Raw genomic sequence first — 191102 nt, forward strand, 5'->3', positions numbered from 1 at the left:
GAGTTGCAATGGGAACAAGGTGACCATATTGCGCTGCAGGAAGGACCGCAGGTATTGAAGCATGGGGATGACGTATTTATCATGTATTCTACACGGGGTTCCTGGACCGAGCATTATAAAATGGGGCAGCTGCGGTTAAAATCGCCGGATAGCGACCCCTTGGATCCGGATGTTTGGATCAAAGCAGATCACCCGGTGTTTCAAGGTACGGATACGGTGTATGGCGTGGGCCACGCGAGCATGACGACGTCGCCCGACGACACGGAATATTGGATATATTACCATTCAAAACTGCAATTGGACGGCGGATGGAATAACCGCCATGTATTTCTTCAGAAATTCACATTCGACGAAGAAGGAAATCCCGATTTCGGTATACCGAGTGGTTCATCGACATTGGATCGCCCTTCGGGCGAAATTGAAAGGGATAAATAATTTGATCGCGATTGATTCATTGCGGACAAAGAAGGGTCGCAGCCTTTTCCTCTATCGATGGGTAAAAGTCTTTGTCGGCAAAGCCTTTGCTGATTTGAACAACGGCGCTCTGGAACCCGCCGTCTTTTTCTTTGCCGAATATGGTAGATGCAAAATCGGCTCTCATCGTATCAATCAGTTCGTTGTACTCTTCTGTACTGGGGTAGGCGGCAGGTTTTTTGGTCATGCCACTTTCATCCAACTGTTCGTGATCATAATCATCTAACAATTCGAGCCCTATCGTAAAATGTGCCAACCAATTTAAATCGCTATCCGTTTGCTGATCTTCAATTGTGCGGCTTAGTATACGAATACCGTCTTTCAATGTTTGGACCTCCTGTTGTTTCTGGGTAAGCCGCTCCTCGTTGATTGCATAACCTTGAATAAGATACTCTTTAAGTCGTTGCGTAGCCCAAATGCGGAATTGGGTGCCTTGCGTTGATTTTACCCGATAACCTACCGAGATGATAACATCCAAATTATAGTGTTCCACTTGGTATATTTTTCCGTCATCAGCAGTATGTGCAAATTTTGCACATACTGCCTCCTTTTTCAATTCCTGTTCTTTAAATATATTATTTATGTGCTTGGTTATTACAGAGCGTTCTCGGTCAAATAGAGCAACCATTTGAGCTTGTGTCAGCCAAATAGTATCTTCTTCAAACTTAACTTCTACCAGCGTTTTTCCGTCACTGCCTTGATAAATTTCGATTTGGTTTTTGGTCATGAGGTTCATATTTGTTGCGTAATAAATTGTGATTCTATGATGAACCAAAAGTACATAAAATAATTTCAGTTTTGATAATATTTTTAGTATTTTTTTGTTTGTTATTTCGAATGTTCTACTCTTCAATTTGAACAGGCAGCTAAGAGGTTCACAGGAGGTGAACTTTTTTTAAGTTATTGTATTGAAATTTTATGCCTTCATTCAGAATTCAGATCATGACCACATTACTCAATATATTGAGTAATTTTACTCAGCGTATTGAGTAAAATAGAATTTATGTTTGAAAGGCCTTATTTACAGATTATTAAATCTCGTATTAACGAGCCAAGGAACTTTATTCAGGTGTTGATGGCCCCCGACAAGTGGGCAAAACTACGCTGGTTACACAATTGACGACCGGATATCAATATCCCTTCCATTTCGTTACGGCTGACGCCGTGCCAGCAGCAGGGGCGGTTTGATTGGAGCAACAATGGGAAGTTTCAAGGCTCATGATGAAGCAACAACAAGCTTCCGAGTTTTTGCTCGTAATCGACGAAATACAGAAAATTTCGACAACTCGTGGATGCCGGTAATACAACGACATTGGCGCATTACTTGGATTTGCTGAACACAGCAGGTTTACTCGGCGGTTTGGAAAAGTACGACGCAAAATTAATCCGTAATCCGCCAAAAGCCAGATGAGTGGGGGCATATGGTGGAATGCTTTATGACTCATTCATTACCAACTATAATCCGGTATTCCTGCCGTAGGCGATTAACCAAACTGTCCGGCGAAATAGGCGATGCAGCGGTAAAATCGATATCTACCAATACATTGTCTATGTAATACGCTCCAGGCGTTCCAATCGAATCCAATACGGTCTGCAAGCCGGTTTGCCGTACAATGAGCGTATCAATGCCGTTGTATTCCCTAGAAATCTGCATGCGATCGGGCCGTTCTATATACGTATATTCGGTGACGACTAGTGAATAGTCGAATGATTTGTAGTCGATTACGGTTTTTCCATGCAAGAAAAACATCGATGGAATGACGGCCAGTGCATTGAAAACAGCGTGTGCCAGAATGGACCACGTGAGTCCATGTTTCAACCGGAGATAAGCTAGAAGGAATCCACCCTTGAGCTGCGAACCGATGATAATCGGTGAAAGCATGTAAAACAGCGCTTCCTGGTTGGTGTAGTTTGTTAAATGATAGAAGCCGAAGACGATGCTTGACACGTAGACGGATAGCTTCAATACCCGGTTGCGGGCGAATTTGAGCGGATAGCGGAAAATGAACTCTTCAGCAAGTGGAGCAAAGCATGTCATGAGAAAGATAATGAACCAAAACGTCATTGGTTTGCTGATCTCCGGAATCGGCCGTAAATGCAGTACATGCTCGTCAATCAGGTAGATAAGTGGAATGATGAGCACAGCAGTAATGACCACATCAACCGTTAAGACAGCCAGCCATGTGCGGAAAGGCTTATTCTGCGGGCCATCTACAATTTGCTGTGGATTGGTCAGGAATTTCCTGAGGTCGTTAAATAACTGTCTGAACATGCGGACACAAACTAGCGTCAGGAAAGCCTGCGGTCATCCAATTCACTTCGCCCGGCGTTATCACCTGCTCCACGCTGAGGCTGTCCCGGTAGGTAACCTTGCCGCTGAAGAGATAACTCACCCTAGAGAGGCTGATATGCGGATGGGGCAGTACATCCAGGCTGGTTGCAGCCGCTGCGGGGATGCTGACGAGCCCACCGTGATCCATGAAGATAAATGGACCCACCATCCGGCGAAGCTGGTAGGGAAGGATACGTTTTACAGCGAAGCCTTCGGAGATTTCGGCCGTCGGGGCTTCTATAACGATATCAAGCATGGTAATTCATTAAATAATCATACTTAACGCTAAGGTACGAAACTGTGGGTAATATTTTTTGGCCATCTTTGCCTGAAGAAGCAAGCGTGTCCAAAGAAGATATAAGAAAAGCTGAGGAAGGCGACCACTATCGCATTTTACCGGGCCAAAAAAATTCTGGCGAGCTTTGTCCCCATATGGGAATGTCAATCGTCATGAACATGAACATTAAAATTTTTGAACAATGAAAGAATTTGCGTTAATTTTCAGACTGAAAGACGTGGCTGATTTTCGGCCATCGCCCGAACAAATGCAGGAACGAATGAATTGGTTAGCGAGCATTGCCGCGCAGAACAAGTTGATAGATAAGGGCAACACGCTGCTACCTACCGCTGGAAGTGCCAAAACCGTTAATGCAGACAACGTAATAACGGATGGGCCCTATACAGAAATCAAAGAGTTCATCAGTGGCTACATTGTGGTAAAGGCCGCGACCATCGACGAAGCGGTAGCCATGGCCAAAGGAAATCCGATTTTTAAGGTCGGTGGCAATATTGAAGTCCGGGAAGTCTTAAAACGTGATTGATATTGGGTAATCCAGGCTCACATAATGAAATTTTACCCCACCTGTTCCGACAGGAGCACGCAAAAATGACGGCTGTCTTATGCCGTCATTTTGGTTTAAAACACGTGGAGATTGCCGAAGATATCGCCAGCGATACTTTTTTGAAGGCATCCGAGCATTGGGCAATCTACGGAGTACCAGAAAATCCGATAGCCTGGCTGTATACGGTAGCCAAGAACAAGACGAAAGACCATTTTAAACAGCTAGCGGTTTTTGACACCAAAGTCAAACCTCAAACCGAAGCGGAGAACATCCCGTACGAGTTTGAATTTGAATTCCATAACCAGGTGGTTTCGGATAGCCAACTGGCGATGATTTTTGCGGTCTGTAACCCCGCAAATTCAAGCAAGGGTCAAATCTGTTTGGCGCTACAGATCCTTTGCGGCTTCCGTGTCGAAGAAATTGCCAACGCATTCCTAACCAAAGCCGAAACGATAAAGAAGCGCTTGCAACGGGCACGGAGTAACCTGCGCAACGATAATTTCCAGATTACATCGCTAAGTGAAAAAACCATCGTATCGAGGCTCGACACCGTTTTAAAGACATTATACTTAGTGTTTAACGAGGGTTATTTTTCTAAATCGAATGATCAAGTGGTTAGAAGGGGCCTCTGCGCCGAAGCCATACGGCTCGGGTTGGTGCTGACGGAAAACCCCTTGACAAACACGGCGAAGCTAAATGCATTATTGGCGTTGATGTGTTATCAGAGCTCGCGCCTGGAGGCAAGAGCCGGGGATAGGGGCGAAACCATTCTGTTTGATGAACAAGATAGAGAACGATGGGACGAGTCCCTGATCCAACGCGGCCACTATTACCTGACCAATGCCACCACTGCTGGCACCGAAATCTCCACGTACCATTTGGAAGCCGGTATTGCGTATTGGCATACCGCCACTTCAGATGTCGACAAATGGCCGCATATTCTGCAATTGTATAATCAACTGATCCTTGTCGAGTATTCACCGATTGTCGCGTTGAATAGGACGTTTGCATTTGCGAAAGTCTATGGGTGCCAAAAGGCAATTGTGGAAGCGGAGAAATTGAAGTTGACGGGCAGTAGCTACTACCACGGGTTGCTAGGCTACCTTTATGCAGAAGTCAATACCAAAAAAGCAGTAGCACACTATGAACAAGCCATCCGACTAACCCAATCCGAAAGCGAAAGACAAGTATTGCGGAGAATAAAGGTGTCCTTGAAAGATGATAATTTAAGGGATACTGATTGGATGAGGTAAACGGGCTAGCATGGGTAATAAAGCAAATCATAACGGTTAATCGTCGGTGTAAAAATTAGGTTGTGCTGTGCCTCAGTAAATCAAAGAATTGATCTGCTTGAGTTGTTTTGAAGTTCGAAATCCTTGCTGAACTTTTTGTAAATTGGCCGACGTAAATAAGCGAGCTGCCATGTATTCCTGCGCCACCTACACCGTTGAACGGAGCATCCATTCCAGGTCGTTGATCATAGGAGGGAAATCGGCTTGAAAGTCGGGATGATCGTCATGGTGCTCACGGGTTGGCTATTGCAGGCAGGCGATACCGGCCTAGACGGTAAGCCAGACGGCTGGAAAGCCCAAGCGGACTCCCTTCACCAAGCTGGATTGGCGTTGAGCGACCGGGGCGATGATTCCAGTGCGGTGGTGCGTTATGAAGAAGCGCTGGAGCTGTATGAAGCTCGAGCCGGCAATCCCGACCAGCTTCTGGGGTTGTTGTATAACGACCTGGCCTATTCCTATGGGAATCTCTATGTTCCGTACTATTCGCTGGATTATTTCCGCAAAGCGGTGGAAATATGGGAATCCATCGAATTGGATGACGATGGCGTGGACAACCTCATTTCGGGTTACCAGAATCTGACGTTCGAACTGATCGGATACGGTGATTTGAAAGCTGCCGACACGATAAGGAAGCGGATGAATAGCCGATTTTATGGGCATTACGATCGAGGTGGGCGGCCGTCGCACACCGATCCGTCCTATCGCACACCGCGGAGTATGCACCTGCTCGGAAACGTACGCGTGCTGGCAGCCCAGGGGCACTTGGAAACGGCGTATGCCTATGTGGATACGATGCACCGGGAAATCGACGATTTGGGTATCGTTTTGGCGGCATACAAGATCCTGTTTGACAATGCCTATGAGCAAGGTGATGATTCGCTTACCGTGCGGTTTGCACAACAAGCGCTGCCCATCGCCGATAGGTATGATAGCCCGTTTTACCGGTTGGTTTGCTATGCCAAGCTTGCAACGGTGTATCATCGGATGGAACAATACGAACAGGCACTGACCTATGTGATCCGGGCGGAGCAAAGCATGGTATTCGATTCGTTTTCGGCCAGTAAATATGCGGTGCAAACCATCAAAGCGATGATTCTCAGTGGAATGGATAGGTGGGAGGAGGCCCAGCGGCTTGTGGAGGCGTCGATAGGAGAGATTGTCCGAAACCAAGCGGATAGGACAATTCCGCTTGCGGAGCTAACGGCAGCAGATCTGGGTGACCTTTCGTCTTATACCTTTATCCGCGTGCTTACCGAAAGCTCACGGATATTGTACGATGGTTACCGCCGTGATGGCCGGAAGGAAACCTTCCGCAAGGCGGCGAATTTATACCGTGCATCGGCTGGGATGTTTAATCGGTATTACCTAAAGGGCGAATATACCGATCTGATTGACGGTCTGCACCTGGAAATCATGGAGGGGCTGCTTACCCTGAGCATGGATGAACCGGAGGGGGCGGTCGATTACCTGAGCCTGATCGAGCAGAATGCTTCGCAGCACTTGATTAGGGAGTTTGAAAAGAAGCTGCGGGTGAAGCAGGAATCCCAAGGGCAGGACGTAGCTCAGGCCTTTGACGTACGCCACGTTTTGGCGACACTGGAACCGGAAGAATCGATGGTGAAATTTCATGTAGCCAGCGAATACGTTTACCGAACCCGAATCACTGCGGACGGTGTAACGGTATTCCGTGTTGCCCGCGTGGATTCGCTCAAGTCATCGGTGTTCCGCTATGCCACGGCACTCCGCGGACTGGCTGCAGGATACGAGCAGTTGTCGGATTCGCTGCGCCGCGTACTCCTCGGGGACCGTGCGGGTAACATGACGACGTTGATCCCTGATAATTTCTTGAACTACATTCCCTTTGAGAGTTTGTATGATACCCGCTTGGGGAAATTTATCGGTGAAACCCAGGCAATAAGCTATGCGTATTCGCTTCCGGTCTGGCTGTTGCATCGCCAGGCTTCTTTTCCTGCGCTAGATGCCGTAAGGCTGGGCGTTTTTTCTCCGAGTTATCAGGTCAATGACCTGCGGCACGCCCGTGAGGAAGCAGGGCGTGTTGCGGCAATTTTCGGGGGCGACCGCTTTATTTCCGGCGATGCGACCAAGCGCGCGTTTCTGGATCGGCAGGCCGACTACGACGTATTGCACTTTGCCATGCATTCTTTTTTTTATGAGGATGATTTCAGTGAGTCGTGCCTGGTATTCAATGGTGCGGAAAAGCTGTATTTTTCTGAATTGCATGCCCTCCATATCCCTGCCCGCATGGCGGTGCTCAGCGCCTGCAACACGGGGAATGGTAAATTGGTGAAGGGAGAGGGCGTAATGAGCTTGTCACGCGCATTTGCCTATGCCGGTGTGGCGAGCACGGTGGTGAGCTTATGGCAGGCGCCGGATAAGGAAACGGCCGAAATTATGACGTCGTTTTATGAAGGAATCGCACAGGGACTTACTAAATCGTCGGCAATGGCCCAGGCGAAGCGTGCATTTATCGAAAATAATTCGATGAAACGGCACCCGTTTTTCTGGGCGGGCTTTGTGGTCAATGGCGATGATTCGCCGTTGGTCGTGCCACGCCGACAGGGTATGGCTTGGATGGGCGTTGGTGTGGGGCTGGTGTTGGCGATCCTTGTTTCCCTTGGGTTTGTATCCCGGAAACGACTACAACCGCGACAATAATTCGCGGGCGGTTTGCCCCAGGGGTGTAGTACCTTGTGCCAATTCTTCCAATAACCCACGAGCTTGCGCACGGTCGTCCAACCGCAGCAAGGCCAGTGCCCGGTACCAGCATGCGTAGGCGTACAGGGGGCTATTGGCCGGGTATTGCGCGAGTACCGATTCGGCATCGGCAAAGCGGCCAAGTTCGAGGAGGGAAACCCCGCGGTAAAGTAACGAATAGGCTTCGCCGGTATCCCGGTATAGCGTTTCGAATAGCTCCTCCGCACGGACATAATCGGCCCGGTCATAAGCACGGAAGGCCGCTTGTGTGGTGGTTTCCGTAGGTTCACCCCGTACCGTTGGCATGACGGTATTGGGGTAAGCTTGGTAGTATTCGGCATAGAGGGCCGGTGCCGACGACGTGCGCAGCCATAGCCAGGTGCCGCCGCCAACTACCAGTAAAACCGCGGCCGCCGCACCGATCCACCAGCGTAAACGGGGGGTGGCGTTGTGGTTCTTTTGCTCATGGTTACGGAGTAGCTGCTTCAGTTGTGCCCGTTCGGTTAGCACGATGGCCTGCCGTACCTCCCGTTGGAACTCGACTTCCCGTGCAAAATCTGCGTCTGCCGCCAACAGTTGCGCAAACGCCTGCTGTTGCTCGGCCGTAAGCGTACCTTCGAAATATCCCGTTATCAGCGCTTCGTGCTGCATATCATTTCCCTTTTGTTAGCTCCTTCAGCTGTTTGAGACAGCGTGATTTCTGGCTTTTCAATACATCCTTGTTGGTATAACCCAATTGTGCCTGGATTTCGTCCAGTTTTTTGCCTTCGTAATAAAATAGCCGCAAGACTTTACGGCATTGATCGCCCAACTGCTGAAAGCCCTCCCGAAGCAATGCAACCCGTTCGTGATGGAGGGTTTCATCGTATAGCGGGTCGGGTATTTCCGCGACATCGTCCGTGAGGGACTGCTGCTTCGCTGTCTTTTTCAGCCGGTTTAATATCATGTATTTACCGACACCGAACAGATAGGTTTTGATACTGCTTTTCAGGGCGTCCAGCCGGCCTTGTCGGGCGTGTTCCCAAAGCACGATTACCGCATCCTGGTAGATATCCAGTAGCTCTTCCGACGCTAGTGGGTACCTGGTTGCAAACCGGATAAAGTCGGCTTTGTAGGCGTCATATATCCGGATAATTGCACGATTCGAGTCGTTTTTCAATCCATCAAGAAGAACGCTGTCTTTTTCCATTAGTAGTTGATCGGCGGCAAAGTAAACAAAAGTTTTAATTTTTTTTATGCGGCATGTTTACTTTTTCTAGGGGGGCACACTAATGGAAAAATAACTGTATTTGCCATGAAAGGAAAATTGTTTGTATTGCCTGTCTTGTTGATTGCCCATGTGGTTTCCGCGCAGGAATCTGTCGGTGAGCGCGTCGTAAACCGCACGAAAGAAACGACCATCCGGAAAACCGAAGATAAGATCGACGAGCAGGTCGACCATACGTTGGATAAGGTCTTCGATGGCTCGATCTTCAAAAAGAAAAAGAAGAAAAGCAATGACGGAAATGCCCCGGGTACGAAAAAGTCATCCGGAAAGCAATCCTCGGGTGGCGGCAATGCATCGGATGGCGACGATACCGATTTCAGCACCTACCGCGATTTCGATTTCGTGCCGGGCGAGCAGACGCTGTTTTTTGAGGATTTCTCTAATTCATTACTGGGCAGCGGCCCTACGCAATGGACGGTTACCGGTGAAAAAGGGGAACCGGCGATCACGACCCTGCCCGGAAGTCCGGACCGTTGGCTGCGTACGCCGAAGGAAGGCTTGAGTTTCCCGAATGCATTCAATGATTTCCCGGACAACTTTACACTGGAATTTGATATGTATGCCGACCCGGAAGCGATGAGTGAGATGATGAGTGGGCTGAAAGTCGTGATTGTCCAAAAACTGGCTGATCGATCGGAATACGATCAGTGGTTTAGCCCCGATCCACAAATCATTTTGGATATCCACCCGTCTGGCGGAGGGGAGTCGTTAAATCTTGGTGCGAAGAAGGAATATGATAGCAATATAAGCAGAGGCTTGACACTGCACGACAGTACGTATCGCGACGGGTGGATTAACGGTGAAATCAACCGCATTTCCATCAGCCGGAATGGAAGCCACCTCGCGATGTATGTAAATGAAAAGAAGTATATGGACCTGTCCGATGCACTCCCTAAACCTGGTGCTTACGGGTTAGTCTTTGCGAACAACATGTGGGGCGACGGCACGTACATCACCAACATCCGTATAGGGGGCGGCGGTGCGGTAACGGCCAAGACCGTGAACAAAGAAATTGCGGCCGATAAGAAATTTATTTCGCGCACGATTTATTTCGACGTGAATTCGGCGCGCATCAAGCCTGAATCATGGGCTACATTGAATGAAATAGCCAACGCCATCGGCGGAATGCCGGGCAACTTCCACATCGTGGGCCATACGGATAGCGACGGTGCAGATGAAGCCAATTTGTCGTTATCGATTCGCCGTGCGGCATCCGTGAAGAATGCCCTGATAGGCGAATTCGGGTTGGATGGTGCGCGATTGACTACGGACGGCAAGGGCGAAACGGAACCCGTGGAGTCGAATGAGACCATCGCCGGCAAAGCGCAGAACAGGCGCGTCGAATTCATTCAACAGTAATCGTCGGTTAGCCATGACACGAATTTTCAATCGGACATCGCAGTGGTTTGCGGCCCTGCTGATTGGTGGATGCATTGCCGTTTCCTGCGCGGGGAATGCGGACAAAGCAGTTGTTCCTTCGTCATTTGACGGTGCAGCGTTGCTGGCTGCCGCTGGTCAGATCGACGAGTTAATTGCTATCGGTGATATCGCGGAGTTGGCGGGTATCCCCGCGGAGCGCATTGCCCGGCATGTGGAAGACTATGATAATCATCCATCGCAGAAGAAGCTGGCCTACCATTGGGAAACTCCGGGGGCCATTTCGTTTACCACGCTTACGGGCGAGGCGGTAAACCTGCCCAAGCATCATTCGATCGGTATTGCCAACCTGGAGGCCATGGACTTGGCAACGTTCGAACGGCGATACCTGACTTCGGCCGGGATCAAAGCGGCGATTGATGCGCTGGTCAACGATGCATCGGTGAATGCCGATGTGGCGATCGCCCAAACCGCTTACTTGGCCGATGTGGCCAAGAACCTGTCACTGGAACAACTGGAAGGCGTCGGCGAAGCGGCCGTTTGGGAGTTGCCCACACAGGTGTTGCATGTCTTCGCGGATGGCGCGGCGTTTACCGTCACGACCAATTTTGGGGATGATTCGGTAGTAAATAAACGGAAAGCGATCGCCTTTGCGCGAATGGTTTTTAACAATCAATAAAAATGAAGACCGTATTGACAATGTTGGTCATTGGATGTTTAACAATGGCTGCTCATGGAAAAGATAACATACTGCAGGCAACCTGCGTTTCCGGCGGAGGGTGTACCTTCCGGTTGCTGGATGTAACGGGCGAGGAAATGGACGTGGTTTTAGGTACCGACAAGGTTTACTCCTCCATCGGTGGTGACGATTTGCTGGTGCATGCGAAGGTAGGGGATGACTGGAAGACCTACATTGAGCGTGATTTGACACGCGGCGAGCTGGATCGCTTGTATGGCGGTGATGGCTATACGATGATTTACCTGTTCGATCCGCAGGTACAGCCTAAAGACGGTGCATGGAAAGGCGGTACGGGAACGCCGGTAGCTTCGCCCTGCGTGGCCGATATCGGAAGTTACCTGGGGAGGATACAGGGGTTGCATAAAGCGGGGACGATTCGGTTCCCGAAGCCTTTCAAGCCTGAGTTTTTGCTGGATAACGCTTACATGCGCTGGGTAACCGTAGCACCCAACCGGTTCCGGGGCGTGATGGATTTCGGTGGGGGGATGACGAGTCCCATGAAGTTGGTGTACAACGCGACCATCGTAAACGATGGATTGATCGAGGGTGCTTTCGAAATCACCGTATCCGTTCCAGCGCAGGCACCGTGCCGTGTCACCGTGCCGGTTTCGTTTGCCTGCGTGATTGCAGCCGATGAGGAAGCGGGGGATCCGCTCCATGAAAACCAAGAAGATGACCTGCTGCCGGTACGATCTAAGGGTGACCCGGCGGACGAATTGTTGCCCGTGAAGCCCAAGGGGGGCGGAGATGATCTGCTCCCGGTTAAATCGAAGGGTAATCCGGATGAATTGTTACCTGTGAAATCCAAAAACAACTAACGATAGCTACCAATGAACAAAAACACATTCCTGATCCCGATGGTCGCCATCGGCTTGGCGGCCGGTGCCTGCGGCGAGGGAAACAACACGAACAACGGCGGTAAAATCGGTGGCATCGACGTGGACGATGCCATCGCAGCCGCCGAAAAACGCCGTGAGGCGGACCCGGATGCAGCTGGGGGTAACGAATGCCTGCTGGTTTTCCAAGAAAAATACGACGAGTTGCTCACCAAGGACCTCGTATTGGCGCTGACCGGATTTGACGAAAGCAAGATGGACGTGAAATACACGAAGATCATGAAACCCGAACACCACAGCGTCAATTATACGTTCGACAATCAGCGCATCCGGGAGCGGGGTGGCTATACGATGCCGTTTAAGGATAATGTGCAGTTGGGCAGCATCAAAGCCATGTCGCTGAAGCAGTTCAACGATTCCTACCGTGCGGTGACGGCCGAAGAGGATGCCGTGGTCGACGACGTGTTGGAAGACCTGCACGACGGCAAGGTTACCGATCCAGACGCGCAGGAGGCGCTAGGCAACCTGAAGAAGCAGGGCGTGGATAAGGAGACCGCCAAACAAGCCACGGGCACGCTCCGTGGTGCCTTCAAGAAAATAGCGGAAGGCTACCGCAGGGTGGAGGGGCTTGGCGATGCGGCCGTCTGGAATGTAGAGACCCGGGAGTTGGTGGTGTTGGAAAATGGGGTGAAATTTGACCTGCAAGTGGATACCAAAGATACCGATGACGACAACAAGGCGATGGCCATCGAATTGGCGCGAAGACTATTGGATGCCTGTAATTGAGGAAAACATAACTAGCGAGAAACCATGGAAAATAACCATCAACAATCCGTTGCCGTTGGGCAGCAACCCGACAAGTCCGTTGCGATCATTGCATACCTTACACTGATTGGACTCATCGCTGCGTTCGTGATGAACAGTGAAAAGCGGCAGCGCTTCGCCGCCTACCACATCCGGCAGAGCCTCGGCATCATGCTCACGGGCTTGGCCCTGGGCATGATCAACATCATTCCGATCCTTGGGTGGATCGTCTGTATCATCGGGGTGATCTTCCTTTTCGTATGCTGGGTCATCGGGTTAATCGCGGCGCTCAATGGACAAGAGAAAGCCGTGCCTGTAGTGGGGAAATATTTTCAGGAATGGTTCAAGTCGGTTTAATGACAGGCCTGGGGCTGCTTGCCGTAGCATGCAGCTTACCCGGACCGCAGCAGCAGCCTGCCGCACGTGCCTTCTCAGCTCTCACGGTTGTATCTACCGAGACCGTTAGTCCGCCCGCCCAGGGCAGGTATACGTTTTATTATTCGTGGCATTGGAACTATGAAAACACATGGGTTCCCGAGGGTGAATACGGCAGTACCGGACAATTGACGGTGTATCACGACGATAGTACCGAGGCATGGCTGTTTACTGCCGAAGCATATGGAGGCACGGATGAAATGGCCGATTGGGTGCTAGCACTTCCCTCGGGCGAATTCATCACGGGATACCGCGACGAGACAGGCAAACGCACCTTACTGCGCGATACGCTCAATCTCCCGGAGTTTGATGAAGCGTTCGCGGAGTGGCTGCAACCCACTGGAGAAAAGCACATTTTTGGTGAAAACACCTACGGTTGGCCCACCCTGCAAGCTAGAGCCTATAAGGTAGACTACCAGCAAACGGGTGAACGCAGTGCGATTTGGCTGGCCGATACCGCAGTAGATATGCGCCCGCTTGTCTATTTCAATAGGCGAATCGCAGATGCGAAAATTCCGGTGTATTTCATGCCCCATTTGCCGGCCGGTAAAATCGAGGTTGCCGCCGATACGAAGGGCGGCACACACCGTGTTTGGCATCGGTTGACCGCGATATCCGATAACTATTACGAACTTAATTTAGAAGACTATGAAAAATAACATGACGGCGCTGGTAAGCGCAATACTGATGGTCTGCACGGCCATGCTGCTTAGTTGCAAATCAAAAGACGGGGAAATCATGGAAACCGAAACCGTGGCGACTTGTGTCGCGGAAGCAGGATGCACATTTTACTCGGTAGACCTTACGCGGGCCGGGATCGATAAGCTGTTGAACAAAAGTGATTTTTTTGCGGCCGCGAAAGCGGGGGCGGTGCTCGCATTGGTAGATTGTACGCCCGTCATCGAGGAAGATCAGTCACTCGAATCCATTGACCAAAAATATGGTGGTGCCGGAGAAGCCAAGTTTGGCGAAGGGTTCGATTTTAAGAACTACCTGTTGCAGCATGCCTGCCTTGCGTTCCCGAACAATACCAAACGCTTCGATTATACCGCAGTGGATAAAAAGGAAGGCAAAACCATGCAGGGGTATTCGTTCCTGAATATAAAGGACCGGGAAGCATATGTTCCCAATGAGTCATTCATCAAGCTGCTTGAAGACGCAGAAGGGATTGTCCAGATCGATGTCTTCATGAGGGACCGGGTCATGATTCAGTATATCATAGATCCCGAAGGTAATAAGTGGGAGATTCGGATGGATATCGGGATGACCTACGGGCCCTCGCCCGAAGATGTCGACAACCTAGTCCATTTCAACCAGCATTTTAAGAAGACGGGCAAGCGCGCGCGCTTTCTCCAAACGGCGCTTTACTCGGAAGAGTACGCAGGGAAAGATGCAGAGGGAGCGCCGATGAATATCTGGCTGGTGCCATCAACGGACGTCATACTGCCGCCGGAAGAATTTGCCATGGTGGGCTTTTTGAACATCGGCTATCTCCAGCTTGACGGGGTTACGTACCTGATGCACAAGTTCACCAGTAGCCTGTTTGATGTTGAGGTAACGCAAATACAGGATGGCGAATATAGCTTTGACTCGACGGGATACAGGCCGGTTTCTTTGCCCGGCTTTTAAATCAACGGCGCTATTTTCCGAACATGGGTGAGTTTCGCAATGTGTACCACGTGATGGTTGGTACATTCTTCCCCGATTGGCCCGGACCTGCAGTACATGCTCGCCAATCAGGTAGATGACGGTAATTCGCGTCAGCTCCGTATATCGCGTGTGGCTTGGCAGCACTGAATGCAAATTGGACCGCTCGAGGATTCTGTTGGATGCGGAAAACTTTTTGAATACTTTTGCGCCAGCAAACAGACATAATTCCTATGATATGAGGGACTTTAAAGCCTATTTCATCATACCCGCCGAACCCGCGGAAGTTTACCTGGCCTTGACCACGGAAGTAACCATCAACCTGTGGACCGGCGAGGAAGCTACTATGATTGCCGAACCGGGTACCGAATTCTCCATGTGGAGCGGTGCAATTGTGGGGAAAAACCTGTCGTTTATAAAGGATAAAGAAATTGTGCAGCAATGGTATTTCGGCGAAAATACAGCGTCTGTCGTTACCGTCAGACTGCATGAGCATAAGCGGGGCACATCCATGGAAGTAAGGCACTCGGATATTCCCGATGAGGCTTACGAGGACATTGCGGATGGCTGGCACAATACCTATGCCGCAAGCCTGATTGATTTTTACCGCGAATAGGCGGCCTGGCTCGCTAACATGCCCAACCACACCAGCGTTATACCCAGCACCACACTCAATAACGTGTAACTGATAGCCGTGAACAGTTGCTGATTTTCAATAAGCAGCAGGTTTTCGTGGGCAAACGTGGAAAATGTGGTATAACCGCCGCAAAATCCTGTAATGAGCAGAAACCGTATGTTGTTGTCGGCATAGGGCGGCTGGGCAAATATACCTGCCAATATGCCGATCAAGAAGCATCCCGAAAGATTAACGAGCAGGGTGGGCACGGGGAAGGTCCCTTGTACAAACCTACTGGTAACCACCGAAACCAGGAATCGGAGCATGCTGCCGACCCCACCGCCGATACCTACCAACAAAAGTTGTTTAATCATAGCTGCTTTATTACAACGGTTGTCCGAACGGATTGGATGCTGCGCGCATCACCGCAAAGGTAAATAAATAAAATGGCTGAGTGGTTCTTTTTAAAATACACCATTTTAGGTATTGTGTGTCAGTAAGATACGTAATAATTTTGGATGTAGCGTTAATAGAATTATTGATTTAAAATTACTGCCATGCCAGGACCAGCTATTCATCATCTTATAGCAGATGAACTTCGGAAAAAGATAAATGCCGGCAACGGTTTAGGGCCGAATGCGGATTATAGCAAGTTACAGAGCCTGCTGTCCGATCCCAAAAACCTTCCGTACCTGTTCGTCGGCTGCCAAGGCCCCGATTTCCTGTTCTTTAATACCAAGGATTGGCCGGCGGGCCCCTTGGGTAATGCCGTGGAAGTCTATTACAAGGTATACGATGCCATCGACGATTTCAAGAAAAGCCTGTTGGAACTGGTGCCCCAGCCCATCATCGACCTGCTGGATGCCGCCGGCTACGCTGCCGATCAAGTGGTCAGCAACTCATCGACCCTTAGTGAGCTCGAAAGCCTATTCAAAGACATGCAACAGGTGGTTGATGCGTTATCGGCCAATCTGATGGAAATGGTCAAGGATTTCATTACGGATTTCAACCTGTACGATATTTTAGGACATCCTTATCGCGATGGCCAGCCTAAGGGGGAATGGTGGTGGTTTGATGCCCTGCATTACCGCAAAACAGGGCGGTACGTGGCGCAATTGCTCAAAGACGCACCCGAAGATTCGCCCCTACATCTATATGCTCTTGGCTACCTAACGCACGTGACCGGCGATACGGTGGGCCACCCCTATGTAAACATCAATTGCGGTGGTCCATACCGTAGTCAATCCCAAAGGCATAAAACCAGTGAAAACTACCACGATGTGTTCAATATGTTTACACAGAATAATGTGGACTGGAACCGGTCACAACTGCATAAACTGTACAATTTCAATTTCGACGGCACCATGTCGCCACCGGCGGATCCGGATGAAATTCCTGATCCGAATACTCATCTGCCTAGTGAACTGGCCGAATTTATAGCCAAAACGGTCAATAAGGTATATGCGCAGGGCGGCGCGGACGACAATGAATACGGACGCACCATGTCGGCCGATGACGTGAATAATGCATACCGTATCTGGTACCGGTGGATGCGGAATGCCACTGAGACCGGCACCTTGCCCGTACCGGTGCCTTACTCGCTGACCGCTGAGCTGGAAGAGGTTTGGGAAACGGCCATGAATAACCTCGACAACATCGGTGATTTTATTGAAGACGCCGTAGACCAGGCTGGCAGCTTTAGTTTTCTGGCTATTTTTATTGTGCTGGCAGCGTTGATCCTTGCTGCCGTGGCTGCTGCTGCAGCACTTATAGACGCTATTTTGGGGGCGCTTACTACCTTAACGACGGCAGGTATCCGTTATGCGGCAAGCCTGGTGTATGACCAGCTGTACAATGCATTCCAGAATTTCCGCCTCGGCGTTGCGCTTAACGGGTTGGCTTACCCCATGCAAGAGCACCTCAATGAGCCCCGCTTCAGGCAGTTCCAAAATACCAACTTTGCCGACCCACTGAATAAGGTGGCTTCAGACTTCGCAGCCGAACTGCCCAAGATACGTATCCGGCTGGATGGGATAGGGTTCAGTGAGGAGGTGATGAACCTCCTTTTCAACAAGGAAAGACACCTCATCTATCCACCTTCCAATGACGTGCCCGGAACGGCCTTCAAGAAAACAGAAGGAGAACCGTTGCATGCCAGCGGTGGCCCGGCTTCCTATTTCAGCAATGCGGCGCGCCACTATGTGTTTGATAACATTCCGCTTAGTAAGCCGTTCATCGATGCGTTGGCCAACCTGTCTGGCGATGAATCGAATTTAGAAAAGCTCATGAAGGAACACAAAGGGCGCCCGTTCCTGGGCAATGCGCTTACGCTGACCGACGAATGCTACGACCGATTGAAAACGGGCAGGAAAATACCTGATTTTAACCTGGATGCTGACCGGGGATATGCATACACGTGCTGGACCCAAGCAGGCAATAGCCGGGAGGAACCCAAAATCTTGCAACAACAGGAACAACAAAACAATGGCAATCCGATAACCCCGGTAAAACTGGAATTTATCCATCCGTAGCCGCCGGGTAATCTTCTTATCAATAACATTAAAAGACTTTAATACATATAACCATGTCACCCAACATTGAAAAAATACAGGCTTATATTCGCGAATTGAACGCGCAACGAGCCGCCTATGCTAAAAAAGCCCCCCGACTGATTTCCAGATTATACGGCCGGGGCAAGGACGATCGGAAACCGGATACGGTAAATGACAGTTCTTTTTTATACATCCGATCGTACGAAGGCGATGTCGGCGTACGACCATTTGATAACATCCTTTTCTGGAACTCGCCCGATATCAATATCAGTCCCGTTACCGATATCGGCAATTTCGGTACGACGATTCATGCCGGCCATACCTACAACATCAACTGCCGGTTGCATAACCGCGGCGATATCACCGTGCCTTTTCCGAAGGTTGAGTTTTTCCTTACTACCCCAACACTGGGGTTCGATACCCGTTTTGCCGATCTTATCGGGTTGACACAGCTACCGGGATTGCTACTGCCGGCGGGCTCGGATACGCTGGACTTCCGCTATCACGTGCCGGCTGCCATGGAGGGTCATAAATGCTTGTTCGCCCGGACGTATTCATTCAGCCCGCTCGATAAACCGAATGACGTTTACGCACTACAACCCACATCCGACCGGCATATCGCACAAAAAAATCTGAATTTTGTACCGCAAAACACGGAATACCAGTTTAACCTCATTCACCTGCCCAATACCCAGGAGCAAATCGAGTTTGTGCCTATGTCTAAGAACAAGGTGCTGCAACTCTTGCATCCCACCATATTGAAGTATCGTATATCGAACCAACTATCCCTAGCGTCCCTGCGGAAACTGGAGGTCAGACCGATAGGAAAGATACATACCAATTTCCGGATGAAGCCGGGCAAGCAGGGCATAGAATTGTATGTCGACCGTGGCAAAGGGGTGGGCATTGACGAGCAGGCCAGATTGATGAAAGCGTTTCATGCGATGCTGAAAGCGCCTGTAAGCCGGATGGACCGTGCGGAACGCAGGAAGTTGCATGAGGCGGTGACTGCCATGAATAAGCCGATGATGAAGACAAGCTTCAACGTAGCAATTCCCGATTTCGGCCTCAAGCCGGGACAGCTGGCGGGCATCGATATCGTGAACACCAACCGTGTTACAGGAGAGCGAAAAGGGGGGATAACACTCCTGGTGACGGGGTAATAGGTAACTGGCGGACCAGCGGTGACAGGCTCAAAACAACTCCCTGCTCAAAATGTAGATGCCCATGGTGAGTACAAACCAACCAAAGCCCGCGCGCAGCCGTTCGCCCGGTATTCGGCGGCCGATGGCGCTGCCAATGAGCACGCCACATACCGTAATGGCCAGCATGGTGAATAGAAACGGCCAGTCGATATAAACATGGCCGATGTCACCAACAAAACCGACCAGCGAATTTATGGTAACAATAAACAGGGAGGTGCCGATAGCTACCCGCATGGGTGTTTTTGCCAGCAGCACCAGGGCCGGGATAATCAGGAAGCCGCCCCCTGCGCCCAGCAGGCCGGTTACTAGACCGATGCCTATGCCAAAGGCTGACAACACCGGCAAACTGGTCCGCGCATCGCCTGCCTGCTCACGGTGGCCTAGCACCATTGATATGGAGGCGGCAAGCATCAATGCAGCGAACAAGACCATGATGGCCGTAGATTTGGTAAGGGCAATGGCACCGACTTGCCAAAGGATATCGGGGATGAGCGGCAGCAGGTATTTCCGTACGGCAAAAACGGTAACGACAGACAGGAGTCCGAACGAAAGGACGGCTTTTAGGTCCACGTAGCCCTTACTGTATTGGTATATAGCCCCAGAGAGGCTGGTCATCCCTACGATAAACAGGGAATAGGAGGTAGCCAGCGTAGGTTCGATATGGAATAGGTATACCAATACCGGTACGGTGAGGATAGAACCCCCACCGCCAATGAGGCCAAGTGAAATGCCGATAAATACGGCTAGGATGTAACCCAAAATTTCCATCAGTGTGCATCTGGGAATCGATACGCTGGCAAAATACGGTTAATTTGGCGAATTACGCCTTCCCTAAAACCAAAAGGCGACCACGTTGTTTGTACTATGAGTGAATAATAGGTAATTTGTCAGGAAATCAAGAGATATGGATACCAAGACCAAAGAAATACTGGAAGATGTAAGGGATCGGCTTCGCGATGCTAATGATAACCGTAACATTGCCAACTCGGAACGGTTGCTATCCGTAGCCGCCGGAGCGTTTGTATTGTATACGGGCATTACGCGCATGTTCAAAACCCCGCTCGCTTCGCTGGCGGAGGTGGCCGTGGGCGGGGCATTGATTCTCCGCGGTGCCACGGGCTATTGCCCCGTGAAAGATTCCGTATGCTGCGACCGGGATGTTACCGTTGTGGAGCATATCGTAGCCGAATAATCGCCCATTTTGGCCAATCGGCATTTTTTCTGATATTGGTTGGCTAATATGGATTCTAAACGGGTATTTTCCGGCTCTGCGTGGGGTGTGTTGGCCAAGATACTCGACGCACTCGCCAAGTTCGTTACCATTCCGTTGTTGGTCGGCTTTTATGGAAAAGCCGATTACGGGTTGATTGCGCTCGCTTTTTCGCTTAATACTTATCTCCGGCTGATGGACCTCGGATACAACGTGGGGGCGGTCCGGTTTTTCTCGATGTGGGCGGCGGACCGCAAGTGGGAGAAAATAGCCGGTGTATCGCGCTCAAGCATCGTATTCTACGGGGTAATAGGACTCATCAATGCGGTTATATTTCTCGTCATGTCTGCCTACGGGCAGCAGCTGTTCAACCTCACGGAGGCACAACTGCCCCTGTATAGGCAGATGATGGTGGTGCTGGCGTTTTCGACCGTATTAAACTGGCTTTCGGGCGTAGCCATACAACTGCTGAGTGCCATGGATGAGTTGGGGTTTATCAACCGTGTAACGGCGTTCAGCAGCGTCCTGAATTTTGCTGTTGCGCTGGTGGCCATCCAATGGCAATGGGACCTCATCACCTACTTCATCGGCTACACCTTGGCAACGTTAATGCCGATCCCGTTTTATATATGGCGGCTGAAGGTATTCCCTGTTCCGAGGCGTTCACTGCTGGCGCCCCGTTGGGATGGGGCTGCTTTCCGCGAAATACTCATGTATAGCCTGGCGATTTTCGTGATGGGTTTATTCCAGCTCACGGCAAATAACCTGCGGCCACTGCTGCTGGGCAAGTTTGCCGATGGGGTGGAGGTGCTTACCGATTACCGGGTTATCCAGACCATTGCCATGCTTATCGTGGCCTTCGGCGGTGTGTTTATGCAGGTGCTGCTGCCGTCCACTTCGAAAGCCTATGCGGCCGGCAATCACCAGCGGATTGAGCGTATGGTATTCAAAGCCACGAAATACATCTCCATCTTTCTAAGTTTCATGGTGTTCGTGTTGATGCTAAATGCCAATGAAATCCTACTGTTGTATATGGGTAGCGATTACAGTAGCCTATCGTTGTGGTTGTCCCTTTGGTTACTCACGGTGTTGCTTTCCATGCACAATACACCCGTAGCCAGTCTCGTGCTTTCTACCGGTAAAACACGGGCACTTGTCTATTCTTCGGCCGTGGCTTGCATCGTTTCACTGCCTATTACTATCATCTTTGCCCCCACGCTGCAAGTGGGGGCGGCCGTAGTAGGTTATCTGGTGTATATGGTGCTCCAAATCGGTTTTTTTTACGTCTATTATATACCGAAGGTACTCCGCTTGGACGGTGGACGATTGTTCGGCCGCGCTTTCCTGCCGGCAGCAATCGGGGGTATGATAGCATTGGCGGGTAGCCGTTACCTCTCGGGCTGGTTGCCCTTAACCGGTGGGTATGGCACGGTAATGGCCAATACCGTTATCTTTGGAGTGATTTATCTGACGTACCTCTTGCTGTTTGTACTCAAACCCGCAGCAATCCGCGAACTGAAAGAAACACTCATAGGGAAAGGGAATAAAGATGCCTAAGTTTTCTGTTTGCATACCGGCCTACAAAAGCCGCTTTTTATCCGAATGCATACAAAGCATTTTGGGGCAGTCATACGCCGACTTTGAATTGATTGTACTCAACGATTGCTCGCCCGAGCCGGTGGAAGAAATTGTGCGTTCCTTTTCCGACACCCGCATACGATACTATCAGAATGAGCGCAATATGGGTGCGATACGGCTTACAGACAACTGGAATCGGTGCGTGGCATTGGCAGAAGGGGAGTTTGTGGTCATTATGGGTGATGACGACCGGCTGGAATCCGATTACCTCGAAGCGTTTATGGCGCTGATGACCCGTTACCCTGGCTTGGATGCATACCACTGCAGGAGCCTTGTCATCGACGACAACGGAAATGCGGTTCAGCTGACCCCCGCCGGCCCGTCGTTCGAACGGGTATGCGATCATATCTGGCATCGCCTGAACCAATGGCGATCGCAGTATATCTCCGATTTCGTGTACCGGGCAGATGCGTTACGTAGCGTAGGGGGGTGCTATGCCTTGCCGTTGGCGTGGGGGTCTGACGACATCACCGCCTACCGGGCTTGTGCCGGAAAAGGGATAGCGCATACGAACAAGCCTGTATTCAATTACCGCAGCAATCGTCTTTCGATTACATCGACCGGTAACGATTTAGAGAAAATGCGCGCCAACCTGCTTTATGCGGCTTGGTTGCGCGATTTCTTGGTACACTATACGCCCCATGAAACGGAACAGGTGGTTTATCGGAACCTGCTCGAACAGCAGGATAAGCTCATGCAACAACGGAAACAGTATACCATGGCGCTTTCCATGCGCAGCCACCGTTTGCGGCGGTTCTGGATGTGGTACAGACATCGCAAGGAGTTTGGTCTCCGGCTCCGTGATCTCGTCTTGGCAGCAGTGAAAGCACGAGGGCTTGCTAATCGATTATTGAACTGACGACCAATGGATATCATCTTTAATCCCCCGGTCAATACCGAAAACCAATACATCCGGCTATTGGTAAATGAGCTGCATGCTAGGGGATACCGCATACATCCCCTCGATACGATTTTTTCAAGTTACCGGCATTTCCGGTCCATTAAACTGGTGCACCTCAACTGGTTTGAAAATATCGACGACAGCAGTTTTTTTAAGGCCCTGCGGAGTTTCGTGCGTAAGCTGACGGTGCTCACGGCCATCCGCCTGGCTGGGAAACCGTTGGTTTGGACGCTGCATAACCGCGCATCGCACGAAAAAGGCGCAGCTTTGTTCAGCCGCATGCTGATGCGCCTGTTGGTCCGCTGGTCGGATGTGATCATTATCCATTCAGGACAGTCGGAAAACGTACTTGCTTCGTATGGGGCAAGTGTGTTGGAACGGGTTGCCTATGTTCCCCACCCGCATTTCGTGGGGGTATATGGGAGTGCCGTCGCGGCCTATCCACATAAGGAAAATGGGCTGCGGCTCTTGTTTATCGGAATGGTCAAGCCCTATAAAAACTTGGAATTGCTGATTGACATCGTGGGCACTTTTGGCCACGGTGTACAGCTGACCATTGCCGGCAAGGCCATCGATGAAGGCTATCAGCGGAAGCTGGCCAACCGGGCAGCACATGTTGGCAATGTGACGTTGCTGCCGTATTTTATACCCGACGGGGAACTGACCCTGCTGCTGGGGCACACGGATGCAGTTGTGCTTCCGTACGATCTGGCAAGCAGCTTGAACTCGGGCACGGCTATCTTGGCGTTCTCCTATAGGAAGACAGTGATATGTCCGGAGATCGGTACGATAGCGGATTTGGGCAACCATGTAGCAGACACCTTTTGTTACCGCTACGATACCGCCGCACAGCACCGAAAGGCATTGAAGCAGCAGATCGAGCGGGCGTTGACGCGGAAGCGCGAGGATCCGCATGCGCTGGATGACATGGGCGAACGCCTGTACCGGCATATGGCTGCGGCGCACGACCCGCAGCGAGTAGGGGATGAACTAGCACGGTTGTACCGCCATGCCCTCGACAGGCGTCGTCGTGGTAATAAAAAAGACGGATGAAGATTTTATATATCCATGCGCTATATGCACCATACGTAGCTGGCGGGGCGGAAATCTCCCTAAAGCTGCTGGTGGAGGCCATGCGGGCCAGGGGTCATGAGGTGGCCGTGTTGAGCCTTTCGCCGGACGGGGGGTTGAACAGCGACCGGGTGGACGGCGTGAAGGTGTACCGCGCGGGGCTCCGAAACAGCTACTGGCCGTTCTCCAACGAACGCCCGGGCAAATGGCGCCGGTTGTGCTGGCACTTACGCGACCGCTATAACCGGTCTATGGTGGGCTATGTGCGCGAAGTGCTGGCTGCCGAACAGCCCGACGTCGTCTCCTGCCACAATCTCGTGGGCTGGTCTATCGCTGTGTGGGACGAGGTGCGCCGCGCAGGTATCCCCATCGTGCAGGTACTGCACGATATGTACCTGCTCAGCCCGAACAGTACGCTTTTCAAGCCGGGATATACCCGCCCTCACCAGGATATGATGAGCCGGCTGTTGCGGCAACGACACCGGAAGATATCTGCGGGGGTATCCGCCGTAGTTGGTATTAGCCGGAGTATACTGGACCGGTTTATCGAGTACGGGTATTTTGAACAGGTACCCCGCTACGTGGTGCACAATGCACGGGTTATTCCGCCCACCGCCCCGCCCCGCCACCGCGCCGCGGGCGACGAACTGACGGTGGGTTACATCGGTACGCTAACGGCTCCGAAAGGGGTGGAGTGGCTTATCACCGCCTTTAAAACATCGGGCGTGGAAGGCCGACTGCGGATTGCTGGCAAGGGAAAGGCGGAAGATGAGCAGTATTTCAAACAGCTGGCGGGGGATAACAGTCGCATCGATTTTGTGGGTTATGTGGCGCCGGCCGATTTTTATCCAACCATCGATGTGCTGGCCGTCCCCTCGGTATGGGACGAACCACTGGGCATGGTAGCCGTGGAAGGGTTGGCCAATCACTTGCCGGTGGTAGCAAGCAACCGTGGTGGACTGCAGGAGACTGTCGTAGACGGGGTAAACGGTTACCATTGTGATCCGGATAAACCTGCGTCGCTTGGACAGGTGCTTGCCCGGTTGTGGAAAGATGTGGACGATTATAACCGGCTGGCTGATGCGGCAAGGAATTCGGTGAGCGAATACCTCAGCGTGGAGCGGATGGTAAACGAATATGAACAGGTGCTGCGCACCGTAGTGGCAACTGATGAAGGGATTTAATCACATAGTGCGTAATCGATCCGGATGGTGCGAGGTATTGTTCTGCCTGGCACTGCTGGCGGTATTCCTGCCGGTCAAAATCTATCCACTGGTATTTTTGGTGGCTTCCGCTTTCTTTGCATTAGATACAAAGATATGGACGCCCTACCGATGGGCCATATACCTCACGGTCTTTGCCGGATATGCTGTTGCGGTGTTCCTCATCGGATTGCCCGCAGAGCAACCGGAACTGACCAATTTCCTTAAATTGCTGATCAATTTTACGTTCCTGTATACTGCAGTGATGTGGCTGACGCCACGAAACAACGTACGCCTGTTGGGGTGGGTAGACGTAGCCCTCCATATCGCACTCGCGTTGACATTGCTGCAATTGCTGATCTATCACCAGGCCGCCGGTTTCCGGTGGCTGGGTGGCGCAGCAACGTCCGCGCAGGGAAGCGCGTTGTACCAGTCGGGCACGTATTTCTGGGGACTGGACGACAAGAACATGTTCGGTGCCCGTATTGCCCTGCTGGGGTTCGTGTACGTCTTGGTGCCGGTGGTTCGGCTGAAGTCCATCGTATGGTGGCGCATTGCGCTGGTATTGCTGCTGGCCTGGTTGTCGCTATCGCGCACACCGATGGTGGCTCTCCTCATGGGCGTAGGGTTTTTGGTGTGGCTGGCAGCCAATACGCGCTGGCGCGTGGTGCTCGGCGCGCTGGTTACCCTGGCGCTTCCGGTGGTGGCCCTGCGGGTAATCCGCATCGAAAACATCACCGCTTCCAATGATGGGATGGGGGTACGGCTAACCTACTGGAAAGCTTTTTTTGAACATTTTTCGGCGATTTCGCCATTAGGGAATGGGTTTATGAGCGGCGGTGATTTCTTGAGCCGGTATGCGGCATTTTACCATGGCGAACCCCACATCCATAACACGTTCTTGAGCTGCTACCTCGATTTCGGGGTCGTCGGCTTACTTTCTTATGCGCTGTTTCTCTACCATTACTTCCGGTTTGGGGTGGAGAAGTACCGTAATCGATCGTTCTGGTGGATTGCCTTCGTGCCGCTGCTGGCCATTATGATGATCCTCTACTCGGGTTACGACAATGATATCGTGCTTTACCTGGCGCTGGTGTTCCTGCTGGGGAGTGCAGGGCCGGTACGGGTGAGAAAGTTAAATGGGAGGATAGGCTGATGCGCGTGTTGATAGACAGCCGATGGGATGCCGACACAGGTATCGGTAAGCTGTACCGGGAGGTGATGGCGCGGATGCCTGGTTACGTTTCCCCGCGCTTTGTGCAAAGCCGCATGGGATTGGGTAACCTCCTGACGCCGCTGATGCTTGCCCGCGAAATCGGCCGGCATGACGCCGATGTGTTTTACAGTCCGTCGTTTATGCCACCGCTCTACAGCCGTATGCCCGTGGTGTTTACCATCCACGACCTGATGCACCTGTTTTATTACACCAAATGGCACCGGCTTTACTACCAACAGGTGATTGCGCGGTTGGCGGCGAACGCCGACCAAATCATCACCGTATCGCAGTTTAGCAAAGGGCAGTTGGTGGAGTTATTAGGCATCGACGAGCGGTTGATAACGGTGGTTTACAATGGCGTAGACGACTGCTACCGGACGGATACAGATTCGGTTACCTATCAAAGCGATGCCCCGTATTTCCTGTACGTGGGCAACCGGCGCAAAAACAAAAACCTTCCCGCCATGCTCACGGCGTTCGCCCGTGCGGCCATTCCACGGGAGTTTCTTTTTTTCCTGACGGGTGATAGCGATGGAGAGACGGCGGAATTGGCCGGGCAGCTCGGTATCGGTAACCGGGTTCGGTTTTTGGGGCATGTTGCCGAGGAGGGGCTGCCCGCATTGTACCGGGGGGCTCACGCCACGCTTTTCGTGTCGCTGATGGAAGGGTTCGGGCTGCCGGTCATCGAATCCATGGCGGCAGGCACGCCCGTACTCACGTCTACGGCCGGTCCGCTGCCCGAAGTGGCGGGCGGAGCGGCGCTGTGTGTAAGCCCGCATGATATAGATGCCATTGCCGATGGAATGGAAAGGCTGGTCGCCGACAGCGAGGGCTATCAGCGGCTGAAAGAAGCCGGCATCAAGCGGTCGGCCAAATTCACGTGGGCGGATACGGCCGCACGGACATGGGAAGTAATAACGGATAAACGACGGAAATGAAGAAGCAATTTCATAGGTACTGCATTGGGTGTATGGCGGTTGTAATGGTCGTTATGGCATGCGGCGGAAAAATCCGCTCACATGCGGATGCGCCGAGACCTGAGGCCGGCCAGCGCATCAACGTAATGGACTACGGTGCCGTGGGCGACGGGAAAGCCGACGATAGCGAAGCGATCCAACGTGCGCTGGACAGTGCGATGGTAGGCGACACGGTGTATCTTCCCAAAGGGACGTACTTGGTCCAGACCCTTCGCCTGGTTTCTAATGTGCACATCGTCGCCGATGGCCTGCTGAAGCAACCGAAGGAACTCTCCGCGCAATTCGCGGTGGAAAAGCAGCATTCGCCAGCACCGCTCTTCCGGGCGCATCGGGTATCCAATATCTACCTTTCCGTACGTGCAGAGACGGTCAATGAAGCGATTTATGCATCACAGTGCAGTAACATCACCGTTGCCAATAGCCATTTCACGGGCGACTCGACCAATAACCGGTCGTTCCCAGCGGTGCTGTGGTATGATTGCGCGGCATCGCGCGTGGTGGGAACGACCATCAGCCAGTATGGCGGGGCGCGGCAGTCGCCAAACAGCTACCACCCCGGCACCGCGATCCGGGTGCTCTCGGCCAACGGCGTGACCATCTCCGGCAATCACATCCACCACAATGGCGAAAACGGCATCTTCATCCACGATAGCGGCGATGTGGAAATCGATGGCAACCACATCCACCACAACGGCATGAGCGGCATACAGGTGGCTTTCAATGCCGCCGAACGGGTGGCAAATTACCGGATAACCAACAACCGCCTGGAATATAATGCGGCCGATGCGGTAGACATCAACAACCGTGAACATGGCAGGGTGGTGGCTATCAACGCGCTCATTGCCGGTAACTATAGCTACAACAACGGTTTCGTAAACGGCGAATCCACGCCCGACGGCTCGGGTATCGGTACGCTTATCGGTATCTCGGGCGTAACCTTGAGCGGCAACCGTGCTTTTGGCAATAACCGGCCGGCCCTCTACATCGAGGGGTGCGGTGATATTACGGCCAACCGGAATGAAACCGACGGTGCATTCGAGCTGGTAGGCCACTGGGAAAATATACGGATGGAGGGAAATACGTTCCATACGCTGCGTCTGCTCGCCAATGCCGATGGCCGGTTGCTCGATATCCGGCACGGCAAAATAGGCAGTGTAATGCTGCCCAATGGTATACGGATAGACTCGCTCCGCATCATGGAAAACGAAATCAGCAGCGGACCCATCAACGTCAATATGGAAGGTCACTTTAAATTTGAAGGCAACCGGCTGACGAGCGGCCACGAATCGGGAGCCCTGCTCGTGGTGAAGGTAGCGAGTGCATCGCTACTCGGCAACCACATCACCAATGCGAGAAATGCCGCCATCACCGTGCGGAAAACAGCACTGAATGTGCGTATAGATAGTAATTTCGTGACGTCCGGCGGCACCTGGATCCATGATTTCCGGCCCCCAGGCATCAAAATAAACAAAAACCAGGTGAAAGAACATGTGGAAATAAGCGCGCGGCCATGAAGGTGAACCTATATATACCGACGTTGAACGGCGGTAAGCATTTTCTGGAACTGTTGGATAGGTTGGAGCAGCAGACATTGCCCCTGCAGCGATGCGTGGTCATCGACTCGGGTTCGACAGATGGCACGGTGGCCGCGGCGCAGGCCCGCGGTTGTGAGGTGATTGGGCTGGGCAGCGAAGGGTTCGACCATGGCGGTACCCGCCAGCGGGCCATTGATGCCTACCCCGACGCGGATGTGTATTGCCTGTTGACGCAGGATGCTATCCTGGCCGATGAGGTTGCCTTAGCCAATCTGGCGCAGGCTTTTGCCAACTCGGAGGTGGGTATGGCCTATGGCAGGCAGCTTCCGCACCCGGGGGCTACCCTGTTGGAGAGCCATGTCCGATTGTTCAACTATCCACCTCAAAACCAGCTCCGGGCATTGACCGACGCACCCACCTACGGCATCAAAACCATTTCCTGTTCCAACTCGTTCGCCGCCTATCGCCGGGAAGCGCTCGAACAGGTAGGTGGCTTCCCGCGGGGTACGATTATGGGTGAGGATGTGATTGTGGCCGGCAAGTTACTATTGGATGGTTGGAAAATGGCCTATGTGGCGGATGCGTGCGTGTACCACTCGCATGATTACGCCATCCGTGAAGAGTTCGAGCGATACTTTGATATCGGTGTATTCCATGCCGATAACCGGTGGATATTCGAGGCGTTCGGCCGCGCCGGCGGCGAAGGGCTCCGCTACGCGATGTCGGAAATCGGGTATGTGGGTCGCCGGAATCCGTTTCTGCTTCCGAAGGTGGGTTGTTCCCTGGCGGCTAAGTGGCTGGGGTATAAATTTGGTCTTTCGTACCGCCGGTTGCCACTTAAACTCCGTAAAGCATGCTCCATGTACAAAGGGTACTGGAAGTAAATCAGTGGACAGCCACTCCCTAATGTGTGGAATTTTTCTACATGTGCCCCGTGCGCTTTTTTGCGCCTAAGCGCCCTGTTACATCGCTATGGGCATTATTGCTAGTTTTATGGACTATGGCACTTAATTCGTGTTTATCAACATGTAATAAGAGAAGAGCCACATGGTTAGAGAGCAGCAGCAAATACAGCAATTGACTTATAAAGTTGATAACCCAATATACGAATTGATTAGTTATCCGGCGGCATTCCGTATTGACCTGAATGCCGTAAAAAGGAAACTTTTGGTTTATCAAGAGACAATCGTGCTTAAACGGGTGATGGATATTATATTTTCATCATTGGTATTGACACTCGGGTTGCCGGTATACTTGATATTGATACTGATTACGAAGTTTACGTCGCGTGGACCTGTGTTTTTCAAGCAGGAGCGTATCGGCAAAGACCAGCGACCCTTTTTTATCTACAAATTCCGAAGCATGCAGGTGGACGCCGAAAAACACGGCCCCCAGTTGGCTTCCGACGATGACCCCCGGATCACCCGGTGGGGCAAATTCATGCGTAAAACCCACTTGGATGAGTTACCCCAATTCTGGAATGTGTTGAAAGGCGATATGGCTATTGTAGGCCCGCGCCCCGAGCGCCGGCATTTTATCGAGGAGATTAAAGCACATCGACCGGAATACATGCAACTTTTCCGCCTGAAACCCGGTATTACATCCATTGGGCAGGTCCAATATGGGTATGCCGAAAATGTGAGCCAAATGTGTGAACGAGTGGATTACGATTTAAACTACCTTTCGAGCATGAGCTTGCGGACCGATTTCGATATCATCATGGAGACGGTGAAGGTCATGGCCCAAGGCAAAGGGAAATGACGGGTTTCAAAAAATAATTCCGTTGGTATGTAACAATTGGTGTATTTGGACGTCTTGATAGAATGAACCAAACGTCCGCGAGCGCACCGTCGTTTACCCGTTATCAATTATTGGTTGTCGTCATCTTAGCCATTACCCAGTTTACGGTTATTCTTGATTTCATGATCATGTCGCCGTTGGGCGATATATTGATGAAGTCCATGCACCTCATTCCTTCCGAGTTTGGATTGGCCGTGTCTGCCTACGCCTTTAGTGCCGGCCTCTCGGGTTTCCTGACTGCTGGCTTTTCCGACAAGTTTGACCGTAAGAAATTATTGCTTTTCTTCTATGTAGGTTTCGTGATTGGTACGGTGCTTTGCGGCATTGCACATACCTATTGGTTGCTGGTGGCCGCCCGGATCTTTACAGGCCTGTTCGGTGGGGTTATCGGGTCGATATCGATGGCCATCGTCGCCGACTTGTTCGCCCTACAGCAGCGCGGCCGGGTGCTGGGTTTCGTACAAATGGCCTTTGGTGCCAGCCAGGTACTGGGTATTCCAATTGGGCTGTATATCGCCACGAAATGGGGTTGGGAAATGCCTTTCCTCATGGTGGCTGCATTGGGTGTGGTAATGGTGGGGGTCATCGGCTTTTACCTCAAGCCCATCAGGGAACACTTGCTCGTGAAAAATGAAAAATCGGCGTTTGTCCACCTATGGCATACGTTGGCCCGGCGGGATTACCGGATTGGCTTTGCTGCCACCGCACTGCTGTCGGTAGGGGGCTTCATGATGATGCCTTTTGGTAGCGCCTTTGCCATCAACAACTTGCAAGTCACCGAACAGCAACTGCCGCTCTTGTTTATGGTTGCGGGCCTCAGCACGTTGGTCATTATGCCCTTCATCGGCCGTTATAGCGACCGGGTGGATAAATACAAGCTGTTTGTGATGGCTTCCATATGGTTGATGGTGATGTGCATTTGGTATACCAATCTATCTGTTGTGCCGTTGTGGTTAGCTATTGCTCTGAATGTGTTGTTGATGGCCGGTGTGACTGGCCGGATGATCCCCTCTTCGGCATTGACAAGCGCGGTGCCGGCGCTCGAAGATCGTGGTGCTTTTATGAGCATCAATGCTTCCTTGCAGCAATTGGCCGGAGGTATTGCAGCTGCGCTGGCCGGAAAGATTGTTGTACAGCAAACCAACTTCAGTCCGTTGGAGCATTACGATACCGTGGGCTATGTGGTCGTGGCGTTTTCGATACTTGGTCTGTTTTTCATGTATCGCGTGGATCGGCTGGTGAAAAGAAGAATAGGGGTAGAGCGTGCCGATTAGTGTTCCCGAAGGGATTAACACAAAAAAAGCACCTGGAAAAGGTGCTTTCTTGTGTCTCCGAAGGGATTCGAACCCCTATCTTCAGAACCGGAATCTGAAATTCTATCCATTGAACTACGGAGACGGGAGTGCAAAGATATTAATTATTTATTCTTTCCCAATCAAGAAAAAATAAGAATTACCTTTTATTAGACATTAAACCTGAAGTGCATGATATCTCCATCCTGGACGATATAGCCCTTCCCTTCGACGCCGAGTTTTCCTGCTTCTTTCACGGCAGCCTCCGAGCCATATTGGATGAAGTCGTCGTATTTAATGACTTCCGCCCGGATGAATCCCTTCTCGAAATCGGTATGGATGACACCGGCGGCCTGGGGTGCAGTAAACCCGTTTTCGATGGTCCAAGCACGTACTTCCTGTACGCCGGCGGTGAAGTAAGTAGCTAAGTTCAGGAGTTTATAAGCCGCTTGGATGAGTTTATTTACACCCGATTCGTCCAAGCCGAGGTCTTCGAGGAAGAGTTGCCGTTCTTCATAGCTGTCCAACTGGGTAATTTCAGATTCGATCTGTGCGGAAATAATCAACAACTCGGCATCTTCTTCGCTAATCGCCTCGCGGACCCGCTCTACATAGGTATTGCCAGAAGTGACCGATGCTTCGTCAACGTTGCAGACGTAAAGGATCGGTTTCACCGTAAGCAGCGATAGGTCGCTGATAAATTCGAAATCTTCTTTGGTAATCGGTGCTGTGCGTGCCGACCTGCCGGATTCGAGATGGCTCTTCACGGCAGACAGGATTTCGTAGCTTCGCTTCGCTTCTTTATCATTTCCGGTCTTGGCCTGCTTTTCCACTTTCTGAACGCGTTTCGTTACGGTATCCAGATCCTTTAGTTGCAATTCCGTATCGATGATTTCCTTATCGCGCACGGGGTCCACGGAGCCGTCAACATGCACAACGTTCCCATCATCGAAACAACGCAGCACATGGATGATGGCGTCGGTATTGCGGATGTTGCCGAGGAACTGGTTGCCCAATCCTTCGCCTTTGCTGGCGCCTTTGACCAACCCGGCGATATCAACGATTTCGATGGTGTTGGGCACCACGCGTTGTGGCTTCACCAACTCGGCGAGTTTGTTTAAGCGCACGTCGGGTACGGTAATGACGCCCACATTCGGTTCGATGGTGCAAAATGGAAAGTTGGCTGCCTGTGCTTTCGCATTGGAAAGGCAGTTGAATAACGTGGATTTGCCTACATTCGGTAGGCCAACGATGCCGCACTGTAATGCCATGAATTGTCGAGTTTTTGAAAACGGGGCAAACTTAGATAAAATGCTTCGTATTCGCTAACGCCAAGGAAACAAAATGACGCCAAGAAGACCTGCTGACGAGATGTAAGAAGCCGGATAGCTGAAAAGCTGGCTCAATAAATGAAATATGGCAATGATTATGGTGTTTATGTATTATCTTTGAGCAAGCATGAAGTGGATTAAAATCGCCGATAAAGCCATTCCTGCAATGGAGGGGATGCGGAAAGTAAAAATACGCGGTAAGCGTATTTGCTTGGTTCGCCATTGGGAAAAACTGTACGCTACGTCGTTACGATGTCCGCATGCCGGTGCAGACTTGTCGGGGGGATGGTGTGAAGCGGGCCGGTTGTTTTGCCCATACCATAGGCACACCTTTAGCTTGGATACGGGTAAGGGCGATCCGGGACGGGGTGAATACATCACCATATACCCGCTTGAAGAGCGGGACGACGGGTGGTTCATCGGCATGAAAGAGCGCTGGTTTGACAAATTATTTAGAAAATAAACCCGGTTAATGCCTGTAACCATTTCTGGGGTCCGGTGTCTGACCACTAAAGGCTTTATTATAACACCTTAATCGATTGCTATGCAAATCTGCCGTTTACTGATGCTCACCGTTTTATTGACAGGTGCATCCCTTGCCTGGGCGCAACCAACCGAGGCCCTACGGGGCATCGACTCCTTGTTGGAGAAATTGCTCGATGACTACCATGTTGCCGGTTTTTCTGTCGCTGTGGTGCATAAAGATAGTGTTGTCTATGCGAAGGGGTTTGGATACCGTAATTATGAGGAGCGACTCTCCGCTACGCCCAATACCCTTTATGCCATCGGGTCTTCTTCCAAGGCATTTACCGCCGCGTTGGTAGGTCAGTTGTTTGGCGATAGCCTTTCGTTGGACGATAAGGTGACCAGGCATTTGCCCCAACTCCATTTTAAGGATGGGCGCGAGGGCGACGTGACGGTTCGTGATTTGATGACCCATCGGACGGGATTGTCGCGATACGATTATTCGTGGTATGTTTTCAACTCCGACTCACGGGATAGCCTATTGCGGCGGGTAGCTTATATGGAGCCCAGTGCCGACCTGCGGGCTAAATGGCAATACAACAATTTCATGTACCTCGCACAGGGAATGATTGCTGAACGCATAACCGGAAAAACATGGGAGGAAAATATAAAAGAGCAATTCTTTAAGCCGCTGGGCATGACCCGGTCCAACTTTGACGTAAACGAAATGGCAGCCGACCCCGACGCATCGTCGGGCTATACCGTAGATGAGAAAGATGTTATCAAGAAGCTGCCTTATTTTGAGATCCGCGGCATGGGGCCCGCCGGCAGTATCAATAGCAGTGTGCTCGAGATGGCCAACTGGCTGAAGCTTTGGATCGATGGTGGGAAGTACCAGGGCAAGCGATTGATCCCGGTGGATTTTGTCAAAGAAGCGGCTAGTTCGCAGATGGTGATTGCTGGTGGCTTGCCGACCAAGTACAAGGATGTGTATCTCGCTAATTATGGATTGGGTTGGATGATCAGTTCTTACCGTGGCCATTACTTGGTGGAGCACGGTGGAAATATCGACGGCTTTTCGGCCAGTACCTGTTTTTTTCCGACCGAAAGATTAGGTATTGTCGTGCTATCGAACCAAAATGTTTCAGCGGTTCCGGCCATTGTACGCAATTTGATTGCCGATCGTTGGTTCGGATTGTCGTTTGTGGATTGGAATGACCGTGGTGTCGAGAAAGATACAGCGGCGGTAGATACCGCTAAACAAGAGGATTTGGCTCGGATAAAGGGGACCCAACCCACCCATGGGCTGCCCGGTTATACGGGGACTTACGAAAATGCTGCTTATGGCGCATTTGCGGTAAATGTAGCGAACGATACCCTCAAAATAACCTTAGGCAAACAGCGGGTATGGCTCAGCCATTACCATTATGATGTGTTCGAAATGAAGGACATCGATACAGACGGTAAGGCCGACACCACCGCAGGGGGGCTGAAAATCAATTTCCGCACCGGCTTGGACGGGCAAGTGGAGAGCGCCTCGATTACGATGGATGACCCGTCGGGAAATCCAGTCGAATTTAAACGGCAGCCTATGACTACAGAGGTCTCCCAGGCCCAGTTACAAGCTTACGTGGGAAAGTATAGTGTTGGAGGGATGACCATCACGATCACGGTAAAAGACGGTGTCCTTTTCATGGATGTACCGGGCCAAACCAATTATGAAACTCTTGCGCAGGGTGACCATTATTTTAAATTGAAAGCATTAAACGGTTTTGCGATCCGATTTGAAATGGATGAGCAATCCGGAAAGGCTTCCGCGATGTATGCTATACAGCCGAATGGTACGTTTAAAGCAATACGACTGAACGAGTGATGTTGGTGACCCACAACTGCCGTGCATGTTGTTTATCAAAAGAGAGATTTGTTGCGCTCAGGTCGTCAGGCTGGTCACGATCGATGGTATTAACTTTTTATATGTACCTGTGTAGCGATTGCTGTATCGGCCCAAGGTACGCAGCACCGAATAAGTTGAAATGCACCAACAACGGGTAAAGGTTCCATAGATCGACACGCTGTTCCCATTCAGGAGCTAAAGGATATTCCTCCTCGTAGGCCGCGTAGAATTTGCTGGTGAATCCACCGAATAGTTTGGTCATGGCGAGATCCACCTCTCGATTGCCATAATAAACGGCAGGATCAATGAGCACGGGCTGTCCTTGTGTTGTAATTATATAATTCCCACTCCAAAGGTCGCCATGCAATAAGCTCGGCGGCTCGTGTGGGTAAAGCGTATCCAGTCGCGCTATCAGACAATCAAATTGTTTTCGCAGCGCGGTAGGGGCTCCGTTGCGTTCTGCCAATACCAATTGCTTCTGAAGCCGTTGGATGGCGAAAAATGCCGTCCAGTCCCTCATTTCACGATTTGTTTGAGGCAACGTGCCGATGAAATTATCGTGGTCCAAACCATAGCTATCCGCTTGTTGCCGATGCAGTTTCGCGACCATGCGTCCCAAAAGTTCTTGCATGTTGCCGGGGCTTTGCGGGCTGTCAGAACGGTTTAACCATTCCATTAGTAAAAAAGCCTCGCCGTGGGCCTGGCCAACCATAAACGTTTTCGGTACACACACGTCAGCAGCACGGCGTAGTTGCGCTAAGCCGGCGCACTCGGCCAAGAACATTTTAGTCGCTTCTGCTGACCCATTTATTTTAACGAAATAGTTGGTCAACCGCGTTTGGATATGATATGTCTGGTTAATGTCGCCTCCTGAAACGGGGGTGATCGAGTCAATGTTGTAGTCGTCCGGAGCGATATCCCTGATGGCGGCAATTAGCGTTTGGAACAAGGGCTGTGACAGCAGCATGAATAAAAGATGAAACGTACCGTTGGTATTCAGTATCCACAACGAGGTTTACAAAATTACTTGCGTGGTCGGGGGCCGCGTTTGTAAATAATGAGTCCGTTTAGGAAATTACGGAGCAATTGGTCGCCACATGGCTTGAAATTCGGATGGTCCTCTTTTCGGAAGATAGCACCCAGCTCTGTTTTCGTTACCCTGAAATCGGCGAGTGCTAGCACCTCGATAATGTCGTCGTCGGTGAACTTTAAGGCCACCCGGAGCTTTTTCATGATGTCATTGTTGCTCATGGTATAAATACGATTACCTGGAAATTTTTATATTGATTTTTTTGCCTTTTATCTTCTCCGTGCGAATCCGTTGGACGACGCGTTCAATCCGGTCGCGTTTGATGGCCGCATACGCCGAATGGTCCAATACCTCGATAAGTCCGAGGTCTTCTTTGACCAATTCACCCTTTTTAAGCAATAACCCTACAATGTCTACCTTGTTTATTTTTTCTTTTTTCCCTGCGGCGATGTAAAGCGTCGCCCAAGCGGTGGGAGGGGGTAAAACAGGTTTTTCTGGAATCGCTTCCTGTTCGGGCAATTCAGCCAAATAGGCGGGCCTTTCATCGGGGGCCAGCAGCAGGTAGGAGGTGCCAGTGGCATGCATCCGTGCTGTTCGCCCATTGCGGTGCACGAAAGCTTCCCCAGTGTGCGGCAGTTGATAATGGATGATATGCTCGATTTCGGGGATGTCCAACCCGCGCGAAGCGAGGTCCGTGGTAATTAATAGACAGTGGCTGCCATTGCGGAATTTGAGCAAGGTGCGTTCCCGGTCGTCCTGTTCCATGCCCCCGTGAAAGACGCCGTGGTCGAGTCCCCGCCCCCACAGCAGGTCGCTGATGCGTTCCACCGCTTCGCGGTGATTGCAGAAAACCAAGGTTGGCGTGTTACCTATCTTGCAGATCAACGCAAACAGGGCGTCTAGCTTGTCGGCAGCTTTGGTGATGACCACCTTTTGTTTCAGGTGGGGAGCCGATGCTTGGTGCGCTAAATAATTAAGTATCGCCGGTTTTGAAATGCCGGTGAATGTGGGAATATCATCCATCGGCGTAGCCGAAGTAAGCACGCGCTTTTTGAGAAAAGGCAATTGGTTGACGATATAAGCCATATCTTCTTGAAACCCAAATTCGAGTGCTTTGTCAAATTCATCAAGCACCAATGTATTCACCGTGCGCGTATCGAACGTTTTGCGGCGTAAGTGATGCGCCAGTCGGCCGGGTGTGCCGATGAGTACGGCTGGGGGTTGCGATAAGTTATTGATTTCGGTTGGAACAGAATGACCACCATAACAGCAGTTTACCTTGAATCCACTGCCCATCGCTCTAAAAACCTGTTCAATCTGCAGGGCTAACTCCCGCGAAGGAACGATAATTAAGGCTTGGACGGTAGCTACGTCTGTTCGAAGTGTGCGGAGCATGGGCAATAGAAAGGCCAGTGTTTTTCCGGAACCTGTAGGTGAAAGCAGGATGAGGTCCTGTTTTTCAGGCGCCTGGAGTGCAGCCTGCTGCATTTCGTTGAGCGCATTTATTTTTAAGTTACGGAGTGCCCGTTTTACCATATGGAAAAATGAATCGGTAGCAAAGATAAGGGAAAAACTAAGGGAAGAGGTGTTTAGCTTTACATTAAGGTTTAATAAATACAGGCGAGCCGGTCAACGATACGGTACCGGTTACGCTGGACGACTTATTTTCCCAATCGAATTGCGTAGCGGTTTTGATAGCTAAGGACGAGGGGAAATTATACTGGGCTGTTGCGGTTTCTGATGCACCACTGGTTTTGGCCCACAGAACGTAGACATAATCTTTCGCTTCAGCATCGTAAAATGCTCCGCCGTCAATGTTGGGCGGTAACTTTAACAACGTCGTTGCTGCCGGGTCATATCGGCGGGTTTTTAATAACCTGCTCACGGTGCGCCACGCGATACCTCCGGGTGTGATAGCAGCGTTGTACGGGCCTGAGTTGATGTTTTTATAGAGGCCCATGGCTTGGTAAGGGTCGGTGGCTTCTGCCAGTGGTCTACTTTCAGCCGGACCATAAATGTACAGTCCGCTGATGCCTGCTTTCTGCGCAACGACTGCGGCTTTGATTAAAAAGTTCCGTTGTACTTCATCACCACCGAGGTATCCGGCAACCGCCCTGCGAGGTATGTTGACTTCGGTAACAATAAACGCTTTTTCGGGATAGGTCGTTCCGTTGTAGGCATAGCGATCCAGAACGTCTTGGAAAGCATTTTTATGATCGACAACGGCCTTGGCCGCCGCATCTGAATGACGTTCGTTGTCTAAATAATACATTGGATAGACATGGTAGCTCAGGCAGTCAAACCACTCGCCACCTTTTTTTGGATAGTTGGTATCAACACTTCCGTCCTTTGGGTTATCGGTATTGCGTAAGATCGCATCCAGGAAGTTGGGATAACCAAGGCCACCTACGCAAACCAAACCATCGTCATCCAAAAGCTTTACGATTTCAAAGGTAATCCGAAGCATACGCACATACGATTGGATAGGCGCGGCAAAGTTGGTCAGGTCGCAAGGGTTGGGGTCCGACCGATCCCAGGTTTGGGTGGCCGACCAGTTGTTGGTATAGTCCGGCTCGTTCCATACCTCCCAGTATTTTATGTAGGGGCCATAGGTTTTTACCACGTTGTAAACGTAGTTGGCGTAGTAGTTTTCGGGGTTTACCTTTCCATCTGAAGCCCAGATGGGCTCGTAGAGGTTGGCAAAGGTCTGCGAACGGACATCATTGCAGTAACGGGTTTGTTCTCTATGTTCTTCGGCAGGTCCGTTTAGAAAAAGGGTGTGGTCTCTACCGCCTAATTGGTTGTAAGCTTTAAATGCATTCAGCCGGATATCGTAGCCCCATTGCTGTACAAAGTGGTCGTACATCGCCGGTCGTAGGCTGTTCACTCCTGCACCGACGATATTTCTTGCGGGGTTACCCATTAAAATTTCCGCCAGCTGTTCATCAGACCAGCCCGAGTAGGCACCCATATTGGAGCCGTATAGGAATAGCCCGCTCTCACCTGAAGGCGATGCTGTAGGAGGGGGAATGGGATCCGTGTCAACCTCGCTCGCTCGATCGACGCCTGACTTCCCCTTTTTGCATGCGCCAAGAAGTGAAATGATTATAAACATCATAAGTAGGGGAAGGAGTCTACGAAACATATGTAATTGCCTTACAGACATTCTGTTCAAATGCGTTAAATACCGCTATACAGCTCAAAATTTATACCAACTTACAAGATGTTTTTTTTCGATATGACCGTTGCGCCTTTCGGCTCTACGGTACACGCTTTACGAACATTCGTGTAGTGTGGTGTACAAATCGAAAACGGTCCTGCCGTAATCAAAGTATTCGTCCTGCGGTTGGTTCACCTCGGCCACTGCTCCGAAAAACTCCTGCTGGTCGCGATCCAATGAAACGATATCTACCGATACCTCTTCATAGTGACGGAATACTTTGTGTATAAGTCCGTCGCTTTCATCATCCTGTTTGTCAAATCAGTCCTCGTTTTCATAGATGAAGTTGGCCCAAGCATTGAACCACTCTTGCTCAGCAACGGACGGGGCTATGTAATTCCACCAGCTCACGGTTGTGGTAGATGACTCCCTTATTGAAATCAGCCACATCTATCGTAAGCCCCTCTTCCAGTATAAGGAGGTCTTTAGTGAATTTTTCACATTATAAAGCTATTCAGCTTCATCTTTTTTCCTAAGTGGATGTCGCTGAATAATTGATTTTCGAGATATTAATCTATTAAATCGTTGGCAATAATCTTGGTTGCTTTGTAATCGTGGGAAATGTTAAAGCTTTGGCCGGATTCAAAATAGAATGTATCCCAAGAATAATCAGTGTTGTCAAATTCTTTGTATTTATTTTTTCAATTCTTTTTTTCGATAAGTCGAATAAAATACTTGCGGTAATACCGTAAGCGACAAAATCATACAAATCAACAATCCACCTACAATCATAATGGCGAGCGGTTTCTGAATTTCTGAACCCATTCCCGACGAAAGTGAGGCAGGAAGCAACCCTAATGAACCCATAAGTGCAATCATTACAATTGGTCGGATTCGGTCATATACTCCTTTTGAAACTGCTTCTTTGAGGTTCATTTTTCTGAAATTGTCTTTCATTACTGCAATCAGAATGATACTGTTTATGGTATTCACCCCAAAGAGAATGATAAACCCGATTCCTGCGGAAATACCAAAAACAGTTCCCGTCAGCCAAAGCGAAATAAACCCTCCTATAAAGGCAAACGGAATGGTACTTGAAGCTATCAATGTGTCTTTAATCGTTCCGAAATTGAAATACAACAGGAATAAAATCAACAGTAAAACAGCGGGAACAATGACAGCCAACTGTGCTGTTGCTCTTTCTTTACTTTCAAATTCTCCTGCCCAAACCACTTTGTTGTCTTCCGGGATGTTTGTCTTTTCGGCTACTTTGGCTTTTGCTTCTGCAATCGTACTACCCAAATCCCGTCCCTCTACGCTAAACCCAACTGCTATATATCGACTGCTTCCTTCCCGATAAATAAATGCCGGTCCGGTAATATAGCTGATAGTTGAAATCTCCCGTAATGGTATTTTTGCTCCTGACTCAGTCGGAATCAAAATATCGCCTATTTTTTCATCATCATCACGGTATTCTTTGGCAAAACGAATACTTACATCAAACATTCGGTCTTCTTCGTAGAACGTGGTAACGGCACTCCCTCCGATTGCCATTTCGACAACAGCCTGAGCGTTCGCCATATCTACTCCGTACCTAGCCATTTTATGGTCGTGGAGCTGAATACGAAGTTCGGGGAGTCCGATATTTCGATATACATTCAAATCTTCAATTCCCTGTACATTGCTGATAGCGTCTGCAACCTGGTCTGCATATTGTTCGAGCTTGAACAGATCATTTCCAAAAACTTTCACTACCAACGAACTCTTAACCCCTGCCACATATTCCTCCACATTGTCTTGAATAGGTTGGCTGAAGCCGAAAACAATTCCAGGATAGGTCTGTAATTCATTTCGCATTTCTTCGACAAGCTCGTCTTTTGAAAGTTTGCTTTTCCATTCTCTTTCAGCGTATAGCTGAATATGAAACTCAATATTAAAAAAACCAGTCGGGTCTGAGCCATCGTTAGGTCTTCCGACTTGGTTCAAGACAAATTTTACTTCTTCAAACGCTCTTATTTTATCTTTCATTTCTTTTGCCAAACGGGTAGATTCCCCAAGATTGACACTATTTGGAAGTGTGGCTCTTACATACAATGCTCCCTCGTTCAGTTTCGGGATAAACTCTGTTCCGTAATTCATGAAGCGGATTCCGCAAATGGTAATCAGAGCGACAAAACCTAAAATGGTCAGTTTTCTTCTCCGTTCACTCCACAAAAACATGTTGTACATCGTTTTTTTGAAAAACCTCGATATGAAATTCTCCTTTTCGACAATATTTTCACGAAGTAAAAATTTACACATAACCGGGACATAGGTAATACTCAAAATCAACGAACCCAAAAGTGCATATCCCAATGTAAAGGCTAAGGGCGAAAACATTTTCCCCTCTACTTTCTGAAAAGAAAAAATCGGGATAAGTGCCACAATCAGGATAATCTGTGCGAAAACAATGTAACCTGCCACACTTCCTGCACTTTTTTTGATAAGCCCCGATTTCGACATTTTATTAAAAACGGGAGTCCCGACTTTATGAGCCTTTTTTTCCATGGCTACAAAGACGGTTTCGACAATCACAAGCGTTCCTTCCAAAAGCAATCCGAAGTCAATCGCACCCATTGAAATCAGATTGGCAGGCAAGCCTTGAATACGCAACATCGTAATAGCAAACAGAAACGAAAGCGGAATAACGGAAGCTACAATAACTGTTGTTCGCCAATTATATAAAAAGATAAAGACAATAACCGAAACAAGGAAAATTCCCTCTAAAATATTTTTAGCAACGGTGCTTACGGTAGCATTTACTAATTCTGTACGGTCGATAAAAGGCTCGATTTTTACATCTTTTGGAAGAATGGTGTTGTTCAATTCTTCAATTTTTTCTTTTAATTTTGGTATTACTTCGTCAGGGTTTTCGCCACGTAGCATAATCACAACGCCCTGTACCAAATCATCTTCGTCTTGTAGTCCGACCTGTCCCAATCTTGGCTTGGCAGAAATCTCCACCTGGGCTACGTGCTTTACCAAAATCGGTGTATTGCCACGAACTTCAATCAATATGTTTTCAATGTCTTCCGTTTTTTCCAAAAGCCCGACTCCCCGAACCACATAAGCCTGTGAACCTCTTTCAATGACATCGCCACCTACGTTGATATTGCTTTTTGAAACGGCTTCATACACGTCCAACGACGATAAATCATAATTTGCCAACTCGGTCGGATTGATTTTGATTTCGTAAATCTTTTCTTCTCCTCCAAAACTCACAATATCAGCTATTCCCGGAACGGAAACCAATTCCCGTTCGATTACCCAATCCTGAATGGTAGTTATTTCTTTTATAGGTCTGTTGCTTCGGATAACATAGCGAAAAATTTCCCCCGTAGCTCCGTAAGGCGGTTCAATTTCAGCTTCTGCTCCGTCGGGCAAGTCAATTCCTTGCAGACGGTTTGAGGCATATTGTTGGGCATAAAAATCATCGACGTTATCGTCAAAAATTACAGTAACTACCGACAATCCGAATAATGAAATGGAACGTACTTCCGATTTTTTCGGAATAGTATTCATCTGTTTCATGATCGGAAGCGTGACAAACTTTTCGATTTCTTCTGCACTTCTTCCCGACCATTGTGTAATAATTCTAGCTCTTGTGTTGGTTACATCTGGAAAGGCTTCAATAGGCGTATGCTTTAAACTGATAATGCCCACAACGACCAATAATCCCGTTAGGAAAAAAATGATAATCGGGTTTTTCAGTGAAAAAGCAACTATATTTTGAATGAATTTTTGCATTTTGGAATAATTAGTTGATTAGTTATGGAGAGCTTCAAAAATCAAAAGTTGATTTTTGGTAATGATTTTTTCATTTTCGTCCAATCCGTTTTCGATATAGGTTATTCCGTTTCCTTTGGTCAGTAACGTAACTTCCCGTGATTCAATATGGCAGTCGTCTTTGTAAACCAAGACGTAATTCTCCCCGTTGAAAAACACCAAACACGAAGTCGGAACGACTACTTTTTGTTGGTTGGTTTTTTTAAGAGCAATGATGTCGGCTATCATTCCGGGCTTTAGCTTAAAACTCTCGTTATCCAATACAATACGGGCTTTCAGCACTTTTGCATTTTCGTCCAAAACCTGTGAAATCACATCTATTCTACCTCTGAAAATTTCGTCGGGATATGAAATTGTTTTGATTTCAACCTCCATTCCTTTGCTTATGTGGGCAATATCCGTAGCATAAATATTTGCCATAGCCCACACGTTATTTAAATCAGAAATCGAAAAAAGAGGTTCTCCCTCATCGGTTACAGTTGTTCCCGAATTGATATTTTTAGTCGTAATGATTCCCGACGCGGGTGCTTTTATCTGAAACACGTTTTTGGTACTGCTTGCACTGTACAGGCTCAAATTGTTCTCAATTTTTTGTTTTTCAGATTCCAAGACCTGAAGATTGTTTTGTGATTCAATCAAATCCCTGTTTGACGAAATCCCGTCCTTAAACATTTGTTCTTTGGCACTCAAATCTACTTTTGCAATTTCAATCTGTGCTTTCAACGAACGTAATGCTGCCTGAAGTGAACTCAATTCCGTACTTTGCATTTCTGCCAAAACCTGTCCTTTGGTTACAGCATCTCCTAAAGAAAAATAGGTGCTGGATATAATACCGTCTACAAGACTTACAAAATGTACAACCTTATCGGGATTGGATTCTATACTGCCTGTTAAATGGATTCTCTCTGTAATAACTTGTTTTTCGGCAGTCGTGATTTCGGTAATGCTTTTGTTTTTCTCGTTCAGACAGAACTTCTCTTTCTGAATGGCCTTAAATTCTTCTCTATGCTGACAACCGATAAGAAGTAGAATAAATGAAACGGGTATAATGAATTTTTTCATCTTTTTATGATTATGGATTAAAGGTCTTTTCCTAATGAATAATTGAGTTCTTCTGCTTTCTGATTGACTTCTTTTCGGGCTTCTAAAATGATTTTTTTGTTATTCAGATATACGTCCATAAAATCGAAATACTCCAACATGCTTACGTTTCGGGAAGTGAAATTTTTGGTATAATTCTCCAAAAGCAAATCCAAATCTGCTTCATAATCTGTTTCGATTTTATTCAGAAAGTCAATCGCCTGTTGCAATGATTTATAGGACAGAGATATTTCGTTTTCGATAGTCAGCACCGTTTGCTCTTTCTGCACTTTGGCGTTTTCGATACTGATTTGAGCTTTTCTGATATTCCCTTTATTTTGGTTGAAAATTGGCAAATCAAACGAAACGCCAAGCCCAACAAAGTCAAACATTGTGCTTCCGTTTCGGTCGTAATTCACTCCGAAATTCAAATCGGGAATACGTTGTGCCTTTTCATATGCCAATAGTTTATTGGAATAGTCTTCTTCCAACAAAGCTAATTTATAATCGGGGCGATTCTCTTTGGCACGGTCTGCAATCTGCTCAAGGAAAACAGACTGATAAGATTGAGGATTTTTCACAAAACCGTCATCGGTGATTTCGATAATAACCGCAGGATTGACACGAAGTAATAATTTGAGTTCTTTTTGGATTTCGTTGGATTGACGTGTAAGCTCCAAAATCTCTTTGTTGATTTCGAGTTCCTGTGCCTTTAACCGAACATATTCTGCCTTTGAAATATTGCCTTTGTTGAGTTGATTTTGGTAGGCATTGGTCAGTATCGAAATGTTTTCAATCAGGTTTTGATGAACTTCTACCGACTGCTGAACATATTGCAATTCGGTTAGCTGATTGCGGAGTTCAAGTTTCAGACCTCTCAACAAATCTTCAAAATATTGCTCCGCTTTTGAAACATCGACTTCTTCTAAGGCAATGAGCTTTTTACGTTTTCCTGTCGTTTGGACTAATTGGCTGAGTTCAAAAGCAACTTGCTGGTTTCGTCCAAAATTACCAAAAAAGGGCGGAGAGGGTTCTACGGTTGAGTTTTTCCAAAGGTTTATTTCACTTATCGAAAATTCGGGGTTGTGCCACGTTTTAGCCAGAATTACTTCGGCTTGTTGGCTTTCGATATTGAGTTTTTCAGAAATTAAGAGAAGGTTGTTCTGCAAAAACATTGTTTCTGCTTCTTGCTTCGAAATTTTGAGTGTTTCTTGTGCGTGTGACTGTAAACCGAAGTTTATACAAACATATAATAAAATGATTCGTTTCATTCTGCAACAATTAGTGTCGCAAAAGTGAACGTATCGGCCTTAAAAAAGGCTTAAAGCATATAAAATTTGACTTAAAGTCGAGGGAATTCTACACTGAAAATATTTTTGATATTCTCTTTTGAGTGGTATTTTATTGTGGCATTGTGAATTGCAAAAATCCGTTGAGCAAGCACTAACCCAAGTCCGAAACCTTGTTGTCTTTGGGCATTATTTCCTCTGAAAAAGTGAGTGAAAATAAATTTCTGCTCATCGTTTGCAAGCGTTTTTCCCGAGTTTAAAACAATAACTGTAAGTATATCGGACGAACCGTCAAAAGTTACTTTTGCTTTTTGATTATCCGAATAAAGGACAGCATTCACCAGTAAGTTAAGCATTGCCTGTTTAATAAGCGGTTCGTTGGCTTTCACATTTAAGATATTTTCATTAAAGTTGTGGGGTGTGAAATAAACCTCAAAATTAAAATCGGGATACAGGGTATTTATTTCTGCAATACAATTAAATACAATCTCGTCAATTCTGGCGTTAGCTTTTGTGATTTTCTGTCCTGCCTCTATTTTAGAGATTTGGAGCAACACATTGATGATATTTCCGAGTGATTTTGTTTTTTTGGTCTGTCTGTGAAGTTCGGTTTTGATTTGCTCAATATCGTTTTGCTGTTCGATTTTTTCGAGTTCGGAAACCAATACAGCAATCGGTGTTTTCAGCTCGTGAGAAATATGTTGAATACTATGTTTCTGAAACCTAAAAGCATCGTTGGTACGCTTTAGAAGTTCATTAAATTTCTCTGTAAGATTTCTTAATTCGGAAGTTGTGGTTTTGAGTTTCAAGGGTTGGTTTTCTTCATCGCTCAAATCGTAAACTTTAATCTTTTCTGTTAGTTCAGATATTGGTTTGGCTATGATATTAGAGAGGTAAAATGAAATCAAAAGTACAATAACAACAATCGCAACAAAAATTCCAACAAGCACTTTTTGGAGAAAATCCTTTTTGGAATACCCAAAGAAGTCATATGCTTTACTGATACCATAATATCCCTTTGAATTGTGTTCTACATAAACCCCAATCAAATCATAACCGTCTTCCTTAGTTTCAATCCAACCGTTTGAAACTGAAAGCCTGTTTAGTATGGTTTCGGATTTAACAATATCAAGACTGTCAATACTCGAAAAAACGAGCTTCTTATTATTATTATAAATAAGCATTTTTTCATCATAGAAGTCGTGTATATATTGCTTATCAAGATATAGAGAGACCGTTTCGCTTATTTTCCCAAATTCCTCGATAAGTCCAACGGTATGTTTGATTTTTGAAAACTGCTGTTGCTGAAATTCCTCTTCACGATGAGCTGAAAACAAAACAAATACAATCACAAGCGATAAGGTAGATAGCACTATCACTGTACTCGAAAAGTATATGAGTATTTTGTTTCTGATTTTCATTCTATTTCCAAATAGTATCCGTAACCGATTTTGGTTTTAATTGAGTTTTTTCCAAAAGGCTTGTCGATTTTATTTCGTAGAAAATTGACATAAACCTCAATCGTATTGGTGTTTACGTCAAGCGAAGTTCCCCAAATTTCTTTTATCAAATCATTTTTCGAAATGATTTCCCCTTGGTTCTTACAGATTTTGACTAAAATTTGGTATTCTCTCGGTGTAAGCTGTATTTCCTGATTTTGTCTTTTGACCTTTTTTTGAGCGGTATTGATAAGAATACCGGAAGCAATAATAATATCATTAGTATTGTTCTCGGACTTACTTTGGCTTCTTTTGAGAAGTGAATTTACCCGCATAATCATCTCTTTCATGAAAAACGGCTTGGTCAGATAGTCATCTGCACCACTATCGAAACCCTTAATCTTATCTTCAAGCTCATCAAAAGCGGTAAGCATTAGGATGGGAGTTTGAGCATCGTATTCCCTAAATTCCTTACATAAATCAAAGCCGTTTTTCTTTGGTAAATTTATATCCATTACCACACAATCAAAAGTTTCTTTTTTTAGAAATCTTTCTGCTAAAAAGCCGTCAAAGGCACGTTCGACTGCAAAATTTTCAGCCAACAGAGCCTCACAAATATTTTTGTTAAGTGTAGTTTCGTCTTCAATTACTAATATTCTCATGTAACAAAGGTAATCGAAACATATATTTAGACCATACCTAACTTGGCAAATTGAGTTAAATTACTTATCAAAAGAATGGGCGACAAGTTATCTTACAACCTCCTGCTTCTCTTCTTCATTCGGTTGGCAAATTGTTCTTCCTCGTAATCCTCGCCCTGCACTTGTGGCAACAGGCCGAACGATCCCAAATCGAAACTCTGTGAATGTTCCTGCAAATTAAAAAAGTCTTTTGTTGGTTTGTGGTCTGTCGTGTTCATATTGGAAACAAGGTTGTTCTGTATTTTCAATTCGAGTTTGTTTCCGTTGTTCCACTATTCGTTAAACACATTTGCAGACAGGTTTCTGTCTAAAGCTGAACCGCTCCAAACGCTTCGGCTTTCAAGGTAGACGAACGAAATATTATAAATCCGTCCGTTGTCGTTTCTGCGGACAGTCGTATTGATGCCCTGCTCGATAAGTTACTTTTTAAATTCCGTTTTGCTTTTTGTGGTGTGTATAGCTAATTCAATGTCAAGAAATCCGTAAAAAATTCATTCGAGACGAAAAGTAAAAGACTGTACAGGAAATTGTCCGTTTAAATGTAATATGACAAACAGCGATTCATATAAAACCAAAAACAGGAAAAGAAATAATTTTAGCCACTTTTCCTATTCAGTACCTAGGATCAAAACACTATTCGGTAAAAAGATTCTACCAAAGGAGTATAATTATTTGTTAATCAACAGATTAATTATTTGTGTTTCACGCCAGTTATCCCAAAAAAGTTTCAAACACTTTTTGACATATTCTTTTAAGAGGTTGAAAATAAAAAAAGCTAACATATTTATTAAAAACATGTTAGCTTTTTAGCGCAACTCTTCGTTGTACCCAGGGCCGTTATTGAACCTTTGATATTCAAAGTATGCTGTTTTTATTGAAAATGTGCTTTTAATACATTATATGCTGTTTTTGTAAAAATAGACCTAACCCCACTTAACCTAATTATCACAGAAAGTGTCACACTTTCTGTCACACTTTTTTATCTTTGCATAGCGTTTAATCCAATCAGTTATGACAAAGAAAAAGATTACCAAAGGTGCGGTCAGTTTCATTATCCGTAAGGATAAGACCAATGCGGACGGCAAAGCACCACTGATGCTTAGCTACTCCCTTTTCGGGCAAAGGCAACGGCTTTCGTTGGAACGGGAATTTAAGAAAGACATCAAAATTCATCCCTATCAATTTGACGTCAAAAACAATCGAGCCGTTTACTTCAACCGTACAGAAGCTAAAAGGATACACAAGGAATACTATCGGGATTTGGCTGCAATGATCCCTTTTGATTACAACCGTAATTTTTTCACCCAGCATGAAGCCGATGAATACAATAGCAAACTGGATGAGTTGATTCGGATGGTCAGAGGCTGTGAGGATTATTTTGAAGCCAACCAAATGACCTATACCTCCACCGATGTCATCAACCAGCTGAAATCCATGCTCAAAGGCGGTACATTGGCGACCAAAGAGGATAAAAAGTTATATGTTGTAGATTACATCAAAAGCCAGATAGCCATTACCGAGGCCACAGCTAACCGGAATACGCTGAAAGCACAAAAGACCATGCTGAACCATTTAGAAACGTTTGAGCGGACTATGAAGCAGCGTACGCCTGTAGAAAGCGTGGGCCGCCATTTCATGCAGTCGTTTTACAATTGGCTGATTGGTAAAGGACACCTCAACGGTACTGCACAAACCCAGATCGTAAAATTAAAATCATTCCTCAACCTCGCCCGTAAAGACGGATACCAAACCGACTTGACCTACAAAGATTTTACGGTGAAGTCTACGCAAATGGAAGTCATAGCCCTAACCTATGATGAATTTGTGGCCATCCGCGATTTGGATTTATTCGGTGATGGATATACGAAAATCCAATATGGTGGCGAATGGGTACAGGTGGGATATAAGACGTTGAACAAAGCCCGTGACCTGTTTGTGTTCGGTTGTTTGACCGGATTGCGTTATTCCGATATTGATAACCTCAAACACGAAAATATTAAAGACGGCTACCTTTCTCTTACGGTTGTCAAGACCAAGCAGAAACTGGAAGTACCCTTGGTCGGCATGGCTTACGATATCCTCGCCAAGTATGAAAACCCATTGCGTCCATTGCCCGAAATGAGCAACCAAAAACTCAATCTGTACATCAAGGAGGTGGCTCGATTGGCTGGGATAAACGAGCCGACCGAAATCATCCGCTACAGCGGTTCAAAAGAGGTTAGGCATGTCGCTCCCAAACATGAACTGATCAGCGCCCATACGGCCCGTAAGAGTTTTATAACGGTGTCGTTGGAGTTAGGTATGACCGCTGAAGAAGTCATGAAGGTGAGCGGGCATAGCACATACAAATCATTTAAGCGATATGTCAATGTCACTAAAGAACGAACGCGAAAAGCTATGAGTAGCGCATGGGAGCAGCCACGGTTAAGGATAGTAAGTGGAGGAGTGGAGTAGTAAGTGATGTGCAATATATATAGTAATTCTTTGACTTTTGCTTAGATGGACAATAGCTTAAACAAATACAAGGTTTACCGTTATATCACAACTAATAGCCTTCCCGAGATTGCATTGGATGAAATAAGGCGAAGTTTATCAATACCCGAGAATTTTAACGATGTTGTTAAAATTGTGAATGATGATTTAGAGAGGTTTTTTGAAACTGTTAAAGTTGTTTATAATACAAGACTTGATGGCTTTTTTAAGAAGCCAGGCTCTGACGAGGAATATACCAGAGAGGCCAAAAAAATTTTGGAAGATAATTTCGATTTGCTTAATAATGATTTTATCGATCAAATTATAGTAAATCTGTTAATATCTGAAGAACAATATTTTGCCTTGGAAGATCAATTAGAGTTGTGTTCGTCTATGATAATGAGTAGCTATATAGATTATCTGTTCTTAGACCATGCTCATGTTGTGTCGATGGCAACTACTGTTCAAGAGGTTGAAAAAATCATAATGTCAGCAAAGTACGCTATTAATTCAGTTGAGCTATTAAAATTGCCTCGATTGGTTCCTACAGAACATCACAAAGAACAAGTGAAACGAAAGCTGAGAGCACTATTGGGATTTTCAAAAACTAGGAAGAAAGATATAAAAAGGAACGATTTGTCTAAAATCCAACAATCCCAAAAAAAGCGCACAAACAGCCGACAGAAACAAAAGTCCTTTGAAGACTTATTTGAAAAGCCTTATAGGGATCATATCGATAAGTTCATGAATATTTTGTGTGAAGTCACTCCGGAGCTTATAAATATCGATGGTAAATGGATTGGAGCAAAAAATGCAGCACGGATATATGTGCAGGCGTTAGAACGCCAAGGTATAATTACGCCGAATATTCCCGAAAGGGTGATTCATGTAGCTTTAGGAAATAAGTTCTCGCATCTTGGTGAGTCATTTATGAAGAAACCTAAAAAAAGCACGAAGGCGGACGATGAATACTCTGACATGGATGAAAGAATAAATCTCTTAAAATCAGAGATTAAAGCTAAACCTGACTAATTGTTTTTTCCGTGCGCAGAATTTGCGGAATTTGCGGAACCACTCGGACTATACCTTCGCTGAAAGTTAGTAAACGAAGGTAAAATGAAACATACAAACACCCGCGAAAATCTCCAACTGTATTTAGCCACGGAGAGCCAATTGAAGTCGGTAGTCATGGAATGTGTAAAGGAGGCATTACAAGGTGCTGCTACAACACAGATAGGCCACGACGCGCAACCGGAAATCATCGACACAAAAACACTGCTTACTCGTCTTGATCTGAGCGAGCCAACCGTAATCCGATATCGCCAGAAAGGAGTGATTCCATTTCTACAGGTAGGCAGCGCAATTAGGTACGATTATCAAAAGGTTTTGGAAGCATTAGAAAAAAGAAAGGGAGGTAAAAAATGAAACTCGCCTCCCCATCTTTTATTGACCAGAACAAATATAGCCAAAACAGGCCACCCGTACAAATGCCTACAGGTGAAAACCTAAAAGCTGTTAAGATGCTCGCCGCACGGTTATGTTTGCGCATCATAGAAACTCATTATGGGCTTACAGTGGCCGAAATAAGATGCAAGTATCAAAATGGCACCAACGAGGTCTACGCTGCATTGTATAAGCTTACACAAGGGCATAGCCGCCAACGTGTAAAAGATGCGGCTAATAGATTGCTAAGCGAACTGGATCATCAACCACACAACCACTAACGCTGTGTTCGATTGGATGCGTTTAACGATCGATTCGCCGGAAACCAAGCGAATGGTCGAGGATTTTTTCGTACAGTATGGGATACCTCTTGCAATTAAAATTTCTCAAGAAGGCGAAGTTTTGGACTTTGGTAAAAAAACAGGCGAATACAAAGGAATCGAATTCGCCCTGTCTGCGAATGGCGGGATTAAAATGTCATTCAGCCCACACAAGCTGTACAATGAACTCAACGGTGTTGTCAACCGCGTCGGTAAAGCGATGAACCATGACAGGTTTACCCCAGATAAGTTAATCGATGTATTCGATTGGCTTACGGATAACTTCGCACTTGGGCTTGACAATTGTTATTTACATCAAATAGAATTCGGCGTAAATCTGCCTGATTTAGGTATTGAAACGAGTAAAATATTAGACTACATCATCTCCTACAAAGGGAAGCGCTCTAAAGAAATGGAAACGAAAGGATTGGGTAGGGGAGAGAAATTTGTTTTTGGCAAGTATTGCGTTATAAAAATCTATGATAAAGCATTGCAGAACGGACTTTTCGGCTCAATATTGCGTTTTGAATTTAAAGCCAAAAAAATACAGCCCGTGGAACCCATATTTGGGAAGCACCCTGTCCTATCCGACTTGTTGCTCCCGCATATTTGGCTTCAATGCGGCAAGAAGCTTTTAAGCACATTAGACCTATGCATTTTCAACGATGACTTTGATAATGGCCTAACAGTTGCTCAAAGAGCCAAATTAGCCCAGTGGCGGAATCCCAAAGTTTGGGAAGCCATGAAGGCAGATAAGCGATGCAAACAAAAGAAGGCGTTTGAAAAATTCATCGGGGCATACGGCAAACTACATATCAAACAAACCCTTAAAGCAGCCATCGAAAACGAAGTTCGGGAAATGCTTGATGGATATGTGTAAAGTGCAATGTTTTTACCTATTAACTAAGGGTAAAAACATTGCAGTATGCATTGTTCTCCTAATTGTGGGTGCCACTAAATGACCCTTTGCCGCAATCAAAATATTGTATACTTTTACCTCGACAACAATAGCGAACTCGTTCGGTTACCGAATCACCACTTCAAACACCGACACATACGAGTATGAGTTGCGTTCACGCCATGCGTGGGTGTCCTCATTACGTATGTGCGCTTGTGGTGAGCGTGGTAACCGATGAGGCCCCACGCTGTTTTTTTGTAACCCGCCGAAGAGGGGCTAAGGCACAACCGATTTGTATGCTATGAGAGAAATAGCCCCTTTAATCCCCTTGGCCATTTTGGCCTTCATTTGTTTACTTGGCTATATGCTTCTCAAATGGAAAGGATATACTGATTGGAGGCGCTTGTTTGCATTATCAGCGATAATCCCATCGTTCTGGATTATTGCCGGATTTTTACCGTCCAAGTTGCCTACCAAAAAATCTAAAATATGGAGCTGGGTGGCCGTTGCATTCGGCTTAATTTACCTTGTTTATTTTATGGAATACGGTATCTCTACTGGTAATCTGGGAACGCCGATATTAGCCAATTTCATCGTAATAGCCGCCTTTTTGGGATACAGGTTCATGAAATGGAAAGGATATACATCATGGAATTATATCGCCATTATTATATCATCCACACCTCTGTTCTGGATAGTATTTGGTTTGTTGAAATCAAACAATCAACAAACGAAAGCAAAGCGGATATGGAGCTTTGTAGCTATAACGGGAGGACTCCTATTGCTCTATGTCGTGTTTCTTGTCGGAAAATCGGCATGAAGGGAATTATATTCGTTTGAAACTACGGAAACAAGTGACAACAGGATGCTATTATCAAGCTAAAAGCACTGTATCCGTACAGGCAGTTTGCTAAAAAGGATATTATGTACATGGCTTATTATAAACTAAACAGGCTTAAACTATATATGTGGACTTTACTATCAGTAATCGGTGTAGTCGTTCTTGCACTTTATTTCTTCAAGGGCCAAAATGCGGTATGGGGTACCACGACAATCGGCGCAATAATCGCTCTGATTGTTTGTTTGATTAACCTTTTCATCGGCAATGGGTTCTCATGGGGACTTTTCGGTAAGATTGCCGTGATATCAATATATGTCGGCTTTTTATTTGAGCTTGTCGGTCGCAAATAACCAGTTAATTTATTTACGAATGAAGTTAATTATTCTAAACACACTATCCGTGTCGATTTCGATTGGTCTGACGGTATGGATATTCTATAGTTATAGGGCCTTGCAATATTGCGGTGAGATTACAACCTGTGTAATAACCAATTGTGAATTTATAGAATTGGAGTATGAAGGGCGCAATAAAGTAGTGACCAACGAAGCGTTGGGCATAGCTTATTCTTTCGGCGTTGGAAATAAAGGGCCTACGATTGAGAGTAAAAATGTGATAAGTGCAGAACAAGTATATTATTTGCTTGAAGAGTATTTTGCCGAACAGATTGAAAATGACGAGGATTTCTATTACTCTTTTTATGAAAACCCACGATCATACTTGAATGGTAAAAGAATGAAAATAAGATATTTGAAAAGTAATCCTCAGAATAACATTCTGAATATGTTTTATGAGGAAAAAAATATCTGGGGAGACATTGTTCTATCCGCAGTCATATTCGTGATGATTTTTGGTGTTTTATTCAGTATTGCCCAAAATTTAGCCGGTAAGGAATGACAAATACGCTGCAACAGACCGTTTGCCGTATTCGGTTAAATAGAAACGTGCTGGATTCCCCTTAACGCCATGTCTATGAGACCATAATACACCCTTGGAAACGAGGATTTTGATTGTGCATTTGGTTTGGGTAATGTTGGTACGCAATAAATTCCGGCTTACTTCGGTAGTTGTGATGCTATACTTGCGGTAGGCATATAACATCACCTCAATGGCATTCCTGCCAAGCGGTAAGTGTTCTTTTCTGTAGGCAGCCATAGCCCGTCTGTGAGCCACTAAAATATCAGAAAGGGTATATACGTCTATTTGCATGACAAAAGTGTCTATAACGGCCCACCCACCAATAACCGCCCCCATGTTTCCCATTTTGAAAATCGTCCATGGGCGATGGGGTAGGTGACGATTCCCGAAAACTTCTTACGCAAAGATACAGAATCGGGAACAACTATAGGCCGAACAATGATGCGAAACAACTCGTTTCAAATCGGAAACAAACGGATGCAATGGGGTTAAGCCACGTCCTACAGAGCCATAGTACTATCGATACCCTAATAATATCCCCAAAACATTACTGACGATATCAAAAACATTGGTTTGATATTGTTGCTATCAAAATTGGAAGTAAGGGTAAAAACAAAACCCTGCCATATATAGCAGGGCCTTGTTAGCGTTTAATCCTACTCAGTAGGACACAGCAAATATACGGATTATAGTTTAGCCGATTTTTAGATAAAAAGTGTCACACTTTTTGACACACTTTTTAAAAGTAGTCAAAAATAAAAAAGCTAACACATTCATTAAAAATATGTTAGCTTCTAAATACAACTCTTGGTTGTACCCAGGGCCGGGATCGAACCGGCATGGGTCGCCCCACTGGTGTTTGAGACCAGCGCGTCTACCAATTCCGCCACCTGGGCATATGTTAATGTACTATTCCCCAATCGGGGATGCAAATGTATTTATTAATCCGTATTCCGCAAAATGTTTTTCAAAAATACCACCATCGCGTTGGCAACGATAGCAGTTTGTCACAATCGCCCCTATATATTGGCGTATCTTCCCTCTTGGGGTTGCATCTCGGGATACTACCTTTGTATTGGTGGTCGCATTAGAGCTGCGAAAACCAAAAAACGATTACTCACTTAATTAATAGCACAATGGTACTCAATCCTTATTTGAATTTTGCAGGCAACGCAGAGGAAGCATTCAAGTTCTATCAAACGGTTTTTGGAGGCGAGTTATTCATCCAGCGGATGAGCGACACACCGGGATCGGAAAATTTGCCTGAAAAAGAGAAAGATTACGCAATGCATGTTTCTATCCCGGTAGGAGAGGGGCAATACCTGATGGCATCCGATTGCTTAGACTCCGCTGGACATGTGTTGAATGTAGGCAACAACAACTACATCTCTATTACACCCGATAGCCGGGAAGAGGCCGACCGATTGTTTAACGGGCTTTCGGCGGGTGGTAAAGTGGAAATGCCCATGGAAGAAATGTTCTGGGGTGACTATTTCGGCTCGTTCGAAGATAAGTTCGGCGTACGCTGGATGATCAATTTCCCCATTGGAACAAAATAATAAGGCAATAACCTACCCTGCTGCCTCCGTGGCGGCGGGTGGGGTGATTTTCGGTCTGCTCATCCGCTGCGCAGCAAAAACACTTACAAAACAGAGACCTGTTATCACGGCCATGCATCCGGCAATGGACGCATTGAGCCAGTATGCCAGCCAATAGCCGGTGAATGCAATGAATATGCCCAGCACGACGGTGATAGCCAGCATGCGCTTTAGGTCGTGGGTGAGGAGGTAGGCGGTGGCGGGTGGGCCGATGAGGAACGCGATAACCAGTATGGCCCCCACGGACTCAAAAGAGCTGACCGTGGTAATCGATACCGCGGCCATCAATAAATAATGCCACAACGCCGTGGAAATGCCCAGGGCCGAGGCAAAGGCCGGGTCGAACGATGTCAGCTTAAGTTCTTTATAACCCAGCCGGATAAATGCGGCTACCAACAACAGTACGCCCGACAGGATATAGACGGGGCGCGGGCCGATAACGATACCATCTTGAGTTACCCACAGATCGATTGGCACGTAGGCGATTTCGCCATATAATACACAGTCTTGGTCGATATCGACCTTGCCAGCAAAGGCGCTGATGAGGATGATGCCCACGGCAAAAAGAAAGGTGAAAACGACCCCGATGGCGGCATCGGTTTGCAGACCCGCACGCCGATGGAAATACTCGATAAGGAAGGTGGCCAGCAAGCCGGTTGCACCTGCCCCCAACAACATGGGCAGTGTTTCGCGGCTCCCACTGAGCAAGAAAGCGATCACAATGCCGGGCAGTACCGCATGGCTGATGGCGTCGCCCACCATACTCATCTTACGTAGAATCAAAAAGCAACCCAGCAGCCCGCAGGTAACGGCCACCAACGATCCCGTTAATATAATCCAAAATGCTATCATTTGATTTTAGACATTAAATACTAGACATTAGATACTAGATATTAGACAACCCATCATCACATCTTCGGAATTTCTGCATTGTGCGGGTCTTTATCGGGGTATCCCAATTGATGTTCCAACTCACGCTCTAGCTCCGGTGTAATGATATGTTCGATTGTCTCCGCATCGTCATGTACATGGTCCGCCGCGATATTCATATACTTCGTTAAATATAATTCCCACAGCCGGTGTAGCCGTACCACACGAGCCGCTTGCTGGCGCCCCGCTTCCGTAAGCCCCCATTGATGGTCTTTTGACACAATGAATTTCTTGGCGGCGAGCCGTTGCAATGCGGCCTTGACAATGGGTGCGTTCACATCTTGAGCATTAACCAATTCATCCACCCCCCGTAGTCCAAGGAAATGGCTGTTTCGTTCGCCCAGGTGATAGAACCGTTTCAAAGCATTCTCCTCGGCGATGATCCGTTGGTTTTTGTATTGCGTGTACATTTTCGGTACGATGCCTTTGGTGGGTGCAAAGAAAAACGAAAGGAAAGCGATGGCGGAAGAGACCACAACCATCCACGGGCCGGTAGGCATGGCTGGTGCGGCGTAAGAAATGTATGCACCGGCCAATCCGGCAAACGCGCCGAAGGCAACTGCAATCCAAACCATCCGCCGAATGTTGTTCGTCCAGTACCGCGCCGCCGCCGCGGGCGTAATCAACATGGCCGCCATCAATACCACGCCTACCGCAGTAATGCCCGTTACCACGGCGAGTACGGTGAGGCTGGTGAGCAGCAGGTCGAGCTTGCGCACGGGATAACCCAACGCCTCGGCATAGGGCCGGTCGAAAGCAACCAGTGCGAATGCTTTGAAAAAGAGCCCTACGACAACGAGCAAGACGACTGCAAGGACACTGAAAATCAATAGATCGGAGCCGATAAGCGTTGCGGCCTTGCCGAAGAGGAAATGGTCGAGGCCGCTTTGGGCAGCATTGCCCGATTGCTGGATGTAGGTCATCATCACCATGCCCGTACCGAAAAACACCGATAATACCAATCCGATGGCCGCATCTTTTTTGATTTTCGATTTGGCTACAATGTAATCGATGGCGATCAACGCCAACCAACCGGTAATGAAAGCACCGGCCAGCATGAAACCAATGTTTTTACTCCCCGAAAACAAAAATGCGGCGCAGATGCCCGGTAGCACGGCGTGCGATACAGCATCGCCGATGAGTGCTTTTTTCTGCAAAAGGATAAAGGCGCCTACCATCGCCGCACTCGCCGCAAGCAACACGTTGCCCAATACCACGAAGCGGACATTGGGATCTGAAAGCGACAAAAAATCAAAAAGACTTTCCATGACCTGCTTGTTTAGCGCTCCCTGGCGGGGAATGCACGTTTCTCCATCACGTCGCCCACTTGCGATAATAAATTGAGCCGGCCGCCATACGCTTGTTGGACGGTTTCGTCCGTAAATGCCTGGTCCGTGGGGCCGGCGGCGACGAGGTGCATATTAAGAAGTACGATCCAATCGAAATAGCTGCGCGCCGACTGAAGGTCGTGGTGCACTACAACGATCGTTTTTCCCTTGGATGCCATTTCGCGGAGCAGCTCGATGATGGCTTGTTCGGTCGCAGCATCCACCCCAGCGAAGGGTTCGTCCATAAAATAGATGTCGGCTTCTTGTGCCAATGCACGCGCAAGGAAAACTCGTTGCTGCTGCCCGCCCGACAGCTGCGAAATCTGCCTTTTCTCGTATGCAGACATACCTACCTTATCCAAGCATTCGCTTGCGATGGCGCGGTCATGTGCCCCTGTATTGCGCAGCAACCCTACCTTGCCGTAGCGGCCCATCAACACCACGTCCAGTACCGAAACGGGAAAATCCCAATCCACCGATTCGCGTTGAGGCACATAGCTCACACGTGATCGAACATCATCCAATGGGCGGTCAAATAACTTCACATACCCGCTGGACGGCGTAATCAATCCCATAATGGTTTTCAGTAGCGTGGATTTCCCGGCACCGTTCGGCCCGACAATACCGGCAATACAGCCCGCGGGCAAGGTGAAATCCACACCCCAAAGCACAGGTTTGCGCCCGTAGGTGACCGTGAGGTCATGGACTTCCAATATCGGTTCTTGTGTGTGTATGATCATCTTCGTTCTATTTCTCCGTTAATGCCACTACAATGGTATTCACATTGTGTTTCACCATGCCAATGTAGGTGCCTTCTACCGTGCCTTCGGCCCCCATCGCATCTGAAAACAGATCGCCGCCGATGCGTACGGTGCCCCCGCGTTGACGGACGCCGGTTAATACGGCTTTCAGTGATCGGTCGGATACCGAGCTTTCTACAAAAACGGCGGGTATTCCTTGGGCCATGATATAATCTACCAAACTGGAGACATCGCGCAGCCCAAACTCAGACACGGTTGAAATGCCTTGTAATCCGCGCACCTCTACGCCATAGGCCCTTCCAAAATAGCTAAATGCATCGTGGGCGGTAATCAATACCCGTTTGGCCGGTGGAATGGTGTTTATTCGAGCTTGAACCCAGATGTCCAACGAATCGAGGGCTTCCATATAACGATGTGCATTCGCTTGGTAGTAAGCCGCGTTGGCACTGTCCAACGCGACCAACTGCCGTGCTGCATTGGCGGTGGCTGCTTTCCAAAGCGACACATCAAACCAGATGTGTGGATCGTATGTGGTTTCATTGATCTTGATAAGCCTTTTAAGGCCGTCACCCACGGCAACCACCGGTTTCACCCGCGCTTGCTTCTCCAAGATGGAAGCCAGCTTTCCCTCCAGGTGCAGGCCATTGTAAAACAAGTAATCCGCATCCAGTATTTTCCTTAAGTCGCCTTGACTGGCTTTGTAAAGATGGGGGTCGACGCCCGGCCGCATCAATGCTTCAACGATGGCTGAGTCACCGGTGATGTGCTGCACCATATCGGCCACCATTCCGGTGGTGGCAAGGATGTACGGCTTTCCCGGTTCGTTGCGCTCAATTGCTGTCTGTTGGCACGAAAGGCAACAAATCAAACAACAGGCGGCAAGCAGAAGACTATCAATTTTTCCCATATCCAGTACAAAAATATAAAATTTAGATTAATCTAACATTTTTTGTAAGTTATTTTTAACTATTCCATCGAGTCTGCCGCTTACGCCATATTTGGCCCAAATTTCGTACCTTCGTCTAATAGTCAATTATACGTTATGCAAGAAGTTTATATCGTTTCAGCAGTGCGTACCCCCATCGGTAGCTTCGGGGGCAGCTTATCCACCTTATCTGCCCCGCAACTGGGTGGCATTGCCATCAGGGAAGCAGTGAATCGAGCCAACATAGCTCCCGATTATGTGGAGGAAGTTTTCTTCGGCAATGTGTTATCGGCTAATTTAGGTCAAGCACCAGCTACACAAGCTGCAAAATTTGCGGGCCTTCCCGATATCCCGGCTACCACGATCAACAAGGTATGTGCCTCTGGGACCAAGGCCGTTATGTTGGCGGCCCAAAGCATCGCGGTGGGGGCAAAAGACATGGTAGTAGCCGGCGGTATGGAGAGCATGAGTAATGTGCCTTATTATCTCGATAAAGCCCGGACAGGCTACCGGCTGGGACATGGACAAGTAACGGACGGGTTGGTAAAAGATGGATTGTGGGACGTATACAACGATTACCACATGGGGTCGGCGGCCGAATTGTGTGCTGAGGCATGCCATATCGACCGAGAGGCGCAAGACGCTTACGCGGTTGAATCTTATAAACGATCACAGGCCGCCCAACAAGCCGGCAGGTTCAAATCTGAAATCGTTGGGGTTGAAATCGCCGGCCGGAAAGGGGAGGTGACCGTGGTCGACGAAGATGAGGAAATCCATGCCGTGAAGTTCGACAAGGTACCGACATTGAGGCCCGTATTCAAGAAAGACGGTACGGTAACTGCAGCCAACGCATCGACGCTCAACGACGGAGCCGCAGCGCTGGTACTGGTCGGCGAAACCAGACTGAAGGAGCTAGGCCTGCAGCCGTTGGCCCGTATATGTGGGTATGCCGATGCACAGCAGGCCCCGGAATGGTTTACAACTGCTCCGGCTAAAGCCATACCCCGTGCGTTGCAGCATGCCGGTATCGGCGCACACGAGGTGGATTTCTATGAGATCAATGAAGCCTTTTCGGTAGTCGCCATTGCCAATAACCAGGAACTGGGCTTGTCTGCGGATCTCGTGAACGTCAACGGCGGCGCCGTATCCATGGGCCATCCACTGGGGGCTTCCGGTGCACGCATCATTGTTACTTTGCTTTCCGTATTGCAACAACATGATGGCCGTATAGGTGTAGCCGGTATCTGCAACGGCGGAGGCGGCGCGAGTGCTTTGGTGATTGAACGGATCCTTCCGTCTTAATGGCTACCATTATATTCCGACGGCAAGGGTACCCGCTTGGAACTTCGCTGTTGTTTTTAACAGCTTGTATTTGATAGTTAGGTTAGGTAAGTTTGCCGTATGGTAGATTCCGCTACGATGGCCCAGCGATGTTGGCGAAAGATTTGGGCAACTGGTATCGCAGTACTCGGCTTTTTTACTTGCCTATTGCACAGCGGGCAGGGATATGCCCAAGAGGAAGGCTTTCAGAAAATACAGGCACTCGAAGATAGTCTTGCCAAACTTGGCTATACCATGTACAATGAGCCCAGTGAGCCCGAGCGGTTGGAAGCCAACTTTACGTTCGTCAAAACATTGGTGTCTGCATTGAAAGTGCCGCATTCTTATACCTTTCCTTTTGACTCGCTGGATATGGTATCCATTTTGGACGCACCGGATGACCGTTTCCGGATATTTTCATGGCATATTCCGCTGAACGATGGTTCGTACCTTTATTATGGAGCCATCCAATTGCATACGTCCGACGGTAGTCTCAAGCTGTATCCCTTGCTCGATAAAACCTACGAAATCACTGAGCCAGAGCAGGCAGTGACCACGCCGGATCATTGGTATGGTGCGCAATATTACCGGATTGTTGCCCTCAATAGCGCATATGTCCTGCTTGGCTGGAAAGGGTACACCCCGTACGTCACACAGAAGGTAATTGAGGTGTTGCGGCTAACGGAAAGCGGGGCGCAGCTGGGGCAGCCTATTTTTGATGATGCGGAAGGCAATAAGCCAGCGCGCGCCATTTATCGCTATAGTCGGAATGCTAGCATGTACCTGGATTATGACACAACAGAAAACCGTATCGTATTTGACCACCTAGCGCCCGCGGATCAGCGACAGCAAGGGCAATATGAGCAGTATGGCCCGGACTTGACATACGACGCCTGGCAGTTGGCAAATGGCCGGCTGGTACTCATTTCAGAAGTGCCGTTCATGAATCCGCCGAGTTCGAACGATAATCGATTTAATGACCCCACCAAGCCCCAAAATCATCCGAAAAGTGGTTTTGATATGCAATGAATACCAATTTGGTAGATAAATAAAATTTGTCTGATACGGCAGTGAAATCGCAAAAAGTTTGTTTTATTTGCAAAATGGGCGCATGAATAACCCCAATTTTTAACACCTAATATCAAGATATGCAGCACAATCATGATGAACAATTAACGAAACACTTGGTTAAGAATGGCGTCGACACGAAGACGGTGTTCGACCACCCAGTTGGACTATTTGTCTTGTTTTTTACAGAAATGTGGGAACGGTTTAGCTATTACGGCATGCGTGCCCTTCTCACCCTTTTTTTGGTGTCAGAACTGGCAAACGGAGGTTGGGAATGGACGCGGGAAGATGCCATGAAGTTATACGGTTGGTACACCGGATTGGTTTATCTAACCCCCCTGATCGGTGGATTCATAGCCGATCGGTTAACGGGTTACCGCAAGGCCGTGGTACTCGGCGCATTGATTATGACGCTAGGCCACGCATCCATGGCGCTGGAAGGTGCCGGCTCGTCATTTTTCTACATCGGGTTGGTGTTGATGATATTGGGTAATGGGCTTTTCAAGCCGAATATTTCATCCATTGTCGGCCAGCTCTACCCGGATAACAGCAAAAAGAAAGATTCGGCGTATACCATTTTCTATATGGGCATCAACGCCGGTGCGTTCTTGGGTATGCTGCTCTGCGGATATATCGGCGAAAAAGTAGGTTGGCACTGGGGCTTCGGTTTAGCCGGTATTTTCATGTTTTTCGGTATGCTCCAGTTTTATTATGCCCAGCGAATTTTCGGCGTACTGGGCGAATCGCCAAAAGAGACACGCGAACGCGGAACGGCGGTACCGGACGGCGTTCAGACGGCTGAAGAAGAGGAAGAAGACGGTATTGAACCCCCGTCAAAGCACGTTGTTCGCGACAGGCTTATTGTTATCATTGTCCTGTCCTTGTCGAGTATCTTTTTTTGGATGGCTTTTGAGCAAGCAGGTGGATCGATGAGTATTTTTGCGTTAGATTATACCGAGCGGATGTTGGTGGGTAATGCGGCACTTACTTTTAAATGGGTGGATGCCATATTAACTGTATTTCCCCTGCTAATCGTCTCGTGGGTACTGTGGTCGCTTGCCAAGAAGATATTTTCGTCATATCCGGTTTCCATCCTGTTTACCGCAGCGAGTTTTGTTGTCATCTGGTGCTTGGGTATCTGGAAGATCCACCGGGAATTCTACGCCCTCGAAACCGAGGTGGCGGCTTCATGGTTCCAGATATTGAATTCGTTTTTCATCATTACGCTGGCCACGTTGTTTAGCAAGATGTGGGAAAAGGTCATCAACCCGTCAGGCCCCGTGAAGTTTGCCATCGGACTGATACTACTGGGTGTCGGTTTTGCCGTGCTGGGCTATGGAGCGAAAGATATCCCGCAAGGTGCAGCTACCGCGCAAGTGAGCATGATCTGGTTGATCTTAGCTTACTTCTTCCATACCTCGGGCGAGCTGTGTGTATCGCCCGTGGGGCTTTCTTATATGAGTAAACTTTCGCCCAAAAAATTCGTCGGTTTAATCTTCGGCGTGTGGTTTGCTTGCAGCGCCGTTGCAAACTTTTTGGCGGGCATGTCGGGCAGTCTGATCGATCGCATCAGCGAAGCTTACTCCATGTCTACGTTTTTCTTGATTTTTGCCGTTATCCCAGGTATTGCTGGATTACTGCTGATTCTGTTCTCACCATTGTTGAGGCGGATGATGCACGGTATCCATTAATAACGACAAAACCAAATGAATACGGTTACAGCGAAGAACCGCTGTAACCGTATTTTTGTGTTCGACTTTTACTTATAATCCTTACCTTTACGTACAAATTTGGATCGGTAGTGTCAGATAGCATCGTCATCATCCCTACGTACAATGAAAAGGAAAACATTGAAAAGATTATCCGTAAAGTGTACACACTCCCGGAAAGTTTTCATGTATTGGTTGTTGATGATGGATCTCCCGATGGCACCGGCGCAATTGTAAAACAATTACAAGGTGAATTTGCCAATCGATTATTTTTGGAGGAAAGAAAAGGGAAGTCGGGCCTTGGTACAGCCTATATCCACGGATTCAAGTGGTGCATCGCACGTTCCTATCAATACATCTTTGAGATGGATGCCGATTTCTCACATAATCCGGAGGACCTTTTGCGGCTCCGCAATGCATGCCTGTCAGGCGCAGATATGGCCATCGGTTCCCGTTATATTAAGGGAGTCAATGTGGTTAACTGGCCGATGAGCCGGGTGTTGATGTCATATTTCGCTTCCGGTTATGTACGTTGGATTACCGGTATCTCCATACGCGATGCCACCGCTGGCTTTGTGTGTTACAAGCGCGAAGTATTGGAAACCATCCCGTTGGATCGCATACGGTTCGTCGGATACGCCTTCCAGATTGAGATGAAGTTCACAACCATCAAATATGGGTTTAGGGTGGTTGAAATACCCATCATTTTCACGGACCGTACAGAAGGTGTTTCCAAAATGAGTACTCGGATATTCCGGGAAGCTTTTTTTGGCGTCATACAGATGAAAGTAAGTAGTTGGTTTAGAACGTATAATCGGTAGTTGATAATGGATAGTTGATATCTCTGATAGCTAGTGTCTGTTGTCTAGTGTCTGTTGTCTAACGTCTAAAAGAAAATGAACGAATATTTGGATCCCAATGCCGATAAGCTGTCCAACGCAGAGCGTGAATTGGAGAAAGTGTTGCGGCCGCAGGCTTTTGAAGATTTCACAGGCCAGAAGAAGATTTTGGAAAACCTAAGCATTTTCGTGCAGGCAGCCCAGCTGCGGGGAGAAGCGTTGGACCATGTATTGCTTCACGGACCCCCGGGACTTGGCAAAACCACGCTATCACATATCATCGCCAACGAAATGGGGTCGGGCATTAAGGTAACGTCGGGGCCTGTGCTAGATAAGCCGGGCGACCTGGCGGGGTTACTCACCAACCTCGATGAAGGCGACGTGTTGTTTATCGATGAAATACACCGCCTGAGCCCGTTGGTGGAGGAATACCTCTATTCCGCGATGGAGGACTTTCGGATTGATATCATGCTCGAAACCGGACCCAATGCACGCTCGGTGCAGATTACCCTGAATCCGTTTACGCTTGTTGGCGCCACTACACGGTCAGGGCTCCTTACCGCGCCGCTCCGTGCGCGGTTCGGCATAAATGCGCGACTGGAATACTACGACGCCAAATTGCTCACTACCATTGTGCTCCGGTCGGCAAGCATCCTGCGCACGCCCATTACCGATGAGGGAGCCTATGAAATTGCCCGCAGGAGCCGCGGAACGCCCCGCATCGCGAATGCCTTGCTCCGGCGTACGCGCGATTTCGCTCAGATCAAGGGTGATGGGAAAATTGATACGCCGATTGCCCAATACGCGCTCAATGCCCTCAACGTGGATGAACACGGCCTCGATGAAATGGATAATCGTATTCTGCTGACTATCATCGATAAATTCAAAGGTGGGCCTGTGGGGGTCAAGACCATTGCGACAGCCGTGGGGGAGGATGAAGGAACCATCGAAGAGGTTTACGAACCTTTTCTTATCCAAGAAGGCTATTTAATGCGTACTTCGAGAGGTAGAGAGTGTACAGAATTGGCTTACAAACATTTGGGTAAAACTAATTACCCGAAGGGCAATACACTTTTTTAATCGTTTTCATCAAAAATGGTACAAGTATTGAGGAGAGAATGGGGATTATGAATAAGATCTCACTGTTTGCCATTTTATGTTTCACCTTTCCGAATCTTGGTTATTCCCAATTTGGTAATGAATCTCCTATCCCATATTTTCGGTATTCAGTGACCGCTGGTATGGGAGCGAACCAATTGTATGGCGATCTGGATAAGCGGCAAATCGGGGGTAGTGTATACCTTCGGGGGAATTATTTCCTTACACACGGGGTGAGCATCGGACTGGAACTGCAGGAAGGACTGTTGCGAGGGAAAGATAGTATGGAAACAGATGGTATAGTAAGAAAGGCCGTAAATTTATATCATGCAGCTATTCTTGGCGTTCGTTTTCAGCCGATTAAATTTTTGCAGGATGACCATTTACGACGTATCGAGTACCGGGAGTCGGTTGTCAAACGTACGTTGAACAGTGTGTACGTTGGCGCTGGTATTGGCGTATTGCATGGTTTGCAATGGGATAAGCAGCGAGTCGTCGGCGAAGTAGAGCGAACAGACCCCGTCACCGGTGATCCCATAATCATCGAAAGTGTGCTGCCTGCACACCAAGGTCGAAACCATGGCTTCAGTTACATTGTGAGTACCAATCTAGGATTTGAAATCCCCCTACATAGTCTGAAACCGGACTTATTGGATTCTTATGTGTGGAACTTGGTTGTGAATGGACAGCTCAATTTCTCGCTCGATGATGAGCTCGACGGGTACAGTGGCGATTACGCCGGTAACGAACATCGGGATATCTACGGGTTGTTTTCACTTGGCGTTAACCTCCGTTTCTGACCCCGCGAAAGCTTCTCCAGCGTTTTCTTTCCCCGACTCTGTATAGCTGCCGAACCATCACGGAGGAGGAATTCGATTTGTAGTTTCAGTTCGTCCCGTATCCACTCAAATTCTCCACTCATATGCAATAAAACATCCATGCAATTGGCCTGTACGGCAACGGGTGTATGGGGATCGATAAACCAATTGAAAACAGTTTCTACCAATTGCTCTCGGTTAATTGATCGGAGCAGACCTTGGTAGGGTGTTGGAGCTCGTTTATGTGTGAGATGCCTAAGGATGTTCGTGAAGTGGCGCTGGCAGCTTGGATTCTTTTGGCTGGCCAGCCGGGCCATAAAAACATCAGATACCTTCATGAACCGCTCCGGATGATGGGTGGCGATATATTCCAACAACCACGCAGCACGGAAGGCCAGCTTCGGGTTCTGCTCATCATAGCAAAATTCGTGCAGTTCGGCCATTGGAACGCGAGCATCCTCCCCGAGTGCGCTTAAATCGGGTATTCTAATCTGGTTGGCTTTACTGGCGATTAATCGATCCTTAAGCGTTTGTTCATCCATGGTCATCAAATCCCCACAATAATAGCGAAAATACCATTAACGCTTAAGCCAACTGCCGAAAGCTGCCGAGCAGTAGGAAACAATTTTCGAATTTCGGTGTTTAATGTGAAATAACCGAAAATGGATTTACATTCCGGGCTCCCTTATTGGCTTATCAAAAATAAGCTGTTTAACTACCATAATCCCCTGAAGGACGATTTGGTGGTGGATGTGGCGATTATCGGGTCGGGTATCACCGGTGCCTTAGTGGCGCATGAACTGTGTGCTGCGGGTATCCCTTGTGCCGTATTCGATAAACGGACCATTGCTACCGGCAGCACAGGGGCCAGTACCGCCCAGCTGCAATACGAGATCGATGTACCGCTGTCAGACCTGATAGGAAAGGTTGGAACAGAAAATGCGGTACGCGCATATCAAGCAAGTCTACAGGCAATCACCGATGTGGAACAGGTATTTGAGTCCGTGCCCGTGCGCCCTAGCTTCAGGCGCGTATCCAGTGTATTCCTAGCGAGCAACAAACAAGGCCTTCGGCTACTTGAGCGAGAATACGAGGCTCGCAAATACCATAACCTGCCCGTATCGTTTCTCGATGCAGATGCTTTATTCGCCGAGCATCGGATAGTCGCGCCAGCTGCACTTAAAAATAAAGCTGCGGCCCAGATGGATGGCTACCTGGCTGCTACGGGACTATTGAAGCATCACCTGAAGAAAAGTGATCTTTCGCTCTTTTCGCACACAGAAATCATAAACTACCAGGAGAAAAAAGGTGGATACGAGTTGTTGACAGGTGATGGTGTAACCATCCGATGCAAGTATGTGGTCATCGCCGCGGGCTTCGAAGCCGGTAGGTTCCTGCCGAAACAGGTGATGCGCCTAGTGTCCACTTATGCCCTGGTTTCACAACCTGTGGACCCCTCGCAGCTTTGGCCGGAACGAAGTTTAATTTGGGAAACAGCAATTCCATATTTCTACATGCGCACCACCTCAGACAACCGCATGATGATTGGCGGCGAAGACGTGCCGTTTAGGAATCCCGAGCGGCGGGACCGGTTGTTGCGCTGGAAAATCAAGCGGTTGGAAAGGAAATTCAAGCAGCTATACCCCGAAATCCCCTTCGTGGTAGATATGGCCTGGTGCGGTACGTTTAGCTCCACGCAAGACGGACTACCCTTCATTGGCCCATGGGCAGGCAAGCAACGGATGCTGTTTGCCTTGGGATATGGGGGAAATGGTATAACATTCAGCATGATTGCTGCACAGCTCATTAAAAATAGGCTGCTGGGTATTAAGGATGAGCGGGCAAAGGTGTTTGGGTTTAATAGACTGGACAACTCTTAAAAATGGATAGTTGACAGTTGATAATTGACAATGGGTAACTGTCAGCTATCAACTGTCAACTGTCAACTAAATAAATCTATTGACGATGTTTTCAAACAGCTCCTGCTTTCCGCTTAGCGTTTCTGGCTCGCCAGACGAGGCGGCAATGTCACGCAAATCGGTCAGCGAGAGGTTACCCGCCTCGAAATCTTTCCCCTTACCGCTATCGAACGACGCATAGCGTTCCGCACGAAGTTTTTTGTAGTCAGACTTAGTCAGGATATTGTCGGCAGCAACGAGTGCACGGGCAAACGTATCCGCACCGCCGATGTGTGCATAAAAGAGATCTGCCCGGTCTGTGGAGTTACGTCGAACCTTCGCATCGAAGTTAATGCCACCGCCGGCGAAGCCACCGGCTTCTAGGATGATGAGCATGCACTCAGTCAGTTCGTTGACGTTATTCGGGAATTGGTCGGTGTCCCATCCGTTCTGGTAGTCGCCACGGTTGGCGTCCATCGAACCGAGCAAGCCTGCATCGGCCGCCACCTGCAATTCATGCTGGAAGGTATGCCCAGCCAATGTGGCGTGGTTCACCTCCAGGTTGAGTTTGAAATCGTCCAAAAGGTCGTATTGCCGGAGAAAACTGATTACTGTTGCGGCATCATAGTCGTATTGGTGCTTGGTTGGCTCACAGGGCTTGGGTTCAATGAAAAACGTGCCTTTGAAACCCTGCTTGCGTGCGTAATCTCGGGCACTGTGCAACATCTGTGCAAGATGCTCCTGTTCCCGCTTCATGTCGGTATTCAGCAAAGACATGTATCCCTCACGGCCACCCCAGAACACATAATTCTCCCCGCTTAATGCAATGGTCGCATCCAGTGCGGCCTTAATCTGGGCTCCCGCGTGGGCCACGACAGCAAAATCCGGATTAGTAGCTGCACCGTTCATGTATCGTTTGTGCGAGAACAGGTTCGCAGTGCCCCACAGCAGCTTTACGCCACTGGCAGTCTGCTTTTCCTTGGCATATTCTACCAACGCCTCAAGCCGCTTTTCATTTTCAGCCACATTGTCTCCATAATCTACGACGTCCACATCGTGGAAACAATAATAGGGCATGCCTATTTTTGTGAAAAACTCAAATGCGGCATCCATTTTGTCTTTGGCACGCTGGATGACGTCACCATTTTTATCCCAAGGAAAGAATAGTGTCGGTCCGCCGAACGGATCGCTACCGTTACCATTGAATGAATGCCAATAGGCAACCGCAAACCGCAGGTGTTCTTCCATGGTTTTACCTGCAATCTCCCTGCCCGCATCATACCAGCGGTAAGCCAGTGGATTGTCTGATTCGGGCCCTTCGTAAGCAATTTTACCGATACCCTTAAAATACTCGGTTTCGCCGATTAGTACGTTTGACATATTTTTATCTCATTTATTGTTTAACTGTTTATTGACCCATTTCGCCGGCCAGTTGATTATCGAGGAGTTGTTTCCATTCTTGGTATAATGCTTCATAGTTGCCGGTTTCTTGTGGCTCCACGGTCTTCAATAACTCCTGCTTGCTGAAAGCCTCGGCGGGAGAAGCAAAAATGCCTGAACCGATACCTGCTCCCAAAGCGGCACCAACGCTTCCGTCGCTGTTATATAATTCCACAGGTACGCCGGTAACTTCCACGAAAATTTCGGTAAAAAGTGCACTAAGGAACATGTTCGCCTGACCCGCGCGGATGACTGCCGGGTGCATACCATTTTCGCGCAGGATATCCAACCCATAACGAAACGCGTAAGCAATGCCTTCCTGCGATGCCCGGAACACCTGGGAGCGGCCATGGGCATTGAAGTCGAGGTCGACAAAACGTGCGCCCAGGATTTTGTTATGCAGAAAGCGTTCTGCCCCGTTTCCGAAAGGAAAGATTTTAAGTCCATTGCTGCCTGGTGCCACCGCTTTTCCGAGGGTATTCATTTGCGCATAGTTGAGACCATGCCCGAAATGGTCCTTTACCCAACGATTCAATATACCGGTGCCGTTGATGCACAGTAACACGCCAGTGCGTGGCGATTCGGGTTTGTAATTGACATGGGCAAACGTATTGACGCGCGAAGCGTGATCATAAACCAGCTGGTCGCTTACCGCATAAATAACTCCGGATGTACCTGCCGTCGCAGCCACTTCGCCGGGCTCCAGTACGTTTAGCGATAGTGCATTGTTGGGTTGGTCGCCTGCTTTATATGAAACGGGTATGCCTGGAGTCAGGCCGAGTTGTACAGCCACGTCCTTCCGTAGTGTACCGTGTTCGCCAAATAATGGACGGATTTCTGGAAATACGGCCTCATCAAACCCGAAATGGGCAAGGACCTCCCTGGAAATCTGATTGTTTTTGAAATCCCAGAATATCCCTTCCGAAAGCGCTGAAATGCTCGTTGTTGCCACCCCCGTCAGCTTCATCGCGATGAAGTCGCCGGGCAGCATGATGTGATATGCTTTGGCATAAACATCCGGTTCGTTGGCTTTCACCCACGCCCATTTCGACGCCGTAAAGTTACCGGGCGAGTTGAGCAGGTGCTCAAGTGCAAACGGCTCGCCAATACTGGCAAATGCCGACTCGCCGATTGTTACGGCACGGCTATCGCACCAGATAATCGAATTACGGAGCACATTACCTTCCTTATCTGTCACAACCAAGCCGTGCATTTGGTAAGCAATGCCAATGGCACCGATGTCACGTACCTTGAACGTGGCGTCTGCGGTAAGCTTTTGGATAGCAGCAACCACCTGCTCCCACCACATATCCGGCGATTGCTCTGCCCAGCCCGGTACAACCGAAAGAATGTTGTTTTCATGGTCTTCCGGGTAACGGACGGAGGCTACGCACGCCTGTGTGTCGGCATCCACCACAGAGACTTTGATGGAGGATGTACCAATATCGACGCCTAGTAATAACATAAGTGAGCGCTAAAATAAGTAAATAATGCTAACGTTGGCATAAAGGTATATATTACTTTTTTATTTCCAAAATGTATCTTTATTTTTGTTGGAGCCCCCCGACGAAGGGGTTTTTGGCGGTACGGCTCACGCGTTAAATCGATATTCATTTGAAAAAAATCACCATTTTAGACATCGCGAAGGAACTTAATATCACCTTTTCTACCGTAGCGCGTGCGCTCAACGATCATCCCGCCATCAGTGCCACAACGAAAAAGGCTGTTCGGGAGACTGCCGATCGTTTGGGTTATCGACCCAATAAAGTAGCATCCTCGCTACGTTCTGGTAAGACCAAGATCATTGGTGTATTGGTGCCTCGTTTAGACGTTAGCTTTTTTAGCTCGGTGGTGCACGGCATTGAAGGGGTGATGAACGAGAATGGTTATACCATACTGCTATACCAATCGCAAGAATCCATCAAGCAAGAAAGCCGTGGAATAGATACGTTCCTCCGTTCGAGGGTGGACGGTATTATTGCCTCCATCTCGCTCGAAACAGAAGATAATGGCGGTTTCATGGAGATCAAGGAACGTAATATCCCCTTGGCCTTTTTCGATCGGGTGCCGTCTGGCCTCAATGTGCCATCCGTGACCATCGACGACTACCGGGGCGGTTTCATGGCGACCGAACACCTTATCCGTGCGGGTTACCGCCGTATCGTTCATATCAATCAATACCGCAACATCAATATTTTTAACGAGCGATTGCGCGGCTATCTCGATGCGTTGAAACAGTATAACTTACCGGTTGATGATCGCTTGATTATCAAAGGGGATTTCTCCCTCGAATTTGGACGCAGGTGTGTGCGTAAACTATTGGATAAGGGTGTCGAGTTCGATGCGATATTTACATTGGAGGATTTTACGGCAATGGGAGTAGTCCAGGAGCTGAAAGTTGCTGGTAAGCACATTCCAGAAGAGGTTGGTGTAGTGGGATTCGCAAACGAGGCGTTCACGAGTCTGGTCAGCCCCACCATATCTACGGTAAACCAACACACCGTCCAAATGGGCGAGGAGGTCGCAAGACTCTTTCTCAAATTGCTCAAAAAAGGGGATTATTACAAGCATAAGCCCGAAAAAATTATCTTGGAGCCCGAACTGCTGGTTCGCCAGAGTTCCGATAGGGCACGATGATGCGGACACACCGGCAAACTTCGACAGAAATTTATATATTAGGGCCCTGTTTGAAGATGCTGGAACAATATAAATTACAATCATGACAGTAAATACATCGCGCTTCGGTGGGGGATCCTCTCGTCGTACTTTTCTAAAAACGGCTGGAACAATGGCCGCCATCCTTCCACTCGCGCACCAATTCAGTGTTGCCGGGGAGCTTTTCCCTGCAAAGAAAAAAATACTTAAAATCGGTTTAATCGGTTGTGGCGGTCGTGGCACTGGTGCTGCTGCACAAGCATTACGTGCCGATCCGGATGTAGAGCTAGTAGCCATGGGCGATATTTTTGAAGACCAGATAACTGTGGCTTACGACGCATTGATGAAAATCGAACCTTCCAAAATAAAGGTAAAGGATAGGCACAAATACGTAGGGTTCGACGCTTATCAAAAGGTTATCGACGCCGGAGTAGACGTCGTCTTGCTGGCTACGCCGCCGGTGTTCAGGCCGCTGCACCTGGAGGCTGCGGTGGATGCGGATAAACACATATTCTGTGAGAAACCTGTCGCTATCGATCCACCGGGCGTCCGCAGGGTACTTGATGCCGTACGTAAATCGAAGACGAAGAACCTCGCGGTGGTTTCTGGCTTCTGTTTTCGCTATGCCAATCCCAATCGGGCTGTTTTTGGGCGCGTAGGCGAAGGGGCAATCGGTGACGTACTGTCGCTGTCGTCGTTCAGGTACGGTGGCGACCTGAGTTTGAAACCCCGCCAAGCGGGGTGGTCGGACCTCGAATTCCAATTGCGCAATTGGTTCTATTATAATTGGATGTCCGGCGACCTTGTTATTGAGCAAGCCGTGCATAGCTTGGATATGATGTCGTGGGTAATGGGTGACATCGCGCCCGAGAAAGCGATCGGTAGCGGCGGTCGGCAGGTGCGGATAGATCAGGAAAAAGGGAATGTTTTCGATCATTTTGCCGTAGAGCTAACGTATCCCGGTGGTGTGAAAGGTTATCACTTTGCACGGCAGCAGACCGGTGTGGCCAACCGCAATAGCGTCGACGTGGTCGGGACGGGTGGTAAAATGGCGGTCGATATAGGTAGTCGTTATGAAATCTTAGGCCCAAATCCCTGGAAATACGATGGGCCAAATAATAACATGTATCAAACCGAACATGATGAATTGTTCGCGTCCATCCGCTCTGGTACACCCATCAATGATGGTGATTGGATGACGAACAGCACCATGGTCGGTATATTAGCTACATTGGCAGCTTACAGTGGCGCGGAAGTAACTTGGGAGCGTGCACTGAATTCAAACGTGACGTTCGGGCCGCTCCCGGAAGAATTCCACATGGGTATGGGTGCGCAAGCCATTCCGGTGGCAAAGCCCGGCTCCGGTCTGATTATCTGACGTAGCTTGAAATACCATGTATGATCTAAAAAGGTTTCCATTTGCGTTGCTGATTGTTTTGGCTGCCTCATTCATGGCGATGAGCCAAGAAAACGGCATTGCATTCGGTACGGAAACGGACTTTTCTGGCTTACTGGCCGGAAAAGAAACAACGGTTGACCAGATCCGATGGATAAACGTGAATACGGAAGCCGATACATGGCGACGCGACGGCGATCTGCTGGTGTGTAGCGGCCACCCCATCGGTGTGATGCGCTCCGAAAAGCAATACGAAAATTACATTCTTACGGTGGAATGGCGCCATATGGAGGCCGGTGGAAATTCGGGCATGTTTATGTGGAGTGATGCGAAACCTGGTGAAAAAAACCGCCTGCCTGGCGGGGTGGAGGTGCAGATGCTTGAGCTCGATTGGGTTAATCAGCACATGCGCAACGGTGAGAAACCACCCATTGCGTACGTACATGGCGAATTATTTGGCGTAGGTGGGGTGACTACGGTGCCGGATAATCCGAGGGGCGACCGCAGTAAATCTATCGAAAACCGCTGCAAGGGCAAAGGCGAGTGGAACCACTACGAAGTGGTTTGTGTGGATGGTACCATCAAACTGTCCGTAAATGGCAAGTTTGTAAATGGTATCAGCCAATCTACCATCAAGAAAGGATACATCTGCCTCGAATCGGAGGGAGCCGAAATCCATTTCCGTAACTTGCGGATTGTCGAACTGGCACCGGGTGTTACTACCGCGGAACAGACGGCGGCAGCGATAAATTAATCGCGGGCGTTCATAAATTAGCGATTGTTGACGATATGTTAATTGTGGCTTAATTGCCCCGTAATAAGCGGTGGATATCTTTGTCCCTAAGAAAGCAAAGTAATATTCATTTTGTTAGGTTTGGTTAAATGGAAGCCCCGCTGTGAAGTAGGGCTTTTTTTATGCCCAAACTAAACCACCGCCCCGGCATGGGCACAGCCGCTGCTTCAATATATGTGGTATCGAAAATGTTCTGCATATCTAAGTAGACGTCGACGGCGTCGAATTTGTAGCCGATTCGTACGTCGCCCAAAAAGTAGCTTTTATAGCTGACGCGCTCTTGGAACCTACCGGCAGCAGTGGCTGAAAATCTGCCAGAAGAAAAATGGACGTTGGCGATGGCCTGATGACGGAGGCTTTCGATCACATATTTGGAAAGGAAGCCTGCATTGTGGCTGTCTTCGAATTGGGGCGATAACCATGTGTAGGCCAATCCCACCATCCACGTTGTGGCCTGCTGATCGGCCGATATCCGATAATTTCCCGAAAATGTAAGTCCCTGCGTGCGGTTCTGTTGAAAATTACGTGGTTGCCAGGGCTCATCTGCAGACAGCCTCACCCAATCGATGAAGTTATCCATGTTTCGATAGAAGTAACCGAAATGGGCAACGGCACGTTTATCCATATATTTGATTCCACCTTCCGCATGCCATGAGTTCTCCGATAACAATAGCGGATTGCCGATGTTGCCCGGCCGCTGGTCGAGATTAAGGTCAGTAAACGAGGGAATGCGTTGCCCCATGCCCGTATGGGCTACCAGCTTCCACCGTTCGCTCAGCAGATAACCTACATCGAGGCCCGGAAACAACTGCCAGCCGTAATCGGTATTGTAATTCATATAAGCACCGGCACTGAGTAAAAGCCGATTTATCTGTTCGGTTTTGAATTCGGCATAAAGACCATAGTTGTCGCGGTTATGGTTGCCAATATTACTGCTACGAATAATTTCGTTACGCATTTCAACTCCAATACCGATATCGCCGGCGACCGTTCGGAGGGTGGCGTTCACCTCGGTATTGACGGAATGGCCGTGGTGCTGGCTGCGTGCGCGGCTTAGGTCATGGCGGAAGTAGCGGTAATCGTCATAGGCATAACGGTAGCTAACCCGTGGCGACAGCGAAAGGCGGTTTGCTAGCTGGCTCCTATATCCGATTCCGGCCAGCACCGTTTGGACGATTTCGCGCGATTCCTTATCGCCCGGTGCGGCGTAGAAACCATTTGCGCCGAAACCATTGGATACGTAGCCCCCCATCAGGGACAATGCGTCCGTACCACGCGTAGGTATTTCACCCTGATAGAATACCTTGTTGTTCCGGAATGCCGTATTATAGCGGTAACCGTTGCCGGACTCGTGGCTGCCATAAAGCGAATGGTTCCCCGCCTTGCCGGCCAATGTGCCTCCGAGCTGAACGCCCCGTCCGTTGAAAAGGACGTCGTTGTTTGCGGTATCGCGTTTGAATCCCGAACCGGCGTAAACATGGGCCGATATGCCGGAAGCGGTGGGCTTTCTTGTCACAATGTTGATGGCTCCCGTAAGGCTGTTGATGCCATAGATACGTGCGGCAGGCCCGCGGATAATTTCTATACGTTCAATGGCGTCGGTGGGGATGGGCAAGTTGAGGCCGTTGTGGCCGGTTTGTGCATCCAACACTTTCATACCATTAACGAGGATGAGGGTTTGCTCGAAACTCCCGCCGTCGATACTCACGTCCGCTTGCATGCCAAAAGGCCCGCGCTGGCGAATATCCACACCGCCCACGTAGCTTAATAGCTCGTTAATCGATTTGGCGGGCAACGCCTCGATTTGCTTCCGGTCGATTAGCTGGATGTTCCGGTTTTGCTTGGCGAAAGGCAGCTGCATGCGGTTTTCCGTGATGATAACTTCGCTGAGCGGAATGCTGCTCGTATCTGATGGTTGAGAAATACGATAGTCAGTGAGATTATCTTGAGCGATGGCTAGACCGGAACATAATATCCCTAAAATCGTACCTATCTGTTTAAAATATTGTTTCATCCGATTGATTTTTTGCAAAAGTCGTAACTTGCCGGCACATCAAGAGGTGCCAGTTTTGATTTTATGGCTAGTCCGGTTTTAGTGCCTTACCAAAGTTTTATTCAAATAGCGCGGGAAACGACCACGCCCGTTTACCTGCAGGTAGCCCACCAGCTTATCAACGCCATCCAGCGCGGTTACCTCATGGAGGGGCATAAGCTGCCGGGCAGCCGGCAGCTTGCCCGGGTACTTGGGCTGCATCGCAATACCGTTGTGGCTAGTTATGCGGAGTTGGAAGCACAGGGATGGATAGTCATCTACGCCAGCCGCGGAACCTTTGTGAAGAACGCAAAGCGGGAAAAACCCAGGCGGCTTTCCGGTAACGGTAGCCAAGCATTGGCGGGTTATCCATCGCAGGTTGGATTTTATGTTAAGAAGTGGTCGGTACTAGATGATCCGTTTGACCATGCATCCGCAAGGCTCACACTCGATGACGGCCTTCCCGATCCACGGCTCTCGCATGTTAGCTACCTTTCCCGGCTGCTCCACACGAATATGAAACGGAAGGGAAACCAAAGCAAGCTGGGGTATGGCTATTCGAAAGGCAATACGTATTACAAGGAGCAACTGGCGAATTTCCTCAACCTCACACGGGGATTGCATATTTCAGATGAGAATATTCTGGTAACCCGAAGCCTTGAGCTGAGTGCCTACATCGTAGCGGAAACGTTGCTGTCGCCCGGCGATGGCGTGTTGGTGGGCGAACTCAGTTATTTTGCCACCAATATGATTCTTCAGAAAGCGGGCGCCACGGTGCTCACCGTTCCGCTTGACGAAGAAGGGCTCGATGTGGAAGCGGTCCGCCGCCACTGCGAGCGGCGCCCTATCCGGATGCTGTATATTACGCCGCACCACCACTATCCCACCACGGTTACCCTCAGTGCCCAGCGACGTGTTGCGCTATTGGAGCTTTCTGTGAAGTATGGCTTTATCATCCTCGAAGACGACTACGACTACGATTACCACTATGACGGCAGTCCCCTGCTTCCCATGGCGAGCGCCGATACGGCCGGAATGGTGGTCTATATCGGTACGTTTGGCAAGTCGATGGCTCCCGGGTTCCGGTCGGGATTCATCGTGGCGCCAGCACCGCTGATCGCCGAAATGGGTAAACTCTTAGGGGTTATGGACCGGTCGGGCGATACCCTTACCGAAGCGTCATTGGGCGAGCTGATCGCCGATGGGGAAATCCATCGCTATTTGAAAAAGGCAGTTAAGGAGTACAAGATCCGTCGCGACCTGATGGTCCGACTGCTGAACGAGCGGTTGGGTGATCGGGTGGAGGTGGGTACGCCGAGTGGAGGGTTGGCGGTGTGGATCAAGTGGTCGGAGGGATACAATTTAATGCGTCTACGCGAAACGTGCGCACGACAAGATTTACACCTTCCCCGGTACCTGCTGTACCAGTCGGCCCGGTACAGTGGAATGCGGCTGGGCTTTGGAAGTTTGTCGCCCGACGAACTCACGGAGGCAGTGGAAATCATTACTGAATTAGCAAACACGTAGTTACCCTTAAAATACACCAATTTAGGTATTGCAGGTGGCTGTGATTGTTTATTTCTTTGTTTTCGAATCAGTAAAAAAAATACATATGATTATGAAAACGTACAAGCTAATGATGATCACTGCTGGATTGATTGTCTTTATTTTGAGTGGTTGCGAAAAAGGCGATATGGGACCGATTGGCCCGCAAGGCGAACAGGGTATTGAAGGTGAAAAGGGTGACAAAGGGGCAAAAGGTGATAAGGGTGATAAAGGTGATACGGGTGCGCGTGGTGCAACAGGAGCACAGGGGCCGAAAGGCGACAAAGGCGACCCGGGTGCAACTGGTGCCACCGGCCCCCGCGGTGCTACGGGAGCTACCGGTCCTCGGGGCGCTACGGGCGCTACCGGTCCACAAGGGCCCGCCGGTACAGCTAATGTTATTTATAGCGACTGGATGTCGTTTCAACAAAGCCAGCGTGATACGACTATTGATGGCACGTATCTGAAGGTAAATCATTTGGTGGCCCCGAGGCTCACGCAGACCATCATTGACAGGGGTGTGGTTATCGTGTATTGGCGGTACCTGACTACGGTTGTCCAATTGCCGTATACTTCCGACGCAGGGTCAGGAACGGGACCTAGCAAAGCCAGCACGATTAATTTTGTGCCCAAACCCGGAGTGATTTACATCACGCGGTATACACACGATAATTCTGCCTCTATTGGTTTCGGCTCCATACAGTTTCGGTATGTCCTGATTCCGGGTGGCGTGAGTGCCACGATGGGAAATATCGACCTGCGGGATTATGATGCCGTTAAAGCGGCGTTGAATATCGCAGACTGACGAGGATAAGGGGGTGTGGTCAATGCCACTCTTCCCTGCCCAGCAACTTTTGACCCGCCGCAGGCGAGGGAATCGTATCTGTGGCCGGTGATTCCTGCGGTAAGTGGCGGATATCCGGCTGCCCGGCGTCCACCCAGGCGGAAAACCAAAAGCTACCGATATGCTGAATGGCACTACGCATACGCCGTTCCACCATGCCATTCAGCGCCTCGTGGTACGCAGCCGAGTATTCATCCGTATAGGTACGGATAAGTTGGTTATTACGGGTAATATATCCGTATTTCCGGTCTGTAGGAAACGCGTCGTTCAAATGGGCTTCGATTTCCAATACCGAATCCACGAGGGCATGGCTTTCCCGCACGATACGCCATGCTTCGTCAACGGGCGACCGCACATACTGGGCACGGCCTACAAAAAAGTCGTATTCATCTGAAAACAATTCCGGTAAACGGCTCTCCCAAAAGGCGTGGATACCCACTTGGTTGGTCTGCTGCCCGTTGTAATTGCTGGTGGTATGCAGCGGTACGTGCGCATCGGCAAGGTAATGGCCGATGTCTGACGAGTGGCGCAATATCCGCTGGAAGTCCTTTTCGCTGAATGCCCTGACCAACGCGTAATAGCTCCGATTGATCTGCCAGGGAAGTACACCTCGCGCCAACAACCGGCGTTCACTGAATTTTTCGACTGCGGCCGTCCAATGGATGGGAATGCTATCAAATGGTTGCATGCCGTATTCATCGGCATCGATGAAATGACGTGGCGACTCGGCACTGTCCGCGTAACATCGCTTGTCCGCATCCACAGCATGTTCCGTCATATAATCCACGTGGTTCTTGTAAAATCCCGCGACATCGGCAGGCAGTGTGAAAATGGCCATCCGATTAATCAACTTGTGCGCGTGGAAACCCCACGAAGAAAGTGAAACAACCGCGATAATCGCAATCGGAAACAGGTAGATACGGTTCATCTGCTAAAATTAAGCCTAATATCAAAAGATTACAAATCGTTGAAGTGTTTTTAACACCGGCGTAATGTTAAACCCCGTCCTTTATTTTAAAGATATATATGACTATTGAGATGAGACAGTTGATAAATTGGTTATCGGGTTTGAAAATCCGTATTTTTTCCCGTTTTTTGGTTTCTGCGTTCAGGCATTAACAAAAACATGAAACCATCGTGATTTATTCTTCACAGGGGGATGAATAAACGGCTTCAGCCATCTTGAAAGCTGTTAAAGCTTACACGAATGAAAAATCTGATAGCTTCATCACCGCTAAAAAGCAAATTTAATTAGATGAAACCTGCATAAATTGCCATAAACAAAAGGATATGAATAATTTATGTAAGCTTCATTGCCATTAAAAAACAAATTTATTCGAATGAAAATTCTTTATGCAGTTCAAGGCACTGGCAACGGACATTTAAGCCGAGCGATGGATGTGGTGCCTTGCCTGCATCGGCGCACCGAAGTCGATGTATTGGTGAGCGGCATCCAGGCTGATCTGGAACTTCCATTTCCCGTGAAGTACCGTATGCACGGGCTCAGTTTCATTTTTGGAAAAAAAGGGGGGGTGGATTTGTGGAAGACATTCATGAGTTCAACCGTGCGCAGACTCATTCATGAAGTAAATAACCTACCGATCGAAGATTATGATTTGATAATTAACGATTTTGAACCTATCTCGGCTTGGGCATGCCATACACGCGATAAGGAGTGTATTGGCCTCAGCCATCAAGCTGCTACCATGGATGCACAAGCACCGAAACCCAAGGAGCAGGATATGTTGGGTAAGTTCATCATGCGCAACTATGCACCTGCTTCGATAAACTATGGGTTTCATTTCAAACCCTACAACAATCGCATATTCACGCCGGTCATCCGCCAGCAGGTACGGCAGATGGATATATCCGACAAGGGGCACTATACCGTGTATTTGCCGTCTTATGATGATGCGCGCTTGCTCAAAGAGCTGATGCGTTTCCCCGATATCCAGTGGCACGTGTTTTCCAAACACAACAAAACACCGTTCGAAATGCGCAATGTAAGCGTACAGCCTATCGCCAATGAAGCGTTTATCCAAAGCATGGCCACATCGGCCGGCGTATTATGCGGCGCCGGTTTCGAAACACCAGCGGAAGCATTGTACATGAAAAAAAAGCTTCTGGTTATCCCCATGAAAAACCAATACGAGCAACACCTCAATGCGGCGGCACTCGAAGAGATGGGTGTGCCGGTAATCAAAAACTTGAAAGCTAAGAATGACATTGCGATCAATGCGTGGCTCAATAGCAAGCGCACAGTCACGGTAGATTATCCCGACTGCACGCAAGATATTATCGACAACTTGTTGGCAACACATGCTCCTAAAACGTTCGTGTAAATGGTAAAAGCAGACTTCGACACGGATTTCCAATGGGGAGTGTCTACTGCGGCATTCCAAACCGAGGGCGCTTGGGATGCCGACGGGAAAGGGTTATCGATTTGGGACTCATTCACCCGGCGGAAGGGAAAAATCAAACATGGGCAACGGGCAGAGATAGCGTGTGATTTCTATCACCGATACCCAGAAGACGTAGCTTTTGTAAAACAAATGCATGTTCCCAATTTCCGGTTTTCCCTGTCATGGCCACGTATTTTGCCCGTTGGTACCGGTAAACCCAATGAGAAAGGACTGGATTTCTATGATCGGCTGGTTGACCATTGTTTGGAACAAGGCATCACTCCTTGGGTTACCCTATACCATTGGGATTTGCCGCAGACGCTCCAGGAAAAGGGGGGGTGGGCGAACCGCGAGGTGCTGTCGTGGCTAATGGAGTATGCGGCATGTGCCGCCCAACGCTACGGCGACCGGGTAAAACACTGGATGGTGCTCAACGAACCCACTGTATTTACGGGAGCCGGTTACTTCTTCGGTGTGCATGCGCCAGGGCTTACCGGCTTGCGCAATTTTTTCCCCGCTGCGCACCATGCAGCACTGGCCATGGGGCACGTGGGGCGATTATTCCGCTCGGAGGTGCCGGAGGCCGTTGTGGGCAGTACCTTCTCCTGTTCGAGCATCCATCCGCTGACCAGCAGCCGGCGCGATTTGGAGGCAGCGAAACGTGCCGATGCGTTAATCAACCGGCTATTTATCGAGCCGATTTTGGGGATGGGTTATCCCGTGATGGATTTGAAGGCGTTGGGTGGCATTGAAAAATACATGCAGGCAGGTGATGACGCCCTTTTGCCTTTCGATTTTGACTTTATCGGTATCCAAAACTATACGCGTGAAATCGTGAAGCATTCTTATTTCGTGCCTTACCTGAAAGCGAGGATATGTCCTGCAACACGCCGCGGCGTCCCATCCATCACGGAGATGGGCTGGGAGGTGTACCCTGAGTCCATTTACGAGATGATCAAGAAGTTTAGCGCCTACCCCAATGTCCCCAAAATCTATGTCACCGAAAATGGAGCAGCATTCCCCGATACCGTGATCAATGGTCAGGTGGCCGACCATCAACGTTTACACTACCTACAATCCCATCTTGCCCAACTATTGCGTGCCAAACGCGAAGGATATAATGTACATGGTTATTTTGTATGGACACTAACCGACAATTTCGAGTGGGCGGAAGGGTACGATGCGCAGTTCGGTCTGGTACACGTCAACTTCGAGACCCAAGAGCGCATACTGAAAGACTCGGGTAAATGGTACGGGCAATTTCTGTCATCTCAATGACATTTCACTTCTTTAACAAAAAAGTGATGTAAGGCCCGAGGGTTGTGGCATGATTTTATACAATATCTTTCCAGTATTTATTCATTTCTTTGCTATTATTTTGAATTAGTTTGTGGAAGCATTTCTCGATTTTTTAAATAACCTAACCAATCCCGATTGGATTGTCGCCCACGGTGGCCTGTATTTGTTGCTTTTTATTGTTTTTGCCGAAACGGGTATTCTCATCGGGTTTTTCCTGCCGGGTGATCCCATTCTATTTATCGCGGGTATCATCATCGCCAATCTCACTTTGGGCCCGGTAGATTCGGTACTTACGTTGGTGTATTGGATTGCACTAATTTCGGCGGCCGGGATACTGGGTAACTTTGTCGGATATTGGTGTGGGAAGTACTTTGGACATCGGTTGTTGAAAATGAAAGACAACTGGCTCTTCAAGAAGGAATATATTTTTCGAGCACAGGAATTTTACCACAAACGGGGTGGGGTAGCCATTATCCTGGCACGCTTCCTTCCCGTAGTGCGTACGTTTGCACCCATTGTGGCGGGCATTGTAGAGATGGATATCAGGAAATTTGCGTTCTACAATGTGGTGGGAGGAATCATCTGGGTGGGTAGTTTGACTACGTTGGGTTACTTACTTGGCGAGAACGCCTGGGTACAGCGCAATCTGGAGTATGTCATTATGGGCATCGTGATTGTCGCTACAGCACCCGTACTTTTAAAGATGATTACCGGAGCTGGGAAAAAAAAGCCGGCGGCGAAGACGGTCGAAGTCGAGGCCGTCGAAGAAGATTATTAGGCGGTTTCACCCAAGACAAATCAAAGGTGATCTGCTCATTTTGCTGTACAATCCAGACTTTTAACCTTTCGGGTATCCGAGATTGGATACTGCGCGACAACATACCTTTTCTGTAACTTAAATTAAGTTTTGTCCCTAAAGCTTATGAAAAATACCTACTTGTGGGTATTTTTTTGATGGAAATCTCGCCGTAATATTGCGGCCACGCTACGTATACATTTACGCCATCGTGGTTAATGGCTGAAACTATTTTTAAATCCATATTTTATATAGCAAATTTTACACAAATTTTTAAAACCATGAGAAAACTATTATTAACTACATTAACGCTTGCGGTCGCGGGTCATTTAGCGTTCGCCCAAGATTCACCAATCAAATTTGGCGTGAAGGCTGGTGTTAACCTGCCTACGGTTTCATTGACCGGTGATGACGTTGATAGCGACGAGAAAGATGCATTGAAATCATCCCTCTCTTTTTACGTTGGTGCGACAGCTGATTTTTCCATCAGTCCAATATTTTCTATCCAACCTGGCCTCACCTTGTCAGGCAAAGGGTATAAGATGAGTGACGAATTTGAAGGTGCTTCATTTGAGACAACAAACAATGTGATGTACCTAGAGATTCCGGTAAATGCCGTGGCACGGTTTGCAGCGGGTTCGGGCAATGTGTTCGTTGGAGCTGGGCCATATTACGGGTTTGCCTTGAGTGGAAAGACGAAATGGGAAGCATCTTTCGATGGTGAAACGGAATCAGATGAAGAAGATGTAGAGTTCGGCAACGGTGATGGCGAAACGAAACGTGGCGATTTCGGTGTGAATCTGCTAGCAGGTTACGAATTATCCAACGGCTTCAATATCCATTTGGGTTATGGCCTTGGATTGGGCAACTTGAGCAATGAAACGGACGTCAAGGTGAATAACCGCGTATTCTCCGTTGGTGTTGGCTTTTCGTTCTAAGGTTTTGTGTTATGTCTTACACACGCGACGGCTATCTACGCCGATTAAAACGGAGACGTACAATGAAGTGTGTAGAGAAATAATCGTGTGAGCGAATCTTTCTCAAAAAAAATCGGCCAGCTGACATCAGCTGGCCGATTTTCGTTATCACTCATTATAAATCTAATCGTCTTTCTTTTCCTCTGCCAGATCCGATGGTTTTGAAGAACCGCCATCACCCGCTTGGATATGGACGACAACCTCTTCCTTGCTTTTGTCGTAATCGACTTCCAGCGTATTGCCTTCAGCCACCTCGCCTTTGAGGATTTCTTCGGCGATGGGGTCTTCCAGGTATTTCTGGATGGCTCGTTTAAGCGGCCGCGCACCGAAGTTGCTGTCGAAGCCTTTTTCCGCTACGAAATCCTTGGCGGCGTCAGTGAGTTTGATGCTGTAGCCTAGCGCTTCGATGCGGACAAAGAGTGACTTCAGCTCGATGTCGATGATTTTGAAAATATGTTCCTTATCCAACGAGTTGAATACAATGACATCGTCTACGCGGTTGAGGAATTCGGGGGCGAACGCCCGTTTAAGTGCGTTTTCGATCACGCTGCGTGAGTGCGTTTCGGCTTGCTCGGCCTTAGCAGACGTCGTAAAGCCGACACCTTGTCCGAAATCCTTCAGCTGGCGCGCACCGATGTTTGATGTCATGATCAGGATGGTATTCCTGAAATCCACACGGCGGCCGAGACTATCGGTCAGTTGCCCTTCATCCAGTACCTGCAACAACAGGTTGAAAACATCGGGATGTGCTTTTTCTATTTCGTCGAGCAATACCACGGAGTAGGGCTTGCGCCGTACTTTCTCAGTGAGCTGGCCGCCTTCTTCGTAACCCACATATCCCGGAGGCGCTCCAACCAGGCGGGAAATCGCAAATTTCTCCATGTATTCGCTCATGTCGATCTGAATGAGCGAATCCTCGCTGTCGAACATGAAGCGCGCAAGCTCTTTCGCCAGCTCGGTTTTACCCACACCGGTAGGACCGAGGAAGATAAAGGAACCAATGGGTTTCTTAGGGTCTTTCAGTCCAGCACGTGTACGTTGGATCGCTTTAACCAATTTCTTCACAGCGTCGTCCTGCCCGATAATCCGGCCTTTCATGGAGTCGGCCATGCCGAGCAGCTTCTGGCTGTCGGATTGCCCAACACGCTGTACGGGGATGCCGGTCATCATCGATACCACCTCGGCAACGTTGTCCTCCGAAACTGTATACCGCTTCGTTTTGGTCTCTGCTTCCCAAGCCGTCTTCTCTTCTTCCAGCTCTTCCAGCAGTTTTTTCTCCGTATCGCGCAACTTGGCAGCCTCTTCGTATTTCTGGCTGCGTACCACCTTGTTTTTCTCGATCTTTATCTCCTCGATTTTCTCCTCGATATCGATGATCGTCTGCGGTACGTGGATATTGGTAAGGTGTACCCGCGAACCTGCTTCATCCAACGCGTCGATGGCCTTATCCGGCAGGAACCGGTCGGTGATGTAGCGTGTGGTCAACGTTACACAAGCCTCGATGGCTTCCGGCGTGTAATTGACGTTGTGGTGCTCCTCATATTTTTCCTTGATGCGGTTGAGTATCTCCACCGTTTCATCATGCGAAGCAGGCTCAATCATCACCTTTTGGAAACGACGGTCAAGTGCGCCGTCTTTTTCGATATATTGGCGGTATTCGTCGAGTGTAGTGGCACCGATGCATTGGATTTCTCCACGCGCCAAAGCCGGTTTGAACATGTTCGACGCATCCAGCGAACCTGAAGCGCCGCCAGCGCCTACAATGGTGTGTATCTCGTCGATAAAGAGGATCACATCCGGCGACTTCTCCAGCTCATTCATCACTGCCTTCATGCGTTCCTCGAATTGGCCCCGGTATTTCGTGCCTGCCACCAGTGAGGCAAGATCCAGCGTAACCACGCGTTTGTTGAACAATACGCGCGACACCTTACGTTGGATGATGCGCAGGGCCAGCCCCTCGGCAATGGCCGATTTGCCCACGCCGGGCTCGCCGATGAGAATAGGGTTGTTTTTCTTGCGCCGTGAAAGAATCTGCGACACACGCTCGATCTCTTTCTCGCGTCCTACGATGGGGTCCAATCGGCCCTCTTCGGCGGCTTTGGTTAGATCGCGACCGAAATTGTCAAGCACCGGTGTTTTCGACTTGATGTCGGAAACCTTTTTCGGCTGACTGAAATGGTCGTCTTCCTTAAAGTCATCGTCGCCGGCAGTCGATCCGGATGCTTGGCCCGTGATGCCCGCCTTGTGCTGCTCTACATCGGCCTTGAACACATCGTAGTTGATGTCGAACTGCTGTAAAATCTGCGAGGCGATGTTGTCTTCGTCGCGCAGGATAGAGAGCAGTAAATGTTCCGTTCCGATGACGTCGCTCTTGAATATCTTGGCCTCAAGGTAAGTGATTTTCAATACTTTTTCCGCTTGTTTGGTAAGCGGCATATTGCCAATGGGTGCCCGTGACATCGATGACCCCTTTACGGCATCTTCGATAGATTTACGCAGCTCCGTGGTGTCGATCCCTGTGTGTTTTAGTATCTTGATGGCAATGCCATCCCCCTCACGAATGAGACCGAGCAACAAGTGCTCCGTGCCGATATAATCGTGCTTTAACCTGATGGCTTCTTCCCTGCTGTATGAAATCACATCCTTTACGCGAGGCGAAAATTTTGCTTCCATGAATGTAGTACCTTTCTTTTTTATGCTAAGGATGCGATAAATGTAGAAAAAATATCGGTTGTACCTTAACTATTTTGTGTAACTTTTATCAACAATTAAGCCATTGATACAAAGATAACATTTTGTCAGGCCGTATAAAAGTATTTATTGCCCCATTCTGACTATCTTTGCGCTTCTTGGTTTTATAGCAAGCGTAATAAGGAATCAAAAACATGTCAGACGAAAAGGTGATCTTCTCCATGGCGGGGGTAAGCAAAATCTATCCGCCGCAAAAGCAAGTGTTAAAAAACATTTACCTCTCCTTTTTCTATGGTGCCAAAATCGGCGTCATCGGCCTCAATGGCTCCGGTAAGTCGTCGTTGCTGCGCATCATCGCCGGACTGGATAAATCCTACCAGGGCGAAGTGGTCTTTTCGCCCGGCTATAGTGTAGGTTATTTAACACAGGAGCCCGAATTGGACGCCACGAAGACGGTACGCGAGGTGGTGGAAGAAGGCGTAGCTGAAACGACCGAACTGCTCCTTGAGTATGAAGAAATCAACGAGAAATTCGGGCTACCCGAAGTGTACGAAAATGCCGACGAAATGGACCGTTTGCTGGCCCGGCAAGGCGAAATACAGGACAAAATAGACGCTTCGGGCGCGTGGGAACTCGATAATAAACTCGAACGAGCCATGGACGCCCTGCGGTGCCCCGATCCCGAACGGGCAATAGCCACATTGTCAGGCGGCGAGCGCCGCCGAGTGGCATTATGTCGGTTATTGCTCCAGGAGCCGGATGTGCTTTTGCTGGATGAACCCACTAACCATCTCGATGCCGAATCGATCGATTGGCTCGAACAGCATCTTCAACAATATAAAGGAACGGTCATTGCGGTAACGCACGACCGCTACTTTCTCGATAACGTGGCGGGCTGGATACTGGAGCTCGACCGCGGCGAAGGAATCCCTTGGAAAGGTAACTATTCATCGTGGCTCGACCAGAAGGCCAAGCGCTTGGCACAGGAGGAAAAGACGGAAAGCAAACGCCAGAAAACCCTCGAACGGGAACTTGAATGGGCACGGATGGCACCCAAGGCACGCCACGCCAAGTCGAAGGCGCGCTTACATAACTATGAAAAGCTGGCTTCCGAAGAAACGAAGGAGCGGGAGGCGAAATTGGAGCTGTTCATTCCCCCGGGCCCCCGACTGGGCAATGTGGTTATCGAGGCCCAGGGGGTCAGCAAAGCCTATGGCGACAAACTGCTGTTTGAAAACCTCAGTTTTTCGCTGCCCCCCGCCGGTATCGTAGGCATCATCGGCCCCAACGGGGCAGGGAAAACCACGCTTTTCCGGCTCATTACGGGGCAGGAGCAGCCCGATACCGGTACCTTCCGCGTGGGGGAGACGGCTGTGCTCGGCTATGTCGACCAAATGCACGACGACCTCGACCCCAATAAGTCGGTCTGGGAGAATATCACCGAAGGGAATGAAAACATCCAGTTGGGTAACCGGCCGGTCAACTCCCGTGCTTATGTGTCTAAATTCAACTTCAACGGTGCCGATCAGCAAAAGAAGGTCGGCGTATTGTCGGGCGGTGAGCGCAACCGCGTGCACCTAGCCATTACCCTGAAGAAAGGGGCCAACGTGCTGTTGCTCGATGAGCCGACAAACGACATCGACGTGAATACGCTCCGGGCACTTGAAGAAGGCCTCGAGAACTTTGGTGGCTGTGCAGTGATCATTTCGCACGACCGTTGGTTCCTCGACCGCATCTGCACGCATATCCTCGCGTTTGAAGGCGATTCGCAGGTATACTTCTTTGAGGGAAATTATTCCGAATACGAAGAGAACCGTAAAAAGCGACTTGGTGATGTGACTCCCCACCGGATCAAATACAAGAAATTGACGTAATTGTAAATGGATACCTCAAGACTACTCAAAGCCATTATCGAAAACGCAATCGATGGCATCATTACGATTGACCGCTACGGTATCGTCGATTCCATTAATCCGGCAGCATCCAATCTGTTCGGGTATGATGCGGAGGAGGTGATTGGTAATAATGTGTCGATGTTGATGCCCGAGCCCGACAGAAGCCGACACGACCAATACATCCTGAATTACCTCACAACCGGTGTAAAGAAAATTATCGGCATTGGCCGGGAAGTGCGGGGGTTACGCAAAGATGGCACCACCTTTCCGTTTCGTTTGGCAGTGAGCGAGGTACATTACGAAAACAAAACGGCGTTTACTGGCTTTGTGCACGATTTGTCGAAAGAAAAAGAGGCGGAGGAAAAACTTATCCACCACATGGAAGAGCTGGAGGCTACAGTAAGCAACCGCACCAAGGACCTGATCAAGCTGGTGTCCGAACTTGAGAAAACCAAATCGGAAGTGAGCCAGTCACTCGAAAAGGAAAAGGAGTTGAACCAGCTCAAATCGCGCTTCGTCTCCATGGCTTCACATGAGTTTCGCACCCCCCTAAGTGCCGTCCAGCTATCGGCCTCGCTCATTGAAAAATACGTGGAGAAGCCCGATCTTGCTAATGTACTCAAACACACCGGGCGGATTAAAAATTCGGTACAGTTACTCACCAGCATCCTTAACGATTTTCTCTCCCTGGAGCGGCTCGAGGCAGAGAAAGTATTGGCGAACAATGAAGAGATCAACCTGGTGGAACTTGCCGAAGAAATCACCGAAGAAATGCAGCTCATCTGCAAGGCTAACCAACATATCGTGTACCAGCATACTGGCTCGGAAGGTAAGTTTGTGCTGGATGCCAACCTGTTGAAAAACAGTGTTATCAATCTGATATCAAATGCGATAAAATATTCGGGTGAGGATACCTTCATCGAGTTCAATACCGAAATCAATGGCGATACGTGCCTGATTGTTGTCAAAGACGATGGCATCGGTATCCCTGAAGAAGACCAGAAGAATCTATTCGAACCATTTTTCCGTGCGCACAATACGGGTAACATACCCGGTACCGGCTTGGGGCTCAATATTGTGCGGCGGTACGTGTCATTGATGGGCGGTACGGTAACCTGCCAGAGTGCACAAGATAAAGGTACTGTATTTACGCTCACTTTCCGCAACGTTACACCATAGCTATGTCTACACCAACTAAACAAACAACTGTACTGATTATTGAAGACAACGACGATATCCGAGAAAGCACCCGTGAAATTTTGGAGCTGACGGGCTATCAGGTGTACGAAGCACCGGAAGGGAAAACCGGTGTCGAGTTGGCGCTGAAGCATCTGCCCGACGTCATCCTATGTGATATCATGATGCCCGAGCTGGATGGATTCGGCGTGTTGTTTATGTTGTCTAAAAACCAACAGACTGCCACGATACCCTTTATTTTCCTCACGGCCAAGGCCGAGCGGGCGGATATGCGCAAAGCAATGGAACTGGGTGCGGATGATTACCTCACCAAACCGTTTGATGACATCGAGCTGTTGAATGCCATAGAGACGCGCTTAAAAAAGCGCAAGCAACTTGGGCCGGAGCTGGAGCCTAATAAAGACCTTCGTTTGAGCGATGAAGAGCAGGACCTGCTGTTGCAGGAACTCGTGCAACGCTCACGCACGAAAAGCTATAAGAAAAAGCAATTCATCTATCAGGAAGGTGACACGCCGCTGTATGTTTATTTCGTCAAAAAAGGGAGAATACGTCGGTTCCTGTCCTACTTGGACGGCCGGGAGCTAGCTACCGATATCCATGTGGATGGTTCGTTCTTCGGTTACGGCGCCATATTGCTCCAGCAACCCTATACAGACAATGCCGAAGCACTTGAAGATAGTGAATTGGCACTCATCGATCGCGACAATTTTTTCGAGCTACTTTATCGGAAGCCCGGTATAGCCAGCAAATTCATTAAGTTGCTCTCGGGCAATATCCGGGGCAAGGAAGTTCAACTGCTGGCCTTCGCCTACGATTCAGTCCGCAAACGTGTGGCCAATGCGTTGATTCACGTGGCCGGAAAGACGCTGGCGGGAGCAACCGACGATGAATGCCTCATCCGTATATCGCGGGATGACCTGGCCTCGCTGGCCGGCACAGCCAATGAGACCATCAGCCGGATGTTGGCTGATTTTAAGGATGAAAAGCTGATCGCCAAAGAGGGAAACGCCATCCGGATTTTATCGATCAAGAAACTGAAGAACATCAAGCAGTAGGGAAATGCTGCTAATGTATAATGACCGTTTTATAAAATTCCTCAAACTTGGGAATATTGATGCTGAACGTCCCCGGTGTCGCCGTGAACGTGATGATATAACCGATGCCATTTTTAAAAACGAAATACTGTTGGGATACATATGAAACCTTTTCCCTCAGCGTATTTGTAATGTAGGCTGTGTGTTCGACAGAGTCGATCTGTACCTGATTTAGTATGATTGACATATTTTTAACTCTATTGAACTCTGCTTTGACTAAGTCGTCGACGTTTTTTATCTTGGGATGTTCAATAGCCGTGATAGAAACCGCATTTTCAACTTCGTGTTTATCTATTTCGGTATATACTTTCGGTAATCCCCATCCAACGATCGTGTAATTGAGTGAGTCCCCTTTGATTTCCTGATGTAATCTCCAATCGTCGGGAATGGATGCTTGAAATTTAAACTTGGTGTTTTCAAAGATGGTTTGACCTATCGATCCGTTGCATATCGCTAAAAACAGCAACATCACGGGGATTAATTTTGGCTTCATAATCATAATCATTGGTTTAATTAGTATTACCAAATTTACGGTTTTTTCATGGGCAATTGCCTATAAAAATGAAGGAAATGTAAGCGATGACAGCTGCTATTCCCGCCAAACTACTCAAACGTAAATTAAAAAATTGTAACCGATATCACTTTTTCGACTGACACCATGCATTGCCGCCGCTAGTATACCGCCGTAGCTTTGGAAACAATGAACAATGAGGGAAATTATTTACCTAAGGATGCGTACGGACGGATGAAAGCAATCGCTTACAGCATAAAGCCACAAGAAAAGGAAAGCTTGGCGCTGGCTAATGGCAAGAAACACGATCTGACTTTGATTTCCAATGAATTGAATGAACGGACAGTGTCGTATGCCTTGGGGAAGGAGGCTGTGATCGTGTCTCCGTATGACATTGTAGACCGTAAGATGCTATGGGAATTGAAGCACGCCGGGGTAACAAAAATCATTACCCGGTCTAAAGCCACCACGCATATCGATCTGAAGGAAGCAACGCGAATGGATTTTAAGGTGGCCAACGTACCGGATACAGACCAGTCGATCGAAAATATTGCCAAGCAAACCATACGTAACCTCAATGCGTGGGGTGCCGGAAAATGTGTAGGCACGGCGTGTTGTTGCCAGAAGGTCTGTGAAATGGATAAAAAAAAAGTGAAAACGGAAGCTGACAACCACCGGGCAAATCACTATCGATATGGTCAAACAGGAAATTGATAACGCAGCATTGGTCGGACGCTACAATGTGGCGGCACCGAGGTATACCAGTTATCCCACCGTGCCGTACTGGGAAGAATCCACATGGACTTCCGAACATTGGACCAGCCATGTCCGGGCACGCTTCCAAGCCTCGTCTTCGCAAGGCATTGCTATCTACATCCATCTTCCTTTTTGCGAAAGGTTATGTACCTATTGCGGTTGCAATAAACGCATCACGAAAAATCACGGTGTCGAAGCACCGTATATCGATGCGGTACTGGCCGAATGGCAGTTGTACCGCAATCTACTCGGCACCACGGCAATCCCCATCAGCGAAATACACCTCGGTGGCGGCACGCCCACATTTTTCAGTCCCGCACAGCTACAACGGCTCATGGATGGGATGCTGCAGGGATGCCACATATTGCCAAACCCCTCTTTTTCCTTCGAAGCCCATCCGGCCAATACTACGGAAGCGCACTTGCAAACACTTTTTGACGCCGGCTTCCGGCGACTGAGCTTGGGTATACAGGATTTCGATCCCGATGTACAACGCGTTATCAACCGTTGGCAGACCGAAGCCGATGTACGGCGGGTGATATTAGACGCCCGCCGCATCGGCTATACTTCCATCAACTTCGATCTCATCTACGGCCTTCCGTTGCAGACCGCGAAGACCGTAAATGAAACCATCACGACATCACTCGCCATGCGTCCCGACCGCATATCGTTTTATAGCTATGCGCATGTGCCGTGGATGCAACCCGGTCAGCGGCATTATACCGAGGCAGATATTCCCAAAGGGCAAGAAAAACTGGCGCTCTACAGCCTCGGTAAGGCACTTATCGCTGACGCCGGTTACCGTGATGTAGGCATGGACCATTTCGCCCTGCCCCAAGATGCCCTCTGTATCGCGGCGACAAACGGCAAGCTTCACCGTAACTTCATGGGTTATACCGATCGGTATTCGCCCCTACTCATCGGCCTCGGCGTATCATCCATAAGCGATTCGTGGACGGCTTTTGCACAGAATGAGAAAACGGTCGAAACATATACATTGCGGGTGAATAGGGGTGAACTCCCCGTGTTCAAAGGCCACGTACTTTCTGATATGGACCTCACGATAAGGAAACATATCCTCGAAATCATGTGCCAGGGGGGCACCGCGCTAGACATGCCCGTTGCGCAGGCGGCGCCAATCTTGGAACGCTTGGCATCACTGGTAGTTGATGGACTGGTTGAAGTGGATGGTATGCATATACAGGTCACTCCAACGGGTTTCTCCTTTTTGCGCAATGTCTGCATGGCCTTTGACGAGCGGCTCCACGAAAAGCAATATACACAACCGTTGTTCAGCAGTGCGGTTTAATAACTGAAAACAAATGGCTGTAGGAACCAAAGCTTCGAAAAATACCCGGTGTTTTCATTGCGGCGATGCGGTGTTGCACGCCGGGTATGAGGCTGATGGCCATGAGTTTTGCTGCGTGGGCTGCCAGAGTGTATACCGCATACTGAGCGGAAACAATATGCAGCAATATTACCGTTATAACGCGCATCCCGGTAAAAAGAAAGCCGAATACGGCAACCGCTATGAATACCTGGACGAGCCGGTGATTGCCGATAAGCTTGTTGATTTTAAAAACGAAGAAATCACTGTGATAACCTTCTACGTCCCGGCTATCCACTGCAGTTCCTGCATCTGGCTGCTTGAGCATCTTTACAAGCTAAATCCGGCGGTCGTGAGGTCGCAAAGCGACTTCATGAAGAAGCAGGTAAACATTACGTTCAAGCACCAGGAGCTACCTGTACGCGGACTGGTCGAGTTGTTGGATGATATTGGGTATGCACCCAAAATCACTTTGCAGGATGTGGTAAAGGCGGGCCGCAAGTTTTCCCAAAGCGGACTGGTCGCCAAAATAGCCGTTGCAGGGTTCTGCTTCGGCAACTCCATGATGTTGAGCTTTCCCGAATATTTCGGCATGGCAGCCTTTGAGGCGAAGTACGCGACATTCTTTGGGTGGATGAATTTCGCCTTCTCGCTTCCCGTCCTGCTATATAGCGGGCGGGACTACTTTACCTCGGCATGGCATAGCCTCCGTCAGCGACAGCTCAACCTCGATGTGCCACTGGCCCTCGGTATCGCAGTATTATTTGCCCGGACCGCTTGGGAAGTTTTCTCGGGCAGCGGCCCCGGGTTTGCGGATACCCTCTGTGGGCTCGTGTTCTTTCTGTTGGTGGGCAGGTGGGTGCAGCAACGTACCTATCACCACATTTCGTTTGAGCGCGACTACCGCTCCTATTTTCCGGTCGCAGTAACACGCGTCATCGACGGCGTGATGAAGCCAATACCCCTTGCGGACATCCGGGTGGGCGACCGGCTGCTCGTCCGCAACGGCGAAATCGTCCCTGCTGATGCCATCCTCCTGAAAGGAGACGCCGATATCGACTTCAGCTTTGTTACCGGCGAATCTGAGCCGGTGCAGAAAGTGCTCGGCGAGATTATCTATGCCGGCGGTCGGCAGCTGGGCGAAGCCATTGAGTTGGAAGTGGTGAAGGCCGTATCGCAAAGTTACCTAACCCGGCTATGGAACAACGAGGCTTTTAAACCGTATGAGCGGAAGTTCCGGACGTTTAGTAACGTAGTGAGCCGGTATTTTACAATTGTGTTGCTTACCATTGCCATCTTCGCCATGGCATATTGGTTTTTTCAGGGCAACGCGGCAAAAGCGTGGGGTGCATTCACTGCCGTATTGATCATAGGCTGCCCGTGCGCATTGGCCTTGAGCGGTCCATTTACGCTGTCGGCTGCACTCAGCATTTTCGACCGGAACCGTTTCTATGTAAAAAATACCGCGGCGATTGAACAGCTGGCGGCAATTGACTGCCTCGTATTCGACAAAACGGGGACCATCTCCTCACCGAATGCGTCGCGGATGTCTTTCGATGGCGAGCTGACGCCCGATGAGCTGGCCATGGTGGTGGCCGTGGCGCAGAACTCCAGCCACCCGCTCAGCCGTGAGCTGGTCAATTGGGGTGGATCGGTTGCCCCGATGCGCGTAAGTGGTTTCCAGGAAATAACAGGCAAAGGGATTGAAGCCGTGGTGGCTGGCCATGACGTACGTGTGGGTAGCAGCACGTTCGTAGGAGCCATGTACACACCGGGTGATACAGTGCGTGGAAGCCATGTTTACATCGCCATCGATGGCCGTGTGAAAGGCTGCCTGGTAGCTGCGCAGCCTTGGCGACCGCAGCTAGAGGAGGTTATGGGCCAGCTGGCAACCGGTTATACACTGAACCTGGTATCTGGCGATCACGACAAAGACCGCGAGCACTTGCGCGCCATATTTCCCCGGCAGTCTGCATTGCTGTTCAACCGTCTGCCAATCGAGAAACTGGAATATATCCGGACGTTGCAGGAAGGGGGCAAATCGGTATGTATGTTTGGCGATGGCCTTAATGATGCCGGCGCTTTGAAACAGGCCAATTTGGGGGTGGCGGTGAGCGACGACATCAACAACTTTTCGCCGGGTTGCGATGCGGTATTGGATGGCCGTTCGTTTGCGATGCTGCCGCGCTTTTTCAGTTTTGCGAAAGATGTACGCAAAGTTATCCATATGAGCTTCGGTATTTCGCTGGTTTATAATGTTGTAGGCCTGAGCTTTGCCGTAACAGGCACCATGTCGCCCCTGTTTGCCGCCATCCTTATGCCATTGAGCACCGTTACTATTATCGGATTCACCACGGTGGCCACCCGGGTGTATGCTGTTAGAAAACAATTAACCGAGAAGGTATCATGAGCGCTATCTTTTTTCTCATCGGCTGCAGCGTGTTCATCGCCTTGATATTTCTGGCAGCCTTCTTTTGGGCCAACAAAACCGGACAGCATGACGATACCTATACGCCATCCGTACGGATTCTGTTTGAGGATGAGGTGGAGTGCCAAGAAGTTGAAACCGAAGCGGGGGACGACGAGGTGGACGACGCACATCATGAGACTGGTGACAGAACCGTAAAAATGGGTGAAAAGGTGGTTTAAACACACCTCCGGAAAATATACCCACTACTGGGTATTTCCCAAAACATTAGCGATACCTATCTTCGCCGGCATATGGATATCAACCAAGTTTTCTTCTATGAATTCACTTTTTTTAAAAATTTCAATTAATCACTGATGACTAAACATTTAACAATTTCAAGCTTATTTTTGGTCGCTGTTATTGTGTTTGGCGCTTGCAAGAAGGACAAGCCCGGCTCCGTAATCGACCCGGACGATGGATTCGAATTGCCGTACAACAAAGAGGGGGTAACAGCCAATAAAAAATTTGTTGAAGACGAAGGACGTTCCGTTGTCAAAAAGCTGGAAGCTTTACCCGATGCCGATGCCATCAAGGCGCTCAATACACTGGCAGATCTCAATATGCCCGATGTAGACATTACCCTTTCAGCGGTTGCACGAATAGGGCGTCAGCCAAACAAAGTAGCCGCGATAGGCCGTACATTGACAACGGTTGCCGAGGCCGATGTGACCCTGAATAATGCCTATGGTATTTACGAATATAATCACCAAACGGGCGATTGGGATAAAACCGCTTCATCTGAAAAGTTGGAACTTCGCTTTCCCGCATTGGCCAACGCGCAAACCAACAATGCGGTATTGACCATAGCCTATACGAGCAATGGACAGGTCATCGATATCGATGGTGAATCACTAGAACTGCCTACCGCGGTAAACGCGTCATTGAAGGTAGCCGGTGAGGAAGTGCTTAAGCTGGTTTCATCTTATGCCTACGAAAGCGATGGGCTACCCAAAAACATTGATGTAACGCTGACCATGGGTGGCTATAAAGCAACACTGCTGGCAGAAAAAGGCAGTACGACAAAAGCAGAAGTTAAATTTTCAGTGAATGGCGAAGAACTGATAGCGGCTAGCCTTGAAGCGGAAACGCGCAATTACAACATGGATACATTTGAGGATGAAGATAATCTTGAAGACCTGGTCGGTGCATCCAACGCCTCGATTAGGCTCGGAAATGTCCAACTCCTAGGTTTCTTTGATGTCAGGAAATTTATCAGCGCGCTGCCTAACTTGGAATATCCCGATTATCCGGATTATTACGACTACTTTACAGGGAACGAAACTTGGGGAAGCGCAGAATACGCCGCCGCAGAAGCCGCATATGATGAAGCTTATCGCAAGTACCAAACACAATATGAGGCAGTAGATAAACAGCTAACGGAGGCCGAAGTAGATGCCCTGAAAAAATACAGCAAATTTGTAGCCGTTAACCTGAGTACCGAACAACGGATTGCCACTGTGGATTTTCAAGTGTACGAAGACAAATATTGCTACGATGGCATTTGTGATATTTATTACGATTATGAGCCTGTCTTGGTTTTTGGCGACGAGTCAAGAGTCAGTTTCGAAGATTTTGCGGATACCGGGTTTGATAGGTTGATTTCCGACCTCGAAGACTTGATTGAAAAATTTGACTAGTTGCTTTTTAACTCGTTCTCAATTAAGAAAGGCCGGTCGACACCGGCCTTTCTTAATTGATGATTGCGGACTTTTCGTCATAAGCTTCCCCGTACCAAATTCCTAAAGCCGGCCCACTAATATTTCCTTGGATACGTACCGGGCTTCCCAATGAGGGGAGCTGCCCCGTTAACGCGTTGACTTGTTTCCAGAACCTAAAGGCATCTTCGGGCATTGTAGCAAGCCGGATTTGTACGGTATCACCAATTTTGTAATACATCTCCACATCGGGGGAGATATTCGATGTTCGGTTTCTAAATAGCCTCAATGAGACCGACTGTCCGTTTGCAAGGTCATCCGCCAATCCGGCGGGTGTAAAAGAGGCGTAATGCGGCTCGCCCTTCAGCTTACCATAAAACCGATAAAAATCTTTGCTTTCTTCCGGATCAGTAAATGATAGTTGCAGCAACCGTACGCTATCGCCCGCTTCACTAAAGCTCAGCTTGTCGATTTTCGGCATGGCTGGAATCGTGGTTGTTGCTTCAATAAGCTCATCGGCATACGTGATGCGTAAGTGGTAATCTATCCCTTCGCGGCCACGAAGTGTACGCCCTACATAGTGGTAAAAGGGAAAGCCGTTGGCCGTTTTAACCAAGGTGAGTACCTCGTGGTCATCCTCGCTGAATACCTCTACCTTTGCCCAGCGTATGATAATGGCTTCAAGCCGCGAAGAATCGATGGGGATTGAAACTGGAAGGTTATGCGTAAGCGCCACTTTTGGAAACTCGCCCAATGATATGGAACCTTCAACCACAAATTTGGGTTGGTACTGCGCGCGGTCGGCTATATCGCTAGGTGAGCAACCAAGCGATAGCATGGCCAGTAACGCAAACAGGAATAAGTAACCGGATTTCATAATCTTATCGTATAACTAATGGAGGGCAATAGGGGAAGAATAGCAAATAACTCACTCGTTGTTTGTATGTACGGACGGTCCCCATGTAATTGCCCCGCAAATTCATAATACTGAAAAAGGGCATTCATTCGGTTATAAAGGTTAATGACGCTGATATTGATCTCCTGTTCCCACCGCTTGGTGTTGCGAAATGAATAGGTAGCCCCGATATCAAGGCGGTGGTACGCGGGAAGGCGAGCACTGTGGTAAGCACCGTATTCAGATACCACATTATTGCCAAGAAAATACCGGCCGGTTTCAGGGGTAAAATTGCTGCCGTCGCTATACGTAAAATAAGCATTGGCGATCCAACGTTTGTTCAGTTGAAATTGAGCTACCCCATGAAACTGGTTTGGGCGGTCGTATTTGAATGGGTACATCCGGTTTTCTTCGATGTCCGGGAACTGTCGAAAACTCCGCGAAAGCGTATAGCTAAGGTATCCTTTCAGGGCACCCCGGTTTTTTTTCAGGTGAAGTTCAATACCATAGCTCCGGCCGCCCCCCGTAAGCAACTTTCCGGCTGTTCCTTCCTCGTCAAATAAATTCAGCAACTGTCCATTATATTCGTACAAATTGTTCATTTTCCTGTCGAATATTTCTGCGTATGCTTCCCATCCGGTATCAAGCCAACGGCCATATATCCCCACCGCTGCTTGCTCGGCTGTACTTGGTGCGGTATCCATGTCGCTGCTCACCCAGAAGTCGGCCGGCAGACTACTGCTCGTAAGCGGGAGGAAATGTAGTGCTTGATGGCTCCGATGCCAAGATGCTGCTATATGGTAAGCTGGCAAAAATTGGTAAGTGAGGCTCAATGTCGGGTCTAGGTTGTGATACCCCAGGCGGCTTGCAGTTGCAGAGACAGAACGATTCCCCCCATTGAAATAGGTATAGGAAAGCCCGGCCTGTGCCGAGAACCCATCCGTGAATTGGAAGAGAGCGTCGGCAAAGGTTTGTACTTCATGCGCCTGCTGTTGCTCCAGCGAGCTCGTGTTTAGCGGTGCGCCGCTGTTGTAAATCCGGGGTTCCAACGGGTGAATGCGGTATGTGGCTGCATGGGCGCCGGCTGTAACCCGCCAGTGGGGTTGGCTATGGGACCATTTGACACCCCCCTGTACATTGCCAATTTGATTGGTGAGCGATACAACGGAAACGCCATCTGCTAAACCGAAATTAAACCGGTAATGGCTATAGGCCATTTGGTAGGAAATTTTCTGAGTAGGAGGCATTTGCCGGTCCAATTTGATACGTACAGCCGTATTCCGCCAATCCATTTGCTGGTTTACGCCTTCACGCTGCAGGGCGAAACCAAAATCATCACCGCCGTGGTATAACGAAAGAGACAGGACTCCGGGCTTTAACGTCACCGCGGTATTGATGTTGATGTCGTAGAGATCGTATGCCGTTCGGCTAAGGGTCTTGTCGCTGGGGGTAATCCGTTTCAGTAACGGCCATAATGTCTGGTTCATAAAGGTCTTTCGGAATTGCAAATCCAACCACCAACTGCCGGATAGTGTCGTTTTTATTCCCGCATTGGCGTGGAGCAATCCGAGCGACAGCACGGTGCGGGTGCTATCCGGGCGTTGCCAATTGCTTTGTAAGTCGATGTAGGAAGAAATCCTCCCGAAGCAGTCGGCTGGTGGAGCCCCCCGATAGATTGCCATGTGTTGTATAGCTTCGGGGTTAAACACCGAAAAGAGGCCCATCAGGTGGTTGGGATTAAAAATCGTCATGTCGTTAAGCCTGATGAGGTTATGCCCCGGTTCGGCACCCCGAATATACAGCCCGGCGTTCCCATCGCCACCGTTGCCAATACCAGGCAATGTCTTCAGGCTTTTCAACGGATCTATTTCGCCGAGCATCCGGGGTGTAAGTGCCATATCCGAAATATCGATGCGTTGCATGCCAAGCTTGTTCCGGATCACTTCGCTTTTGAAACGGTGGATTTCAACTTCATTCAACTGCCTGGTGGTGTCGCGAACCAGCGAATCCTGCTTGGCCATGGCACGGCTAATAGGCCCGCAAGCCAATAGCAAAAGAAACATACCACATGAGCAACGAAGGTTCATTTGTGATGATAGGTTGACGGATAGAAAGATTGCCGGCTATAACAGCAATGTGATCAATTCTTCCCATTCTTCCTCCAATGTGCCGGCGTAGCGTTGGCGCTTAGCTCGTCGGTACCAGTAGTCGGCATTCCACAGGTCGCCTTCCTTGCGGTGCAGGTAAGCATGCACATGTGCAGACTGCTGGTCGTCCAGATCGTCGATTAAATCGTGTGCCTTGTCCCAGTCGCCCCTGCCATCATGCCATAAGGCTTCCAACTGTACAGTAAGGCCAATTGGAGGGGTGTCGTGTTTCAATGAGTCTTTGAAGTCAAAAATATCCATAGCGATTATACTATCTCAAAGGTAATAAATTCGCGGTTAACCGCCAGCTATTGCACGGCCATAACATCGTTTTTCCCGATACCTTCCCGATGGTTTCCCGATGAAACGTCGTGTTTTGGCTTTTTTATCGAGGTACATACGGATATCACTGGGATATACATGGGATGGGGCAGGGATGAGACACGGCTGAAGCACAGGTAGTGACAGGATGATAAATAGTGACCACCATTACTTTTAAACCCGATACCCATCATTCGGCTGACACTGCGATGACAGTAATTTTACCGCCAGAAAAATAACGTTCATCCATGCAGCTAACTAAATTTAACTACGACAACAAAATTGTCAGAAACTTCGCGATTGCCACGATTGTGTGGGGTATCGTGGGTATGTCCGTCGGCTTGTTGGTCGCCGTACAACTCGTGTGGCCATTCATGAACTTCGACCTGCAATACACCACATTTGGGCGGATTCGCCCATTACACACCAATGCGGTGATTTTTGCATTTGTGGGCAATGGAATCTTCATGGGAGTCTACTATTCGCTGCAGCGGCTGCTCAAGGCCCGCATGTACAGCGATTTCCTGAGCCGCGTGCACTTCTGGGGCTGGCAGCTCATCATCCTCGCAGCGGCCATCACGTTGCCGTTGGGCCTCACCACGTCGCACGAATACGCCGAGCTGGAGTGGCCCATCGATGTGGGCATCACCATCATCTGGGTCGTGTTCGGCATCAACATGTTCGGTACCATCATCAAGCGGCGTGAGCGGCACATGTACGTAGCCATCTGGTTTTACATCGCTACCTTCGTTACAGTGGCCGTCTTGCACATTGTCAACTCCGCACAGTTGCCTATTTCCATGTGGAAAAGTTATTACCTCTACGCCGGCGTACAGGACGCGCTCGTGCAGTGGTGGTATGGCCATAATGCCGTGGCGTTTTTCCTCACTACGCCCTACCTGGGGTTGATGTACTATTTCCTCCCCAAAATGGCCAACCGCCCGATCTATTCATATAAACTCAGTATCCTTCACTTCTGGTCACTGATTTTCATTTATATCTGGGCAGGACCACACCACCTGCTGTACACCTCTTTGCCAGAATGGGTGCAATCACTCGGCGTAGCCTTTTCCATCATGCTCATCGCACCCAGCTGGGGCGGGATGATCAACGGGCTGCTCACGTTACGTGGCGCGTGGGATAAGGTGCGTAATGAACCGACACTGAAGTTTATGGTAGTAGCACTCACCGCCTATGGTATGGCTACCTTCGAAGGTCCTATGCTGTCGCTGAAAAAGGTGAACGCCATCGCACATTTTACCGACTGGATTGTGGCTCACGTACACGTGGGTGCCTTGGGGTGGAACGGTTTCATGACCTTTGCCATCCTCTACTGGCTCATACCGCGTATCTATAAAACGGAGCTGTATTCGAAAAAACTGGCCTCGGCACACTTCTGGATCGGCACCCTTGGCATCCTGTTCTATGCCATCCCGATGTACTGGGCTGCCGTGGTGCAGGGGTTGATGTGGAAGGAATTCACGCCCGAGGGCGTGTTGAAATATCCCAATTTCTTGGCAACTACGCTCCAGATCATCCCCATGCACATGCTGCGGGCTATCGGAGGTGCCCTCTACCTGGCGGGTGCACTTATGATGACGTATAACCTGGTAAAAACCATGAAGAAAGGGCGATTGCTGGCCAATGAGCCGGCTGAGGCGCCCGAACTAACACCCGTGGTGGTCAACGAACGCGCGGCCCACCGCAGGCTGGAACGCAAGCCTATCCTGTTTCTGATAATCGCTTTGATTACCATTCTCATTGGTGGTATGGTGCAGATGATGCCCACCTTCATGATTTCTTCCAATGTGCCCACCATTGCCAGCGTGCAACCTTATACAGCGTTGGAAATCCAAGGGCGCGACTTGTATATTCGTGAAGGGTGTGTGAACTGCCACACGCAGACTGTCCGCCCCTTCCGTTCGGAAACGGTGCGTTACGGTGAGTACAGCAAGGCTGGTGAATTCGTTTACGACCACCCGTTCCTGTGGGGGTCCAAGCGCACAGGTCCCGACTTGCACCGTATCGGCAAGAAATACCCGAATAAGTGGCATTTCGACCACATGCTCGATCCCACCATCACTTCGCCGGGCAGCATCATGCCACCCTATCCGTGGCTCATTGAGCAAACACTGGATGCGAGCACAACCACAGCCAAGTTGAATGCCATGAGGCTATTGGGCGTGCCCTATACCGATGACGATATCAATAACGCAGATGCTGATCTCCGGGAACAGGCTGAAGCGATTGCGGCTGACCTCAACGGGCAGGGCGTGAATGTACGGCCAGATCGGGAAATTGTTGCGCTCATTGCTTACCTGCAACGGCTGGGAACAGATATCAATACGCCGGCAGCGACGGCAACGAACGATTAGTATTTTAAACAAACGACTATGTTTAGGCAAATAACAGATTTGAGCGGCAATGAGTGGTACCTTATCGCATCGCTATGGATATTCCTCCTCTTCTTCATTACCATAGGCATCCGCCTTTTCCGGATGCGGAAAGACGATGCCGAGTATATGAAAGGCATCCCGATGGATGACGGGGAGCATTCAGACGAGGATTCTATAAACTAAATACAGCGGACAATGAACACAATTGGAAATATAAACCAAGATATCCTCACTGTTGCTTTGGTGGTGGTAATGCTGGTCATCCTACTTGCCGCATTAATGGTATTGCGAGCCTTACGGGTGATGGTACGTGTTACCATGCCGCATGTGCTGGCCGATGAAGAAACCACCAAGGTCGCAGCGAAGCAGGCACGCCGCGACAGCCGTCGACAGTGGTGGAATAAGCTCATGGGGCTTCGGCCGATGGCCGAGGAAAAGGATTTGGTGATTGATCACGAGTACGACGGTATCACAGAACTCGATAACCCGGTGCCTGCATGGTTCAACGGCATGTTTTACGCCAGCTTGGCATTTGCCGTGGTGTATCTTTGCGTATACCACGTTTTCGGTTGGGGCGCCACCCAAGACGAGGAGTACACACGGGAGATGGCGCGTGCGGAACAGGCGCGGCAGGAGTGGCTGGCACAAACAGCGAATAATATCGATGAGAATACGGTGACACTCGACGTACGCCCCGAGACCGTGGCAGCCGGGATGGCCATCTTTACACAGAACTGCGCAGCCTGCCACGGCGGCATGGGAGAGGGGGGGATTGGCCCTAATCTCACGGACGAATACTGGCTTCACGGCGGCGAGGTACAGGATGTGTTCCGGGTAATCAAGTATGGGGTGTTGGATAAAGGTATGGTGCCTTGGGAGCAAAGCCTTACGCCAGCGCAGATTGCCGAAGTGAGCAATTATATCGTTTCGTTACGAGGTAGTAACCCCCCGAATGGGAAGGAGCCACAAGGCGAAAAGGTGGAGTATCAGCAAATATCGGATATCTCCACAGTGGAAACGGCATCGGTTGGTGAGTAAGGAGCAAGGGTTTAAGGACTAAGGATTTGAGGAGTAAGGATTGAAGGGTAAACAGCAGAAAGCAAACCGCAAAAGGCAAAAAAGCAGCGAGCAAACAGCGAAAAAGTAAACAGCGAATGGCAACAGCAACGAGCGAGGTGAAAACGAAGCGTGAGTGGATTTATGCGAAGAAGCCGGGTGGAAAATGGTTCAATCGCCGGCAATGGGTCGGATATGCACTTCTGGTGTTTTTCTTGGCCGCGCCGTTTGTCAAGGTTGCCGGAGAACCGCTCTTGCTCTTCAACATCCTCGAACGTAAGTTCGTGTTGTTCGGGAGCGTGTTTTGGCCGCAGGATTTGCATATCTTCGTCTTTGGGATGCTCATTGCCATGGTATGCATTGTCCTCTTCACCGCGGTGTATGGTCGCGTTTGGTGCGGATGGGCCTGTCCGCAGACCATCTTCATGGAACTGGTATTCCGCAGGATCGAATTTCTTATAGAAGGCGATTGGTTGCAGCAGAAGAAGTTAGATAAGGCACCCAATAATACGGCTAAATATGCCAAAAAGGGCCTAAAACATACCGTCTTCCTAATAATTTCCTTCGCGATTTCAAACCTCTTCCTAGCCTATATTATCGGCGTTGAAGGCCTCTGGAAAATCATGACGGATCCTATCAGCCAGCACCTCGGTGGGTTCGTTGCCATTGTACTGTTTACATTGGTATTTTACGGCGTATTCGCTTACTTGCGCGAAATCGTCTGCACAACGATATGCCCCTATGGGCGATTGCAGAGCGTGCTGATGGACGACAAGAGCGTTACCATTGCCTATGATCATCGTCGAGGGGAACCCCGCGGCCATCGGAAAAAAGGTATGGAGCAATCGGTGGGTGATTGCGTAGATTGCAACCTGTGCGTGCAGGTATGCCCCACCGGTATTGATATCCGCAATGGATTGCAGATGGAGTGCGTGAGCTGTACGGCTTGTATCGATGCCTGCGATGCCGTAATGGAAAAGCTCGATCGGCCCAAGCAGCTGATCGGTTTCTATTCGGTTAGTGAAATCGAGGGCGACGAGGATGATGTGAAATCGGGCGATAACAGCACGAAATCTAAGGGTAATATGCGTGCCATTGCCTATACAGTAGTGCTTGTCGCGTTGATTGCCGTGTTCGGCTGGCTCGTTTTCAGCCGGTCGCAAGTAGATGGAACGTTGCTACGTGCAAGGGGTAGCACGTATCAACTCCTGGATGACGGGACGGTGAGCAACCTCTATAGTTTGGAGTTGATAAACAAAACGAGCAGTGATATCCCGTTTAATCTGGAAGTGCTGGACGAAAACATGACCATCCGGATGGTTAATCCACTCACGGTATTGAAAGCAGGAGCGACGGCACAAATGACGTTCTTTCTCGTCAGTCCGCAACAATCGGTCAAGACATACAAAACGAATGTGAAAATCGGGGTGATGGCAGACGGAAAGGCCGTGGAGACATTGAAGACAACATTTGTGGCACCGCCTTTATGAGTTGACAATTGATAGTTGATAGTTCATTATCCACTATCCATTATCCATTAGAAAAATGAACTGGGGAATAAAAATAGTAATTGCGCTGGCGTCTTTTATGGTGTTGATCGTCTCATTTGGCATTTATATGGTGAGCACCGATACCGATTCGTTGGTTGCCGAAGACTATTACGAGCGCGGACTGAATTATGATCGGTTGCGTAGCATCGATTCTTTGCAACAGCCTATCGATACCATTGGTGTACCGAAACAATAAGTAAACATGAGTTATCCCGTGCTTGCATTTTTCATGGGCCTGTTCGGTAGCCTCCACTGCGTGGCCATGTGCGGACCACTGGTATTGGCGTTCACCACGGATCATGGCAAACGACCTTGGCGGGTGTTTGCCAATACGGTACTTTACCACTTGGGACGTGTAGGAATGTACGGATTGCTTGGACTTACCATTGGCGCCGTAGGCTATCTGTTTGAAATCAAAGGTTGGCAACAGGGCATCACGTTCTTTACTGGATCGCTGCTCGTCGTTATGGGTTTATTTTTGTTTTTCGGACAGCGTTCCCAACGCTTGGTCCGCGCACAACAGCGCTTCGTCACGCCACTGACCCGATGGGTGGGCTACTGGCTTTACCGGCCAGGTGGGCACCTCGTGGTGGGGATGCTGAATGGACTGTTGCCTTGTGGAATGGTCTATATGGCATTAGCGGCTGCGCTAAGTGCCGATTCCATGCAGGGGAGTGGCTTATTTATGCTGTCGTTTGGATTGGGTACTTGGCCGGCCATGTTGGCTGTAGCATTAATAGGTAGCTTCGCCAAAACCCGTATTAAATTCAATTTCGCCTTGTGGCTGCCCATCATCTCCATCCTAATGGGCGGATGGTTCCTGTTACGCGGTGCAAACCTCGATATACCTTACCTAAGCCCCCTTATTTACCCAAAAGGAGCGATTGTCTGCGAGTAACGCAAAAAGACCGGATTGAGGGTATAGCATTAGATTGTGTCGCCAAAGTTTCGTATACTTACATCATGATTACGCTGGCGGTTGATGTGTAGGGTTTCTACTTTCGTTACTTTTGTCGCGCGATGATGACTCGATTGATACAATTCCTGTTTCTGATGCTTCCTTACGTTTGTGTATACGCGCAGGAGCTTTCGGCGGAAGCCGCTGTTACACTAGCTGATAGCCTGATTGCCGCAGAGCAAACGCAATACCGCCAACAGGCAGAACAGCAGTGGTTGCAAAAACAGATTGTCCATCCAGGCGGGGCTGTCATGAAGTTCGAATATAAGGTGTTCGGAGAAAAGCCAGCTACTGGACGAAGCCTATTTATTTCGATGCATGGTGGGGGGAATGCTACACAAGAAATAAATGATAATCAGTGGGCCAACCAAATTGATCTTTATTCACCCAAAGAAGGCGTGTATGTAGCGCCTAGAGCACCGACAAACAGTTGGATGCTCTGGCATGAGGATTTTATAGATGACCTGTTTGATGAGCTTATCAAAACGGCTATCATTATGGAGGGTGTAGATCCCGCTAAAGTTTATCTGATGGGTTATTCTGCGGGCGGAGACGGTGTGTACCAGTTGGCTACCCGTATGGCCGACCGTTGGGCGGCGGCAGCCATGATGGCTGGCCACCCGAATGACGCGCGTGTTGACAACTTGAGAAACCTTCCATTTGCGCTGTTCATGGGTGGGTTAGACTCGGCTTATCATCGTAATCGCGTAGCCGAGGGATGGGCAGGTAAATTGGATAGTCTGCAACAAGCAGACAATGGTGGTTATGTCCACGCATCCCATATTTACCCGCAATACGGGCACTGGATGGAACAGGCCGATACCATGGCGGTTGACTGGATGGCACGATATACTAATCAACCCAATCCAGATAAGATTGTGTGGATCCAAGACGACCGGCCGCATCAGCGTTTTTATTGGTTAGGCGTGCCGCCCGAAGAGGCCGAGCACGGGAGAGGGAAAAAAATCGTTGCAACCATTAGTGGCCAAACTATCTCCATACTGGAAAACGACTATAAGGCATTTTATATCTACCTCAACGACGCGTTGGTTGATCTTGACCAACCACTTACAGTCCTTTATAAAGGTATGCAAGTGATGCATGGCCGGTTTTACCGTGACAGGTTGGTTATCGAAGAAACCGTTGATCGCTGGGACAACCTGCAGGTTGCGTCGGTTCGCCTCAACATGTCTTCGGGAAATTAGCAACAACGTATCGCTATTTCCACCCCCCACCCAACGCCTTATACAGCGTTACCTTCGCATTAAGCTGCTGTTGCTTGATGCTAACCAGATCTAACTCGCTATTCAAGGCATTACCTTGTGCCGTGATGACCTCCAGGTAAGTCGCTTCGCCGCTTTTGAACAACAGGTTGGCGTTTTTGACGCCGAGTTGCGCGGTAGCTACCCGTTGCTGGGCAATGGCAAGTTGTTCGTTGAGTTTTTCGATCATCACTAGCGCGTTGGTCACCTCATGCACAGCGTCCATCACGGTATGCTGGAAACCAATCTCAGCTTTGTCACGTTCCAGCTTGGCAACCTCATGCTGTGTTTTGAGCCGCCTGCCGCTGAATATCGGCTGCGTAACACCGCTGATGAGTCCGCCAAACAATGCCCCCGGTATGTTGAACCAATTTTGTGGCAGCATGGCATTGAGTCCACCTTCGGCCTCGATGGTCAGTGTGGGGTAACGGTATGCCTGCGCCACGCCCACTTCGGCATTGGCGGTACGCAACTCAAGCTCGGCTTCACGCACGTCGGGACGGTTGGTGAGCAGTTGCAAAGGTACACCGGCATCGTAGATTTCCTGCATATGCCAATCGGTTAATGCAGATGAGCGGTATACGCCGTCTGGCATACGACCCGTCAGTGCCATCAGCGAATTTTCCTGTATAGTAATCTGTTGCTCTAATTCGGGTATGAGCGAGGCGGCCACAAGCATCTGCGATTCCGTTTGCTGGATGGCTAATGAACTTACTTCACCTGCATCGCGTTGGAGCTTCACAATCTGGAGGGTACTGTCATTGAGTCTCAGGTTACGCCGGGCTACCTCCAGCTGGGCATCCAGTGTGAGTAGGTTGTAATATCCTTCGGCAATGGCGGCCACCACACCGGTTTGAATGACCTTTTGAGCCTCGAATGTTTGCAGGTATTCGGCCAGTGCGCCTTCCTTTTGTCGGCGTAGCTTACCCCAGATGTCCACTTCCCAGCTCATGCTGATCGAAGAGAAGTATTGGGACTGATAAAGGTAGAGGTCTTTTGGCGGCGTGCCACGGTCTTCACGTTCATACCAACCAGACGAGGGTGATGAGTAAAAGTCGCTCGACCGCCATTGGTGGTTAGTGCCTGCCACTTCCGCACCGATTTGAGGGAAGAACGCTGCCCGGGATTGTCGTACCGATTGGTTGGCAATCTCGATGTTTTTCAGGGCGGTCTGCATATCGAAGTTATTGGCAATAGCACTATCAATAAGCATGGTAAGCATGCTATCGGTAAAAAAGTCGGACCATGGAATGTCGGCGATGTTCATCGTATCGGCGATACTGTCAATTCCACTAGTCCCACGGAACGTATCAGTGAGGCCGGTTTCAGGACGGACATAATCACGTCCCACTTTGCACGATGATATCAGTAGCGAACAAATCACCGCCACCAAACCGGTTTGCCGGGTTATTCGGTTCATCTGTTTATTTTTTACTTTTTTCATTGTCAGATGGAGTATTTGATGACTAAAATAGCCGAAGCGACAGCGGAGCTCATTGACACCTAATAAATTTTGAATACTCGTCAATAATCATTGCCTACTGTGCTTTCCGCCAGCTGGCGGATTAGTCATGTCGGGTTCATTATTCTTCTTCTTTCGTGGTCAACTTACTTTTAACAACTTCATCTAAGTGTTTGAAAACGACGTATAACACGGGGATGATGAAAATCCCTAGCGTCACGCCGAAGAACATTCCTCCTGCGGCACCGAAGCTGATGGAATGGTTACCTTGGGCAGATGGGCCCACCGTCCACATGAGCGGGACCAAGCCGGCTATAAACGCCAGCGAGGTCATCAGGATGGGGCGCAGGCGCATGCGCGAACCTTCTAGGGCCGATTCGACAATACTCAGTCCCGCGCGGCGTTGCTGCACGGCAAATTCCACGATGAGTATTGCGTTTTTTGCCAGTAAGCCAATGAGCATAATCAATCCGACCTGCACGTAGATGTTGTTTTCTAATCCCACGAGGTTCACTACCGTATATACGCCGATAAGCCCTACGGGTACTGAAAGCATCACAGCCAAAGGCAAGATATAGCTTTCATACTGTGCGGCCAGGAGGAAGTAGACGAAAATGATGCTCAAGGCGAAAATGAGAAAGGTTTCGTTGCCTGATTTCCGCTCTTCCAAGCTCATGCCTGTCCATTCGTAGCTGTAATTGCCGGGTAGGTGTTCGGCAGCGGTTGCTTCCATCGCTTGCATGGCTTCTCCAGTACTGTAACCTTCGGCGGGGATGGCATTCACCGCGATGGCGTTATAGAGATTGTATCGATTTACTACTTCTGGCCCCATGGCCTTCCGCAGGGTGATGATGGTGTTGGCTGGCACCATTTCTCCTTTGTTGTTGCGCACGAAAATTGATTTAAACGACTCGGGGTCATTACGGAATGTGAAATCAGCCTGCATATACAGGCGGTATTGCCGCCCGAAACGGTTAAAGTCGCTTACGCGTACGCGACCGTAATACCCCTGGATGGTACGCATCATATCATTTACGCTCACGCCCAGTGCCTTGGCCTTTACGGGGTCTACCTCAAGGACATATTGTGGGAAATTGGCGTTGAATGTGGTATATGCCGATGCGATTTCGGGCTGTTTTTCCAGTTCTGTTATAAATGTATCAGCCACGGTGCCGAAATCCCACATAGATCCCCCCATACGATCTTGCAGTACGAATTCGAGACCTGAGAAGTCGCCAAAACCTTGGATGGTAGGCCGAGGGAAAACGCTGAACGTCGCGTCGGTAATCTGGGCGAGATCGGTACGAATCGTGTCCATGATCCCATTAATATCTCGTATTTCACCCCGCTCGCCGGCGTGCTTGAGCTGGATATAGCCCACAGCAAAAGCCGAGCTTGCACTGGCATCTATGGCATTGTATCCCGATACCGTGGTCATACCGGCTATCGCCTCTCGTTTCCCCAATATGCTATCTGCTTTTGCAAGTGCCTCGGTGGTACGGGCTAGCGATGCCCCGGGCGGCATTGATAACGAATAGGTAACGAAACTATCGTCTTCGGCGGGGATGAAACTGGTGGGTGTACGGTTCATCAGCCATACGCCGATAGCTGTTACCAACGCAAGCCCACCAAAAGCCAGCACTTTGCGGCCAACTAAGAAACGTATGGAATGGACGTATTTATGGGTCATGGTGTCAAATGCTGTGTTGAAGGCACCGAACAGTCGCGAGGTCAGCGACCGCTTGCTATTGCTTTCCGGCGTAGACGCAACCTCATGATTTTTAGGTCTTTTCAGCAGCAGCGCACACAATGCGGGAGTGAGGGTCAGTGCATTCAAAGCAGAAATCAAGATGGCTGTTGCCAACGTGTAGGCAAATTGCTGGAAAAAAACGCCCGAGGGCCCCTGCATGAAACCGACAGGAAAAAACACTGCTGCCATTACCAGTGTTATGGAAATGATAGCACCCGTGATTTCACCCATGGTGGCATGCGTTGCTTTGCGTGGGCCGAGGTTCGTAGCGTGCATTTTCTGGTGCACCGCCTCAACCACCACGATAGCATCGTCTACCACGATACCGATGGCCAGCACCAATGCAAACATCGTCAGCACGTTGATCGAAAATCCAAAAAGTTGCAGGAAAAAGAAGGTACCGATAAGTGATACAGGTATGGCAATAGCAGGTATTAGCGTGGAACGCAGGTTCTGCAGGAAAATGAATACGATGATGAACACCAAGATGACCGCTTCGAAGATGGTATGTTTTACCTGGTTGATGGATTCATCGATTTGATCGCGCACGCTGTAAGAAATCTCATAATGGATATTGTCGGGAAAGTCCGTGGCAAGCCGTTCCAATACTTCACGTATGTGGATATCGATTTCTCGGGCGTTGGAGCCGCTGGTTTGGAGGATGTTGAGTGTGAGCCCGGGATATCCGTTTACCTTGTTGTCGCTGCCGAGGTTTGTGGCCCCTAGTTCGGTGCGGGCAATATCCTTCAGATAGAGTACCGAGCCGTCTGGGTTAGTCTTAATGACAATCTGTTCAAACTCCTCGGGTAACGTAAACCGGCCCTCGTGTCGGAGGATAGTTTCAAACGCCTCATTGGAGGTCTCACCGAATTTGCCCGGGGCAACTTCGAAGTTTTGGTCACGTATCGCATCGCGTACGTCTTGCGGAACAAGGCCATAAGCGGCCATTTTTTCGGGATTGAGCCAGGTACGGATGGAGTAGTCGCGTGCCCCCACGCGGCGTACTTCACCAACACCGTCTACACGGGCCAGCTCGCGCATGAGGTTGATCTGCGCATATGCCTGCAGGAACGTTTCGTCATACAGCGTGTCGGGGTGGTCGCTGAAGATATCAATCGTCATGATGATACCGCTTTGCCGGGGTTCCACCGTGATACCCGATTCAATAACTTCTGCCGGAATGTTGGCGTTGGCCTTGGATACCCGGGTCTGCACGTTTACCGACGCCTGGTCGGGATTGGTGCCGGTTTTGAAAAATACGGTGATTTTACCTGACCCTGAGTTGGTGGCCGATGACCGTATATATGTCATATTGGGTACCCCATTGATGGCTTCTTCAATGGGGAGGAGTACGGCACCAGCCACGGTCTCGGCATTTGCACCTGGATAGGAAGCCGAAACCGTCACGCTGGGCGGGGCGATTTCGGGGAACCGGGTAATGGGTAGCTGCCACATCGATACCAATCCGAGGATGACAAGCAGCGTGGAGATTACGGTAGCCAATACAGGCCTATTGATGAATGTTTTTAGCATACAGTCGTTTTATGGTAGCACACGGCAAATCAGCGTAAAGCACGCTCATACCTGTTGCTGTAACGTAAATGGACAGTGATACGGGATTTATTGCGCCGCGATGGCAGGAGCATCCAGCGGTTTGATTTCCATGCCGTCTGAAAGTTTGTCTACGCCGGAAAGGACAATCCGGTCCCCAGCGTTAACCCCGCTGGTTACGATATAGTGGTTTCCGCTTTTTCCGGATACTTCAATGGCTTGCTGCTTCACCGTGTTGTTTGCCGTAAGAGTATAAACAAATACCTTGTCTTGCAAATCGGTGGTGGCCACCTGCGGAACGGTAAGTACACCGGGTTGACGCTCCTCCATTTTGAGGGTGCCGGTGTTGCCCGAGCGGAGTACATTATCCGGGTTGGGGAAGGTTGCACGAAGACTGATTGATCCCGTTGTACGGTTTACCTGGCCATTGATGGCATCTACCACCCCCTGTTCGGAATAAACAGCTCCATCGGCCAAAACCAATGACACGTTCGGGATGAGTTGGGTGGTGTCGGTAGGCTCTTTAGTCGAATCCTGCTTCCCGTATTTCTTGCGGAAATAAAGAAAGTCAGATTCGCTCATAGCGAAGTAGACGTATACTTCGCTGATGTCCGAAAGCTCGGTCAGCGGGTCGCTCTTGCTTACCAGATTACCCACTCGCTTGGGTATGCGACCAATAAAACCACTCACCGAGGCCTTGATCGTGGTGAATTCGAGATTGATACGGGCGCTGGCAACAGCTGCAGATGCTTGGTCGAGCGACGCCTTGGCTACATCATAATCCGACTTTGCGGTACGTAGCCGTACTTCGGAAATCACATCGTTTTCCACCAAGGGCTTCAGTCGTTCCACTTCCAACTGGGCGTTTTCCAGCTTGGCTTTTTCTACATTTTCATTGGCCAAGGCGTTGTTCAACTCCTCTTGATAGGGCTGTGCGTTAATCTTAAAAAGTTTTTGCCCCTCTGTCACGAAGGCGCCCTCGTCGACATATATTTCTTCCAGAATGCCCTCAACCTGTGGACGAATCTCCACATTGACCTTACCCTCAATGGTGCCGAGGTAATCCTTTACGGTCACCGCAGTTGTCGTATCAATGCGCTGCACGGGAAGCGCAATTGCATTGTTCTCGCTGTTGGTTGTTTTGGACGAGCCGGTGGAACAACTAAAAATAGCGAAGAGTAATAATGCCATTAAAATAATGGCTATCAGTGTTTTAGTGTTTAATCTGATGGATGTGTTCATGTTCTTTAATTTTGTTGTCCTAGTATCTACCTGTTACCTGTGTTACGGCTATTCCAAATCGGATGCAGTGCCGTAGTCATCTATTTAAAGAATTTCAGAATGTATGCCAAAAGTATGGTAATGGCCCCATGCAAACATTTCTGTATGGATTGGTGTTATTGATTTCGACATGGAATTAGTCTATCATGTACATAAAGAACGAAGTCCGATTATCGCGACTGCCATCCACGACGGACACCTTCTTGCCATGCCGTTGCTAGGCAATATGCACTTGCAGGAGCATGAGCGTTTCCGTGAAGAAGACCCCTATACTTCCTATCTGGCCGATTTACCGGTAAGCCGTGTCTTGGTCGAAACTTCGCGGTTCCAAACCGACCTGAATCGCAGACGGGAGGAAGCCATATACCGAAAGCCTGAGGATGCATGGGGGTTGACCGTTTGGGAGCCCATGTTACCCAAGCCGGCTGTAAACCAACTGTTAGTCGAATATGATCGGTTTTATAGCGAGATTGCGCAGTTGATTCAATGGACCATTGATTTGTTTGGAAAGTTTGTCGTGTTAGACATCCATAGCTATAATCATCGACGCGAAACCCCTTTGGCAACAGCCAGCATTATTGAGAATCCAGAAGTGAACATCGGGACGGCCCACAACCATGATAAATGGAGGTGGTTGGGGCAAAAGCTAACTCGGTTTCTGGCGCACCATCAAATCGATGAGCTATTTGTCGACGTCCGCGAGAACGTCAAGTTCAAGGGTGGTGGCTTCTCCGAATGGATCAATCGGCATTACGGGGAATACGGCTGTGTACTATCACTTGAGTTTAAGAAAACATTTATGGACGAATGGACAGGTAGGGTATATATCGATCACCTCCGCCAGCTTAGGTCCATGCTTGTTGGGTGCATTCCGTTCTTATTAGACAAACTTGATGACCGCGTAAAACCTGTTCTTCCATATGGTCACTGACACCAAGAAATTAATGGGGCGTATCCGTGCCAAACTGAAAAAAGGTATTCCTTTACGTATGGAATTGCCCTGCGGGGGCGAACTGCATATCGATCGGCCGGTGCCTTACCTGCTGGTATATCGGGTACCGCCGAATGGAGAAGATGCTTTTACCTCCACATTGGGCAAAACAGAATCGGCTTATTTGGTGGCACCGGATACGTCCGAGTGCCCTGCCACCCCGATTGTGCGCGAAATAGCTGAGATGATGGCTGACCAGTTCGGTGGGTTCATGCTGCTGGAGGTATGGCTTTCCGAACAGGCCGGTGCACCCACCTTCACCATCCACCTCGGCCAAAAGAGCGCGCTGGAAGTGGCCGAGAAGCTCCAATCGGAATTGCAGGCAATACACCTCCAGCAGTTGCCAGGCATCGATGTGGAGCTGGTGAAGGGAAAGAAGCTCCCGACGCCGCCTTACTATGGGCAGCTTTTTAATGCAGAAGAAGCCCGTAAACGTGAAATTATCGCCATCGGGTTAGCCATTACCCCGGTGTATATGAATGAGCAGACCGGTGCACCTTATCCGTTATTTCTCCGTGCGCTAAGGGAAAGCTTCGGTAAGGCACTGCGGAAAAGTTTCTTCGAGTTTGTGCGCATGAAGACTTCATATAGCGCAGCACACTTCGAGATGTTGGGCACTACGGAGCTGCACGATGGCGTATGGGATATTGACGAGCGCTTGGCCGAATACAGTAACCTGTTTGATTTCCTGCTATTGGTAACGCCCATCAACGCCCAGGATGCGTGGCACCGCTTCGCGAAAAGTAAATACCAGAGCAATCCGGTATTCCACTACCGACCGATGCCGATTGACCCCGAACTGATTAAACGGAAGCTCTACAACCTTCCTATTGAAGATATCTCCGATCCCACCATTGCGTACCTCTTTCGCGATAAGCGAAAAGAGGTAGACCGCATGCTCAATATGTTGAGTGACCGCGAGAAACCCGACTTTGTATACAGCAGCCAGCAGCTTTTTGGCAATATCGAAGAAGACCTACTGGAAACGGCACGAGCCATCTTGGTGGCATCCGAACAGCCCCGGCAGGAAGCGGAGGAAGGTGAAATGATCGATGCCGATGCGTTTGCAGCCTTGGCTAAGGTTGAGTTGAGCTACCTAAAGCAGCAATACGATGCAGTTTCTACCGCCGTACGTGTGCGCGACGATGTGGAGGGCGTGATGGTATCGCGCGGAACACTCAATATCAGCAGCCGTTATCGCATATCCAAGGCGCGTGCCTTTGCCCTGCTTCAACACGAAGTAGGCACTCATGTTGCCACCTATTACAATGGTAAGGCGCAGCCATTCAGGCTTTTTTATGTGGGTGTACCCGGCTATGAGCAGTTGCAGGAAGGATTAGCGGTGCTTAGTGAGTACATAACCGGCGGGCTTACCAATAACCGTATGCGCATACTGGCCGCGAGGGTTGTTGCCGTACACCACATGCTCGCGGGGAATTCGTTTGCGGATACCTTTGACATGCTCACCGACAAATATGGATTCAAGCATGAAGCCGCCTTCCACGTTACCATGCGCGTGTATCGCGGGGGTGGATTAACCAAAGATGCAGTTTACCTCAAGGGGCTGCTGAATGTTATCGAATACATCAAGCAAGGGAAGGATATCGAGCAGTTGCTGGTGGGAAAAATCAGGCAAGACTACTTGCCCATCATCGAAGAACTTATGCATCGGCAACTGCTAAAACCATCGCCACTGCGACCCAAATTCCTGGAAAAGCCATATATCGATAAAATCGATGAAATCAAAAAGGAGGGAAGTGTGTTTAGAATGATTGGATAATGCACTTTGCGCCTCGCCTTTTGCACTTCGCCGAACTTCAGATGAGTGCACAAAAAGCAGAAAGCAAATAACAAAAAACAAATAGCAAGAAAATGACCATCACATTCGTTGTCAATCAGGTGCGTAAAGAGGTGGCAGGATACACCACCACTGCGCTGGCGTATGAGGCCCATAAACGCGGGCATACGGTTTATTATGCCGGTGTAGGGGATTTAGTGTATATGGCCAATGGCAAGATCGGTGCACACTGCCGGAAAGTACCGGATAGGGAGTTCCGTTCGCTCAACACATTTCTGGAAGCAGTAGTTGCCGAAGAGAAAGCGTTGAAAAGTTCAAAGAATTGGGATGTGCTCTGGTTGCGGAACGATCCGGCAGCAGATATGGAAAATCGCCCTTGGGCACAGGATACGGGCGTGCTGTTTGGGCAGCTGGCTAGCCAACAGGGCGTTTTGGTGCTAAATAATCCGGCAGGCCTCATCAAAGCCTCCAATAAGATGTACTTGCAGTACTTTCCCGAATCGGTGCGTCCGCTCTCGGTAATTACCAGGAACATTGCTGATGTGGAAGCGTTTTACCGCGACCAAAACCACCAAATTATCCTAAAACCGCTTAAGGGATCCGGCGGGAAGAATGTTTTTCTCGTCGATAAAAAGGGCAACAAAAATCTGAAGCAGATCGTGGAGGCAATCTGTCGGGACGGCTTTGCCATTGCTCAGGAATACCTGCCAGCCGCAAAAAAGGGCGACACGCGCTTGTTTTTGATGGATGGAGAGCCTATCATAAAAAATGGTAAGGTGGCGGCAATCCAACGCGTGCAGAAAGCCGGTGAAATCAGGAGTAATATTCACCAAGGGGCAAAGGCGAAGCGAGCTTCCATGAACAAGGAAATGCAGGTCATCGTAGATACAGTGGGGCCATTGTTGCGCGAAGACGGGATGTTTTTGGTTGGCTTGGATATCGTAGGAGACAAGTTAATGGAAATCAATGTGTTCAGTCCGGGGGGGCTTATCCATGCCAGTGAATTCCATGGGGTGGATTTCATGGATGAAATCATTACAGCCGTAGAGAAAAAAGTAGCTGATATCGCGCAAAATACCTAAGTTTGGGGATGCACGTATTGGCTAATGCCACAATCGATATACTGCGTGGAGTCGGTGCTTTTATTTATCAATGGTATTGGGTTCCACTCCTATTGGTATATGTGGCTATCATCGCAACCATTTTAATCGAGAACAGGAATCCGGCAAAGACCATTGCATGGATTTTAGTCATCGTTTTTATTCCCATTGCTGGGATAGTCATTTATTACCTTTTCGGCCAGAAATTCCAGAAGGTTAAGGTTTTCCGGGTGCAGGACCGCGAAAAACATACGCGATTGATTCGGTTCTGGGAGCAGCTTAGCCCGTTGATGGACGATAACTTGGTCGTTTTAAAGCAGTCGCTGGGGCAACTAAGCCGTGTGTTTACCTTCCTTAAAAACCAACGGGTGGCACCACCGACGTTGTATAATGAAGTAAGGCTGTTGACCAATGGCGAACAAAAATTTCCGGCATTGATTGAGGCTATTGGGACGGCGAAGCACCATATTCACTTGGAATACTATATTTTCGAAACGGATACAATCGGTAACCAACTGATTGGCTTGCTCAAGGAAAAGGTATCTGCTGGCGTGGCCGTTCGGATTATCGCCGACGACTTCGGGTCGCCGGCACTAAATAAGCAACGGAAGCGCCTTGCCGGTGCCGGTATTGAATTTGTTTCGTTTTTGCCTGTCACCTTTTCCTCACTAGCCAATGGTAACTATCGTAACCATCGCAAAATTGCCATTGTCGATGGTGAAATAGCATTTGTAGGTGGTATCAATATCAGCGACAGGTATATCAATGGCACACAGCAATCCTTATATTGGCGGGATACGGCCGTTCAGATTCTGGGCCAGGCGGTAAATGTGCTGCAGACCCAGTTCTGGGTGAATTGGCACTTGGCCGGTGGCGCCTCATTCAACCTGCGTGACGGTTATTTTTATACGGCACCGATGGCCCCGCGCGGTTCGGCGGCAGTGAGTTTTGCTTTTTGCGACCCCGGCTCCGTTGCGCCTTTCAATATGGAGGCGTTATTGATCGGTATTGCCGAGGCGGAAGAATCGATCCAGCTTTGTACTCCATATTTTATCCCCAGCGATGAGTTAAGTACGGCGCTCCAACTCGCAGCCGCATCGGGAGTGAAGGTAGAACTGATGTTGCCCGCCCGGTCGGATTCTTTTTTCGTGCAGCATGCGTCCTTTTCGTTCCTGAAGCCGTTATTGGCCCGTGGAGTATTGGTTTACCTGTATGAAAAAGGGTTTTTACATGCAAAGACAGCCTGCATCGACGGCAAATTGGCCTATGTCGGCACGGTAAACCTTGACATCCGCAGCTTCTACATCAATTTTGAAGTGAGTGCCATTATCCATGACGATGTGCTATGCAAAGATCTGAGCCGGCAATTTGAGCGCGATAAGCTGGGTAGCAGGCAGATCACGGTGGGTGAGTGGTTCACGCGGCCACGATGGAAACGTGGTATTGACTCCGTATGCCGGCTACTCGCGCCACTGCTTTAAACCGTAAACCACGGGCGTTATTATATGTTAAAATTTGGTATAAGCGCCCGAAAAAAGATATCTTAGCGGCTTATTGATTCGAACATGATGGGAATGAACCGTATCGTAAAACTACTGTGCTGCGTACTTTTTTGCTATTGCCAATCCCTCCAATTGTATGCCCAGCAGGATAGTATCAACATCAATACCGTTGTTGAAAAAACACAGAAACTACTGGAAGCCTATCCGATCGAGAAGGTGCACTTGCATTTCGACAAGCCCTATTACGCGGTTGGTGATACCATGTGGTTTAAGGTTTACCTCACCAGCAACATGTACAACTACGAGTTGAGCAAAGTGGCATATGTGGACGTAATGAATGGCAAGGACTCGTTGATGCAAACGATGCGCATACCGCTTGATGACCGCGTGGGCGAAGGGCATTTGGTGCTCGACCAAGAGTGGTATACCCAAGGGAATTATCGCTTTAGGGCCTATACAAAATGGATGGTTAATTTTGACCCTGCCTATTTCTTCAATAAAATCGTTCCCATTGGCGATGTGCTCAACAACAACCTACATTATACCATCTCCTTCAACGATGTGAGCAAGGGAAAAAGTGCTCGCACCGAAGCCGTAATCCAATTCAAGGATCGGGAAGGAAATCCACTGGCCAACCGGAAGTTGACTTGGGCAGCGGTGGCTGGATGGGAACCGATAGACGACGGAAAAGGGAAGACGGATGCCGTAGGCAACGTGGTTATTAATATCAATGGAAAAGATCGGGATCTACTCCGCGCCGGTAATCTCCATGTATCGTTGGAGACGGCAGGAAGCGCTGAGCCCATGTTGGGCCGTTTCCCACTGCGCAGCGCGCTATGGGATGCCGATGTACAATTCTTTCCGGAAGGCGGTGATTTCATCGCAGGCGTAGCTAAAAAAGTGGCCTTCAAAGCTGTAGGAAGCGATGGGCGCGGCCTACCGGTTACTGGAAGCATCGTTGACCAAGGGGGAAATGAAGTGGCTGCGATTACCAATACACGCTTCGGAATGGGTTATTTCACGATGGTTCCGGAGGCAGGGAATAACTACACGGCTAAACTGACGTTCGAAAATGACGAGAGCCGCGAATATCCATTACCCCCGGTGATCGATCAGGGAATCAATGTAACCATTCTGAAATCCGATACGGCTCTGCAGCTGGCTATCGTCGCCAACGATCGATATTACAACGAAAATAAGGGTAGTGCCTACTACTTGATTGCCCAAGCCAACGGTATTCTCTGCTATGCGGCGCAGGCAACCTTACGCAATGAATCGATATTGGTAAGTTTACCGAAAGATCGTTTTCCAACCGGTATCGCCCAGCTTACCTTATTTGACGTGAAGGGTAAGCCACTCAGCGAGCGGTTGGTATTTGTAGAAAACATCCGGCCGTTGGATATAACGGTGAATAGCAATAAAAAGGAATATACGGCCAAAGAGCTGGTCAATCTGGGGCTGGCTGTAGATAACAACGGCACGCCTACCATTGGAAGTTACTCGGTGTCGGTGGTCGACGAGACAAAGGTACCTATTGAAGAAAGCCAAGAGACGACCATATTGAGCAACCTGTTACTTACATCCGACCTAAAAGGTTACGTGGAGGCTCCCAACTATTATTTTACCGATCCGGATGCGGAAAAGCGTGATGCATTGGATGCCCTGTTGCTCACACAGGGTTACCGTAGGTTTTCCTACACCGATGTGCTGGCTGATAATTATCCACAAGTACATTTTTTCCCCGAGCAGGGTATCGAGATATCCGGTGTTTTGCGACTCAACAATGGAAAACCGGTGGTCAATGGCGGGCTATTGCTGTCGATCCCTGATCGAAGTTTTAGAACGGATGTATATACCGATGAACGTGGCCACTTTATATTCAAAGACTTGCAGTTTACCGATTCGGCCCGGGTAACCATTAATGCGCGGGGCAACGATAATTATCGCAATATGGTCATCAATGTTGATCCCATGCAATTCCCGGAAATCGATACCACCGCTTACCGGGCCAACAATGTGCTGAATATCGATCAGCAATTTGCGGGTTACCTGGACAACAGTCGCAACGAGTACCGTACATCTATTCTGTTGGAAGAAGTAGAGGTGACGGCTTCGTCGAGGCCAAGCTTTTCACACAAAGAATACTCGTCGCTTTCCGGATTGGGTATGGCCGACCATCAGATCAACGCAGATCGATTGAAGGGTTGCAATAACCTCATTATGTGCCTTCAGACTGCCCTCACGGGCGTTACCTACGATGCACAGAGCCAACTCTTTTTCATTACCCGCGATTATAATGCCGGTGGCCGTATCCCCGTGCAGTTTTTTGTGAATGGGATGGCCATGGATGTACCTGCACTGAACGGGATCATGCCCTCCGACGTGGAAGGGATAGAGATTTTCCTCCGGGACGAGTTGGGTACCGTAAGCCGTATGTACCAAAATAACGGTGTGGTATCTATCTATACCAAAAAGGTGGAAAAGGCGCCGCGTATGTCACTCAGCCAGATAGAAAGCTTGTTGCCGAAGAGCAATGTCGTTGACCTGACACCGCTTGGCTACGTCAAAGAACGCAAATTTTACACACCCAAGTACGACACCCCAGAGCGACGTGCGGTAAACGACATCCGTACAACCATTTATTGGAACCCGGACGTAAAAACGGGTGAAGATGGCCAGGTACAGTTGGAATATTATAATGCCGACGGTAAGGGTAGCTACCGGGTAGTGGTGGAAGGTGTTGATGACAACGGTAATGTCGGACGTGCTGTATACCGGTATACCGTCAACTAATGTAAAAAGGACATGGTATGCGGAAGATCATCCATATCGATATGGATGCGTTTTATGCCTCGGTAGAGCAACGCGATTTTCCGACGTTTCGTGGCAAGCCGCTGGTGGTCGGCGGCCCGCCGACGAGTCGTGGTGTCGTAGCCACGGCTAGCTACGAAGCCCGTAGCTACGGTATACATTCGGCAATGCCCTGTAGCAGGGCGGTTAAGCTTTGTCCCCATGCCTTATTCGTGCCACCTCGGTTTGATGTTTATAAGGCCGTTTCTGCACAAATCCGTACAATATTCAGACGTTATACGGACCTAATCGAGCCTCTGTCGCTGGATGAAGCGTACTTGGATGTCACTATCGATAAGCAGGGGATAGGCTCCGCAATGGAAATCGCCCAACTCATCAAAGACGCCATCCGCCAAGAGCTCCAACTCACCGCATCGGCGGGCGTGTCCATCAATAAGTTCGTTGCGAAAATAGCATCCGATATGGACAAGCCGGATGGCCTTACGTTCATTGGCCCTTCGCGGGTAGAACAGTTTATGGAGCGATTGCCTGTGGAGAAGTTTTTTGGGGTAGGCAAGGTAACTGCTGCCAAGATGCGGCAGCTGCAGCTATTTACGGGTTCAGACCTTAAACGGCTCGCCGAAGCAGATTTGGTGCGGCTGTTCGGAAAGAGCGGTCGCTTCTACTACCGCATTGTGCGCGGCATAGACGACCGTGAGGTGCAACCCAACCGCGAGCTGAAATCGCTGGCGGTAGAAGATACGTTTTCCACGGATCTCGGCCGGGTGGACGTTATGGAAGATGAGCTAAGCAAAATTACCGAAAAGCTGACGGGCCGCTTGAAAAACCGTAACCTAAAGGGGCGTACGTTCACGTTGAAGGTCAGGTTTGCCGATTTCCGGCTGATTACCCGCAGCCACTCCCTGGCTTATTACACCGATGAGTTTGAAGATGTGTTTGGGTTGGCACGCCAGATGCTTCGGGTAGTCGTAACCGAAGACCCCATGCCCATACGGCTGCTGGGTGTTTCGGCAAGCAATTTCGACCGGGTGAAGCTGGCCTCTGCTCAACTCTCGTTGTTTTGATTATCCGCCATACGGATGGGCTCGTCTTCCACCTCTTTTTCGGTCATGATTACCTTGACCGCATAAGACGAAGGCCATACACCTTTGCCGTACTTCAATGCATATACTTTCGTGAATTCTGCCCCGAAATAGAGGATGGCTGCCGAATAGTAGACCCACAGCAACAGCACAATGATTGCTCCGGCAGCACCGTACGCAGAGGCTGGTGCGCTGAATTGCATATAGAGGGCGATTAAGTACCTGCCCAGCATAAATAGGGCAGCAGTAAACAACGCACCGCCGACCACATCCCTGAATCGCATCCGCGCATCGGGGAGGAAATGGAAGATGAAGGCAAAGAGCGCAGTGATTACGACAAACGTGAGCCCTACGTTAACCCATTGAACCAGAAGTACTGATATATCGGGAAAATAGCTGGTAATCTGTGAGCTGAGGGCAACTACGATACCGTTCGCAATCAACGATACGATAAGTAGGAAACCAAGCCCGAGAACCATCGAGAGAGATAACGCGCGGTCGACCAGCATTTTCAACCAGCCTTTTTTAGGCTTAGGGCGTACGCCCCAAATCCGGTTCAATGAATCCTGTATTTCAACGAAAATAGTAGTTGATCCGACAACCAACGTACCGATACCGATAGCGATGCCCAAGCCGGACTTGTCAGACACGCTGATGTTGGCGATGATTTGTTGTATTTGGGAGGCGGTTTCGGGACCGAAAATGTTGGCAAATTCGTCAAAAACCTCGGCTTGCGCATCTTGCTGTCCGGCGAGCAACTCGCCATAGAAGAAACCGACCAGCCAAATTACGATAAGTAGCAACGGCGCAATTGAAAAGATGGTGTAATAGGCGAGTGACGCACTCATTTTCATTGCTTTATCATTAGAAAATTCAGCGGCGGCATCGCCCAGTAGGGCAAAGATGTCCTTGTAGAATTGGGCACGGAAAAGTTTCATATCATCAGTGTACGTCCAGTAAAGAAACCATTTAATCACGAATTAGTTTTCTTCGTAGATGTTGTTTATGGCCTCTTCGTGGCGCTGCAGTATGGCTTTACGCTTTAAACTGAGCTTTGGGGTGAGCTCACCGGCGTCGATGGTCCATGGGTTGGGGAGCAGGGCGAATTTCTTTACCTTTTCCCACTGCCCGAATCCCTGATTCAGCCGGTCGACCTCCCGTTGGTATTTTTCAATGACAGCGGGGTTCTTCACGGCCTCACCCCTCGAACCGAAGGGGATGCCTTTGATATTGCACCATTGCTCCAACACGTCGAATGCAGGTACGATAAGTGCCGCAGGGAATCGTCGGTTTTCGCCGATAACCATGACCTGGGCAATCATCGTGGACTCCATGAATTTGTTTTCCAGTGCTTGGGGTGCCACGTATTTACCGCCCGCGGTTTTAAACATTTCCTTCTTACGGTCTGTGACCCGTAAGAAGCCCTCCGCATCAAGTTCCCCGATGTCGCCGGTATGGAGGTAACCCTCATTGTCGATGACCTCGGCCGTGGCAGCCTCGTTCTTATAATAGCTGCGGAATATACTCGGGCCCTTGCACAATATTTCACCGTCGCTGGCGATTTTCACGTCGACATGTTTGAGCACCTTTCCAACCGTGCCGAATTTGACGTCCCCTTTTTCTAACGTATTCACCGCAATGACCGGCGAGGTCTCCGTAAGTCCATAACCCTCCATAACGGGAATGCCGGCGGCCCAGAATACCCGGGCAAGACGGGGTTGCAGCGCCGCCCCCCCTGAAATGATCAACTTGATATGGCCACCTAGGGCTTCCTGCCATTTCTTAAACACCAATTTGCGGGCGATGCTCAATTGGAAATCAACCCAGCCACTGTTCTTGCCGGGCTCCTTGTTGCTGAGGCCCAGGTTGAGCGCCCAAAAAAAAATCTGCTTTTTGAGCCCCTTAAGTTCCTTGCCCTTTGACACGATTTTATCATAGACTTTTTCCAAAACGCGCGGAACCGTGGTAAATCCATGCGGCTTCACATCGTTGATATCTGCCACGATGGTATCCAAACTCTCCGCGTAATGCACTTCTACGCCCTTGGCGAAGTAAAGGTATACAACCATGCGTTCGAAAATATGGCATAGCGGCAGAAAACTGAGTGCCTTCTTGAAGTAATCGGGCAGGAGGTCGAAACAATCATAGACATTCGTCAACACGTTTTTATGGGAAAGGCATACGCCCTTCGGCCTGCCGGTAGTGCCCGACGTATAAATCAAGGTGAGGAGGTCGTCTTCGCCAACCGCCTCGCGGTACGGGGCCAAATCGACTCCCGACTGTTTGCCTTCGTCAACCAAGATTTGCCAAGAAGGCTCGTCAGCTACGGTATCGAACGTGTAAATAGGGATGTCGAGCTTGTTTTCAGATAGCACTTCCGCTATTTTTTCATGGAGTTCGGCGTCGCTGAGGAAAACCATCTTCACCTCGGCATCACTCATGATAAACGATAGGTCTTGCTGGGAAAGCGTGGGATATAATGGAACAACCGCGGCACCCAGTTGATTGATGGCAAAGTCGCAGAAGTTCCATTCGGGACGATTATGCGACATGAGTGCTATTTTGTCACCCTTGCCAATACCTTTGGCGACCAACCCTTTGCTGAGATGGTCAACGGTCGACAAAAAATCATCGGTCGTATAGTTTGTCCATTTACCATCTGCCTTCCCGGCCACCATGACGGGTTTGGCGTAATGGTTCTTATAATGCGTCAATATGTCGAAAATACGGGTGGGTGTATCCATAACCATTTATCTTGCTGGTTCATAACATCGCCGGAATACTTACATCGGCGCATTTAAAGTTAGCAAGAATTTTAGCGAATTCATAGTTTTTAAAAATATTGCTGACATCGCTGCTATCGGTTATCATATTGGCATCTGTTTTGCGCGGGTAGCGGCATGGAAACAAAACGGTTGACCTTATTCATAGCGGTTATTTTTTTAGGGATTGGTAGTCATGGCGCTTTCGCGCAGGAATCAGACAGTTACACGCGGGCGATAGGAGGACGTTTTGGCGTTGCAAATGGGATTACCTATAAGCACTTCCTTAATGAGAGCCACGCTATCGATGGAATCCTCAATTTCCAGGGCAATAGGAATTTCACCATTTTTAAGTTGCTCGGCCTCTACGAGATCCACCAACCTGTAAATTTTGTCGATGTGGAAGGATTGCGCTGGTACTATGGCTTTGGCGGTGGATTGGGCACCTACCGTTATAAAGATACGGACTCAAGTGGATTGGCTTGGAGCTTCGACGGCGTAGTGGGTGCCGATTACAAAATTCCCGAGGCCCCCATCAACCTGTCGCTGGATTGGAAGCCTACGATGGAGCTAACACCCGAGTCGGGTGTACGGTTCGATGGCATCGGGCTGTCTATCCGATTTGTGTTTTAAATCCCTATAAAGACAGCCATATTTTTCCCAATAACTCTTGTTCCGCTGAAACGTTCTTCAACGGTACGATGCGGAACGCACCATTGGTATCTTCACCAAGGGTGATTGTCAGCTCTTTGATTTTACCATCTCTTGCAATGAGCACGTTGAGCTGATCGCCAACAACTGCCAGCTGCATCAGTCGGCTCAGTTCCCGGCCATTAGCATCCAACCGTTCACCGTTGATGGCAAGGATTTCATCCCTCACATTGATCCCGCCGTTCCAGGCGCCCGTGCCGCGGGTTACGCTGGTTACCATAATACGGCCGTCGTTTGCCGAGGTGTTGAAACCGAGATCCGGTACCTGCCGCCCCTTGTTGTAGTCGACCAATTCGTATCCTACGGGATTGAGGTAACTGTTGTAGTCCAGCGGGCCCACGGCATGTGCGGCATCGAAGATGTCGGCTACGGATGTGCCTGCAACCTGCTCGATCAACGCTTGGAACTCGGGTATTTCAAAGCCACGTTGCTCGTTGATATAGAATTTTTCGTAAGCTGCCTTTAACACATCGTCAAGCCGTTTTTTGCCCTGTGTGGTAGCCAAGATTTTGAGGTCGAGCAGCATGGCCATTAACGCACCTTTATTATAATAAGATACGCTCGTATTGGCCGAGTTTTCGTCTGGTCGGTAATATTTGATCCATGCATCGAAGCTGGCAAGCGCCACCGGCTGCACGTCGTTACCTGGACGGTTCTCCACCGTATTAACATCATTGGATAACGCTTGCAGATAGCCATTTTCATTCAAAAAGCCGCATCGCCGCAGCAGCAGGTTATCATAATAGGCCGTAAAACCTTCCATAATCCATAATGCCGATGTGTAGTTTTCTGCATCGTAATCAAAAGGGCCAAGTTCGGCGGGGCGGAGCCGCTTCACATGCCACAGGTGGAAATATTCGTGTGCAACGAGCCCAAGGAAGCCGACATAGGAGCGTTCGGTTTGGTAACCGTTTCTACTTGCGCCCAACACGGTTGAATTGAGGTGTTCTAAGCCACCGCCGCCCGACTGGTAATTGTGTACAATGAAGACGTATCGCTTGTTGGGGTTGACGCCGAATATGGAGGTTGCCTCCTCCACAATGGCGGCACAGTCCGTTTTCAGGCGTTCTTTATCGTAATTGCCACCACCTACCATGGCAATTTCATGGTGTACGCCAGCCGCTTCAAAGGTAAACACATCCTGATTGCCCACTTCAATCGGTGAATCAAACAAAATATCGAAGTCCGCCGCTTGAAACGTATTCGGTTTGCCTGCAACGGCGTCAAGGCCAGTAGATATCTTCGACCAATTAGCGTGGGGGACGACCGTAACAGCTACCGGGTGGTTTAGCAACCCATCGACATACATAAAGGTAGCCGCCGGGGAAAGGAAGGCATGGCTGTCATCGATAAAATTGGTACGGACAGAGACTTCAAAACCGTATATGCGGTAACTGAACGTTATCTTTTTCGCCTTGTCCGATTGGATACGCCACGTGTTTTTATCGATTTTTTCAACGGCGAGGTGGGCACCGTCCGCGTCGCATGCTTCCACGCTTTCCACATGCCTCGAATATTCGCGTACGAGGTAAGACCCCGGAGTCCATACGGGCATCTTCACATCGATATAGTCTTTGCGAAGGTCTGAAATTTCCATTTTTATCTCAGCGTAGTGGGCCTGCGGCTCCTTGAACGATACCTCGAAATGGATGGTTGGCACAGCGAGAGCTGATGTGGTCACAGTGGTCATAAGGACGAGCAAATTAATACGGATTCTTCTCATGATGGTGCAAATAGGGAAATGCGAAAATACAAGTATCCGTTAAAGCAACAAAGAAATAGGCACTTTAATTGAAAATCATTATTCACGTACAGCCAGGGTTGCATTAGCCTGCATGGTAGGCATGATGACCATGTCGTTGACATTGACGTGCTTCGGCCGGGAAGCGGCAAACCATACCGCCTCGGCGATGTCTTCAGCCACGAGTGGCTCAATGTGATCGTAAACCGCGGCTGCGCGCTCGACGTCGCCCTTGAAACGCACCTTCGAAAACTCGGTTTCCACCATGCCTGGATGGATGGCGGTTACCTTGATGTGTTTGTCGAGCAAGTCGATCCGCATGCCCTTGGTAAGGGCGTCCACCGCATGTTTGGTCGCGCAGTATACATTTCCATTGGGATACACTTCTTTGCCGGCGATGGAACCGAGGTTGATGATATGCCCTTGCCGGCGTGCCACCATCATAGGGGCCACCGCGCGGGTAACGTAAAGTAACCCTTTAACGTTGGTGTCAATCATGCGATCCCAATCGCCGATATCGCCCGAGTGTATCGGGTCGAGTCCTTGGCTCAGGCCTGCATTGTTTACCAAAACGTCCACCTGTTTCCATCGTTCGGGGAGGTTGTTGAATGAGGTCGATACCTCATCTGCATCACGGACGTCGAGTGCCAGGAGATGCGTCTGTATACCAAAAGCCGTGGTAAGCTGCACCGCCAGTGCCTCCAAGCGGTCAATGCGGCGTGCAGCCAATAACAAATCGTAACTTTGGCGGGCGAATACCCGTGCGCAAGCTTCGCCGATGCCGGCACTTGCTCCTGTGATGAATGCTATTTTTTTAGACATGAGATGTTAGATATGAGACATTAGATTAAGTTCACAACCACCACCAACTCGCAACCTCACTCAAAATACAAACTCACCTGAAAGCTCCGCATGTAAAGTCGTTCCAATGGGGAGTCGTTATTGAACGTATTGTTATCGCTAACATTCAGCAGGTTTCCGACGCTTTGGACCCACCGGATTTCAGGCGACATTTTGAAATAGTCGAAGTAGACATCGAAGCCGATGCCAGCGGTATAAGCAAGGTAACCGCGGTTGGTCATGATGTCTATGTTGCGGTCGTATCTTTTTGCGGACGAAACGTTGAAAGCCAGCTCACCGCCACCAACAAGGTAGCCCCGCATGTTTGTCTTCCGGTCAGACTTGAACTTCAACAGCAACGGGACTCCAATGTCGGAACGATGCACTTTATTCGATTTTACATGGTCGGGGTCCGTTTCTGTGATGGTATTCACATGTATGTTCATAAACCGCAAATTCGGCTGGAGCCTGAGATTGAGGTTTTCCGTCAGTTTCAGGTCGGCAAGCAGCCCCAAGCCCACATTGCCGCTAAAAGGCGAGGTCACGTATGTATACCCCTCATCCCGCCAAGATGGTTTCAAATCGATTTTATAATCCGCATTGATGTAATGGAAGCTGAAACCGAAATGCAGTGTTTCATCGTCAACACCACCGCCCCAACGTTGGTAGCGTTGCTGGGCTTGTGTGGTAGCCGAAACCAACAAAACAAAGGCTATGGAGCATATGATGTAGTGGCTCCGACACTTCATTTCGTTGCGATGTAGATGGTGCAAATGCCGAATGTTTGCGGGCGCGATAGTGCCGTGTAGAATCCCACGCGTTGGAGGATATCCGTAAACTGCTTTCCATCCGGGAATTGCGCAACGGATTCAGGCAGATAGCTATATGCGCGGTGATCTTTAGAAAATACCTTACCGATAAGGGGCGTGATGTGGTTGAAATAAAAATGATAAAGTTGCTTTATCGGGAAACTTTTGGGTTTGGAAAATTCGAGGATGACCACTTTCCCGCCGGGCTTGAGCACACGGTAAATATTCGCGAGGCCCTTTTCGAGGTTTTCGAAATTGCGGACGCCAAAAGCCACGGTTACGGCATCGAACGTGCTGTCTGCGAAGGGCAGGCTCTCCGAATCGGCCAAGACGACCTCAAATTGGTCGCTGAGGCTCTTCTTGATTATTTTTTCGCGGGCAATGGCTAGCATTCCCGATGAAATGTCGACGCCGATAACTTTTCTTGGTTGCAGAATGTTGATGGCTTCCAAAGCAAAATCGCCCGTGCCGGTAGCCACATCAAGCAACCGTTGGGGCTTGCTCGCTTTGAGTGCACGGATCGCTTTCTTCCGCCAGATAATATCGATGCCCAATGACATGAAATGATTGAGGAAGTCATAAGTGCCCGAAATGTTGTCGAACATGTCGGCAACCTGTTGCTTTTTATCCGCGTCGGTATCTTTATAAGGCTTTACTGTTTGCGATGTCGTCATGGTAGACAAAGATACGGTTTTACCGCGTTCGTGGGCCATACGCTTCAAACTTAATAACTTATTATGTACCTTTGCGCAAGGCAAACCTGTTCTATCGCTCTTCCGCCACGGTGGGAGGGAGGAAAGTCCGGACAACGCAGAGCACCCCGCTTCCTAACGGGAAGGGTTCCGTTTCGCTTCAGGCGAGACGGAGCACGGAAAGTGCCACAGAAAATAAACCGTCCGCCAGCTGGCGGATAAGGGTGAAAACGTGGGGTAAGAGCCCACGGCTTTGCATGGTGACATGCATCGCGGTAAACCCCGGGGGTTGAAAGGTCAAATAGGTTGTGGACACCAGGAGGCTGCTCGTCTCCATCCGTCACCGGCGGAACCGCAACGGGTAGACTGCTCGAGCCTGCCAGTGATGGCAGGCCCAGATAAATGATAGAAACCCCGCCCTAGGCGAGGGATACAGAATCCGGCTTATAGGGTTTGCCTTTTTTTAGACAAGTAAACTTTAAATGATAAAGCGCCATTCACAACTGAATAAATGACCAAAATATTAATTATTGACGACGAGCGGGCCATTCGGAGCACATTGCGTGAGATTCTCGAATATGAAGACTATAAGGTTATTGATGCCGATAATGGTACCGATGGATTGGCTATAATCAAGAAAGAAGATATTGACCTCGTGCTCTGCGATATCAAAATGAGCAAAATGGACGGCATGGAGGTGCTCACCGAAGCATTGGTTATCAAGCCGGATTTGCCATTTATCATGATATCAGGACACGGCACCATAGAAACTGCCGTCGAAGCGAGTAAAAAAGGTGCTTACGATTTTATCTCCAAACCGCCCGATTTGAACCGGTTGCTGATTACCGTACGTAATGCGCTCGAACGTGGTACGCTGGTTACCGAAACCAAGGTGCTGAAGCGTAAAGTCAGTAAAACACGAGATATATTGGGTGACTCCGAGGCCATTTTGCGCATCAAGGAGACCATTGAGCGGGTAGCACCCACCGAAGCCCGCGTGTTGGTAACCGGGGCGAATGGCAGCGGAAAGGAACTCGTGGCCCGGTGGCTTCACGAAAAGTCGACACGGGCCGATGCGCCCCTCATTGAGGTGAATTGTGCTGCCATACCTTCGGAATTGATTGAAAGTGAGCTTTTCGGTCATGAAAAGGGGTCGTTTACATCTGCTATCAAGCAACGTATCGGTAAGTTTGAACAAGCGGATAACGGCACGCTGTTTCTTGATGAAATCGGCGATATGAGCCTTTCGGCCCAAGCTAAGGTGCTTCGGGCATTGCAGGAAAATAAGGTGACAAGGGTAGGTGGGGAAAAGGAAATCAGCGTGAATGTACGTGTCATCGCGGCGACTAACAAGGACTTGCTTAAAGAAATCGATGCGGGTAATTTCCGTATGGACCTTTACCACCGGTTGAGTGTCATCATCATCCACGTGCCCCCGTTAGTGGAGCGTAAAGAGGATATCCCCGTACTGGCAAAACAATTTTGCGAAGAGGTGTGCGGTGAATACAACATGCCCGTAAAGAAAATTACCGACGACGCAATGGAAGCATTGAAAAGGCTACCATGGACGGGTAATATTCGAGAACTGCGTAATATGGTGGAGCGGTTGATTATACTAAGCGACAAAGCGATTACCGATAGAGACGTACGGGCATTTGCGAACCCCGGTAGTGCAATGCCGGCGGTGGAAAATACGGAAATCACCGCCGGTGTGGACAGGCCGTGTCCTACACCTGATGGAAGCCCGATTGCGAATTACGATGATTTCACGTCGTTCCAGGATTTCAAAGACCATACAGAAAAGGAGTTTATCAAGTATAAGTTGGAGAAGAACGGCTGGAACGTGTCCAAAACTGCGGATGAAATCGACATCCAGCGGAGCCACCTGTATAGTAAAATTGAGAAATTCGGACTGAAAAGGGAACCGTAGCCACTGCCAGATTCATCTATTGGCGGGCTGGTTTTATTCGTTGAATTTACGGTGCTGTTTTTTAATAAGTACCACCACGATAATAATCAGCACGATTGCCCCCAAGGCAATGTAGCCATAAGTCTGCCAAGTGTTCTCCACAGCCGCTGTGTCACTTTGTTGGACAACGGCGGGAACACCAAATGAGGCAATAAACGACGCAACGGTGCTCTGCATGTCGCAATTTCTTTAACGTATTACAATTTGTACAATATATAAATTATAATGTACAAAGACGCTCAATGTTTGCCTTTAGCCTCTTTTGTTACAAATCGATGATTATCCGATTTCTGCGATGAATACGCCGTCGCGGTCTATTTCATCTCTGTTTTCAAGAATATGGCGTAGGTTGACCCTGCCGATGACGTATTTGAAGTCTTGGGCGTAATACCGCTCACTGATTGACGTAAACCCGAGTTTTTCGACGGTCTGTTCATCGTCATAACGGAGATACACCGAAATTTCCCAATCGGTACTATACCGCAATCCGCCGGCATCAATGTGTTTTTTGTATTCGTACCGGTAACCATAGCGCAAGGCAGCAATATCCGAAAGTACGGCCGATCCCGTAGGGTGGCCACCCGCGCCTTTGCCATAGAAAAATTGTTCATCAGCAAATGCGGCTTTTACCAATACTCCATTGTATTCATTTTCCACATTATACAGGATGTTGTCTGCTTCGACCAATTTGGGCAGCACATACATAATGACAGCGTTATCGTTGATTTCCCTCGCGGTAGGTACGAGCTTCAAGCGGAGATTTTTCTCGTTCGCAAAACGGATGTCTTGGGTGCGTAGTTTATCGATGCCGATATTGAGGATGGTGTCGGGAGAAATATAAAGCCCATAAGCGTGCGAGGCGACAATAGCCAGCTTAAACTTGGGATCAAATCCACCCACATCCAGCGTTGGATCGGTTTCGGCGAATCCGAGGTCCTGCGCCTGCCGCAATGCCGTGTCGTAGGCGAGGTTTTCATTGAATATTTTGGAGAGAATATAATTGGACGAGCCGTTGAAGATGCCGGAGATGGAGTGCAGCAATTCGTTGTCGTAATATTCTTCCAAATTCCTGATAATCGGGATACTCCCACATACCGCCCCCTCATACAACAGGCTCGTGCCGTGCTGGTTTTGGATGTCCACCAGTTCCTCAAGGTGCGTTGCAATCATCTTTTTGTTTGCTGACACCACGTTTTTGCCACCACGGAGCGCACGTGCAACGATGTCAAAGGCTGCATCGGCATCGTCTATCAGTTCGACAACCGTGTTGATTTCCGGGTCGTCTAATACAGCGCCCGCATCAGTAGTAAATAGCTCAGCCGGCAGGCTGCGCTTTTTCTCGGGGTGTTTGATGACAAATTTTTTAATAGCTAGGTTGAGGTGTTTGGTACTGATGATATCGTATAGTCCCTGGCCTACCACGCCGAATCCGAAAATGCCCAAGGTCAATTTGTTGTTCATGTTTGCTGCTGATGTTATTTTGTTACTTTTCTGGGTTGGGAAAAAGATTCGCCGGACAATCCGTCCGGCGAAATCATCTTATTTTACTTGCTCAAACGCTTGTTGTAGGTCACCCTTGATGTCGTCGATATGCTCGATACCTACGGCCAATCGCAGCTCGCCCGGGAAAACGCCGGCTTCTGCCTGCTCCTGTGCCGACAATTGCTGATGCGTCGTCGCAGCCGGATGGATAACGAGCGTCTTGGTGTCGCCCACATTCGCCAAGTGGCTGATCAGTTTCAAGTTATCAATGAATGCATCCGCTTTTTCAGCTCCGCCTTTGATGGTGAAAGACAATACCGACCCAAAGCCATTTTTGAGGTATTTCTGTGCGTTGGCATGGTTGGGGTCACTTTTCAATCCCGGATATTTCACCTTTTCTACTTGGGGGTGTTGCTCAAGCCACTTCGCCACTTCCAGCGTGTTATCTACGTGGCGTTGTACACGCAGCGAAAGCGTTTCCAGCCCCTGCAATAACAGGAAGGAGTTGAACGGCGACAGGGCCGGTCCGAAGTCGCGCAACCCCTCTACACGGGCTCGGATAGCAAATTGGATGTTGCCCAACGGGCTATCCACGCCAAACACATCGCTGAATACGAGTCCGTGGTAACCTTCTGAAGGTTCGCTGAACTGCTTGAATTTACCATTGCCCCAATTGTAATTACCACCGTCTACGATGATGCCAGCAATACTGTTGCCGTGCCCGCCAATCCATTTCGTTGCAGCAGCTACCACCACGTGTGCACCGTGTTCCAATGGCTTGAAAAGGTAACCACCGCAACCGAAAGTGTTGTCTACGATGAGCGGGAGGTCGTGTTTTTTTGCAATAGCCGCGATACGGTCGAAATCGGGGATGCTAAAACTGGGGTTACCGATGGTTTCCACATAGATTGCCTTGGTTTTTTCATCGATTGCAGCTTCGATATTTTCCGGTGTTTCGTTCTTTGCAAACCGAGCTTCGATGCCAAGTCGTTTGAACGATACTTTGAATTGGTTATATGTGCCACCATACAGGCTCGATCCCGTGACGAAGTTATCGCCGCTTTCCAGGATATTGGTCAGTGCAATAAATTGTGCCGATTGGCCCGAAGCAACGGCCAAGCCGGCTACACCACCCTCAAGCGCTGCCATCCGCTTTTCGAACACATCGGTGGTCGGATTCATGATCCGGGTATAGATGTTGCCAAACTCCTTGAGCGCAAAAAGGTTTGCGCCATGTTCTGCACTGTTGAAGACGAATGAGGTGGTTTGATAAATCGGTACCGCGCGCGAGCCAGTGGTGGGGTCCGCCTCTTGTCCGGCGTGGACTTGGAGTGTTTCAAATTTCAGATTTTCGTTAGCCATGATTCAATGATTTAATAAACTTACTTTTTTATTTAGATTAACGTGTATATGTAACGGGTACGCGTTACTCCCCGTATCCACGAGGAGATAACGAACCATAAGGGCACGGTGGTCCTTGGGATCAACAGCAACCACAATGGTGAGCCGTCCCACTACGCATTCGGTGTGGCAGGGTGGCAATATGCCACGCGGTATTTCCACCGGTTTTTCCGGTGACTCGGATGGGGGTACTGTTTGCTTGATACGTATTCATCGTCTTACCATTTATATGCTCCCAATCCATACCGGTTGGGACAGGAATTGGCACCTTTTCCACCGTTCGTGGATGGTTGCCAGCGGGTCATTGAGCCAGTCTCTCGCCACTTCTTTATAAACCAAGACCTGTTTTCAAGAGGAATTGATTTGTGCGGGTGTACACGCAACGGATGCAAATATAGGTCGTGTGGTCGGGTTGTGCAAGTTTTTTTTAAAAAGGCCTTTGTAGTAACCGCGCGAGAAAACAGGAAAGCACCAAGCATACCGCTCAGGACGTGGGGTTTCCTGTCCTTTGCGGAAAAGCTTGGTGCATATAGGTTCTAAGTACCTTTTTTATTTAAACAACGCTACCTAACAAACAAGAGCTCGCGCAGTTTGGGTAGCGGCCATTGGCGATCATCGATGATCTGCTCCAGTTTATTGAGGTGGTAGCGGATTTTATCGAAATACGGTTTCACCTTTTCGTCGTAAGCAATTGCTTTCTCCCGTGTGTCGTCGAGTACGTTTGCTTTTTTTCGTTCTTGGCGCATCGCTTCCGCATCGACTAGGATGGTGTTGATGTGGTTGGAGATACGCTCTACCAAGTTCATTTGCGACCCGTACGCTTCGGTCTTCAATCCAAGGTCTTTAAGACCCTTTATATTTTCAATAAGGGCGTTCTGGTAATTGAACGCTGCGGGAGCCACGAGGCTAGTTACAATCTCACCGATGACCCGTGCCTCGATCTGGATTTTCTTGAAGTAATTTTCCAGCAGGATATCATGGCGTGCTTCACTTTCGCGTCGGCTGAATATCGCCAGCTTTTCGAACATTTCGAGCGCCGATTCACTAACGTACACGTCCAGTGCTTTTGGTGTGGTTTTGATATTCGACAGTCCGCGCTTGTGAGCTTCCTCTTCCCATTCCTGGCTGTAGCCGTTGCCCTCGAACCGGATGGCTTTTGATTCCTTAATGTATTTGCGGACGACGTTGAGCAATGCCAGGTCCTTTTTTGTTCCCTTTTTAATCTGCTTGTCGACTTCCGTCTTGAAATCAATGAGTTGGTTGGCAACGATGGTATTAAGGACAGTCATCGGGCTTGCACTATTCGATGCGGAACCCACGGCACGGAATTCGAATTTATTGCCGGTGAAAGCAAAAGGAGAAGTCCGGTTGCGGTCGGTATTGTCCAGATGCAATTCGGGAATTTTTGGAATACCGTGCCATAACAAAGCCTCATTCTTCACCTTTTTGGCTACCCTGGCCGTTTCCACTTCGTCGAGTACCGCATTGAGTTGACTTCCAAGGAAGATAGAGATGATGGCCGGCGGTGCCTCGTTGGCGCCCAATCGATGGTCGTTGCCGGCACTGGCGATGGATGCCCGCAATAGATCGGCATGCTCGTGGACCGCTTTGATAACATTGACGAAAAACGTCAGGAACATCAGGTTGGTCTTCGGTGTTTTGCCCGGTGAAAGTAAATTCACACCGGTGTTTGTAATCATCGACCAGTTGTTGTGTTTACCGGATCCGTTAATGTCTGCATATGGTTTTTCGTGGATCAGTACCTTGAACTTATGGCGGAGTGCCACTTGCTCCATCAAATTAAGCAACAATTGGTTGTGGTCTATAGCCAAGTTGATTTCCTCAAACATCGGCGCACATTCGAATTGCGAGGGGGCCACTTCGTTGTGGCGTGTCTTCAACGGGATACCTAGTTTGAGGGCCTCCTGTTCGAGGTCGACCATGAACGCCAATACGCGCTCAGGGATGGCGCCGAAATAATGGTCCTCCAGCTGTTGACCCTTAGCCGACATGTGGCCGAATAATGTACGGCCCGTCAACTGTAAATCGGGCCTCGCATTAAATAATGCAAGGTCTACCAAAAAGTATTCCTGTTCGATACCGAGTGACGCTGTCACTTTGGTGACTGATTTGTCGAAGAAGTTGGCAACGTCTACGGCTGCCTTGTCGAGCGCATTGATTGCCTTCAATAGCGGCGCCTTGTAGTCCAGTGCTTCTCCGGTGTAGGAAACAAAAATAGTGGGGATACAGAGTGTTTTGCTGCCACCTGTCTCATAGATAAACGCTGGTGATGAGGGATCCCAACCCGTATAACCCCGTGCCTCAAAGGTGTTGCGTATGCCCCCGCTTGGGAAGCTGGATGCATCGGGTTCCTGCTGCACCAGCGCGCTAGCAGTGAATTTATCGATGGCTGAACCATCCGGCAGTGGTTCGAAGAACGCATCGTGTTTTTCCGCGGTGGCGCCCGTAAGTGGCTGGAACCAGTGAGTGTAATGTGTTACACCGTTGCTGATTGCCCAGCTTTTCATCGCTTGCGAGATGTGCTCGGCAAGATCATGGGTAATGGGCTTTCCGCCATCTATGGTCTCTATCAATTCTTCGTATGCATTCTTCGGAAGGAATTCTTTCATCTTCGCTGTTGTGAATACGTTTTTTCCGAAAAATAGAGATGGTTTGGTTGTTTCGTGGGTGTCCACCCTGTTTAATCGTGAAACTGCGGTCTCTACCGCTTTGAATCTTAATCCTGACATGTATTTTTTGTTAATTTTATCTGTGTATTTTGTTTTTTGTTAATTTATGGCTCAAAATTCTATAAAAAAAATGATATTTCATTGATTTTTTTCATGAAATCAGTTTTTTATTATAAAAAAATTGAAAATTCATTATTTATTGTTGTTTTTGGGCTGTGATTTTTCGGAAAGCTAGCTGGAGAGAGTGGTAGACAATCTCTACATGGGGTATATTAGGCCAATGCAAGCGCATGTCGCCGGAACAAGTAGGCAGGTCGTTGGTGAGCTAATGATGGGGGGCGTGATTAGTCGCCAAATCCCCAATCGATTCCTTTCAAGGTAGCGGGTACACCATGTTCAATCCAAGGGGCGGCAGGCTTCCCTTTCAAGAAGTGGTCGAAAAACTCCAATTCGCGTCGCTGGATATCCTTTCTGTTTTGGCGATGGATAAGATTATGCGCTTCGCCGTTATAATTCAAGAGCCAAACCGGTTTTTGCAGGCGGCGAAGTGCAGTGAACATTTCGATGCCTTGGTACCAGGGTACGGCACCATCTTCATCATTGTGCATAATAACGACGGGGGTCGTCACATTAGGCAAGTGGAATAGGGGGGAATTCTCGATGTATAATTCGGGTTTTTCCCACAGTGTGGCTCCGATACGACTTTGTGTCCGCTCATATTGGAATTGCCTGTTCATTCCGCTTTGCCAGCGGATACCGCCATAGGCTGATGTCATGTTTACCACGGGCGCACCTGCCCACGCTGCGGCATACATGTTGGTGCGTGTAATCAGATGGGCTACCTGATATCCACCCCAGCTTTGGCCTTGGATACCCATTTTGTCCCCGTCAACCCAGGGTTGTTTTTTTAATTCCTCCATCCCCGAGTTCACGTATTCCTCGGCAGATCGGCCGGGGTGCCCGATTTCATAATGGATATCAGGTGCAAATACAAGATAACCGTTGCTCACGAAGAAACTGATGTTTAGCCGTGATGGTGTAGGCGTGGGAGGAATGTAGCTGTACAGCCCATCGGACAATTCTTCGTAGAAATAGGAGATAACCGGGTATTTTTTGTCTGGACTGAAGTCCTCGGGTTTATAGAGTATTCCCTCAGCTTCGTGACCGTTGGGCGTCGTCCACCTGACCAGTTCGGCAGTACCCCAATTATAGTGTTGTTGCTGAGGGTTGATGTTGCTCAATCTGGTTTCTTTAACAAAATCCTTCGAAACGTAGATGTCTGGTGGCAAAACGTAATTTTCCTTGGTATATAGGTAGTTATTGGCATCTACCGCCCGTTTGGCTTGGTGATAGCGATAGGGCCCCACGGTCATTTCTTTGGGATCCCGGCTTTTGTCGCCATCGGTCCGATACCACCCGTTTTCCTTGGTGATGTGGTTGAAAGCCGATAAAATGAGCGGTTCTTTCGTATTAATGATGTCGCGGCTGCGCCGTTGCCGTGCCGGCCGGCTTTCCACTAGGTCTTGGTATCGAAAGGTAATTTGATTGCTCCTCCCTGCGCCGTTGGTAACCAGTCGGCGTTCGGAGCCGTCAGGATGGAATGCCCAGATGTCGTATTTGTCGTAAATGAAAATCTCCTCATCGTTTTCGCTCCATCCGGCGATGCCGTAGTCGCTCGGGTCATCGGGTACATCGTTATCTTCGTCTGCAAAACTGACCGGTAAATCTGCGTTTAATGGTGTCGTTTTACCCGCCTTTATGTCGTGGCTGTACCAATTGCTGTCCGTGCGGTTGAACCATACAACGTAATTTCCCGTCGGTGAGATGCTCATGCGGCCGCGGATCTGTTCAGCGATCTTCCTACGTGAACCGTCTATCGTGGAAACGACATAGATATCTTCGAACGCTCCAGCGCACCATTGGGTCTCGATTCGGCGGCCCAGATCGGTGGTGGCCAACACGTATGTGTTGTCGGCATCTTCGGTAAGCCGGGTGTCCGGAAGTTGTTCGTCGGCTAAGGGAATTACCCTGCGCCCCTGCTTAGGGTATGTTACGGCAAGATAGCTTCGGTGCTGTTCCCGCCGGAGATTGACCAACTGCTGTGTTTGCAAATAGTCGTCTTTCCAGTGCCAGATGTCTACGTTTGCGTGTTCGAATTCCACCAGCGTGGTGTCTTTCACCCGTGGGATAGGTGCGATGCCAAAAAAGAGTTTCTCGCCATTTTTGCTGAACCGGACGTTTCCTTCTCCACTCACATGCCATCCTTGCGGCACACCGTTGGTGGTACGGGAAGCCAAGATAAGCGCACTGTCCTGGCCTGGGGTGTAGTAATAGAGATGGAAGGCCTTTTGGAGCGATTTTTCTGGACTCTTGTGAGCTGTAAACGCGAGTTGGATAGACGCGTCATCGAATGTGATGTTCTTGTAAGTACCCTTTCCGCGACTGATATGCCGCGACTGCTTCGTTGCGAAATTATAATAGTATAATCCGGCATCTGCGCCGATGCTGTCCTTTTCTTCCGCTTTTCTGGTGTATACGAGTACTTTTCCGTCGATGCTGAATTCGTAGTCCTCCACGCGGTCGATGATGGTGTCAGTACCGCTGGGAAGGTGCCGGATGTGTAACGTAGGCTCGGATTTCTTGCGATCCTGTTTTTTAGTGACAGTACTATCCCTCGTTGTGGTGTCTTTCGGCGTCTCGGCGCGTTCTGTAATGTAAGCCATGTAGTCACTCGGCTCCTCGGGTATTTTGTACGATTTTACAAAAGGTATCTTTTGCAGTTCAGCCGATTCCAGCGTGAATATGGCTAACGAGTCTTTCGGCATTTCTTCGGCTTTTTTCTTTGCGATCTTAGCCTCTCGTGTTTCGTGATAAAGCGGTTGGATATGTGCAATCAGGTACATGCCATCGGCAGAAAAACGGGCGTTGGTAGCGCGATCGATACGGGCCAACGGCTGGTTCTGTGGATTGGTGATTACCAGTTGGCCGTCGCCCGCTTGCGGACTAACGACATAATAAATAAAGCGCCCATCGTCGGAAATGGCAGTCGAGCTGATGGTCTCCCAGCCATCGTAAACATCGTGGTCCAAGGGTCTTTTTTGTGCCCACGCGGTATAGGTACCGCAAATAACTAATAAAAAAGTAAAAATCCGGTGTACAGTCATCATTGTTATATGGAGATTCATGGTGCGATAAATGATGCAATATTGAAATAAAAACGGCGACTGGCCGAAGCTGTAATGTTATTTTTACAATAGTCGGTACAATGCTTCGCCCCTCAACACGTTTGCAGTGTAACAACACTGCCAGACCGAAGTCAAAACTACGGCACGGAAAAGTTCTTAACACCTTTGCATAAAAATCTTTGCGTACTTTGCGAGAAATCGGCAGCTTGCCGTACGCCCGCTGGTAAGGGCTGAAACGAATTTACAGACAGATTAATTGAAAACAGGGCTAAAATGGCTACGATATTAAGTGTGAAGGGAGTCGGCAAGACCTATCAAAATGCGGGCAAATCGCTTGCGGTGCTACAGCAAATTGATTTTGAGGTAGAAGAAGCGTCCACTGTTTCGATAGTAGGCCCTTCAGGTAGCGGTAAAACCACCTTATTGGGCCTCTGTGCCGGGCTGGACCATGTCAGTGCAGGCAGCATCGTATTGAACGGCGTGTCTTTAGATTCGCTTACCGAAGATGAGCGGGCACTGGTGCGCAACCAATTTGTTGGTTTTGTATTTCAGAATTTCCAGTTACTGCCTACGTTGACTGCTTTGGAGAATGTAATGGTGCCACTCGAATTGCGCGGTGCAGCCGATAGCCGTCGGGTGGCGCTTGAGTTATTGGATAAAGTGGGGTTGGCCGATCGTGGCCATCACTACCCGTTGCAGTTATCAGGGGGCGAACAACAGCGGGTTTCCATTGCGCGCGCGTTTTCCAATGCGCCACGGATTCTGTTTGCCGACGAGCCGACAGGTAATCTCGATGCCGAAACGAGTGAGAACGTCGAAAAATTACTATTCGATCTCAACCATGATACGGGCACCACGTTGGTGTTGGTAACCCATGATTTGGAGTTGGCATCGAAAACCCAGCGGATTATCCGGATGAAAGGTGGTATGGTTGTGTCAGATTCAGCGGTACATAAAACGATATTGTGATGCTCAATCGCCAAAAGATTGCATTTCGTTGGATAGTCCGTATGGCGTGGCGCGACAGTCGGAGGAATCGCTCCCGCCTGTTTCTTTTCATTTCGTCAATCATCATCGGCATTGTGGCTTTGGTGGCCATCTTTTCGTTTGGTGATAACCTCGCAAAGGATATTGATAAGCAGGCCGCGAGCTTGGTGGGCGCAGACCTGGTGATCCATACCAACCGCGAGCTAACGGAAGGCGGGCGTAGGATCATTGATACTGTCCGGGGGTTGAGTGCCGATTACTCGGAGGAGCAAAGTTTCGCCTCGATGGTGCTGTTTGCCAATAGCGGCGGCACCCGGCTGGTGCAGGTGCGGGCGCTCGACGGTGAGTTTCCTTACTATGGGAAGCTGGAAACCGTTCCCGAAACGGCAGGAGCAACGTTCAGAAAACACCGGCAAGCACTGGTCGATAAGACGTTGATGCTCCAATTCGACGCCGAAGTGGGCGATTCGGTGAAAGTAGGGGAGGTTATGTTTGAGATTGCCGGCCGCCTTGAGCAGGCGCCGGGGCAAAGTGGCCTTTCCACTACGGTGGCACCCGCGGTCTTTATTCCGCTGGAATATCTGCCCGCCACGGGCTTGAACCAGAAAGGTAGCCGTATCAATTACAATTACTATTTCCAGTTGGAAGGTGGTACAGATGCCGATTTGCTCGCTGACGGACTCGATTCGCTGATGGAAATACAGCGGATGGGATATGACACCATCGCCTCGCGTAAACGGGAAACTGGCCGTTCGTTCGCCGATCTGAATAAATTCCTGTCGTTGGTGGGCTTTGTGGCATTGCTGCTGGGGTGCATCGGCGTGTCGAGTGCTATTCACATTTATATTAAAGAAAAGCTAAATAGCATCGCGATATTACGCTGTTTGGGGGCCAGTTCGCGACAAGCCTTTTTGATTTTCCTCGTACAGGTCGTGGGTGTTGGGTTGGCTGGCTCTGTTGTCGGCGCGTTACTGGGCACGTTGGTTCAGCAACTGCTGCCGCTCGTACTCCGCGATTTCATTCCGGTTGCTATCAGCAGTGATATTTCGTGGGGCGCCATCATGCAGGGCATTGGATTGGGCGTCTCGATATCGGTGTTGTTTGCGCTGCTGCCGCTCATCGGTATCCGCAATATTGCCCCGCTGAATACCCTGCGGTTGTCGTTGAATACGCTGAGTCCGGTAAAGGATCGTTGGAGTTGGTTGGTATATGGCCTGATCGGCCTGTTTATTTTTGTTTACGCCTACCTGCAATTGGACGGGATTGGCCAGACACTGGCATTTACCGTGGGTGTCGTATTGTCGTTTGTGGTATTGTATGCCGTGGCAAGTTCCCTGGTCTGGTTGGTTAGGCGTTTTTTCCCATCTTCGTGGAGTTACCTATGGCGGCAAGGCCTTTCCAACCTGTTTAGACCCAATAACCAAACGGTTATTCTGATCATTTCAATTGGTTTGGGAACGGCATTTATCGCCACCTTATTTGCCGTACAGGGAATGCTGATTACCCGGGTGTCTTTGTCGTCTAGCGACAACCAACCGAATATGGTGTTGTTTGATATCCAGTCGTCGCAGAAAGCAGAGGTGGCCGAAATGATCGCTGCGCAGGGCCTGCCCATACTGGATGAAGTTCCTATCGTAACGGTGCAGTTGGAGGCGATTAATGGCGTTACCGCTGACGATGCCCGGCGCGACAGTACCATTGATGTGCCCCGCCGGGCGTTGGGTGGAGAGCTACGGTCGACATATCGGTCGAAACTCAGTGATTCGGAAAAAATCACTGCCGGCGAATGGATAGGCGAAGCCGCGAAGGGCGATACCGCACGGGTGTCGCTTGAGGAAGGTTATGCCCGCCGTATCCGGGTGGAAATTGGTGATGAATTGTTGTTCAATGTGCAGGGGGTGCGTATACCAACCATTGTGGGTAGCTTTAGGGAGGTCGATTGGAACCGTGTTCAGACCAATTTCCGACTGATATTCCCGACGGGGGTGATCAATAATGCCCCACAGTTCCATGTGCTGATGACCCGTGTGCCCAACGAGGCGAGTTCGGCCCGTATGCAACAGGCGGTGGTAAGGCAGTTTCCCAATGTTTCCATTATCGACCTGGGGTTAATCCTTTCGGTGCTGGACGCCATCTTGGATAAGATCGGTTTCGTTATCCGGTTCATGGGCGGCTTCAGTATCCTCACCGGCGTTGTCGTATTGATTGCCTCCGTGATGATCAGCAAGTACCAGCGCATAAAGGAAAGTGTGCTGTTGCGTACAATGGGTGCAACACGGAAACAGATTTTGGTCATTACCGCACTCGAATACTTTTTCCTGGGAGTCATTGCTTCGTTTACCGGAGTACTGCTGGCGTTGGGAGGTAGTTGGGCGTTAGCTGTATTCAGTTTTGAGATTCCGTTTACGCCCGATATCCCCGCTATGGTGCTATTGATGTTGAGTGTTGCATTGTTGACCGTGTTGATCGGATTAGCTAATAGCCGCGGGGTAACGCTGCGCCCGCCGTTGGAGATTTTGCGGAAAGAGGTGTAGTACCGAATACTATTTATTGCTTGGCCGCCAGGATGGAATTCAAGATGGAAACCCCCACGTTATCGACCGATTCAGCAGTATTTGATAAGACAATAACGGCCATCTTCCTGTCGGGCGAAAACGCCATATAACTGCTGCTCCCGAAGGTGCCGCCATTGTGCCAATAGATCAGCTCGTCGCCCATCAAATTCATGTGCCACGCCAGGCCGATGTCCGTATCGGGCGGATTGAAAAACGTAAATTGGCGGGTACGGGCCAAGGCATGCTCAAGATCGGTCTCTGGCATTTTGAAATGGGCTTTCGCGTAGGTAAGGAGATCTTTTACCGACGATTTCAGCGAGCCATGTGCGGTAAACGCATCGAAGGTCCAAAGGGGCGTCTCTTGGCCATCCTTGTTATACACTTTGGCCACGTATTGCGAATCGGGGGAAGGGTACTCCGTGGTGCTTCCCAAGCCCAACGGCTGGCAGATAATTTCCTGCACCATCTCGTTATATGGTTTTCCGTACACCGTGGAGAGGATATCACCCAATAAGCCGTAGCCGAGGTTGCTGTAGCTATACATCGAATCAGGTGGAGCAGTCGCTTTGTATGATGTTAAGAAGCTATATAGATCTGCTTGGGTGTAATCCTTATACGGGTCGAGCGGATGTGACGCTGCCGTGGCGTCGATATTTGCCGGCATGCGTGGTAAGCCCGATGTGTGGTTGGCCAATTGTTGGAGTGTGATACGCTTTAGATCTGGATTTGCAGCTACCGAATCGGGAAGGTAGTTGGTAATCGCATCATCGACATTCAACAATTGGGTTTGCGCAAGGTAGGCCAGCAATGTCGCTGTAAATGTCTTGCTGATCGACCCGATTTCAAACAAGGTGTTTTCATCGGGTAGTTGTTTGTTTCCTTTTTCCGTTTCCCCGTAATAGTAGCTGCTTGTTTTTCCATTGTGGATTACCCCGATGGCCAGCGCATGGGTGTGGCCTTTCCGGCTGTAGGCCAAGGCCACAGAATCAATATAAAAATCGAGTTTGGAGGTAGCGGAACTGCTGGAAGAGATCACCTCTTTCTTTTCCGGCACGGGATCGCCTGCATAGGGTTGGAAAAGGAATGTCTCCACTCGGTTCAGGCTATCCAGCCCTAGCACAACCTGCAATGGCGTGCTGAGAAAATTAAGTTTATAGATACCTGTTCCGTTTTCATAGGCTTTCAACTCGGCCGATTGGATCTGACCCAACGGGTATAATTGCTGGGCCATGACGGTTTGGAATGCCTGTAAAGACAGCGATTGCTTGAAGCGGGGGCCGGCCAGTGCATAGATGGAGTCGGTCTCCTGCAGGTTGAAATGGTATTCAATTTTGTTGAAAACCGCTTGGTTGATCTGTTGATCGCGATTTTCCCCTTGCGTAAAGGCTGGGAATATAGGTAGCAATAAAATGATGCAGACTATCCTGTTCATGGTTTCAAACATGGGGCAAAATTACGTGAAACCTATCTACATTCCTAATGTTTGTTTGAGGCGCGAATAACCACTTTTGCTTACACTTACCTGTCTTCCGTCGGCAAGTATGGCCACGTAGCTGTCTTTTTCGTAAGGTTCCAAGCGGGCGATTTGGTCGATTTTGACGATGAATGACCTGTGTACGCGGATAAATTCAGCCGGATCGAGCTGTTCTTCAAACGACGCCATCGTTTTGTTCTTCATCAATAGGCCTTCGTCGGTATGGATTTTCACATAATCGTCGTCGGCTTCCAGGTAGATGATGCTGCTAACCGGGATAATCTTGATTTTCGCTCCGGTTTTAACCACTACGCGTTCCAGCTTACCGTCCGTTTGGTGTATTTTATCCAATAGGTTGCGGGTGTTTTTCTTGCCGGCTTCCAGGTGTTGCGTGTCCAGAAATTTGGCCATAGCGCGGTCGAACCGGGCTCTTGTTATGGGTTTTAGCAGATAGTCGACGGCATGCTGTTCAAACGCCTGGATAGCGTATTCGTCAAATGCGGTGGTAAAAATTACGGCAGGTTGGTTATCAATGATCTCCAGCATCTCGAAGCCGTTGATTTTAGGCATTTGGATATCCAGGAACACCAGGTCCGGTTGGTATTGCATGATGGCCTTGGCGCCTTCAAACCCATCGTTGCACTCGGAAACGACCTCCACCTGGGGGAAGTTTTCCAAGTACTCGGCTACCATGCTCCGCGCTAGGGGTTCATCATCTACCAATACCGCCTTGATCATCGCTGTGGGATCTTGATTATGCTGGTAAAGATATGTGTTGTAGCGTTAGTTTCCAACAGATCGGTGCGCCCGAATAATAAAAATAACCGGCGTTGGATTCCCCGGAGTCCGAATCCAGTGCCGCGCCGTGGTTTGTTGCTTTGACTGTCGTAAGGGTTTTCGATTTGGATTTCCAATAGGTGATCGGTGCATGTACAAGACACGCTTATGGTTACCTTTTCGGTCGTATCGTATAGGCCGTACTTAATTGCATTTTCCACCAAGGGTTGCATAATCATGGCGGGAAGCGTCATGTTCAGGCATGCTTCGTCGTAGGTGACCTGCGTCTCCAGTCGGTGTCCAAACCGGACCTTTTCAATTTCGAGGTACAGTTGGAGATGCTCAAGTTCGTCCTTAAGCGCAATCAGCTGTTGGTCGTCTTTGCGTAGCGTGCCTCTTAAGAAGTCTGACAGTTGGAAAGTCATGTTGCGGGCCTCGTCGGGCTTCCTGCCGATGAGCGCAATGATGGAGTTGAGGCTGTTGAAGAGAAAATGGGGTTGGAGCTGCTGCCGGAGGTTATACAGTTCTGCCTCACGGGCCAATCGTTCGGCATCCGCTTTCCGCTGTTCATTCTCTTTATTCTCTTGCTGGATATTCCATAGAATGTTGATGATCGCCATCCATGCGATTAGCAGCACATTGATGAAGAAGCGCAACGGTAACGACACGTCGATGCGGTCGCGGTAGCCTTCGTTTTGGATGACATATTGAAGAATCCACCGGTCTAACGAAACGCTAATGGCAGCTAGCACCAGCCCCCAAATAACGATGTAAAAGTAGCCCTTTCGTTGCGGCAGGTAGTGGGTTAGCGCACTTGCGATGACGTAACAACACAAGGTGATAACAGTGGCGCTGACCAAGCTATCGTTCAAGGCCAGGTTGAAATCGACATCGAACCACCACAGCAAAGCGGTTTGGACAAGCGCATAGGCCATCCAAATGACGAAGCAGCTAATGTTGATGAGCCGTTGCTTAGACCAGGTATACGTTGTGGCGTTCACTGTATTCGGGTTTGTTGTAATGATAGTCGTCGCCGGTTAAATATTTTTTATCGTGATCCCCCCGAACAGGGAGGTCCCTTTGATATAAACGACTTTCTGGTCGTCATAGGGTGTGCCCTGCGAAAAGCGTCGGTCGTCCACCTCACCGAATACGGATACGACTTCAGATTGGATTTTCCAGTGTGCTGGTACAATGATTTTTGTCCCGGCAAACAGTTGGAACACATCGATAACGATGGGTTGCTGGATGTCGGCTTGGATGAGGTTTACATCGGTGCCGCCGCACACGTTCACGATTTCGCCGCCTTGGAAGCGTTTCGAAATCACGGTTTTTTTGACATCGCTGAATACGGCAGTAGATTTGAGGTAATCGTCGTTGGTGAGGCCGCTTGTGTCACCATAAACCGTATCCTTGTCGCCGAAAGGGTGGTTTTCATCGAACGTTGTTTCATGAAAAGCAGTAGCCCCGCTGTTCACGGGGCCGTCGGGTTCGTCCTTTACGCGCTTATCCCACTCGTAATCACCGTACCGCTCGCGGAATCGTCGGCGCCTATCCCGTCTCGGCGGACAGGGGCCACCCTTTCCCCGGCCCGTGAGCAACCACAGGCCGACGCCGATGATCACGGCAGGCCATATAAATGCGCCGATATCGAAATCGGTCATGTTTCTGATGAGGAAGAAGGCTCCCAACCCCAATAGAATGTATGACGCCGGGTTACGGAAATTGGAATTACCACCAATAATGAGGCCTACCACGACGAGTATCATGGGCCACATATTGTCCCAATTAAATAGCCAATGGGGGAAAAGCCAATCGAGCCCCAGTCTGCCGGCGAGCAATATCGTTCCGATACCGATGATGATGGCTCCTGCCCATACGCGGCCCGTGCTGGAATGCTGTTTTACTGGTTGGCGTTGTTCGTTCATTATCTTGTTTTTTATAAAGTCGCTAACTGAAATCGTTGCAATGCGTTGTTTTCGTAGAACCAAAGGTATAGCGAATAAACACGTTCTGCAACATGGATTAGGCAACAAGCGGTATTTTCTCGGTAAATGGCGCTTTTATCTCGGTAAAACAAAGCCGGCTAGCTCAACAGACCGCCTGATTTGGTGCGAGTAAGGTGATTTGTACAAATTGGGTTAAATACTTGTATTAATCGACTAAATTACTTTATATTTATCCCGATTCTGAGAATGTAAAAAAATAATAGCTTAACAATGGGAGATTTTGACAACAAAGAGCGTGAAGAGGTATTTTCAAAAAAGGTAAGGGCTGGTAAGCGCACTTATTTTTTCGATGTAAAGGCAACCCGGTCCAACGACTACTATGTTACCATCACAGAAAGCAAGAAGCGGTTTGAAGACGGGGTGTTCATCAAACATAAGATTTTTCTGTACAAGGAAGATTTCGAGAAGTTTGCCGAAGGGCTTGGCGATGTGGTCGAATACATCAAAGCCCATCAAGAAGTGGTTGAAAAGCGGTATGAGCCGGGATTCGAAAGCAATGGGGTAGGTTTAGCTGAAAACACAGAATCAAAAGACGATTTTTCGTTTTAAGTTGACAACAATAATGTATTGATAATGAACTGAGCCTTACACCACCGTGAGGCTTTTTTTGATGACCAATAAATTAAACCATTATGCGTTGGAAAGGCGGGAGAAAAAGCGGTAATTTCCAAGACCGGCGGGGGATGTCGTCGGGAGGGAAACTGGCATTGGGCGGTGTTGGTGGCATCGTTGTACTGCTACTCGGGCTGCTTCTTGGCGGTGATCCGCAGGACCTACTGCAGCAGCTGCAAGTGACCGGTATGCAGCAAGTGGAGGGGCCTGTTGAGATCAGTGCGGAGGAAGCTGAGCTCACGGAGTTCGTACAAGTGGTGCATACGAGTGTGGGGGATGTTTGGGAAGAAATCTTTCGCCGCGAGCGTTTGCAGTTCCGTCCGGATACGTTGGTCGTCTATTGGGATCAAACCCCCACGGATGGCTGTGGCATGGGGGCGTCGGCATATGGTCCCTTTTATTGCCCCGCAGACGAAAACGTCTATATCGACCTCAGTTTCAACGAGGAGTTGAGGAATCGCTTTGGGGCCACGGGCGAGTTTGCTATGGCGTACGTTATCGCCCATGAGGTTGGCCACCACGTGCAAAACCTACTGGGAGCCATGGACAAGGTAAACCGCGCCAGGCAGCAGCTCAACGAAAAGGACTATAACAAAGTTCAGGTGATGTTGGAGCTCCAAGCCGATTTTTACGCTGGCGTGTGGGCGCACCATGCAAATCGGACATCGGATGTACAGTTGGAATACAACGATATTATCGACGGTATGAAGGCGGCGGAAGCTGTTGGCGACGACAGGTTGCAGATGCAGGCGCAGGGGAAAGTGGTTCCCGAAGCTTTCACGCACGGTACATCTGAACAACGGGCATATTGGTTTAAGAAGGGCTATGATACGGGTGATATCCGGCAGGGCGATACGTTTAACGACCCAAGCCTGCAGTGAAGACAATCTTTATTGCACCAGTAGGTTGCACCCCCTGATATCACTCTGGTCAAAACGGCCCAGTACTTCAAACGACCCATCGGCGTATTTCCGACCCAGATCCTGCGTAGCTAGGAATGCACATGAACGGATATTGGCCAAGTCGATGATATTGAGGGCTCCGGTGCGATTTGCCGGCAACAAGGTGAAGGGGTCGTTGGTATCGCGGATGTAGCTATTCATCCATGGTGGACAATGGAACCGGCCGCCGCCTGCGGAATAGGCTTGTGATAACAGTTCCGTCATTCCATATTCGGAATGGATTGAAGCTACGTTGAGCCCCCGGCATAGCTGCTCGTGCACTTCCTCCCGGATCATCTCCCGTCGCCGGCCCTTCATGCCACCCGTTTCCATAACGATGAGCTGCGGGAAGTCGATCGCCTGGTTTTCCACAAAATCGAGTAGCGCGTAGGTGACACCGATAAGCAGCGTTGGTGTATTTGCCATTTTCAGTTCGTGCAACGCGCGGTGTAAGTCGTCGTGGTTGTATAAGAAGTAGCCGCTTAGCGGATGCCCGCTTTGCCGAATCAGGTCGTCGACCATGTAGATCAGCGACGAGCCTTCCCGCTCGGAATAAGATGGAAGCAACGCTAAAATAGCCATATTTTCGGGTTCACCATAAAATTGGCTAAACGTGGATCGGAAACTATGTTTATATATGTTGACATCGGTCACGTAATGCTTGCTTTGCAAACTACCGGTAGTACCCGAACTGGTGAAAACAAGCTGTGGCTCCCGTGGCCCTGTGATCACTCGGTGGCTCTTGAAAAATTCAATAGGTAAAAAAGGAATCTGTTCAGGATGCCGTATTTCGGTAGGGTCTACATGGATTAACGACAAGTACTTGTTATAAACCGCACATTGTTGGGCCTGGAGATAAAATGTTTTCATGCATACCTCGTCAAATGCTTGACGCGTCCGTATGGAGAAGATTTCCTCAGGTAGCAGGTATGGCATTCCGGTATTCATCCCCGCAAAGGTAGTGTTTTAGTAGATCGTTTTGATGATGAGGTTGAGGGAGAACGGGAAGAAGAACGAAGTGATTGAGATGAGGAGAGCCAATAAGGAGCTGCTCAACAGCATCTTGGGGCAGCGGCGGCAGGTGTCGTACGGCACGGGGCTGGAAGTGATCAACAGTTCGCTTAGCGAACTGAGTGTCACCTACAAAATGGGGTGGAACCGTTGGGACAACGAACTGATCGGTGGTATAAGGAACCGGGTGGCAAACCAGACGCACGGTTTGGATGTGGCATTCTTTCCCTGGGAAGCACACAGCCTGATGGCAAACGGTGCATATTACCTGACGGATCTCCCGGGGCTGGATAATCAGCTGTTCATCGATGGAACGTATCGATGGACGGTCAGTAAATGGAAAATAGACATCGAAGCGAGTTGCATCAATCTGCTCAACAACAATCGGTACATCCGCCGGTCCAACTCAGACTACGCGGTTACGGAAAGCTATTTCGACCTCCGCCCCAGGCAGTTTCTGCTATCAACGCGGTTTAAGTTTTAGTAAGATGGGGATAGGTGCCCCTCCATCATTGTAGTTGCAAGAGGTTCTTTTCAGGTATATTTGCGTTGTTACCCTGGCTTAAACTTTATATCTTTCCTCTATAAAAGTTATTTCTCCATGGCAGAGGAGAGACCGACAAATTCCTTTTATATGCAACGCAATTATATTGCATATAGATAGAAATTTATCTAAGTTTGAATAACAACTGTTATTATGGACAACAGATACCATCCCAAACATTGGAAAATGGGATTTATTTACGTGAATTCAAAAGACCCTTCGTTGATGGTACCTAAGCTCAACGATTTGGGTTGGACGTTGAATTTTGGCCACAAAGCGTTATCCCGTTATCTGCTCATTGTCTTGATACTTCTGGCTGTTTATATGGCCGTACGTTACTATTGTACCGCCTAAAGCATGCCGCCACAAACCGAAAGTACCTGTCCGTTGATGTACGCCGATAAGTCCGATGCGAGGAACAAACAGGCATTAGCCACATCCTCGGTTTCGCCCGCACGTTTCAGGGGGATATCCTTTTCCCATCCTTCCACGACCTTAGGGTCCAGTACATCGGTCATTTCCGTGCGGATAAAACCCGGTGCGATCACATTGGTGCGGATATTCCGCGATCCCAATTCCTTCGCTACCGACTTGGAAAAGCCGATGATACCCGCCTTGGATGCCGCGTAGTTCGCTTGCCCGGCATTTCCCTGTACGCCAACAACCGAACTCATATTGATGAATACACCTTTACGGTTTTTCATCATGATCCGCGAGGCCGCTTTGGTAACGTTAAACACCGATTTAAGGTTCACTTCAAGTACGTCGTCCCATTGGTCCTCAGTCATACGGAGCAGCAAACCGTCTTTGGTGATGCCCGCATTGTTAACTACGATATCGAGGGTTCCGAACTCCGATACGATGTCGTTGATGAGTTGTTCGGCCGCTTCGAATTTGGAGGCATCCGAACGATAACCTTTTATTTTTGTGCCATGGGTCTGCAATTCCTGCTCCAATGCTTGCCCCTTTTCTACAGAAGACAGGTAGGTGAATGCCACGTTTGCACCTTGCTCGGCAAACTTCTCGGCTATGGTACGGCCGATGCCTTTCGAGGCCCCGGTGATGAGTGCGGTCTTTCCTTCAAGTAACTTCATAATTCGCTGTTTCTATGCGTTTGGATTTCTGTTGCAAACTTAGCTAAATTTGCATAAAGATGCGAATGATTCGCATCAGTCTGCTTTCATCGGTGCTCATGATTGCTTCGCTATTTAGCGATCGCTCTGCTGCCATGATTTATTTAGGTGCTAAATACTTTTAGCGTTTTCGTTTTCCGATATTTTTATCATATTAGCAGACGATAATGTATTTTGACAATATAAATCCTAGAACAAACGCTAAATGAAATCACCATTGACCCTTTTGTTTTCGCTGTTCACGCTGATTGTTTCCGCACAGGAAGTGAGCCGTGTCGAAAACCCATTGGACTATGTAAATACACTGATGGGAACCCAATCCGTGCACTTGCTTTCCAACGGCAATACCTATCCGGCCATTGCACGGCCTTGGGGAATGAATTTCTGGTCGCCCCAAACCGGTAAAATGGGCGATGGATGGATGTATACGTACACCGCCGACAAGATACGCGGATTCAAACAGACGCACCAGCCATCGCCCTGGATGAATGACTACGGGCAGTTTTCCGTCATGCCAACGACTGGCAAGCAGACATTCGACGAAAATGAACGCGCAAGTTGGTTTTCACATAAGGCCGAGGTGGCGCAGCCACACTATTACAGTGTGTACCTCGCTGACCACGACGTGACCACCGAAATCACGCCCACCGAACGGGCAGCAAGGTTCCGTTTCACGTTCCCTCAAACGGATAGCGCATTTGTGGTCATCGACGCTTTCGACAAAGGGTCGTATATAAAAATCATCCCCGAGGAGAATACCATCATCGGTTATACCACGCGCAACAGCGGCGGTGTGCCAGACAATTTCAAAAATTACTTCGTGATGGTGTTCGATCAGCCGTTTGCTCATGCGGGCACTTTCGCCGATTCGGTGTTGGTAGACAATCGTATGGAAATACAGGCCAACCACGTAGGTGCAATAGTCGGGTTCCGTATTGCCAATCGGGGCGACCAAGTGCAGGCCAAGGTGGCCTCCTCGTTCATCAGCCATGAACAGGCCAAATTGAACCTTCGTGAAATTGGGAATAAGGATTTCGAAACCATCAAACAGGAAGGGGCGGATCAATGGAATGCGGAACTGGGTAAAGTACGCGTAGGCGGTGGCACGATCGATCAGGTGCGCACGTTTTATTCATGCTTATACCGGACCATCCTTTTCCCGCGGATGTTTTATGAGTATGATGCCGACGGCAACGTGATCCATTATAGCCCGTACAACGGTAAGGTGCTCCCGGGATATATGTTCACCGATACGGGTTTCTGGGATACATTCCGGGCGTTGTTTCCTTTCCTGAACCTGGTTTATCCGGAGGTCAATCAAAAGATGCAGGAAGGTCTGGCGAACACCTATAAGGAAGGCGGATGGTTGCCGGAATGGGCTAGCCCAGGGTACCGCAACATCATGGTGGGCAACAATTCGGCGTCGGTAGTTGCCGATGCCTACATCAAAGGGCTGCGGGATTACGACATCGAAAAACTGTACGAAGGCCTGCTGAAAGGGGCCAACAATGCGGGGCCCATCACCGCGGTGGGTAGAGCGGGCGCTGAGTATTATACAACACTCGGTTATGTTCCCTACGATGTGGGCATCAACGAGAATGCGGCCCGGACGTTGGAGTATGCGTATGACGATTTCGCGATATACCAGCTGGCAAAAGCGCTGAATCGGCCGGCCGATGAAATTGCCCTGTACCGTGAGCGGAGCTTCAATTATAAGAAGCTTTTTGATAAAGAGACTGGCCTGATGCGCGGAAAGAATAAAGATGGCAGTTTCCAAACGCCGTTCAACCCGTTCAAGTGGGGCGATTCATTCACCGAGGGCAACAGCTGGCACTACTCGTGGTCGGTTTTCCAGGATGTGGAAGGGCTTGCGCAATTGATGGGTGGGCACGATGCATTTGTGACCAAACTTGATTCCGTATTCTCCCTGCCGCCCGTATTTGACCACAGTTATTACGGCTTTACCATCCATGAGATCCGCGAAATGCAAATCGCCAATATGGGGCAGTATGCCCATGGCAACCAACCCATACAGCACATGATTTACCTGTACAACTACGCGGGTGCACCATGGAAAACGCAGTACTGGGTGCGCGAGACGATGGATCGCATGTACCTGCCCACACCGGATGGGTATTGCGGCGACGAAGATAACGGGCAAACCTCAGCTTGGTACGTGTTCTCGGCATTAGGGTTCTATCCGGTTACCCCGGCTACCGATGAATATGTGGTGGGTGCGCCGTTATTTAAAGAAGTGACCATTCAATTACCGAACGGGAAAACCATCGAAATCGAGGCGCCAAACAACGGCAAAGAGAACCGCTATATCCGGTCGGCAACATTAAATGGCGAAGATTACAGTCGGAACTACCTCAAGCATAGTGACCTAGTGAATGGTGCGAAGCTGCATTTCGACATGACCGACGAACCCAATAAGCGTCGGGGAACCGATGCCGATGATTATCCATTTTCATTGAGCTTGGAAAAGCAATAAGGGTCTTAACGACCACTATTTCAGATAAGCCCGCCGGTAATTCAGCGGGCTTTTTCCGGTTATTTGCTTGAAATATTTATGGAAGCCAGCAAAATTATGGAACCCGGTTTCAAAGCAAATCTCCTTGACACTGAGGTTGTTTTCAATGAGTAGCTTGCACGCATGGCCAACCCGTATCTCGATGAGGAACTGCGAGAATGTCTTACCGGTACGCGACTTGAAAAATCGGCAAAACGCATTGCTGCTCATGCCGGCCACCTCGGCAATTTCATCCAATGTGATCCGTTTGCGAAAATGTTGGAGTGCAAAATCATAAATGTTGTTTATGCGGTTATTTTCGCCCCGTTGGAAATGCGGCGTGAAGCCGACGGAAGAGAGGGGTTTGCGTTCTTTGGAATGGGCAATGGACGTAAGTGCTTCGATGAGGAGGATGATTCGCTTTGTACCTTCGGTTTCCAGTAATTCGGCAAGTAGTTTTTGTACGCTGGCACGGGCGGTGCCATACACGGCAATACCTTGTTTAGCCTCCTGAAGCAATTGTTTGACATTCGCGTTTTCAGGAAGTTCCAGGAAATCCGTGCCCCAGAAATCGTCGTTGAAATGGGCAACGCGCACGTCGGCTGCGCAAGTATCATCTTCAGCTAAATAACCACTGTCGAAACTCCAGTAATGGGGAAGGTTGGAGCCTATTAATATGACATCGCCCGACGCAAAATGGTGGATGCTGTCGCCGATGAATTGTGTGCCGCTGCCCTTTTCAAAATGGATGAGCTCCACTTCCCGGTGGTAATGCCACTGGTTGTTGGCATAAGGTACCGTATCCCGCCGAACACTGAACGAATGAGCAGGGCCGGTACTTACTTTTAGCAATTGAGGTTTCATGGTGCTAATATAGCTTAATATATCGCTAAAATCTCGGTAGCTATTGTGTGCTGAGTTTGTTTATTTTGCATGGTCTAAAAAATGATGACCAATTAGTAAACGCAATATGGCGAAGCGATATACGATGATTCCGGTGATACTGATCACTGCTTTGTTTTTTCTCTGGGGACTGGCCAATAACATGACCGATACGTTATTGGCAGCATTTAAAAGGATTATGTCAATGACGGATGCGCAGACGTCGTTGATACAAATGGCTTTTTATGGCGCGTACTTCGTATTGGCATTGCCTGCGGCATTATATATCAGGCGGTTCTCTTACAAATCAGGGATATTGCTGGGTTTGGGTTTATTTATTCTCGGCGCATTGTTGTTTTATCCGGCAAGCCAAACCATGGTATACGGCCATTTTTTGATGGCGTTGTTCGTGTTGGCAGGAGGTCTTTCCATTTTGGAAACCTCAGCAAATCCATTTATTTTAAGTTTGGGGTCGCCCGAAACAGCCACGCGCCGGTTGAACCTGGCACAATCGTTTAACCCTATTGGGTCGATTACGGGTGTGGTGCTGAGTAAATTTGTGATACTCTCCGCGCTTCATCAAGCGGGCGATGTGGAACGGGCTCAAATGAATCGTTCGGCATTGGAGCACATCCAGCAGGCCGAACTGTCGGCGGTCATGCAAGCTTATGTTGGGTTGGCGGTCTTATTGATGGTGGTTTGGATATTGATTAAAGTCGTGAGGATGCCGCAAGACACAGATACAGACCGCAGCGATGTACTGGCGGTATTTGGCCGGTTAGCCAAGAACAGAAACTATGTGTTTGGCGTCATAGCCCAGTTCTTCTACGTGGGGGCACAAATCGGCGTGTGGTCGTTTACCATCCGTTACGTTATGCAGGAGTTGCAGGTAAATGAAGAAGCCGCCTCCAATTATTACATCTTATCGTTGGTTTTCTTTATGCTTTTCCGCTTTATCAGTACAAGTCTGATGAGATTTATCAGGCCAACAAGATTATTGGTTGCGTTGTCAATCGTGGCGGTACTGCTGTGTTTGGTGGTATCTTTTACAGGTGGCCAAATCGGCGTTTATGCCTTGGTGGCTATTTCAGCTTGCATGAGCCTCATGTTCCCCACAATTTATGGTCTGGCGTGCGAAGGGCTTTCGGAAGATCGGAAAATCGGCGGCTCCGGTTTGATTATGGCTATCTTGGGTGGTGCGGTTTTGACGTATTTTCAAGGGTGGCTTTCAGACAGTTTAAGCAACATCAATATTTCCTATTTGGTTCCGATGGTGTGTTTTGCTGTTGTCGCAGCGTATGGGCTATTCCGTGAAACCACAAAAAAGATAATTAATCCCTAAAATATGAAACGATATGCATTAGCGCTCGATTTAAAAGACGATGCGCAACTTATTGCCGAATATGAGGAATTGCACCGGGCCATTGCTCCTGAGATTAGGCAATCCATCCTGGATTCGGGTATTACCCAAATGGAAATCTTCCGGTTTGCCGACCGCATGTTTATGATCATTGAGGCAGAGGATGATTTTTCGTTCGCCGAAAAGGCTGCGGCGGATGAGGCAAACCCGAACGTGAAAGCATGGGAACAGTTCACCTGGAAATTCCAGAAGGCGATACCCGGTGCCAAACCTGGGGAAAAATGGGTAGTAATGAATAAAATTTTCGAACTTAGCGCCAGTGAATAAACAGATGGATAATAAACAGTCCTTTTTACAGATACATCCCAGTGACAACGTGTTGGTTGCCTTGCGCGACCTACCCGCCGGCACGGAGATTGACTTCCATGGCGAGCGTTTTGCCTTAGTCAGCGGCGTGAAGGCCAAGCATAAGTTTACGATTGAACCCTTGGCCGAGGGGGGCGATGTACGCATGTACGGTGTGCTAGTAGGTAAAACCAACGCCGCATTGGCTAGGGGCGAAACGCTGACCACACAGAATATCCATCATGCTGCGGAACCCTTCGAATTGGGTGAGCGCCGACTGGAATGGCGGCAACCCGATGTGTCTGCTTTCGAAGGAGCGGGATTCATGGGATACCACCGGACCAACGGCACCGTAGGTACTGCCAATTATTGGTTGGTCATTCCCTTGGTGTTTTGCGAGAATCGGAATGTGCTCGTTATGAAGCGCGCATTGGAAGAGCGGTTGGGGTACGGCAAGCGCTCGCGCAATTATGAGCCCGAAGTCGAACAGCTTATCCGGTTGTACCAATCCGGAGCAACCATAGAAGACATCTTGAATGCGGATATTGCGGCATCGCAGGAGGGTGAAGGTGGTAAGCGGTTATTTGAGCACGTAGACGGCGTCAAATTCCTTAACCACGAGATGGGATGCGGCGGTACGCGCATCGATTCGGATGCGCTATGCGGCCTCCTTGCGGGATACATCACGCATCCGAATGTGGCGGGCGCGACCGTGTTGAGTTTGGGATGCCAGCATGCGCAGGCGTCGATACTCCGCGATGAAATCGCCAAGCGAGACCCTAAGTTCGACAAACCGCTTTATGTTTTTGAACAGCAATTGGTAGGGACGGAGACCGAACTGCTCCAACAGGCACTGAAACACACGTTTGCCGGTCTGATGCAGGCCAATCAGCAACGCAGGCAACCAGCACCGCTTAGCAAACTATGCATTGGGCTTGAATGTGGTGGATCCGACGGTTTTTCAGGCATATCCGCCAACCCGGCATTGGGCTACGTGTCTGATATGTTGGTGGCTTTGGGAGGCTCAGTTATCTTATCCGAGTTTCCGGAACTGTGTGGTGTAGAGCAGGAGTTGAGTGATCGGTGCGTGGATGAGGAAACGGCATTGCGGTTCATGGCGTTGATGAAGACCTATAACGATCGGGCGGAAGCGGATGGCTCCGGGTTTTACGCCAATCCATCTCCGGGCAATATCCGTGATGGATTGATTACCGATGCCATCAAATCGGCGGGGGCAGCAAAGAAGGGTGGAACTTCACCCGTAGCGGCCGTAGTCGATTACCCCGGCGTGGCTAATCAGCCCGGTCTGAACCTGTTGTGCACGCCTGGTAATGACGTGGAAAGCACAACCGCCGAGGTCGCAGCAGGAGCCAATGTCGTGCTATTTACCACGGGGTTGGGCACTCCAACCGGCAATCCGATTGCGCCCGTGATTAAACTGTCGACAAATACGAAACTTTACGAGCGGATGCCTGACATTATCGATATTAACTGCGGAACCATTATCGAAGGAACTGAAACCATTGAACAGGTAGCACATACGATTCTCCGTTACGTCATCGATGTAGCGAACGGCACGGTACAGCCCAAAGCTGTTCAATTAGGGCAGGATGATTTTATCCCGTGGCGAAGAGGGGTGTCTTTGTGATGTGAGACATTAGACGTGAGACATTAGGTATTAGACAACAGACTGGGTACTAAGTACTGAATACTAATTACTAAAAAACAATGACTAAAAGACTAGCTGGTAAGACAGCGATTATTACAGGAGGTGGTAGCGGCATCGGCCGTGCGATTAGCTGGCGGTTTGCGCAAGAGGGCGCTTCTGTCCATATCCTCGAATTGAACACCGGAGCCGCGGAAGAACTGGTTGCGGCAATCCACGATGCTGGAGGGCAAGCAGCGGTACATCCGTGCGACGTAAGCGTGCAACGGGACGTTCGGGACGTGATAACCGCCATTGGTGCAGTTGATATCCTGGTAAATAACGCAGGTATTGCCCACGTGGGAAATTTGGAGAACACCTCGGAAGACGATTTCGATCGGATTATCCGGGTTAATGTGAAGGGAGCTTACAATGTGCTGCACGCTGTGGTACCCCTTATGAAAGAACAGGGTGGAGGCACCATCCTCAACATGGCCTCGATAGCCGCTCTCGTTGGTATTACCGATCGTTTCGTGTATTCAGCCAGTAAAGGGGCCGTTCTTGCCATGACCTTATCGATAGCCCGGGATTACCTGCATGAAGGCATCCGATGCAACAGCATTTCGCCGGCACGTGTGCACACCCCGTTTGTGGATGGCTTTATCGCTAAGAATTACCCAGGCAAAGAGACTGAAATGTTTGAAACGTTGTCCAAAAGCCAGCCGATCGGCCGAATGGCCCAGCCGGAAGAAATCGCCTCCCTGGCATTGTACCTGTGCTCCGATGAAGCGGCCTTTATCACAGGTCATGATTACCCGATCGATGGCGGATTCGTCACGTTGAATAATTGACGCAAGGAGCAAGGCGTAAAGAGCAAGGAGCAAGGCGTAAAGAGCAAGGAGCAAAGAGTAAAGAGCAAAGAAGCAAAAAAATGAAATTAATCCGATACGGCGACCCCGGCCGTGAAAAGATAGGGGTACAACAAGACGGCATAAATTATGATGTTACTGCGTTTGGCGGAGACTATGATGAAGCGTTTTTTGAAAACAACGGCTTGGCTCGGTTGGAAGAGTTTGTCAAGGCCAATGAAGGTAAACTGATTGCCATACCCGAAGGAACCCGGATTGGGAGTCCGATAGCTCGCCCGTCGAAAATCCTGTGTATTGGGCTCAATTACCGCGACCACGCTAAGGAGACCGGGGCTACAATTCCCAGTGAACCCATTATATTCATGAAATCTACGACGTCTTTGTCCGGGCCGTTTGATGATATTATCATCCCGAAAAACTCCATCAAGACGGATTGGGAAGTAGAGTTCGGTATTGTTATCGGCAAGCGGGCTTCCTATGTTTCTGAAGCCGATGCGTTTGACCACGTGGCAGGATACGTGTTGCACAACGACGTTTCCGAACGTGAATTCCAATTGGAGCGGGGTGGCACGTGGGACAAAGGGAAAGGTTGCGATACCTTTGCACCGATTGGCCCGTTCCTGGCAACGAAAGACGAAATTCGGGACATCAACGATGTGCGGTTGTGGCTTACCGTGAACGGGACGACCTATCAGGATGGCAGTACGCGCGATCTCATCTTCAGCGTACCCTTTGTCATCAGTTACGTCAGCCAGTTTATGACGTTGCTGCCCGGTGACGTGATATCTACGGGAACGCCGGCAGGGGTAGGGCTGGGTTTCAATCCGCCCATCTATCTTAAGCCCGGCGACGTGGTTGAGTTGGGTGCCGACGGCCTGGGCTCGTCGCGCCAGGTTGTAAAAGCATACCCCGGCTAGCAAGCATCGCGCGCATGGATCGCATCGATAGTCACCAGCATTTCTGGCATTACCATCCCGTAAAAGAAGCATGGATTACGGACGATATGGCTGCTATCCAGCGCGATTTCCTGCCCAGCGACCTGAAACCGCTGATCGATGCCAACCGCGTGTCGGGATGCGTGGCTGTGCAGGCCGACCAGTCTGAGGCGGAAACGTCGTTTTTGTTGGCGCTTGCCGACCAATACCCGTTTATCAAGGGTGTTGTGGGGTGGGTAGATTTGCAAGCAGCGGATGTGGTGGATCGATTGGCCCATTTCTGCCGGTATCCTAAACTAAAGGGTGTTCGCCACATCGTACAAGGTGAGGCAGACCCGCGTTTTTTGTTGCGACCGGCATTTATGGCGGGTATTGAGGCATTGGGGCCGTACGGGCTTACCTATGATATCCTCGTGAAGCCGCATCAGCTCGATGCTGTAACCGAATTCGTCGCTAGTTTCCCTGCCCAGCCTTTTGTTATCGACCACTTGGCAAAACCCGACATCAAAGCCGGGCTGCAAGAACCATGGGCTACCCAGATAGCAGCGATCGCCAAAAACAATCAGGTTTATTGCAAACTATCGGGGATGGTCACCGAAGCCGATTGGACGGCTTGGAAGCCTGCGGATTTCGTATTTTACATCCAGCATATCCTCGAAGTGTTCGGTCCGCAGCGCATCATGTTCGGCTCCGATTGGCCGGTTTGCAACGTGGCCGCCCAGTACCATCGGGTGGTGGCACTGGTTGAGCAGGCGCTTGGCCACCTATCGCCCGACGACCAAGAACTGATTTGGCATCAAAATGCCGTTGATTTTTACCGTTTATAGAAACATGGACTTAAAACTGAAAGACAAGGTTATTGTCGTTACCGGCGGCGCCAAAGGAATTGGTAAAGGAATTGTGTTGGCGTTGGCCGCGGAAGGGGCTATCCCCGTTATTGTAGGGCGCAAACAAGCCGATAACGAGGAGGTGCAGCAAGCGGTAGTGGCAGCGGGTGGACAGGCGTTTTGCGTGGAAGCCGAACTGACCCGGCCCGAAGATTGCGAGCGTGCAATAGCCGATACCCTGACCCATTTTGGCCGTATCGATGGTTTGGTAAACAACGCGGGTGTAAATGACGGTGTCGGATTGGAGCACGGGAGCTATCAGCAGTTTGTGGATAGCCTCCATAAATCGCTGATCCATTATTACCTCTTGGCACACCATGCACTGCCGGCACTGAAAGAAAGTAAAGGTAGCATCGTCAATATCAGTTCGAAGACCGCTGAAACCGGCCAAGGGAATACTTCGGCATATGCGGCTGCTAATGGCGGGCGCAATGCGCTTACGCGAGAGTGGGCAGTTGAGCTGTTGAAATATGGTATCCGGGTGAACGCTGTTATCGTGGCCGAATGTTACACACCGTTGTATGACCGATGGATAAAGACGTTGCCCAATCCGGAAGAAACGTTAGCGAAAATTACGGATCGTATCCCATTGGGGCAGCGGATGACAACCACCGAGGAAATCGCCGACACTGTCGCATTCCTGTTGTCCGAACGATCGAGCCACACCACGGGCCAACTGATTTACGTGGATGGGGGGTATGTGCACCTTGACCGTGCAATTGATTAAGGGGTTATTCAACCACGACACCCATTTTGCTAAACTTGTCAATGCGGTCGCCAACCAATTGGTCGACCGCTTTCTTTTGAAGGACGGATAAATCGCGCAAGACCTGTTGTTTTACCGATTCGGCTATTTCTTGTGGGTTGTGATGGGCTCCACCGAGGGGTTCTTTGATGATGCCATCGATAAGACCGTTTTTTGACATGTCGGCAGCTGTCAGTTTCAATGCTTCCGCTGCCCGCTCTTTATAGTCCCAGCTACGCCAAAGGATGGAAGAGCACGACTCGGGCGAAATGACCGAATACCACGTATGTTCGAGCATGTACACCTTGTCGCCAACGCCGATGCCTAATGCACCGCCCGATGCCCCCTCGCCGATGATGATACAGATGATGGGCACTCTCAAAACGGCCATTTCCATGAGGTTCCGTGCAATAGCCTCTCCCTGCCCGCGCTCTTCGGCCTCTATTCCCGGGTAGGCGCCCATCGTGTCGATGAGGGTAACTACCGGCTTACCGAATTTTTCGGCAAGCTTCATCAGCCGCAGTGCTTTTCGGTAGCCTTCGGGGTTAGCCATCCCGAAGTTGCGGAACTGGCGCTCTTTAGTGTTTTTGCCTTTCTGGTGGCCGATGACCATCACGGACTGGCCGCCAATGGTGGCAAATCCGCCTACCAGGGCTTTATCATCGCGCACATTCCGGTCGCCATGGAGCTCAATGAAATCATCGCAGATCAGGTTGACATAGTCGAGGGTTTGGGGCCGATCCGGGTGGCGTGACATCTGTACCTTTTGCCAGCCCGTCATGTTATTGTATACCTCGTGCTTGGTCTTCTCCAGTTTGTCTTGCAATTCCGCCAAGGTAGCACTCATATCTACCTTCGTCTTATCAGCTACTTGGTTTACCTTCTCGATCTGCATCAGCAAATCGGCAATAGGTTTTTCAAAATCAAATGTTGTTTCCATACTTGCGGTATCGCGAAATCGGCTGCTAAGTTAGGGAATTGTCACGACTATTTAAAAATGTGGTGTCCCCTTATCTGTTATGGGAACCATTACCGATTAGGAGTTCCGTTGCTATTAACTGTCTTTTTTCCCATTAATTACTAAAACCTTTAGGAGCAGCAACAATATCATGTAAATAAAGGTATACCTCTTTTTTTCCGGTTGCATCCTCTGCCTCGAAAAACTTACCCGTAAACACAATATTTGAGGTCCCGACAGGTAAATTGATGGAATCAAGCAGTTCGGGATTACAGATTGTGGCTTTTTTTTGTTCGAATCGTCCACCGACTACAGCCGGAATGTAGTTTTCAAAGCTGACGATATGCCCCTCAAGTGTGCCACTTTTGGATTCTACTGCATAGGGTATGATCCCTGTATGTCCACAAAGGGACTCTACCCTAGGTGTTCCGCATGAGGCTATTAAAAATCCAAAGTTAATCGCAAGAACTAGGTTCTTCATGTCGTATTATTTACATAAATGATTTTAATCAGATTTTAAAATACAAACTATACGCCGAAAAACAAATTTAAAATCAAATTTTCTGTCAATAGATGGTGGTAGGTATAAACTAAGGTAAACTATTTATGGTTTTCAATCAAGGTTTGTTTCCCGCCCATTTGGAATCTGGGCGGCATTCTCACTTATACGGCTACAGGCCCAACAGTTTATGGGAGTGTACGTTTTCATAGTAGAATTATTTAAAAGATTATATAATTGTCAATTTACTCCTTTTTGTTTTCATCATAATAACCTGAACAACGAGTGAGCTCCTGTCAAATAATACCGGCCTTAATTCACGAAAATAGTTTTAACTTATAGGGAAAATAATATGTGCAAAAAGATAATTATTTATCAAATAATCGCTTTTCAAACTGACTGTGGTCACTTTGGGAAGAGACTTCGGAGAGTTTAAGAAACGAATTCGGAGACTTTGGCAACTCGCCCCGTTCAATTTTTAGTTAAAAAGGGGCGGAATTCGGAAGGCGAAAAAGACCATTTTCCAAATAAGGGCATTAAGAGCCCGTCTAAGCGCTTAAAATTTTGGATGACCTAAACCCTTCAAAATGAATTTGAAACTAAAATTAACTTTTGGTTAATAGGTGTTGAATGGGGTCATTTAGGTCCTTTTTCCGCGAAAGGCCTCCCGGAGCTTTGAGGCTAACTAATAACAGGGCAGCGCATGCCGTCGTTTGGCGACTAAAACCATTTTAAATAATCATTATAGGGGATACAGGTTGGCAAGTCGCTATCCGGGGGAAATACCCTTAAACCGCTCCAACCGCATATTGCCAACATGGTTGATTACTTGGCAGAATAAAAGCGGATCCCCTTGTCGCAATTCCATTCCCTACTCCGTTATACCAGATATAACCAAGTTAAGTTTACCGATGTCTGTCGTTTTTAACCGCCATCGGCCAATAGTTAATCTTGATAATCGTGCTGGTTTCTGTTTACTCGAATTAGGGGACGCTTTATACGCTCCTTCACGTCATCATAAATTGAATTGAAAAGGCCAAAAGACGTAGATCATGGAAAAGCAAATTGTTTTTAAACCGCGCCAAATCTTCTGGCTAATGTGTATAGCAGCACTGCCTTTGTTGGGAGCCTGCCAGAAGGAAAAAGAAATGGATGGAGAAGGAACTATACCGCTTAGTGAAATCCCCGACAACCCCGATTATCTCAACCTACCGTTAATCGGGACAGCATGGAAGCTGGTTGGCTTCGCTGATGAGAAAACCGAGACGATTAAATTAGTAGAACCGTCAGAAGGAAATCGCTATGTCCTTGTTTTCGAAAATAACGGTCGATTTTCAGGTATCTCATCGACAAATGAGATAGAAGGAGAATTTGATGTTAACATTTCGGAAAATGTGTTAAAAATAGAAAGGCTAGGAGGTACAAAGGTTAACGAAACCTCCTGTGGTAAACAATACATGTCTTTCCTAAGCTTGACCGAGCGATACGAAACTACTGAAAGGGGGCTGCTTTTATTTAACAATAGCACTACCTACTTGTTATATCATCCAATAGCGCGAAGCTGATAGTCCCCCTTTGAACTACTGATTATCTTTCTTCTTAAATCATAAAATTGAGGGTAGAGGATGGTAAAGCTCATAAAATACCGCTTAAAGTTCCCATTGTGGGGGCGGGTAATCCTTTGTTTATTTATTCTCGGTTGGGGAGAACTCCAATAGTTATATTAAACAACCCAATGAAAACGCGGGTCTCCAGCGGGATGGAACTCGCTTTGCTTGATGTATTCTTTCTCCGCATGGGGATATCCTATACGCCTGCGCGATGGACAAACCAGCGGTTTTGTTCTGCTGGATTCGGCATCCATCTGAACGGATTGGGAGTGGATTTTGCGTACCTGCTTCCTTATGAATCATACAGTCCCATAGCCAATACCATCAGGGTCGGTGTATCGTTAAGAAAATAGGTGTATCATTCGGCCAACAATCAATAGGCAATGGCTTGGTTTTTGCATTGACTTCTTCTGTTCATTAAAGTCATACATTTCGATTGCGTCTATGGTCAGATCTATTACCTTGTCTCTTCTGTTTTCGTGTATATCCGTCGTTGCTGCTCAAGCGGATACGTACCCCGGTGTATTGTTCGAAAACAGCATGCTAAAAGGGAATTATATGTACAGTAATGTCTACCACGACGACCAAAGTTGGGTCGAAAACGTGGCTGGGAGATTGCCTGTATCAGACTCTATTTTCTTTACACCTGGAAATTCCCTGTCGTTGAGATATGTGTCTGCCAAAAACGGCAGCTGGACGACACACGTTACTTTCCCGGAAGCGGTGAATCCCTACTTCCCCAATCCGGCAGACGTATTGACTTTCAAATTGTACGTCGTATCCAACACGGAGAGCAGCGCATTGCCCATACTCTCGCTGAAACAGCGTGATACCACCACCAGTGCCCTTGCGCTGTCGGACTACATCGACGAGTTCCGTACGAACATGTGGCTCGATGTACGCGTGCCGGTAAAAGCAATCGGGGGGCTGCTGATGGATCAGGCCATTGACGGTATCCAGTTGTCGCAAGGGTATGCTGCCGATACAACTACCCATTGGATGTATATTGATCAAGTGGAATTTGTTTCGGCAAACCCACCCCGGGTGAAACTTTCATCGCCTGCGGTACTTGCCTCCGCAACGGCATATGACCGTCATGTCGATCTGACGTGGCAGCTACCGCTGACGCCAAGCATCCGATACATCAAAATTTACCGTGCTGAAGATAAAGAGCATTTTGAACCGATAGCAATCCGGCCGGTATTTGTGCAGAAATATACCGATTTCGTCCCTTATCCGGAGCGGACCTATTTCTATAAAATTGCTTGGGTCGACTACGATTACCTCGAATCGCCGTTCTCCGAGGTGATTGAAGCAGCCACCCATACGGCCAGCGATAGCACATTGCTGGATTTCATACAGGCGGCCCATTTCAATTATTTTGTCGAACGTGCCGAGATAAATAGTGGGATGCATGCGGTTCATTTTGGTATAGACGACGCAACAGTATCGGTGATGGAAACGGGTTTAAGCATGTTGTCGCACGTTGTGGCGGCCGAACGTGGTTTTATATCCCGCAAGGCAGCAATTGATCGGCTGACGCGTATGATTAACTTCCTGGGAAAAGTGGAACGCTACCACGGTGCTTTCCCTGCGAAGATCGACGGGCGCACCGGGAAAGGGATTTTTGAAATAGACAGTGTCCCCGAGGGCGATCTGTCGGCAACGGCATTCCTCATGCAGGGCCTACTTGTTGCTCAACAGTATTTTGGCGTAGATAGCACCGAGGTCGGCGAGCTTACCGCCAAAATCGATACGCTGTGGGACGGTGTGGAGTGGAACGAATTTGTCGTGGCAGGCCAGCAGAATATCCTCTTGGACCGGTGGTCGCCGGTGTCCGGGTTCAAGCACGCGCGCCCTATGGGCGGATTCGGCCAGGATTTCATCAGCTACATCCTGGCGTTGGCATCACCGAGGTACTCGCTGCACCCCGATGCTTATGTCGAAGGGCTGGGTATACCGCGGGAACTGCTCGATTCGACCTACACCATGGAATTGGCTGAGAATAATTCGTTTGCGGTTGATGTCGGCGGCGATACCTCCACGACGTTGCCCCGCTACCACGAATTTAACTATACAGCTGATACGACAGTGTATGGTCTACCCATCACCGTAGGCTCCATCGACACCTCATTAATGGAAGCATACGTGCCGTTCTTTGCTTTTGACCCACGGGGCAAACGAGATACATTTACAGATTATTTTGCCAATAATGTGAACCTAGCAAATGCCACACGGCGACGTGACAATGAGCGGGGCTACGGTGGCTTTTCGACAAACATTTGGGGTACAACGGTGATCGGGGTCGACTCGGTAGGGGCCGACTCGGTAGGGGATATACACGCCATTAATCCGGCTATTGCGAGCGCAAGCTACGCCTATGTGCCCCAAAAGGCGCTATCATCGATTCGGGAGCTGTATGAGATGTACGGCTATGCCCTCTTCACGGAATATGGATTTCGCGAATGGATAGCTCCAAAAAGGAATGCCGTGGCGAGTGGGTATGATGCCTTGAACCAGGCTGCTGTTTTAGTAATGATTGAGAATGGACGCAGCGGCTTAATATGGAATCTTTTTGCCAGCCATCCGGATATACAAAAGGTCATTGGAAGTCATTTCAACATTGAATAATTACACTTAATCATCCGTTTACAACATGAAGAAATACATTGTCTTTTCGCTTTTAGTTGCTTTTTCAACGACACTCTTCTCCTGCAAAAACAAAAAGATGGCGGTTAATCCCGGCGCACAGGTGACGATCGACGGCACGCAGGACGGCCTACAACACGTGCAACGCGACTTTGAAGATGCTGCCATGACTGACCGTGGCATCATGGTTACGTTTGATTCGGATGTGTTGTTCCCGCTCAACTCGTCCTACCTGACCGATCAGGCCAAAGACGAAATCGATAAATTGGTCAATCTGCTAGCTGATTACCCGAATGCTTCGTTGATCGTAGATGGCCATACGGATGCTACCGGTACGGAAGAATATAATCAATGGCTGTCGGAGAAAAGGGCGGAGTCGGTGAAAAAGTACCTCGCTGACCATGGCATTCAGGCCAGTCGGATTACCACCAACGGTTACGGACAGGCCAAGCCGGTGGCAGCGAACAATACCAAAGAGGGCCGACAGCAAAACCGCCGAGTGGAAGTGACCATCGCCACCCCGAAGAAGTGAGCTAGGCCTATAGGGTCGTCACTTTGGCCGCTTTAACGGGCTTACCGTAGAAGGTTGCCGCCTTTTCCTCAAAATCTGCCGCATTATCCGTTGTAAAGAAACGGATAGTGCCTCCCTTGGTGCATTGCGCTTCCATATCTTGGTGGCGAAGCAGGTAATCGGCAAGGCTATCAGCCACCAGCTCACCCTGCGAAAGCAAACCGATATGGCTGGGTAGGAAACGCCGTATCAACGGATACAGCAGCGGGTAGTGGGTACATGCCAATACAACGGTATCGATATGCGGAGATCGCTGCAAGAGCCGATTGATTTCCCGTTCAACGAAATAGGCGGTACCAGGTGAGTCCAGTTCGCCATTTTCGACCAATGGCACCCACATTGGACAGGCCTGCTGATGTACGGATATATCCGGGTAGAATTTTTGAATTTCTATGGGATATGACATCGACTTGACCGTACCCGGTGTGGCTAAGATGCCGACATGCCGGGTGTTCGTATGCCGGCCAATCACCTCAGTAGTGGGACGTATAACGCCGAGTACCTTACGGCCCGGCTGCTTGGGCAAATCGTGCTGCTGGATGGTACGGAGGGCCTTTGCCGATGCCGTGTTACATGCCAAAACCACCAGGTGACAATTCATCGCAAAAAGCTCTTCAACACATTCCTTGGTATAGGCGTATACGGTTTCAAACGATCGCGTGCCGTAAGGTACGCGCGCATTGTCGCCCAAATATACATAGTCATACTGAGGCAGTTTGCGGACAATGTCACGGAATACCGTCAGCCCACCATAACCCGAATCGAATATACCTATTGGACCCATTTTTTTATATTAGACACCAGACATTAGACGCTAGACACCAGACATTAGACGCTAGACATTAGGCCATAAGACGCTGGGTACTTGTCTCTTGTCTAGTGTCTCTTGTCTAAGACTACTTCAACAAATATGGCTTTTCTTTATAGGTTTTCCACAAAAATTCACCAAATAATGTGTTTGCCCAAGCAAACCACGAGCGCGTGAATTTCTTGGGGTCATCTTTATGGAAAGACTCGTGCATAAAGCCCGTTTCGCCGTGGGTACGCTTCAATAAATCGATGCATTTTTTTATCTCATTGTCATCGATGGAGGTCAGCCCGCGCATCGTGATACCCATTGGCCAAATCATGTCTCTGCCGATGTGCGGTCCGCCTATCCCTTCAGCGGCCGAACCCTTAAAGAAAAATGGGTTGCCTGCCGATAATACATAAGCGCGCGTGCGCTGGTATATCGGGTCGTCTACTTCAACTGCACCGAGGTAAGGGAGCGAGAGAAGACTGGGGATGTTGGCATCATCCATCATCATATAGCTGCCGAAGCCGTCGACCTCATACGCGTATACGCGTCCATGCATGGGGTGGTCTACAATGCCATACTCCTTTACCGCGTGTTCCACCTCATTGGCAAGCTCAAGCAGTTCGAGCGCCAGCGCCTGTTCATTGGCGATGTTGGCGAGCATTTCGGCCGATTGGCGTAAGCTCACCACGGCGAACAGGTTGGAAGGGATGAGGAATGAGAAGACGGTCGCGTCATCGCTCGGCCTGAAGCTGGAACAGATCAGCCCCACGGGATTGACCGGATAACCGTATCCGTCTACCTGCAACGTGTCGGAGCCACGGGCGGTGGTGCGCTCAAAACGGTAAGGGCCGAGATTTTCTTTCCGTTGCTGTTCTTTAAACGTTTTCAAGATGTTGCGCTGCGCCGTCACCCATTCGCTGCCGAATGGTGCGGTGTCATCGGTTGCCTTCCAGTAGGCATAACCCAAACGAATGGTGTAGCAGAGCGAGTCGATCTCCCATTTACGTTCGTGGATGCCGGGCTTCATATCGGTATGGTCGCTGCCCCATTCACCCACCTTGGTGGGATCGTTATAAAACGCGTTGGCGTAGGGGTCTATATTGATGCATTCGCTTTGCTTATTCACGAGGCCGGCAATGAGCCGCTGCAGTTGGTTGTCTTCCGCCATAAAGGGTAGATAGGGCCATACCTGGGCGCAGCTGTCGCGCAACCACATGGCATCGATATCGCCAGTGATGACATAGGTATACGGCTTTCCGTCCTTATCTTCCGGATATACGGTGGTGTCTAATGTGTTCGGAAAACAATTTCCAAAAAGCCAGCCCAGTTCCTTATCCGCGGCGAATTGCTGGAATTCGCGGATCGCCCGTTCGATGGCTTCACTTGGAAAATGCCGTTCGCTTTGTGCAAGTCGCACGGTGGGGAATTCCTGCAATGCCGAAGCTAGCGAGAATTTGCCAGCCAACAAGCCAGCGCCGAGCAAGGAGGAGTTTTGGATGAATGTTCTTCGTTTCATGAGTAATCTATTTGGTTTGTTACTGTATATAAAACATCTTCTTGTTTTTTCGCGTTGCAATATGCGAAAAAAGTAGCAAACGGTAAGAGGCGGTTCTTGTGGCCCAATTCTTGGTGGCAAATAGTATCTTTGCTGACTGATACACGATGACTAGACATTTAGATTTTCCGAACTTGCGGCTGTTGTTGGTTCTTTTCTCGCTCTTTGCCTTTGCACACCGCGGGGTTTCGCAGGCAACATACCAGCCATATTCCTATCACTTTTACCAAAAGCTAAACGGTACGTTGTACCATACCGATACACGCCTGCACACCGCTGTGAAGCCGATGATTATGCATGAGGTGTTGGTGCCGCGGTACGATTCGCTGATGCAATTGGGTGTGCAGGAGCGGCACTCGTGGGGCGGACGTAAATTATACAATGAACATTTGATTGAAGCGAGTGACGACGATTACACCTTTTATGCCGATTTCCTGCCCGATTTCCAAGTCGGTCGCGATTTCGCCGGCGGCGGACGAACCACTTGGCTCAATACGAGAGGTGCCCAAGCTGGCCTAACCATCCAGGATAAGTTTTCACTTTACGTCAATTTCTTCGAGAACCAGGGTGTGTTTCCCGATTACCTCGATCGGTACATCTTCACGCATACCGTTACCCCCGGCCAGGGGTATGGGAAATCCATGCCAGACAATCCCAGTAAAAAGGATTGGATGTACGGGTCGGCCGTGCTGTCCTACACGGTGAATGATTACCTGAACGTTACATTGGCCTATGACAAAAACTTCATCGGTGACGGCTATCGGTCGGTATTGCTGTCGGATGTGTCTTCTAATTACACGGGCCTGAAACTGACGGGCAAAATAGGCAACGTGCAATACATGAGCATGTGGGCGTATATGCTAGACCCGATGCATCCACGTTCGCTCGACTCCGTAAGCCGCGCGGGCGACAATTGGAAGTGGGGGGCATTTCAATACCTCGATTGGAACGTAACCAACCGGTTCTCCATAGGGCTTTTCCAATCGGTGGTATGGGGCGCTCGGAATGCCGCCGGAAGGCGTGGTTTCGATTTCAATTACCTCAATCCGATCATTTTCATGCGGCCCGTGGAATTAACCAATACCTCGTCGCCCGATAAGATGCACCTCGGACTGAACACCAAATACAAAGCCCTGCGAAACCTGACGGTCTATGGTCAGTTCCTTTTGGGCGAGTTTACCGCAAAGGAGTTCTTCTCGGGCAACGGCCATGTGAACAACAAATGGGCCGCGCAATTCGGTTTCCGTGGCTTCGACGCATTCGGTATCAAAGACTTGAATTTCCTTGCTGAATATAACACGGCGCGACCGTATACCTATAGTCATTTCGATCCGGTAAGCAACTATAGTAACTACGGTCAGCCACTGGCTCACCCATGGGGGGCCAACTTCCGCGAACTGGTAGGCGTGCTGAACTACTCGTACAAACGGTTCGACTTTTCGTTCCAAGGTACCTGGGGGCAGTTCGGCACAGATGCCGATTCGACCACCAACTGGGGTGGTGATATCTTCAAATCGTATGCTAGCCACCAGCAGGTGTATGATAACCGCATCGCCCAAGGGGTACGCAACAACCTGTTATATGCAGACGGACGGATATCGTACTTATTCAACCCTAAATATAACTTGCGGATAGAAGCGGGCGCGGTATACCGGAGGCATGGCGTTCCTGAGCAGGGTAGGCACCACCAAACCGGCATGCTTACACTCGGGTTACGTTCGTCCTTCCGCAATTTGTATTACGATTTTTAAGTTATCTCCACTTTTTTTTGGATATTGTGCCACTATGAGCAGGATCATCATCATCAATGGCCCCAACCTGAATTTGTTGGGTGTGCGTGAAAAAGGGATTTATGGCGAGCAGCGATTCGAGGACTATTTCGAAACGTTGAAATTGCAATACCCCGGGGTGGAGCTCTCCTATTTCCAGAGTAACAACGAGGGGGAGCTTATTGATAAAATCCACGAAGTGGGTTTTTCGGCCTATGGGATAGTCCTCAATGCTGGGGCCTATACGCACACGTCGCTGGCCCTTGGCGATGCCATCGCAGCCGTGACCACACCGGTGGTGGAGGTCCATATTTCGAATGTGTACGCCCGGGAGCCATATCGCCACCATTCGTACCTGGCCAAAAACTGCAAAGGGGTTATCTGTGGTTTTGGTCTTGATGGTTACCGCTTGGCTGTAGCGAGTTTATTGCCAGAATAAGCATGGCCAGGCTGGCGCAGCCGGCCATCACCGCCGCCATGGGTATCGAAGTACCGTTGTGGAAATAGCTTACCATCCCTGAAGACACCGCCCCGCAAGCCATCTGCAAACTGCCCAAAAGGGCAGAAGCACTGCCCGCTAGTTTGCTGAAGGGCCCTAGTGCCAAGGCCGAGGTGTTGGGGAAAACAAAGCCCTGTGAGCCTAAGAACAGAAAAATCAACGCGACGATCACAACAAGATTGATATAGCCTGTGAGGCAGAGGCCGACGAGCACAAGCCCGATAGAAGACTGCACCATCAAGGCAATTTTGGCAATCTGCTCACTACTGTATTTAGTGAGCAGGTACCTGTTCAGTTGGCTCGCCGTGATCAGCGCTGATGCAATCAGTGCGAATACGATGCCATATTGACTTTCATCCAATCCATACAGCGTAATCATCACATAGGGAGATCCCGCTAAATAGGCATATAAACCCGAAGAAGCCAAACCGCCAGCAAATGCATAAGTGATGAACTGCCGGTTCCTGAAAACTTCCCAATACGACCGGGTAATGGGCCGGGGCAGCAACGACATTTCGGGATTGGGGGCTTTGCTTTCCGGAAGGAAGAAGATAACCGCCGCCAAGATACCTGTGGTAATCAACGCCAGTACGACGAATATGCCATGCCAGTCCCAATGGGCCATGACGAAACTACCCACCGTGGGGGCTAATATGGGGGAGATGCCGATAACCAGCATCAACATGGAAAAAACTTTGGCACTTTCCGTAGGCCCGAAGAAGTCGCGCACCATGGCACGCGAGGCAACCATGCCGCCGCAGCTACCCAATGCCTGCACAAACCGGTATGCGATGAGATTGTCGGCTGAATTGGTCAGTGCGCAGCTAATGGATGCGGCGATGTAAATGACCAGTCCGACGATAAGCGGTACCTTGCGGCCGAAGCGGTCGAGCAGTGGACCGTAAACGATCTGGCCGGAAGCGATACCAACGAAAAACGAGGTAAGTGACAGTTGGATATGTGCTACCGTCGTATCCAGGCTTGCAGCTATGGCATCAAAGCCCGGCAGGTACATGTCGATGGAAAATGGCCCGATGGCCGAGAGCAGCCCGAGCGTGATGAAGATGAAAAACCGATTCGTGCGCGCGGATGTCATGAAAGTGACAAAAATAGGGCTTTATTTCGGTATTTTCCTACCTTTATGCCCAACGACCAATGAACATGGCACCTTTACATAAAAAAGATTACGGTTATCTCATGGTATTGTTGTGGGCGGCGGCACTCGTTTCTATATGGGGCTGCGGCGGTCCAAATAACGGGGTGGCGCTTAATGAGGGCTCCTATAGCGCGCTTTATGATTCCCTGAGCGTTGAAGTGACGTATATGGATTCGTTGATGGAGGCCGACAACCTGTTGGCGCTGGAAAACCGACTCCAGCAATTAACGGAAAGCGAGGAATTGTGGCTTCGCCACATGGATGCTCCCGAGTACGCTTGGATGTCTTTCTGGATGGCGATTTTCCACACACGTTTGGGCGACCTGCACGAGGCGAAGCACTACAGTGAGCGGGCTGTGGCCCGGTTGGACAGCCTACGGATGACGCCTTATAATTTGACGTTTACCACTACGGTGCTGAACAATGCGGCAGGTATTGAGGCGGAAATGGGGAACTACAGTCGGTCTATTGAACTGTTGTTCCGCGCCATGGAGTATTATAAAGGTGATACCATCAATGAGGATATTATTGATTTGTACAATAATATCGGGCATAATTATAATGTCATTGGTGAACATGACTTGGCCGCCCAGTACTTTGAGCGGCAACGTGCGCTGACCTGGCAACTTGGGGTAGAAAATGGATATGGCCGCTATCATCGCAACATGGGCGAGCTATATTACAATACGGGCCGATACGAAGCGGGCGTGGATCATATGAAGCAAGCGGCGGATTATTTCCGTCGGTTTGAACAGTCGGACGAGGAACTTTACGTCAATACCATGCTTGCCCAGCATTATATCGCGCTGGATCGGTTGGATGAGGCGGAAAAACGGCTTCAGGGAAACCTACAGCAGGCTGAGCGCCTACAGCTTTGGGAAACTTATGTGGAGGCGGCTATCAGTCTTTTTGAGCTTCACCTGGCAAGGGGGAATGAAGCAGCGGCATTTGCATCGATTGAGCAAGGCTTGTCGCGGATCCACCTGAACAATACGGCGCGGATGCAGCTGAAGATCTATGACCGACTGATTCGGTATTACGAGGAAAAAGGTGTCTTCCAAAAGGCCTTCAATTACTTGACCGAACGCAATTCGATTCAGGATAGTGCATTCAACGCGGAAAAGGGCGACTTTATGCGAGAAATGACTGTAAAGTATGAAACGGACCGCAAGAACGATCAAATTAGTCAGTTGGAGCTCGAAAACCAACGAGAACGGCGGGTCAAGACGGCCTATTTGGCCGGGTTGGTGCTACTCGTATTAATCGTCTTGCTGGTCATTGTTTTGCTACGGCGGATTTCAACGCAGAAGAAAGCACTGGAAGAAGTAAATGCGACCAAGGATCGGTTGTTTTCAATCATTGCTCACGACCTCCGCAGCCCGATGATTGCACTGCAGGGAATGGGCAATCTCATCGGCCATTATTTAAAGAACGGCAATCGCGAAAAGCTGTTGCAAATGGGCAATAAGACTGGCGAGACACTTGCCCGTATCAACCATTTGCTCGATAATTTGTTGAATTGGGCAGTGACCAACAGCAACCGGATAACCTATAATCCCATGGAGCAGAGGGTGTCAAAATTGGTGGAAGAGGCTTTGGCGGTTCACAAAGCGGCTGCCGAAGCGAAGGATATCTGCTTAACGGTCGACGTGGACGCTGTAAGCGTATGGGTTGACATGAATATGGCGGCAACGGTGTTGCGCAACTTGATTTCCAATGCCATCAAGTATGCTCCCGAAGGAAGTGCCGTGACGATAGGTGGTGCGTTTGACCCCGATTATTATGTGGTGCGAATTCAGGACGAAGGCGGTGGGATACCCCAGGAAGTAATTGACGCCCTTCAACAACCAGCGGGTGCGCTGGTGTCCGGTGGAAGCCGGCAGGGATTTGGGTTGGGACTGCGATTGGCCATGTATTTCGCGAAGAAGAACTATGGTCAACTCATGATAAGGAATGAAATGAAAGGAGCAGTCGCGGAAATCTACTTGCCGCTGGCTGTTCACAACTAGCGGATGTTTGAACGGAAAGACATTAAACGGCTATGAAGCAAGCTAAAGAACGCGCACTGCCCGGTAGCTTAGGGTTAGGGGTGTTGATCGTGCTCTTGGTCACCGGTTGTTTTTCGGGTGCTAACAAACGCGGGCTTGGTGCTTCGGCCGATACCACGCTCGAATATGGGGCTTCGATGGCCTTGCTTAGGGAAGAAATCCAAACCTTGGACTCGTTGTATGAAGCAGGAAGCATGGTGTCGATGGAAAACGGTATCCAACGACTGCTGCAACGCGAACAGGAGTGGGCAGGAGGGCTGGGGGCCGACGAACATGTATGGTTATATGAATCGATTGGTGAGTTCCATTATCGCCTTGGGAACCTGACCGAAGCGCAGCATTACAATGCAGTGGCGATTTCGCGGCTGGATTCCGTTAAAGATAGTGATTTAAAGATAAAGGTGTGGAACAACCGCGCGCTTATCGAGAGCGATTTGGGTAACTATGAAACCGCGCTCGAATATCTATTTGAATCGATGTATAGTTACGGAAGCGATACCGTGAATCACGCGTTTATCGATTTATATAATAATATTGGGACCGTATACGGGGCCAGCGGAGAGTATGAACTCGCCATCCATTATTTCGATAAGCATTTTAAACTGGCAAATACGCTTGGATTAGAAGAGGAGTTCGGGTATTACCATGGCAATGTGGGGCACGTGTATTACATCATGGGTCAGATCGAGCGGAGCGTATCCCATTTGAAGGAATCGAAGGCTACTTTTGCCAAACACGGCCAATTCAAAGAAGAATTGCACATCAATACCTTATTGGCTTCCAATTATATAGCATTAGGGAGTTTGGATGATGCCGGGCGTTTGCTCCAAGGAAACCTTGAAACGGCGGAAAGCAGGCAACTGTGGGAGATTTATATGGAGACGGCCATCAGCCTGTTTGAATTCTATATTGCCAAAGGCGACGAGCCGGCCGCTTTTGCAGCGATGAGACGCGGGTTGGCAAAAGTACACGTCACCAACACCACCCGTTTGCAGCTGAAAATGTACGACAGGATGGTCGATTATTACAGAGATGTAGGCGACTTTGCGAATGCATTCGCTTGTCTACGGCGTAGAATCAATGTCCAGGACAGCCTGCTCGAAGTCTCTCAAACGGAGCTGATGCGTGAATTTTCGGTGAAATACGAAGCCGATCGCAAGAGCGACCAGATCGCGCGCCTGAACACGATGAATGCAGCGGAGAGACGTGCCAAGGCGGCTTACTTTATCGGTTTGATGTGCGTGATTGGCGTGTTGCTGGTCATTTTCTTCTTGCTGCGGCGAATTTCAATGCAAAAACGTACCCTAGAGGAAGCAAACCGGACAAAGGATCGGCTGTTTTCCATCATTGCGCACGACCTTCGCAGCCCGATGATTGCACTTCGAGGCATGGGCGATCTACTAAACCATTACATCGATAAGGAAAACGAACAAAAGCTATCGGAACTCAGTGAAAAAACGCAGAAAACACTTACGCATATCAATCACCTGCTGGATAACCTACTCAACTGGGCCGTTGCCAACAGTGACCGGATAGGCTATCGCCCGGTTGAACAAGAGGTCCGGTCGCTGGTGGAGGAGCCATTGTCCGTACACAGGGCCGGTGCAGATGCCAAGTCGCTACGATTGGAGACCAAGCTCAGTCCGGCACACGTTTTCGTTGACCTGAATATGGCAGCTTCCGTCTTACGGAACGTCGTTTCGAACGCGGTTAAGTATTCGCCTGACGGTGGCAAGGTGATCGTGGTTGGTTCGTGCGTGGATGACTTTTACGTTGTCCGTATTGGTGATGAAGGCCCAGGAATCCCCGAGGAGATTATCCGACGGCTTCAGCAACACGGGGGAACGTCGGTTGTCGGCGGCGGCAACGAAGGTATCGGGTTGGGGTTGCAACTGGCCATGCATTTTGCCACAGCGAATCGTGGAAAAGTGGTCGTCAGCAATCGGAAAAAAGGTGCATTAGTGGAAATTTGGTTACCTTTGAAGCAACTAACGGCGCTTACAAGATGAATGTATTCATAGTCGAAGACGAAGACCTATATGCCGACCAATTGGTGATGTTGGTTGAGCGTGCCGGCCATACCGTTTGCGGGATAGCGACCAACGCGGAAGAAGCCCTGCGGTTATTCGAAAAAAGCGATGCGGATATGGCACTCATCGATATCAATCTTGCGGGCGAAATGGATGGCTTGGAACTGGGAAAATGGTTGAAGCGGTTTAAGGACGATATACTCATTATCTTTATCACTGCCCACTACGCAGATGTTGAATACTTCGAAAGGGCCAAACAGCTTTCGGCTTACGCATTTTTGAAAAAGCCTATTGACGTGACGGATTTGTTGCGTACCATCGAACTGGCATTCCAGTACAACACCACGCAGGCCGACATCGGCACCCGGGGTCATATGCACGACCATCACACCTTGCTGGTGAAAATTAAAGCAAAGTATATCAAGATTGACCAAAACGACATTACCCATATCGCTGCCGAGGACAAGTACTGCTCCATCCACCTCAAAGACGGAACGGTGTACCTGGAACGGATTTCACTCAACGAGTTGAACAAAAAGCTGTCCCCGCGACTATTTGCCCGAACCCACCGGAGCTACATTGTTAACCTAAACAATGTACAGGAAACCGATACGGCCGAATTTACCATCAAAGTCAGCGGCCACCGTATCCCGCTTGGAGATACCTACAAAGCATATTTTTTGAAGAAGTTCGGAGCCTAGCGGTGAGAATTTTACCGGTTCGCGCCGTTATTCATCCCGTTCACGACATTTTTCCCCACCCATTTTATTTTTTCATTTCATTTGTTGCCTATAAGGAAACTGATAGCCAGTTTCCGAGCCGTATCTACCATTATGGGCGTTATGAAAAAAGAAAATTTACCGCATCATTTGGATTATTTTTCGTTGTTGCCTAGGGAAATGAAGTGGATTGCCGGGTTTATCGGCTTGTTGCTGTTGATTAGTGGAAATGTGTTGGGGCAGCCTTTTCCATACCCATACCCTATGGTAAACTTTACAAATACGATTGAGCCCATAACGAGGGTGTCAGTCGGCAGCATAGATAATAGAACAGATGGGCATACCTACGGTGTTCCGGGGCTGGAGGATTTTACACATTTATCTACAAACGTCCAACCAGGAGAAACAATCAGTATTGACCTGGAAGGTAATACCGACGGGGAATGGACGAATTATTTTACCGTCTTCATCGACTGGAACCAAAATGGCCACCTCGATAATTTAGGTGAAATCTATGAAATCGGGTCTATCAGGAATTCAACCGGCAACGATAACAAACGAGCTACAGGAGACATTTTGGTGCCGCTAGGAGCACTGGAAGGCTATACCCGTATGCGGGTCATAAAAAACTACAACAGTTCTCCAAGCGACCCAGGAGGTACATATAGTTACGGACAAGCCGAGGATTATACACTTGTCGTGGGTGCGCCTTCAGCTTGCCAGCGCCCCAATGGCTTTTCCGTCGTGGATATCAGCCCATCTTCCGTTAATCTTTCATGGGTAGGCGACGGTGGTACTTTTGAAATCAAGTGGGGAGCTGCCGGTTTTGATGTCGATAATGAAGGCTTACTGGTGACGGATATTACGGCGACAACTCAACGAATATCCGGATTGACGGCCGGTACTAGTTACCATGCTTACGTTCGTCGCAATTGCGATACGGAAGGATATAGCGATTGGGTTGGGCCTGTTGTGTGTTTGCCGGGCTATTATTATACCGCCGGTGACATTCCAACCCGGTATAATTATAGCCCCGGTGTTGGAAGCGATTTCTGTGCCCCCGAACCTACGCTGACCATCGAAGTGCCCATAGGCTATCAACTCTCGGGGCTTACTGTCAAATACGACATGATAGCCCGAAACAGCGCCTGGAAAAGCGAGCAAGCATCGATACTCTACTCGACAACATTGGGTGTAGGCGAAGAAAGCGTGACGTTTGGCACCGATGAGTCGGCAGGGATGCAAAGTTATAGCCGTTCGGTCAGCTTTGCCGATGGGGCTACCGGTGACGTTACGTTTGCACTCCGGACTTGGCGGACCTGGGACGGAGGGGAAGGTAGCGGCCCATGCAATACCTATTACAATTATGTTCCCAGCGGCTCGTGGCAGTTGATTCCCGAATTCGAGCCATTGCCGTCTTGTTTGTTTACTTCCGGTTTGGTGGTTGGTAGCATTTCGCGATACGGGGCGACGGTTTCCTGGGAAGCCGCTGGCCTATCGACGGAAGCGTACGAATATTACTACGCCACGACAAACACCCCGCCGGATGCCGCAACACGACCAAGTGGCGAAGCCAAAAACACTTTCGTGGATCTGTCTGATCTTGATATGGGCACCACGTATTACGTCTGGGTGCGTGCCAACTGCGGCGATGGCGACTACAGCAACTGGGTGGGTACGTCGTTTACCACATCAGCACCTTGGTCAGAGCGGTTCGATACGGCATATTATTACGCATTGCCCGCAGGATGGCGGTCGCCCAGCGAGGATTGGACCGTTGACCGAAGAGAATCACTGCTTGATGCAGAAAGCTATTTTGTCAACACCTATTTCTCTAACGGGGAATCGAGGTTTATGATCACGAATACCATCGGGCCGGTAGAAACGGGGGATGTATTCACGTTTATCTATCGAAATGCGTATTATAATTTACCCTACGCGGCTGCCCCGGCTGGTTCGTTCGAGGTTACCGTTGCCGTATCGACGGATGGGGGGGAGACATTCCACGAAGAAGACCGCATTATAACCGACGGTGCGCGCGGTTGGCAGCCGTTCATGCTCAACATGAATGCCTATGCCGGAGAGGCGGTTCAACTCCGTATCGGCGTGGAAGCAATTGGCGAGATCTACTCGTATTATTTTGGACTCGACAATTTTTATGTTGGTCCGCCCCAATGCCCGCAACCATTGAATCCATCGGTTTCGGCGGTTACCCCAACCAGTGCCGTGATTTCATGGAGCGAACCCCTCAACATACCGGAAGGGGGATATCAATACTATTACGCGGACAGCGCTACGCCGCCAACGGCCGCAACCGATGTTTCCGGAACGGCCGTATCCACTTCGGCCAGCCTATCCGATTTATCGCCCGGCGAACGGTACTACTTTTGGGTACGCGCAGTATGCGGCGAAGGCATATACGGTGCGTGGAGCATTGCCGGTACATTTGGCACCGAATTGGAACTGTCCAGCCCGTGGGCTGAAGACTTCGATGCATCGACCGCAGCCCCGCCGGGTTGGGAGACGGCCCATTGGCAGGTGAATGCCGGAAGCGACATCCTCAATTCGGAAGGGAATATCGTGTATTCATCGTTGTCGAACAGCGCGGGTAACTGGAATAAAACACTCACAACGCCCAATATCCGTGTGGAAGCGGGGGATGTGCTCTCCTTCCTGTACGCAACCAAGGATAATTTCTCCAGTGGAAATCCAGCCGAAGGCCGCTTCACCGTCAGTATTTCCGAAGACTATGGCGCGCATTATACGGATGTCGAAACGGTTACGCTCAATAGCACAGTTACTTGGCGGATGTTCAGCTATGCGCTGGATGATTATGAAGGAAAGCGCGTTAAGGTACGCATCGTTGCCGAGTATAGGTCTTGGAGTTACCAAGTCGGGTTTGACCAATTCCGTATGGGCCCGCTGGCGGAGTGCCCCATACTGAACACCGTATCGGCTACAACCGTGGGGTATACGGGCGCGATGGTGGAGTGGGAGGATACGGGTACCGACTACGAATACTACCTTGTGGATAGCAATACGCCCCCCAATGTGTACACTGGTAGCTATGAACGCACGTCGGATACACAGGTGCACTTTGATGATTTAGAAGAAAGTAAAACCTATTATTTCTGGATCCGGGCATATTGCGATGACGATAGCCACGGCGAATGGGGACCGTTGGCGATGTTTACCACACCAACGCGGGTAAGCACACCGTGGACTGAAGACTTCCCGACCGAGGGTGCGCCGCAAGGATGGGAGATAACCGGATGGCAGGTTGGAATGAATCCATATTTTTCCGAACTAGACGGAAATGCGATATATAAAGAACTGTATTACAATTTCGATGTTGGCCAACGCACGTTTACCACGTTACATGTGGGAGAGGTGCAGCCTGACGACCAATTGTCTTTCCGTTATCAACTGACTACATACATCAACACACCCCCCGAAGCCGGATCGGGGAATTTTACCGTCGCCATTGCTACCGATATCGGAGGCCCTTACACCGATATTGAAACAGTTGAAAATAATGGAATCGGTGGCTGGCAGGAATTCTCCTATCCATTGGATGATTATGTGGGCGAGACCATCCAGGTGCGCATTGTCGCAACGTGGTCCGTTGGCACTTACCTCATCGCTTTCGACGATTTCTCGGTGGGTTCGGGGACCGACTGCGCCACCCTAACTGGATTGGTAGCGTCGGATATCACGGCGAATAGCGCAACGTTGGCTTGGAACGAACCTGCTGTCGTGCCAGCGGGATATGATTATTACCTGGCTACCGACGAAACAATACCCGATGCCGCCGCCGAACCATCGGGGAGCATTTCACTGCCCGAGGTGGAATTGACCGACCTGGCTCCTGGGCAAACGTATTATTGGTGGGTGCGGGCCGTCTGTGCAGAAGATGCGCCGGGCGCTTGGAGTGCGCAGCAATCGTTCACCACGGTGCAGGTTACACCGACGCCATGGCTGGAAGGGTTTTCATCCGCGGCCACACCGGCGGATTGGGAAATCAATGGATGGTACATCGGCAATCACGATGACATCGACGGAGGTGCAGGGTACCTGCTTTATTATAACTTGTATTCCAGTGACCCCAGTGCCCAGTTCACGACATCGGACGTGGGCATTATCCAAACAGGGGATGAATTGTCGTTCCGGTTTAAACTGGTAAATTATTACACATCCGAAAGTGCGCCCGGATTGGAAACAGGCGAATTTACAGTAAAAATATCGACGGATTTCGGCGAACACTATGAAACGTTGGAGACGGTACCGAACGACGGTACAACAGGATGGCGATACCTACGGTTGGATTTGTCCGATTATGTCGGGGAGGCCATACGTATCCAGGTAGATGCCGCACAGGAAGGTGAAGCGGACTACTACCTGGCCTTTGACGATTTCTATGTCGGGCCACCGCCTTCTTGCCCGCCTGTTGTCGGTATAGCCATCTCCGAACAGACGACCATATCCGCCAGGATTTCGTGGGATGAACCGGACGATATCCCGGCCAATGGTTATAGCTATTACATATCCACATCGAGCACAGCGCCGACGGAAAGCACGGTTGGCCACGGTACCGAACAGCCGGTTGTGGTGTTAGTAGATTTGATCCCGGCAACAACGTACTACGTTTGGGTGCGGGCGGAGTGTGCAGATGACGATTCAGGCAGTTGGGGCGCATCCGCTTCCTTTACCACTGGCCGGATATATTATGTACGGGAAGGGGCATCGGGTACCGGTGATTCTTGGGCCGATGCATCTGGCGTTTTGCAAGAAGTGATCGATGTCGCCAGCCCCGGAAGCGAGGTCTGGGTGGCCGCCGGCACCTATCGCCCGGAAACAGATACGGGGATGCCGCCCAGGGGTTTTGAATTGAAAAGTGGTGTAGGCGTTTATGGTGGTTTCCCTGCCGATGGCGGGGATTGGACCCAGCGTGACTGGCGGGAAAACCAGACGGTCCTCAAAAGGCACCTCACGGAAGAACTCCCCATAGTCAGCAGTTATGGTGTTGATATTACGGCCGTACTCGATGGATTTATCATCACGGAAGGAAATGCGTCCCGGGGGGGAGGTGTTCGCAACTCAAATGCCTCGCCAACCTTCAGCAATCTGCAAATCCGAGGTAATCATGCAACTTGGGGCGGCGGCGTATATAATAGCGACGGAAGTGCTCCCCGGTTTATCAACGTCGCGATTACCCACAATGAAAGTAGCTATGCGGGGGCAGGAATGAGCAATATGGACACCGACAACCCCATAATCCTTACCAATGTCGTACTCAGTAACAATAAAACCGGCAATGGCTATAACGGTGGCGCCATGGAAAATACAGACGCTTCTCTGATATTAACCAATGTCACGATTGCCGGTAATACTTCGGAAAACAGCGCGGTCTACAATGACAATTCTTCAGTAATTGTGAGAAATACCATTGCGTGGGGCAATAGCAACGGGAATGCTCCTATTAACGGCATCCGTCAGGGCGGAGCCGGAAATGTGGTGACCGTTGATTACAGTCTCGTGGAAGGCCTGACTACCGCCGGAACTAGGGGTAACATTGAAGGGGATACCAATCCCGGTTTCCTCAGCGCAGGAGCCGGAGATTACAGACTTCAGGAATCCAGCCCGGTCATCGATGCTGGTAATGACGGTTATTTTGCACCCGATGCCGAGCCGGACTTGTCGGACATCGACGTCGATGTGGCAGGTAATCCACGGTTTTACGAAGGCAGCACCATAGATTTAGGTGCTTACGAATACAACGAAAATCAACCACCCTTGCCTATCACTATCCGTTACGTCAAAACGGTTACAAATGGCGGTGCGCCGGGAAATAATGGCTTGGATTGGGAAACGGCTTCCAGCAACCTTCAAGCAATGATTGATGCATCTATGGAGGGAGATGAAGTCTGGGTAGCGGCTGGAGATTATCATGCGGTTTACTATGATAGGCCACATATCACGTTTGTGCTGAAAGAAGGCGTAGCCGTGTATGGCGGATTTCCAGCCAATGGTGGTGATGAGAATCAGCGCGATTGGAAGGCGAACGAAACTGCCCTCATCGGGTATGGCGGGGGCGGGTATCCGGTCATATCCAACGATAACCTCACTGCCCGGACGATACTGGATGGTTTTATTATCCAGGGAGGCGACACAGATCGGGGCGGCGGAATTTATAATTGGAACGCATCACCCACGCTTAGGAATTTGTGGATTAAGGATAACTTGGCTACCTGGGGTGGCGGAATCTACAACACGGACGCATCCTCGCCTGAAATTACGGATGTGGAAATCAGCGATAATACCGTTGAATATTCGGGTGGTGGAATGCTCAATGGTGAAGGTTCCAGCCCGATACTTACCCGGGTCGTTATCCGGGATAATACCGTGACCAGCCCGCCGATGTATGGAGGAGCGGCGGGTGGCGGCGCAATTTTCCATGCCGGCGACGGGACACTGAAACTGACCGAGGTAACTGTCACCAACAACACATCGAATAGCGACGGCGGAGGAATTTATTTGGCCGACGAATCGCCAGCGTTGTACCTGGAAAATTGCCATATCTTGGGAAATACCGCTCAGCGAGACGGAGGCGGGCTTTATTTGCACCAAGCCAGCACAGCCGCAACCCTAGTCAATACGGTTATCGGGGATAACCAAGCACTGCGAGGCGGCGGTATCTACAATGACGGCAACTTGATTCTCCTTAATGCGACGCTAGGCGCCAACAAAGCGACCAATGGCGGTGGCTTGTACCACGCGCGCGAAGCGGCAGCGGCGGAAATTGGAAATAGCATTGTTAGCGGTAATTACAAAGCTGATGGGGTAACCGCAGACAATGTGTATAACCCTGGAGCAGGGGAATCTACGCGCAAATACACGAACAGTTTGATCACCGGGAGCGGCGGTAGCGGGTCGGGGACATGGAACGAAACCTATGGTGCCGACGGTGGTGGCAACGTGGAAGGGGATGCAGACTTTGTGAGTACGGACAGGACATCCGTAGATTACCTCTGGCTCAGCGCTTGCAGCCCGGCGCTTGATAGCGGAAGCGACGAGCTTTACGAAAATGGTGACCATAATTTAGCGCTCGATTCGGATGCAGCAGGTAACCCGCGATTGTATGGCGGTAGCATTGATATGGGCGCATTCGAACGACAGCTACCACCGAGCAATACAGTGGCTGTTCCTACTGCCGGCACATATGGAATCGGACAGACACTCACCTTTGAAGTGACTTTTAGTGCACCGGCTTCCGTAACCGGAACACCGTATATCCCACTCATCGTGGGCGGGCAAAACCGAAAAGCTAGCTTTGGATCCGGTTCGGAGTCCAACACACTGACATTCCAGTATCAGGTAGCGGAAGGGGATGAAGACACCGAAGGCATCGAAATGGGAGCTGATATCGTATTAGATGGCGGGGAAATACGGTACACTGACAGCGGAGAAGAAGCCGACCTCTCGCTTTGCGGCGACGCGGAAGAAGGAACACGGATAGATGGAATCAAACCGGAATTGAACGGGATTTCCATCGCTTCCAACAATACGATGGACGATGCTTTGGCCAAGCCCGGCGACGAAATCACGTTGACGTTCAGCGCCGACGAAGCTGTCGGTTTGCCCACGGTCTCCATTGCAGGAAATACGGCGACAGTCAGCGCGCTGGATGATGATGACGAGGTACCCAACAGTTGGCAAGCGACTTATACCATGACCGCCGATGATGAAGAAGGGGCCATTGCTTTTACCATCAAATTTGAAGATAAGGCGGGTAACGGGGGCGAAATTGTTGCGGCGGCAACGGATGAAAGCACGGTAACCTTTGATAAAACCCCACCCCAAACACCGTCGTTGCTGGTTATTGAACGCGGGGACGGAAAGCTGGTCCTTAGCTGGGATGCCAATACGGAACCAGACTTTGCGCTATACCGGCTTTACATGGGTACGACTGCAGATGACTTAAGCGAAACCGTAGCGATCACAGATATAGCCACCACCAGCTACGCGCATGACGATTTAGATAACGGCACGGAATATCATTACCGCATCGCGGCGGTCGATCAAGCGGGAAATGAAAGCGAATGGAGTGACATTTTAAGTGAAATACCGATGGCGTCCCAGACCATTTCCTTCGACGTGTTGGACGATAAGGTTTATGGTGATGAGCCTTTCGCATTATCAGCTACCGCCACATCCGGGCTAGCGGTGCAGTTTGAAAGTAGTGATAATAGGGTTGCATCGATTGGTGACGACGGTGTGACCGTAACTATTCGAAGCGCAGGAACGGTTACCATCACGGCTAATCAGCCCGGGAATACAGCGTTTGAACCGGCGACAGCGGTACCACAAGAACTGGTGATTGCAAAAGCCACACCGGTAATCACCTGGGCCAGCCCTGCGGCCATCACCCATGGCACGGCCTTAGACGATACGCAACTGAACGCGGAAGCTGACGTTGATGGGCAATTGATCTATACCCCTGTGGCGGGCACGGTGCTGGAAGCTGGCACCGGCCACTCGCTTACAGTGACGTTCACACCCGAAGATACAGACAACTACGAATCGGTCGCTGCCGAAGCGACGATTGACGTACTTAAGGCCACGCCGTTGATCACGTGGCCCGACCCCGCCGCCATCACCTACGGCACGGCCCTGGGCG

General features: G+C 49.3%; 160 protein-coding genes, 2 tRNA genes, 1 other RNA gene, 1 pseudogene and 1 riboswitch (1 of these 165 only partly in view). Of the genes and pseudogenes, 101 read left to right on the top strand and 63 right to left on the bottom strand.

What is annotated here, in order from left to right; translation table 11 throughout:
- Window positions 1-435: the 3' end of a glycoside hydrolase family 43 protein gene (locus VNQ80_RS18045; protein WP_325641280.1), read on the top strand. 600 nt of this gene lie to the left of the window's left edge; only the last 435 of its 1035 coding nucleotides appear in the window; the start codon falls outside the window, past its left edge; its stop codon occupies window positions 433-435.
- Between the two features lie 16 nt (window positions 436-451).
- Here VNQ80_RS18045 and rhuM read toward each other — a convergent pair whose 3' ends face one another.
- The 3 genes from rhuM to VNQ80_RS18060 all read right to left on the bottom strand — a co-directional run bounded on the left by rhuM (window position 452) and on the right by VNQ80_RS18060 (window position 3062).
- Complete coding sequence (gene rhuM, locus VNQ80_RS18050; protein WP_325641282.1) at window positions 452-1210, bottom strand: RhuM family protein; 759 nt, start codon at window positions 1208-1210, stop codon at window positions 452-454.
- A gap of 705 nt (window positions 1211-1915) precedes the next feature.
- Window positions 1916-2746, bottom strand: a complete 831-nt coding sequence (locus VNQ80_RS18055; protein ID WP_325641284.1) for a CPBP family intramembrane glutamic endopeptidase — start codon at window positions 2744-2746, stop codon at window positions 1916-1918.
- The gene (locus VNQ80_RS18060) at window positions 2727-3062 is read right to left on the bottom strand and encodes a pirin family protein (protein ID WP_325641286.1); all 336 of its coding nucleotides are present in this window, start codon (window positions 3060-3062) and stop codon (window positions 2727-2729) included. The genes VNQ80_RS18055 and VNQ80_RS18060 overlap by 20 nt, the downstream gene beginning before the upstream one ends.
- A 44-nt stretch (window positions 3063-3106) precedes the next feature.
- Between VNQ80_RS18060 and VNQ80_RS18065 the strand changes: the two genes are divergently transcribed.
- The 4 genes from VNQ80_RS18065 to VNQ80_RS18080 all read left to right on the top strand — a co-directional run bounded on the left by VNQ80_RS18065 (window position 3107) and on the right by VNQ80_RS18080 (window position 7616).
- Window positions 3107-3289 carry a hypothetical protein gene (locus tag VNQ80_RS18065; protein WP_325641288.1) on the top strand — a complete coding sequence of 61 codons (183 nt, stop codon included), beginning with the start codon at window positions 3107-3109 and terminating at the stop codon, window positions 3287-3289.
- Complete coding sequence (locus VNQ80_RS18070) at window positions 3286-3627, top strand: YciI family protein (protein ID WP_325641290.1); 342 nt, start codon at window positions 3286-3288, stop codon at window positions 3625-3627. Before VNQ80_RS18065 ends, VNQ80_RS18070 begins: the two co-directional genes overlap by 4 nt.
- Before the next feature lie 2 nt (window positions 3628-3629).
- Window positions 3630-4901, top strand: a complete 1272-nt coding sequence (locus VNQ80_RS18075; protein WP_325641294.1) for an RNA polymerase sigma factor — start codon at window positions 3630-3632, stop codon at window positions 4899-4901.
- Window positions 4902-5144: 243 nt separating this feature from the next.
- A complete protein-coding gene (locus VNQ80_RS18080) occupies window positions 5145-7616 on the top strand; it encodes a CHAT domain-containing protein (protein ID WP_325641296.1) in 2472 nt (823 codons plus the stop codon).
- Here VNQ80_RS18080 and VNQ80_RS18085 read toward each other — a convergent pair.
- Both VNQ80_RS18085 and VNQ80_RS18090 read right to left on the bottom strand, forming a co-directional pair.
- Window positions 7599-8306, bottom strand: a complete 708-nt coding sequence (locus VNQ80_RS18085; protein ID WP_325641298.1) for a hypothetical protein — start codon at window positions 8304-8306, stop codon at window positions 7599-7601. The two genes, VNQ80_RS18080 and VNQ80_RS18085, sit on opposite strands and share 18 nt — an antisense overlap.
- A gap of 1 nt (window position 8307) precedes the next feature.
- Window positions 8308-8844, bottom strand: a complete 537-nt coding sequence (locus VNQ80_RS18090) for a sigma-70 family RNA polymerase sigma factor (protein ID WP_325641300.1) — start codon at window positions 8842-8844, stop codon at window positions 8308-8310.
- Between the two features lie 105 nt (window positions 8845-8949).
- Between VNQ80_RS18090 and VNQ80_RS18095 the strand changes: the two genes are divergently transcribed.
- From VNQ80_RS18095 to VNQ80_RS18130, 8 genes are all read left to right on the top strand, one after another.
- A complete protein-coding gene (locus VNQ80_RS18095) occupies window positions 8950-10281 on the top strand; it encodes an OmpA family protein (protein WP_325641302.1) in 1332 nt (443 codons plus the stop codon).
- Window positions 10282-10294: 13 nt separating this feature from the next.
- The gene (locus tag VNQ80_RS18100) at window positions 10295-10978 is read left to right on the top strand and encodes a hypothetical protein (RefSeq protein ID WP_325641304.1); all 684 of its coding nucleotides are present in this window, start codon (window positions 10295-10297) and stop codon (window positions 10976-10978) included.
- Window positions 10979-10980: 2 nt separating this feature from the next.
- Window positions 10981-11856 carry a hypothetical protein gene (locus VNQ80_RS18105; RefSeq protein WP_325641306.1) on the top strand — a complete coding sequence of 292 codons (876 nt, stop codon included), beginning with the start codon at window positions 10981-10983 and terminating at the stop codon, window positions 11854-11856.
- 12 nt (window positions 11857-11868) lie between these two features.
- Window positions 11869-12660 carry a hypothetical protein gene (locus VNQ80_RS18110; protein WP_325641308.1) on the top strand — a complete coding sequence of 264 codons (792 nt, stop codon included), beginning with the start codon at window positions 11869-11871 and terminating at the stop codon, window positions 12658-12660.
- 24 nt (window positions 12661-12684) lie between these two features.
- Window positions 12685-13035, top strand: coding sequence for a hypothetical protein (locus VNQ80_RS18115; RefSeq protein WP_325641310.1), 351 nt, complete (start codon window positions 12685-12687; stop codon window positions 13033-13035).
- A complete protein-coding gene (locus tag VNQ80_RS18120) occupies window positions 13017-13772 on the top strand; it encodes a hypothetical protein (RefSeq protein ID WP_325641312.1) in 756 nt (251 codons plus the stop codon). The genes VNQ80_RS18115 and VNQ80_RS18120 overlap by 19 nt, the downstream gene beginning before the upstream one ends.
- Window positions 13762-14742, top strand: a complete 981-nt coding sequence (locus VNQ80_RS18125) for a hypothetical protein (protein ID WP_325641314.1) — start codon at window positions 13762-13764, stop codon at window positions 14740-14742. Before VNQ80_RS18120 ends, VNQ80_RS18125 begins: the two co-directional genes overlap by 11 nt.
- A 256-nt stretch (window positions 14743-14998) precedes the next feature.
- Entirely contained in the window at window positions 14999-15376 is a 378-nt protein-coding gene (locus VNQ80_RS18130) for an SRPBCC domain-containing protein (RefSeq protein ID WP_325641316.1), read from the top strand.
- Here VNQ80_RS18130 and crcB read toward each other — a convergent pair.
- Window positions 15364-15750 carry a fluoride efflux transporter CrcB gene (gene crcB / locus VNQ80_RS18135; protein WP_325641318.1) on the bottom strand — a complete coding sequence of 129 codons (387 nt, stop codon included), beginning with the start codon at window positions 15748-15750 and terminating at the stop codon, window positions 15364-15366. The two genes, VNQ80_RS18130 and crcB, sit on opposite strands and share 13 nt — an antisense overlap.
- A gap of 183 nt (window positions 15751-15933) precedes the next feature.
- Between crcB and VNQ80_RS18140 the strand changes: the two genes are divergently transcribed.
- Window positions 15934-17907, top strand: coding sequence for a hypothetical protein (locus tag VNQ80_RS18140; RefSeq protein WP_325641320.1), 1974 nt, complete (start codon window positions 15934-15936; stop codon window positions 17905-17907).
- A gap of 53 nt (window positions 17908-17960) precedes the next feature.
- Window positions 17961-19091 carry a hypothetical protein gene (locus tag VNQ80_RS18145; RefSeq protein WP_325641322.1) on the top strand — a complete coding sequence of 377 codons (1131 nt, stop codon included), beginning with the start codon at window positions 17961-17963 and terminating at the stop codon, window positions 19089-19091.
- A 30-nt stretch (window positions 19092-19121) separates the two neighbouring features.
- Here VNQ80_RS18145 and VNQ80_RS18150 read toward each other — a convergent pair whose 3' ends face one another.
- Entirely contained in the window at window positions 19122-19901 is a 780-nt protein-coding gene (locus tag VNQ80_RS18150) for a sulfite exporter TauE/SafE family protein (RefSeq protein WP_325641324.1), read from the bottom strand.
- Window positions 19902-20037: 136 nt separating this feature from the next.
- Between VNQ80_RS18150 and VNQ80_RS18155 the strand changes: the two genes are divergently transcribed.
- The 11 genes from VNQ80_RS18155 (at window position 20038) to VNQ80_RS18205 (ending at window position 31957) form a co-directional block, all read left to right on the top strand.
- Window positions 20038-20325 (top strand): DUF2892 domain-containing protein, encoded by a 288-nt coding sequence (locus VNQ80_RS18155; protein WP_325641326.1) that lies wholly within the window; start codon window positions 20038-20040, stop codon window positions 20323-20325.
- Between the two features lie 48 nt (window positions 20326-20373).
- A complete protein-coding gene (locus VNQ80_RS18160; RefSeq protein ID WP_325641328.1) occupies window positions 20374-21900 on the top strand; it encodes a lipopolysaccharide biosynthesis protein in 1527 nt (508 codons plus the stop codon).
- Complete coding sequence (locus VNQ80_RS18165) at window positions 21893-22840, top strand: glycosyltransferase family A protein (protein ID WP_325641330.1); 948 nt, start codon at window positions 21893-21895, stop codon at window positions 22838-22840. The genes VNQ80_RS18160 and VNQ80_RS18165 overlap by 8 nt, the downstream gene beginning before the upstream one ends.
- Window positions 22841-22846: 6 nt before the next feature.
- Window positions 22847-23935, top strand: a complete 1089-nt coding sequence (locus tag VNQ80_RS18170) for a glycosyltransferase family 4 protein (RefSeq protein WP_325641332.1) — start codon at window positions 22847-22849, stop codon at window positions 23933-23935.
- Window positions 23932-25137 (top strand): glycosyltransferase family 4 protein, encoded by a 1206-nt coding sequence (locus VNQ80_RS18175; protein ID WP_325641334.1) that lies wholly within the window; start codon window positions 23932-23934, stop codon window positions 25135-25137. The genes VNQ80_RS18170 and VNQ80_RS18175 overlap by 4 nt, the downstream gene beginning before the upstream one ends.
- 7 nt (window positions 25138-25144) lie before the next feature.
- Complete coding sequence (locus VNQ80_RS18180) at window positions 25145-26311, top strand: O-antigen ligase family protein (protein ID WP_325641336.1); 1167 nt, start codon at window positions 25145-25147, stop codon at window positions 26309-26311.
- Window positions 26311-27309, top strand: a complete 999-nt coding sequence (locus VNQ80_RS18185) for a glycosyltransferase family 1 protein (protein WP_325641338.1) — start codon at window positions 26311-26313, stop codon at window positions 27307-27309. Before VNQ80_RS18180 ends, VNQ80_RS18185 begins: the two co-directional genes overlap by 1 nt.
- Window positions 27306-28862: a right-handed parallel beta-helix repeat-containing protein gene (locus VNQ80_RS18190; protein ID WP_325641340.1), complete on the top strand. Its 1557-nt coding sequence runs from the start codon at window positions 27306-27308 to the stop codon at window positions 28860-28862. The genes VNQ80_RS18185 and VNQ80_RS18190 overlap by 4 nt, the downstream gene beginning before the upstream one ends.
- Entirely contained in the window at window positions 28859-29767 is a 909-nt protein-coding gene (locus tag VNQ80_RS18195) for a glycosyltransferase family 2 protein (protein ID WP_325641342.1), read from the top strand. Before VNQ80_RS18190 ends, VNQ80_RS18195 begins: the two co-directional genes overlap by 4 nt.
- 163 nt (window positions 29768-29930) lie before the next feature.
- Window positions 29931-30644 (top strand): sugar transferase, encoded by a 714-nt coding sequence (locus VNQ80_RS18200; protein WP_325641344.1) that lies wholly within the window; start codon window positions 29931-29933, stop codon window positions 30642-30644.
- 62 nt (window positions 30645-30706) lie between these two features.
- Window positions 30707-31957 (top strand): MFS transporter, encoded by a 1251-nt coding sequence (locus VNQ80_RS18205; RefSeq protein ID WP_325641346.1) that lies wholly within the window; start codon window positions 30707-30709, stop codon window positions 31955-31957.
- Between the two features lie 52 nt (window positions 31958-32009).
- Here the strand turns inward: VNQ80_RS18205 and VNQ80_RS18210 are convergent.
- Window positions 32010-32081, bottom strand: a tRNA-Arg gene (locus VNQ80_RS18210).
- Between the two features lie 64 nt (window positions 32082-32145).
- Window positions 32146-33246, bottom strand: a complete 1101-nt coding sequence (gene ychF, locus VNQ80_RS18215) for a redox-regulated ATPase YchF (RefSeq protein WP_325641348.1) — start codon at window positions 33244-33246, stop codon at window positions 32146-32148.
- Between the two features lie 187 nt (window positions 33247-33433).
- Here ychF and VNQ80_RS18220 point away from each other — a divergent pair, with 187 nt between their 5' ends.
- Both VNQ80_RS18220 and VNQ80_RS18225 read left to right on the top strand, forming a co-directional pair.
- Complete coding sequence (locus VNQ80_RS18220) at window positions 33434-33769, top strand: Rieske (2Fe-2S) protein (protein WP_325641350.1); 336 nt, start codon at window positions 33434-33436, stop codon at window positions 33767-33769.
- A gap of 81 nt (window positions 33770-33850) precedes the next feature.
- Entirely contained in the window at window positions 33851-35644 is a 1794-nt protein-coding gene (locus tag VNQ80_RS18225; protein ID WP_325641352.1) for a serine hydrolase, read from the top strand.
- Window positions 35645-35741: 97 nt separating this feature from the next.
- Here VNQ80_RS18225 and VNQ80_RS18230 read toward each other — a convergent pair whose 3' ends face one another.
- The 12 genes and pseudogenes from VNQ80_RS18230 to VNQ80_RS18285 all read right to left on the bottom strand — a co-directional run bounded on the left by VNQ80_RS18230 (window position 35742) and on the right by VNQ80_RS18285 (window position 48407).
- Window positions 35742-36632, bottom strand: coding sequence for a fructosamine kinase family protein (locus tag VNQ80_RS18230; protein WP_325641354.1), 891 nt, complete (start codon window positions 36630-36632; stop codon window positions 35742-35744).
- A 56-nt stretch (window positions 36633-36688) separates the two neighbouring features.
- The gene (locus VNQ80_RS18235) at window positions 36689-36916 is read right to left on the bottom strand and encodes a DUF1456 family protein (protein ID WP_325641356.1); all 228 of its coding nucleotides are present in this window, start codon (window positions 36914-36916) and stop codon (window positions 36689-36691) included.
- Between the two features lie 13 nt (window positions 36917-36929).
- On the bottom strand, window positions 36930-38231 hold the full coding sequence (locus tag VNQ80_RS18240; RefSeq protein ID WP_325641358.1) for a DEAD/DEAH box helicase: 1302 nt from the start codon (window positions 38229-38231) through the stop codon (window positions 36930-36932).
- A 64-nt stretch (window positions 38232-38295) separates the two neighbouring features.
- Complete coding sequence (locus VNQ80_RS18245; protein ID WP_325641360.1) at window positions 38296-39813, bottom strand: hypothetical protein; 1518 nt, start codon at window positions 39811-39813, stop codon at window positions 38296-38298.
- A gap of 363 nt (window positions 39814-40176) precedes the next feature.
- Complete coding sequence (locus tag VNQ80_RS18250) at window positions 40177-40305, bottom strand: hypothetical protein (protein WP_325641362.1); 129 nt, start codon at window positions 40303-40305, stop codon at window positions 40177-40179.
- Window positions 40306-40427: 122 nt separating this feature from the next.
- Window positions 40428-40514 (bottom strand): annotated as a pseudogene (locus tag VNQ80_RS18255) (tetracycline regulation of excision, RteC); the annotation flags it as partial.
- A 34-nt stretch (window positions 40515-40548) separates the two neighbouring features.
- Window positions 40549-43641, bottom strand: coding sequence for a CusA/CzcA family heavy metal efflux RND transporter (locus tag VNQ80_RS18260; RefSeq protein WP_325641364.1), 3093 nt, complete (start codon window positions 43639-43641; stop codon window positions 40549-40551).
- Window positions 43642-43659: 18 nt separating this feature from the next.
- A complete protein-coding gene (locus tag VNQ80_RS18265) occupies window positions 43660-44742 on the bottom strand; it encodes an efflux RND transporter periplasmic adaptor subunit (RefSeq protein ID WP_325641366.1) in 1083 nt (360 codons plus the stop codon).
- 17 nt (window positions 44743-44759) lie between these two features.
- On the bottom strand, window positions 44760-46031 hold the full coding sequence (locus VNQ80_RS18270; RefSeq protein ID WP_325641368.1) for a TolC family protein: 1272 nt from the start codon (window positions 46029-46031) through the stop codon (window positions 44760-44762).
- Window positions 46032-46102: 71 nt separating this feature from the next.
- The gene (locus tag VNQ80_RS18275; RefSeq protein ID WP_325641370.1) at window positions 46103-47470 is read right to left on the bottom strand and encodes a HAMP domain-containing sensor histidine kinase; all 1368 of its coding nucleotides are present in this window, start codon (window positions 47468-47470) and stop codon (window positions 46103-46105) included.
- Window positions 47467-48150 carry a response regulator transcription factor gene (locus VNQ80_RS18280; RefSeq protein ID WP_325641372.1) on the bottom strand — a complete coding sequence of 228 codons (684 nt, stop codon included), beginning with the start codon at window positions 48148-48150 and terminating at the stop codon, window positions 47467-47469. Before VNQ80_RS18280 ends, VNQ80_RS18275 begins: the two co-directional genes overlap by 4 nt.
- Window positions 48151-48242: 92 nt before the next feature.
- A complete protein-coding gene (locus tag VNQ80_RS18285) occupies window positions 48243-48407 on the bottom strand; it encodes a hypothetical protein (protein ID WP_325641374.1) in 165 nt (54 codons plus the stop codon).
- Between the two features lie 793 nt (window positions 48408-49200).
- Here VNQ80_RS18285 and VNQ80_RS18290 point away from each other — a divergent pair.
- The 8 genes from VNQ80_RS18290 (at window position 49201) to VNQ80_RS18325 (ending at window position 55057) form a co-directional block, all read left to right on the top strand.
- Window positions 49201-50643, top strand: a complete 1443-nt coding sequence (locus VNQ80_RS18290; protein ID WP_325641376.1) for a site-specific integrase — start codon at window positions 49201-49203, stop codon at window positions 50641-50643.
- Window positions 50644-50688: 45 nt separating this feature from the next.
- A complete protein-coding gene (locus VNQ80_RS18295) occupies window positions 50689-51693 on the top strand; it encodes a hypothetical protein (RefSeq protein ID WP_325641378.1) in 1005 nt (334 codons plus the stop codon).
- A gap of 84 nt (window positions 51694-51777) precedes the next feature.
- A complete protein-coding gene (locus VNQ80_RS18300) occupies window positions 51778-52086 on the top strand; it encodes a helix-turn-helix domain-containing protein (RefSeq protein ID WP_325641380.1) in 309 nt (102 codons plus the stop codon).
- Window positions 52083-52385, top strand: a complete 303-nt coding sequence (locus VNQ80_RS18305) for a hypothetical protein (RefSeq protein ID WP_325641382.1) — start codon at window positions 52083-52085, stop codon at window positions 52383-52385. The genes VNQ80_RS18300 and VNQ80_RS18305 overlap by 4 nt, the downstream gene beginning before the upstream one ends.
- Before the next feature lie 16 nt (window positions 52386-52401).
- Window positions 52402-53304 (top strand): hypothetical protein, encoded by a 903-nt coding sequence (locus tag VNQ80_RS18310; RefSeq protein ID WP_325641384.1) that lies wholly within the window; start codon window positions 52402-52404, stop codon window positions 53302-53304.
- A 319-nt stretch (window positions 53305-53623) separates the two neighbouring features.
- A complete protein-coding gene (locus tag VNQ80_RS18315) occupies window positions 53624-54142 on the top strand; it encodes a hypothetical protein (RefSeq protein ID WP_325641386.1) in 519 nt (172 codons plus the stop codon).
- Window positions 54143-54252: 110 nt separating this feature from the next.
- The gene (locus VNQ80_RS18320) at window positions 54253-54513 is read left to right on the top strand and encodes a hypothetical protein (RefSeq protein WP_325641388.1); all 261 of its coding nucleotides are present in this window, start codon (window positions 54253-54255) and stop codon (window positions 54511-54513) included.
- A gap of 19 nt (window positions 54514-54532) precedes the next feature.
- Window positions 54533-55057, top strand: coding sequence for a hypothetical protein (locus VNQ80_RS18325; RefSeq protein WP_325641390.1), 525 nt, complete (start codon window positions 54533-54535; stop codon window positions 55055-55057).
- On the opposite strand, the gene VNQ80_RS18330 is transcribed toward VNQ80_RS18325, so the two are convergent.
- A complete protein-coding gene (locus VNQ80_RS18330; RefSeq protein ID WP_325641392.1) occupies window positions 55040-55369 on the bottom strand; it encodes a hypothetical protein in 330 nt (109 codons plus the stop codon). The genes VNQ80_RS18325 and VNQ80_RS18330 overlap by 18 nt on opposite strands.
- 523 nt (window positions 55370-55892) lie before the next feature.
- A tRNA-Leu gene (locus VNQ80_RS18335) sits at window positions 55893-55974 on the bottom strand.
- A gap of 240 nt (window positions 55975-56214) precedes the next feature.
- Between VNQ80_RS18335 and VNQ80_RS18340 the strand changes: the two genes are divergently transcribed.
- The gene (locus tag VNQ80_RS18340; protein ID WP_325641394.1) at window positions 56215-56637 is read left to right on the top strand and encodes a VOC family protein; all 423 of its coding nucleotides are present in this window, start codon (window positions 56215-56217) and stop codon (window positions 56635-56637) included.
- A gap of 12 nt (window positions 56638-56649) precedes the next feature.
- Here the strand turns inward: VNQ80_RS18340 and VNQ80_RS18345 are convergent, their stop codons facing one another.
- From VNQ80_RS18345 to VNQ80_RS18360, 4 genes are read right to left on the bottom strand one after another with little or no spacing between them, the layout of a single operon-like run.
- On the bottom strand, window positions 56650-57528 hold the full coding sequence (locus VNQ80_RS18345; RefSeq protein ID WP_325641396.1) for a metal ABC transporter permease: 879 nt from the start codon (window positions 57526-57528) through the stop codon (window positions 56650-56652).
- 56 nt (window positions 57529-57584) lie between these two features.
- Window positions 57585-58874 (bottom strand): iron chelate uptake ABC transporter family permease subunit, encoded by a 1290-nt coding sequence (locus tag VNQ80_RS18350; protein ID WP_325641398.1) that lies wholly within the window; start codon window positions 58872-58874, stop codon window positions 57585-57587.
- An 11-nt stretch (window positions 58875-58885) separates the two neighbouring features.
- Window positions 58886-59674, bottom strand: coding sequence for a metal ABC transporter ATP-binding protein (locus VNQ80_RS18355; protein WP_325641400.1), 789 nt, complete (start codon window positions 59672-59674; stop codon window positions 58886-58888).
- A 7-nt stretch (window positions 59675-59681) separates the two neighbouring features.
- Complete coding sequence (locus tag VNQ80_RS18360; RefSeq protein ID WP_325641402.1) at window positions 59682-60602, bottom strand: metal ABC transporter solute-binding protein, Zn/Mn family; 921 nt, start codon at window positions 60600-60602, stop codon at window positions 59682-59684.
- A gap of 135 nt (window positions 60603-60737) precedes the next feature.
- Here VNQ80_RS18360 and VNQ80_RS18365 point away from each other — a divergent pair, with 135 nt between their 5' ends.
- From VNQ80_RS18365 to VNQ80_RS18390, 6 genes are all read left to right on the top strand, one after another.
- Window positions 60738-61922 (top strand): acetyl-CoA C-acyltransferase, encoded by a 1185-nt coding sequence (locus tag VNQ80_RS18365; RefSeq protein WP_325641404.1) that lies wholly within the window; start codon window positions 60738-60740, stop codon window positions 61920-61922.
- A 99-nt stretch (window positions 61923-62021) separates the two neighbouring features.
- Entirely contained in the window at window positions 62022-62969 is a 948-nt protein-coding gene (locus tag VNQ80_RS18370) for a hypothetical protein (RefSeq protein ID WP_325641406.1), read from the top strand.
- Between the two features lie 119 nt (window positions 62970-63088).
- Complete coding sequence (locus tag VNQ80_RS18375; RefSeq protein WP_325641408.1) at window positions 63089-64699, top strand: peptide MFS transporter; 1611 nt, start codon at window positions 63089-63091, stop codon at window positions 64697-64699.
- A 110-nt stretch (window positions 64700-64809) separates the two neighbouring features.
- Entirely contained in the window at window positions 64810-65538 is a 729-nt protein-coding gene (locus VNQ80_RS18380) for a polyprenol monophosphomannose synthase (protein ID WP_325641410.1), read from the top strand.
- 75 nt (window positions 65539-65613) lie between these two features.
- Entirely contained in the window at window positions 65614-66636 is a 1023-nt protein-coding gene (gene ruvB / locus VNQ80_RS18385; RefSeq protein WP_325641412.1) for a Holliday junction branch migration DNA helicase RuvB, read from the top strand.
- Window positions 66637-66683: 47 nt separating this feature from the next.
- Window positions 66684-67454, top strand: coding sequence for a hypothetical protein (locus VNQ80_RS18390; RefSeq protein WP_325641414.1), 771 nt, complete (start codon window positions 66684-66686; stop codon window positions 67452-67454).
- Here VNQ80_RS18390 and VNQ80_RS18395 read toward each other — a convergent pair.
- Window positions 67415-68014, bottom strand: coding sequence for a hypothetical protein (locus VNQ80_RS18395; RefSeq protein ID WP_325641416.1), 600 nt, complete (start codon window positions 68012-68014; stop codon window positions 67415-67417). The two genes, VNQ80_RS18390 and VNQ80_RS18395, sit on opposite strands and share 40 nt — an antisense overlap.
- A gap of 120 nt (window positions 68015-68134) precedes the next feature.
- Here VNQ80_RS18395 and VNQ80_RS18400 point away from each other — a divergent pair, with 120 nt between their 5' ends.
- Window positions 68135-69352, top strand: coding sequence for an FAD-dependent oxidoreductase (locus VNQ80_RS18400; protein WP_325641418.1), 1218 nt, complete (start codon window positions 68135-68137; stop codon window positions 69350-69352).
- Window positions 69353-69418: 66 nt separating this feature from the next.
- Here the strand turns inward: VNQ80_RS18400 and xylA are convergent, their stop codons facing one another.
- Entirely contained in the window at window positions 69419-70750 is a 1332-nt protein-coding gene (gene xylA, locus VNQ80_RS18405) for a xylose isomerase (protein ID WP_325641420.1), read from the bottom strand.
- A 28-nt stretch (window positions 70751-70778) separates the two neighbouring features.
- The gene (locus VNQ80_RS18410; RefSeq protein WP_325641422.1) at window positions 70779-72275 is read right to left on the bottom strand and encodes a xylulokinase; all 1497 of its coding nucleotides are present in this window, start codon (window positions 72273-72275) and stop codon (window positions 70779-70781) included.
- 149 nt (window positions 72276-72424) lie between these two features.
- Here VNQ80_RS18410 and VNQ80_RS18415 point away from each other — a divergent pair, with 149 nt between their 5' ends.
- The 3 genes from VNQ80_RS18415 (at window position 72425) to VNQ80_RS18425 (ending at window position 75615) form a co-directional block, all read left to right on the top strand.
- On the top strand, window positions 72425-73447 hold the full coding sequence (locus VNQ80_RS18415; protein WP_325641424.1) for a LacI family DNA-binding transcriptional regulator: 1023 nt from the start codon (window positions 72425-72427) through the stop codon (window positions 73445-73447).
- An 82-nt stretch (window positions 73448-73529) separates the two neighbouring features.
- On the top strand, window positions 73530-74843 hold the full coding sequence (locus VNQ80_RS18420; protein ID WP_325641426.1) for a Gfo/Idh/MocA family oxidoreductase: 1314 nt from the start codon (window positions 73530-73532) through the stop codon (window positions 74841-74843).
- 16 nt (window positions 74844-74859) lie between these two features.
- Window positions 74860-75615, top strand: coding sequence for a DUF1080 domain-containing protein (locus VNQ80_RS18425; protein ID WP_325641428.1), 756 nt, complete (start codon window positions 74860-74862; stop codon window positions 75613-75615).
- A gap of 124 nt (window positions 75616-75739) precedes the next feature.
- Here the strand turns inward: VNQ80_RS18425 and VNQ80_RS18430 are convergent, their stop codons facing one another.
- Window positions 75740-77668, bottom strand: a complete 1929-nt coding sequence (locus tag VNQ80_RS18430) for a TonB-dependent receptor plug domain-containing protein (RefSeq protein ID WP_325641430.1) — start codon at window positions 77666-77668, stop codon at window positions 75740-75742.
- 63 nt (window positions 77669-77731) lie between these two features.
- On the opposite strand from VNQ80_RS18430, the gene VNQ80_RS18435 reads away from it, so the two are divergent.
- On the top strand, window positions 77732-79213 hold the full coding sequence (locus VNQ80_RS18435) for a PLP-dependent aminotransferase family protein (protein ID WP_325641432.1): 1482 nt from the start codon (window positions 77732-77734) through the stop codon (window positions 79211-79213).
- Between the two features lie 91 nt (window positions 79214-79304).
- A complete protein-coding gene (locus tag VNQ80_RS18440) occupies window positions 79305-80036 on the top strand; it encodes a hypothetical protein (protein ID WP_325641434.1) in 732 nt (243 codons plus the stop codon).
- A 19-nt stretch (window positions 80037-80055) separates the two neighbouring features.
- Here the strand turns inward: VNQ80_RS18440 and VNQ80_RS18445 are convergent, their stop codons facing one another.
- Window positions 80056-81003, bottom strand: coding sequence for a zinc dependent phospholipase C family protein (locus VNQ80_RS18445; protein ID WP_325641436.1), 948 nt, complete (start codon window positions 81001-81003; stop codon window positions 80056-80058).
- 412 nt (window positions 81004-81415) lie between these two features.
- Here VNQ80_RS18445 and VNQ80_RS18450 point away from each other — a divergent pair, with 412 nt between their 5' ends.
- The 4 genes from VNQ80_RS18450 (at window position 81416) to VNQ80_RS18465 (ending at window position 85510) form a co-directional block, all read left to right on the top strand.
- The gene (locus VNQ80_RS18450; RefSeq protein WP_325641438.1) at window positions 81416-82417 is read left to right on the top strand and encodes a glycosyltransferase family protein; all 1002 of its coding nucleotides are present in this window, start codon (window positions 81416-81418) and stop codon (window positions 82415-82417) included.
- Entirely contained in the window at window positions 82418-83755 is a 1338-nt protein-coding gene (locus VNQ80_RS18455; protein ID WP_325641440.1) for a GH1 family beta-glucosidase, read from the top strand. It abuts the gene before it with no gap.
- Window positions 83756-83867: 112 nt separating this feature from the next.
- Entirely contained in the window at window positions 83868-84554 is a 687-nt protein-coding gene (locus VNQ80_RS18460) for a DedA family protein (RefSeq protein ID WP_325641442.1), read from the top strand.
- A gap of 299 nt (window positions 84555-84853) precedes the next feature.
- Window positions 84854-85510 (top strand): porin family protein, encoded by a 657-nt coding sequence (locus tag VNQ80_RS18465; RefSeq protein WP_325641444.1) that lies wholly within the window; start codon window positions 84854-84856, stop codon window positions 85508-85510.
- Between the two features lie 162 nt (window positions 85511-85672).
- Here VNQ80_RS18465 and VNQ80_RS18470 read toward each other — a convergent pair whose 3' ends face one another.
- Entirely contained in the window at window positions 85673-88222 is a 2550-nt protein-coding gene (locus tag VNQ80_RS18470; protein ID WP_325641446.1) for an ATP-dependent Clp protease ATP-binding subunit, read from the bottom strand.
- A 212-nt stretch (window positions 88223-88434) separates the two neighbouring features.
- Between VNQ80_RS18470 and ettA the strand changes: the two genes are divergently transcribed.
- The 3 genes from ettA to VNQ80_RS18485 are packed head-to-tail and all read left to right on the top strand — an operon-like array spanning window position 88435 to window position 92387.
- Window positions 88435-90114 carry an energy-dependent translational throttle protein EttA gene (gene ettA / locus VNQ80_RS18475; RefSeq protein WP_325641448.1) on the top strand — a complete coding sequence of 560 codons (1680 nt, stop codon included), beginning with the start codon at window positions 88435-88437 and terminating at the stop codon, window positions 90112-90114.
- 6 nt (window positions 90115-90120) lie between these two features.
- On the top strand, window positions 90121-91314 hold the full coding sequence (locus VNQ80_RS18480) for a PAS domain-containing sensor histidine kinase (RefSeq protein ID WP_325641450.1): 1194 nt from the start codon (window positions 90121-90123) through the stop codon (window positions 91312-91314).
- A gap of 2 nt (window positions 91315-91316) precedes the next feature.
- Window positions 91317-92387 (top strand): response regulator, encoded by a 1071-nt coding sequence (locus VNQ80_RS18485; protein ID WP_325641452.1) that lies wholly within the window; start codon window positions 91317-91319, stop codon window positions 92385-92387.
- A gap of 10 nt (window positions 92388-92397) precedes the next feature.
- Here VNQ80_RS18485 and VNQ80_RS18490 read toward each other — a convergent pair whose 3' ends face one another.
- Window positions 92398-92919, bottom strand: a complete 522-nt coding sequence (locus tag VNQ80_RS18490; protein WP_325641456.1) for a hypothetical protein — start codon at window positions 92917-92919, stop codon at window positions 92398-92400.
- A 207-nt stretch (window positions 92920-93126) separates the two neighbouring features.
- Between VNQ80_RS18490 and VNQ80_RS18495 the strand changes: the two genes are divergently transcribed.
- The 5 genes from VNQ80_RS18495 to VNQ80_RS18515 all read left to right on the top strand — a co-directional run bounded on the left by VNQ80_RS18495 (window position 93127) and on the right by VNQ80_RS18515 (window position 99127).
- Window positions 93127-93651, top strand: coding sequence for a lactate dehydrogenase (locus VNQ80_RS18495; protein WP_325641599.1), 525 nt, complete (start codon window positions 93127-93129; stop codon window positions 93649-93651).
- The gene (gene hemN, locus VNQ80_RS18500) at window positions 93632-95002 is read left to right on the top strand and encodes an oxygen-independent coproporphyrinogen III oxidase (RefSeq protein ID WP_325641458.1); all 1371 of its coding nucleotides are present in this window, start codon (window positions 93632-93634) and stop codon (window positions 95000-95002) included. The genes VNQ80_RS18495 and hemN overlap by 20 nt, the downstream gene beginning before the upstream one ends.
- 13 nt (window positions 95003-95015) lie before the next feature.
- On the top strand, window positions 95016-97430 hold the full coding sequence (locus tag VNQ80_RS18505; RefSeq protein ID WP_325641460.1) for a heavy metal translocating P-type ATPase: 2415 nt from the start codon (window positions 95016-95018) through the stop codon (window positions 97428-97430).
- Window positions 97427-97669, top strand: a complete 243-nt coding sequence (gene ccoS / locus VNQ80_RS18510) for a cbb3-type cytochrome oxidase assembly protein CcoS (protein ID WP_325641462.1) — start codon at window positions 97427-97429, stop codon at window positions 97667-97669. Before VNQ80_RS18505 ends, ccoS begins: the two co-directional genes overlap by 4 nt.
- 135 nt (window positions 97670-97804) lie before the next feature.
- The gene (locus VNQ80_RS18515; protein WP_325641464.1) at window positions 97805-99127 is read left to right on the top strand and encodes a hypothetical protein; all 1323 of its coding nucleotides are present in this window, start codon (window positions 97805-97807) and stop codon (window positions 99125-99127) included.
- Window positions 99128-99179: 52 nt separating this feature from the next.
- Here the strand turns inward: VNQ80_RS18515 and VNQ80_RS18520 are convergent, their stop codons facing one another.
- From VNQ80_RS18520 to VNQ80_RS18530, 3 genes are all read right to left on the bottom strand, one after another.
- Window positions 99180-100022, bottom strand: a complete 843-nt coding sequence (locus VNQ80_RS18520) for a DUF4249 domain-containing protein (RefSeq protein ID WP_325641466.1) — start codon at window positions 100020-100022, stop codon at window positions 99180-99182.
- The gene (locus VNQ80_RS18525; protein WP_325641468.1) at window positions 100019-102061 is read right to left on the bottom strand and encodes a TonB-dependent receptor plug domain-containing protein; all 2043 of its coding nucleotides are present in this window, start codon (window positions 102059-102061) and stop codon (window positions 100019-100021) included. The genes VNQ80_RS18520 and VNQ80_RS18525 overlap by 4 nt, the downstream gene beginning before the upstream one ends.
- A gap of 102 nt (window positions 102062-102163) precedes the next feature.
- Entirely contained in the window at window positions 102164-102448 is a 285-nt protein-coding gene (locus VNQ80_RS18530; protein ID WP_325641470.1) for a hypothetical protein, read from the bottom strand.
- Between the two features lie 308 nt (window positions 102449-102756).
- On the opposite strand from VNQ80_RS18530, the gene ccoN reads away from it, so the two are divergent.
- The 7 genes from ccoN (at window position 102757) to VNQ80_RS18565 (ending at window position 109673) form a co-directional block, all read left to right on the top strand.
- Window positions 102757-104883 (top strand): cytochrome-c oxidase, cbb3-type subunit I, encoded by a 2127-nt coding sequence (gene ccoN / locus VNQ80_RS18535; protein ID WP_325641472.1) that lies wholly within the window; start codon window positions 102757-102759, stop codon window positions 104881-104883.
- A gap of 18 nt (window positions 104884-104901) precedes the next feature.
- Window positions 104902-105087, top strand: coding sequence for a hypothetical protein (locus tag VNQ80_RS18540; RefSeq protein ID WP_325641474.1), 186 nt, complete (start codon window positions 104902-104904; stop codon window positions 105085-105087).
- A 12-nt stretch (window positions 105088-105099) separates the two neighbouring features.
- Window positions 105100-105942: a cbb3-type cytochrome c oxidase N-terminal domain-containing protein gene (locus VNQ80_RS18545; protein ID WP_325641476.1), complete on the top strand. Its 843-nt coding sequence runs from the start codon at window positions 105100-105102 to the stop codon at window positions 105940-105942.
- A 116-nt stretch (window positions 105943-106058) separates the two neighbouring features.
- Complete coding sequence (gene ccoG, locus VNQ80_RS18550; protein ID WP_325641478.1) at window positions 106059-107450, top strand: cytochrome c oxidase accessory protein CcoG; 1392 nt, start codon at window positions 106059-106061, stop codon at window positions 107448-107450.
- Window positions 107451-107505: 55 nt separating this feature from the next.
- On the top strand, window positions 107506-107706 hold the full coding sequence (locus tag VNQ80_RS18555; RefSeq protein WP_325641480.1) for a FixH family protein: 201 nt from the start codon (window positions 107506-107508) through the stop codon (window positions 107704-107706).
- A gap of 6 nt (window positions 107707-107712) precedes the next feature.
- Window positions 107713-108408: a sulfite exporter TauE/SafE family protein gene (locus VNQ80_RS18560; protein WP_325641482.1), complete on the top strand. Its 696-nt coding sequence runs from the start codon at window positions 107713-107715 to the stop codon at window positions 108406-108408.
- Window positions 108409-108530: 122 nt separating this feature from the next.
- Window positions 108531-109673 (top strand): hypothetical protein, encoded by a 1143-nt coding sequence (locus tag VNQ80_RS18565; RefSeq protein WP_325641484.1) that lies wholly within the window; start codon window positions 108531-108533, stop codon window positions 109671-109673.
- Between the two features lie 13 nt (window positions 109674-109686).
- Here VNQ80_RS18565 and VNQ80_RS18570 read toward each other — a convergent pair whose 3' ends face one another.
- From VNQ80_RS18570 to VNQ80_RS18580, 3 genes are all read right to left on the bottom strand, one after another.
- Window positions 109687-111150 carry an efflux transporter outer membrane subunit gene (locus VNQ80_RS18570; protein ID WP_325641486.1) on the bottom strand — a complete coding sequence of 488 codons (1464 nt, stop codon included), beginning with the start codon at window positions 111148-111150 and terminating at the stop codon, window positions 109687-109689.
- 163 nt (window positions 111151-111313) lie between these two features.
- Entirely contained in the window at window positions 111314-114475 is a 3162-nt protein-coding gene (locus VNQ80_RS18575; protein ID WP_325641487.1) for an efflux RND transporter permease subunit, read from the bottom strand.
- A gap of 87 nt (window positions 114476-114562) precedes the next feature.
- Window positions 114563-115735: an efflux RND transporter periplasmic adaptor subunit gene (locus tag VNQ80_RS18580; protein ID WP_325641489.1), complete on the bottom strand. Its 1173-nt coding sequence runs from the start codon at window positions 115733-115735 to the stop codon at window positions 114563-114565.
- A 169-nt stretch (window positions 115736-115904) separates the two neighbouring features.
- On the opposite strand from VNQ80_RS18580, the gene VNQ80_RS18585 reads away from it, so the two are divergent.
- From VNQ80_RS18585 to dinB, 6 genes are all read left to right on the top strand, one after another.
- The gene (locus VNQ80_RS18585; protein ID WP_325641490.1) at window positions 115905-116705 is read left to right on the top strand and encodes an N-formylglutamate amidohydrolase; all 801 of its coding nucleotides are present in this window, start codon (window positions 115905-115907) and stop codon (window positions 116703-116705) included.
- Window positions 116695-118545 carry a flavohemoglobin expression-modulating QEGLA motif protein gene (locus tag VNQ80_RS18590; RefSeq protein WP_325641493.1) on the top strand — a complete coding sequence of 617 codons (1851 nt, stop codon included), beginning with the start codon at window positions 116695-116697 and terminating at the stop codon, window positions 118543-118545. The genes VNQ80_RS18585 and VNQ80_RS18590 overlap by 11 nt, the downstream gene beginning before the upstream one ends.
- A 92-nt stretch (window positions 118546-118637) precedes the next feature.
- A complete protein-coding gene (locus VNQ80_RS18595; protein ID WP_325641495.1) occupies window positions 118638-119645 on the top strand; it encodes a glutathione synthase in 1008 nt (335 codons plus the stop codon).
- 8 nt (window positions 119646-119653) lie between these two features.
- A complete protein-coding gene (gene cls, locus VNQ80_RS18600; RefSeq protein WP_325641497.1) occupies window positions 119654-121144 on the top strand; it encodes a cardiolipin synthase in 1491 nt (496 codons plus the stop codon).
- Between the two features lie 84 nt (window positions 121145-121228).
- A complete protein-coding gene (locus tag VNQ80_RS18605) occupies window positions 121229-123958 on the top strand; it encodes a carboxypeptidase-like regulatory domain-containing protein (protein WP_325641499.1) in 2730 nt (909 codons plus the stop codon).
- A gap of 17 nt (window positions 123959-123975) precedes the next feature.
- Entirely contained in the window at window positions 123976-125040 is a 1065-nt protein-coding gene (dinB, locus tag VNQ80_RS18610; protein ID WP_325641501.1) for a DNA polymerase IV, read from the top strand.
- Here the strand turns inward: dinB and VNQ80_RS18615 are convergent.
- Together VNQ80_RS18615 and VNQ80_RS18620 are read right to left on the bottom strand one after the other, a co-directional pair.
- Entirely contained in the window at window positions 125022-125996 is a 975-nt protein-coding gene (locus VNQ80_RS18615) for a YihY/virulence factor BrkB family protein (protein ID WP_325641503.1), read from the bottom strand. The genes dinB and VNQ80_RS18615 overlap by 19 nt on opposite strands.
- Window positions 125997-126038: 42 nt before the next feature.
- Window positions 126039-127802, bottom strand: a complete 1764-nt coding sequence (locus VNQ80_RS18620; RefSeq protein ID WP_325641505.1) for a long-chain fatty acid--CoA ligase — start codon at window positions 127800-127802, stop codon at window positions 126039-126041.
- 156 nt (window positions 127803-127958) lie between these two features.
- On the opposite strand from VNQ80_RS18620, the gene VNQ80_RS18625 reads away from it, so the two are divergent.
- On the top strand, window positions 127959-128453 hold the full coding sequence (locus VNQ80_RS18625; RefSeq protein ID WP_325641507.1) for a hypothetical protein: 495 nt from the start codon (window positions 127959-127961) through the stop codon (window positions 128451-128453).
- 4 nt (window positions 128454-128457) lie between these two features.
- On the opposite strand, the gene VNQ80_RS18630 is transcribed toward VNQ80_RS18625, so the two are convergent.
- From VNQ80_RS18630 to ubiE, 4 genes are all read right to left on the bottom strand, one after another.
- Window positions 128458-130254 carry a M61 family metallopeptidase gene (locus tag VNQ80_RS18630; protein WP_325641509.1) on the bottom strand — a complete coding sequence of 599 codons (1797 nt, stop codon included), beginning with the start codon at window positions 130252-130254 and terminating at the stop codon, window positions 128458-128460.
- 78 nt (window positions 130255-130332) lie between these two features.
- Entirely contained in the window at window positions 130333-131094 is a 762-nt protein-coding gene (locus VNQ80_RS18635) for an SDR family oxidoreductase (protein WP_325641511.1), read from the bottom strand.
- 56 nt (window positions 131095-131150) lie between these two features.
- Entirely contained in the window at window positions 131151-131861 is a 711-nt protein-coding gene (locus tag VNQ80_RS18640; RefSeq protein WP_325641512.1) for an outer membrane beta-barrel protein, read from the bottom strand.
- A complete protein-coding gene (gene ubiE / locus VNQ80_RS18645; RefSeq protein ID WP_414693010.1) occupies window positions 131858-132634 on the bottom strand; it encodes a bifunctional demethylmenaquinone methyltransferase/2-methoxy-6-polyprenyl-1,4-benzoquinol methylase UbiE in 777 nt (258 codons plus the stop codon). Before ubiE ends, VNQ80_RS18640 begins: the two co-directional genes overlap by 4 nt.
- Window positions 132635-132673: 39 nt before the next feature.
- Between ubiE and rnpB the strand changes: the two genes are divergently transcribed.
- Together rnpB and VNQ80_RS18655 are read left to right on the top strand one after the other, a co-directional pair.
- Window positions 132674-133076, top strand: an RNA gene (gene rnpB / locus VNQ80_RS18650) — RNase P RNA component class A.
- Window positions 133077-133124: 48 nt separating this feature from the next.
- The gene (locus VNQ80_RS18655) at window positions 133125-134543 is read left to right on the top strand and encodes a sigma-54 dependent transcriptional regulator (protein WP_325641514.1); all 1419 of its coding nucleotides are present in this window, start codon (window positions 133125-133127) and stop codon (window positions 134541-134543) included.
- Window positions 134544-134576: 33 nt separating this feature from the next.
- On the opposite strand, the gene VNQ80_RS18660 is transcribed toward VNQ80_RS18655, so the two are convergent.
- From VNQ80_RS18660 to VNQ80_RS18680, 5 genes are all read right to left on the bottom strand, one after another.
- Window positions 134577-134759, bottom strand: a complete 183-nt coding sequence (locus VNQ80_RS18660; protein WP_325641516.1) for a hypothetical protein — start codon at window positions 134757-134759, stop codon at window positions 134577-134579.
- 102 nt (window positions 134760-134861) lie between these two features.
- Window positions 134862-136043, bottom strand: a complete 1182-nt coding sequence (locus VNQ80_RS18665) for a homoserine dehydrogenase (protein WP_325641518.1) — start codon at window positions 136041-136043, stop codon at window positions 134862-134864.
- Window positions 136044-136121: 78 nt separating this feature from the next.
- Window positions 136122-137426, bottom strand: a complete 1305-nt coding sequence (locus tag VNQ80_RS18670; RefSeq protein WP_325641520.1) for an O-acetylhomoserine aminocarboxypropyltransferase/cysteine synthase — start codon at window positions 137424-137426, stop codon at window positions 136122-136124.
- 261 nt (window positions 137427-137687) lie between these two features.
- Window positions 137688-137802: riboswitch (SAM riboswitch) on the bottom strand.
- Window positions 137803-138028: 226 nt separating this feature from the next.
- The gene (locus VNQ80_RS18675; protein WP_325641522.1) at window positions 138029-140215 is read right to left on the bottom strand and encodes a glutamine synthetase III; all 2187 of its coding nucleotides are present in this window, start codon (window positions 140213-140215) and stop codon (window positions 138029-138031) included.
- A 284-nt stretch (window positions 140216-140499) separates the two neighbouring features.
- Window positions 140500-143322 (bottom strand): S9 family peptidase, encoded by a 2823-nt coding sequence (locus VNQ80_RS18680; RefSeq protein WP_325641524.1) that lies wholly within the window; start codon window positions 143320-143322, stop codon window positions 140500-140502.
- A 291-nt stretch (window positions 143323-143613) separates the two neighbouring features.
- Between VNQ80_RS18680 and VNQ80_RS18685 the strand changes: the two genes are divergently transcribed.
- Both VNQ80_RS18685 and VNQ80_RS18690 read left to right on the top strand, forming a co-directional pair.
- On the top strand, window positions 143614-144309 hold the full coding sequence (locus VNQ80_RS18685) for an ABC transporter ATP-binding protein (protein ID WP_325641526.1): 696 nt from the start codon (window positions 143614-143616) through the stop codon (window positions 144307-144309).
- A complete protein-coding gene (locus VNQ80_RS18690) occupies window positions 144309-146861 on the top strand; it encodes an ABC transporter permease (RefSeq protein WP_325641528.1) in 2553 nt (850 codons plus the stop codon). The genes VNQ80_RS18685 and VNQ80_RS18690 overlap by 1 nt, the downstream gene beginning before the upstream one ends.
- A gap of 13 nt (window positions 146862-146874) precedes the next feature.
- Here the strand turns inward: VNQ80_RS18690 and VNQ80_RS18695 are convergent, their stop codons facing one another.
- The 4 genes from VNQ80_RS18695 to VNQ80_RS18710 are packed head-to-tail and all read right to left on the bottom strand — an operon-like array spanning window position 146875 to window position 151061.
- A complete protein-coding gene (locus VNQ80_RS18695; protein WP_325641530.1) occupies window positions 146875-148314 on the bottom strand; it encodes a serine hydrolase domain-containing protein in 1440 nt (479 codons plus the stop codon).
- Between the two features lie 36 nt (window positions 148315-148350).
- Window positions 148351-149094, bottom strand: a complete 744-nt coding sequence (locus tag VNQ80_RS18700; protein ID WP_325641532.1) for a LytR/AlgR family response regulator transcription factor — start codon at window positions 149092-149094, stop codon at window positions 148351-148353.
- Window positions 149091-150134, bottom strand: a complete 1044-nt coding sequence (locus VNQ80_RS18705; RefSeq protein ID WP_325641534.1) for a sensor histidine kinase — start codon at window positions 150132-150134, stop codon at window positions 149091-149093. Before VNQ80_RS18705 ends, VNQ80_RS18700 begins: the two co-directional genes overlap by 4 nt.
- Window positions 150135-150170: 36 nt before the next feature.
- The gene (locus VNQ80_RS18710) at window positions 150171-151061 is read right to left on the bottom strand and encodes a LiaF transmembrane domain-containing protein (RefSeq protein WP_325641536.1); all 891 of its coding nucleotides are present in this window, start codon (window positions 151059-151061) and stop codon (window positions 150171-150173) included.
- 291 nt (window positions 151062-151352) lie between these two features.
- Here VNQ80_RS18710 and VNQ80_RS18715 point away from each other — a divergent pair, with 291 nt between their 5' ends.
- Together VNQ80_RS18715 and ypfJ are read left to right on the top strand one after the other, a co-directional pair.
- Complete coding sequence (locus tag VNQ80_RS18715) at window positions 151353-151691, top strand: DUF3276 family protein (protein WP_325641538.1); 339 nt, start codon at window positions 151353-151355, stop codon at window positions 151689-151691.
- Between the two features lie 83 nt (window positions 151692-151774).
- Window positions 151775-152635, top strand: coding sequence for a KPN_02809 family neutral zinc metallopeptidase (ypfJ, locus tag VNQ80_RS18720; protein WP_325641540.1), 861 nt, complete (start codon window positions 151775-151777; stop codon window positions 152633-152635).
- A gap of 9 nt (window positions 152636-152644) precedes the next feature.
- On the opposite strand, the gene VNQ80_RS18725 is transcribed toward ypfJ, so the two are convergent.
- A complete protein-coding gene (locus VNQ80_RS18725) occupies window positions 152645-153643 on the bottom strand; it encodes an acyl transferase (RefSeq protein WP_325641542.1) in 999 nt (332 codons plus the stop codon).
- Between the two features lie 34 nt (window positions 153644-153677).
- Between VNQ80_RS18725 and VNQ80_RS18730 the strand changes: the two genes are divergently transcribed.
- Window positions 153678-154190: a hypothetical protein gene (locus tag VNQ80_RS18730; RefSeq protein ID WP_325641544.1), complete on the top strand. Its 513-nt coding sequence runs from the start codon at window positions 153678-153680 to the stop codon at window positions 154188-154190.
- 213 nt (window positions 154191-154403) lie between these two features.
- Window positions 154404-154604: a DUF5808 domain-containing protein gene (locus VNQ80_RS18735; protein WP_325641546.1), complete on the top strand. Its 201-nt coding sequence runs from the start codon at window positions 154404-154406 to the stop codon at window positions 154602-154604.
- On the opposite strand, the gene fabG is transcribed toward VNQ80_RS18735, so the two are convergent.
- On the bottom strand, window positions 154601-155344 hold the full coding sequence (gene fabG, locus VNQ80_RS18740) for a 3-oxoacyl-[acyl-carrier-protein] reductase (protein ID WP_325641548.1): 744 nt from the start codon (window positions 155342-155344) through the stop codon (window positions 154601-154603). The two genes, VNQ80_RS18735 and fabG, sit on opposite strands and share 4 nt — an antisense overlap.
- A 244-nt stretch (window positions 155345-155588) precedes the next feature.
- Between fabG and VNQ80_RS18745 the strand changes: the two genes are divergently transcribed.
- A complete protein-coding gene (locus VNQ80_RS18745; protein WP_325641550.1) occupies window positions 155589-157877 on the top strand; it encodes a GH92 family glycosyl hydrolase in 2289 nt (762 codons plus the stop codon).
- Between the two features lie 15 nt (window positions 157878-157892).
- On the opposite strand, the gene VNQ80_RS18750 is transcribed toward VNQ80_RS18745, so the two are convergent.
- Window positions 157893-158759, bottom strand: a complete 867-nt coding sequence (locus VNQ80_RS18750; protein ID WP_325641552.1) for an AraC family transcriptional regulator — start codon at window positions 158757-158759, stop codon at window positions 157893-157895.
- 106 nt (window positions 158760-158865) lie between these two features.
- On the opposite strand from VNQ80_RS18750, the gene fucP reads away from it, so the two are divergent.
- The 7 genes from fucP (at window position 158866) to VNQ80_RS18785 (ending at window position 165545) form a co-directional block, all read left to right on the top strand.
- Window positions 158866-160119: an L-fucose:H+ symporter permease gene (gene fucP, locus VNQ80_RS18755; protein WP_325641554.1), complete on the top strand. Its 1254-nt coding sequence runs from the start codon at window positions 158866-158868 to the stop codon at window positions 160117-160119.
- A 3-nt stretch (window positions 160120-160122) separates the two neighbouring features.
- A complete protein-coding gene (locus VNQ80_RS18760; RefSeq protein ID WP_325641556.1) occupies window positions 160123-160464 on the top strand; it encodes an L-rhamnose mutarotase in 342 nt (113 codons plus the stop codon).
- 4 nt (window positions 160465-160468) lie between these two features.
- Entirely contained in the window at window positions 160469-162130 is a 1662-nt protein-coding gene (locus VNQ80_RS18765) for an altronate dehydratase family protein (RefSeq protein WP_325641558.1), read from the top strand.
- An 80-nt stretch (window positions 162131-162210) separates the two neighbouring features.
- Window positions 162211-162978 carry an SDR family oxidoreductase gene (locus VNQ80_RS18770; RefSeq protein ID WP_325641560.1) on the top strand — a complete coding sequence of 256 codons (768 nt, stop codon included), beginning with the start codon at window positions 162211-162213 and terminating at the stop codon, window positions 162976-162978.
- 80 nt (window positions 162979-163058) lie between these two features.
- Window positions 163059-163913, top strand: a complete 855-nt coding sequence (locus tag VNQ80_RS18775; protein ID WP_325641562.1) for a fumarylacetoacetate hydrolase family protein — start codon at window positions 163059-163061, stop codon at window positions 163911-163913.
- Window positions 163914-163927: 14 nt separating this feature from the next.
- Window positions 163928-164758 carry an amidohydrolase family protein gene (locus VNQ80_RS18780; protein WP_325641564.1) on the top strand — a complete coding sequence of 277 codons (831 nt, stop codon included), beginning with the start codon at window positions 163928-163930 and terminating at the stop codon, window positions 164756-164758.
- A 4-nt stretch (window positions 164759-164762) separates the two neighbouring features.
- Window positions 164763-165545: an SDR family oxidoreductase gene (locus VNQ80_RS18785; RefSeq protein ID WP_325641566.1), complete on the top strand. Its 783-nt coding sequence runs from the start codon at window positions 164763-164765 to the stop codon at window positions 165543-165545.
- Between the two features lie 4 nt (window positions 165546-165549).
- Here VNQ80_RS18785 and VNQ80_RS18790 read toward each other — a convergent pair whose 3' ends face one another.
- Together VNQ80_RS18790 and VNQ80_RS18795 are read right to left on the bottom strand one after the other, a co-directional pair.
- Window positions 165550-166503: an acetyl-CoA carboxylase carboxyltransferase subunit alpha gene (locus VNQ80_RS18790; RefSeq protein ID WP_325641568.1), complete on the bottom strand. Its 954-nt coding sequence runs from the start codon at window positions 166501-166503 to the stop codon at window positions 165550-165552.
- A gap of 133 nt (window positions 166504-166636) precedes the next feature.
- Window positions 166637-167002: a hypothetical protein gene (locus VNQ80_RS18795; RefSeq protein WP_325641571.1), complete on the bottom strand. Its 366-nt coding sequence runs from the start codon at window positions 167000-167002 to the stop codon at window positions 166637-166639.
- Window positions 167003-168072: 1070 nt separating this feature from the next.
- Here VNQ80_RS18795 and VNQ80_RS18800 point away from each other — a divergent pair.
- From VNQ80_RS18800 to VNQ80_RS18815, 4 genes are all read left to right on the top strand, one after another.
- Window positions 168073-168585, top strand: a complete 513-nt coding sequence (locus VNQ80_RS18800) for an META domain-containing protein (RefSeq protein WP_325641573.1) — start codon at window positions 168073-168075, stop codon at window positions 168583-168585.
- A 170-nt stretch (window positions 168586-168755) separates the two neighbouring features.
- Window positions 168756-168983: a hypothetical protein gene (locus VNQ80_RS18805; protein ID WP_325641575.1), complete on the top strand. Its 228-nt coding sequence runs from the start codon at window positions 168756-168758 to the stop codon at window positions 168981-168983.
- A 91-nt stretch (window positions 168984-169074) separates the two neighbouring features.
- Entirely contained in the window at window positions 169075-171261 is a 2187-nt protein-coding gene (locus VNQ80_RS18810; protein ID WP_325641577.1) for a glucoamylase family protein, read from the top strand.
- Window positions 171262-171286: 25 nt separating this feature from the next.
- Window positions 171287-171811, top strand: a complete 525-nt coding sequence (locus VNQ80_RS18815) for an OmpA family protein (protein ID WP_325641579.1) — start codon at window positions 171287-171289, stop codon at window positions 171809-171811.
- Between the two features lie 7 nt (window positions 171812-171818).
- On the opposite strand, the gene murI is transcribed toward VNQ80_RS18815, so the two are convergent.
- Complete coding sequence (gene murI / locus VNQ80_RS18820; RefSeq protein WP_325641581.1) at window positions 171819-172634, bottom strand: glutamate racemase; 816 nt, start codon at window positions 172632-172634, stop codon at window positions 171819-171821.
- Between the two features lie 112 nt (window positions 172635-172746).
- Window positions 172747-174165 carry a glycoside hydrolase family 125 protein gene (locus VNQ80_RS18825; protein WP_325641583.1) on the bottom strand — a complete coding sequence of 473 codons (1419 nt, stop codon included), beginning with the start codon at window positions 174163-174165 and terminating at the stop codon, window positions 172747-172749.
- A gap of 146 nt (window positions 174166-174311) precedes the next feature.
- Between VNQ80_RS18825 and VNQ80_RS18830 the strand changes: the two genes are divergently transcribed.
- Both VNQ80_RS18830 and aroQ read left to right on the top strand, forming a co-directional pair.
- On the top strand, window positions 174312-175955 hold the full coding sequence (locus tag VNQ80_RS18830) for a gliding motility protein RemB (protein WP_325641585.1): 1644 nt from the start codon (window positions 174312-174314) through the stop codon (window positions 175953-175955).
- 34 nt (window positions 175956-175989) lie between these two features.
- Entirely contained in the window at window positions 175990-176412 is a 423-nt protein-coding gene (gene aroQ, locus VNQ80_RS18835) for a type II 3-dehydroquinate dehydratase (RefSeq protein ID WP_325641587.1), read from the top strand.
- Here the strand turns inward: aroQ and VNQ80_RS18840 are convergent.
- Window positions 176351-177568: a multidrug effflux MFS transporter gene (locus tag VNQ80_RS18840; protein ID WP_325641589.1), complete on the bottom strand. Its 1218-nt coding sequence runs from the start codon at window positions 177566-177568 to the stop codon at window positions 176351-176353. The genes aroQ and VNQ80_RS18840 overlap by 62 nt on opposite strands.
- A gap of 65 nt (window positions 177569-177633) precedes the next feature.
- Here VNQ80_RS18840 and VNQ80_RS18845 point away from each other — a divergent pair, with 65 nt between their 5' ends.
- The 4 genes from VNQ80_RS18845 to VNQ80_RS18860 all read left to right on the top strand — a co-directional run.
- Entirely contained in the window at window positions 177634-179637 is a 2004-nt protein-coding gene (locus VNQ80_RS18845; protein WP_325641591.1) for an ATP-binding protein, read from the top strand.
- A gap of 32 nt (window positions 179638-179669) precedes the next feature.
- A complete protein-coding gene (locus VNQ80_RS18850) occupies window positions 179670-181685 on the top strand; it encodes a tetratricopeptide repeat-containing sensor histidine kinase (RefSeq protein ID WP_325641593.1) in 2016 nt (671 codons plus the stop codon).
- A complete protein-coding gene (locus VNQ80_RS18855; protein ID WP_325641595.1) occupies window positions 181682-182407 on the top strand; it encodes a response regulator transcription factor in 726 nt (241 codons plus the stop codon). Before VNQ80_RS18850 ends, VNQ80_RS18855 begins: the two co-directional genes overlap by 4 nt.
- A gap of 141 nt (window positions 182408-182548) precedes the next feature.
- A partial coding sequence (locus VNQ80_RS18860; RefSeq protein WP_325641597.1) for a fibronectin type III domain-containing protein occupies window positions 182549-191102 on the top strand: 8554 nt, incomplete at its 3' end.

The sequence above is a fragment of the Parapedobacter sp. genome, assembly GCF_035556095.1.
Lineage (GTDB): Bacteria > Bacteroidota > Bacteroidia > Sphingobacteriales > Sphingobacteriaceae > Parapedobacter.

What these genes read in the sequence shown, in the direction of transcription:
- rhuM (WP_325641282.1), bottom strand. Translation starts at nt 1,210, where the DNA reads ATGAACCTCATGACCAAAAACCAAATCGAAATTTATCAAGGCAGTGAC.
- VNQ80_RS18055 (WP_325641284.1), bottom strand. Translation starts at nt 2,746, where the DNA reads ATGTTCAGACAGTTATTTAACGACCTCAGGAAATTCCTGACCAATCCA.
- VNQ80_RS18060 (WP_325641286.1), bottom strand. Translation starts at nt 3,062, where the DNA reads ATGCTTGATATCGTTATAGAAGCCCCGACGGCCGAAATCTCCGAAGGC.
- VNQ80_RS18070 (WP_325641290.1), top strand. Translation starts at nt 3,286, where the DNA reads ATGAAAGAATTTGCGTTAATTTTCAGACTGAAAGACGTGGCTGATTTT.
- VNQ80_RS18085 (WP_325641298.1), bottom strand. Translation starts at nt 8,306, where the DNA reads ATGCAGCACGAAGCGCTGATAACGGGATATTTCGAAGGTACGCTTACG.
- VNQ80_RS18090 (WP_325641300.1), bottom strand. Translation starts at nt 8,844, where the DNA reads ATGGAAAAAGACAGCGTTCTTCTTGATGGATTGAAAAACGACTCGAAT.
- VNQ80_RS18095 (WP_325641302.1), top strand. Translation starts at nt 8,950, where the DNA reads ATGAAAGGAAAATTGTTTGTATTGCCTGTCTTGTTGATTGCCCATGTG.
- VNQ80_RS18100 (WP_325641304.1), top strand. Translation starts at nt 10,295, where the DNA reads ATGACACGAATTTTCAATCGGACATCGCAGTGGTTTGCGGCCCTGCTG.
- VNQ80_RS18105 (WP_325641306.1), top strand. Translation starts at nt 10,981, where the DNA reads ATGAAGACCGTATTGACAATGTTGGTCATTGGATGTTTAACAATGGCT.
- VNQ80_RS18110 (WP_325641308.1), top strand. Translation starts at nt 11,869, where the DNA reads ATGAACAAAAACACATTCCTGATCCCGATGGTCGCCATCGGCTTGGCG.
- VNQ80_RS18115 (WP_325641310.1), top strand. Translation starts at nt 12,685, where the DNA reads ATGGAAAATAACCATCAACAATCCGTTGCCGTTGGGCAGCAACCCGAC.
- VNQ80_RS18120 (WP_325641312.1), top strand. Translation starts at nt 13,017, where the DNA reads ATGGTTCAAGTCGGTTTAATGACAGGCCTGGGGCTGCTTGCCGTAGCA.
- VNQ80_RS18125 (WP_325641314.1), top strand. Translation starts at nt 13,762, where the DNA reads ATGAAAAATAACATGACGGCGCTGGTAAGCGCAATACTGATGGTCTGC.
- VNQ80_RS18130 (WP_325641316.1), top strand. Translation starts at nt 14,999, where the DNA reads ATGAGGGACTTTAAAGCCTATTTCATCATACCCGCCGAACCCGCGGAA.
- crcB (WP_325641318.1), bottom strand. Translation starts at nt 15,750, where the DNA reads ATGATTAAACAACTTTTGTTGGTAGGTATCGGCGGTGGGGTCGGCAGC.
- VNQ80_RS18140 (WP_325641320.1), top strand. Translation starts at nt 15,934, where the DNA reads ATGCCAGGACCAGCTATTCATCATCTTATAGCAGATGAACTTCGGAAA.
- VNQ80_RS18145 (WP_325641322.1), top strand. Translation starts at nt 17,961, where the DNA reads ATGTCACCCAACATTGAAAAAATACAGGCTTATATTCGCGAATTGAAC.
- VNQ80_RS18150 (WP_325641324.1), bottom strand. Translation starts at nt 19,901, where the DNA reads ATGGAAATTTTGGGTTACATCCTAGCCGTATTTATCGGCATTTCACTT.
- VNQ80_RS18155 (WP_325641326.1), top strand. Translation starts at nt 20,038, where the DNA reads ATGGATACCAAGACCAAAGAAATACTGGAAGATGTAAGGGATCGGCTT.
- VNQ80_RS18160 (WP_325641328.1), top strand. Translation starts at nt 20,374, where the DNA reads ATGGATTCTAAACGGGTATTTTCCGGCTCTGCGTGGGGTGTGTTGGCC.
- VNQ80_RS18165 (WP_325641330.1), top strand. Translation starts at nt 21,893, where the DNA reads ATGCCTAAGTTTTCTGTTTGCATACCGGCCTACAAAAGCCGCTTTTTA.
- VNQ80_RS18170 (WP_325641332.1), top strand. Translation starts at nt 22,847, where the DNA reads ATGGATATCATCTTTAATCCCCCGGTCAATACCGAAAACCAATACATC.
- VNQ80_RS18175 (WP_325641334.1), top strand. Translation starts at nt 23,932, where the DNA reads ATGAAGATTTTATATATCCATGCGCTATATGCACCATACGTAGCTGGC.
- VNQ80_RS18185 (WP_325641338.1), top strand. Translation starts at nt 26,311, where the DNA reads ATGCGCGTGTTGATAGACAGCCGATGGGATGCCGACACAGGTATCGGT.
- VNQ80_RS18190 (WP_325641340.1), top strand. Translation starts at nt 27,306, where the DNA reads ATGAAGAAGCAATTTCATAGGTACTGCATTGGGTGTATGGCGGTTGTA.
- VNQ80_RS18195 (WP_325641342.1), top strand. Translation starts at nt 28,859, where the DNA reads ATGAAGGTGAACCTATATATACCGACGTTGAACGGCGGTAAGCATTTT.
- VNQ80_RS18200 (WP_325641344.1), top strand. Translation starts at nt 29,931, where the DNA reads ATGGTTAGAGAGCAGCAGCAAATACAGCAATTGACTTATAAAGTTGAT.
- VNQ80_RS18205 (WP_325641346.1), top strand. Translation starts at nt 30,707, where the DNA reads ATGAACCAAACGTCCGCGAGCGCACCGTCGTTTACCCGTTATCAATTA.
- ychF (WP_325641348.1), bottom strand. Translation starts at nt 33,246, where the DNA reads ATGGCATTACAGTGCGGCATCGTTGGCCTACCGAATGTAGGCAAATCC.
- VNQ80_RS18220 (WP_325641350.1), top strand. Translation starts at nt 33,434, where the DNA reads ATGAAGTGGATTAAAATCGCCGATAAAGCCATTCCTGCAATGGAGGGG.
- VNQ80_RS18225 (WP_325641352.1), top strand. Translation starts at nt 33,851, where the DNA reads ATGCAAATCTGCCGTTTACTGATGCTCACCGTTTTATTGACAGGTGCA.
- VNQ80_RS18230 (WP_325641354.1), bottom strand. Translation starts at nt 36,632, where the DNA reads ATGCTGCTGTCACAGCCCTTGTTCCAAACGCTAATTGCCGCCATCAGG.
- VNQ80_RS18235 (WP_325641356.1), bottom strand. Translation starts at nt 36,916, where the DNA reads ATGAGCAACAATGACATCATGAAAAAGCTCCGGGTGGCCTTAAAGTTC.
- VNQ80_RS18240 (WP_325641358.1), bottom strand. Translation starts at nt 38,231, where the DNA reads ATGGTAAAACGGGCACTCCGTAACTTAAAAATAAATGCGCTCAACGAA.
- VNQ80_RS18245 (WP_325641360.1), bottom strand. Translation starts at nt 39,813, where the DNA reads ATGATGTTTATAATCATTTCACTTCTTGGCGCATGCAAAAAGGGGAAG.
- VNQ80_RS18250 (WP_325641362.1), bottom strand. Translation starts at nt 40,305, where the DNA reads ATGTGGCTGATTTCAATAAGGGAGTCATCTACCACAACCGTGAGCTGG.
- VNQ80_RS18260 (WP_325641364.1), bottom strand. Translation starts at nt 43,641, where the DNA reads ATGCAAAAATTCATTCAAAATATAGTTGCTTTTTCACTGAAAAACCCG.
- VNQ80_RS18265 (WP_325641366.1), bottom strand. Translation starts at nt 44,742, where the DNA reads ATGAAAAAATTCATTATACCCGTTTCATTTATTCTACTTCTTATCGGT.
- VNQ80_RS18270 (WP_325641368.1), bottom strand. Translation starts at nt 46,031, where the DNA reads ATGAAACGAATCATTTTATTATATGTTTGTATAAACTTCGGTTTACAG.
- VNQ80_RS18275 (WP_325641370.1), bottom strand. Translation starts at nt 47,470, where the DNA reads ATGAAAATCAGAAACAAAATACTCATATACTTTTCGAGTACAGTGATA.
- VNQ80_RS18280 (WP_325641372.1), bottom strand. Translation starts at nt 48,150, where the DNA reads ATGAGAATATTAGTAATTGAAGACGAAACTACACTTAACAAAAATATT.
- VNQ80_RS18285 (WP_325641374.1), bottom strand. Translation starts at nt 48,407, where the DNA reads ATGAACACGACAGACCACAAACCAACAAAAGACTTTTTTAATTTGCAG.
- VNQ80_RS18290 (WP_325641376.1), top strand. Translation starts at nt 49,201, where the DNA reads ATGACAAAGAAAAAGATTACCAAAGGTGCGGTCAGTTTCATTATCCGT.
- VNQ80_RS18295 (WP_325641378.1), top strand. Translation starts at nt 50,689, where the DNA reads ATGGACAATAGCTTAAACAAATACAAGGTTTACCGTTATATCACAACT.
- VNQ80_RS18300 (WP_325641380.1), top strand. Translation starts at nt 51,778, where the DNA reads ATGAAACATACAAACACCCGCGAAAATCTCCAACTGTATTTAGCCACG.
- VNQ80_RS18305 (WP_325641382.1), top strand. Translation starts at nt 52,083, where the DNA reads ATGAAACTCGCCTCCCCATCTTTTATTGACCAGAACAAATATAGCCAA.
- VNQ80_RS18310 (WP_325641384.1), top strand. Translation starts at nt 52,402, where the DNA reads ATGCGTTTAACGATCGATTCGCCGGAAACCAAGCGAATGGTCGAGGAT.
- VNQ80_RS18315 (WP_325641386.1), top strand. Translation starts at nt 53,624, where the DNA reads ATGAGAGAAATAGCCCCTTTAATCCCCTTGGCCATTTTGGCCTTCATT.
- VNQ80_RS18320 (WP_325641388.1), top strand. Translation starts at nt 54,253, where the DNA reads ATGGCTTATTATAAACTAAACAGGCTTAAACTATATATGTGGACTTTA.
- VNQ80_RS18325 (WP_325641390.1), top strand. Translation starts at nt 54,533, where the DNA reads ATGAAGTTAATTATTCTAAACACACTATCCGTGTCGATTTCGATTGGT.
- VNQ80_RS18330 (WP_325641392.1), bottom strand. Translation starts at nt 55,369, where the DNA reads ATGCAAATAGACGTATATACCCTTTCTGATATTTTAGTGGCTCACAGA.
- VNQ80_RS18340 (WP_325641394.1), top strand. Translation starts at nt 56,215, where the DNA reads ATGGTACTCAATCCTTATTTGAATTTTGCAGGCAACGCAGAGGAAGCA.
- VNQ80_RS18345 (WP_325641396.1), bottom strand. Translation starts at nt 57,528, where the DNA reads ATGATAGCATTTTGGATTATATTAACGGGATCGTTGGTGGCCGTTACC.
- VNQ80_RS18350 (WP_325641398.1), bottom strand. Translation starts at nt 58,874, where the DNA reads ATGGAAAGTCTTTTTGATTTTTTGTCGCTTTCAGATCCCAATGTCCGC.
- VNQ80_RS18355 (WP_325641400.1), bottom strand. Translation starts at nt 59,674, where the DNA reads ATGATCATACACACACAAGAACCGATATTGGAAGTCCATGACCTCACG.
- VNQ80_RS18360 (WP_325641402.1), bottom strand. Translation starts at nt 60,602, where the DNA reads ATGGGAAAAATTGATAGTCTTCTGCTTGCCGCCTGTTGTTTGATTTGT.
- VNQ80_RS18365 (WP_325641404.1), top strand. Translation starts at nt 60,738, where the DNA reads ATGCAAGAAGTTTATATCGTTTCAGCAGTGCGTACCCCCATCGGTAGC.
- VNQ80_RS18370 (WP_325641406.1), top strand. Translation starts at nt 62,022, where the DNA reads ATGGTAGATTCCGCTACGATGGCCCAGCGATGTTGGCGAAAGATTTGG.
- VNQ80_RS18375 (WP_325641408.1), top strand. Translation starts at nt 63,089, where the DNA reads ATGCAGCACAATCATGATGAACAATTAACGAAACACTTGGTTAAGAAT.
- ruvB (WP_325641412.1), top strand. Translation starts at nt 65,614, where the DNA reads ATGAACGAATATTTGGATCCCAATGCCGATAAGCTGTCCAACGCAGAG.
- VNQ80_RS18390 (WP_325641414.1), top strand. Translation starts at nt 66,684, where the DNA reads ATGAATAAGATCTCACTGTTTGCCATTTTATGTTTCACCTTTCCGAAT.
- VNQ80_RS18395 (WP_325641416.1), bottom strand. Translation starts at nt 68,014, where the DNA reads ATGGATGAACAAACGCTTAAGGATCGATTAATCGCCAGTAAAGCCAAC.
- VNQ80_RS18400 (WP_325641418.1), top strand. Translation starts at nt 68,135, where the DNA reads ATGGATTTACATTCCGGGCTCCCTTATTGGCTTATCAAAAATAAGCTG.
- xylA (WP_325641420.1), bottom strand. Translation starts at nt 70,750, where the DNA reads ATGTCAAACGTACTAATCGGCGAAACCGAGTATTTTAAGGGTATCGGT.
- VNQ80_RS18410 (WP_325641422.1), bottom strand. Translation starts at nt 72,275, where the DNA reads ATGTTATTACTAGGCGTCGATATTGGTACATCCTCCATCAAAGTCTCT.
- VNQ80_RS18420 (WP_325641426.1), top strand. Translation starts at nt 73,530, where the DNA reads ATGACAGTAAATACATCGCGCTTCGGTGGGGGATCCTCTCGTCGTACT.
- VNQ80_RS18425 (WP_325641428.1), top strand. Translation starts at nt 74,860, where the DNA reads ATGTATGATCTAAAAAGGTTTCCATTTGCGTTGCTGATTGTTTTGGCT.
- VNQ80_RS18430 (WP_325641430.1), bottom strand. Translation starts at nt 77,668, where the DNA reads ATGAAACAATATTTTAAACAGATAGGTACGATTTTAGGGATATTATGT.
- VNQ80_RS18435 (WP_325641432.1), top strand. Translation starts at nt 77,732, where the DNA reads ATGGCTAGTCCGGTTTTAGTGCCTTACCAAAGTTTTATTCAAATAGCG.
- VNQ80_RS18440 (WP_325641434.1), top strand. Translation starts at nt 79,305, where the DNA reads ATGAAAACGTACAAGCTAATGATGATCACTGCTGGATTGATTGTCTTT.
- VNQ80_RS18445 (WP_325641436.1), bottom strand. Translation starts at nt 81,003, where the DNA reads ATGAACCGTATCTACCTGTTTCCGATTGCGATTATCGCGGTTGTTTCA.
- VNQ80_RS18450 (WP_325641438.1), top strand. Translation starts at nt 81,416, where the DNA reads ATGAAAATTCTTTATGCAGTTCAAGGCACTGGCAACGGACATTTAAGC.
- VNQ80_RS18455 (WP_325641440.1), top strand. Translation starts at nt 82,418, where the DNA reads ATGGTAAAAGCAGACTTCGACACGGATTTCCAATGGGGAGTGTCTACT.
- VNQ80_RS18465 (WP_325641444.1), top strand. Translation starts at nt 84,854, where the DNA reads ATGAGAAAACTATTATTAACTACATTAACGCTTGCGGTCGCGGGTCAT.
- VNQ80_RS18470 (WP_325641446.1), bottom strand. Translation starts at nt 88,222, where the DNA reads ATGGAAGCAAAATTTTCGCCTCGCGTAAAGGATGTGATTTCATACAGC.
- ettA (WP_325641448.1), top strand. Translation starts at nt 88,435, where the DNA reads ATGTCAGACGAAAAGGTGATCTTCTCCATGGCGGGGGTAAGCAAAATC.
- VNQ80_RS18480 (WP_325641450.1), top strand. Translation starts at nt 90,121, where the DNA reads ATGGATACCTCAAGACTACTCAAAGCCATTATCGAAAACGCAATCGAT.
- VNQ80_RS18485 (WP_325641452.1), top strand. Translation starts at nt 91,317, where the DNA reads ATGTCTACACCAACTAAACAAACAACTGTACTGATTATTGAAGACAAC.
- VNQ80_RS18490 (WP_325641456.1), bottom strand. Translation starts at nt 92,919, where the DNA reads ATGAAGCCAAAATTAATCCCCGTGATGTTGCTGTTTTTAGCGATATGC.
- VNQ80_RS18495 (WP_325641599.1), top strand. Translation starts at nt 93,127, where the DNA reads ATGAACAATGAGGGAAATTATTTACCTAAGGATGCGTACGGACGGATG.
- hemN (WP_325641458.1), top strand. Translation starts at nt 93,632, where the DNA reads ATGGTCAAACAGGAAATTGATAACGCAGCATTGGTCGGACGCTACAAT.
- VNQ80_RS18505 (WP_325641460.1), top strand. Translation starts at nt 95,016, where the DNA reads ATGGCTGTAGGAACCAAAGCTTCGAAAAATACCCGGTGTTTTCATTGC.
- ccoS (WP_325641462.1), top strand. Translation starts at nt 97,427, where the DNA reads ATGAGCGCTATCTTTTTTCTCATCGGCTGCAGCGTGTTCATCGCCTTG.
- VNQ80_RS18515 (WP_325641464.1), top strand. Translation starts at nt 97,805, where the DNA reads ATGACTAAACATTTAACAATTTCAAGCTTATTTTTGGTCGCTGTTATT.
- VNQ80_RS18520 (WP_325641466.1), bottom strand. Translation starts at nt 100,022, where the DNA reads ATGAAATCCGGTTACTTATTCCTGTTTGCGTTACTGGCCATGCTATCG.
- VNQ80_RS18525 (WP_325641468.1), bottom strand. Translation starts at nt 102,061, where the DNA reads ATGGCCAAGCAGGATTCGCTGGTTCGCGACACCACCAGGCAGTTGAAT.
- VNQ80_RS18530 (WP_325641470.1), bottom strand. Translation starts at nt 102,448, where the DNA reads ATGGATATTTTTGACTTCAAAGACTCATTGAAACACGACACCCCTCCA.
- ccoN (WP_325641472.1), top strand. Translation starts at nt 102,757, where the DNA reads ATGCAGCTAACTAAATTTAACTACGACAACAAAATTGTCAGAAACTTC.
- VNQ80_RS18540 (WP_325641474.1), top strand. Translation starts at nt 104,902, where the DNA reads ATGTTTAGGCAAATAACAGATTTGAGCGGCAATGAGTGGTACCTTATC.
- VNQ80_RS18545 (WP_325641476.1), top strand. Translation starts at nt 105,100, where the DNA reads ATGAACACAATTGGAAATATAAACCAAGATATCCTCACTGTTGCTTTG.
- ccoG (WP_325641478.1), top strand. Translation starts at nt 106,059, where the DNA reads ATGGCAACAGCAACGAGCGAGGTGAAAACGAAGCGTGAGTGGATTTAT.
- VNQ80_RS18555 (WP_325641480.1), top strand. Translation starts at nt 107,506, where the DNA reads ATGAACTGGGGAATAAAAATAGTAATTGCGCTGGCGTCTTTTATGGTG.
- VNQ80_RS18560 (WP_325641482.1), top strand. Translation starts at nt 107,713, where the DNA reads ATGAGTTATCCCGTGCTTGCATTTTTCATGGGCCTGTTCGGTAGCCTC.
- VNQ80_RS18565 (WP_325641484.1), top strand. Translation starts at nt 108,531, where the DNA reads ATGATGACTCGATTGATACAATTCCTGTTTCTGATGCTTCCTTACGTT.
- VNQ80_RS18570 (WP_325641486.1), bottom strand. Translation starts at nt 111,150, where the DNA reads ATGAACCGAATAACCCGGCAAACCGGTTTGGTGGCGGTGATTTGTTCG.
- VNQ80_RS18575 (WP_325641487.1), bottom strand. Translation starts at nt 114,475, where the DNA reads ATGCTAAAAACATTCATCAATAGGCCTGTATTGGCTACCGTAATCTCC.
- VNQ80_RS18580 (WP_325641489.1), bottom strand. Translation starts at nt 115,735, where the DNA reads ATGAACACATCCATCAGATTAAACACTAAAACACTGATAGCCATTATT.
- VNQ80_RS18585 (WP_325641490.1), top strand. Translation starts at nt 115,905, where the DNA reads ATGGAATTAGTCTATCATGTACATAAAGAACGAAGTCCGATTATCGCG.
- VNQ80_RS18590 (WP_325641493.1), top strand. Translation starts at nt 116,695, where the DNA reads ATGGTCACTGACACCAAGAAATTAATGGGGCGTATCCGTGCCAAACTG.
- VNQ80_RS18595 (WP_325641495.1), top strand. Translation starts at nt 118,638, where the DNA reads ATGACCATCACATTCGTTGTCAATCAGGTGCGTAAAGAGGTGGCAGGA.
- cls (WP_325641497.1), top strand. Translation starts at nt 119,654, where the DNA reads ATGCACGTATTGGCTAATGCCACAATCGATATACTGCGTGGAGTCGGT.
- VNQ80_RS18605 (WP_325641499.1), top strand. Translation starts at nt 121,229, where the DNA reads ATGATGGGAATGAACCGTATCGTAAAACTACTGTGCTGCGTACTTTTT.
- dinB (WP_325641501.1), top strand. Translation starts at nt 123,976, where the DNA reads ATGCGGAAGATCATCCATATCGATATGGATGCGTTTTATGCCTCGGTA.
- VNQ80_RS18615 (WP_325641503.1), bottom strand. Translation starts at nt 125,996, where the DNA reads ATGAAACTTTTCCGTGCCCAATTCTACAAGGACATCTTTGCCCTACTG.
- VNQ80_RS18620 (WP_325641505.1), bottom strand. Translation starts at nt 127,802, where the DNA reads ATGGATACACCCACCCGTATTTTCGACATATTGACGCATTATAAGAAC.
- VNQ80_RS18625 (WP_325641507.1), top strand. Translation starts at nt 127,959, where the DNA reads ATGGAAACAAAACGGTTGACCTTATTCATAGCGGTTATTTTTTTAGGG.
- VNQ80_RS18630 (WP_325641509.1), bottom strand. Translation starts at nt 130,254, where the DNA reads ATGAGAAGAATCCGTATTAATTTGCTCGTCCTTATGACCACTGTGACC.
- VNQ80_RS18635 (WP_325641511.1), bottom strand. Translation starts at nt 131,094, where the DNA reads ATGTCTAAAAAAATAGCATTCATCACAGGAGCAAGTGCCGGCATCGGC.
- VNQ80_RS18640 (WP_325641512.1), bottom strand. Translation starts at nt 131,861, where the DNA reads ATGAAGTGTCGGAGCCACTACATCATATGCTCCATAGCCTTTGTTTTG.
- ubiE (WP_414693010.1), bottom strand. Translation starts at nt 132,634, where the DNA reads ATGGCCCACGAACGCGGTAAAACCGTATCTTTGTCTACCATGACGACA.
- VNQ80_RS18655 (WP_325641514.1), top strand. Translation starts at nt 133,125, where the DNA reads ATGACCAAAATATTAATTATTGACGACGAGCGGGCCATTCGGAGCACA.
- VNQ80_RS18660 (WP_325641516.1), bottom strand. Translation starts at nt 134,759, where the DNA reads ATGCAGAGCACCGTTGCGTCGTTTATTGCCTCATTTGGTGTTCCCGCC.
- VNQ80_RS18665 (WP_325641518.1), bottom strand. Translation starts at nt 136,043, where the DNA reads ATGAACAACAAATTGACCTTGGGCATTTTCGGATTCGGCGTGGTAGGC.
- VNQ80_RS18670 (WP_325641520.1), bottom strand. Translation starts at nt 137,426, where the DNA reads ATGGCTAACGAAAATCTGAAATTTGAAACACTCCAAGTCCACGCCGGA.
- VNQ80_RS18675 (WP_325641522.1), bottom strand. Translation starts at nt 140,215, where the DNA reads ATGTCAGGATTAAGATTCAAAGCGGTAGAGACCGCAGTTTCACGATTA.
- VNQ80_RS18680 (WP_325641524.1), bottom strand. Translation starts at nt 143,322, where the DNA reads ATGATGACTGTACACCGGATTTTTACTTTTTTATTAGTTATTTGCGGT.
- VNQ80_RS18685 (WP_325641526.1), top strand. Translation starts at nt 143,614, where the DNA reads ATGGCTACGATATTAAGTGTGAAGGGAGTCGGCAAGACCTATCAAAAT.
- VNQ80_RS18690 (WP_325641528.1), top strand. Translation starts at nt 144,309, where the DNA reads ATGCTCAATCGCCAAAAGATTGCATTTCGTTGGATAGTCCGTATGGCG.
- VNQ80_RS18695 (WP_325641530.1), bottom strand. Translation starts at nt 148,314, where the DNA reads ATGAACAGGATAGTCTGCATCATTTTATTGCTACCTATATTCCCAGCC.
- VNQ80_RS18700 (WP_325641532.1), bottom strand. Translation starts at nt 149,094, where the DNA reads ATGATCAAGGCGGTATTGGTAGATGATGAACCCCTAGCGCGGAGCATG.
- VNQ80_RS18710 (WP_325641536.1), bottom strand. Translation starts at nt 151,061, where the DNA reads ATGAACGAACAACGCCAACCAGTAAAACAGCATTCCAGCACGGGCCGC.
- VNQ80_RS18715 (WP_325641538.1), top strand. Translation starts at nt 151,353, where the DNA reads ATGGGAGATTTTGACAACAAAGAGCGTGAAGAGGTATTTTCAAAAAAG.
- ypfJ (WP_325641540.1), top strand. Translation starts at nt 151,775, where the DNA reads ATGCGTTGGAAAGGCGGGAGAAAAAGCGGTAATTTCCAAGACCGGCGG.
- VNQ80_RS18725 (WP_325641542.1), bottom strand. Translation starts at nt 153,643, where the DNA reads ATGAATACCGGAATGCCATACCTGCTACCTGAGGAAATCTTCTCCATA.
- VNQ80_RS18730 (WP_325641544.1), top strand. Translation starts at nt 153,678, where the DNA reads ATGATGAGGTTGAGGGAGAACGGGAAGAAGAACGAAGTGATTGAGATG.
- VNQ80_RS18735 (WP_325641546.1), top strand. Translation starts at nt 154,404, where the DNA reads ATGGACAACAGATACCATCCCAAACATTGGAAAATGGGATTTATTTAC.
- fabG (WP_325641548.1), bottom strand. Translation starts at nt 155,344, where the DNA reads ATGAAGTTACTTGAAGGAAAGACCGCACTCATCACCGGGGCCTCGAAA.
- VNQ80_RS18745 (WP_325641550.1), top strand. Translation starts at nt 155,589, where the DNA reads ATGAAATCACCATTGACCCTTTTGTTTTCGCTGTTCACGCTGATTGTT.
- VNQ80_RS18750 (WP_325641552.1), bottom strand. Translation starts at nt 158,759, where the DNA reads ATGAAACCTCAATTGCTAAAAGTAAGTACCGGCCCTGCTCATTCGTTC.
- fucP (WP_325641554.1), top strand. Translation starts at nt 158,866, where the DNA reads ATGGCGAAGCGATATACGATGATTCCGGTGATACTGATCACTGCTTTG.
- VNQ80_RS18760 (WP_325641556.1), top strand. Translation starts at nt 160,123, where the DNA reads ATGAAACGATATGCATTAGCGCTCGATTTAAAAGACGATGCGCAACTT.
- VNQ80_RS18765 (WP_325641558.1), top strand. Translation starts at nt 160,469, where the DNA reads ATGGATAATAAACAGTCCTTTTTACAGATACATCCCAGTGACAACGTG.
- VNQ80_RS18770 (WP_325641560.1), top strand. Translation starts at nt 162,211, where the DNA reads ATGACTAAAAGACTAGCTGGTAAGACAGCGATTATTACAGGAGGTGGT.
- VNQ80_RS18775 (WP_325641562.1), top strand. Translation starts at nt 163,059, where the DNA reads ATGAAATTAATCCGATACGGCGACCCCGGCCGTGAAAAGATAGGGGTA.
- VNQ80_RS18780 (WP_325641564.1), top strand. Translation starts at nt 163,928, where the DNA reads ATGGATCGCATCGATAGTCACCAGCATTTCTGGCATTACCATCCCGTA.
- VNQ80_RS18785 (WP_325641566.1), top strand. Translation starts at nt 164,763, where the DNA reads ATGGACTTAAAACTGAAAGACAAGGTTATTGTCGTTACCGGCGGCGCC.
- VNQ80_RS18790 (WP_325641568.1), bottom strand. Translation starts at nt 166,503, where the DNA reads ATGGAAACAACATTTGATTTTGAAAAACCTATTGCCGATTTGCTGATG.
- VNQ80_RS18795 (WP_325641571.1), bottom strand. Translation starts at nt 167,002, where the DNA reads ATGAAGAACCTAGTTCTTGCGATTAACTTTGGATTTTTAATAGCCTCA.
- VNQ80_RS18800 (WP_325641573.1), top strand. Translation starts at nt 168,073, where the DNA reads ATGGAAAAGCAAATTGTTTTTAAACCGCGCCAAATCTTCTGGCTAATG.
- VNQ80_RS18805 (WP_325641575.1), top strand. Translation starts at nt 168,756, where the DNA reads ATGAAAACGCGGGTCTCCAGCGGGATGGAACTCGCTTTGCTTGATGTA.
- VNQ80_RS18810 (WP_325641577.1), top strand. Translation starts at nt 169,075, where the DNA reads ATGGTCAGATCTATTACCTTGTCTCTTCTGTTTTCGTGTATATCCGTC.
- VNQ80_RS18815 (WP_325641579.1), top strand. Translation starts at nt 171,287, where the DNA reads ATGAAGAAATACATTGTCTTTTCGCTTTTAGTTGCTTTTTCAACGACA.
- murI (WP_325641581.1), bottom strand. Translation starts at nt 172,634, where the DNA reads ATGGGTCCAATAGGTATATTCGATTCGGGTTATGGTGGGCTGACGGTA.
- VNQ80_RS18825 (WP_325641583.1), bottom strand. Translation starts at nt 174,165, where the DNA reads ATGAAACGAAGAACATTCATCCAAAACTCCTCCTTGCTCGGCGCTGGC.
- VNQ80_RS18830 (WP_325641585.1), top strand. Translation starts at nt 174,312, where the DNA reads ATGACTAGACATTTAGATTTTCCGAACTTGCGGCTGTTGTTGGTTCTT.
- aroQ (WP_325641587.1), top strand. Translation starts at nt 175,990, where the DNA reads ATGAGCAGGATCATCATCATCAATGGCCCCAACCTGAATTTGTTGGGT.
- VNQ80_RS18840 (WP_325641589.1), bottom strand. Translation starts at nt 177,568, where the DNA reads ATGACATCCGCGCGCACGAATCGGTTTTTCATCTTCATCACGCTCGGG.
- VNQ80_RS18845 (WP_325641591.1), top strand. Translation starts at nt 177,634, where the DNA reads ATGGCACCTTTACATAAAAAAGATTACGGTTATCTCATGGTATTGTTG.
- VNQ80_RS18850 (WP_325641593.1), top strand. Translation starts at nt 179,670, where the DNA reads ATGAAGCAAGCTAAAGAACGCGCACTGCCCGGTAGCTTAGGGTTAGGG.
- VNQ80_RS18855 (WP_325641595.1), top strand. Translation starts at nt 181,682, where the DNA reads ATGAATGTATTCATAGTCGAAGACGAAGACCTATATGCCGACCAATTG.